The organism is Oceanobacillus longus, from assembly GCF_042650085.1.
GTDB classification, from domain to species: Bacteria; Bacillota; Bacilli; order Bacillales; family Amphibacillaceae; genus Oceanobacillus; species Oceanobacillus longus.
Window position 1 is genome coordinate 270,989 of the sequence record NZ_JBHSAO010000011.1, and the last position, 193,245, is coordinate 464,233.

General features: G+C 36.8%; 161 protein-coding genes and 1 riboswitch (1 of these 162 running past the window's edge). Of the genes, 115 read left to right on the forward strand and 46 right to left on the reverse strand.

Features of this window, described 5'->3' with window-relative positions; all coding sequences use genetic code 11:
- From ACFOUV_RS15265 to ACFOUV_RS15295, 7 genes are all read left to right on the forward strand, one after another.
- A protein-coding gene (locus ACFOUV_RS15265; RefSeq protein WP_379497644.1) for a hypothetical protein crosses the window boundary here: on the forward strand, positions 1-52 show its end. 140 nt of this gene lie to the left of the window's left edge; 52 of the gene's 192 nt are visible here — the last part of the coding sequence; the start codon falls outside the window, past its left edge; the stop codon is at positions 50-52.
- Positions 53-531: 479 nt separating this feature from the next.
- Entirely contained in the window at positions 532-1,107 is a 576-nt protein-coding gene (locus ACFOUV_RS15270; protein WP_379497645.1) for a sigma-70 family RNA polymerase sigma factor, read from the forward strand.
- A 330-nt stretch (positions 1,108-1,437) separates the two neighbouring features.
- Positions 1,438-2,190: a DnaD domain-containing protein gene (locus tag ACFOUV_RS15275; protein WP_379497646.1), complete on the forward strand. Its 753-nt coding sequence runs from the start codon at positions 1,438-1,440 to the stop codon at positions 2,188-2,190.
- Positions 2,191-2,329: 139 nt separating this feature from the next.
- Complete coding sequence (locus tag ACFOUV_RS15280) at positions 2,330-4,261, forward strand: BglG family transcription antiterminator (protein ID WP_379497647.1); 1,932 nt, start codon at positions 2,330-2,332, stop codon at positions 4,259-4,261.
- 145 nt (positions 4,262-4,406) lie between these two features.
- Positions 4,407-6,353, forward strand: coding sequence for a fructose-specific PTS transporter subunit EIIC (locus ACFOUV_RS15285; protein ID WP_379497648.1), 1,947 nt, complete (start codon positions 4,407-4,409; stop codon positions 6,351-6,353).
- 208 nt (positions 6,354-6,561) lie between these two features.
- Positions 6,562-7,518: a mannose-6-phosphate isomerase, class I gene (manA, locus tag ACFOUV_RS15290; protein ID WP_379497649.1), complete on the forward strand. Its 957-nt coding sequence runs from the start codon at positions 6,562-6,564 to the stop codon at positions 7,516-7,518.
- Between the two features lie 63 nt (positions 7,519-7,581).
- Positions 7,582-8,433 (forward strand): ROK family protein, encoded by an 852-nt coding sequence (locus ACFOUV_RS15295; protein ID WP_379497650.1) that lies wholly within the window; start codon positions 7,582-7,584, stop codon positions 8,431-8,433.
- A 104-nt stretch (positions 8,434-8,537) separates the two neighbouring features.
- Here the strand turns inward: ACFOUV_RS15295 and ACFOUV_RS15300 are convergent, their stop codons facing one another.
- Positions 8,538-9,392 carry an HAD family hydrolase gene (locus ACFOUV_RS15300; RefSeq protein WP_379497651.1) on the reverse strand — a complete coding sequence of 285 codons (855 nt, stop codon included), beginning with the start codon at positions 9,390-9,392 and terminating at the stop codon, positions 8,538-8,540.
- Between the two features lie 210 nt (positions 9,393-9,602).
- On the opposite strand from ACFOUV_RS15300, the gene ACFOUV_RS15305 reads away from it, so the two are divergent.
- The 7 genes from ACFOUV_RS15305 (at position 9,603) to ACFOUV_RS15335 (ending at position 19,780) form a co-directional block, all read left to right on the forward strand.
- Positions 9,603-11,645, forward strand: a complete 2,043-nt coding sequence (locus ACFOUV_RS15305) for a BglG family transcription antiterminator (protein ID WP_379497652.1) — start codon at positions 9,603-9,605, stop codon at positions 11,643-11,645.
- Positions 11,645-11,926, forward strand: a complete 282-nt coding sequence (locus ACFOUV_RS15310; RefSeq protein WP_379497653.1) for a PTS sugar transporter subunit IIB — start codon at positions 11,645-11,647, stop codon at positions 11,924-11,926. Before ACFOUV_RS15305 ends, ACFOUV_RS15310 begins: the two co-directional genes overlap by 1 nt.
- A gap of 37 nt (positions 11,927-11,963) precedes the next feature.
- Positions 11,964-13,322, forward strand: a complete 1,359-nt coding sequence (locus ACFOUV_RS15315) for a PTS ascorbate transporter subunit IIC (protein WP_379497654.1) — start codon at positions 11,964-11,966, stop codon at positions 13,320-13,322.
- 112 nt (positions 13,323-13,434) lie between these two features.
- Positions 13,435-15,432 (forward strand): transketolase, encoded by a 1,998-nt coding sequence (gene tkt, locus ACFOUV_RS15320; protein ID WP_379497655.1) that lies wholly within the window; start codon positions 13,435-13,437, stop codon positions 15,430-15,432.
- A gap of 193 nt (positions 15,433-15,625) precedes the next feature.
- The gene (locus ACFOUV_RS15325; protein ID WP_379497656.1) at positions 15,626-16,426 is read left to right on the forward strand and encodes a histidinol-phosphatase HisJ family protein; all 801 of its coding nucleotides are present in this window, start codon (positions 15,626-15,628) and stop codon (positions 16,424-16,426) included.
- Positions 16,427-16,502: 76 nt separating this feature from the next.
- A complete protein-coding gene (locus tag ACFOUV_RS15330) occupies positions 16,503-17,147 on the forward strand; it encodes a transaldolase family protein (RefSeq protein WP_379497657.1) in 645 nt (214 codons plus the stop codon).
- 830 nt (positions 17,148-17,977) lie between these two features.
- Positions 17,978-19,780, forward strand: coding sequence for a DUF6119 family protein (locus tag ACFOUV_RS15335; protein WP_379497658.1), 1,803 nt, complete (start codon positions 17,978-17,980; stop codon positions 19,778-19,780).
- Positions 19,781-20,148: 368 nt separating this feature from the next.
- Here the strand turns inward: ACFOUV_RS15335 and ACFOUV_RS15340 are convergent, their stop codons facing one another.
- Positions 20,149-20,322 carry an excalibur calcium-binding domain-containing protein gene (locus ACFOUV_RS15340; protein ID WP_379497659.1) on the reverse strand — a complete coding sequence of 58 codons (174 nt, stop codon included), beginning with the start codon at positions 20,320-20,322 and terminating at the stop codon, positions 20,149-20,151.
- A 523-nt stretch (positions 20,323-20,845) separates the two neighbouring features.
- Here ACFOUV_RS15340 and ACFOUV_RS15345 point away from each other — a divergent pair.
- A complete protein-coding gene (locus ACFOUV_RS15345; RefSeq protein WP_379497660.1) occupies positions 20,846-21,778 on the forward strand; it encodes an aldo/keto reductase in 933 nt (310 codons plus the stop codon).
- 150 nt (positions 21,779-21,928) lie between these two features.
- Here the strand turns inward: ACFOUV_RS15345 and ACFOUV_RS15350 are convergent, their stop codons facing one another.
- From ACFOUV_RS15350 to ACFOUV_RS15360, 3 genes are read right to left on the reverse strand one after another with little or no spacing between them, the layout of a single operon-like run.
- Positions 21,929-22,297, reverse strand: a complete 369-nt coding sequence (locus tag ACFOUV_RS15350; RefSeq protein ID WP_379497661.1) for a cupin domain-containing protein — start codon at positions 22,295-22,297, stop codon at positions 21,929-21,931.
- A 22-nt stretch (positions 22,298-22,319) separates the two neighbouring features.
- A complete protein-coding gene (lsrK, locus tag ACFOUV_RS15355; protein ID WP_379497662.1) occupies positions 22,320-23,888 on the reverse strand; it encodes an autoinducer-2 kinase in 1,569 nt (522 codons plus the stop codon).
- 14 nt (positions 23,889-23,902) lie between these two features.
- Positions 23,903-24,832: a sugar-binding transcriptional regulator gene (locus tag ACFOUV_RS15360; protein ID WP_379497663.1), complete on the reverse strand. Its 930-nt coding sequence runs from the start codon at positions 24,830-24,832 to the stop codon at positions 23,903-23,905.
- Between the two features lie 388 nt (positions 24,833-25,220).
- On the opposite strand from ACFOUV_RS15360, the gene ACFOUV_RS15365 reads away from it, so the two are divergent.
- The 7 genes from ACFOUV_RS15365 to fba all read left to right on the forward strand — a co-directional run bounded on the left by ACFOUV_RS15365 (position 25,221) and on the right by fba (position 32,268).
- Positions 25,221-26,732 (forward strand): sugar ABC transporter ATP-binding protein, encoded by a 1,512-nt coding sequence (locus ACFOUV_RS15365; RefSeq protein WP_379497664.1) that lies wholly within the window; start codon positions 25,221-25,223, stop codon positions 26,730-26,732.
- Positions 26,719-27,735: an ABC transporter permease gene (locus ACFOUV_RS15370; RefSeq protein ID WP_379497665.1), complete on the forward strand. Its 1,017-nt coding sequence runs from the start codon at positions 26,719-26,721 to the stop codon at positions 27,733-27,735. The genes ACFOUV_RS15365 and ACFOUV_RS15370 overlap by 14 nt, the downstream gene beginning before the upstream one ends.
- A complete protein-coding gene (locus ACFOUV_RS15375) occupies positions 27,725-28,729 on the forward strand; it encodes an ABC transporter permease (protein WP_379497666.1) in 1,005 nt (334 codons plus the stop codon). The genes ACFOUV_RS15370 and ACFOUV_RS15375 overlap by 11 nt, the downstream gene beginning before the upstream one ends.
- Entirely contained in the window at positions 28,729-29,817 is a 1,089-nt protein-coding gene (lsrB, locus tag ACFOUV_RS15380; RefSeq protein ID WP_379497667.1) for an autoinducer 2 ABC transporter substrate-binding protein LsrB, read from the forward strand. The genes ACFOUV_RS15375 and lsrB overlap by 1 nt, the downstream gene beginning before the upstream one ends.
- A gap of 54 nt (positions 29,818-29,871) precedes the next feature.
- Complete coding sequence (lsrF, locus tag ACFOUV_RS15385) at positions 29,872-30,765, forward strand: 3-hydroxy-5-phosphonooxypentane-2,4-dione thiolase (protein WP_379497668.1); 894 nt, start codon at positions 29,872-29,874, stop codon at positions 30,763-30,765.
- 83 nt (positions 30,766-30,848) lie between these two features.
- Positions 30,849-31,358, forward strand: coding sequence for a type 1 glutamine amidotransferase domain-containing protein (locus tag ACFOUV_RS15390; protein ID WP_379497669.1), 510 nt, complete (start codon positions 30,849-30,851; stop codon positions 31,356-31,358).
- Positions 31,359-31,404: 46 nt separating this feature from the next.
- Entirely contained in the window at positions 31,405-32,268 is an 864-nt protein-coding gene (fba, locus tag ACFOUV_RS15395; RefSeq protein ID WP_379497670.1) for a class II fructose-1,6-bisphosphate aldolase, read from the forward strand.
- Between the two features lie 401 nt (positions 32,269-32,669).
- Here the strand turns inward: fba and allD are convergent, their stop codons facing one another.
- Positions 32,670-33,719 carry an ureidoglycolate dehydrogenase gene (allD, locus tag ACFOUV_RS15400; protein WP_379497671.1) on the reverse strand — a complete coding sequence of 350 codons (1,050 nt, stop codon included), beginning with the start codon at positions 33,717-33,719 and terminating at the stop codon, positions 32,670-32,672.
- 321 nt (positions 33,720-34,040) lie between these two features.
- On the opposite strand from allD, the gene ACFOUV_RS15405 reads away from it, so the two are divergent.
- From ACFOUV_RS15405 to ACFOUV_RS15465, 13 genes are all read left to right on the forward strand, one after another.
- Positions 34,041-34,712, forward strand: a complete 672-nt coding sequence (locus tag ACFOUV_RS15405; RefSeq protein ID WP_379497672.1) for a GntR family transcriptional regulator — start codon at positions 34,041-34,043, stop codon at positions 34,710-34,712.
- Positions 34,705-35,607 (forward strand): acetaldehyde dehydrogenase (acetylating), encoded by a 903-nt coding sequence (locus ACFOUV_RS15410; RefSeq protein ID WP_379497673.1) that lies wholly within the window; start codon positions 34,705-34,707, stop codon positions 35,605-35,607. Before ACFOUV_RS15405 ends, ACFOUV_RS15410 begins: the two co-directional genes overlap by 8 nt.
- Entirely contained in the window at positions 35,604-36,635 is a 1,032-nt protein-coding gene (dmpG, locus tag ACFOUV_RS15415; protein ID WP_379497674.1) for a 4-hydroxy-2-oxovalerate aldolase, read from the forward strand. The genes ACFOUV_RS15410 and dmpG overlap by 4 nt, the downstream gene beginning before the upstream one ends.
- 35 nt (positions 36,636-36,670) lie before the next feature.
- A complete protein-coding gene (locus ACFOUV_RS15420) occupies positions 36,671-37,657 on the forward strand; it encodes a C-terminal binding protein (protein WP_379497675.1) in 987 nt (328 codons plus the stop codon).
- Positions 37,658-37,678: 21 nt separating this feature from the next.
- On the forward strand, positions 37,679-38,713 hold the full coding sequence (locus ACFOUV_RS15425) for a TRAP transporter substrate-binding protein (protein ID WP_379497676.1): 1,035 nt from the start codon (positions 37,679-37,681) through the stop codon (positions 38,711-38,713).
- A gap of 160 nt (positions 38,714-38,873) precedes the next feature.
- A complete protein-coding gene (locus tag ACFOUV_RS15430; protein WP_379497808.1) occupies positions 38,874-39,293 on the forward strand; it encodes a TRAP transporter small permease in 420 nt (139 codons plus the stop codon).
- On the forward strand, positions 39,290-40,582 hold the full coding sequence (locus ACFOUV_RS15435) for a TRAP transporter large permease (RefSeq protein ID WP_379497677.1): 1,293 nt from the start codon (positions 39,290-39,292) through the stop codon (positions 40,580-40,582). The genes ACFOUV_RS15430 and ACFOUV_RS15435 overlap by 4 nt, the downstream gene beginning before the upstream one ends.
- A 14-nt stretch (positions 40,583-40,596) precedes the next feature.
- A complete protein-coding gene (locus ACFOUV_RS15440) occupies positions 40,597-41,511 on the forward strand; it encodes a dihydrodipicolinate synthase family protein (protein WP_379497678.1) in 915 nt (304 codons plus the stop codon).
- Positions 41,512-41,534: 23 nt separating this feature from the next.
- A complete protein-coding gene (locus ACFOUV_RS15445) occupies positions 41,535-42,785 on the forward strand; it encodes a lactate racemase domain-containing protein (RefSeq protein WP_379497679.1) in 1,251 nt (416 codons plus the stop codon).
- A 12-nt stretch (positions 42,786-42,797) separates the two neighbouring features.
- A complete protein-coding gene (locus ACFOUV_RS15450; RefSeq protein WP_379497680.1) occupies positions 42,798-44,228 on the forward strand; it encodes an aldehyde dehydrogenase family protein in 1,431 nt (476 codons plus the stop codon).
- 17 nt (positions 44,229-44,245) lie between these two features.
- The gene (locus ACFOUV_RS15455; RefSeq protein ID WP_379497681.1) at positions 44,246-45,451 is read left to right on the forward strand and encodes a hydroxyacid-oxoacid transhydrogenase; all 1,206 of its coding nucleotides are present in this window, start codon (positions 44,246-44,248) and stop codon (positions 45,449-45,451) included.
- A gap of 15 nt (positions 45,452-45,466) precedes the next feature.
- Entirely contained in the window at positions 45,467-46,366 is a 900-nt protein-coding gene (locus ACFOUV_RS15460; protein ID WP_379497682.1) for a fumarylacetoacetate hydrolase family protein, read from the forward strand.
- Between the two features lie 336 nt (positions 46,367-46,702).
- A complete protein-coding gene (locus ACFOUV_RS15465) occupies positions 46,703-47,434 on the forward strand; it encodes an HNH endonuclease (protein WP_379497683.1) in 732 nt (243 codons plus the stop codon).
- A gap of 639 nt (positions 47,435-48,073) precedes the next feature.
- Here ACFOUV_RS15465 and ACFOUV_RS15470 read toward each other — a convergent pair.
- From ACFOUV_RS15470 to ACFOUV_RS15480, 3 genes are all read right to left on the reverse strand, one after another.
- Positions 48,074-51,046 carry an EAL domain-containing protein gene (locus ACFOUV_RS15470; protein ID WP_379497684.1) on the reverse strand — a complete coding sequence of 991 codons (2,973 nt, stop codon included), beginning with the start codon at positions 51,044-51,046 and terminating at the stop codon, positions 48,074-48,076.
- 431 nt (positions 51,047-51,477) lie between these two features.
- Complete coding sequence (locus tag ACFOUV_RS15475; RefSeq protein ID WP_379497685.1) at positions 51,478-51,843, reverse strand: response regulator; 366 nt, start codon at positions 51,841-51,843, stop codon at positions 51,478-51,480.
- On the reverse strand, positions 51,840-52,034 hold the full coding sequence (locus ACFOUV_RS15480) for a Spo0E family sporulation regulatory protein-aspartic acid phosphatase (protein ID WP_379497686.1): 195 nt from the start codon (positions 52,032-52,034) through the stop codon (positions 51,840-51,842). The genes ACFOUV_RS15475 and ACFOUV_RS15480 overlap by 4 nt, the downstream gene beginning before the upstream one ends.
- 94 nt (positions 52,035-52,128) lie before the next feature.
- Positions 52,129-52,214: riboswitch (cyclic di-GMP riboswitch) on the reverse strand.
- A 405-nt stretch (positions 52,215-52,619) separates the two neighbouring features.
- Between ACFOUV_RS15480 and ACFOUV_RS15485 the strand changes: the two genes are divergently transcribed.
- Positions 52,620-53,765: an HNH endonuclease gene (locus ACFOUV_RS15485; RefSeq protein ID WP_379497687.1), complete on the forward strand. Its 1,146-nt coding sequence runs from the start codon at positions 52,620-52,622 to the stop codon at positions 53,763-53,765.
- Between the two features lie 101 nt (positions 53,766-53,866).
- On the opposite strand, the gene ACFOUV_RS15490 is transcribed toward ACFOUV_RS15485, so the two are convergent.
- On the reverse strand, positions 53,867-54,700 hold the full coding sequence (locus ACFOUV_RS15490) for a nuclease-related domain-containing protein (protein ID WP_379497688.1): 834 nt from the start codon (positions 54,698-54,700) through the stop codon (positions 53,867-53,869).
- A 137-nt stretch (positions 54,701-54,837) separates the two neighbouring features.
- Here ACFOUV_RS15490 and ACFOUV_RS15495 point away from each other — a divergent pair, with 137 nt between their 5' ends.
- The 3 genes from ACFOUV_RS15495 (at position 54,838) to ACFOUV_RS15505 (ending at position 58,330) form a co-directional block, all read left to right on the forward strand.
- Positions 54,838-55,941: a DUF6710 family protein gene (locus tag ACFOUV_RS15495; RefSeq protein WP_379497689.1), complete on the forward strand. Its 1,104-nt coding sequence runs from the start codon at positions 54,838-54,840 to the stop codon at positions 55,939-55,941.
- Positions 55,942-56,135: 194 nt separating this feature from the next.
- Entirely contained in the window at positions 56,136-58,007 is a 1,872-nt protein-coding gene (locus tag ACFOUV_RS15500; RefSeq protein WP_379497690.1) for a DEAD/DEAH box helicase, read from the forward strand.
- Positions 58,004-58,330 (forward strand): hypothetical protein, encoded by a 327-nt coding sequence (locus ACFOUV_RS15505; RefSeq protein ID WP_379497691.1) that lies wholly within the window; start codon positions 58,004-58,006, stop codon positions 58,328-58,330. The genes ACFOUV_RS15500 and ACFOUV_RS15505 overlap by 4 nt, the downstream gene beginning before the upstream one ends.
- A 259-nt stretch (positions 58,331-58,589) precedes the next feature.
- Here ACFOUV_RS15505 and ACFOUV_RS15510 read toward each other — a convergent pair whose 3' ends face one another.
- The 5 genes from ACFOUV_RS15510 to ACFOUV_RS15530 form a co-directional block, all read right to left on the reverse strand.
- A complete protein-coding gene (locus tag ACFOUV_RS15510; RefSeq protein ID WP_379497692.1) occupies positions 58,590-59,507 on the reverse strand; it encodes a hypothetical protein in 918 nt (305 codons plus the stop codon).
- A 1,403-nt stretch (positions 59,508-60,910) separates the two neighbouring features.
- Positions 60,911-62,287: an MFS transporter gene (locus ACFOUV_RS15515; protein ID WP_379497693.1), complete on the reverse strand. Its 1,377-nt coding sequence runs from the start codon at positions 62,285-62,287 to the stop codon at positions 60,911-60,913.
- Between the two features lie 26 nt (positions 62,288-62,313).
- Positions 62,314-63,249, reverse strand: a complete 936-nt coding sequence (locus tag ACFOUV_RS15520; protein WP_379497694.1) for a ChbG/HpnK family deacetylase — start codon at positions 63,247-63,249, stop codon at positions 62,314-62,316.
- Positions 63,250-63,550: 301 nt separating this feature from the next.
- Positions 63,551-64,258 (reverse strand): helix-turn-helix transcriptional regulator, encoded by a 708-nt coding sequence (locus tag ACFOUV_RS15525; RefSeq protein ID WP_379497695.1) that lies wholly within the window; start codon positions 64,256-64,258, stop codon positions 63,551-63,553.
- Between the two features lie 169 nt (positions 64,259-64,427).
- A complete protein-coding gene (locus ACFOUV_RS15530) occupies positions 64,428-65,327 on the reverse strand; it encodes a LysR family transcriptional regulator (RefSeq protein ID WP_379497696.1) in 900 nt (299 codons plus the stop codon).
- 259 nt (positions 65,328-65,586) lie between these two features.
- Between ACFOUV_RS15530 and fabG the strand changes: the two genes are divergently transcribed.
- The 8 genes from fabG (at position 65,587) to ACFOUV_RS15570 (ending at position 72,967) form a co-directional block, all read left to right on the forward strand.
- Positions 65,587-66,330 carry a 3-oxoacyl-ACP reductase FabG gene (gene fabG / locus ACFOUV_RS15535; RefSeq protein WP_379497697.1) on the forward strand — a complete coding sequence of 248 codons (744 nt, stop codon included), beginning with the start codon at positions 65,587-65,589 and terminating at the stop codon, positions 66,328-66,330.
- 50 nt (positions 66,331-66,380) lie between these two features.
- Positions 66,381-66,842 (forward strand): MaoC/PaaZ C-terminal domain-containing protein, encoded by a 462-nt coding sequence (locus ACFOUV_RS15540; RefSeq protein ID WP_379497698.1) that lies wholly within the window; start codon positions 66,381-66,383, stop codon positions 66,840-66,842.
- 15 nt (positions 66,843-66,857) lie between these two features.
- On the forward strand, positions 66,858-67,511 hold the full coding sequence (locus ACFOUV_RS15545) for a flavin reductase family protein (protein ID WP_379497699.1): 654 nt from the start codon (positions 66,858-66,860) through the stop codon (positions 67,509-67,511).
- A 51-nt stretch (positions 67,512-67,562) separates the two neighbouring features.
- Complete coding sequence (locus ACFOUV_RS15550) at positions 67,563-69,146, forward strand: class I adenylate-forming enzyme family protein (protein ID WP_379497700.1); 1,584 nt, start codon at positions 67,563-67,565, stop codon at positions 69,144-69,146.
- A 44-nt stretch (positions 69,147-69,190) separates the two neighbouring features.
- The gene (locus tag ACFOUV_RS15555) at positions 69,191-70,237 is read left to right on the forward strand and encodes a DctP family TRAP transporter solute-binding subunit (RefSeq protein ID WP_379497701.1); all 1,047 of its coding nucleotides are present in this window, start codon (positions 69,191-69,193) and stop codon (positions 70,235-70,237) included.
- A gap of 173 nt (positions 70,238-70,410) precedes the next feature.
- Positions 70,411-70,905: a TRAP transporter small permease gene (locus tag ACFOUV_RS15560; protein ID WP_379497702.1), complete on the forward strand. Its 495-nt coding sequence runs from the start codon at positions 70,411-70,413 to the stop codon at positions 70,903-70,905.
- Positions 70,889-72,157 (forward strand): TRAP transporter large permease, encoded by a 1,269-nt coding sequence (locus ACFOUV_RS15565; protein ID WP_379497703.1) that lies wholly within the window; start codon positions 70,889-70,891, stop codon positions 72,155-72,157. Before ACFOUV_RS15560 ends, ACFOUV_RS15565 begins: the two co-directional genes overlap by 17 nt.
- A 39-nt stretch (positions 72,158-72,196) precedes the next feature.
- Positions 72,197-72,967: a citryl-CoA lyase gene (locus ACFOUV_RS15570; protein WP_379497704.1), complete on the forward strand. Its 771-nt coding sequence runs from the start codon at positions 72,197-72,199 to the stop codon at positions 72,965-72,967.
- 156 nt (positions 72,968-73,123) lie between these two features.
- Here the strand turns inward: ACFOUV_RS15570 and ACFOUV_RS15575 are convergent, their stop codons facing one another.
- Entirely contained in the window at positions 73,124-74,032 is a 909-nt protein-coding gene (locus ACFOUV_RS15575) for a hypothetical protein (RefSeq protein ID WP_379497705.1), read from the reverse strand.
- Between the two features lie 279 nt (positions 74,033-74,311).
- On the opposite strand from ACFOUV_RS15575, the gene ACFOUV_RS15580 reads away from it, so the two are divergent.
- The 4 genes from ACFOUV_RS15580 (at position 74,312) to ACFOUV_RS15595 (ending at position 78,252) form a co-directional block, all read left to right on the forward strand.
- On the forward strand, positions 74,312-74,500 hold the full coding sequence (locus tag ACFOUV_RS15580; RefSeq protein ID WP_379497706.1) for a carbon storage regulator: 189 nt from the start codon (positions 74,312-74,314) through the stop codon (positions 74,498-74,500).
- Between the two features lie 73 nt (positions 74,501-74,573).
- Positions 74,574-75,725 (forward strand): flagellin N-terminal helical domain-containing protein, encoded by a 1,152-nt coding sequence (locus ACFOUV_RS15585; RefSeq protein WP_379497707.1) that lies wholly within the window; start codon positions 74,574-74,576, stop codon positions 75,723-75,725.
- A gap of 648 nt (positions 75,726-76,373) precedes the next feature.
- Positions 76,374-77,273 carry a hypothetical protein gene (locus ACFOUV_RS15590; protein WP_379497708.1) on the forward strand — a complete coding sequence of 300 codons (900 nt, stop codon included), beginning with the start codon at positions 76,374-76,376 and terminating at the stop codon, positions 77,271-77,273.
- A 10-nt stretch (positions 77,274-77,283) separates the two neighbouring features.
- Positions 77,284-78,252 (forward strand): hypothetical protein, encoded by a 969-nt coding sequence (locus ACFOUV_RS15595; RefSeq protein WP_379497709.1) that lies wholly within the window; start codon positions 77,284-77,286, stop codon positions 78,250-78,252.
- A gap of 1,332 nt (positions 78,253-79,584) precedes the next feature.
- Here the strand turns inward: ACFOUV_RS15595 and ACFOUV_RS15600 are convergent.
- The 4 genes from ACFOUV_RS15600 to ACFOUV_RS15615 are packed head-to-tail and all read right to left on the reverse strand — an operon-like array spanning position 79,585 to position 84,903.
- The gene (locus ACFOUV_RS15600) at positions 79,585-81,471 is read right to left on the reverse strand and encodes a TRAP transporter permease (protein ID WP_379497710.1); all 1,887 of its coding nucleotides are present in this window, start codon (positions 81,469-81,471) and stop codon (positions 79,585-79,587) included.
- A 34-nt stretch (positions 81,472-81,505) separates the two neighbouring features.
- Positions 81,506-82,492 (reverse strand): TAXI family TRAP transporter solute-binding subunit, encoded by a 987-nt coding sequence (locus ACFOUV_RS15605; protein ID WP_379497711.1) that lies wholly within the window; start codon positions 82,490-82,492, stop codon positions 81,506-81,508.
- Positions 82,493-82,506: 14 nt separating this feature from the next.
- Positions 82,507-83,403 carry an NAD(P)-dependent oxidoreductase gene (locus tag ACFOUV_RS15610; protein WP_379497712.1) on the reverse strand — a complete coding sequence of 299 codons (897 nt, stop codon included), beginning with the start codon at positions 83,401-83,403 and terminating at the stop codon, positions 82,507-82,509.
- Positions 83,404-83,418: 15 nt separating this feature from the next.
- Positions 83,419-84,903 carry an aldehyde dehydrogenase gene (locus ACFOUV_RS15615; protein ID WP_379497713.1) on the reverse strand — a complete coding sequence of 495 codons (1,485 nt, stop codon included), beginning with the start codon at positions 84,901-84,903 and terminating at the stop codon, positions 83,419-83,421.
- A gap of 142 nt (positions 84,904-85,045) precedes the next feature.
- Here ACFOUV_RS15615 and ACFOUV_RS15620 point away from each other — a divergent pair, with 142 nt between their 5' ends.
- From ACFOUV_RS15620 to ACFOUV_RS15665, 10 genes are all read left to right on the forward strand, one after another.
- The gene (locus ACFOUV_RS15620) at positions 85,046-85,912 is read left to right on the forward strand and encodes a LysR family transcriptional regulator (RefSeq protein WP_379497714.1); all 867 of its coding nucleotides are present in this window, start codon (positions 85,046-85,048) and stop codon (positions 85,910-85,912) included.
- A gap of 157 nt (positions 85,913-86,069) precedes the next feature.
- Positions 86,070-87,566: an FAD-dependent tricarballylate dehydrogenase TcuA gene (tcuA, locus tag ACFOUV_RS15625; RefSeq protein ID WP_379497715.1), complete on the forward strand. Its 1,497-nt coding sequence runs from the start codon at positions 86,070-86,072 to the stop codon at positions 87,564-87,566.
- A gap of 379 nt (positions 87,567-87,945) precedes the next feature.
- On the forward strand, positions 87,946-88,254 hold the full coding sequence (locus tag ACFOUV_RS15630; protein ID WP_379497716.1) for a hypothetical protein: 309 nt from the start codon (positions 87,946-87,948) through the stop codon (positions 88,252-88,254).
- A gap of 124 nt (positions 88,255-88,378) precedes the next feature.
- The gene (locus tag ACFOUV_RS15635; protein ID WP_379497717.1) at positions 88,379-88,876 is read left to right on the forward strand and encodes a hypothetical protein; all 498 of its coding nucleotides are present in this window, start codon (positions 88,379-88,381) and stop codon (positions 88,874-88,876) included.
- Positions 88,877-89,982: 1,106 nt separating this feature from the next.
- Positions 89,983-90,879 (forward strand): VOC family protein, encoded by an 897-nt coding sequence (locus tag ACFOUV_RS15640; RefSeq protein WP_379497718.1) that lies wholly within the window; start codon positions 89,983-89,985, stop codon positions 90,877-90,879.
- Between the two features lie 137 nt (positions 90,880-91,016).
- Positions 91,017-92,519 (forward strand): bifunctional 3-(3-hydroxy-phenyl)propionate/3-hydroxycinnamic acid hydroxylase MhpA, encoded by a 1,503-nt coding sequence (mhpA, locus tag ACFOUV_RS15645; protein WP_379497719.1) that lies wholly within the window; start codon positions 91,017-91,019, stop codon positions 92,517-92,519.
- Between the two features lie 301 nt (positions 92,520-92,820).
- A complete protein-coding gene (gene dctP, locus ACFOUV_RS15650) occupies positions 92,821-93,855 on the forward strand; it encodes a TRAP transporter substrate-binding protein DctP (protein WP_379497720.1) in 1,035 nt (344 codons plus the stop codon).
- Positions 93,856-93,921: 66 nt separating this feature from the next.
- Positions 93,922-94,419 (forward strand): TRAP transporter small permease, encoded by a 498-nt coding sequence (locus ACFOUV_RS15655; RefSeq protein ID WP_379497721.1) that lies wholly within the window; start codon positions 93,922-93,924, stop codon positions 94,417-94,419.
- A 7-nt stretch (positions 94,420-94,426) separates the two neighbouring features.
- Positions 94,427-95,743: a TRAP transporter large permease gene (locus tag ACFOUV_RS15660; RefSeq protein ID WP_379497722.1), complete on the forward strand. Its 1,317-nt coding sequence runs from the start codon at positions 94,427-94,429 to the stop codon at positions 95,741-95,743.
- A gap of 177 nt (positions 95,744-95,920) precedes the next feature.
- Complete coding sequence (locus ACFOUV_RS15665; RefSeq protein WP_379497723.1) at positions 95,921-96,646, forward strand: FadR/GntR family transcriptional regulator; 726 nt, start codon at positions 95,921-95,923, stop codon at positions 96,644-96,646.
- A 329-nt stretch (positions 96,647-96,975) separates the two neighbouring features.
- Here ACFOUV_RS15665 and ACFOUV_RS15670 read toward each other — a convergent pair whose 3' ends face one another.
- Positions 96,976-97,152, reverse strand: a complete 177-nt coding sequence (locus tag ACFOUV_RS15670; RefSeq protein WP_379497724.1) for a hypothetical protein — start codon at positions 97,150-97,152, stop codon at positions 96,976-96,978.
- Between the two features lie 821 nt (positions 97,153-97,973).
- Here ACFOUV_RS15670 and ACFOUV_RS15675 point away from each other — a divergent pair.
- The 5 genes from ACFOUV_RS15675 (at position 97,974) to ACFOUV_RS15695 (ending at position 102,331) form a co-directional block, all read left to right on the forward strand.
- Positions 97,974-98,738 (forward strand): gluconate 2-dehydrogenase subunit 3 family protein, encoded by a 765-nt coding sequence (locus tag ACFOUV_RS15675; protein WP_379497725.1) that lies wholly within the window; start codon positions 97,974-97,976, stop codon positions 98,736-98,738.
- 118 nt (positions 98,739-98,856) lie between these two features.
- Positions 98,857-100,605 carry a GMC family oxidoreductase gene (locus ACFOUV_RS15680; protein WP_379497726.1) on the forward strand — a complete coding sequence of 583 codons (1,749 nt, stop codon included), beginning with the start codon at positions 98,857-98,859 and terminating at the stop codon, positions 100,603-100,605.
- Positions 100,606-101,162: 557 nt separating this feature from the next.
- Complete coding sequence (locus ACFOUV_RS15685) at positions 101,163-101,435, forward strand: hypothetical protein (RefSeq protein ID WP_379497727.1); 273 nt, start codon at positions 101,163-101,165, stop codon at positions 101,433-101,435.
- A 149-nt stretch (positions 101,436-101,584) separates the two neighbouring features.
- Complete coding sequence (locus ACFOUV_RS15690) at positions 101,585-101,740, forward strand: hypothetical protein (RefSeq protein WP_379497728.1); 156 nt, start codon at positions 101,585-101,587, stop codon at positions 101,738-101,740.
- A 189-nt stretch (positions 101,741-101,929) separates the two neighbouring features.
- Positions 101,930-102,331, forward strand: a complete 402-nt coding sequence (locus ACFOUV_RS15695) for a hypothetical protein (RefSeq protein WP_379497729.1) — start codon at positions 101,930-101,932, stop codon at positions 102,329-102,331.
- A gap of 462 nt (positions 102,332-102,793) precedes the next feature.
- On the opposite strand, the gene cspD (ACFOUV_RS15700) is transcribed toward ACFOUV_RS15695, so the two are convergent.
- Positions 102,794-102,994, reverse strand: coding sequence for a cold-shock protein CspD (cspD, locus tag ACFOUV_RS15700; RefSeq protein ID WP_067730599.1), 201 nt, complete (start codon positions 102,992-102,994; stop codon positions 102,794-102,796).
- A gap of 798 nt (positions 102,995-103,792) precedes the next feature.
- On the opposite strand from cspD (ACFOUV_RS15700), the gene ACFOUV_RS15705 reads away from it, so the two are divergent.
- From ACFOUV_RS15705 to ACFOUV_RS15775, 15 genes are all read left to right on the forward strand, one after another.
- On the forward strand, positions 103,793-106,165 hold the full coding sequence (locus ACFOUV_RS15705; RefSeq protein ID WP_379497730.1) for a glycoside hydrolase family 65 protein: 2,373 nt from the start codon (positions 103,793-103,795) through the stop codon (positions 106,163-106,165).
- Positions 106,166-106,177: 12 nt separating this feature from the next.
- A complete protein-coding gene (locus ACFOUV_RS15710) occupies positions 106,178-107,434 on the forward strand; it encodes an extracellular solute-binding protein (protein WP_379497731.1) in 1,257 nt (418 codons plus the stop codon).
- A gap of 144 nt (positions 107,435-107,578) precedes the next feature.
- Positions 107,579-108,460, forward strand: a complete 882-nt coding sequence (locus tag ACFOUV_RS15715) for a carbohydrate ABC transporter permease (protein WP_379497732.1) — start codon at positions 107,579-107,581, stop codon at positions 108,458-108,460.
- A 5-nt stretch (positions 108,461-108,465) separates the two neighbouring features.
- Complete coding sequence (locus ACFOUV_RS15720; RefSeq protein WP_379497733.1) at positions 108,466-109,293, forward strand: carbohydrate ABC transporter permease; 828 nt, start codon at positions 108,466-108,468, stop codon at positions 109,291-109,293.
- Between the two features lie 21 nt (positions 109,294-109,314).
- Positions 109,315-109,989, forward strand: coding sequence for a beta-phosphoglucomutase (gene pgmB, locus ACFOUV_RS15725; protein ID WP_379497809.1), 675 nt, complete (start codon positions 109,315-109,317; stop codon positions 109,987-109,989).
- A 43-nt stretch (positions 109,990-110,032) separates the two neighbouring features.
- Complete coding sequence (locus ACFOUV_RS15730; RefSeq protein ID WP_379497734.1) at positions 110,033-111,070, forward strand: LacI family DNA-binding transcriptional regulator; 1,038 nt, start codon at positions 110,033-110,035, stop codon at positions 111,068-111,070.
- Between the two features lie 57 nt (positions 111,071-111,127).
- Positions 111,128-113,386, forward strand: coding sequence for a glycoside hydrolase family 65 protein (locus ACFOUV_RS15735; protein ID WP_379497735.1), 2,259 nt, complete (start codon positions 111,128-111,130; stop codon positions 113,384-113,386).
- A gap of 727 nt (positions 113,387-114,113) precedes the next feature.
- A complete protein-coding gene (locus tag ACFOUV_RS15740; protein ID WP_379497736.1) occupies positions 114,114-116,096 on the forward strand; it encodes an N-acyl-D-amino-acid deacylase family protein in 1,983 nt (660 codons plus the stop codon).
- Positions 116,097-117,082: 986 nt separating this feature from the next.
- Positions 117,083-117,400, forward strand: coding sequence for a hypothetical protein (locus ACFOUV_RS15745; RefSeq protein WP_379497737.1), 318 nt, complete (start codon positions 117,083-117,085; stop codon positions 117,398-117,400).
- 392 nt (positions 117,401-117,792) lie between these two features.
- Positions 117,793-125,253, forward strand: a complete 7,461-nt coding sequence (locus ACFOUV_RS15750) for a leucine-rich repeat domain-containing protein (protein WP_379497738.1) — start codon at positions 117,793-117,795, stop codon at positions 125,251-125,253.
- Between the two features lie 72 nt (positions 125,254-125,325).
- Positions 125,326-125,568 (forward strand): hypothetical protein, encoded by a 243-nt coding sequence (locus ACFOUV_RS15755; RefSeq protein WP_379497739.1) that lies wholly within the window; start codon positions 125,326-125,328, stop codon positions 125,566-125,568.
- A 658-nt stretch (positions 125,569-126,226) separates the two neighbouring features.
- Positions 126,227-126,436 (forward strand): hypothetical protein, encoded by a 210-nt coding sequence (locus tag ACFOUV_RS15760; protein WP_379497740.1) that lies wholly within the window; start codon positions 126,227-126,229, stop codon positions 126,434-126,436.
- Between the two features lie 592 nt (positions 126,437-127,028).
- Entirely contained in the window at positions 127,029-127,433 is a 405-nt protein-coding gene (locus ACFOUV_RS15765) for a hypothetical protein (protein ID WP_379497741.1), read from the forward strand.
- A gap of 456 nt (positions 127,434-127,889) precedes the next feature.
- Positions 127,890-129,398, forward strand: coding sequence for a class I adenylate-forming enzyme family protein (locus ACFOUV_RS15770; RefSeq protein ID WP_379497742.1), 1,509 nt, complete (start codon positions 127,890-127,892; stop codon positions 129,396-129,398).
- Position 129,399: 1 nt separating this feature from the next.
- Positions 129,400-130,188, forward strand: coding sequence for an enoyl-CoA hydratase/isomerase family protein (locus ACFOUV_RS15775; protein WP_379497743.1), 789 nt, complete (start codon positions 129,400-129,402; stop codon positions 130,186-130,188).
- 294 nt (positions 130,189-130,482) lie between these two features.
- On the opposite strand, the gene ACFOUV_RS15780 is transcribed toward ACFOUV_RS15775, so the two are convergent.
- Positions 130,483-130,677, reverse strand: coding sequence for a cold-shock protein (locus tag ACFOUV_RS15780; protein ID WP_379497744.1), 195 nt, complete (start codon positions 130,675-130,677; stop codon positions 130,483-130,485).
- A gap of 241 nt (positions 130,678-130,918) precedes the next feature.
- On the opposite strand from ACFOUV_RS15780, the gene ACFOUV_RS15785 reads away from it, so the two are divergent.
- A complete protein-coding gene (locus ACFOUV_RS15785; RefSeq protein ID WP_379497745.1) occupies positions 130,919-132,364 on the forward strand; it encodes a carbon starvation CstA family protein in 1,446 nt (481 codons plus the stop codon).
- A gap of 420 nt (positions 132,365-132,784) precedes the next feature.
- On the opposite strand, the gene ACFOUV_RS15790 is transcribed toward ACFOUV_RS15785, so the two are convergent.
- The 5 genes from ACFOUV_RS15790 to ACFOUV_RS15810 form a co-directional block, all read right to left on the reverse strand.
- Complete coding sequence (locus ACFOUV_RS15790) at positions 132,785-133,312, reverse strand: sigma factor (protein WP_379497746.1); 528 nt, start codon at positions 133,310-133,312, stop codon at positions 132,785-132,787.
- 133 nt (positions 133,313-133,445) lie between these two features.
- Positions 133,446-134,519 carry a LolA family protein gene (locus tag ACFOUV_RS15795; protein WP_379497747.1) on the reverse strand — a complete coding sequence of 358 codons (1,074 nt, stop codon included), beginning with the start codon at positions 134,517-134,519 and terminating at the stop codon, positions 133,446-133,448.
- Positions 134,520-134,521: 2 nt separating this feature from the next.
- The gene (locus ACFOUV_RS15800) at positions 134,522-135,982 is read right to left on the reverse strand and encodes a HAMP domain-containing sensor histidine kinase (RefSeq protein WP_379497748.1); all 1,461 of its coding nucleotides are present in this window, start codon (positions 135,980-135,982) and stop codon (positions 134,522-134,524) included.
- Complete coding sequence (locus ACFOUV_RS15805; RefSeq protein WP_379497749.1) at positions 135,979-136,689, reverse strand: response regulator transcription factor; 711 nt, start codon at positions 136,687-136,689, stop codon at positions 135,979-135,981. The genes ACFOUV_RS15800 and ACFOUV_RS15805 overlap by 4 nt, the downstream gene beginning before the upstream one ends.
- Positions 136,690-137,672: 983 nt before the next feature.
- Positions 137,673-140,984 carry a glycosyltransferase gene (locus ACFOUV_RS15810; protein WP_379497750.1) on the reverse strand — a complete coding sequence of 1,104 codons (3,312 nt, stop codon included), beginning with the start codon at positions 140,982-140,984 and terminating at the stop codon, positions 137,673-137,675.
- Positions 140,985-141,516: 532 nt separating this feature from the next.
- Between ACFOUV_RS15810 and ACFOUV_RS15815 the strand changes: the two genes are divergently transcribed.
- Positions 141,517-142,452 (forward strand): LCP family glycopolymer transferase, encoded by a 936-nt coding sequence (locus tag ACFOUV_RS15815; RefSeq protein ID WP_379497751.1) that lies wholly within the window; start codon positions 141,517-141,519, stop codon positions 142,450-142,452.
- 248 nt (positions 142,453-142,700) lie between these two features.
- Here ACFOUV_RS15815 and cspD (ACFOUV_RS15820) read toward each other — a convergent pair whose 3' ends face one another.
- The 3 genes from cspD (ACFOUV_RS15820) to ACFOUV_RS15830 form a co-directional block, all read right to left on the reverse strand.
- Positions 142,701-142,901: a cold-shock protein CspD gene (gene cspD / locus ACFOUV_RS15820; RefSeq protein ID WP_379497752.1), complete on the reverse strand. Its 201-nt coding sequence runs from the start codon at positions 142,899-142,901 to the stop codon at positions 142,701-142,703.
- Positions 142,902-143,186: 285 nt separating this feature from the next.
- Positions 143,187-143,354 (reverse strand): hypothetical protein, encoded by a 168-nt coding sequence (locus tag ACFOUV_RS15825; protein WP_379497753.1) that lies wholly within the window; start codon positions 143,352-143,354, stop codon positions 143,187-143,189.
- A 263-nt stretch (positions 143,355-143,617) separates the two neighbouring features.
- The gene (locus tag ACFOUV_RS15830; protein WP_379497754.1) at positions 143,618-144,769 is read right to left on the reverse strand and encodes a CapA family protein; all 1,152 of its coding nucleotides are present in this window, start codon (positions 144,767-144,769) and stop codon (positions 143,618-143,620) included.
- Positions 144,770-145,177: 408 nt separating this feature from the next.
- Between ACFOUV_RS15830 and ACFOUV_RS15835 the strand changes: the two genes are divergently transcribed.
- The 8 genes from ACFOUV_RS15835 (at position 145,178) to ACFOUV_RS15870 (ending at position 150,071) form a co-directional block, all read left to right on the forward strand.
- Positions 145,178-145,516, forward strand: coding sequence for a YwqH-like family protein (locus ACFOUV_RS15835; RefSeq protein WP_379497755.1), 339 nt, complete (start codon positions 145,178-145,180; stop codon positions 145,514-145,516).
- Positions 145,517-145,566: 50 nt separating this feature from the next.
- Positions 145,567-145,845 (forward strand): YwqI/YxiC family protein, encoded by a 279-nt coding sequence (locus ACFOUV_RS15840; RefSeq protein WP_379497756.1) that lies wholly within the window; start codon positions 145,567-145,569, stop codon positions 145,843-145,845.
- A 14-nt stretch (positions 145,846-145,859) separates the two neighbouring features.
- A complete protein-coding gene (locus ACFOUV_RS15845) occupies positions 145,860-147,305 on the forward strand; it encodes an LXG domain-containing protein (protein WP_379497757.1) in 1,446 nt (481 codons plus the stop codon).
- 38 nt (positions 147,306-147,343) lie between these two features.
- Positions 147,344-148,054, forward strand: a complete 711-nt coding sequence (locus ACFOUV_RS15850; protein ID WP_379497758.1) for a hypothetical protein — start codon at positions 147,344-147,346, stop codon at positions 148,052-148,054.
- 42 nt (positions 148,055-148,096) lie between these two features.
- Positions 148,097-148,888 (forward strand): hypothetical protein, encoded by a 792-nt coding sequence (locus ACFOUV_RS15855; protein ID WP_379497759.1) that lies wholly within the window; start codon positions 148,097-148,099, stop codon positions 148,886-148,888.
- A gap of 17 nt (positions 148,889-148,905) precedes the next feature.
- Positions 148,906-149,343: a hypothetical protein gene (locus ACFOUV_RS15860; RefSeq protein ID WP_379497760.1), complete on the forward strand. Its 438-nt coding sequence runs from the start codon at positions 148,906-148,908 to the stop codon at positions 149,341-149,343.
- A gap of 84 nt (positions 149,344-149,427) precedes the next feature.
- Positions 149,428-149,691, forward strand: a complete 264-nt coding sequence (locus ACFOUV_RS15865) for a hypothetical protein (RefSeq protein WP_379497761.1) — start codon at positions 149,428-149,430, stop codon at positions 149,689-149,691.
- A 68-nt stretch (positions 149,692-149,759) separates the two neighbouring features.
- Complete coding sequence (locus ACFOUV_RS15870; protein ID WP_379497762.1) at positions 149,760-150,071, forward strand: sulfatase/phosphatase domain-containing protein; 312 nt, start codon at positions 149,760-149,762, stop codon at positions 150,069-150,071.
- Between the two features lie 65 nt (positions 150,072-150,136).
- On the opposite strand, the gene ACFOUV_RS15875 is transcribed toward ACFOUV_RS15870, so the two are convergent.
- The 5 genes from ACFOUV_RS15875 to ACFOUV_RS15895 are packed head-to-tail and all read right to left on the reverse strand — an operon-like array spanning position 150,137 to position 154,765.
- Positions 150,137-151,288 (reverse strand): acyl-CoA dehydrogenase family protein, encoded by a 1,152-nt coding sequence (locus ACFOUV_RS15875; protein ID WP_379497763.1) that lies wholly within the window; start codon positions 151,286-151,288, stop codon positions 150,137-150,139.
- Between the two features lie 16 nt (positions 151,289-151,304).
- Positions 151,305-152,291, reverse strand: a complete 987-nt coding sequence (locus tag ACFOUV_RS15880; RefSeq protein WP_379497764.1) for an electron transfer flavoprotein subunit alpha/FixB family protein — start codon at positions 152,289-152,291, stop codon at positions 151,305-151,307.
- Between the two features lie 24 nt (positions 152,292-152,315).
- On the reverse strand, positions 152,316-153,086 hold the full coding sequence (locus ACFOUV_RS15885; RefSeq protein WP_379497765.1) for an electron transfer flavoprotein subunit beta/FixA family protein: 771 nt from the start codon (positions 153,084-153,086) through the stop codon (positions 152,316-152,318).
- Between the two features lie 44 nt (positions 153,087-153,130).
- Positions 153,131-153,907: an enoyl-CoA hydratase/isomerase family protein gene (locus tag ACFOUV_RS15890; protein WP_379497766.1), complete on the reverse strand. Its 777-nt coding sequence runs from the start codon at positions 153,905-153,907 to the stop codon at positions 153,131-153,133.
- Between the two features lie 15 nt (positions 153,908-153,922).
- Positions 153,923-154,765: a 3-hydroxyacyl-CoA dehydrogenase gene (locus tag ACFOUV_RS15895; RefSeq protein WP_379497810.1), complete on the reverse strand. Its 843-nt coding sequence runs from the start codon at positions 154,763-154,765 to the stop codon at positions 153,923-153,925.
- A 196-nt stretch (positions 154,766-154,961) separates the two neighbouring features.
- Here ACFOUV_RS15895 and ACFOUV_RS15900 point away from each other — a divergent pair, with 196 nt between their 5' ends.
- From ACFOUV_RS15900 to ACFOUV_RS15955, 12 genes are all read left to right on the forward strand, one after another.
- Positions 154,962-155,747, forward strand: a complete 786-nt coding sequence (locus ACFOUV_RS15900) for an IclR family transcriptional regulator (RefSeq protein WP_379497767.1) — start codon at positions 154,962-154,964, stop codon at positions 155,745-155,747.
- A 280-nt stretch (positions 155,748-156,027) separates the two neighbouring features.
- Complete coding sequence (locus tag ACFOUV_RS15905) at positions 156,028-157,104, forward strand: TRAP transporter substrate-binding protein (protein WP_379497768.1); 1,077 nt, start codon at positions 156,028-156,030, stop codon at positions 157,102-157,104.
- Between the two features lie 111 nt (positions 157,105-157,215).
- A complete protein-coding gene (locus ACFOUV_RS15910; RefSeq protein ID WP_379497769.1) occupies positions 157,216-157,716 on the forward strand; it encodes a TRAP transporter small permease in 501 nt (166 codons plus the stop codon).
- Between the two features lie 92 nt (positions 157,717-157,808).
- The gene (locus tag ACFOUV_RS15915; RefSeq protein WP_379497770.1) at positions 157,809-159,113 is read left to right on the forward strand and encodes a TRAP transporter large permease; all 1,305 of its coding nucleotides are present in this window, start codon (positions 157,809-157,811) and stop codon (positions 159,111-159,113) included.
- A gap of 73 nt (positions 159,114-159,186) precedes the next feature.
- The gene (locus ACFOUV_RS15920; protein ID WP_379497771.1) at positions 159,187-160,209 is read left to right on the forward strand and encodes a DUF2804 domain-containing protein; all 1,023 of its coding nucleotides are present in this window, start codon (positions 159,187-159,189) and stop codon (positions 160,207-160,209) included.
- A 95-nt stretch (positions 160,210-160,304) separates the two neighbouring features.
- On the forward strand, positions 160,305-161,798 hold the full coding sequence (gene glpK, locus ACFOUV_RS15925; protein WP_379497772.1) for a glycerol kinase GlpK: 1,494 nt from the start codon (positions 160,305-160,307) through the stop codon (positions 161,796-161,798).
- Between the two features lie 91 nt (positions 161,799-161,889).
- Positions 161,890-163,578 carry a glycerol-3-phosphate dehydrogenase/oxidase gene (locus tag ACFOUV_RS15930; RefSeq protein ID WP_379497773.1) on the forward strand — a complete coding sequence of 563 codons (1,689 nt, stop codon included), beginning with the start codon at positions 161,890-161,892 and terminating at the stop codon, positions 163,576-163,578.
- Positions 163,579-163,716: 138 nt separating this feature from the next.
- On the forward strand, positions 163,717-165,144 hold the full coding sequence (locus tag ACFOUV_RS15935) for an NAD-dependent succinate-semialdehyde dehydrogenase (protein WP_379497774.1): 1,428 nt from the start codon (positions 163,717-163,719) through the stop codon (positions 165,142-165,144).
- Positions 165,145-165,344: 200 nt separating this feature from the next.
- Positions 165,345-166,031: a CoA transferase subunit A gene (locus tag ACFOUV_RS15940; RefSeq protein ID WP_379497775.1), complete on the forward strand. Its 687-nt coding sequence runs from the start codon at positions 165,345-165,347 to the stop codon at positions 166,029-166,031.
- Entirely contained in the window at positions 166,015-166,680 is a 666-nt protein-coding gene (locus ACFOUV_RS15945) for a 3-oxoacid CoA-transferase subunit B (RefSeq protein WP_379497776.1), read from the forward strand. Before ACFOUV_RS15940 ends, ACFOUV_RS15945 begins: the two co-directional genes overlap by 17 nt.
- A 25-nt stretch (positions 166,681-166,705) precedes the next feature.
- Positions 166,706-167,893: a thiolase family protein gene (locus ACFOUV_RS15950; protein WP_379497777.1), complete on the forward strand. Its 1,188-nt coding sequence runs from the start codon at positions 166,706-166,708 to the stop codon at positions 167,891-167,893.
- Between the two features lie 130 nt (positions 167,894-168,023).
- The gene (locus ACFOUV_RS15955) at positions 168,024-168,803 is read left to right on the forward strand and encodes an IclR family transcriptional regulator (RefSeq protein WP_379497778.1); all 780 of its coding nucleotides are present in this window, start codon (positions 168,024-168,026) and stop codon (positions 168,801-168,803) included.
- Between the two features lie 165 nt (positions 168,804-168,968).
- Here the strand turns inward: ACFOUV_RS15955 and ACFOUV_RS15960 are convergent, their stop codons facing one another.
- The 4 genes from ACFOUV_RS15960 to ACFOUV_RS15975 form a co-directional block, all read right to left on the reverse strand.
- The gene (locus ACFOUV_RS15960) at positions 168,969-170,360 is read right to left on the reverse strand and encodes an NAD-dependent succinate-semialdehyde dehydrogenase (RefSeq protein ID WP_379497779.1); all 1,392 of its coding nucleotides are present in this window, start codon (positions 170,358-170,360) and stop codon (positions 168,969-168,971) included.
- Positions 170,361-170,530: 170 nt separating this feature from the next.
- On the reverse strand, positions 170,531-171,730 hold the full coding sequence (locus tag ACFOUV_RS15965) for an acyl-CoA dehydrogenase family protein (RefSeq protein ID WP_379497780.1): 1,200 nt from the start codon (positions 171,728-171,730) through the stop codon (positions 170,531-170,533).
- A gap of 85 nt (positions 171,731-171,815) precedes the next feature.
- Entirely contained in the window at positions 171,816-172,970 is a 1,155-nt protein-coding gene (locus ACFOUV_RS15970) for a CaiB/BaiF CoA transferase family protein (RefSeq protein WP_379497781.1), read from the reverse strand.
- Positions 172,971-173,219: 249 nt separating this feature from the next.
- The gene (locus ACFOUV_RS15975) at positions 173,220-173,531 is read right to left on the reverse strand and encodes a DUF3870 domain-containing protein (protein WP_379497782.1); all 312 of its coding nucleotides are present in this window, start codon (positions 173,529-173,531) and stop codon (positions 173,220-173,222) included.
- A 282-nt stretch (positions 173,532-173,813) separates the two neighbouring features.
- On the opposite strand from ACFOUV_RS15975, the gene ACFOUV_RS15980 reads away from it, so the two are divergent.
- The 6 genes from ACFOUV_RS15980 to ACFOUV_RS16005 all read left to right on the forward strand — a co-directional run bounded on the left by ACFOUV_RS15980 (position 173,814) and on the right by ACFOUV_RS16005 (position 178,999).
- The gene (locus ACFOUV_RS15980; protein WP_379497783.1) at positions 173,814-173,948 is read left to right on the forward strand and encodes a hypothetical protein; all 135 of its coding nucleotides are present in this window, start codon (positions 173,814-173,816) and stop codon (positions 173,946-173,948) included.
- Between the two features lie 153 nt (positions 173,949-174,101).
- The gene (locus ACFOUV_RS15985) at positions 174,102-174,437 is read left to right on the forward strand and encodes a GlcG/HbpS family heme-binding protein (protein WP_379497784.1); all 336 of its coding nucleotides are present in this window, start codon (positions 174,102-174,104) and stop codon (positions 174,435-174,437) included.
- A 348-nt stretch (positions 174,438-174,785) separates the two neighbouring features.
- Positions 174,786-176,714, forward strand: coding sequence for a fructose-1,6-bisphosphatase (locus tag ACFOUV_RS15990; protein ID WP_379497785.1), 1,929 nt, complete (start codon positions 174,786-174,788; stop codon positions 176,712-176,714).
- A 113-nt stretch (positions 176,715-176,827) separates the two neighbouring features.
- Positions 176,828-176,995 carry a hypothetical protein gene (locus ACFOUV_RS15995; protein WP_379497786.1) on the forward strand — a complete coding sequence of 56 codons (168 nt, stop codon included), beginning with the start codon at positions 176,828-176,830 and terminating at the stop codon, positions 176,993-176,995.
- A gap of 46 nt (positions 176,996-177,041) precedes the next feature.
- Positions 177,042-177,929, forward strand: a complete 888-nt coding sequence (gene galU, locus ACFOUV_RS16000; RefSeq protein ID WP_379497787.1) for a UTP--glucose-1-phosphate uridylyltransferase GalU — start codon at positions 177,042-177,044, stop codon at positions 177,927-177,929.
- A gap of 89 nt (positions 177,930-178,018) precedes the next feature.
- The gene (locus ACFOUV_RS16005) at positions 178,019-178,999 is read left to right on the forward strand and encodes a Gfo/Idh/MocA family protein (RefSeq protein ID WP_379497811.1); all 981 of its coding nucleotides are present in this window, start codon (positions 178,019-178,021) and stop codon (positions 178,997-178,999) included.
- Between the two features lie 353 nt (positions 179,000-179,352).
- Here ACFOUV_RS16005 and ACFOUV_RS16010 read toward each other — a convergent pair whose 3' ends face one another.
- Positions 179,353-180,768 carry a trypsin-like peptidase domain-containing protein gene (locus ACFOUV_RS16010; RefSeq protein WP_379497788.1) on the reverse strand — a complete coding sequence of 472 codons (1,416 nt, stop codon included), beginning with the start codon at positions 180,766-180,768 and terminating at the stop codon, positions 179,353-179,355.
- Between the two features lie 376 nt (positions 180,769-181,144).
- Here ACFOUV_RS16010 and ACFOUV_RS16015 point away from each other — a divergent pair, with 376 nt between their 5' ends.
- On the forward strand, positions 181,145-181,558 hold the full coding sequence (locus ACFOUV_RS16015; protein WP_379497789.1) for a GlcG/HbpS family heme-binding protein: 414 nt from the start codon (positions 181,145-181,147) through the stop codon (positions 181,556-181,558).
- Between the two features lie 131 nt (positions 181,559-181,689).
- Here ACFOUV_RS16015 and ACFOUV_RS16020 read toward each other — a convergent pair whose 3' ends face one another.
- Positions 181,690-182,451 carry a fumarylacetoacetate hydrolase family protein gene (locus ACFOUV_RS16020; RefSeq protein WP_379497790.1) on the reverse strand — a complete coding sequence of 254 codons (762 nt, stop codon included), beginning with the start codon at positions 182,449-182,451 and terminating at the stop codon, positions 181,690-181,692.
- Between the two features lie 63 nt (positions 182,452-182,514).
- Positions 182,515-184,692: a malate synthase G gene (locus tag ACFOUV_RS16025; RefSeq protein WP_379497791.1), complete on the reverse strand. Its 2,178-nt coding sequence runs from the start codon at positions 184,690-184,692 to the stop codon at positions 182,515-182,517.
- A 148-nt stretch (positions 184,693-184,840) separates the two neighbouring features.
- On the opposite strand from ACFOUV_RS16025, the gene ACFOUV_RS16030 reads away from it, so the two are divergent.
- The 4 genes from ACFOUV_RS16030 (at position 184,841) to ACFOUV_RS16045 (ending at position 188,583) form a co-directional block, all read left to right on the forward strand.
- Positions 184,841-185,716, forward strand: coding sequence for a LysR family transcriptional regulator (locus ACFOUV_RS16030; protein WP_379497792.1), 876 nt, complete (start codon positions 184,841-184,843; stop codon positions 185,714-185,716).
- 388 nt (positions 185,717-186,104) lie between these two features.
- On the forward strand, positions 186,105-186,755 hold the full coding sequence (locus ACFOUV_RS16035; RefSeq protein WP_379497793.1) for a hypothetical protein: 651 nt from the start codon (positions 186,105-186,107) through the stop codon (positions 186,753-186,755).
- Positions 186,752-187,285, forward strand: coding sequence for a TlpA family protein disulfide reductase (locus ACFOUV_RS16040; protein ID WP_379497794.1), 534 nt, complete (start codon positions 186,752-186,754; stop codon positions 187,283-187,285). The genes ACFOUV_RS16035 and ACFOUV_RS16040 overlap by 4 nt, the downstream gene beginning before the upstream one ends.
- A gap of 245 nt (positions 187,286-187,530) precedes the next feature.
- The gene (locus ACFOUV_RS16045; protein WP_379497795.1) at positions 187,531-188,583 is read left to right on the forward strand and encodes a C45 family autoproteolytic acyltransferase/hydolase; all 1,053 of its coding nucleotides are present in this window, start codon (positions 187,531-187,533) and stop codon (positions 188,581-188,583) included.
- Positions 188,584-188,843: 260 nt separating this feature from the next.
- On the opposite strand, the gene ACFOUV_RS16050 is transcribed toward ACFOUV_RS16045, so the two are convergent.
- The 3 genes from ACFOUV_RS16050 to ACFOUV_RS16060 form a co-directional block, all read right to left on the reverse strand.
- Entirely contained in the window at positions 188,844-190,070 is a 1,227-nt protein-coding gene (locus tag ACFOUV_RS16050) for an amidohydrolase family protein (RefSeq protein ID WP_379497796.1), read from the reverse strand.
- 1 nt (position 190,071) lies between these two features.
- Complete coding sequence (locus ACFOUV_RS16055) at positions 190,072-191,169, reverse strand: hypothetical protein (protein WP_379497797.1); 1,098 nt, start codon at positions 191,167-191,169, stop codon at positions 190,072-190,074.
- 178 nt (positions 191,170-191,347) lie between these two features.
- On the reverse strand, positions 191,348-191,917 hold the full coding sequence (locus ACFOUV_RS16060; RefSeq protein ID WP_379497798.1) for a MerR family transcriptional regulator: 570 nt from the start codon (positions 191,915-191,917) through the stop codon (positions 191,348-191,350).
- Between the two features lie 335 nt (positions 191,918-192,252).
- Here ACFOUV_RS16060 and ACFOUV_RS16065 point away from each other — a divergent pair, with 335 nt between their 5' ends.
- Positions 192,253-192,477, forward strand: coding sequence for a hypothetical protein (locus tag ACFOUV_RS16065; RefSeq protein WP_379497799.1), 225 nt, complete (start codon positions 192,253-192,255; stop codon positions 192,475-192,477).
- Positions 192,478-193,245 lie beyond the last annotated feature (768 nt).

Below are 193,245 nucleotides of genomic sequence, written 5' to 3' on the forward strand. Positions count from 1 at the left end.
TAAGTTAATACATGGAAAACTATACCGTGACGATAAGGAGTCAGTAAGTTAGATTGTTAAGATTCTTATGGCTTTTAAGGCTACCTTATAGCCCGGATAGCAATAAGTACGAATCATTATTTAGCCCTTTTATTGTATGTAAAAATTCAGGAGTCCAATTATACCGAGCGAGGAATCTTAAGAATTACCCAGGCCGGATAATGACCTATTTTGGAAGGGTTATCTGGTTTTTTGTGTTGTCTAGATACGTTATAGAAATGCACGCATAAGCAATTCGCAACTCCGTACAGGAAGGTTCACCTACACTTCGATGCCTTGCTTATGCGTCCAATTCTAAGCAGTCGCTTGCGCTTTTTTTTGTTTAACAATACGATATTCGGTACCGAGCAATGGAGTCGCCTGAAGAGCGAACTACCTAATAGCCGGACAGTAACTAATTCAGTTTAGTTATTGTCGGGCTTTTTATACTTTTTTTATCCCTTAAGGGGGAGACGCGGGGACACTATTTTGTCACAGAAAGGTGAAATGAAGATGGATAAGGATCGAGATTTTTCGTTTGAGGAGATTTTTAAGCAGAATGAGCAGCGAATTTATTTTCACATTCAACGATTAGGCATTCACGATGTTCATCGGGAATTTTATGTGGAGGGATTGTATGCGATGTGGATGGCTTATAAGAAATACGAGCCAGATAAAGGTCCGCTATCTACCTATTTCAACTATATGATTCGCAATCGTCTCATCGACTTGGTTCGCAAAAAGACAAATAACGATCAGCAGGAGGAAAAGCTCCAACAAGCGCATATGCTCAAGGGGCTGGCTGGAAGTTATTACAGTGGCGGGAAGTTGCTCGTTACAATAAATGATGGAATAGAGTTGGTGGATGAAGCCTACTGGCAGGAAATAAAGGATATGCTCACCGAAAAGCAATGGAAGTGGGTGTATTATTACGTAATTTTAGACATGCCCTTAAAGGAAATTGCGAAACAAGAAAATGCAACTACAGAAGCAGTAAAAAGCTGGGGAAAAGGAGCACGAAAGAAACTGAAGGGATGGCATATGAAGAGAAAGCATGGGGACGGTTCTTTTGCTTCCTTAGAGGAATAGAGGTATTCGCATGGTATCTGCCTGCTATCGGAGCGGGTGCGGAGCGAGTGCCTGTCACTCCCCGGAATTTGTAGAATTTTGTCGAGAGGTTAAGGGGTTAGAGAGACTGTTAGGGAATGTGCTGACTATTCTTTAGCATTTTTCCAGTAAGCTTCTATTCACAAAGTATAGAGACAATGAAAGGGTGGAATATATGAATTACATCAAACAAGTCAATGCATTTTATAATCATTTGGAAACGAATCCGCTGTCGGCATCGGCAGCGAATCTTTGGCATGTGCTGATGCATGTCAATAATCGCGCAGTTGGAGGCAGGAGTTTACCGCTGCGATGTCAATGCTTTGTTATAAAGCAAATTTGACAGATAGCACGTTTAAACGGGCACGGAGGGAATTGCAGGAGAAGGGGTATATTCGTGTAAAGTCGCGAGGGGGAAATCGAGCAGCTTCTTATCAAATTGTATCTTTAGATCGGATGGTGGATCAGGAGGATGCGGCGGTTTTGGAGATGGAACAGAGTGAGGGTAGTAGCGCTGGCTGTGATGTGGACCGCAATTTGGACCACAACATGAACCACAATGTGAGCGGGAATGCTGACCCATTAATTAAACAAAACAATACGAAACAAAACGATTCAACAAATACAGACGCGATTCAATTTTTCCAGGAGAATTTCGGTTTGGTAAGCCCGTATGTTGCGGAAGATATGATTCATTGGATCAATGACTTAGATGAGTCGCTCGTTTTATATGCCATGAAACGTGCACTGGAACGCGGCAGAGCGAACTGGGGATATGTGAAGGCAATTCTAGATGCCTGGGTGAAGAAGGGGATTCGTAATGTGGAGGATGCTCGGGCGGAAGAAGCGGAATATCGGCGTCGTCGTGAGTTTAAACAGGGCCGGAATGCGTCAGGAGGTTATGGGGCCGGTGCTTCTGGCGTTGCGGATGTGGTTCCGGATTGGTTTAGGGAACAAAAGCAGAAGAAGGTGAAGGAGCAGAAACAGGTTGGAGATATACAGGGGGATTTGGCATCCTTGAAGGATCGTGTGGAGAGGCGGTTGGCGGAGTATCGGGGTGGATGATGGATTTGTTTTGTTTTGCTTCTTATCAGTATGCTCATATTCCCTTCTAATTTCTGCAGCTTTGATATCAACATGAGACTATACTAACGAAGCCAGTTCCTATACAATTTAGATAGAAGGACTTAAAGTAGGTGGCGTTATGAACGAAAGACAAAAGAAACTATTACAGATTTTATTGGATAATCATAATGCGGTTGTACAAATTCAGGATTTGGCAGAACGACTGGATTGTTCTGAAAAAACGGTTCGCAATGATTTGAAATATATAGAGGGACATATTCAGGAATTTTCGGATGCAATAATTGTTAGGAAGCCTGGAATTGGTGTTTATTTAGTGATGGATGAAGCGGAGCGGTCGCTATTGTTTCAGAGGCTGTCTAGTAGGGAAACAAAAACACAGGAAGAGCGGACCATCGAAATTGGATATCAACTGCTGACTAATGAGAAGCCGATTACGTTGCAACACTTAGCGAATCGTTACTATGTACCTAAAGCAACCATTAAAAAGGATATCGAGGAGATTGCAGGCTGGTTAAAGCGATTTGATATTGAGCTCGTTTCCAAGCAGCGGCTTGGAAGTGCCACTTGTGGATCAGAATTGAATCGCCGGAGTGCGCTTGCACATTTATCACGGATTACAACTTCTTCGGATGATAAGAGTTACGTACTAGATATGTTCCAGCCATATGAAATTACTACGGTAAGGAAGTTGTTGCAGGATATGCAGCTTCGTTATTCGATTGCTTTTACAGATGGAGCGATGGAAAGTTTACTTGTCCATGCCTTGATTATGATTAAAAGGACAAGGGAAAGGTCGACGGTATACATATCAGATGAAGATAAGGGGAAAACCCAGCAAACAGCAGAGTATGATTATATTAGATGGTTTACCAAACAATTGGAAATGGTCCTAAAAATAACCTTGCCAGAGAATGAACGGGTCTATTTTACTTGGCATTTAATCAGTAGTAAAAAGCACCAGGGTCTAAATTTGGTAGATGTTTCTGTTGAACAGGAGATATTGACCAAAGTAGTGAATGATCTAGTTGCAAAAGTAAACCGATTGACAATGACCAATTATGAAGCTGATTCTATACTTATAAACGGTCTCACCATTCATATGCATTCGGTTTTAAATCGAATCAATTATGGCTTTCCAATCACAAATCCATTGTTAGCTGAGATCAAGAAGATGTATCCATACATGTTCGGTATGGTAGTTCTAGCCTTGCAGGATATAAAAGTAACCTATAATTTAGATATTCCAGAAGATGAAGCCGCCTATCTTGTTCTCCATTTTCAAGCATCAGTGGAAAGAATGGAAGTTAGAAGGGAAAAGAGAAAAAAGGTATTAATCGTATGTCATCTAGGAACTGGCATGTCTCGCCTATTAGAGGCGAAAATCAAACATCATTACCAGGATATTCAAGTAGTAAGTTGTATCGGAAAATCAGATGTACATGAGTATTTGAAAACAAATCGAGTAGATATTGTTATTTCCACTGTCTCATTGGAGAAGGTCAATGTTCCATCAATCGTTATTTCACCATTATTAGAAGCACAGGACAGGGATAAGCTCAATCGGTTTTTCGATGAATTGGAAAACAAGAAAGCGTTGAGTCGGAAGGCTTCTGGACTTATGAAACTTGTGGAGAGGGAAAACATTCATCTGCAGGTGAAGCAGGAACATCGCTTTGAAATTGTTGAAATGCTTGGAAACGCTTTATATAAGAAACGTTATGTTGAACAAGCCTTTACGCATAGTGCACTCATTCGGGAACGAACATCTGCAACGTCCATTGGTGGAGGGATTGCAATTCCGCACGGACAGCCAGATCTTATTACGAAATCTACAATTTCTATAGCAGTCCTGGAGAAGCCGCTGGAATGGGGTCATGAAGTAGTTTCAGTTGTATTTTTGATTGCGATTTCCAATGAGGATCATCAGCAGACGAGGGAAGCGATTAGTGATATTGCTGCCATCAGTGAAAAACCTTCAATTGTTAAAGCATTGGTCGAAGCAGGAAATGTGAATGAATTTTTGAAAATACTGGAAAGTAAAACGAGTTAAGGAGTGGGGAGACCTGCTCTTTTTTTGTGGATTAATATGTTTTTACCACAAGTTCCGGTAATAACTAAGAATATATCAAGCCAGGATAGGGTTTATAATGAAGTAAAGCGATTACAAATTGATTAAAAATTTTGGAGGGAATACCATGAAAGTATTAGCTGTAACAGCTTGTCCTGTTGGGATTGCTCATACGTATATGGCTGCTGAAAATTTACAAAAAGCAGGCGAAACGTTAGGAATTGATATAAAGGTTGAAACTCAAGGTTCCATCGGTGTTGAAAATCCATTGACGGAACAGGATATTCAAGAGGCTGACGGTATTATTATTGCAGCGGACAAAGAAGTATCCAAAGAACGCTTTGCAGGTAAAAAAGTGATTGTAACCGGTGTACAGGATGGTATCCGTAAACCGGAAGAATTAATTAAACAAATTGAAAGCGGAAACGTTCCTATTTATAAAGCTGATTCTGCAGTTACACAGGAATCTGGCAAAAGTAAAAAGAAAGAAAACCCAATTTATAAGCACTTGATGAATGGTGTATCTTATATGGTGCCATTCATCGTCGTTGGTGGGTTATTGATTGCATTGGCACTGACGATTGGTGGGGAACAAACTCCTGGTGGAATTGTCATACCAGAGGATTCAATTTGGAAGCAAATTGAAAGTCTTGGTGGTACTGCATTTATGTTCATGGTACCCATTTTAGCTGGTTTCATTGCGGTAAGTATTGCGGACAGACCCGGACTTGTACCAGGAATGATCGGTGGTTACATTGCAGCAAATGGAAGTTTTTATGGGAGTGAAGCAGGAGCTGGATTTATTGGTGGGATTATTGCTGGTTTCTTAGCTGGTTATGTCGTACTGGCAATTAAAAAAGTAAAAGTACCAAAAGCAATGCAGCCGGTTATGCCAATTATTTTTATTCCGATTATCGGTTCAGTCGTTGTAGGATTAGCGTTTATTTATATCATTGGTGCACCAGTAGCACAAATTTTTGAATCATTGACAACCGTGCTTGCGGGAATGCAAGGTGCAAGTTCTATTCTTTTAGCTCTAATTCTAGGAGCAATGATTTCAGTCGATATGGGTGGGCCATTTAATAAAGTAGCATTCTTATTCGGTTCTGCCATGATTGCGGAAGGTAACTATGAAATTATGGGACCAATCGCAGTTGCAATCTGTATTCCGCCAATTGGACTCGGACTTGCAACATTCATTTTCAAAAATAAATTCAGACAAGATGAAAGAGAAGCTGGAAAAGCATCCTTCACGATGGGGTTATTCGGAATTACGGAAGGTGCGATTCCATTCGCAGCACAGGATCCGCTCCGTGTTATTCCAAGTATTATGGTAGGATCTATGGTAGGTTCCGTTATCGCAATGATGGCAAGTGTTGGTGACAGGGTAGCACACGGTGGGCCAATTGTAGCAGTTCTTGGAGCAGTTGATAATGTAATCATGTTCTTCGTTGCAGCAATCATCGGTTCAGTCGTTACCGCACTTATGATTAAGTTATTGAAGAAAGATGTTGATGCCGTTGTCGTAGCTACAGATGCAGGAAATGTAGCAGTTTCAGATATGGATGAAGAAGTCGAAGTATCACAGCAACACGTAAAGCAAGATAAAGTTGAAATTAATAAATTAACCGATATAACAAACCTTAATCTAATCGAAACAGAATTAACAGGAACGACACGTGATGATGTGATTGATGAGCTAATCGCAAAATTCGATGCAGCCGGTGTCTTAAGTTCTCAGGCTGATTATAGAAATGCAATCTTAGCTCGTGAAGCTGAAAGCACAACAGGTCTGGGCATGAACATCGCCATACCACACGGTAAATCAAATGCAGTAAAACGTCCAACCGTCGCATTCGGTATCAAACAAGACGGTATCGACTGGAAAAGCCTTGATGGAACAGATGCTAAACTAATCTTCATGATCGCCGTGCCAGAAGAGAGCGCAGGAGACGCACACTTGAAAATTCTGCAGATGCTGTCTCGTAAATTGATGGATGATGGGTTTAGAGAGCAGTTGCTGGAAGTTAAGAATAAGGAAGAGGCTTATGCATTGTTAGAAACGATAGAGTAGAGGGTCAGTGCCTGTCACTCCCCGAAATTTGTCGAATAGGAAGAGGGCTTTGTGCTCTCTTTTCTTTCTATTTATTTGTCGAGGTGGTAAGCTATTTTTATACATAGTTACGAATCGCTTTTGAAAATGAGTAAGGTGTAAAACGGTAGAAAATATACATAAACGCTCCAAATGGACGCTGAGTGATTAACGATTCAGGAGGTATAATATGTACAACGAACCAATTTTTCTAAAACCTGTCTTCCAGGAACGAATATGGGGAGGTAAAAAACTCCAAACGGAATTCAACTATACAATTCCATCTGATAAAACGGGCGAGGCATGGGTTATTTCTGCGCATCCAAATGGACCAAGCATCATCGAGAATGGTCCACTCGCGGGCAAAACGCTTGCTGATGCTTGGAATGATCATGGTGAATTATTCAATAAAAGTGCTGATAACATTGAAGAGTATCCATTACTTATCAAGATTCTCGATGCTGCAGATGACTTATCTGTTCAAGTGCATCCAAATGATCAGTTTGCGCGTGACGTAGAGAATGTCCCATATGGTAAAACAGAATGCTGGTATGTTTTAAGTGCAGAAGAAGGTGCCGAGCTCGTTCTGGGTCATCATGCAACTACTCGAAAAGAGCTAGAAAGAATGATGGATAACGGGGAATGGGATAACCTGCTGAAAAAAGTTGAAGTAAAAGCAGGTGATTTCGTATACGTTCCAAGTGGTACGATACATGCGATAGGTAAGGGAATTGTAATCCTCGAAACACAGCAGAGTTCAGACATTACGTATCGTGTGTATGATTACGACCGTGCAGATGCTAGTGGGCAAACTCGTGAACTACATTTGGAACGCTCCAAAGAAGTGACAACTGTTCCACATCAGGATGCTCACGCTGAGCAAACGGAAACACATATTGACGACTTGGCGATTAATAAGCTGGTTGAAGAACAGTATTTTTCAGTTTATCACTGGAACCTGAAAGGGGAAGCATCTCAGAAATTAGAGAATGATTTCCTGCAGATTAGTGTCATTGAGGGAGAAGCTGAGATTACGATAGATGGAAAGACGACCTCCATTGAGAAAGGAAGTCATTTTATCCTACCACATGGTGTAGATGAATATTTACTTTCTGGAGAAGCGGAATTTATTGTTTCTCATGTATAATATATAATAACAGTAAGTCCTATTAACTAAATTAATAGGGCTTTTCTAATAAGGAGGCTTATTATGCTAATAGGTGGTATCGAAGCAGGTGGAACAAAATTCGTATGTGCCGTGGGGGATGAAAATGGGAATATTATCGATAAAGTCAGCTTTCTAACGCGCCAACCGGATGAAACGTTAGATGAGGTGAAGAAATTTTTCGATAATCATCCCATCGAGGCTCTGGGAGTAGGCAGTTTTGGACCAGTGGACTTGAATAAAGATAGTCAGTCATTTGGAACAATTTTAAATACTCCTAAACCAAAATGGAAGAATTACAATCTACTAGGCCGGTTAAAAAAGGACTTTCATATTCCTCTCTCTCTGGATACGGATGTAAATGCCGCATGTCTTGGTGAATATAAATATGGAATTGGCAGCGATGTGAAAAGCTGTTTATACATTACGGTTGGGACAGGCATTGGTGCCGGACTTGTACAAGAGGGCAACACCTTTCAAGGGAAAAACCATTCGGAGATGGGACATATTCTCGTCCAACAACATTCAGATGACTTCTCGTTTAATGGTAGCTGTCCATACCATGGAACATGCTTAGAAGGCCTTGCCTCGGGTACAGCCATTGAAGCACGTTATGGAAAAAAGGGTATTTTATTGGCAGATGATGAGAAGGTTTGGGAAATGGAAGCATTCTATTTAGCGCAGGCAATTTTGAATTATTTTGTGATGTTATCGCCAGAGCGAATAATCATCGGTGGCGGTGTGATGAAACAGCAAAACCTGTATGCAATCGTTAGGGAGAATTTTTTGGAATTGATGAATGGCTACTTAGAAGTAGAAAATGTAGATGAGCTGATCGTCGCCCCAAGTCTAGAAGATGAACAAGGCATTAAAGGCGCTATCGCTCTAACTATATAAAATGGAAGCAAGGGGACGTTTCCTCGTGCTTCCATTTATACTGGTATACAGAGGAAATGGAACAATGAAACCTGAAGCCCTGTTCTTTAGAACCACCTCAGTAACTATGCCTTTTCTTTGAACTTTCGGGCTAAGTATTCATATAGCCCATTCTCTCTGTATGTATATATTGTTACTTCATCTGCCTTTTCTTTTACTACTTCTTCTGCATTTTGCATGGCAACGGAATAGGCAGCTAGTTCAAACATTGGGAGATCATTTTCTCCGTCTCCAACTACCATTAAATTCTCATTGGAAATGTCGTATTCTTGCAGTAACATGTTTAGTGCTGTTGCTTTGGATACATTGCTGACCATGATTTCAACATTGTGTAGAGAAGAGGAAGAAAGGGAAAAATCTGTTTGCTTCTTTATTTGGTACAGTGTGTTTTTCCAATCGTCAATCGATTCAGGATTCATACTAAAAAAGTACACCTTGACGATATTTTCAAAAGTTAAATTTTCCACCCAGTTTATATTCTCTCGTATGGCGTCTTGTCGAGCTTTATATTCATTATTCAGAAGTGTATCAGGTCGCGTCTTGTTAACCTCCGCCTCCAAATAAGCTCGGTCTTCCGCTTTTGCAAAGCGAATCCCATCTTTAGGATGTATCTCATAATATAAATTTTTCTCACGTGCTCTAGAAACAACGTCTTTCAATAGTTCTGCTTGTAACGTATGCTGAACAATAGCTTTGGTATTCGTATAGCAGCTCATACCGTTTGCTGTTACGAAACCATCGACATGTAGATCATCAGGAAGGACGTCATTAATTTCAAGTTTAGTTCTTCCGGTTGCAATAAATACACGTATGTCACGACTTCGTATTTTTCCAATTAATTTAACCAAGTGTTCATCTACTTTATTCTCATCATTTAATAATGTACCGTCCATATCCAATGCGATTGCTTTTATATTCATAAGAAAAGTACCTCCAATTTTTTCCTGCACGTTTATTTTCTGAAAGATACGATTGTTAAGTTCTCTTCGAGTATAATGAGAGCAGTGGAATAATACAACAATAGTCAGAGCCCAATTGATGTTGTAATCGCTGTCATTCGTTGGGTCTAATTGTTGTTGTATAAGCAATGTAAGCGTTTTATAATATGAATAGAGGTGGAGGGATACAGTTTGTTTGATCAAAGATCCTATAAACTATTTGAAGAAATAACGAAACACGACCAATTAACAAAACAAGAATTAATGAGGCAATTTAATCTGACAGAACGACAATTAAATTATGATTTGCAAAAGGTTAATGATGTTTTAAGCAGTCGTGATTTACCAGAGTTAGAGATAGCTAATCAATTGATTGTTATTAATAAGAAACTTAAGAAACTGCTTAAAACAAATTTCCTTCTCGATTTGAATGCGGATCAGTTTCTCATTTCTGAGCAAGATAGGGCCTATTTGATTTATTTGTACACATTCATTCGAAACGAGCCTGTTTCCAATTACCACTTCCAAATTTTACTAAGTGTAAGTAAAAATACTGCGCTTACAGACGTGAAAAGATTAAAAGATGTTTGTGAGAACTGGAATACGAGATTTTTGTACACCCGTTCGGATGGTTATCACATCGAAGGAAATGAAATGGACAGACGGAGATTAGCCATGTTCAGTGTTAATCACTTGCTCTCCCAACCTCTTGGGAAAGAAATTATTGTTCTAGCACTTAAGTCCTGGGGGAAATCAGAGATTCTAGTCGAAACCCAACAGTTGGTGGATGGATTTTTAAAAGAGAGAGAAGTGAACCTGGTTAAAAGTAGAAAGTCTGAGATGATTGTTCATCTTGCATTCATCAAGGCACGTAATCGAAGCGAAGGATTGTTGTTCAACGAATTCGAAAAACAGCTATTGGAGAGGCAGAGCATATTTAAATTCGGGAAAGAACTTGCTCATAAATTACTACCTGAAGGAGGTGGGGGAGAAAGTTATTTTGTGACAATCCAGTTACTAATAGCACTTCAAGAGGTTTCAAGTAAAGACAATCCCACTTTAGAAGTTTTAGCAGGACAGATTATCGATGAATTCGAAAAAAATACCTTGCTGCCAATAAAGGAGAAGGAATTTTTAAAGCAAAGTTTGTTCAATCATCTTGTTCCAGCATTTATTAGAATCACATTTGAAATTCCGCTTGTTAACCCGTTAACGCAAACGATTAAATCAGAGTATACAGAGCTGTTTCATTTTGTGGAACGATCATTAGCTCCATTATCTCTTTGGACAGGGAAAGTAATAAGTGAAGCCGAAATTGGTTACTTTACCATTCATTTTGGTGGTTTTTTGGAAAGGGATAAGAAATTAAAATCCGAAAAAATAAACGGATTGATTGTTTGTTCCAATGGCCTAAGTTCCTCCATCATGCTTGAAGCACAGCTTAAAGACATGTTTCCTGAAATCCATTTTACAAGAATACCAACGGGTGAAAAGCTTGAGGATATACCGACAACCAGCTATGATGTTGTGTTTTCTACGGTTAATGCAATCTCTGTTAAACCTGTATTTATTGTAAAGCCATTATTATCTCAAGTGGAAAAAAATTATTTAATCCAGTCTGTAGTAAACCAATTTCCTAGACTAAACGATCGGAATTTTTCAGTCGATCAGTTAATGGAAGTTATTAAAAAGCATACGGAAATCAAAGATGAGAACAAATTATTTTCTGAACTTGTACAACTATTTTACTCACAGAATAAGAATAAGGGGGCTCATAAGCCAATGCTTTCGGAACTATTAACAACAGATACCATCCAATTTACTGATGAGGATTTAGGATGGAAAGATGCAATCCTACAAGCATCCCAGCCATTGGTCGAATCCAATAAAGTGCAACAAAAATATGTGGATGCCATGATAACAAATGTAGAAGAAATTGGGACCTATATTCATATTGGTAAAGGAATAGCCATCCCACATGCAAGGCCTGAAAATGGTGTAAATCAGCTGGGCATGTCCTTCCTGCGAACGAAGAAACCGGTATTCCTTCTGGGTCAGGAAGCACATAAAATTGATATTTTTATTTGCTTAGCTGCCATCGATAGTGAAGCACATCTTAAGGCACTTGCACAGTTGACAAGAATATTAGGTGATGATGAACTGCTGAATGCGATTAAGGATGCAGAAACTGCAGAGCAGGTCATTGAAATTATAAAAAAAGGGGAGAGCAAGTAATGAAAATTTTAGCCGTATGTGGATCAGGATTAGGAACAAGTTTTATGGTAGAAATGAACATCAATCAAATATTAGGTGAATTGGGGGTTACAGGTGTTGAAGTTTCTCATTCTGACTTAAGCTCAGCAACACCAGCAGATGCGGATGTCTTCTTCCTTGCAAAAGATATTGCTGAGGGTGGCGAACATCTTGGAGAAGTAGTTGTTATGGAAAGTATTATTGATATGGATGAATTAAGAACAAAAGTAAAACAGGTTTTGGAAGAAAGAGGATTGCTTTAAAAATAAAAAAATAGAGGTAATAGGGGAGGAATAGGTTATGAGTACATTAATTGATATTTTGAGTCAACCTGCGATATTAGTAGCCCTTATCGCACTAATTGGACTTGCTGCACAAAGAAAGAATTTGTCTGACACGATGAAAGGGACGACAAAAACATTTGTTGGTTTCCTCGTCATTTCAGCAGGTGCAGGAATCCTGCAAACTGCTCTAACACCATTTGGAGCTATGTTCCAGGAGGCGTTTAATGTTTCCGGTGTCGTTCCGAATAACGAAGCAATTGTTGCTTTGGCATTAACTGAATTTGGTACAAATACTGCACTTATTATGTTCTTTGGTATGGTTGTCAACGTTCTGATTGCAAGATTTACGCGGTTTAAATATATCTTTTTAACCGGGCATCATACACTTTACATGGCATGTATGTTAGCTGTCATCATGGCTGTAGCAGGATTTAACACATTTGGATTGATAGCAGCAGGATCTGTTGCATTAGGTATTATCATGACGCTATCTCCAGCAATTCTTCAGCCGTTTATGCGTCAACTGACTGGTAATGACAATGTGGCATTAGGTCACTTCAGTGCAGTTGGTTATGCATTAAGTGGATTGGTTGGAAAGTTATTTAAAGGAAGCAAAGAAAACTCTACTGAAAATATTAATTTTCCAAAAGGCTTAGGATTTTTACGTGATAGTACAGTAAGTATCGCCTTAACGATGGTAGTTATGTATGTGATTGTAGCACTATTTGCAGGACCTACATTTATTGAAGCAGAATTAAGTGCTGGTACGAACTTCTTGGTATTCTCACTGATTCAAGCAGGTAGCTTTGCTGCAGGTGTATTTATTATCCTTTCTGGGGTTCGTCTCGTATTGGCAGAGATTGTACCTGCATTTAAAGGTATTTCTACTAAACTCGTGCCAAATGCAAAACCAGCTCTTGATGTACCAATCATTTTCCCATTCGCACCGAATGCGGTATTAATTGGTTTCTTCGCAAGTTTTGTTGGTGGTATCGTTAGTATGGTAATCATGATTTTCACAGGTGGCGTTATTATTTTACCAGGGGTAGTTCCTCACTTCTTTACAGGTGCTGCAGCAGGGGTGTTCGGTAATGCAACCGGTGGATATAAAGGTGCAGTTGCAGGTGCATTTGTAAACGGTATCATCATTTCGTTCCTACCAGTATTCTTAATGCCAGTATTGGGAGATTTAGGTTTTGCTAACACAACATTCTCTGATGCTGACTTTGGTATAGGTGGTATCTTCTTCGGTACACTTGCTAACTATGCTGGCCCAATTGCAATTGTTATTAGTTTAATCGTAATTCTAGCGTTGATGGCAATCCCATCCAGAAAGAATAAAACGGAAGAAAAGGCCGATAAGAAAGTAATTTAGTTAGGAGGGGGAGCCACATTGATGTCGACGTTCATTAAAAGTGAACCAAGCAATATTAATTGGCATCCCCTTTTTATAGATAGATGTATTACTAAAAAATGGAGGTATTACGATGACAACATTACATTCTACTGTATCCGAATTATCAATTAACACGATACGAACATTGACCATTGACAGTGTGGAAGAGGCACAACATGGACATGCAGGCATGCCAATGGGAGCTGCTCCGATGGCATATAGTTTATGGAAGAATATCATGAATATTAATCCATCAAATCCCCACTGGTTTAACCGTGATCGTTTTGTATTATCTGCTGGTCATGGGTCCAATCTATTATATAATCTGCTTCACCTTTCCGGTTTTGATTTAACGATCGAAGACTTAAAGAATACAAGACAATGGGGAAGCAAAACACCAGGGCATCCGGAATACGGCGTAACCCCGGGTGTGGAAGCAACTACAGGTCCACTTGGGCAAGGTATTCCTGTGAGTGTTGGGATGGCTTTAGCTGAAAGACATTTGGCTGAGACATATAATAAGAGTGACTTCCCAGTGGTTGATCATTACACGTATACGATTTGTGGTGATGGGGATCTAATGGAAGGTGTATCTTATGAGGCAGCATCACTTGCGGGTCACTTGAAACTTGGGCGACTAATTGTGTTGTATGATTCTAATGATATTAGTTTAGATGGAAGCCTTGGCCTATCATTTTCCGAAGACATCAAAAAACGTTTTGAATCATATAATTGGCAGTATTTAAGTGTTGAAGATGGTAATGATATCGAAGCAATAACGAAAGCAATCGAAGAAGCAAAAGCTGATACGGAGCGACCTTGCTTAATTGAAATTAAGACGGTGATTGGCTATGGCTCACCGACGCTGCAAGGAACCCATGATGCACATAGTGATCCACTTGGCCAAGAAGAAATTGAACGTACGAAGGAATTTTATAACTGGGATTATGAAGAATTCCATGTTCCTGAAGAAGTTTATGAAGATTTTAGCAGTATTAAAGAAAATGGAATTGCAAAAGAGGAATCATGGAATCAATTATTTGATGCGTACCAAGATAAGTATCCAGAGCTTGCCGGGGAATTAAATCGCATTATAGACGGAAAACTTCCAGCTGGATGGGATACTGATTTACCTGTTTATACGGAAGCTGATACGTTAGCGACTCGTGTTGCTGCAAGTGAAACTTTGAATACATTAGCTGGCAGCATCACGGAACTGGTTGGTGGTTCTGCTGACCTGGACTCTTCAACGAAAACTAGATTAAAAGAATATGTTGACCTAAATAGTAACGATTACTCCGGGCGAAATATTAGATTTGGAGTAAGAGAGTTTGCGATGGGGGCTGTAGCAAATGGGCTTGCGTTGCATCACATGCGCCCATTCATTAGTACATTCTTTGTTTTCTCCGACTATTTACGTCCAGCAATACGCCTTGCTTCTTTAATGGAATTACCGATTACGTATGTATTTACACATGATACAATAGCAGTTGGACAAGATGGACCGACCCATCAACCGGTTGAACAGCTGGCTGCATTCAGAGCAATGCCCGGATTATCTGTTATCCGCCCAGCTGATGCAAATGAAACCAGAGAAGCTTGGAAAATAGCAATCGAACAAAAGGGAAATCCAACGATGCTCGTGTTAGGAAGACAAGGGTTACCAACCTTACGTACTACGGGGGATTTGGTAGCTGAAGGTGTACGAAAAGGTGCATATGTTGTTTCTGAAGCTGCAGGAGAAGCTATTGGTATTTTAGTTGCTGCTGGTTCTGAGGTTTCTTTATCGATTGAGGCTCAAGCGAAGCTGGCCGAAGAAGGGATTTTTGTGAATGTTGTCAGCATGCCATCATGGGATTTATTTGATAAACAGTCAGCAGAGTATCAAGAAAGCGTATTGCCAAGCAACCTGCAAAAACGCCTAACAGTCGAAATGGGCTCCAAACTCGGCTGGAGAGAATACGCAGGAAGAGAAGGTGCAGTTATGAGCATCGACACATTCGGCGCATCCGCACCAGGAAATGAAGTAATCGAAAAATACGGATTCACCGTTGAAAACGTTGTAAAGAAATTCAAAGAATTACTATAACATGTACACTTAAAAGGTAACCTTCGTCATCAGGTTACCTTTTTAGCATAACATTTTAAAAGCCAAATAAAGAGATAAGCAAACCACCAAAAACGAAAAAACCTCAATAAAAAACCGAACAGTGCCTGTCACTCCCCGAATTTTGTCGAATGTGGGTGCTAATGTTTAAATGAATGAGAGGGGTTGAAGTATTATGTATCTGACCGAATATCATCACCATACGGATAACTCATTTGATTCAAAAGCTAGCATGGATGAGGTTTGCGTAGAAGCGGTAAAAAGAGGAATTAATGAAATATGTTTTACAGAGCACTTTTCAGTAAATCCTCATGTGCCGACATATGGCCATATGAATTTCGAACGTTATTTTTCTCAAATTGATAGTGCCCGTGAAAAGTATAAGAACAATTTAGTTATTAAAGCAGGGATTGAACTGTGCGAACCCCATTTAATGAAGCATGAATATAAGCAAGCGTTGCAGAACTTTGACTTCGATTTTATCCTTGGATCGGTACATAATATTCAAGAAGTAAAACTTAGGAAGTATATGGTTGAAAAGGATCCAATTGATGTCTATCACGGATATTTCAAGGAAGTTTATTATCTTGTATCAGAAGCGGATATTGATGTTATTGCCCATTTGGATTTAATGAAGCGCTATGCCATAGAAACGAAAGGCAATTATGAATTTGACCATTTTCAAGATATTTTGAAAAAAATTTTAAATAAAGCAATCGAGCGAGGAATTGGAATCGAAATTAATACATCGGGACTTTCCAATATGAAGATTCTAGAAGCTTTTCCAACCATGGACATTCTAAAACTCTATCAATCACTTGGTGGAAAAATCTTGACTATTGGATCTGATTCCCACCGTGTAGAAACCGTTGGATCTCATCTTAATAAAGCACTAAAGATGGCTAAAGAAGCCGGCTTTAATTATATCTACACCTTCGAAAAACGAAAACCAAAAGCAGTAAAAATAGATAACTAGTAGGAAGCATAGGGACGGTTCTTTTGCTTCCAAAAAGTTGGAGGCCGCACACTATGCTTCAAAAGGAGGTAGAAAGATGTATCTTGATAGCGCCAATTTAAATGAAATCAAAGAAGCAACAACATATGGAATTATAAAAGGTGTAACTACGAATCCGACTATACTATTGAGAGAAGAAGTACCCATGAGGGAATCTGTAGAAAGAATTCTGCAGGCGACGGTAGGAGATGTCTTCGTTCAAGTCTCAGGAAATACGCTAGAACAGTTATATCAAAGTGCACAGGAAATTATGGCTGTATCAACAGAACGTATAATTGTGAAAGTACCAATTAACTCAGCAGGACTACAATTAATTTCTAAATTGAAAGCTGAAGATCGTAATATTCCCATTTTGGGTACAACAATCTTTTCAGCAGATCAGGCAATTCTAGCCGGACTTGCTGGTTGTGCGTATGTGGCACCTTATATAAATCGAATGGAAAATAATCATATAAATCCAAACGAAGTGATAAGCAAAATTCGTGCATTTTATGATGAGCGGAATCTACCAACGAAAATTTTAGGTGCAAGTTATAAAAATACCAATCAAGTTATTGATAGTTTCCTTGCTGGTGCACACACAGTAACCGTGCCATTGGATATTATCAAAAAAATGATGGACAAACCATTAGCGCAGGATAGTATCGAAGCTTTTGAAAAAGACGCTGCTAAGCTTGGATAGGAAGCGCGGGGAGGGTTTTTTCGCTTCCGTTAGGTGAGATAAATAACGATAAAGTGAATTATCTAGAAGCTGCAAGAATCGATGAGAGTTGATTGATTCTTGCAGCGTCAATTTTTATAAAATTGGTATTTCCATATATTCGATATATCAGGATTTTTGGGGGATAAGCTTGTCCCATTTAAATTTATTTATAGAAAGGCTTAATAATCGAGAAGTTAACGATGCTCTTTCTGTCAAATAAACTACTATTCTACGGTAAATTGTTCGTTTTAAAGCATGAACAAGGCCACTATGTAAATCCTATTAGGTGCCTGACCCCCATCACGTATGTGCTAAAGTTCACAATTAAAAAGGAGAGTGAATCGATGATTTACTCTCCTTTGATTATATATTTTAAAAATTAGGAGGTACTATTTCGTGAAATAAAATGAAACTGATGAAATCAACTAATATAGATACGGAAGTGGACTGTAAGATTGCTAGTTTATTATTGGACTACTCTCCATAAAAATTGTTTAAAATCTTATAATTTTGTGTGCTGTAACTTCTCGAATGGTGGTGAAAATTGTCGGTTAATTGGGGCACACAACTGTAGCGCCATCAATGGGTCTCTTAGTTGCAATAATGCGTAAGGGTCAAATAGTACCACCTACGATTCTGGGCGAGTCTATTGGACGCTACGAAGAAAACTTTCTGCTAATTTTTATGTAAATTTCCCTTTCGAACTTCCACTATATATTGATGGATAATTATTTAATGTGCACAATATGTTGTATTATTGTGTTATAATATAATAAATTCATAATCTTCATTCGAAGGGAGTAACTTACGTGAGTGCTAGCAACTATACTATTTATCAATTAAAGACAGACAAATGTTGGCAGGAGATAATTGATGAATTCAATGAGGATAAAGAAGAGGACAAGCAGTTTAGGACGAAAAATAACAAATCAGATGTGAACTTTCCTAATATAAAAGAATATAGGTTATACACTAGGGCAGCGGAAACTGAACCAGCTTGGGCAAAAGCTCTTAATGAACTTGTTGATGACTTAGGTGCAGTAGACAATATAAACAATTCTTATGTTCTGTTTTTAGAGCTCCAAGAAGGTTCATTTGTTGCTACAGGAGGGCACGGATACAGTGTAATTGAAAACGACAAAAATTTTGACTTTGGTATGGAATTATTATCTCGTCTTATAAAAAGAAATGATAGCGTAATAAAGAAAATAAATGACCGTCACCTTGTTGGAAATGTAGTGGGTGGGAATTATCTCTATCATCAAAAGGTTTCGGTAGACACTGAAAAAGGATTTAATAAGTATTTCTCAGAAATATATACTGCGTTGCCATCCAAGACAATAGAAGCGAAATTAGGAATTAAAATAAAGACGAAAAAAGAAGACTTTCGTTTTCTGGCCAAAGACTCTATTAAATTATCAAAATCACTAACGTTGCGCGAGCTTGATATTTTTTTAAACAATATCTCTCAATTATTAAAAGAGGAAGGTTATGCAATCAATCCAATATACCAGATAAACAAAAAGGATCCACTAAATAAAGAGCTGGATAAGCGTTTGATGAAGATGTTAATAGCCTATTTGGAAGACCCGCATAGAGATAATGGTGTAAAAATAGTTCCTTTTTATAATGTGTTCGATTTGCATTATATACAGATTGGAGAAAGTAATAGGTTAAACTATCAAAATGAAAAGGATATTATTAGACATTTGCAGGGTAATATTTCTTTTGATAAAGAAATCTCAGATTTATTATCGATTATTAATGAAATTAAATTAATAGCTACTGTGGAAGATGGAGAAGAAATAGTTAGGACACTATACAGTCACCTTGAAGCACATGTATTGCATGAAGACCGAACATATTGGTTACGAGATGGTGTATGGCTTTACCTGGAACGAGAATTTGTTAAAGAGATTAACTCGAAATTTTTAACAAACATTACTAATGTATATAACCAAGAGTTTAAGTTGGAAGATATCAATGATTGGACAGATGAGGATGAAAAAGAGGGAGATTTTAACTTTGGCCATAATGAACTACCCGATGTCTATGTCTTGGATAAGATACTTTATGAAAACATTGAGATTTGTGATTTGCTAGTTAAAAAAGAAGAAGAATTATTTTTCGTTCATGTAAAGGATGGACTTGGCGGAGACACTAGAGTGTTAGCAAATCAAATAGAAACTTCCATGCGTATGTTGTATGAAGGAATTCACGTAAACGGTCAGATATTAGAAGATTATTATAACAATATCATCCAAAAAATTAAGAAACCAGAAGTGAATAAGGAAGAATCCACCCTATCACTAGCAGCAAGAAAATTTAAAGTAGACTTTCCAGATAAGGATTCCTTTATAGATTTAATAAGGAAAATGGAAAAGAATATTATTTTCGTATTTGCTTATCGACCTCTTGATCGTCATAATTTTTTTAATCCGGAAACTATCAAATCCACTCCGGCAAAGCTATCGATGTTAAATCTTGCTGAAGTAAGGAATGAATTTAATTTTGGATTGGAATTTTTGAAGGTTAGAAGAAATACTGATGTATTCAGGGTTGGTAAAGCTGATTATTATAATGAAGCTGTTCCAGTCTTGCCATCTTTTTGACCTATCTAAAACATGGGGAATCTTGGGGGATTTGAGAATCCGGCCGGGGTCAGACCCCCCAGCGCTTTAGGTGAGTTAAATAACGATGTAACGAAACCTCTTAGCTTGATTAATGGGATTTTGGTGCTTGCCCCACAGCTTTAAAACGATAAAGTGAATTATCTAGAAGCTGCAAGAATCGATGAGAGTTGATTGATTCTTGCAGCCTAAATTTTTATAAAATTGGTATTTTCATATATTCGATATATCAGGATTTTTGGGGGATAAGCTTGTCCCATTTAAATTTATTTATAGAAAGACCTATAATCGAGAAGTTAACGATGCTCTTTCTGTCAAATAAACTACTATTCTACGGTAAATTGTTCGTTTTAAAGCATGAGCAAGGTTAATATAATATAAGTCTTATTAAATAGTATATTAAATATATTCATCCAATCCCATCTCCGTTCCCTGTCAAAATGACTAGCATAACCAGGATCACAACTCCGAACAGGAGCTGCTCCAGCATTCCTTGCAGATGTGCAAACTTTCAAAATATACATTCGAGCTTGATGCAGCCTGGTCACTTGAATAGGAACCAGAGTTTGAGTTGCTACTAGTAAGACTGCTCCCGCTTGCACGTTGAGCTTCTGACTCAGCGCTTTTTGTTATTTCCCCTTTATATTTTAAAACATGGTGACACTTTATATCTTTAATCATTAATCCCTTTCAGGTAGTAATCTGTTCTTCTTGAGAATCTGGAAATACATGCATACGTACGGATCATTTGTGTTTCTAAGTTGCTTGTGAGCTGTTTATAGGAATCTGTAAACCAAAATTTGTAAATTCTTAACGTTACCCCATTGGTAAACTCATTGGCAACGAGTGGTAAGTCTTACGACAAGCGCTGGTAAAAAACATGGTAGAAGTGGTACATTCTTATGGCTGTAAACAACCTCGACTTCTCCATAATGACCATCCTCCATTGTATTACCATACCTGTTACTGTTCAATTGTCATAAAGCCGATTACTAGATATATTCGCAATTTTAAAATAAAATGAAATCAAGAAAGGTGGGATTCTTTATGATTGAGAAAGTTGAATTAGGAAAAACAGGGCTTAATATCCATCCTATTGGACTAGGGGCAAATAAAATTGATGAAGAAAATAAGAAAACCAATACTGAATACGGAGGGAAAGTTCTTTCCACAGCAATTGAAAATGGCCTAAATTTTATTGACACAGCTTATTATTATGGTAAGGGTGTTTCAGAAGAAATTATTGGAAAAACATTGAAAGAAAATAATAGCAGAGATGGTATTGTCATTACTACAAAGGGAGCACATAAATTTACAAACGATGGTATCATTCTGGACAACTCACCAGCGTTCCTTACAAATGCTGTAGATGAAAGTTTAAAACGCCTGCAGACCGATGTAATTGATTTATTTTATATCCATTTCCCCGATGAAAACACGCCGAAATATGAGGCTATCGGTGCGTTGCAGCGCTTGAAAGAAGCCGGGAAAATTCGATCAATCGGTGTTTCCAATTTTTCAATGGATCAATTAAAAGAAGCGAATCAAGATGGATACCTCAATGTAGTTCAAGCAAACTATAATTTAATTGACCGTTCAGCAGAGAAAGAAATTTTTCCATTTATGCTAGAGAATGATATCTCTTTTGTTCCTTATTATCCTTTGGCATCAGGGCTTTTGACAGAAAAATATACAAAAGAAACCGTCATTTCTGATAAAAATAAAGCACGACCACAATTTCAGGATGACGTGTTCATGAAACATGTTGAAAAAGTGAAAAACCTTCGTGGAATTGCCGAAAAATATGATGTAAAAATTCATCATATTGTCTTAGCCTTTTACTTAACCCGGGCGCCAATTGATGCAGTTATTCCAGGTGCAAGGAACACGGATCAAGTATTAAGTAATTTAAAGGCTGCTTCTATTCAATTGACGCCAAAAGATATACAGATAATCGAGGACTTATTTCCTCTAGATTGAGGGACATGGAGGTCTGGCCCCTCGTTTCAACACAATTTCAAACTCTAAATAACTTGAGGACTTTTCTGCTGCTTATCAAGAAGCGGTTGAAAAGTCCCCAAATCTATATTCATTTACGTATTTATTTGCTGAAGTTTATAAAGAATGTATTTACCCATTAACTTGCTTTTTATAAGGTTTATAGTCTACCTCAACTTTATCTTTTTCTTGAAATGGCGAAAGCATGAAAGCTGCTTTGAAATCAGTATCTCCAGAATTGATTAGGTAGTGGACTTTTTTCGGCTCCACATGGATGAAATCGCCTTTTTTGCAGTGGAAAACTTCATCATCGATATGAATTTCCAGTTCGCCTTCCAGTACGAAGAAGTTTTCTTCCATGATATTATGATAGTGTGCATTGAAGTCTTCTCCAGGCTTCAATACAACGACACCAAAATTCATTCTAGGACCTTTTTGCAGATACTTCGGCCCGCTGTCTCCAAATCGGTATTCTCTTTCATTTTCATTAATAATTGCCATTTTCAACACTCCTCATATTTTATTATAGTCCAGGTGCAATCCACATGTGTTCAGTGATGCCGTCATCTGCCAAACGTAGTTGGTTACTGTAGACTTTTTCCCATTTCTTGTACAAATGGTCATAAACTGAACTGTTTTCTGCAATTGGATGATATGTTTTTTCAAACTTGACGACCTTTGAAATAGCGTCACTAAAATTATCATAAACTTGTGCTCCTACTCCTGCGCAAATTGCTGCACCGAGTGCGGTTGACTCTCGGACTACTGGTACTTTCACTGTTTTATTCAGTAGGTCTGAAAGAATTTGACACCATAGATCACTTTTGGATGCACCGCCTCCAAAGATGATAGAATCTGGGGAAGTACCGGTAATGCTATTTACAGTCTCAATGTTTCCTCTGGTGACAAAGGCTGCATTTTCCATAATGGCTCTGTAAAATGTTGCTTTGTTGAATTTATCTGTATCGAGCTTGAAATTAAGGAATCCCGGAGCTGCATGTTTCCAAGAAATATAATTCATCTTGTCGGAAAACGTACTGAGCATACCATAACTTCCAGCAGGTACGTCGATTGCCCGCTTCTCCATCTGTGAATAAATACTTTCTCCAGTTTCAATTTGAATATGTTTCTCGAGTTCGCAGAAAGTGTCTCTGAACCATCTCATTACAAGACCAGGAAAGAATGCGATAGCTTCATACTGCCAGGTGTCTGGAACCGCATGGCAATTTACCCTAACCTTGCATTCATCATCCAATTGCACATTTCTTGTCGTATATTCATATTGCCAGAAGCTGCCGCCCAGTACAGCTGCATCCCCCTCGTCGATGACACCCATGCCTAGGCATCCTAGTTGAGCATCTCCGCCACCTGCAACGATTAATGTCTGAGTATTTAGACCTGTAAGCGTTGCCATTTGTTTTGTGAGATTGCCGATGACAGTGCCGCTTTCATGTATGATAGGGTATATATCAGTTCTGAGTCCTGCTTTATCGGCAATTTCGGGCTCCCAAACACGTTTCTTTATATCGAAAATCCCTGAGGTGCAGCCATTTGATGGTTCCACGGAAATGACACCTGTCAAGCGGTAGGTTATCCAGTCATTAAGCATGGTTACGTATTTAACTTTTTCATAAATATCAGGCATATTATTTTTCACCCAGAGAATTCTAGGGATAGCTCCTAAAGAAAACGTCTGGCCGGATAACTGGTAAATTTCAGCTTCCAGACTCTCACTGATTTTATGGAGGTTGTTTACTTCCATGTCGGAACGCGAGTCAACATTTGCACATGCCCATAATTCTTTGCCATTCTCATCGTATAAGACGATTGCCTCACGCATGCTTGTCGTAGAGATAGATATTATTTCTTTTGGATTGACATTGCTTTTAGCAAGGGTTTCCTTGATTAACCGTGTTATGATTTTGAAGTTCGTTTCTACATCAAAATCCATGGAACCCGGGTATCTTGAATCTTCTTTATGTACCCATTCTGATTGAGAAACATGCTGTTCATTACCGTGGGTATCAAACAATATTACTCTGACACTGCCAGTACCGGCATCAATTGCCATTAAATATTTTTCCACTGTCATCTCCCTCTCCCTAATTATTCTTTTTTGAGTAAACTTTGGGCAACTTCTTCATCGGTAATCAAGACATCGATATACCCCCCTTTAAGTGCTCCTATGATAGCTTCTTTTTTATCAAGCCCCCCTGCTACTGCTACAACATGATTCATTGATTTCAGCAAATCTATCTCTGTACTTATCAGTTGCTCATGCAAGTGAAAATCCAAAATATTACCATTAATATCATAAAATTGACTTAAAATATCCCCAACGGCGCCTTTAGATTTTAATACTTCAACATCGACTAAACTTAAATGCCCTTCCTTTACAATCGTTGCGCGTTCATTCAAAGCTCCAACACCAACAATGGTGATATGGGAATGCGGGATGATTTCCAATATGTTTTTTATGGGTTTTTCTAGTCTCAATTGTTCTGCAAGATTCTTTGTGGAAGCCATTAATGGTGATGGAATGATGAAATGATTATAATTAGGATTTGTGTAATAATCCGATGTTTTATCAATTGCTGTTGGCATGAAAAATTTCACTCCACCTGATAATGAAACAAATGTTACGTTGTATTTCGTCGAGATATTCAAATGCCCAAGTGTCTTTGAAACAGATTCACCATATCCGACGTTTATCATTGTATCTTTGGTGATTCTGTCTTCAATGTATTGGGATGCGGCAATTGTAAGGCTGTCAGATATATGACCGTTTGATGCTGGAACAATGCAAATGTCATCCAAGTTGTATTTTTGTATTATTTCATTCTGCAGATCGAGATGTTCCAATTTGCTTAAGTCAACCTTAAATTGGATGATGTTATTTGTTTTTGCTTTTTCTAGATATTTAATGACTCTCATCCTAGAAAGATTCATAACTTCTGCAATCTCATTTTGGGTGAGTCCCTCTTTATAATATTTCCATGCAATTTTTACGATTAAGTTGTCTTCATATGTTGGCATAGTTATCAATCACTCTCTGTTCTATAATTTTTAACTTGAAATTAGTTTTGCTACAAAATATTTTATATAAATAAAATGTTTGAACATAAGATAAATATATCAGCAAATGGATCGACAGTCAACATTATATTTTGTTAACTATTTTACGGATTAAATTTACGTATGAACATAGTATACGGTTATGTAAGTGTTTATTATGTTGTTTTGGTATTTCTTCATTATATTGATTAAAATACTTTTTGCAATTATCAAATAAAACTAATAAATAATAAAATTATACTTGATAAATAAAATGTTTTGAATTATAATGAAAACAATCAATCTAGTAAGCGGTTTCATTTGAGGCTGAATGAATAAATCCATACATGTTTGTTAGGGGGGGGTAAAAATGAAGAGTGGAGGAAAACTGGTTGAATTGGAAGGAATCCATAAAAGTTTTGGTCAAAACAAAGTGTTGAAAGGTGTTTCTCTGGATCTAAATGAATATGAAGTAATTTCAATCATTGGCGGTAATGGCGCTGGGAAAAGTACCTTAATGAAAATACTGACCGGTGTCCATAAGGTGGATGATGGAACAATAAAGATAAATGGGGAGAAGATAAAAAGCTTCAATCCGTATCTAGCTCATGAAAAAGGAATTTACTTAGTGCCGCAGGAGCCTTTGTTGTTCCCGAATATGACAGTCGAACAAAATATTTCGATTGGGTTCTCTTCGGGCAAAATCAATATAAAGGAAGAAACAGAAAAAATAGTTGAAGAACTTGGGTGGAAAATAGATCTGAACCGTTTGGCGGCTTCTCTGACTATAGCAGAACAGCAACAGCTTGAAATCATTAAAGGGCTTCTCAGGAATGCAAAAATATTAATTCTGGATGAGCCTACCAGTGCTTTGACATTTTCCGAAACTAAATCGCTGTTCAAAGTGATACACAAGCTGAAGGCTGATGGTGTAGGCATATTTTACATAACTCACCGGTTGGATGAGGTGTTTGAGATTTCCACACATGCAGTGATTCTAAGAGATGGAAGGGTGACACTTAGAGGGGATATCAAAGATTTCACAAAAGATCTACTGATTCAAGGGCTACTACCTGAAGGCAGTGATAATGAGTATAAAGATGAATTTGAAAAGAAAAATATAGATCGTTCCAAGGATGTGCCGATTTTAAAAGTCGACAACATTAGTGGTGATGGTTTCAGAAATATCAGTTTCGACATATTTAAGGGAGAGGTAGTCGGAATTGCAGGGCTTGTTGGTGCAGGGAGGACAGAAATTGCTGAGGCGATCTATGGGATAACTAAAGTCCACAGTGGTGAAGTATATCTGAATGATAAGAACATTACAAAGCTGGGAATTAATGAAACGGTCCGCAGCGGATTAGCATATATACCGGAAGACAGGTTTCTGCACGGGATTTTCCCAATAAGTTCCGTTAGAAATAATATCACTGCACAGGTAATAAAACGAGGAAGGGCTTTTCTTAACACTAAATATGAAAAGGAAGTCACAAGCAAATATGTCGATCGATTAAGAATAAAGATTAGTGATCAGAATCAGGAAATCATGTCACTTTCCGGGGGGAATCAGCAGAAAGCGGTCATTGCCAGGATTTTATCGACTAACCCGCAACTAATCATCATGGATGAGCCTACAAGGGGAATTGACGCGACCTCAAGAAGCGACATTTATTCAATTATCACTGAATTAAAGGAACAAGGTTTTTCGATTTTGCTAATATCTTCGGATCTTGAAGAACTGGAAAGGATCAGTGACCGAATTTACTCGATTTATCGTGGGAACTGTAATGCTTATCTTGGGTTCAATGAAATCAACGCAACTAATCTGATGATGGCTGCTTTTGGAACATATGAAGGAAGTGAAGCATATGCAAAAGTTTAAAAATATAACTAAAAAACGGGAATTCAGGACTTTTGTATTTCTGGTAGCTATATTCGTCGTAGTCGGTCTAGTCAACTCGGGGTTCCTGTCATTGGGTAATATCCATGACTCCCTGAAAAGCAGTTTGCTTTACATTGTACTTGCAGTTGGGCTGACATTCGTTCTTTTGACAGGGAACATCGATATATCTGTGGGCGGTATATTAGGCTTGAGTGCAGCAGTCAGCGGACTGATTCTCCGTGATGGGGGAAGTATTCTGTTAGCAATAGTTGTTGCCATTGGAATTGGCGGCTTGGTGGGGTTAATCAATGGTTTAGGAGTGACAAAACTCAAAATTTCATCCTTTATCATGACATTGGGGATGCTTGAAATAACTAGGGTGGTTCAGGTTATTTATACTGATGGACAATGGGTGGAAAATTTACCGGTAGCATTTAAACAGATAGCACAAATAAATGTGCTGGGAATCAATCTTTTATCCATTTTGGTTGTTGCCGGTTTGATATTGGTCCACTTGTACCTAACTAAGAATAAAAAGGGAAGGTATTTCTCTGCGATTGGAGATAATAAGGAAGGTGCTATATTGCTAGGGATTCCTGTACAGCGTTACGTTACATACTCATTTGTTATTTCTGGTGTATGTTCGGCTTTGGCTGGATTGATATTTGCCAGTCAAATCGGGTTCATTTCCACAACTGCAGGTCTTGGTATTGAAATGACGGTAATCGCTGCAGCGGTTCTTGGTGGAGTTTCCCTCAGCGGTGGGGTTGGATCAGTAATCGGTGCAGGGATTGGTGCGATTATCATGATTTCGATTAATTCCGCTTTGATTTATATGAAGGTGCCTGCTTTTTGGAATGATGCAATTTCCGGTACGTTATTAATTGTCATTGTTGTCAGTGATGCACTGCTAGCCAGAAAAGCGAATAAACAAGCTAAAAAGGAAAGATTGAGAGCAAGAGTCCTTCATGAAGAGGAGGTATCTGTAGAATATGCTAAGTAAAATACCCAAGTGGAATATGGCATTACTGATTATTCTATTATCAGAAATTTTGATATTTGGTCTAATCAATCCCAGATTCTGGAATATATCAATATTGTTGAATAGCTTTAATGACTTTATCGGGATTGCGATCATTGGGTTCTTTGTGACATTGGTGATGATTACTGGTGGCATCGATATATCCGGAGGTTCTATTATCGGCTTGACATCTGTGTTAGTTGGAATTTTGTCCCAGGTAGTCGGTCTTAATATTTGGGTTGCATTAGTACTGGCTATTTTAGCTGGGGGATTATGCGGACTGCTTAATGGAGTCCTGATTGCATATGGACGGGTACAGGCGATGGTTATTACACTTGGAGGAATGCTTTTATACAGTGGTATCGCCATCGTGCTCGTAGGTCTATCAGGTGTCAGTGCTTATGAAGGGATATCAGGCTTCTCACAGGGTTTCAGTAATATCGCATATGGTACTGTTTTCGGTATACCTAATTCAGTTGTGTTGTTTGTTGTCATGTTTGTCATTGCATATATTCTTTTGCACCGGACCAAATATGGCAGATTCATATTTTTAACAGGGATCAACCAGAATGCAGCAGAATATTCTGGAATCAACACCAAAAAGGTGATTGCCAGTACCTACGTGTTATCAGGTATAAGTGCTGGAGTTGCAGGAGTGATGCTGACTTCGTATTTAGGAAGTGCCAGAGCCGATTTTGGCGGAGAATATTTAATGCCTATTTTAACCGTGGTAGTTCTGGGAGGTACTTTGATAACTGGAGGTAAAGGGGGTGTTGTCGGTACTGCGCTGGCAAGTATAATAGTAGGTTTCATGCAAATAGGTTTGCAAATGGGAGGAGTTTCAACCCAGTATATCGGATTGGCGACAGGGTCGCTTCTTATCATATCTGTAGCAATACTGGGAATTTCTCCAGAGTTCAAGAGTAACGTTAGGAAGTTAGTAAGTCCCAAAAAAATATCGGGGGGTAAAGTATAATGAAAAAATTCAAGTTGAGATTTTTAGCGTTTGGGATGATGCTACTGATAGTGGCATTAGCTGCCTGCAGTTCAAATGATGGCGATGCTGCCGCTGATGGGGAGTCAGGAAGTTCAGATTCAGATGCAAGTGATATCGAAGTAGTGTTCATTCCAAAAATGACCGGAAATGCCTTTTTTGAATCTGGAAATGATGGAGCACAGGCGATGGCAGAAGAGATAGGTTTCAATGTTAAATATGACGGTACTCCAGAAGGAACAGTTGCAAATCAAGTTCAAATCATTAATAGTGCAGTGAGCAGTGGTGCAGATGCAATTGCCATTTCTTCTGTATCATCTGATGGATTGAACCAGGCGCTTCAGAAAGCTTTGGATGCTGGAGTGGAGGTAGTCACTTGGGACTCTGACGTCGATCCGGAATACAGATCTGTTTACGTCAACCAGGGTACTCCAGAAATTCTCGGAGCCATGCTTGTAGATATGGCAGCAGAGCAAATGGATGATCCAGATGGGGAACAACAGGTTGCATGGTTCTACTCAAGTCCTACAGTTCCTGACCAAAACTCTTGGGTTGATTATGCTGAAAAGTACATTGCTGACAAATATCCTAACTGGGAGGTTGTAACAAAGCAATTTGGTGAAGGCGATGAACAGAAATCACTGCAAATTGGTGAATCTATTATCGAATCATATCCTGATTTAGATGCTGTAATCGCACCAGATTCCACTGCATTACCGGCAATGGCGCAGGCAGCGGAGAACAAAGGACTTAGCGCTGAGGACTTGATCATCACTGGTTTTGCATCACCTAACTCAATGAGACAATTTATTGAAAATGGAACGATTATTAACCATGGCCTTTGGGATGTAACAGATCAGGGTGCACTTGCGGTGTATATTGCCTATCATCTTGCCAGTGGCAATGAAATGAAAGTTGGCGATACACTTGAAGTGCCTGGCATGGCCGAAGTAGAAATGGAGCCAAACTCTGTCCAAGGTTATGATTATGAAGCAGAAGACTCAGGAATCATTGTATTGCCAGAAAGAATCGTATTTACAGAAGAAAATACAAATGATTACGATTTTTAAAGGATAATCAATTATATTATTTATAGATTAAAAGATTGAGAGGAGAATTATATAATGGCTGATGTAATAGGTAACAAAGATGCAAAAAACTTCGGGGAGAATGTAGCTTTTGCCAATAATGGGGATTTCCATGTGAAAGGTGCTGCAAATTTAGATTGGGGAATGAAAGATAGGTTATCAAGGATTTTTAATCCGAAAACTGGAAAAACAGTAATGCTAGCTTTTGACCATGGTTACTTCATGGGACCCACTTCCGGTTTAGAAAGATTAGACCTGCTAATCCCTGAATTAGCAGAATATGCGGACTGTCTTATGGGAACGAGAGGGGCAATCAGGACAAGTGTGCCTGCAAATTACAATAAAGCAATTGCACTAAGGGCTTCTTCTGGATCGAGTGTTCTCCAGGATGATTTAAGTCATGAATCAATGGTAGTTGATATTGATGATGCGATCAAAATGAATGCAAGTGCGATAGCGATTCAAACATTCATTGGAGCAGATGGACAAAAAGAAACGATTGAAGAATTGAATAAAGCAATCAATCTTGGCTCAAAATATTCTATCCCGACAATGGGTGTGGTAGCAGTCGGAAAACAAATGGAACGCACAAACAAATTCTTCCTTCTAGCAACAAGAATGCTGGCAGAATTCGGGGCTCAAATTGTTAAAACATATTACTGTGATGACTTTGAAAAAGTTGCAGCTGCCTGCCCAGTGCCTTTAGTAGTAGCTGGCGGCAAAAAAATTCCTGAGCAAGATGCACTGACTTTGGCATATAACTCCATTCAGGGAGGAGCAGCAGGTGTAGATATGGGGAGAAATATTTTTCAGTCTAAGCATCCTAAAGAAATGATCCAGGCTGTCAACAAAGTAGTTCACGATGGCTTTTCTGATAAAGAAGCTTATGAATATTTCCTTGACTTATCCCAGATTAAAGCAGAAGTTTAATTGATTTGAAATAGGGGTTAAGGGAAGTTTTCCTTAACCCGTTTTTTGATTTTGACAAATTAAATTAAATAGGAGGCAGGACGATGGCAAAAGTAGCATTTCTGTTAGCTTCGGATTTTGAGGATTCGGAGATGAAAAATCCTTATGAAGCTATTAAAGAAGCTGGCCATGAGGCTGTAATTATTGGAAACGAAAAGGGAATTACTTGTACCGGCAAGCAAAATACAGTTTCCTATGTGACTGAAATATCTAGTGAAGAGGCTGACGCTAAGGATTATGACGCTGTGATCATTCCTGGCGGCGGCGCCCCGGAAACACTGCGTATCAATCAGGCTACCGTAGATTTCGTAAAGGACCTAAATAAGGGTTCTAAATTAGTCGGAAGCATCTGCCACGGAGCCCAGGTTATGATCAGTGCAGATATTCTGAGGAATAAAGAAGCCACTTGCTTTATAGGAATTCGTGATGACGTCATAAACAGTGGCGCGACATATCTGGATCAGGAAGTTGTCGTAAGCCAGAACATAATTACTTCAAGAACGCCTAAAGACGAACCAGCTTTTATTAGGGGAATTTTGGCTAAACTTGATTAGGATGATAATAGCTATTTTCTAAAGTATGAAGTTTGGAGGCGATAAAGTGCAATTAGTTTCAGTTAGGGATATGTTAAAAAAAGCCTTAGATGGAGGATACGCGATTGGGCATTTTGATGTTCACAATCTGGAGTGGATCCAAGCTGTGTTAGAGGCTGCAAAGGAAGAAAAATCGCCTGTTATCTTGGGTGTTACAGAAGAAGCAGTCAGATATTTAGGAGGTTATTCTGTAGCAGGTGCTATTATAAAATCGTTAATGAAAGAGATGAATATAACTGTTCCAGTAGCTCTTCATCTCGATCATGGTCAAAGTGTGGAAAGTTGTAAATCTGCTATTGATAATGGATTTACTTCGGTAATGATAGACGGTTCTCATTTTCCATTTGAACAAAATATGAAAATGACAAAAGAAGTTGTTGATTATGCCCACCCTAAAGGAGTTACTGTAGAGGCGGAACTGGGAAGCATTGGCGGGCAAGAAGGTATTTTGAAATCTGAAGGCCCGGTCTATGCTGACTTAAATGAATGTATAGAATTAGTAAAACATGCTAAGATTGATAGTTTGACACCAGCATTGGGGACTGCGCATGGGCCATATAAAGGTGAACCTGTAATAGGTTTTGATAAAATGGAAGAGATAAGTAATTCTGTGAAAATACCTTTAGTTATGCATGGTGGTTCGGGCCTTCCTCCCGAACAAATCAAAAAGTCAATAGCATTAGGGACAGCAAAAATTAATGTGAATGCTGACAATCATCTTGCTTTTTCTAAGACTGTACGCGAGGAATTAAACCAAAACAAAGAGCTATATGTTGCAAGTGATTATTTAGCAAAAGGGCGTTCATCCGTTAAAGAAACAGTGATTGGAAAGTTAAGATTATTTGGCTCATCTGGAAAAGCGATTAAATAAGTATATAGGGAACAGAATGGGAACTCGTGTAGTTGAGCTCATTCTGTTTCTTTCTTATTTATCCATTCAAAGAAGGGAGACTACTGAAGGAGATTAGCAAATAATTAAAGTAATTAAGCGTAAAAAGTCCAATTTATCAGCACTAAAAATTGAGAAATTGAATTTTTATCGTAACTCTAGAAAAGTGCCCGGTAACGGAAGGTTGAAAAGTTAAAAAAAGCTTCAAAAACTGATTTTTAGTTTTTGTGCTAACGCCCCAAATAGTTGAATTACAGGTTTTTTTGTTAAGAAAGGTGCTACTATACAATAGTAGCACCTTTCCTTTTATAGCATTAATAAATTCCAATAAGATGGGGAATTGGTCACTAAGATAAAGTTAATTACAAATATAGAGCCTTATTTTAATTTCCGAATGGTGTTTGTTTACTATATTTATTTGTATGAACGATATCAGAAACTAAGTAGTCATAAATGTCATCTGCAATTTTAATGCCTGCTTCTTTACTTTTTTCTGCTTTCATACGGCTTCTTTGACCAGGGTAGTAAACTTTGTCAAAGCCTGGAGCTGGTTTAATTTGATTCAGGTTATCCATTGTTTGTTTAATTGCTGCTTGAAATGACTCGATACCTTGGAAGTAGTTAGGATTAATAACGAGATGGATTTGACCTAAATTTCTACCTTCCGTTAAATTCCCGTATAGAGCTGAAACGTTTGAACCAGATGGCAATCCCAGAAGAACACCTGCTAGAATATCAACCATCATACCTAATCCGAAGCCTTTCGCTCCAGCAATCGGTAATAGTCCACTTACATCAAAAGGATCTGTCGTTGGCTTCCCATCTTTATCAACAGCCCATGTGCCTGGAATTTCTTCTGCCTTCGCTCTTGCTTCAAGAATTCTCCCCCAAGCTTTTTCCGTCGTTGCCATATCAAAAATAATTGCTTTCCCATCTTCACCAGGAGCGGCAAATGCGATAGGGTTCGTTCCGTAATAAGGCTCTGCACCACCAAATGGAACTGCCATCGGGTCTGCTTGACACATCGATATTCCAATTAAATTTTCATCTGCGGCTTTTTGAACGTAATAAGATAACGTACCACTATGACTTATTTTGCGGACACCAACTAAAGCTAATCCAGTATTTTTTGCCATTCGGATTGCTTCATCCATTGCGTTATTTGCAGCCACATGGCCTACCCCATTGTCTCCATGATAAATGGCAACAGAAGGACCTTTTTCTTCAAGTTCAAAGTTTGGGTTCGTATTAATTCCACCTTTTGCAATACGCTCTGCATAATATTCTGCTCGAATCGCACCATGTGAGTATACTTCTCTCGCATCAGCGTAGGCAAGCAAATCAGCAACAATTGTTGCATGCTCACGTTCTAATCCAGATTTATTCAACTTATTCGTGATTAATTCTTTGTATTCATTAACTGTTACTCTCATTTCAATTCCTCCGTTAATCTTATTTCTCATAATAATTCATATTTAATGTTATTCAACTTAGAATTTCAACCTAAACATAGGCACATAAAAACGATTCTAACAAATTTTTAAGCAGTTTAACAAAAACTTGTAATCTTCATTACTCATACGAAAATAAAAATATTTATAAAACTAGTATAGTGTCGTATAGAGGGTCTGTAAAAAATTAGACGAATGTTTTGTTGTTGACAAGAATAAAGTAAGCGATTACAATCGAGATAGTTAATGTTAACTGTTTACAAAACATAATTTTAAGATAATTAACATGAAACGGAGGAGGCTATGTTAACAATTAAAAAAAGTACGATGAGTAATCAAGTCCTCTTATATTTACGTAAAGAAATTATGCTACATAAACTGAAGGATGGCTACCATCTAAAAGAATCTGAAATTGCCGCACAGCTTAATGTGAGTAGAGGTCCTATTCGGGAAGCTTTAACACAGTTACAAAAAGAGAATTTGGTGGAGAAACGGTTGAATGGCCGTACGGTAGTAGGGAAGTTCGAACGTAAAGATATTGAGGATTTGTACAATTCCCGAATTTTATTAGAGAAAGCTGCATTAGCAGAAACAAATATGAAAACGTTTCATCAACATCTTGATAAATTCTATGACTATATCAAGTTAATGGAAGATCCAAACGTTAAAAATGATGATGAAACGGATTTAGCTTTCCATGAATTAATTATACAGCTTCCTGCTAATAAAACATTACAACAATTATGGTCATCATTAAATGGAATTACCTTAACATTAATGGATATAACGAACGAATATTTAAGTTTACGTCAAGAAGCAGCAATAAATGAACACATCGCAATTATAGAAAATATGGAACGTGGTAAGGTAAGAGACGCTCAACAAGCATTAGAAACTCACTTAACGAGAGCGGCTAATCACTTCATGAATGCAGTAAATGATATTACTTTAGGAGGGGAAGTTAACAATGACTAATGGAAAGATCAAATGTGGAATTATTGGTTCAGGGAATATTGGTACAGATTTAATGTATAAGTTACTTCGCAGTGACAAGCTTGAATTAACTTGTATGGTCGGAATTGACACGAACTCAAAGGGACTAGCACTTGCGAGAGAGCACGGTTTAAAAACTTTTGACAACGGGATTGACGGTTATCTAGAAAAGCCTGAAATTGCAGATATTCTATTTGAAGCAACTTCAGCTAAAGCGCACGCAGCAAACGCACCTATTCTTAAGGAATTAGGTAAAAAAGCTGTTGACTTAACACCAGCTGCAGTAGGTCCATTCATGGTTCCTGCAGTTAGTTTAGAACTAGAAAACATCGAAGATCTAGACAATGTAAACATGGTTACTTGTGGTGGACAAGCGACTGTACCGATTGTGAAAGCAATCTCTGATGTAGTAGGAGTAAAATATGCAGAAATCGTCGCAACCATCGCTAGTAAAAGTGCTGGTCCTGGTACGCGCCAAAATATCGATGAATTTACAGAAACAACTGCAAAAGCGTTACAAGATGTTGGTGGAGCAAAGGAATCAAAGGCACTTATTATCTTGAATCCAGCAGAGCCTCCAATCTTAATGAGAAATACAATTTATGCTGAGCTTGAGGAATATAACGAAGAAATTCATGAGCAAATCATGGAAAGCTTAGAAAAAATGAAAGCAACCGTTCAAGGTTATGTAAAAGGTTATCGCTTTAAGACGGATCCGGTTATCAATGATGGTGTAGTTAACGTAGCGGTAGAAGTTGAAGGTAACGGAGACTTCTTACCTAAATATGCTGGAAACCTTGACATTATCACGTCAGCAGCGTTGAAGACTGGGGAAGTAATTGCAGAATCCTTATTAGCGAAAGGAGTAGTACAATGACTGTAAATAAAAAAATCATTTTCAATGATGTAACATTACGTGACGGAATGCATGCTATCAAACATCAATATTCTAAAGAACAAATTGCAGAACTAACAAAAGTTCTTAATGATGCTGGTGTTGATATTATCGAAGCAACACATGGTGATGGGCTTGGCGGAAGCTCACTACAATATGGTCGTTCTAAAGAAACAGAAGAAACAATAATAACTACAGCAGTTCAAAATGCAAAAAATACGAAAGTCGGTGTTCTGCTCATCCCTGGTATTGGAACGATCGACCATTTAAAGAGAGCACATAATTGGGGGGCGCAAGTAGTGCGTGTTGCAACACACTCTACTGAAGCTGACGTATCTGAACAGCATATTAAAGCTGGATTAGATTTAGGAATGGACACAGTAGGATTCTTAATGATGTCACATCGTGTAAAGCCAGAAAGACTACTAGAAGAGGCTAAGAAAATGGAGTCTTATGGTGCACAAACAATTTATGTGGTTGACTCAGCTGGAGCAATGGTAATGGATGAAATTAGAGCGAGAGTCTCTTTATTCAAAGAAAACTTAAGTACAAAGGTTGGGTTCCACGCACATAACAACATGTCACTAGGTGTTGCAAACTCAATTGCGGCTATTGAAGAAGGTGCAGACCGCATCGATGCTAGCTTAGCTGGAATGGGTGCAGGTGCTGGTAACGCCTCACTAGAACAACTTATTGCAGTGATGAACAAAATGGGTATCGAAAGCAATGTTGATTTATTCAAAGTAATGGATGCAGCAGAATTTGTGATGAAACCAATGATGCCACGTCCGGTTCAAATTGATCGCCTAACATTATCACTCGGTTACACAGGAGTATATTCAAGCTTTCTATACTTTGCAGAAAGAGCAGGTAAAGAATATGACGTAGATCCACGTGACATTCTTACAAGACTTGCTGAAATGGGAGCTGTTGGAGGTCAAGAAGATTGGATTATTGGTGTTGCTCAGGAAATAGCTAAAGAAAAAAAGCAAACAGTAGGAATAAACTAAGAAACAATTGTAGCAGAAGGGACAGGTGAGAAGGTATGTTAGTTGTTTTAGCAGACGGAAAATCTCTTGAAGGTGAAACATATGGAATTGAGGAAGCGTTTTTTGCCGATAAAGGGATTGAATTTAGAATAGAAGATTGTATGACGGAGGAGAAAGTAATCGAAAAGTGTAAAGACGCAGATGCAATACTTAGTGTGTATGCCCCGATTACGGAAAAAGTTATTAGCCAGCTTGATAACTGTAAAGTGCTTGTTCGTTACGGAATTGGCTTTGATAACATCGATATGAAAGCAGCTACAAAGTATGGTATACCGGCTTGCAATATTCCAGATTATTCGATTCCAGAAGTGGCAACGCATACAATCGCAATGCTATTACACTTTGAAAGAAAGTTGGGTATTCTTGATAAATCAGTAAAACAAGGCGAATGGAATCCAAATCTAGGATTTAAATCAACTAGACTATCATCATTAATAATAGGTTTAGTAGGATTTGGAAATATTGCACAACAAACTGCAGACTACGCAAAAGCATTCGGGATGGAGATAATCACGTATGATCCATTTATTCCAAATGAAGTGTTAGAAGCAAAAGGTGTAAAGCGTGTCGAATTAGATGAGTTAGTAGAACAAGCTGATTACATTTCACTTCATGTTCCTTTAAATGAGGGAACACATCATTTAATTAATGAAGAAAGATTAAAGAAAATGAAGAATTCTGCTGTTGTCCTAAATACAGCAAGAGGACCAATCATCGAGCAAGATGCACTAGTTAAAGCATTAAAAACAGGTGAAATTCGTGGTGCGTGTTTAGATGTATTAGAAAATGAACCAGCTAAACTCGGCGATGAAATTCTAGAGCTCGATAACGTTGTAATCACTCCCCATGCAGCATTTAACAGTAATCAAGCGAGTGAGAGATTACACACGAGAGTAACAGAAACAGCGTACGACGTTCTATGTGGTGGAGTACCAAAAAATATTGTTAATAAAGATGTTATTGCATCTTTAAATAATAATTAGCATGCATACAAGGAGGATATTATGAAAAAATTAGGGTTCCTATTATTGATGGTTTTATTGTCGGTAGCATTGATAGCCTGTGGCAGTGAAGAGGCAAGCTCAAGTGATAGTGGGGCAGACGGTGATACGTATAAAATTGTAGCAGCTCACTCAACTGCTGAAACAACTTCTTTTAACGAAATTCTTCAATATTTCAAAACAGAAGTGGAAGAGAAAAGTGAAAATCGAATTGAAGTGGAAATTCATCCGAACGCACAGCTTGGGGCGGACAGGGAATTAATTGAAGGAGTACAAAATGGCGATATTACATTGTCACTACACTCAACTGCACCAGCAGTTAACTTTGTAGAAGATGTAGCAGTATTCGACGTACCATTCCTATTCCCGGATAAAGAAACAGCTAGGGAGGTAATGGCTTATGGTACACCATTCTATGAAAAAATTGCTCAAAGTCAAGAAGAAAAAGGATTTAAATTACTTGGGCTACATGACCAAGGATTCCGTATGCTGACACTTAACGGTACAAAAGTTGAAGAGCCAGCAGACTTAGAGGGTGTTCGTTTAAGAACAATGGAAAATGAGTATCATATGGCAACTTGGGAAGCTTTAGGTGCAAACCCGACTCCACTGCCATTCAACGAGGTGTACACGGCATTACAACAAGGTACTGTAGATGGACAGGAAAACCCATATGAGCTTATTGTTTCTCAACGTTTCTATGAGCAACAGGAGTACCTTGTACAAACAAACCATATTTTACAGACAATCCAAATTATCATGAATAATGAATATTTCAATAACCTGCCAGAAGACTTACAAGTAATAGTTCAAGAAACAATAACAGAAGCAGTTGATATTGGTAATAAATTTATTGATGAAAAAGATGCTGAATACTTAACAACTATGGAAGAAGACGGAACAGAGATTGTTGAGCTTTCTCCAGAACAGTTAGCGGAATTCCAAGAAACAACAAGTGGTGTTGTTGAACAGATCAGAGAAAATGTTAATGGGGAACTATTAGATACGTTACTTGAGGAAGTTGAAAATAATAAATAATCATTCAAAAAGGGGATTGGGTAGCATGATTACGTAGCTTGTTACCTTTAATCCGCCTTTACTAAATAGAGGTGATTTTCTGATGAAGCTCTTGCATTGGTTAAATAAACATACGGAGGAACTCTTTTTAAGCCTATCTCTTATAAGCTTGGTATTTATTATGGGACTTCAAGTTTTTATGAGGTATGTCATGAACAACTCTTTAGCATGGCCAGAAGAATTGAGTAGATATATATTTATTTGGTTTACATTTATCGGTGTTAGTTATGCCGTTCATAAGAACGCACATTTACGTATTGATATTTTATTCAACTATGTCCCGGATAGAGTTAGAAAATTATTTGAGACAATTAGTGACATTTTTTTCCTCGGATTCTCGGTTGTCGTAGTGCTTGGAGGCATTAACGTATTTAGTTCATTACTTGCAACGATGCAAACCTCTCCAGGACTAGGCTTACCTATGGCTTTTGTATACCTCTCCCTTCCAGTCGGGTTTGTGTTAACTATTATTCGATTAGTTCAAAACATCGTTAATCGGTATAGAGGAAAAGAGATAGAAAGAGAGGAACCGATTATATGAATCCTTTAATGATTTTTGTAGTATTATTTTTATTACTATTAATCACGATTCCTATCGCTACTTCTTTAGGATTGACCTCCGTATTTACAGTTATGTTTACTGATGTTCATGTAGATATAGACTATGTGGTTCGCAGTATGGCAGCAGCGATAGACAGTTATACATTACTCGCAATTCCGATGTTTATTTTTGCCGGAAATCTAATGGCAAAAGGAGGAATTTCAGAAAGACTATTTAATATTTTTATCGTGCTTGTTGGAAAAAGGACAGGTGGGATACCAACAGCTGCAATATTAACTTGTCTATTCTTTGGTGCAATTTCAGGATCTGCACCAGCAACAGTAGCAGCAGTTGGGGCGATGGCAATCCCTACTTTGTTAAAACTGGGCTATGACAAAGGGTTTAGTACAGCGATGGTTGCAACTGCTGGTGGCTTAGGTGTTATTATTCCTCCGAGTATTCCGTACATTGTTTACGGTACATCTGCTGGTGTATCTGTAGGTGACTTATTCATTGCAGGTATTTTACCGGGTATCTTAATCGCAGTATGTTTAATCGGATATTCTTACTACTATTGTAAAACAAGAGGAGAGGATAAAGAGCGTATCTTGACCGTTTACAATGAAATTACCGGCAAAGGCATTTTCAACGTGTTTATTAAAGGTTTTTGGGCATTATTAACCCCAGTTATTATTCTAGGTGGTATTTACAGCGGAATTGTTACCCCTACAGAAGCTTCCGTAGTTGCGGTTATATACTCTTATATTGTTAGTGTCTTTATCTACCACACAATTAACATACATAACTTTGTCCAAATTACAGTTGAATCTGTTAAAACAACTGTACCTATCCTATTCGTTGTAGCTGTAGCAACTGTATTTGGAAAAGTGTTGACGTTATTACAATTTCCGCAAACTGTTTCATCTGCAATGATTTCGTTAACAGAAAATCCTGTGATTATTCTATTAATCATTCTATTAATTTTAATTGTTGTTGGAATGTTTATGGAAACGCTAGCAGGGATTGTAATTCTTACACCAATCTTTTTACCAATTGTAACACAAATCGGTTACGACCCAATTCATTTCGGAGTCATTATGGTAGTAGCATTGGCAATTGGCTTCGTAACACCTCCAGTTGGCATGAACTTATTCGTTGCAAGTAGTTTAACAGGATTATCTGTATTAGAAGTTGGAAGAAGAGCAATTCCATTTATTATTGCATTCTTGTTTGCATTACTTCTAATCACTTATATTCCTCAAATCAGCTTAATTTTAGTAGGAAAATAACAGGAGGTATAGATATGGTTGAACAAGTTAAGTTTCACGGAATAATTCCGCCCATCCCGTCTGTTCTCTATAAGGACGGAACGGTTGATGAGGAAGGTCAGAAGAATTTAATTGATTTCTTAATTGATGCAGGTGTCCATGGCTTATTCTTTACAGGTTCTAGTGGAGAATTCAGTCAGATGTATAAAGAAACTCGAAAAAAAATAGCTGAAGTTGGAATAAAACATATTAATAGGAGAGTACCTGTTCTAGTTGGAACAGGTACTCCTAATACATTAGAAACCATTGAATTGAGCCAGCATGCAAAAGAAATTGGTGCAGACGCCGTTGTTCTCATTAATCCGTACTACTGGAAGCTGACAGAGCAAGGGTTGTTCGATCACTATTCTGAAATTGCAAGCAATGTGGATTTACCGATTATTCTTTATAATTTCCCGACTTTAACCGGACAGGATTTAACACCTGATTTTGTTTATAAATTGGCGATGAGTCATGAGAATATAATCGGTATTAAAGAAACGGTTGAAGACGTCGGGCACATTCGTGACATGATTTATAAGTTGAAGAAGGCAAGACCGGAATTTGTTATATTTTCAGGTTATGATGATCACTTGCTTCATAACCTGGCAACTGGTGGAGATGGCGCAATCCCATTGACATCTTCTTTTCTGCCAGAAGCATCAGTTGGGTTATATGAAGCATTTCAAAATAAAGATTATGAAGAAGTATTTAATTGGCATCATAAGCTTTCACAACTCATTCAATTGTATCAAATCGACACACCGTTCGTGAATGTTGCTAAAGAAGCGATTAAGTTACGCGGTGTAGAAATTTCAACAGAATTGTTGCCGCCATTAAGATCCTTAAATAAGGAAGGCCAGCAAGAAATGACGAAGAAACTCAAGGAATTTTTTCCGGATTTTTATTAATTCACTGCAAGGGGATGAATTAAATGGATTTACCAAAAGTAGTGAAGATTAAGCAGCATTTTACTGGGCAAAAAGTCAAGAATATCGAAGACGCTGTAGCTGCTGAGTTTTCTAAAGCGGAAATAGAGAAAAAAATAAAACCTAACATGAATATTGCAATTACAGTGGGGAGTAGAGGGATTGCCAATATTGCAAGAGTCATCCGTGCAACTGTTTCAGAAGTGAAAAAGCGTGATGCTCATCCATTTATTGTACCAGCCATGGGGAGCCATGGTGGTGCAAAAGCAGAGGGGCAAATCGAAGTATTAGAAAGCCTTGGTATTACTGAGGAATATTGTGGTGCACCAATACGCGCCACAATGGAAGTCGTGAATTTGGGGAAAACAGAGACTGACGCGAACGTGTATATGGATAAGATTGCTTATGAATCGGACGGTGTTATCCTCGTAAATCGTATTAAATTGCACACAGACTTCAGTTCGAATATAGAAAGTGGTCTAATGAAAATTGCTTCTGTCGGATTAGGAAATCATAAACAAGCATTAGCTATTCATGCGCGTGGGGTGATTGGTTTGAAGCAGGATATGCCGGCAGTGGCGCGTGCGTTATTTGCTTCAGGTAAGATTTTACTTGGAATTGGTCTTGTGGAAAATGCTTTTGAAGAAACTGCAATTGTGGAAGCGATCCCGGTTGAGAAAATTCCAGAAAGAGAAAAGGAATTATTAGAGGAAGCGAAAAATCTATTCCCGAGCCTACCAGTTGATGAACTAGATACATTGCATATTGATGAAATAGGTAAGAACTATAGTGGTTCGGGTATGGATACGAATGTGATTGGACGTTTGTTAATTGATGGGGAGAAAGAACCGGAAAAACCAGACTATCGTTACATCATTGCATCTGATTTAAGTGAGGAGTCACATGGTAACTCTACTGGAATTGGACTCGCAGATTTAACGACAGAAAGATTATACAAAAAAATAGATTTACATAAAATGAACGAAAATGTATTAACTTCTACATTCTTACGAAGAGCATACATCCCAATGGTACGTAAAAGTGATAAGGATGCGATTCTTACTTCTGTTCGATGTATGTACGGTGTGAATACAGAAAATTTTCGCTTCATGCGCATCCGGAATACATTGCATCTGGAAGAAATGTATGTATCTGAAGCTTTAATACCAGTAATTCAAATGCTGGGAAATATTGAAATCCTATCTGAACCAATGGAAATGGAATTTGATGAGGATGGATATTTTACAGATTTTTAGGGGGTATTATGAATGAGTTCACTGGAATTATACGGAAATTTGGTAAATGGTGAATGGACGACAAGCGGTGAGACGTTTGAAGTAAGGAATAAATACACACATGAAGCCTTTGCCAACGTTGCCAAAGCTGATAAGGCTTTAATTAAACAAGCAATCGATAACGCACATGAAACGTTTTACAATCATAAGCTTTCCGTTACAGAAAGATATAATATTTTAATGAAAGCTGCCGAACTATTTGCTGAACGTAAGGAAGAAATTGCGCAAACAATGCTTCAGGAAGCTGGTAAAACAATAACAGATGCACGAACAGAAGTAGAACGTGGTATTCAAACATTTATCGCAGCAGCCGAGGAAGCAAAACAGATTTCCGGGCAAGGTTTACCAATTCAAGGTTCACCAGGTAATGAAGAGAAAATGGCCTTTACGATTCGCGTACCAGTTGGTGTCGTGTGTGCCATTACACCATTCAATTTCCCATTTAATTTAACGGCACATAAAATAGCACCAGCCATTGCTGCGGGTAATACCGTCGTGTTGAAACCAGCTGAGAAGACACCAGTATCAGCAATTAAAATGGCAGAAATTTTAATGGAAGCAGGCTTACCTAAAGGCTTCTTCAATGTCGTGAATGGCTTTGGACATGAAACAGGACCAGTGTTGATGGCAGATGAGCGCATTGCTATGTATACGTTCACAGGCAGTCCAACTGTCGGTAAGATGATTAAAAATAATACAGGAATTCGTAAAGTAACACTTGAGCTAGGAAACAATTCACCTAATATTATTCATCATGATGTAAAAGATCTTGATAGAGCAGTTCAATTAGTTGTGACACGAGGATACTCTAACTCTGGACAAGCTTGTATTTCCGTTCAACGTGTCTATGTACATGAGGATATTTACGAAGACGTTTTACAAAAAGCAAAAGGTGTTGCTGAGTCACTCATTGTTGGTGATCCATCTCTAGATGAAACAAACATCGGCCCCATGATTGGCGTGAACGAAGCAGAGAGAACAGAGAATTGGGTAAATGAAGCTGTTGCACAAGGAGCAGAAATAGTTACTGGCGGTAAACGCGATGGCGCTATTTTCCACCCTACGATTCTTAAAAATGTAACAGAAGATATGAAAGTAATGTGTGAGGAAGTATTTGCACCTGTCATTAGCATCGTCCCTTACAATGATGTGGATAATGTCTTTAAGAGGGTGAATGATTCTAACTTTGGTCTGCAAGTTGGAGTGTTTACATCTGACTTACACTTAGCAATGCGAGCAGCACAAGAGTTGGAATTTGGTGGTGTAAACATTAATGACGTATCTACTTTCCGTGCTGATATTCTACCATATGGTGGTGTGAAAAACAGTGGCGTCGGTAAAGAAGGGCCGAAGAGTACGATCGAAGAAATGACAGACGAGAAAGTAATAACACTTTATATTTAGTAGAGAGGAGGGTTATGATGACAAGAAACATATGGGAATACTTTTCAACACAAAACATTATTTTTGGTAATGGAGCAATCCAAAAGTTAGATAAGGCATTACAACGATTTAATGCAAAAAATATCTTTCTGATTACTGACCAAGGAATTGTGCAGGCGGGAATTCTTGATAAAGTAAAAGCACAATTAGAAAATGATAATTATAATGTAGTCATATATGACAAAGCAGTGCCAGAACCACCAATTGATAGTGTGGTAGAAGCGTATGAGTTTGCGAAAGACAAAACAGATACAGATGTTATTATCGGTCTTGGCGGTGGAAGTAGTATCGATTTAGCAAAAGTTGTAGCCCTGTTAATGGAATATGGGGGGCATCCGAGAGATTACTTTGATGAAGGAAATGTTCCAGGACCGATAGCTCCATTAATTGCGATTCCTACAACAGCAGGTACAGGATCAGAGGTTACTTCTGTAGCGGTTGTAAATGATGTGGAAAACAACTTAAAGGTAGGTATTTCTGATAACTACTTGAGACCAGCTGTGGCATTATTAGATCCCGAGCTAACGGTAGGATTACCACCATATGTAACGGCTTGTTCAGGAATTGATGCCTTGTCACATGCAATCGAAGCATATACTGCAACGGAGTATCGCCATATTAATGCAGAAGGTGAGTTGTTATTCCAAGGTTCATACGCAGTTACAGATGCTCTAGCTGAAAAATCAATTGAATTAATTGCGAATAACCTCGTGTTAGCTGTCCACCAAGGAAGTAACATCGATGCTCGTGCAAACATGTTAGTAGGGAGCTTGCTTGCTGGAATGGCTTTCTCAAATGCAGGCACAGCTTTAGCCCATGCGGCAGCTTATCCAATTGGTGGGAAAGTAAAATCACCACACGGAGAAGTTACAGGGCTATTACTTCCACATGTGATGCGCTATAACAGTGCTGCTGCTAAAGAAAAAATGGTAAAAATCGCAAAAATCTTTGGCTTGGATAGTGGAAATGATAAAGATGGAGACTTAGGATCTGCTGCTGCAGATGCAGTGGAAAAATTATTATTAGATATTGGACTTCCGACACGTCTATCACAAATTGGTATTAAAGAGTCTGATTTAGAAGAAATTGCAGAGAAGACATTACCCGCCAAACGGATGGTGAGAAACAATCCTAGAGTTCCTAACAAAGAAAACCTCATAACATTTTTACAATCAAGCTTTTGAATGGGGAGATAAGATATGAGAACAATAGCTTTTATGCAAGATGGTAGAGAAAAATTAGGTGTTGTTACAAATAGGGGAGTACTGGATGTAGAGCTAGCTGCAGAGCGCTTCGATCAACTAAAAATGAATCCATCCCAGCCACAAACGGTGATGAATTTGATAAAAGGGGGAAGTGCAGCTCGCAATGCGTTAGAAGCATTGACAGAGCTTGCAATTGCTGAACAAGATGAAAGTGTATTTTTGCAGGAAGAAGAAATTCAGTATTTACCAAGCGTAACGAATCCAGAAAAAATTCTTTGTGTTGGTTTAAATTATAAAAATCACGCAGATGGTTCGAAAATGGAACTTCCAGAAAAACCGATTATTTTTAGTAAGTTTAAAAATGCATTATGTGCGCATCAAGAAGAGATTTCATTATCTGATAATGCAAATCAATTCGATTATGAAGCTGAATTAGCAATCGTTATTGGAAAAACCGGAAAATACATAGAACAGGAAGATGCATTATCTTACGTATACGGTTATACGATTGGTAATGACTTTTCAGCACGAGACTTACAATTTGCTAGCTCACAATGGCTGCTTGGAAAAAACGGTGATAAATTTTGCCCGTTAGGACCTGAACTTGTAACAGCGGATGAAATCGAAAATCCACAAAACTTAAAGATAAAAACTTATATTAATAACGAAATAAGACAAGATGGCTGTACAAAGGATATGATTTTTCCATGCGATGAGATTATTAGTTATATTTCAAAGCATATGACCTTACAACCTGGAGATGTCATTCTAACTGGTACTCCAGAGGGTGTTGTAATGGAGAAAGAAAAACATGAACAACAATGGTTGAAGAGTGGGGATAACATCAAAATAGAAATTGAGAGATTGGGGAAAATCGAAAATAATCTAAAATAAATAGATCACTAGCGTTCCATAAATTTCGGTGGTAAGTTCTTTGATATAACGAACTTGTTTTGGTGTTTGTATTTGGTTAAGAAATTTTCTAGCATTGATAGGTATAATCTTTTATCAAATGCTGATTTTATAGTGTTCTTGTTCATAATATTGTTGCTATATTGGATTCGGAGAGTTCATCCTTTTATGGTTCCTATCCGCACAGCCAGCGTACCATGGACAATCACTTCCTAAATTCCGCTGGCGAGCCAGCCATTCCAATTGATGCTTTATCAGCGGCCTTCTATAGAGTATTAAAGTACTACCGTAATGATTAGTTTGAAAAGGGGTAACGATATGAATCAACAAGAGAGAGAGCCTATAAGTTCTGAGATAAAAAGAGAAGTAAGACAAAGATGTGGTTTTGGTTGTGTTATATGTGGAAACCCAATTTACGAGTACGACCATATAGAAGAATGGTCTGTGGTAAAAGAACATAAAGCTGAAAATTTAACTTTACTATGTCCCCAACATCATAGTGAAAAAACAAAAAAACTCTTACCAAAAAGTACGGTGATTAAATTTGATAAAAATCCCTATTGCAAAATAAACAAGAAAACTAATGTATTACACCTTTTCTATGATGGTTATGAGAACATTTTTGATATAGGAAGTAACGTATTTACTTTTACAAATGATTCTTCTTTGTACAAGAATATCCCTCTGATTGTATTTGGTAAAGAGATTATGAGTTTTAGACTTGAAGATGAGCATTTGTTATTGAACATGGATTTATTTGATCAATTTAATAATAAAATTTTAGAAATTCAAGATAACGAATTAACATATAGTACAGAGTTTTGGGATATAAGATTAGTAGGAAATAAACTTACGATTAATCAAGAATTTAGGAATGTATTTTTTGAAATTGAATTTGTTACGCCTAATAAACTAAAAATTTCCAAAGCTGATATTTTTTATAACAGTCAACTGATAAAAGTTAAACCAACTGCAATAGTGTTGCCGGGAAATATAACGATAAGCGGGAGTACATTTATAGATAATAAGTACGGGATAGTCATTGGCTGATGATAAAAGCGTTAAATAATGCTGCCTGACCCCCACGGCTTTAAAGCTCTAAAGTAAATTATCTAGAAGTTACAAGAATCGATGAGGGTTAATCGCATTGATTTTTGCCAACATGATAAATCAGTAAACGGTGAATGAAGAAGGGCATCGGTTAGATATATGTAAGCTCAAAAGACCCCCACCTAGCTATTAGATGTGGGTCTGGTTTATATTGTGATTATGCTTATGTAGCTGGAATATAGCAATGATCAGGAATAGAAGCTGACCAAGGAAGCAATTGAACTATAGCTTCTGGATGAGTAGTATCTATATCCGGTAGTTGTTGTAATAGATATTTGAGATATTCAACTGGCTGAGGTCCGTTGGTATATCTATCATTTCCCCACCGCTTTTCCCGTCAGATAATGTGATAGAGAGGCAGGTAAGCCGCCTTTTTCTACGAAGTAACTATACATTGTATTGCCTAAAAAAGAATATTCTTAAAAGAGCGCACCTTATTATCTGATACTCTATTAAATATCTCTGCTATGATTGGATAATATGATTTCATACTTTCTCTAATAGCGTTTACTGCATGAGAATCACCATTTTGAATGGCAACCAACAAAGCCTCCCTTTTCAAGATAGTAGATATAAATTCTATGTAAGCTGTTTATGTAAATAAGAAAAGGAATCTTCATAAACAAAATCTGTATTAGGAATTTGTTGATTCGTATTTTGTAAAACACTCAACTGATTAATTAATGGCGCTAAACGATCTTCATCATAGGTATTTAAGTTGAATTTAACACCATAGAAAAACATATCTCCTTTGGCATCATTTTTCCATGTCAAAGTACCTTCTAATTCAAACAATTCATTCATAAGGGTAAAAGCAAACATAAATTTCATATCGGAATTAATAGGCAGTTTTAATAAAGATACTATTTTTATTCCACCCAAACTAATATTTTCTATTAAAATTGGTGTTGCACCAAGACTTACTTTACGATGATTTACTTCTGTGATAGTCATATTTCCAAGCACACGATATGGGAATTCAAATCGATAAAACGCTCTACGTTCAACTTCAGGTATCAATGAAAGTTTCTTTTTACTCGGTAATAAATAACCAGTTTGTAGCATTTGTTCAAACGTTTCTAAGGCAACTGGTTTGGAAAATAAATATCCCTGAATAATATCACATTCATTTTGTTTCAGAAACTCTAATTGTTCATACTCTTCAACACCCTCTGCTACCACTTTTAAACCTAATCCCTTAGCAAGATGCATAGTAGAAGAGACAATTGCTGCATCTACTTTGTTCTCATCAGTAATATGTTGTACGAAAATTTTATCAATCTTTAAGGTGTCCGCGTGGATTTCTCGCAAATATTGCAACGAAGAATAACCTGTACCGAAATCATCAATGGCAATAGTCGTACCAATACTTTTTAAGTCCTCTAACGTGCTAAGAACTGTATGATCGGACTTTAAAAGCGATTCTTCTGTGATTTCAAACTCCAAATAGTTGCCCGGAATTTGGTACAGCTCCAACTGTTGTTTAACGTATTCTACCAATCCTTTTTTCATTAAACGAATGGGGGATAAATTGATCGCTATCGGACGTAATGTAAGGCCTTTTTCTTTCCATTCTTTAAGTTGGACGCAAACTTCCTTTATCACCCAATCACCTAAATCATTAATAAAATGATTTTCTTCTGCGATGGGAATAAATTCTCCAGGTGAAACAAGTCCCCATTCATGATGATTCCATCGCAGTAGTGCCTCTGCTCCTACAATAATTCCTTCTGTGTTCACTTTTGGCTGGTAATAGATTTCAAATTCTTCATTTTTGAGAGCCTTTCTCATATCTTTATCCAAAATATATTTCTTATAAGATGATATATCTTTCATATCGGAATATATCTTATAATTGTTTTTCCCCTGTCTTTTTGCACGATACAAGGCGGAATGGGCATTCTCAATTAATGTTAGTTTGCTTTCTCCATGTTCTGGGAAGAAACTAATTCCAATACTCGTTGTAATTTGTATATCAAATTCTTCTATCGTTACTGGTTTTTGAATGTGTTTCATTAATTGCTCAGCTAAACGAAAAATAGAATCTTTATCTTTGTAATTTTCCATCACAATTACAAAGTCAGTGCCACTGATACGTGATATATAACCTTCTTGGGAAATAATCGCTATAAGTCCACTTGCTACTTCCTTTAGTAATTCGTCCCCAACATGATAACCTAATGAATCGTTGATCACGTTAAATCGATCTAAATCTAAATACAAAAGAGCAAATGGCTGGTTCGCTTGACAAAGTGAATCGAGTTTATTATAAAGGCCATGTTGGTTTGGCATATTGGTAAGTGCATCATGATAAGCAAGGAAGTTAAGTTTATCATGCATTTCTAATTCATCGGTGATATCTAGTACCATTCCAAAAAGATAAGCTATTTCACCTTCATCATTCATCCAAGGAAATGTCTGTTCCTGAAGCCATTTTGTTTTTCCGTCTGGACATTCAATCTCGAAAGTATTTTGTGTTATTTGTCCTTTTTTCAATAAATTAATACTTTCTATTAACATCGTACGATAATCAGGGCTAACCATTTGTTTCCAGTAATCAGGGTCTTCATATATCCTTTTTAAAGGGCATTTTAGAATATCCACGAGCCCTTTTGAAGCAAATACCATTTTTCCTTCCGTGTTTTCTCGCAACCATATTCCAGCCTTTAAGTGATCATAGATATGCTGTAAATTGGTAATCTGATTCTTTAATTCATTTTCTAACCGTTTATAAGAAGTATCGTCTTTGATCACGCCTACCAATCTATAAGGAATACCATCCTTCTTGATACATTCAGCCTGAGCGGTTATATACCGCAGTTCATTTGTTTTGCCATGAAGGATTCGGAATTCAGTGGCAAAGCTATTTCCTTTTTTCGTTGACTCATCAAATTTTTGGCGAGTCAACGAATAGTCTTTTGAATGGACCAATGTAAAAAGCCTTTCTATTGAGATATTTTCAGATTCATCTATACCAATTGTATCAAAAAGGTTTATCGAACAATCGAATTTATCATCATTAATGATATACTCCCAACTGCCAACCGCAGCAATCTGCTGGGAGTGATTTAAATGTTTTTTCATCCGTTCTAATGACTGTTCGAGCTGCACGTGTTCCGTTAAATCGTTAATGATTAAGTAAATGCCCTCTACATGATTGTTATTTATACGAATGGGAATAAAAGTAAGTAATAGCTGTATTTGTTGACCGTTATTTTTGTTCACTTCTATTTCTATATTTTCAGATTTACCGCCTAATGTGTTAGTAAATAGAGTATCTAGTCTTTCAGAGGTCGATTCTGGAAATAAATGAAGAAAATCATTCTTTGTTTGTAGTCGAGACCCTAATAATTCAATGAGCCTTTTGCTAGTTTGGGAAATAATATCCCCATATGGTGAAAAAGCAATAATTAAATCTGGATGGTTGAATGCCAAAGAAGGAAGGGGGAGACTTAATGCGTTTCCCTTCGTGTTTTGCTTATCAATTGCATGATTATTAGAATATATATTTCTTTTAAACAGATTTCGGAATTTTGATTTTTTTATTGACATGTAATATGTCCCTCCTAAACGTAGATGATTACTACTAAACTAAATAATGTCGATGAAGTAAGAACAGTTGATGTTATACAGGATTTAACGAGAGTTCAGTAGGGGATTACAGGGGCAATATTACTGTCACACATGGTTACTATTGATATCTCATGAAATGATACTACATTACTTTAGGAACCCGTCTATATTAATATTCCCTTTTTAATTAAACGTGTGATCTTTTCTATGGATATACCTGTATTTATAGATACATCTATGGCATTTGAATTTGGATGTGTTAATAAAAACGCTTTTACCTCTTGGATATTATTTTGTTCCGCGTCGTAGCATTCGTTACACAAATCATTCATTAAAACACCAATCTTCCCACAGTATATACATGAACCATAATTCTTCATTGTTTAACCCCTCTAACCTTAATGAAGTTCCTAACTTGTGATATTGTTCAGTTTCTCTAACATATTTATCAGATTATCAAAATTCGGTTTAACAATAAAATCCATCGCCCCTAGCTGCAAGCCTTGAATAACATTTGATTCTGTACCCATCGCAGAACATAGAATCACTTTTGCCTTAGAATCAAACTCCATAATTCTTTTCAATGCAGTTAATCCATTTACATTTGGCATGGTAATGTCGAGGATAACAATATCCGGTTTTATATGTTTATATCGTTCAAGCGCTATTTGGCCATCAGTTGCTTCTACAATGTCCTGATATCCGTATTGTTGAAGTATGCTTATTAACCAATTTCTCATAAATTTTGAATCATCCGCAATTAATATAGTACTCATGTCGTACTTTGTTTTCCTGATGGAGTCATTCGTTGGTGTTGTACAATTAACTCATCTAATTTTTGACTGCATTCCAATGTCTTTTCACTATCAAGACCGAACCTTGCAGCTGTCATTAACATTGTTTCTCTCTTATCATTAATCATCTCCAGCAAGTACTCTTTTGTTTCCTCGTTATGTGTAACTAACATTATGATTCCTCCTTCAAGCTTTTAACTGTTTTTATGTAAAGACACTCAAAAAGGCGAACCAAAGAAAATTGGCTCACCTTTAAGATTCGCAATCTTCGGTAACTAGGCTACCATAGCTAAATAAGCTTTAGGTCCTTGGTTTTGCGTCCTTATCTTTCAATAAGTTTGCCATTATCGGATAGAGTATATGAATAGTTATATTGAACTATTATTTATACTATCGACCAGAATAGTAAGACTATAAAGTGTTTTTTACGTATTTATGATTAATTGTATTATTAATGGAAAGAATAGCCCAATCTTTGATAGAAGCCAATGCATTTGCAACCATTATTTGAAGGTGTAGCGTATTACCCGCATGGAATGTTAATAAACTGAAAGTCGCGATGGATGATAGAAATGCTATATTAGCAAAACTCAGGAGCATGAAAGGTGTGTCGCTGAGACAGCTATCAAGGATAACAGGAAATCTAAGAGTGTTATTCAGCGAGTTGATTGACGAGAAGGGCTACTAATTAACTTTAGTAGTAATATATTCATGTTAAAATAAAATTTAGTAGCTTAGAAAGATAGTGAGGGGATACTGTGCATGAAAAACTATTAACTAAAATAAAAGAAGTTCTGGTATCATCGGCAATTAAAAATGAGGTCATTGAATATAGCAGATTAAGTAGAGAAATTGAGGGGGTAATTCCACCAATTAAATTAAATGAACCTTTAGGTGAAATTTCATTAAGTTGTATAAAGAAAGGTTTTCCACCGCTTTCTGCAATTGTTGTTAATCAACAAACACAACTTCCAGGAGAAGGCTTTTTTACGTGGGTAGCTTCACAGATGGGTTACAAAGACTTACCTCATTCAGAATGGTTAGATTTTTTTAATGAACAAAAAGAGGCCGTTTTCAATTGTGATTGGGGCGAATACTTAGATACTGAATCAACCGATAAGAAAAGTAACACTGTTAGCATATTTTCAATAGAGGATCTTAATGAAAGATTGTCCGACACATCATATGTAATAGGGCAAGAGACAAGGTATTACATTTTAACAATAAAAAATTTCCTTGAAACAGCAACTGTTGGCCCCTATCAATATCAGGTTGTGATATTAGAAAATCATCAAGAAATAAGCAAGTATACTTTAGAAGACAAGAATTCAAAACAAATGCTTACCCCTAGTAAGAAAAAAGGATTAGAGCTACTTTTCGAGCAAAACCCAATGGTTAATATTAAAGATATTACTATGGTGCATTACAAGCAGGACCGCTTAAAAGGATCCCCTTGGGAAAAAGAGTCGAGAAACGATCTTGAGGCCCTTTATTACAAATTGGAAAACAAGCGACTCCGCAATATAGTAAAGCATGATGTAGAAACAGAGAAGAAGCAATACGCATCAAACTATAAAGACGGGGAAGTAAAACAATACTATGGAAATCGCTATGAACGTAAAGCGAAAAACCGTCTGAAAGCTATTGAGATCCATGGAACTCAGTGTGCTGTATGTGACTTTAAGTTTAATGATGTTTATGGTGAACTTGGTAAAGATTTTATTGAGATTCATCATGTAAAGCCTTTAAGTACGTTAGATGGAGCAATTGAAATTGATGCTGAGAATGATTTAGTACCAGTTTGTCCTAATTGCCACCGCATGCTCCACCGGAAAAGAGACATGGTATTGTCGGTCGAGGAATTAAAGGAAATCATACAAAGTCATATTTCAATAAATTCATAACAAATGTCATTTTAAAGATGTATTCTCTTAATAGATTAGCACCCAATTGGGTGCTTAATTATTTGTTAAAGTATTATTCTATATTGTGCATTATGTTTAAGCTAGAGTCTAACGGACAGTTTTTGATGTTCGAAACAATAGATTTTACCGTTGAATGGTTTATTTGATAAGCAATACGTCTTAACTTTAGCTGAAACAGGTTTATTGCAAATGGTACAAGTAGAACTAGAGCTAGTTTTTTCATCTGATGCATTTGTTTTTAACGCACGTTTATGTTCTTCTCTAACCTTTGGATCAGTAATATTAGATTTTGCAAAAGCATTGTAGATATTTGAGATGTCACCTTCAGTTAGGAGAGGTTTTTTGTGATGAATTTTCAATACCGAGACCTTTCGATGGATAAACTCTGATAACTCGATGTCATATACTATAATTTCGTTGGATCCTATTTTACGGTATTCTAAGTCTACTTTAAATGTGCAGCGTTTTGTAAAAGAAACCATGGAGATAAATAAATCATGGTACTTTTTGTCAATAAATGATGATAATGCTTTTATATGCCCGTAGTTTTGTACAAAAGGGTTCATCATTTTAAACTTCCCATTAACCAACCATGTTTTTCGATCTTTCCCGCCATAGATGGTTCCTTGATAGTTTTTAGTTTCAATGGCAAAGATACCGTATGGAGTTAAAACGACATGATCAACTTGTGAATATCCTGATCTTGCTTTGGGATTTTTAACGAGGAGATCGCTTAAATAGCGACAATCCTTTGGTAGCTGATCAAGTTGAATATCTATCTTGTATTCTCCTATTTCACCTTTTCTAGTAGCAACATGTTCATTCGTTCTTTTTGGTTTGGATGAGGTGGCATTAGCTTGTTTTGGTTTGGACTCGTTCTTTTTCCTCTTTAAAAAGTTTAGGAATAATAGCATGATCTTCTCCTTGCTGGTTTGATATACTATTATTGTAACTTTTGTTGGTAAATTTAACCATAACTACTCGTAATGTTATAAGGTTATACAGCTTGAAAAGGGTAGAATTTATGATTTAACTAACGCACAGATGGGAGATGGGTGGTTACCTTTCAACGAATATTGAACAGCTAAGAGAAATGATTGAAGATGTAATTTACAAAATTGAGTACGATGAAGAATCAATTAGTGAGAAGTCAAGGAAATCTTTTGATAGATTTCATGAATGCAGGTGCCTGGCCCATTGGCCTTGCACGTGGGAGAATAACTTCCAATTTGTAAATTTAGTGTATTCTTTATTTACAGGAATTCAAGTAATTTGGGGTCACACCCCCATCGCTTTAGGAGTATTTATTTATTCTCAAGAACTTGTAGTATTTTTTGCCTACCCCATTCATAAGCATTATTTGAAGGGGGACGGTAATTTGTTCTTTAATATAAAGAAGAAAAAGGAGAAAAAGGAGAAAAATGTAAAGCAACAGTTAAAGGAAATCCATAGTAAAATGAATGCAAAGAAGAATAAGAAAGATTTTGATAGTATCATGGAGTTTGCTAACTCTGTATTAGAGCTGACAAAGAAGCTAGAAAATGAAAATGGTCAGTTAAGCCAAGATGTAGAACATCCACTAGTTGATGTCGTTAGATTAGTTGGAAGGAAAATTCAAACGGAATACTTAACTAATTTGCTTTATAAAAAATATGAATCAGAATTAACTAGCTTATTCCCTGAAGAAGTGCTTTTTGATCTACGAACTTCGCTTGCAGAGGATGGTAAGGAATTTGAAGATATAATAACAAAATTAAAGATTGAAAAAACATTATCATTAAATCACGATTTAGTTTTGCCGTGGTCATGGAGAACCTCGCGATTGGTTAATTGTATTGCTCAAATTGGTGAAGGTAGAGCAAATGGGCCTTGGAGACAAGACTTTAACCATAATGTAGATATATGGTTGCCGATGGGTATCGCTTGGGTTTATGGAGGAAATCATTCCATTTCAACTGGGATACTTCAAGGTAAAGGTAGTATTACGCCTGAAGCCATTTATGATATAAGCGCTGTGTATGATTATGTGGATTGCGATGGTGTCAATTATTATCGAAAAGAGGATGGGTTTATAATATCCCAAGTTAAAAATGCTGAAATTGCAGCAATCTTTGAAATAGGTCGATTGATGAAAGAAAGCTCAATAAGCTATTAGAGAAACCCATCGAGTTAGCGTGTATATTTTATACAGCTACTTGATGGGTTAATTTTTAGTATTTAGACACTCCTAATTAAAGTGTTTCAATATTATTCTAGTTAAAAATAATGACTAATTTTGTCGAATGTATGGAAAATATTCAAGTATAATAGATAATAGAAGTAATTTATACTTGAGAGGCGGGTTGAAAAATGAGCTACTTTCTAGATGCACCAGCTAACATTGTAGGTAATAGCTTTTTGAGAGAACCTCAAGAAGATGCATACAGAGCAATATATGATCATATTGTAAATAAGAAAAGTGAAGAACATGCATTAGTTACACTTCCAACCGGAACTGGAAAGACTGGTTTGATGGGGATAGCTCCTTTTAAAATTTCGGAAGGAAGAGTACTAATTATTACTCCGCAGACCGTAATAAGAGATTCTGTTCTAGGATCATTAGACCCTACGCATCCGAAGAATTTCTGGATGTTCTCAAGGGTATTTGATGAGGTCCATCATTTACCTACTTTAATAGAATACGAGAAAACATTAACAGATGAAATAATTCATCAAGCCGATATAGTAGTGTTAAATGTCCATAAATTACAAGAACGTTTGGACTCATCATTGATAAAAAGAGTTAACCCTGACTTTTTCGACATGATAATAATTGATGAAGCACATCATGCTGAAGCCAAAACGTGGAAAAGAGCAATTGAATATTTTGAAGGAAGTAAAGTACTTAAGGTTACTGGTACACCTTTTAGAAGTGACGGTAGAGCCATTGAAGGAAAAGAAATTTACAAATATAGCCTGGCTCAAGCGATGGCAAAAGGATATGTAAAGAGTCTAGAGAAAATTGACCATATCCCTGACCAAATGTTCTTTACGCTTGATAACGACTCAAGTAAGACATATACACTTGATGAACTAAGAGAAGGTCATATAAGAGAAGAAAACTGGATTCAGCGGTCCGTAGCTTTATCAAGAGAAAGCAATGAAAAGATAGTTGATCTTTCTTTAAAGCATTTGAAAGAAAAAAAGGAATTAACAAATAACCCGCATAAAATTATTGCTGTTGCATGTAGTATTAATCACGCAGAGGGTATACAAAAAATTTATAAGGAAAAAGGATTCGAGTCATCAATCGTCCATAGTAAACTAGAAAAGTTTGAGCAAGAAAAGGAGCTTAAAAAAATAAATGACGATAAAGTTGATGTGGTTATTAACGTTGCCATGCTAGGTGAAGGGTATGACCACAAATTCTTATCAATAGCAGCTATTTTCCGTCCATTTAAAACGTTGCTTCCTTATGCTCAATTTATTGGTCGTACTTTAAGGGCTATAGAATCGGAAGATGGAACTTTCACAGAAGAAGATAATACAGCTGTACTTATACATCACAAAGAGTTAGGCTTAGAACCACTATGGGAGTATTATAAAAAGGAAAAAGTTAAGCGAGATGCCATAAAAAAGATTAAAGAAGATACAAACTTAGAACTAGGTGGATCCGGTACAAAAGATTTAACAAAGGGAGAAGCTAATGAATCAGAGGATTTTAGGATTGAAAAAGATACCTTTGTGGAAACTGAATTAATAAGGAAGCGAAAAGAAAAATTAGAAGAAGAAAATAAAAAAATCCGTGAACTTCAAGACCTGTTAGGTATCGATGAAAGCAAAGCCAAGGATTTTATTAGGCAGTCTAAAAAGAGCACTGATACAGAAAGATTGCTTCGTCCTGATAAATTTTACTTCCAAAGAAGAAAAGATTTAGACACGCTAATTCGTGAAGAACTGATACCTGAATTGGTAGCTGACTATAACCTAGATTTGGATGGGGACGAGTTAGTAAAAGGAAGGTATATTTTACCGAGAAAGAGTTATGGCTGGATTTATGGCACTGTTAAAACAAATGGGGCTTTATTAGGGACTTATTTTAATGCATACTTAAAGAATGAATTGAAAGTTCAACGGGACCAATGGACACTAGATCAATATGAAGAAGCGATTGAATTAGCAAAGTCTCTTGATAAGTATATACGTGAAATAGTGGATAAAAATGAGGAGGAAAACAAATGAATGAATTGATTGAACGGTTGTATGATGAACTTTATTCTCCTAAAGTAAATCCTGAAGAATTGATCAACAATGCTACATTACCTAATTATGCGTCTGTAAACTTTGAGTCGAATCAAACTGGCTTAATTGTTACAACAAAATGTATTCTAGCAAATGGTGAAGAGGCTGAGTACAAGTATCAATTTGATAAGGAGAAACGATTACTTACATTGATGGGTAACATTAATGGAGAAATTGATGAAATATACGATCGTAGTAAAGAGGTAGCCAGTAAGTATAAAGAAATAAAAAAGCATATGCAATTCAGAGAACAAGCGGTTTAATTTTATATTTTATCAATATGAGCTCATTGCCTTTAGTAATAAAGGTGAGGGGCTTTTTTGTTTTGACCATTTTTCATTCACCTAAAGATACAGATGCCTGACTCTCCACCGTTTTAAAGCGCTAAAGTGAATTATCTAGAAGTTGTAAGAATCGATAAGAGCTAATTCTGATTCTTACAGCAAGAAGAGATGAATGAAGGGAATGCTAGGATCATTTCATAGTATGAGAGCGTTTTTATTAATTTCGTTAAACACAATGCTAATCGTTGAAAATATCTTCCGATATTGCTTCAATTATTGCGTCATTTAGGGAATCGTTTTGTTGTCCATTCACGGAAAAATACTCATCTATTAACAAGACATATTTATCGACAGTGTATTCCAAGTCAATAATTTGATCTAGTTTATTAATATCCTCTTGCATTAATATCTTTTTTTCTGCCTCCGTCAACGCTACCCAGTCATGACCTGTTTCTATTTCGTCTTCTCCTTTCCAATAGCGTGTGCCTTCTTCTTTGCTTTTGGTTATCTTAATTTCAGCTTGTTCACTCTTATCATCCTCCAAATCAGCGTTATTTTGCGGGTATGATTCAAGGATTTCTTCAATATTGTATTCATTGATGAATATATCAAGTACCTTTTGTACAACCGTTTGTTTTTGATTCATCTGTGTCAGACTATTTTCAATTTCTCCCCCGTTGATACCAGTTTCTACACTGTTTGCTATTGTAAAACCTGCTTCTTGTGTAACGTATAATGCCTCTTCTAAATCAGTGTGTATTTCCACCATACTCTCTGGCACGCTTTCAGTATTGGATGCTTCTATAAGTGGTGCGTATGCAATCTTTATATTGGCACTTTCCAACATTAAAAGGAATAACCATTTTTCCTGTTCTTCAAGAGACATATCCGCTAATTTAAGTTGAAATAACTCTTGAATGTTTTGGGTACTATCGAAGTAACGTTGGATACTGTAATAAGCAAACGCCACGTACTCTTTTTCCGCATCCATCAGTTCTTTATGTATGTTTGTCATTTCTATTTCACTTTTTTCCTTGTTCTTTTTTTCTGACCCCTGTTCGGTAGCAGACGCTTCTTCTTTTTTTGTTCCATCTAGTTTTTCAGCGCAGCCTGTCGTTAAAAGCGCTAGTAATACGAATAATATAAATATTTTCATTATATATGTACCTCCCCTTTTTTAAAACGTTTTCTTTATTATCTTTGACTTGTCATCTTTTATAATGTAGGTACCTAGCCCCCGCCGCTTTTATACAAAATTAATAATTTGTATAATTGATTAACTGATACTGCCACTAGATTCTACCATTCCTGATATGTTATTTACCAATTTGAAAGGGGATTTACAACGCATTGCCTTTGTATTTACCAACCATCATTAGGAAGTAATCCACTTTTCAATATATTCATAGATGTTGTTTAAGAATATTGCGATAATTATAATTGTAGTAACTACATAAAGTGGATGGACGGCTGACCATCTCCCATGAAGGGAGGTGGTATAAAAATGACTATGTAATATATGAAGCAATCATCATTGCGCTGACATCGAGTATAATTCTAGTAAATGTACTAGCACTAGTTGTGCGAATCGTCAAAGAAACAAGAAAAAAGTAACCGTCCTTCGCCTGATCAAAGTTTAGGATAGGTTACTTTTTAAAACTTAACCAAATATTCTGGTCAGCCGCTCTTCATGCGGCATGTAGTTGCTTTGGCTGAGTGTTAGTAGCACTCAGTCTATTTTATTCTATGTTGCTTCTAATCTTATTATACATGAATCCATTACGCTTATGCAATAACTCGTATAATAGGGGAAATCAGGGTTAGAACCATTGACCTTGTAAGCGTGGGAGTAACTTTCAACTTATAGATTTAGTATTATGGGAAAAGAACATTAGTTATTGTTTTTGTTCCTAATTAATCCGTTTTTTAATCTTGTTTGAATTAGCCTATGAGCGAAATCGCAGTAAAAATGTATAACCCAGAGACCCCTGCTACGTTATGCGGATTTACAAATGATGAAACAATAAACCAAGGCTTGTGATTATTTGCCTGTGCTTCACCTTCTAGAGAATTAATTAATCGAACAACCTCTTCGAATGAACGAAATCCCGTACACTTAACCCAGTTGCGCGGATGAAGCTGAATTTCGTGGATTTGACCCATGTGGTTCAAGACCTATGCACCCATCAAAGCCATATGGTAAAAAGGACAATCCTTTTTTATAGATGGAATTCTATAATATCGTAATTACATGAAATGCAGGTGCCTGACCCCCGCCGCTTTAAAGCACTAAAGTAAATTATCTAGAAGTTACAAGAATCGATGAGGGTTAATGCCATTTATTTTTGCCAACATGATAAATCAGTAAGCGCTGAATGAAGAAGGTCATCGGTTAGATATATATAAACCAGACCCACACCTAGTTATTAGATGTGGGTCTGGTTTATATTGTGAAAAAAGCTTCTGTGTTCGGTAGTTGTTGTAATAGATAGTTGAGATATTCAACTGGCTGAGGTCCGTTGGTATATCTATTATTAAATGAAACTTAAATGTGTATCTTTAGGATGCTTTTTGTCTTCTTTCTTCTAGTTCGGCGGAAATTGCTTCTGTTTTTGGTCCAGTTAGGTTGTAAATGAACCCTATACCGATAAGTACAATGATAGCTCCTACAACTGGAATTCCAGTAAACAGATACCTGATATTTTCTGTAACTTGTGGGGTCTGTGAGCTTGCACCAGATACAAACCCAATTGCTCCTAGCCCAAAGCTTGCAGCAGATGAGGCTATACCAGTGCCAACTTTTCTCGAAAAAGTATAAATGGCATAAATGGTACCGTCAAATCTTTTTCCGGTAATATATTCATTATAATCTAAGCAATCGGTTACAATCGCCCAGACAAGGATTTGGAATACGGCCAAGCTAATATTTACGAGCGTAAATAATGCAATAAAGACATACGGATTTGGAATTGGAACGAAAAACAAGAATAACGCTGCAACTAAACTAAATGATCCGGTTGCTAAAATTAAATTCCGCTTACCAAATCGTTTTGTTAATTTGGGAATAAATGGGAATAAAACAAACATAATTGCTATCATTCCAAGCATTAAAAAGGATAGCGCTTGAGGAACACCATAATATTCCTTAAACAGGTGGGCACCTAATTGACCTGCTGCGATTCCTTGTATCATAATGCCGATAGTTGCAACCATAACACCGATTAACGGCCTATTTTTCCCCACTGCTTTTAATACTTCTTTAAATGTGTATTTTTCCTTCTCTTCTTTAGGCCCATCATCCCTAATGCGCTCTGTTGAAAATTTTAACAAGCCAACATAGCAAAGAATCGAAAGTACACCAAAGATTAAACCAATATTAAAGAAAGATTCTGGAATGACATTTCCTGTACTATCAAAGATGAGAAGCGGTACAATTGCCATCGTAAGAATTCCAGGAATTAACGCTCCCATCGTACGGGCACGTGATAATTTTGTACGCTCTACGGAATCTTGTGTGATCACCGCTGCCATCGAACCATAAGGGATAGATACCGCAGTATACGCCATTCCATAGAAAAGGTAAACGACTGTTATCCAAATATGAAGCATTGTTGACGAAAAACTGGATACATCAGCGAATGCAAATAGTGGTGCGAGTGCTAGTGGAAACATAGCAACTTTGATATACGGTTTAAATTTGTCCCCACTTTTTCCAAGCTTCCATCTGTCAGGGATGGATCCCATAATGACATCTGAGAATGCATCCCATATACGTGCAACTAGAAATAACATTCCCATATAATAAGGGCTAACTCCTAATACATACGTACAAAATGTTAGAAAGAATGCATCAATATAAAGATTGACGAAACTTCCTCCCATATCACCAAATGAATATCCGAATTGATCTTTTACTCCAAACTTTTTAGCTTGCATTTAAATACCTCCTTATTTTCAGGTTTTTATGAATTGTACAGGGTGTTCTTAGATGGGATGTCCATATACGGTAAAATATCCTTATAACCAATCAGCTGAATCCTGCTATTTTTCATGTAGTCTTTTAATTCCTTTTTCATAAATACTTCATAGTCACCGATACGGGCAGCAGAATTCCGTTTCAGCCCCCATGACTCAGGAGTATTTTTCATTGGATGGAAGGCAAAATGGGTTAGTTTACCCGGTTGAAAACTATCTAGAATCTGTTTTGCAAGTGCCATACGTTCATCCAAATCAAATGCAGTATTGACAGGGAGACCTGAAATACTATCGACATAAGGGAGTCCACCGCTTGTGATTGCTTCTACTTTTTCAAGGGAAATATCAAACGTTTTTATCAACGTTTGAACCATCGAATTGCCGAGTTCCTGTTGACCTGGTTTAAACAATACAGGTAAAATTTGTTCCTTTTTATAGACATCTGTATACGCATCCATAAATTTACCAGACCAAAGAATGCCACTATGTGCATCAATATGGGTTGGATTTACTCCAAAATTCCTAGCTACTTTAACTTGGGCAAGTACTTCTTTAGCAACGCAATCGGGATCTCCTGTTTTCAGTACTTCTTGCGCATCCTGTTTATAGTAACCGTTTTCATCTATGAAGCCAGAAGATTGGTCAATTGTTGAAACAGGACGCCAACGGTAGGGTTCATATTCACAGTTTAGAACGAGATGCAAGCCAAGATCTAAATTCGGATTTTCCACAGAAACCCTTGCAGCTTCAGGAAACCACGGAGCTGGAACCATCGCGGAACCAGATGAAATCGTTCCAAAATCACTTAGCTCCAAGAAAGCATCGATGGATGATTGGGTTATACCAACATCATCCTGGTGAATAATTGCCACCTTATCTTTTTCGGAAAAGCCCATTTTCTTAAGAATCGGATTTATTGTCATTATAAATTCCCCCTTGATTATTTTTAACTTCAACACAAAATATAATTACTTGAGATCATACTTGGTCCCTGTGCTCATCTGAGCAGCCTATCCGTGTTTGTTGTGCAAACAAACTTACCAAATAAAAAATTTTATTGTAAGCGCTTTACTAACTTGTATTAATAATACATGCAATTTTGAAAAATGGTTTGTCCTATTATAGCCTCTTTTTTATACTAAACTAGCATTTTGTAAGTTAGGTACCAGATTCATTATTAACGTAAAAAGCTTTCTTGCCGATAAAAAATCAGTAAGAAAGCATTTACTTGCGTTTTTCTTTCCTAAAATCTTTTGGGGTAATACCTTCCTCTACTTTAAATATTTTTGAAAAATATTGGGGGGTATCAAACCCAATCGTGACTGCAATATCTGTTATGGAAAGACTGGAATGAATAAGTAGGTCCTTTGCTTCTAAGATTCTTCTTTTTCGCCGGAATTGGCTGATAGTCATTCCTTTCTCTTTCTTAAACGCTCGCATTAAGTGGTTGGGATGCACATGGTTTTTTTTCGCTATATCGTCTATTGTAATGTCTTCCATAAAATTTATATTTATATAATTTACGACTCTATCAACTACGGAAAGGTCTTCATTTGAAAATATACGGAGATTTACGTCAGCGTAATCTTTTAGCATATTTTCTTGGATTTCCTCAAGTTGATCAATGGTCGTTGCATGTTCAATTAAAATCGAATATTTTCCTGTCATATAATGTGATAGAGAGGCAGGTAAGCCGCCTTTTTCTGCGAAGTAACTATACAATGTATTACCTGAAAAAAGAATATTCTTAAATGAGCGCACTTTATTATCTGATACTCTATTAAAAATCTCTGCCATGATTGGATAAAATGGTTTCATACTTTCTCTAATAGCGTTGACTGCATGAGAATCACCATTTTGAATGGCAACCAACAATGCCTCCCTTTTCTTATGACCTTCTTCTATTAACTCTTCTTTTTTATCTTTTTTCATTTTGATCACCTGTATACACTAATTTTTTGAATTCTATTTCAGTTCTACTATAATATGAAAAATTCCTATCTCTTGTTTTTCTCGCATCTCTTAATTGATGCAAAATATAATCATTTGAAAAAAGTACTTTTGTCATTCTCTTCTCTCAGCCCTGTCCCTCCATCCCGCACTACAAATGATTAACTAGTATTTGTATAAATTCTTTGTATATTTTAGGTAAATAGCTGTCTTTTCTTCTTAGGTATCCATAATAATGAATTATTTTTTGGTTTTCTAATTCTAATGGTACAAGCATTCCGGTTGTAAAATAGGGGTCATTTTTTAACGTAATTTTTGTGAAAAAACCGATACCGATTCCTTCAGAAAGTATTTGTTTTCCTGCTAAGGAATTACTAGAAGCAAATAATATATTAAGGTCCCCATATTGTGTAAGTTTTTCTATGATATGTCGTTGTAAAGAATAACCTTTATCGTATAAAAATAACGGATGTTCTACTATTTCTTCAAACGAAATACTATCCCTCATTGCCAATGGAGATTTTTTTCCAACACATGCCATTACAGGACTAGAAACTAAAGGTTTAAATTCTAGTTTATTATGATTTTTAAAAGCATTTTCTTGACTATACGCTACAAATCCTATATCAACTTTTTCATTCAATACATCTTTTGTAATTTGCTCTGAACCATTTTCGGAAATGTTAAAAGTGACTTTCGGAAATGTGTTAATAAAATCAGCTAGTGTCATAGGAAGAAGACTTTGGGAAATTCCAGGTACAGCGGATATTGATAAGGTACCAGTTATTGAATCAGAGTTAGTCGTATTTACCTCTTTAATCTCTTCCAGTTTATTTACGATTTCCTTAATTTTTTTAATGATTATTATTCCTTCTTTTGTCGGAAGTGCACCGAGTCGAGAACGATGAAATAATTTACCACCCCATTCTATTTCCATCGATTTAATGGCCTGACTTATCGTTGGTTGCGATACATGAAGCTTTTCTGCCGCTAGAGATATAGATTCCAATTTTGCAACTTCTAAGATATAAATAAAGTGATCAATTCTCATATGTCCTGTCCTCCTTATATAAAAAAATATTATATTACTATTAAAAATATGCTCTTCACATTAAATATTACTATGTTAATATTTAAATTACTAGGACGGATTAGGAATATTTAAAATTATTTTAAATATTTGTTGAACAACAAAAAGAAAACGCTTACTTTTTGAAAGGTATGTGTTTCGTGCTAATATTATCCTCGCATGAATTTAAAAATTGTTCTGTAATTGGTTCCTAATTAGATTATAAGATGGAGGGATTGCATTGAGTTTTAAGGATAAAGTTGTAGTAATTACGGGTGCTGGAAATGGTATCGGAAAATTAGCTGCACAAAAATTCGCGGAGAACGGTGCTATTGTAGTTCTAAGCGATATCAATGGAGATAATGCTGAACAAAGCGCAACAGAAATTAATGAAAATGGCGGTCAAGCAATGGCGATAAAAGCCGATGTCTCTAATGAAAATGACATAGATAATATGGTTTCGAAGGTTATAGACAAGTATAAAACCATCGATATTCTGATAAACAATGCAGGTTTTACACGAGATTTTCTAATAGGCAAGATGACAATAGATGATTGGGATGCTGTTATAAATACAAGTCTTAAAGGGTGCTTTCTAACAACAAAATATGCTTCTCCTTATATGATTGAAAATAAAGCTGGAAAGATTATAAATATTTCATCGCGAGCGTACTTGGGTAATCCAGGACAAGCAAATTATTCTTCAGCAAAAGCAGGAATTATAGGATTTACGAAAGCTATGGCAAAAGAATTAGGCCGTTATTCTATCAATGTAAATTGCATTGCTCCTGGTTTAACTGAAACAGCTGCACTAAAGGAGCATGAAAAGTATGAAATGATCAAAGAACGTGCGCTGAAAGAAACGCCGTTAAGAAGATTAGGTCAAGCAGAAGATGTCGTGAATGTCATGATGTTTTTAGCATCCGATCAATCTTCATATATTACTGGGGATGTACTACATGTGACTGGTGGTAGATTTGGATAACGCTGGAATAAAGCGTAAATTTATAATATTAAAAAATGGGGTGGAAGTAATTGTCAAATCGATTATTCTATGAGGATTTACTGGTTGGAGAGCGTTTTTATTCTTCAGGTAGAACGATTACAGAAGCGGATGTTGTCAATTTTGCCGGGTTATCTGGTGATTATAATGCTTTACACATGGATGCAGAATATGCAAAAACGACTCAATTTGGTGAACGCATTGCACATGGTCTCTTAGGTCTTGTAGTTGCATCGGGATTATTTACTAAAACAGAGTTGAATAGTAGGCTACATGAATCACTTATCGCTTTACTAGGAGTAGATTGGAAGTTCACTGGTCCGCTATATATTGGTGATACGATTCACTTAGAAATTGAAGTCATAAGCAAAAGAAACACGAAAAAACCAGATAGAGGAATCGTGGTTCTTCTCCGAAAAGTTATTAATCAACATGGTGAGGTAGTTCAGAAAGGTGAAATACCAATGTTATTAAAAACGAAGGATGCGGAATGAAAATGAGATGAAGTAGTGGCATTTAAAAAAAGAAAATTTGAGGTGATAGTAATGGAGATTAATACAGAAGGAAAAACAGCGAAAGAAATGTATAAATTACTGACGGGAAGTATCGCCCCAAGACCTATAGCACTTGTTTCTACACAGGATAAAGATGGAGTACTTAATGTTGCGCCTTTCAGCTTTTTTACGGTTGTGACAAGTGCTCCACCAACAGTAATGTTTTCTATAGGTGAATTAAATGAACGAAAAAAAGATACGTTACAAAATATTGAAGACAATCCAGAATTTGTCATTAACATTGTAAATGTCGATTTAGGAGAAGCCGTTAATAATGCAGCAGCTAATTTTAAACCAGATGTAAGTGAGTTTGAAGAAGTGAATATGACACCAGTTCCAGCTAAAACAATTGATGCCTATGCAGTTAAAGAATCACCAATTCATTTAGAATGTGTATTGGATCGTATTATAAAAGTAGGGAAAGGATTTATGGTTTTAGCCCAAGTTAAGCATTTTGTTATAGATGATGCGCTATACTTAGGCAATTATAAAATTGATTTTCAAAAGTTGAATCCAATAGTACGATTTGCGGGATCAAAATACGGAGAAATCGGTAATATTATTTCGTTAGAGCGAATTGTAAATCACGATAAAACTTTACAAAAATAAACCTTAATGGATGTAGATAAGTTTGCAGAATTACAGGAGGTATAAAAGAGCATGAATCGCTTGGAGAATAATCATAAATTAACTAGGGGTAGTTTAGAATATTGGGCAGAAAAAAAAACAAATGAACCTGCAATTATTGATGAAGATGGTTCCATTCTTAATTGGGGTAGCTGGAATGAAAAATCCGATAAGATAGCGGAAGCACTCATAAAAGCTGGTATTGGTGCAGAGGATATTGTTGCTGTTCGGACTAATATTCGACCAGAGTGGTTTATCATTAATCGTGCATTAAGTAAAATTGGATGTTCTCAACTTTTAGTTAATAATCGATTAAGTGGACAAGAAGTTAGGTATTTGATGGAAAACAGTAAAGCGAAAGCCATTTTTTATGATGACGAAGATCCTGAAGCCTTAATGGAGTTATGGGATGAATTCGGACTTTCATTTCGTGTAAGTATAGGTTCAACAAAAGAACTTGGAAATATAAAGAATTTTGAGGAGTTGTTAATGGGTGATCCAGCACCATCTCGGTATTCCAATGGGTATAATACAGAAATGATTGTGTACACATCAGGTACTACTGGAAGACCAAAAGGAGTATATCTCGAGCCATATTTGCGTGAATTGCGTAAAAATGAGTTAAATGAATATCGTAAAGATAGTGCACAATATACAACGAGTTCCCCTGGAGGTAAGAGTTTACTTTCGCTTCCCTTGCATCACAGTTTAGGTCCAATTATGGCTAGGGATACACATTTAGTTGGTAACCCTGTTATATTGCAAAGGAGATTTAATCCAGAAAAGACACTGGAATTAATCGAGAAATACCAAATAACTTATTGGCTTTGTGTACCTACAATGTTAAATCGAATTGCGAATTTGCCAGAAAACGTATTAGACAACTATGATGTTTCTTCTATTAAGCAATTAAGATGTAGTGCAGCTCCCATAAAAACAGGCTTAAAAGAATGGGTTATTGATTATTTCGGTGATCATTGTTTATATGAAGGCTATGGTGTTACAGAAACTGGTACACTTACGATTATGACTCCTGAAATGCATACAAGAAAACCAGGATCATGCGGAAGACCTTATAAAAATGTATTTATTTCTATCCGAAATGATAATGGTGAAGAACTCCCAGTTAGAGAGAATGGCGAAATTTGGATTAAAAGTCCGCAAACCATCGACCGATATATAAATAGTGAGCCACTTGGTGAAGATACGCTAGACAAGGCTGGTTATTTCAAAGTTGGTGATGTTGGGTATCTAGATGAAGATGGTTATTTATATATAACTGGTAGAAAAAAAGATATGATTATTTCTGGGGGAGTTAACATATATCCGCGAGAGATAGAAGATGCTCTTCAAAAGCATCCCCATGTTAGCATTGCTGCTGTTATTGGTATTCCAAATGAAGATTTTGGTGAAGAAGTGAAAGCTTTTTGTGAGGTTAAAGAAAACCAAACGATAACAGAAAATGAATTAATGGAATTTTGTAAAAACGAACTTGCTTCCTATAAATGTCCAAGAACAATTGAATTTGTGAATGCTCTTCCAAGAAACGCGATGGGTAAGATAATGAAACATAAATTAAGAGAAAATTATTGGAAGGAAGCAGGTAGAAATATTTAATCATTTTTTAAACAATATCAAAAATAAAAAGGGGATGAAGAAGAATGAAAAAGCTACTTATGTTCCTATTGATTGGTATATTTTTAGTTGTTTTCGCGGCTTGTTCTAATGATAGTGCAGGAAAGAGTGAGGCAACTAATGAAGGAAATGGAAATAATGAAAGTACAGATGATGAGATTGTCATCAGGTTCTCTCATGTAGCTCCACCCCATAATGTAAAAGGTCTAGCGGCAGAAAAGTTTGCTGAATTGGTAGCAGAAAAAACCGATAATAAAGTCAAAGTGGAAGTGTATGATTCTGGTCAGTTATATGGAGATGGTGAAGAACTAGATGCCATTTTATCTGGAAATGTAGAAATGATTGCTCCTTCTATGTCTAAGCTTGTGCAACTTGATCCGAGATGGCAATTTATCGATTTACCATATTTGTTTAAAGATAAACACCATTTAAGAGACTTCTTTACAAGTGAGACTGCACAGAGTTTACTAGAAAGTGAGCAATTAGTAAACAATGGCTTAATCGGGTTAGGATTTTGGGAGAATGGATTTATAAACTTTACAAATAGTCAAAGACCAATAAGTAGTCCAGAAGATTTAGAAGGATTAACATTTCGTGTACAATCTGGACAATTAATTGAAGCAAAGTATAATACTGTCGGTGCTAACACTGCTACGATTGCTTGGGCTGAAGCTTATACAGCATTACAACAAGGTGTAGCAGATGGTGCAGAAGTTACTCCGGATCAAATGGATGTAGGTAGCTTTTATGAAGTTTTAGATTATTTAACATTAAGTAATCATGGAAGAATCGATTATGCTGTTATTATGAATAAAGATTTCTGGGATACGATTCCGGAAGATTTACGAGGGCAAGTTTCAGAAGCTCTTGTAGAAGCAAGTGAATATCAATGGGGAATAGCTGAAGAGAACAACCAAACAAGCTTAGAAAAATTAATTGATGAAGGTATGGAAGTTATTGAACCTAGCGAAGCGGACCGTGAACAGTTTGTCGAGGCTTTTCAACCTGTATATGAAGAATATAGAGATGTCATAACACCTGAAATTATTGATGGAATAAGAGACTTAGAATAAGAAATGTATCCATGCTGTACTAGATGATGATTACTCCTAAAGAGAGCTATCGTTGTTGTGGCTCTCTTTAGTATAGAATTTTAGAATTAGAATTATTATTTAGGCGGCAGGTTAATATAAGGTGCTTCAAAGATAAATTTTTAAGATAAGCATTAATAAGAGGAGGGCTAAAATTGAAATCCTTAAAAAAATATTGGGCGTTGATGGAAGATGTACTTTCAGGTACATTTCTTGTCACGGGGATAACCCTCATCTTCTATGAAACCGTCATGAGATTCCTTTTTAACAGTTCAAAAGCTTGGATCGGAGAAGTTTCTATCTATTTAATTATTTGGGGAGCATTATTTGGAATTGCAGTGGCACTTAGAAATAAAAGACATGTACAAATTGACTTTTTATATGACTTTTTATCTCCTTTTTATCGGAGAATCGTTGATTTATTCTCTGTATCTGTAGGAATCATCTTTTGTATCTTCTATATTTATTATGGCGGGAGTCTCGTTATGCACAACTATCAAACTGGAATGTCTTCCATGAATGCAAGCATTCCTTTATGGGTTGTCTATCTCATTTTACCTACTTCAGGAATATTGTTTTGCCTTCGGTTTATCGAACAATTTATTCATGCCATTAGGGGGGAGGAAATAAACGATGATTCTACTGTTTAGCATATTCTTCATTTTGTTACTTCTAAGAGTCCCAGTCGCTATAAGTCTAGCTGTATCATCGATAATTATGCTCTTACAAGGAAACTTTAATTTGGACATGTTCGCCCATAGAATGTTTTCTTCTCTGGATTCCTTCACCTTAATGACAATCCCGGGTTTTGTACTTGCAGGGGTGATTCTTGCCAAAGGTGGTATTACAAAATATCTCATTGAGGCTATCAGAAGTTGGATTGCACATCTTCCCGGTGGGTTGTCCGTTGTTGCTATTTTAGCCTGTATGTTCTTTGCATCCATTTCAGGATCAAGCCCTGCTACAGCAGCAGCAGTCGGAGCAATCATGATTCCTTCCATGATAAAAAATAATTATAGCGCAAAATATTCAATGGGAATCGTAGCTGCGGGTGGTACCTTAGGAATTCTCCTTCCACCTAGTATAGCGTTAATCATGTATGGTGTTATTGCTCAAGTGTCTATCGGAGACTTGTTTATAGCTGGTATTATTCCAGGAATTCTACTAGGTCTTGCTTTAGTTACTGTTGCTATCTTCTTTGCTTGGAAAAATGGATATAAATCAGAAGGTAAATCATCATGGGCAGAAAGGGGAAAACATTCTTTAAAAGCAATTTGGGGTGCATTTTTACCATTTATTATATTAGGTAGTATATATAGTGGTGTAGCGACACCAACAGAGGCAGCAGTAATATCTGTTTTCTATGCACTTTTTGTTTCAGTGTTCATTTATAAAGAGCTACTTTGGAAAGATGTTCGTCCGATTCTTGTAGAAACGATTAATATCACATCAATGATATTCCTAATTATAGGAGCTGCTAGTTTATTCAGCCTTTATTTAACGAATGAGCAGATTCCTCAACAACTAGGTCAATGGATTCAAGATGCAAATATGAGTAAGACGTTATTTTTCATCAGTACTGGGATTTTATTTTTTATATTAGGCATGTTCTTAGATCCTATATCCGTAATCGTAATTACATTGCCAATATTTCTTCCAGTTCTGGAAGTGTTGGATATTAATAGTATTCATTTTGCTATTGTAATGACAATAAACATTGAGCTTGCAATGATTACTCCACCGGTAGGGTTGAATTTATTTGTTGTTTCTTCTATTGCGAGGAAGAAAATGGGGCATGCCGTACAAGGAGTTTTACCTTTTATGTTGGTTATGGTTTTCGTTTTAATAATCATTATTGCGATACCAAGTATCTCAACTTGGTTGCCACAATTTATGAAATAGAATCGAACATAAGTCAAAAAAAGCTAAAGGAGAATAAATATGAAATTTCCTACTAAAGTTGGTAAATCTACACCAGAAAAAATTTATATACATGGATATGATTTGACGGAGGATTTAATTGGAGAAATTACGCTTGCAGATATGGCGTTTTTAGGTGCAAAACATCGAAAGCCAACTAAAAATGAATCTAAAATGTTAAATGCACTGTTGGTTTCTGTTAGTGAACACGGTTTTACTCCGAGCTCTGTTTCTACAAGATTGACTTATCTCGGGGCACCAGAATCTGCACAATCTGCTGTTGCTGCAGGTTTACTTGGTGCTGGTACAGTATATTTAGGAGCAATGGAATATGTGGCTGAAATGTTACAAGAAGCATTTAAAAAATATGGTGAAAACGAGGATATTCGTGTAATAGCTAAAAAAGTACTTGAGGAAAGAGTAGAAGCAGGACTACAATTCCCTGGATTTGGACATCCGATGCATAAACCCGAAGATCCGAGAACGAGTAAACTTTTTGACATTGCAGATGAATTAGGTTTTAAAGGTAAAAACTCTGCGTTAATATTAGAAATTCATAAACAGTTTTGCGAAAGGAAAGGCAAGGATATTACTTTGAACGTAGCTGGTGCAATTGGCGCAATTTTTTCAGATATGGAATTTGATTATCGTCATGTGAAGTCACTTGCAGTAGCCTCTAGAGCCGTTGGACTAGTTGCACACGTTGTTGAAGAAATGGAATATGGTAGAAAAGATAGCATTGGTCAGAAGCTTTATAATTTTATTGAAGAGAATGTCGATTATAAGAAATAACGTAAATATTATGAAGGCTTATAGGGCTTATAATACGTTTTGAATAAAACTGTGTTAAAGGGTTCAGTGTGTAATCACTGAACCCTTTAGACTAACCAAATTTTTTTGTTTGTTTTTAGGAGCGTGACTTACAGGCTCCTAAATTGTGCTTCTACCTTATTCGTATGCCTCAACAATACCTAACTGTGTGTCTACATCATAATAGATGTTGTCTTTGTCAGTAATTTGATAACCAATAATTTTGTATGATTTAATTTTTGCTGCTGGTTCTGGATATACCGTTGCATTGGAATCCCCGATGATATCTCCATTCATTAAAGTGTCATATTCAGAAATAGATTCAACTTGTTTTATTCCGTTTTCAAATTCCATTAATACATCAAAGCTAATTTCCTTAGCGGGAATTACTGAATTATTTTCGATCTCGTATGCATATTCTACTCCACCAGCTGTATCAATATGACCACTAGGGTTAATTACTACAGTAAAATCTTCAATACTAAATGGAATTTGTTCAGACAAATCCCACATACCATAGTCGCTAGCATCAATAGTTCCTAACTGTAAATCTATGTCATAATAAATACCGTTTTCATCTAATAGTTGATAGGAAATAACTTCATAAGATGTAATGAGTGATGCCGGTTCGGGATAAACTGTTGCACTAGAATCACCAATAGTTTCTCCATCCAATATTGTTGTATAGATGTCTACCGTTTCCATCATTTTTTGTCCATCCTCAAACTCCAATTTGATGTCAGCGCTGAATTCTTGAACAGGAATCGATGAGTTATTTTGAACAGTAAATGAATATTCAACTCCACCAGCTGTATCAATGTTCCCATTAGGAGTAATTTCAACAACAAAATCTTCTGCAGCAAAAGGAACTTCTGGTACTTCATTTTCTACAGGTTCCTCTGCTTCAACTGCTACTTCTACCACTTCACTACCACTTGTTTCTTTTTTTGTATCAGTGGCCTTGTTATTATCACTTGATGAACCACATGCACTAATAATTAGCACAGCTATCATCCCAGTGATTACCATACTTAGTCTCTTTATCAAACGAAATTCCCCCTATATCTAGTAAAATATACTCACGTAGCTAGTATATTCTGTTTTCTGGGTGGTGTATAGAGAAAAATTATGGGCATTTTTTGAAGGGGTGGTAAATAGTGGATGATAGAGTCGTCACCTTGTAATCAAGTTATTCGTATCTCATTTAAAATAACAGCATCGTGATACTATAATTTATTTAGTTTTTTAAAATTTATTTCTAAAAGCTATTAAACAATCCAAATATCAGCCGATATAAATAATAGATCATCAAGGAGGATGAGAGCCATGGCCCTAACGTTAGGAAGAAAGCCCGGTGAAAAAGTTTATTTAGTAGACAATCAGGGACGAGAGATTGAAATTGAAGTAGTAAGACGGGAAGACAAGCTAAGTAATTATACACAATTACGAATTAGCGCTCCACAAGAATTTCAAATAATTCGTGGAGAGATTTTCAATGGTAGTGATTCCAACTAATTGGAATTATTATAGATCAGCAAGCCAAATGGATGTGACTTGCTAGAAAACAAAAACATGGAGGTAAGGAAAAATGATTATTAATCACAATATTTCGGCTCTTAATGCACATCGCCAATTAGGAGCAAACCAAGGTGCAACACAGAATTCATTGGAGAAACTTTCTTCAGGTCTTGCTATTAACAAAGCTGGAGATGACGCGGCAGGTTTAGCAATCTCTGAGAAGATGCGTGGACAAATTCGTGGATTGGAACAGGCTTCGAATAACTCCCAAGACGCAATTTCTTTAATACAAACAGCAGAAGGTGCCTTGAATGAAACTCATTCAATCTTACAAAGAATGCGTGAGTTAGCTGTACAATCGTCAAATGGTACTAATACCGATGATGATAGAACAGCTTTGAACGACGAAGCACAAAAACTAAAAGAAGAAATCACTAGAATTGGTACTCAAACAGAATTTAATACTCAAAAACTTTTAGATGGTACATTTGGTACAAATGTAAACCAAAATATAACTGATACTACAGCTCTAGATACAGCTGGTGTTGCTACTATTACTACTTCTGGTGGATTAGCTGCAGGTGCAAATGGTGCCACTGAAACTTATGATATCGTTGCAAATGCTACTGATGACGGTTATGAATTACAAACTTCAGGAGGTATTGTAGTAGCAAAAGCTGCTGACACAACTGACGGTGCAGGTAGCCTATCTTTTAGTGGTTGGGATGCAGATAAAGGAGTAAATACAGGTGTAAACGTACTGACAATTCAAACTAACGCTACATATGAGGCTCAAGATATAGCAGCTACCACTGTCTCTGTTAGCGGAGAAAATAATAACTTCCAAATCGGTGCAAATAAGGGCCAGACGATGGGACTTCAAGTTAATGATATGACTACAAATGGTTTGGGCATTTCAGCTACTTCAGTAGATACTTATGACAATGCACAAACAGCTTTATCAGATATTGATGCTGCTATCAAGACGGTTTCAGAAGAACGTTCTAAACTAGGGGCAAACCAAAATAGATTAGAACATACCATAAATAACCTGAATACTTCTTCTGAAAATCTTACTGCTGCAGAATCACGTATCCGTGACGTTGATATGGCGAAAGAAATGATGGAGTTCACTAAGAACAATATCCTTTCTCAAGCGGCACAATCTATGTTAGCTCAAGCCCAGCAACAACCACAAGGAGTATTACAACTTCTTCAATAGTTACTGGGAAGGGCGTCTAATCTGGTAACGGATTAGAGGATAACTGGGTGAATTGCTGGAACTTCCTAAAGTGTTTTGTACCACAACGTAGCTGGAAACGGCAGACGTGAAGGTTTGAAAAACAAAGCAATGAAACAATGGATAATCAGCAGCCAAGCGCCTATGGTGAAAACCTGGCGAAGGTTCAACGACTAGAATGCACTGCCTAACAGTCAAACTCATGGTAATGAGATTCGTAGGGTGATCAAAACGTTGATCATTCGAAGTGCCCAGCCCCTTATGAAGCAGGTAAGGGTGAAGATATAGTCTATTCTATGCTCGAAAGACATAGCGGCGAAGCAAGCCAACCAACAACCACAAGGTGTTTTACAGTTATTACAATAATTTTAGATTTGAGAGGGACTCTGGCTTTGCTGGAGTCCCCTTATTCATATTCTAAGCATAACTGATAGTGAACAATTTTAGAAATGGTGGTTATTAAATTGGGTTTAAGAAGTTTGAAAAGTAATTGCCCCCTAATTTAATAATTCTTCAACTCTTCCCCCTCCCCTTTTTCAAATAAAAATAATCATTATTACCCAGAAACCTAAATAATGTTTTGTTCAATTAACAACAATATATGGTAAAATATACCTAGAGGTGAATTCAATGGGCTTTCTTGATCAATTTACAGGGAAAGATACACAAGCTGTTGTAGACGAATATAGTGAAGTTTATGGTGAAATATTATTAGGCATGAACCGGAAATTAAAAACACTTGAACGAAAAATCAAAAACATACAAGCTGAAAAATATAGTAGTAGGCTAATCGATAATACGAAAAGTGAAATTGATACTATAAGAAATAGTGATTTACATAAACATATAGATCCCAGAAGTGATGCCTTTTCAGAGGAAATTCGGTTAAAGCATGAACAATATAAAAAAGAAATAAATCATGTAAAACTAAACATTACTGACTTTGAAGAAAGTATTGAGAACAAACTAAAGAAGACTAATGAACTGATCCAGCAAAATAAGACAGAGCTGAAGCAAATCATTAATCAAACGGAAGATGAATGGGATCATACTTTTTCTTTATACACAGAAAAAGCTGAAATGCAAGCTAATAAGCTCACCAGTATATTAGGGGAATTAAATAGTATTATAGAACAGAAAGCTCAAGAGTTATTAGCTAAAATACATAAAAACTATGCTGCTAACTGTAAAGAAATGAAAGAAATAAAAACTAATCTAGAAGTATTTGAAGAGAAAACTAATATAAGATTCGAAGAGATTGAAAAGCTTATTCAGCAAGATATGATCGAATTGGAAAACAGGATGGATGTAACGCAACAGGAAATAAACGAGAACATTAATAATACCTCCTTAGAAATTTTCGGGAAAGTCAATACTATGCAAAGCGAATTTAATGAGCGTTTTACAACCATGGAATCTTCGATGAAAGAGAATATCCTAAGTTTAAAAAAGAGACAAACATACACTTGGATTGTAACAGGGATTGTAATTATTATACTAATCGCTTGGAATATCTGGCTGACAACATGAGGTGTATTGAATGAATCAAAAGGATGAATTGAATAACTTGGCTTTGGAATATAGGGAACAAAGGACATCTGTATCAATGAAAGATGGTATCACCTCCCTTTACAAACGATACATTAAGGAGCGTGAACAATTACTATTAGAAATTGCCGCTTCGGTTGTGGCTTTGGATGGAATAACGGATCTGATGCAAGGTGTTCATTATGAGCGGATAACCCCGCAAATGGAAGAATCATTTACTCTTGCTTTTCCAAATAAAGAGCTATCGGATCTTGAAGGAATGGATGGAGAAGCACTAGTTGGGTTGCTCACCGCATGGAAAGGGAAGTATTTTGAAGTTATGGTTCGTGATGAATTAAATTCAGGTGAAGCCATAGGGGATATTCAACTAGAAAATGGACAGACTGCCGTACTCGCAGACAGTCCTACACAGCCTGGATGGGACTTGCAAATAGTAAATGGAAATGGTGTTGTCGATGAGGATTTTCAATTAAAAGCGACAGAATCCTTAAGTTATGTGAAATCAGCAATTGCTGAAAATCCTAATATAGATGTCATTGCAACTGATGAAGTATTTGAGAACCCTGATAAAGTTGTGGAACAGATGCATGCAAGCGGTATAAGTGATGCTGATTTAGAAAGCTATATAGAGAACCCTGTTATGAATAACGTATCCGATTATATTTTTCCGTTCTCATCCTTTGTGATCATCACCTTAAGCGAAGGAAGGAAACTAATGATGGGCAAACAAAGCTTAAACTATGCGATTTCTAATTCATTTGAAAAAATGGTAAAGTCAGGAATATCCTTAGGAGCAGGTACACTTGCATTCTTACTAACTGATATGGGAGTGGTTAGTATACCAACAACAATTGCGACAAGACTGGGAATTGATAGATATCAATTGATGGATAAGGTAAATAAAAAGATGGATGAAAAAAGAAAGGAAATTAAAAAGTTGAAGCAGGTATACGTTTATTAATAAACTGGGGGTTATCTGATTTGTTATGAATAAAGTAAAAAAGAATGGCAATGGATAATAATTTAAAAGTATCAACATCTCCAACCCATCTACGGAAATCTAGCTATAAGATGATCAAGATCCAACCGACTACGAAGCTAAAGAGAACCATTTCCCGTATCAACTGATATGCATAATGTTCATTCACCATAATTTTACAACCGTAGAATAAGAGGAGGAACTACTACTTTCTCAGAAAGCGCGGCAATTCCAAGTGCGTGGAAATATCGTTGTTTCTAATTGCACTCGTATTTCATCTTGAAAAACAACTATTTGTATTGAATAGAAAAGGTTACTGGTATAGGTACCTTGGTCCAACAAGGGCAATAGTCAATCTCCGGGACGTTGTAGAGTTAAGGCGCTGAAAGGTGAATCTTTTATTTGTATCTAATCTTAATCCCCAATCCATACACCTGTTTACATGCCATATACAGCCTTCCTACTATGAGAAGAAAATGCTAAGATGCATGCTAATGTCCGCTCCATTTGCTTTTCCACGGTATAACAAGAAATGTCTATGGCACTTTTTAACCATTTAGGAAGGTAATGATTGATTCCATATGTGATTCTGAGGCCAATGGGTCAGAACCCAGTGAGTTAAAGCGTTAAAGTATTTTTTGTTAGAAATGTAATATGGGATAAGGCTTTGAGCAACTATGAATTATAGTATCTCGGGCGAAGCTGGTGAGTTAAAGAGATATAAATAACTTAGCAGCTTTAAAAATAATTCTGGTTTGCCAAATTTAAAGTTTGCTATCTTTTTAATTGTTCCTCAACGCATCTAAATCACATATTTATCTGTTAGCATGGCATTATAATAATAATTGAATATTGCGGACGGAATAAGCCAGCTGTGCGGAGTTTGAGCCGCTAGTTGCGGACGATAGACAGTAACTACTGGTAAGTAGGAAATCAAAGTAATAAACAGCCATTGGTGTGGTATCGTTCCAATGGCTGTTTATCTTATCAAAATCTCTTATTTTCTAATTGGTATGGGAGTATTATAGGATTATGTAAGTTTAGGGACCGTGAGGTCCCTAAGTATTTTGCATAACTGGTAAACCTTATTACTGTAACTAAACGAAATAGATATTATACAAATATTAATAGAGAGAAGAGATTGGTATAATTTTTGTCATTCGATGGTAAAACAATGTCAGGGTTAGTTCATTTCATTGACTGAAATCAAACACAAAGATCTGGATGCAGTCAATGTCAAAGAGGCAGTTACCCACTACGTTAATTTGCTAAAGTACACAAGTGTGCGACATTGTAAAATTGTACATTTAAATTTTAATTAGATTGATGAATAGCTGGTTTTACTGTTGTAGTATTATCCTGTTTAAATTGCCAACAGAAGACGACAATAACTAAAGCTAATCCGAGTACTTTAATTAGCATTATAGGTATAAATAATGCAATGCTTGAAAGAAATAATAGAATTTTTTGTAGTTTATTTAATCGTTTTAATAAATGACTTTCAAGGAAAGATGCTAATGCCACAAATCCGAATATGGTTGATACAATAGTGATAACAATTTCAAAGACAGTTCCGTTTAGTAATAATGGATTGTAAACGAATACAAATGGTATTACTAGAATACCTATTGCATATTTTAGCGATATCCACCCAGTTTTAATTGGATCTCCTTTAGCTATGGCAGATCCTGCATAGGCGGCTAAACAAACTGGTGGCGTTACATTCGATAATTGGGTAAACCAAATGATTGCTAAATGTGCAATTAGTAAATCTACTCCTAAATCGACTAAAGCTGGAGCTGCCATTACACTCATTACAATATATGCTGCTACCACCGGTAACCCCATTCCAATAATGATACAAGAGATTGCTACTAGTATGAGAGCAAAGAAAAGGTGACCATTTGAAATATTTATAATGAGGGATGAAAATTGCATGCCTAATCCTGTTAATGAGAAGACTCCGATGATAATTCCTGCACAAGCTGTTGCTGCTGCTATAATTAAGGAGGCCTTTGCTCCATCGATAAGTGACTTCGTTAAAGATTGCATTTTTAAGCGTGTACCTTTTCGTAAAGAACAAACAACAATTATAGAAATAATTCCCCATATTGCCGCATTAACAGGTGTACGACCTTCGACTAATAACCAGACTAGAACACCTAAGGGAATTACAAGATGCCATCCTTCCTTTAATGTATCAATCAAGTTAGGTAAATTCTCTGCCTTTTCTCCTTCTATATTATTCTTAATAGCACTAAAATGCACCATTAATAATACGCTCATAAAGTAAATAATGGCAGGTATGATACTAACCAAAATAATATAAGCAAAGGGAATTCCAGTGAATTCTGCCATTATTAAAGCAGAAGCCCCCATTAATGGGGGGGTTATTTGCCCTCCAACAGAAGCTGCAGTTTCAATTGCTCCTGCATTATTAGGGGTATAACCTACCTTCTTCATTAATGGTATAGTTAAAGAACCAGTTGTCACAACATTCGCTATAGCAGACCCAGATACAGATCCCATTAAGCCACTGGCAACAACTGCTGACTTTGCAGGGCCTCCTCTAGTCTTTCCTGTAGTAGCGAAGGCAATATCCATGTAAAACTTACCAGCTTTTGTATTCTCTAAGAATGCTCCAAATAAAATAAAGAGAAAGACAAAAGTTGCTGAAGTTGATAAAGCAATTCCAAAAATTCCTTCTGTAGTTAAAAATATTTGGTCAATAATCATAGGTAAACCATAGCCTCTATGACTTATAATTCCTGGAAGGTTTTGCCCGTATAAGGCATATAGAATAAAAGTGACGGCAATAATTACCATTGGAATTCCCATAGTTCTTCTTGTAATCTCTAAAACTACAATTAAAGCTAAACTACCGAAAACTAAGTCACTCGTTGTAACAATATCAGCTAATGGCCATCGTTCAATTATTCTAGAATAATCATAGATAATCCATAAAAATGGAGTACTAGCTAATAGGGCTATAAGCCAGTTTGTAATAATATACTTATTTGTTATTTCTTTATTTTTCACTATGGGATACACTAAAAATACTAATATTGTCGCAAATAGTAAATGGGTATTACGTTGTAACATTCCTTCAAGGCTTCCAAAGACAGCAGTATAAATATGAAAGAGTGACATTGATATTGCTACTACTATTATTAGATAATGATTCACCTTTTTTAGATTCATGTTTGTTTCACCTCTTTAATGGGAGAAATTTAACCTATTCAATTACTTCAATTTCTTCATAATATTTCCGAGCTCCTGGATGGAGTTCTATTCCTGTATCTTTGCCAGCTTTCTCAATATCAAAGTTATTGAACACTTGATGAACAGTTGCTAAGTACTCAGTTTCTTCATCTAGTAATTTTGTGAAATTATAGATGACATCTTCTGATACATCCTCATGAGCAAAAATCGTCATTGGCATTGTCACTGTTTTCACATCTTCCTCTTGGCCTTCATACGTACCAGCAGGGATAGTTGCTTCAATTAAACCATATTTTTCATTTAAACTTTGAAGAACTTCATCACTAATAGATAAGAAGTTAGACTCAACAGACATTGTTGCTTCAATAAATGATGACTGTGGTGGTAGTGTATGAGCTGAATATAAGTTTACGTGGGCATCTCTCCATAAGGAAAGCCCGTCGGAGATAGAAACAAAGTTCATTTTCCCATTCCATGATTCAATATCATCATAATTAAAACCATATTCTTCAATAACTTTATTTGTAATCCACTCGTCACCAGTCCCTTTTTTATTAGGTGCCCACTTAACTCCCATTTGGTTTTCGGCAATATCTTCAAAAGAAGTTATTCCGGAATCCGAAGGTGTAATTACATGCCAAGCCATATCGTATACTTTTGCTACGGCTTTTAATCCATCTAATTTTTCATCATATGGATCGGTGCCATCTTGTGCGGATACTAGGGTTGAATTATAACTAAACCCAATATCGGCTTTTCCTGTCGCTACTGATTGTGGATTAGAAGTTCCGCCACCTGGCACCGAAGAAAAAGTAATTCCATCCATGTTTTTGTTCATTAATTCTGCTAGGGCTCCTCCAATTGGATACCAGCTTCCTCCCTGAGCTCCTGTTGTAATAGTTAAATCTTGAGAATTACTCTGGGCCTCAGATGACTCTTCCGCAGACCCGCATGCTGCCAATAATAAAATAAACGACAGGAATAATATTATTCTTTTCATAGAAACATCTCCTTTTAATTGATAATTAATTTGTTATTTGTATCTGTATACTTCATAAAATATTTTATAACTGATACAATATCTTCATCTCCAAAACCTTCATCAACAGATTTTTGGTAAAATTGATGGAGTACTTCTAATAATTCTATATTTAATTCCTCTTTCTTAGCCCATTCTATAGCTAACCTCAAATCCTTCAATCCTAGATTATTCGAAAATAATGGAGAATAATCTTCATCAATTACTTTGGGAAATCTCTTAACAAAATGATGCGATGTTCCACCAGTTTGCGATAGAACATTGTACATTAATTGAGGATCCATACCAACTTTTAAACCTAAGGAAAAAGAAGATGAGGCTACTAGTATATTTCCTAAAGTCATGATATTGTTCATTAACTTTAGTGCTTTTGCTTCTCCAATATTTTCCCCTATATAATGAATGTCTTTTCCAAGACATTCAAAAATAGGCAATTTACTTTGGTAAATCATTTCTTCTGAAGAGATAATAAAACTCAACTCTCCTTTGTCAACTTCATTTGGACCGCCACTTATTGGTGCTTCAATTATCTTGACATGATAAGGAGAGCACAATTCATACATTTTTTCGATAGTTTGAGGTAATATTGTACTGATTTCAATAATGGTTAAATGGTCCACTGAACCCAATTTAAGATTGCCTATGGTTTTAAGAACTGCTTCATCATTTGGTAGACTTATAATAAGAGTTGAAACATTGTTTAATATTTCTTGCGGTGTCTCAAAAGTTTTTCCACCTATCTTCTCTAATGATTTCCTTTTCTCATCGACTAAATCATATGCGTAGACATTATAATTTTGTTTTAATAATCTCTTCGCAACTGATCCACCGATTTGACCAAGACCGATGATACCTATATTTATATCTTTCACCGAATCACTCCAATTTTAATTTTGTATACTAAATGGGTCTCTTTCGTCATTTGATAAATTCACCATTATGTTTTTTACTTGTGTATATTCGTAGAGTGCTTCTTCACCTCTTTCTTTACCATATCCACTGGATTTAAACCCACCAAAAGGAGCCTGTGCAGCAGTTGACCTATACGTATTAATCCATATAGTTCCGGCCTGGATTTCATTTGCAACCCGATGCGCTTTTTTTATGTTTTCCGTCCAGATTCCAGCAGCCAATCCAAACTGAGTTTCATTAGCCTTTCGAATTCCATCACTTTCATCTTTAAATGGGATAACACATAAAACTGGTCCGAAAATTTCTTTTTGAGCAATTATGCTCTCATTATCTACTGGAGCAAGAATTGTCGGTGGAATAAAATATCCTCCCTCTAGTTGCTGCAATTGATCTTTAAAATGTTCGTATCCTAAAACTACTTTAGTCTCAGGTTTAAAAGATTCTTTAATAATTTTCTGAATCATTTTGAATTGATTTTCGGTTGCTACAGGCCCCATTTCTGTATCCATCTCTAAAGGATTACCTAGTTTAATATGACTTGCTTTTTCTATTAACCGCTCTAAAAAATTATCATATATTGATTCTTGAACAAGAAGTCTCGATCCAGCAATGCAAGTCTGTCCGCTAGCTCCAAAAATTCCCGCCATAGCCCCTGAGAGAGCAGCATTCAAGTTAGCATCCTCAAAAATAATATTTGGTGATTTCCCTCCTAATTCTAGTGTGTTCTTAACCAAATTCGTACTAGCATTTTTAGCTATAATCTTTCCTGTTTCTGTTCCACCAGTAAAACTAACTTTTTGGATTTTAGCAGATTGAGTTAATTCATTTCCTGTTTTGTAGTCTCCTGTCACAACATTTACTACACCAGGAGGAAAGCCTGCTTCATCAATCAACTTTGCTAATTCTAACGTGGTGGCACTTGCATGTTCAGATGGCTTAATTACAACTGTATTTCCCGTAGCTAATGCCGGAGCTAATTTATTAGTCAATATTGAAATAGGAGAATTCCAAGAAGTTATTAATGCAACAACACCAAGTGGTTCCCTTTTGGTGTAATTAAATAAGTCATTATTGTCTAATGGAATAGTCTTTCCGTATATTTTGTCAGCGTATCCAGCGAAAAACCGATAATTTCTAGCCGCAAAATTCATTTGGGTTAAAGTTTCCCGGATGACTTTTCCATTATCTGTGGATTCTAATATTGCTAACTTATTTAAATTTCTCTCTATAAGCTCTGCAAGATTATTCAATAACTGAGCTCTTTCTTTTCCGCTTACATTTTTCCATGAATCAAATGCTTTACTAGCTGCATCTACTGCATCATGCACATCTTTTGAAGACGCCTGCGTAATTTTTGCCCATTCTTTTTGATTAAAAGGATTGACTGAAGAAAAATACTCTCTCTCTTCTCCTTCTCTCCATCTGCCATTAATATATAAATTGTACTTATCGATTGCCATTACCTCCTCGGAAAACGCATACATTTTAATTGTATGGAACCTTTGCTATAAAATATAATTTATTATACTATGATTAATAATGCAAATACATAAAATTTATTGAATTTAATAAAAAACACTTATGGATAAATAGGAGGTACTTATGAATTTTAAAGATTTATATATGTTAAAGGTTCTATCGAAGGAAAGAAATATTACCAAAACAGCTGAAAAATTATTTGTATCTCAACCTTCTCTTACGTATAAAATCAAATCAATAGAAGAAGAATTAGACACTAAAATTTTAGTGAGATCTAAAAAGGGAATTAAATTTACTGCAGAAGGGGATTATCTTATCCAATATGCAGAAAAAGTTCTTTATGATTATCAGAAATTAAAAGATCATTTACAAAACAGTAATACGTTTGAACAAGGTATTATTCGACTAGGCGTTTCTCAAAATTTAGCAAGATATGCATTACCAGATATATTGCAACAATTTTTAGATGTTTATAGTAAAGTACAATTTAACGTTGTTACCTCATGGAGCCAATCTGTTCTTAAAATGATAGAGGAAGATGAGGTGGCTTTAGCAATTATTAGAGGAAAGGTCATTTGGAAACATGAAAAGCATTTATTGGATAAAGAAACAATTTGCATTATTTATAAAGGTGGTATAGATATTGCAAATTTACCTTATATACCAAGAATCAATTTTAAAACTGACCCCGCGTTGCAACAAACAATTGATAACTGGTGGAAAGAAAATTATAATGAACCTCCATTTGTCACAATGGATATAGATAATGTGGAAACATGTATTGAGTTAGTAGAGAAAGGTCTTGGTTATGCAATTATCCCAAGCATTGGACTTAAAAAACATAGAAATCTCAATCAAGTTCCTCTCAAAGAAACTAACGGTCAACCGATTTTAAGAGAAACATGGTTACTATATAGAAAGGAAGAGCAACAATATCCAATTATTAATAAATTTATTGAATTCTTGAAAAGTAACTATAGCTCTTTATAAATTATAGCTACTAAATACTGATGATGAAAATAACTTAAACATAAAAAAAAATTATGGATCTCTATAAAAATTAAGTATTTCACTTATATTTATTTCTGTTTTAATCTATTCTCATGAACTATTCAGAAAATAAATTTATTGTAGAGGAGATCAAATTATGGGAAAGTATGATGTAGTAGTTATCGGAACGGGGAATGCTGCATTAAGTGCAGCCCTCTCAGCGAAGGAAAATAATAGTAGAGTACTTATACTTGAAAAGGGTCCAAAAGATAAAAGAGGGGGTAATTCATTTTTTACGGATGGTGCTATTCGTTTTGCATATGGGGATATTTATGGAATTCAGCAAGTAATACCTGAATTAACAGAGCAAGAAATAAAATCTATATCAATGCCAGTCTATAAAAATGAAGATTTCTACAATGATATTATGAGGGTTACTAAAAATGAAAGTAATCCCAAGTTAGCTGAACATTTAGTTAATAAATCATTTGAAACTATATTATGGATGAAAGATCAAGGAGTTGAATTTGAACTTAATGAAAACCAATACTTTAAAAGAAATAATGTCTTAGAATTTTGGGGAGGCCTACCTGTTAAAACAAAAGGAAAAGGAATTGGATTAATTGAAACTTTACTATCAAAAGTTGAAGAACAGGGTATTAATATAAAGTACGAAGCCAAAGCGGTAGGACTAGAAAAATCCTCTAATGAAATTAGTGGGATTTATTACGAAGGTACCGACGGGAACAAACATTTAATTGAAACTTCTTCGGTGGTACTAGCATGTGGAAGTTTTGAAGCTAATAAAGAAGAACGAATGAAGTTTCTGGGTAAAGAATGGGAAAACGCAGTCGTCAGAGGAACAGAATTCAATACTGGAGATGGATTGCGGATGGCTGTAGACGTCGGTGCTGAACGAGAAGGACACTATAACGGTTGCCATGCACACACAACAGATTATAATGCTCCTAGAGTAGGGGACTTTTCAAAACCTGGAGATATTTATAAAAAATCATCTTATCCATTAGGACTTATTATTAATAATAAAGGTAAAAGGTTTGTAGATGAAGGAGCAGATTTTAGAAACTATACTTATGCTAAATATGGAAGGGAAACCTTAAAGCAACCAGATCAAAAAGCCTTTCAAATTTATGACTCTCAAGTAAGTTCCATGTTAAGAGAGGAGTATGGGTTAGATGAAGCGACTAAAATCACTTCGGAAACATTAGAAGGATTAGCTGAAAAAATGGAAATTAATCCTACTCAATTTAAAAAGATGATTGAAGAATATAATGATAGTGTGCAGAATGGAGATTACAATCCTAGTATTAAGGATGGAAAATCGACAAAAAATATTACACCACCAAAATCAAATTGGGCATTAAAAATTGAGAAAGAACCTTTTTATGCTTTTCCAGTTACATGTGGAATTACTTTCTCATTTGGTGGTATTGCAACCAATACTAATGGGGAAGTTCTTGATACAAGTGGAAAGCCTATACTTGGTTTATACGCTGCGGGAGAAATGGTGGGTGGTTTATTTTATCATAATTACCCCGGTGGTTCTGGTCTTATGTCAGGCTCTGTATTTGGAAAAACAGCTGGTGCTTCAGCAGCGCAATATATAAATAATAGATCATTAAACTTATTATAAACTTAGAAAAATTCAAAGTCCCAGTCTCCTAAATTAAATGTACAGTCAGGTACTGGGATTTATACATATTCAGAATAATAAAAAGTGGGACACGGGACAGGTGTTGCTACCTAAAAATAAATATTTCTATGACTTAGACTGAGTGTTAGAGACACTTGGTCTTTTTTACTTAGAAAATATCAATGCAGGTGACTGCGCAACGTATTTCTCCCTTTTTAAGGCTATTATCTAGGTAGATCACGCAAGGAGCCACGCTCTATAGAGCCCTTTTTATGGATGAATGCAACTTTATTTCAAATGAGAAATATACAAATTAAATAAAAAAGTGTCTAACTTCGACAACCCCCACTGAAAATTGAACTTTCGGCGGGGGTTGTTTGTGTATTTTTTAAAAATTCCTAGGGGAAAAGAAAAAAGCCGCGAACAAACGAAGACGGAACTACAGGACGGCAATTATATTCGTAAAAGTCATGCGTCATATCCAATACCGAATGTACCCGACATCGTACTTGACGACCCCTTTCAATGGAGACAACTTAAATCACAACTAACCGAGAATCAGTGGAAGTGGATCTATTTTCACATCCTGGGGAACATGTCCATCAAAGACATCTTCAACCAAGAAAACACCACCCCCGAAGCCGTCAAAAGCTGGGGCAAACAAGTAAGAAAAAAACTAAAACGGTAGCACGGGGACGGTTCTTTTGCTTCCTTGGCGGACTGATGCCTCAGCCGGTACCTCTCGCTTCCCGAATTTTAGATGATTTTGTCGAGAGATTAATGGAATTATAGGGGCTGTTAAGGGCGTTGGATTGATTTTAAGTATGGTTCTAGCAGCTTCGCATCGTACGTATAGAAAATTATTTATTTTTGAAATGGTGGAATCAATGAATTACATCAAACAAGTCAATACATTTTATAATCATTTGGAAACGAATCCGCTGTCAGCTTCGGCAGCGAATCTTTGGCATGTGCTGATGCATGTCAATAATCGCGCAGGGTGGAGACAGGAGTTTACTGCTGCGATGTCAATGCTTTGTTATAAAGCAAATTTGACAGATAGCACGTTTAAACGGGAACGGAGGGAGCTGCAGGAGAAGGGATATATTCGTGTGAAGTCGCGAGGCGGAAATCGAGCAGCTTCTTATCAAATTGTTTCGTTAGATCGGATGGCGGAGGGTGAGGATCCGGATGCAGCGTTTTTGGATGAACGAGTGAATGAGAGTGATCCCGGGAGTGCAGCCTACCGTATGGACCGCAATATGGACCACAATTTGGACCACAATGGAGCGGGAATGCTGACCCATTAATTAAACGGGAGCATGAATCGTCGGGATTAGAGCAGGGTGCGGAGTGCGGAGTTGAAGGATGGTGTGGATAGGAGGTGGCGGCATATCGGGGTGGGGTGAGTTGATGCTATTTCTATAACTACAATCGAAATGAGATTGAAAAAGGGGGTATTTTAAAGTGGGATAAATTTTTGTTATGTTTTATGCCACCAAATACACAATGTTGTTTCGATTGTGATTGTGAAGGTATCTAAAAAGCAAAGCTTTTTAGATGGGAAAGGATTAGATTTTGGGCTTAATCTATTTTCACTAGATAAAGTGATTCGATTGTATACTGAATAAATGCAGCAACCTAATGATTATCAATGCCTAGAAGATACAGTCAAAGTTAGAAAATCTGTAATTGAAATAAAGGGATTTTATTTCAATTACAGATTTTAAATAAAAGCACCCTACAGCAAATGGACAAAGAACATAGAAAAGAAATGGTATATTAGCAAAACTTAAGGCGATGAAAGGAGTGTCACTGAGACAGTTTTCAAAGATAATAGGATTAATTAGGTGCCTGTCACTTTTTGGGATTTGTCGAAACCCGTCGAACGTTCACTAATCAACAGATTTTATGAATTAATGTTTAAAACTAAAAAGATTGAAAGTAAAATCTAGGGTTTATTTGACGCATCTGTTTATTAGTTCTAGTTTTTATCTGTAATATTAAGTTCATATACTTCATAGATTAAGTAAACGAAAAGGAATCTGTCATGACTAGTAGAATTGATTCAATTTTAAATTAGTTTATTCGGATGAAGGTTCTTTTATTTTAATCGTAAGTAAAGAGACCAGAAGAATTTATTCGCAATGTGAATAATAGCTTATTATGTCATTGTTCTCGCTATTGTAAAAAGAAAATGCTTTATTATAAATTTTCCTTATTCAGGAAAATTTATAAAGAAATAGTGGTAGCAATAATTTTTTGTGCATAAAAATCATAAAGAAATAATATTTATTAAAATATACAAATAAATAATATTTATCAAAATTACCTGATAGGGGTTGATTTAACATGAATTAAATACTTCCAGTAAACTGTTTAACCTCTAATAAATATAACTACACTGGAGTGAGTAATGGATATGAATAATATTAAAGTGTTTAGATTGGCATATGCGATGTTTGGAAGTTTAAACATTGAAAAGATGGTTCAGTATTATACAGAAACAATAGGCTACCGATTATCTGAAAAAACTGAAGATGGAAGTGCCTACCTAAGTAATGGTTTAGACCATCATAATATTGTATTAACTCCACATAAGCATAAAGGAATTAAGCGCTATGGTTATCAATTAGATGGAAAGCTATCTATAGGTGAAGTACAAGAAGAGTTAAAAAAGCAAGGTATACATTCTCAAATAAAATCAGACGAACAGCCTGGTGTAAGGGAAATGTTAGAAGTGAAAGACCCTGATGGGAATGTAATTGAATTATTTACAGAGATGGATATGCCAGCAACAGGTTATGGAAATACGGGTATTGTTCCACATAAGCTAGGACATATTGCTTTTTATGCAAAAAACATGCAGAAAACAATACAGTTTTATGAGGAAGCATTAGGATTCATGTTTACAGATACTATCGGTGATAACTTTGCTAATTTTTTAACATGTAATCATGATCACCACACATTAAATATCGTATCTTCAAATAAAAGTAATCAGTTACATCACATTGCATTCGAATTAAAAGATTCGAGTCATCAGTATCTGAGCTCAGAAGTCTTAGCGAAACATGGCTATGAAATAATTTGGGGACCATCAAGACATACTTCAGGACATAATATTGCTACCTATCATTATGATCCAGACGGAAATGTGGTTGAACTGTTTATTGATATGGATAGATATATTCCAGAGTTAGGAATCTTTGAACCTAAACCATGGCACGAAGAATTACCATTAACGCCAAGAAGATGGGAAGGTTTAAGTTCTTGGGGAACGGAGTTTGAAGTCGACTTAGCAAATGTATAACCCTGTTAATAAATCTTCGTAATTCGTTATATGAAAACGTTACCAAATTGTTAGATTACAAGTTTTTAATGGTTTATGGCTAGTTTCATTATTGTTTAACGTACTTTATTCAAGATCTTAGAAAAGGATGTGCTAAAATGATAAATTATGATTTTGATGTAGTTATTGTAGGCTGTGGACCAACTGGGGCGACTTTAGCAAATTTTTTGGGAGAGAAAGGCCTTCGTGTAGGAATTTTTGAAAAGGAGCCTACCGTTTATCATTCTCCTCGCGCTCAACATATGGACGGGGAAGTAATGCGTATCATGCAATCCATCGGTTTATCTGAAGAAGTACTGAAAATCACAAATCGTCCAAAAGGAATGCATTTTTATAATGATGAAGGAAAAACGCTAATGGAGTGGGAAATGCCGGAAGATCTTGGCCCTCTTGGATGGGGAAGTGACTATATGTTTTATCAACCAGAATTAGAAAAGGTTTTAAGAAAAGGACTAGAGAGATATGAGAATGTAAGTTTATTCCTACAACATGAAGTAATTGAAGTGTCCCAAGATGAAGAAAAAGCAGTGATTAAAGTTAGAGATGGAAATACGGAAACATATAAGGAAGTAACTACTTTGTATGCAGTAGGATGCGATGGAAGTAAGTCGATGGTACGTAAGGAAATGGGAACTAAATTTAACGATTATGGCATGCACCAGCCGTGGCTAATAATTGATATTTTAGCTAAACGTCCTCTGGACTTACCTGAATATCTCATTCAATATTGTGAACCTTCCCGTCCAATTACCTTTGTTCCAGTAGGGTTCGGAAGGTATCGTTGGGAAATAATGGAAATTACTGGTGATGATCAAACAGAAATGGAAAGAAAAGATAATATATGGGAAATTCTTAGTAGGTGGGTGACTCCAGAAGATGCAGATCTAGTGCGTGCGAAATTTTATACTTTCCACTCTCTTATAGTTGAGCATTGGGGTAAAGGGCGATTGTTTTTAGCTGGTGATGCTGCTCATTTAACTCCTCCATTTTTTGGTCAAGGTATGTGTTCTGGTATTAGGGATGCAGCGAATCTAGGATGGAAGTTACCAATGGTAATAAGGGGAGAAGCGGATCATAGTTTACTAGAATCGTATGAGCTGGAAAGAGAACCACATTTTCATTCCATTATGGATATGTCTATGAAATTGGGTAGTATTGTGCAAACAACCGATCCTGAAGTAGCAAAAAAACGCGATGAGAAAATGTTAGAAGGGAATGAAAAAATAGCAACCTTATCGTATCCTCTTGGAAGTGGATTACAAAATAATAAAGATAAACTCGCGGGTATCATTTCTCCTCAACCAAAGCTCAATGACGGGACAAGGATGGATGATTATGTAGGGAATAGATTTTCAGTAATTATCAAGGAAGAACTATTAGAAAATGTATCGGCTGAAACTAGAAAAATATGGGAAGAAGTAGATGCTAAAGTATTGTCAAATGAATGCGATGAAATCATGGATTACATGGATGACCAGAATATTAAAGCTATGATTATTAGACCAGATAGATATATTCTTGGAGTTGCGAATAATCATGAGGGACTTGATTTAATAAGTGTAAAGATACCTGTGAGAAACAAAGCATCTAATAGGAAGTGATATATTCTATAAGATCCCTGATGGAAAGTTAGCAACATGAATCTTATAGAAATATGCCAATAAATGAAAAGTAAGTGAGTGATGTTCTAGCGGTTTGTTAATATGAATACTTCAATCATCCAGATTGAAATTAGGTCATGCAACTGTAAACTAATAGACTTTTAACTTTATAGATTCAGATTTTTAATGCTAATGGCAAACTATGTTTAAAAGCTTTGATATATTCGAAAACGGTGCATGAGTCTTCTCAATTCTTATTACTGTCAAATATTCCATTAATTCTTTAAAAGGAGGAGCTTTAATGAAAAAAAGTAAGCCTGCCTTATTCAACATGTTCGTCTGTTTGGTGCCTTTCCTAATCATGTTAGTCGGCTGCACGAACAACACAGATGGTGTCGAGACAGTAGCAGATAATGAAGGTGATTCTGAAGAAGTCTATAATTTTGAGTTGGTTGCCTATATGGGATTTGACAATATACTTACAAAAGATGTAGTGCCAATGTGGATAGAAAAAATCGAAGAGAGCACAGCTGGAAGAGTGCAAATTGAATGGGTCGGTGGACACGAAGTCATACCGAGGGAAGAACAGTTTGATGCTGTAAGTAATGGTATTGTTGACGTATCATTTAATGCTTCTGCTTTTTTTTCACACATTATGCCAGAAGCAGATACGCTGCACTTATCTCCATACACACCTCATGAAGAACGAGAAAATGGATATTTTAATTACTTATCTGAGAAATTTGAGAATCACAATCTTAAATATCTAGGTCGTTATATTAGCGGTATGGGATTCTATTTATGGAGTAATGAGAAAATCGAAACCTTAGAGGATTTAAAGGGATTAAGTTTCAGAACATCGCCTGTTTACCAGGATATATTAGATCGACTTGGGGTGAACCCTGTATCCATCCCGCCTGCTGAAATATATACTGCTATCGATCGAAACATGGTGGATGGTTATGGATATCCTATTTTAGGGCCGTATGAAGATGGATTGACCGAAGTTACTAATTATATTATCAACGAGCCGTTTTTAAATAATAACAATGCGATATTTTTCAATATGGATGTATTTCAAACTCTTCCTTCTGAACTTCAAGAAACGTTACTAAAAGCGACAGAGGAATTTGAATATGATATGTTGGTTCATTTTGAAAAGGAAAGTGAGAGACAATGGGAGAACAGTCTGAAACATGTAGAAATCATTGATTTAGGTGATGAGGATAGTGAGAGATTCCAAGAAGTTGTTAACGATGTTTACTGGGAAAAATTTGAAAGCGACATACCTGATGAAGTAGACGTTATTAAGGAACTTTTCGATATAACGAACTAAAAAGAGGGTTATTTCAAGGGTTGTTTTGATTTTGAAAGCAACCCTTTCTAATAAAGGAGGGATATTATGTTATTCTTTTATTTTAATAGAATACTTACTTTTGTTGAAAACATTCTCGCTGCAATTGGTTGCATACTTCTCTTTGGAATGACCTTCTCTATTATTTTTGAAATATTTTCTAGGGCCTTTTTTGGAACTTCTTACTATTGGATTAATGAAATAAATGAGTATATGTTGCTATATCTGACTTTTCTTGGAGGTGCATATGTTCTTCGGAATAATGGACATGTTACCGTGGACATATTAGACACACTTTTAAGTGAAACGTACCGCAAATACTCAAAAATTCTAATTTATTTGCTAGGAATCATTGTATGTTTAGTTCTGGTTTACTACGGAACTTTAGTCACCTTAGATGCATTTGCACGTGATTTACGTAGCACGTCTCTCCTTGCCTATCCTCAAGCGTATATATATATCGCCATACCCGTTGGATCTTTAATAATGTTATTAGAGTTTTGTAGAAAAATACTTGCTTTACAATTCGATTCTGTTAAGGAGTGATTAGGCAATGGAATGGTGGCTATTGCTATTAATCATATTAATAGCACTGATTTTTCTTATGTTCATTCAGGTTCCGGTAGCATTTGCTTTCATATTAGTCAATATCGTAGCAGCATATTTTTTGTGGGGAGGAGAACAAGGGCTATTACTTGTAATAAAAAGTGTTAAAGATTCTCTTACAACGTTTACTTTACTGCCAATACCACTCTTTATTTTAATGGGAGAGATTATATTTCAATCTGGTATCGCCCCTAAAATGATTAATACATTAGACAAATGGTTAGGAAAGTTGCCAGGACGATTAAGTCTATTGTCAATTGGCGGAGGGGCAATGTTATCTACATTGACTGCATCTGCTATAGGGAGTACAGCAATGCTTGGATCAACTTTAATACCTGAAATGGAAAAGAAAAATTACAGTAAGGAATTTACAATAGGTCCGATACTGGCGAGTGGGGGATTAGCTGTCATGATTCCTCCTAGTGCATTAGGAGTGCTTATGGCTTCGATGAGTGGTATATCGGTTGGGGCTTTTCTAATTGCAATTATTGTTCCTGGAATATTAATGGCTTTACTCTTTTCAGTGTATGTCATCGTCAGAGCCAAAATACAACCCCATATGGCTCCAGCCTATGATATTGAGATGATTTCTATAAGAGAAAGATTAAAACTTACCGCGAAGTACATCTTGCCATTAAGTCTTATTATACTATTTGTAATTGGATCCATATTCTTAGGAATTGCATCCCCTACTGAAGCTGCTGCATTAGGTGTACTAGGAAGCATTATACTTGCTATTGGATATAATAGTTTTAATAAAAAAGTGATAGTTACCTCTTTTATCAAATCATTAAACATTTCCGTAATGATTTTAATTATTGTTTCCGGTTCAAAAGTATTTAGTCAAGTATTATCCTATTCAGGAGCAACAAGAGGCCTAGTGAGTATTGTAGGCAATCTAAACTTCGCCCCTGTTATCATCTTATTAATTATGATTTTAATCGTTCTTATCATGGGTTCTTTTATGGAACCATTGTCTATAATGATGGTTACCATTCCTATTTTTATTCCTATAGTAGAAATTCTGGAGATTAACTTATTATGGCTAGCGGTCTTATTACTTATTGCCATTGAAATAGGAAATATATCTCCACCATTTGGAATTGGTTTATTTGTTATGAAAGGAGTGGCTCCTAAAGGGACGATTATGATGGATATATATAAAGCATCCATTCCCTTTGTTTTACTTAATTTGTTTTTAATCGTAATTATTATTGTATTTCCAGATTTGGTTACATTTTTACCCGATGTAATGAGAGAGTGATTTGACGGATCTAATAATATATCAATTCAGAAAATATAAAAAATACACCGTAATTATTTATACAAATATATATAGCTTATAGCATATTATAAAATAATAGTTATCAGAAATAAACAATAAGTATTATTTTATAAATTACTATTGGAGTTGGTGACTAATGTGAGAAAAGGTGGAGACATGAGAACAAGAAGTAAAGAAATAGTTAATATTATTGGAAGAAAAATTGTTAATGGTTCCATAAGGGATGGAGAGGTATTGCCTAAGGTAGAAGACTTAAGTAAAGACTACGGTGTTAGCCGGACCGTAATAAGAGAAGCACTTCAAAATCTTTCGGCAAGAGGGTTAATAAGGTCCATTCAAAGATCGGGAACAGTAGTTTTACCAAGTGATGAATGGCAATGGTGGGATTTAGATGTGATTACTTGGCTAAGTGATTACCAAGGAAAAGATGGTCAATTTTTTCTTGATATGACACAGGTAAGACTGGGAATAGAACCCCTAGCAGCAGAATTGGCAGCAATAAATGCTACTTACAGAGATAGAGAGGAGTTGACCGCTTGTTATAAGAAACTTGAAATGACAATAAATGATACGAAGAAATGGGCCCTTGCCGACTATCAATTTCACTTAAAGATTATCGAAGCTTCTCATAACACATTGATGATTAGTTTATTAAAATTACTTCATAAGGGACTAATTATAAGTAGAGAAAAAAGCTTAGAAGCGCTGAATAAAAATCCAGATTTGTATCAGGACAAACCATCATATGAGGTTTTAAGAAGACATGAGGATTTATACAACGCTATTATATCAGGTGATGCTGAAGCCGCTAAATCAATTATGACAGATATGATATGGGTAGTTAAAACAGTATTTGAAAGAACTCTCAATGACAATAATTAGAAGATGAAAGGGGAGAATATTGTGGAATTTAAGTCGTTCATTTAAAATAATACGTATTTCAACATCATCCACATTATTGATGAAAAAGCTTCTGTAAGTAAAACCGATAATTATTGTCTTATTAACTGTTTATGAACTATTCTTTTAGAATGCAAAATTAAAACTCTTTTGTAGAAGATTTGGGAACAAGTATGGTCTCACTTCTACGATAGGAGTTTTTTTGTAAATAAAGAATCCACTAAAAGGCTAATGGGCAGATCAAGAATCCTAGTTGATTCACATAAAAATGACACTGGTGTGATGCTCAACCGAGGGAAGTCTGAATTCAGTTAATACGCAGTTGGCTCTATTGCCCCTTGAAGCCCTGCGCCTGCTTTCTTACATTGGTTTATCCATTCCTCATCAACATTAGTTCCTTTAAAATATCTTTTTATAGTTGCTGGCGTAACGTTACATAAACGTGCAATTTCTTTTACTTCAATCTCCTCTTTCAAATCTAATATCATTTTCATCCCCGTTATCTTTTAATAGCTTATTCCACTAGGAGATTATCTTATTACTTAATTTTAAAGATAGTAAAATTTCCATTTAAGAGGAGCTATTGTGTTTTTAGAGACGGGAACAAGAAAAGCCATTTAACGACATCGCTAGAAAGGGCTGGTTCATCATACAATATATAACATGTTTACCACATAAACCTAACAATAGAGCGTGTTAACCCACTTTTCAAAGAACATAAAAAGTAATAAGGTTCAAAACTATTTGACAAAATAGTTTGGAAGTCCTAAACTATAATAAGCCTTATATTATAAAAATTATAATAATTGTTGGTAAATAAATATCATAAATATTTTATTCATTTATTGTAGGGCAGCTCAATATTTTAAAACTTATAACAAATATGAACTGATATAGAAATTAGTTTCCAACCTATATCATTATGGTTTTAATAACCGACATGGATATTAGCTGTAAGGATTTAAGAATTCCTTAAAGGGCATGGGGCAGTTTAATGCTTCTTAGCTGGTAACCCTTCTTGAGAAATTTACCTTCCCAGGCTTTTAATCTAGTAGTTCAAATTATTTATGCAGAATTAAAGAGAATCTATTTTTGATAGCTTGATTACTTTATTTGAAAACGCAATCATTGTATATTGCAACTAAATGTATGACCATGAATAAAGTAATAAGCATAAAGAAGATGAATTGTACGAATTCGGGGGCTAATTACATAATCGACTGAAGAATTTTTAACCACTTCCTATGCGATATGCGCTACTTGTCACCTCTCTTTACTTCTAATTTCAAAAGAATTGGAGGCTTTTTTTATGTCAACGAATGATCAAAAGGAACTAGATGCAATTGGTTCATCAAGACGTAAATTCTTGAAAAACTCTGGGATTGCTGCTGGGGGTATTGCTGTCGGTGGAGTATTAGGCAGTATTATTGGAATTGATGGTAAAAGTGAACCAGAACCAGCAACCACCGCTACAAAAGCAACTACACAAACAGAAAATCATAACCAGGCGTTAATGTACTTTACACCAGAACAGTTTGCGATTACAGATGCAGCAACTGAACGCATTTTCCCAAAGGATGATCATGGACCAGGTGCGAAAGAATTATTAATTGCCTATTATATCGACCATCAATTAGCGGGTGGTTGGGGTACTGGAGCAACAGAATATACTTCTGGACCATTTTTCCCTGGTGAGCCTACACAAGGTTATCAAGGTCGTCTGAATAGACAACAAATCTTTACCATTGGCTTAAAAGGGATACAAGATTATAGTCAAAAGACATATCAGAAGAATTTCCCGGAGCTTACAGCAGAAGAACAGGATGCTGTTTTAACAGCGTTTGCTGATGGAAATGTAAGTTTAAGTGGACCAACTTCCTCCCATTTCTTTAGTGAATTGCGTGCAGCAACACTTGAAGGTGCATACTCGGACCCATTATATGGCGGTAATGCTGGAATGGCTGGGTGGGAGATGAAGAACTTCCCAGGACATCAGATGAGCTATGTTGATATTATCGAAGAAGAGTTTACGGAAATTAAACCATTGGCATTGAACTCGCAGCACAATCATTAAGCTTTTGGAAAACGGTTTCTTCTTGATTTTAGATACTTTCGAATTGTTTTATGGTTAATGTTCTGTAGTTTGAAAAGAACTTTATAAATATATAAATTTTTAGAAGGGGGAATTATCGATGGCTACAAAGTTACCAAAAACGGACGCCGTAATTATTGGAGTTGGTTGGGCTGGGGGAATTATTTCTTCCGAGCTGACAAAAGCAGGGTTAAAGGTTGTAGGTATTGAACGTGGGGGCGACAGAAAAACAGAAGACTATTTTATGATGCATGATGAACTGAGATACGCGCAAAGACATGGCATGATGCAAGATCTATCGAAAGAAACCGTTACATTTCGAAATAATGAAGGGATGCGTGCACTCCCCATGAGAAGATACGGTTCTTTCTTGCTAGGAGATGGTGTAGGTGGTGCAGGCGTACACTGGAACGGGCAGAATTTCCGCTTCTTACCATATGATTTCGAAATACGTAGTAAGACGATTGAAAAATACGGGGAAGGTAAAATTCCTAAAGATATGACAATCCAGGATTGGGGTATCACCTATGATGAAATTGAACCGTATTATGATACATATGAAAAAATGGCTGGTATTTCAGGGGAAGATAACCCTTTAGGTGGGCATCGTTCGAATCCATTTCCAACACCGCCAATGAAAAAGTCAGTCAACATGAAATTATTCGAGGAAGCGGCAAAAAAGCTAGGATTAAATCCATATGTGCAACCGTCCGCAAACTTATCGGAAGACTATACGAACCCAGACGGTATTTCCCGAGTTGCTTGTCAATATTGTGGGTTCTGTGAACGTTTTGGTTGTGAGTATGGTGCAAAAGCAGACCCGATTGTTACGGTATTACCTGTGGCAAAGGAAACAGGGAACTTTGAATTGCGTGCCCATTCTTATGTAACACGTATTCTTCATGATGGTAATGGGAAGGCTACTGGCGTTTTGTATACGGATTTGAATACAGGTGAGGAATTTGAACAGCCTGCAGATATCGTTGTCTTAACAAGCTATGTCTTTAATAACGTACGCCTTCTTCTATTATCTGAACTTGGAAAAGTCTATAATCCAGCAGACGGTACAGGTTCGATTGGTAAAAACTATGCGTATCAAATCAGAAAAGGGAAAGCAACTGGATTCTTTGATGATAAGAAATTCAATATGTTTGCTGGTGCAGGTGGTTTAGGGATTCTTGTGGATGATTATAACGGCGATAATTTTGACCATACCGATTTAGACTTTATTCATGGTGGAATGATTATTCATCAGCAAACAGGTCAAAGACCAATTGCAAATAACCCGGTCCCATCTGGAACACCGTCATGGGGTGAGGAATTTAAAGATGCTTCCATAAAGTATACAAACGCTACACTAACTGTAAGTGGTGAAGGGGCATCCATGGCCTTTAAAGATCATTACCTTGATCTTGATCCAACGTATAAAGATTCATTCGGTGATCCATTAATTCGTCTGACGTATGATTTCAAGGAACAAGACCGAAAGTTAGCGAAGTACTTAGCCGAGAGATGTGAAGAAATTCTTATTGAAATGGGTGCAGATCATGTGGATACGATGCAAGAGTTAGAGCCATATGATGTAGCTGTATACCAATCCACACATAATACTGGAGGGGTTATCATGGGTGCCGACCCTGAAACTTCTGCAGTCAATAATTACTCGCAAATGTGGGATGTCGAGAATCTATTTGTTGTTGGTGCATCATCATTTCCACAAAATGCTGGATATAATCCAACAGGTACAGTAGGTGCATTATCTTACCGTGCAGCTGAGGGGATTGTGGAGTATTTGAAAAATGGTGGTGGACGATTGGTTCAAGGTAAGAAGGAGAGACAGAGCGTGTAATGGTGGACCACAGGGACAGGTTCATTGGTCCTATTTTATAGATGACCCAGTAAACCTGTCCCCATGTCCCACCTAGAGATAAGTTTTCAGAATCGAAGGAAGATGTTATAGTTAAGTTTCTTAAGTAATTTAACTGTAAGGGGAAGTTTAAAATGTCAGTAATTGATTTCCAAGCAGCGCGAAAGTGGTCTAAGGTTCCTAAAGATGCACAAGAACTGCTCCTTAATAACGTGTTCTGTTCACATTGCTTTGAGACAACTATCGTAGACTATACACTCCATAATAATGAATATGGTGTCCTTCTCAAAGGTAAGTGCAAAAAATGCGGGGGAGACGTAGCGAGACTTGTGGAAGATGCATAGAAGCAGAAAAGACTGACAGAGCATACTGTCAGTCTTTTTACGATTAATTTAGTCCTTTTCCCTAGCCTCAATTATAATCCCACAAAGGTTCCTGTACCAAAATGTCTCATAAAAACATGTGCTGTTTTATCTGTTATGTAAACCGTTTTATATTATTCGCATCACTTAGTAATAGATTTAAAGGAGAAAATTATAATGAAAATACCATTTGAAAAATATACGGTATATGTCACTTTTGACGATGGTAAAATTTATGAATTAAAGGAAGATTTTTCGAAAGAATTAGTAAGCGATATGAAAATGTCAACTTTGGAGAATCCAACATTGGTACTTCATAAACAACAGTTGGATGAAGCAAAAACTTTTTACAAAGAAAGTTCTGTTAAACTTGATAATGAAACATGGAATAATTACTATAAAATTGGTTTTATCACGCTACAAGAATTAAAGGCGTTCACTTCTAAATAGCATTTAAATTCTTTTGCTAGATAGGGTTTTTCTTACTCGATTTAATGCCGATTTACCATTATGATCCTGCTCGACTAAATAGGTTCTCATTGGTCCTATTGTATAGACGAACAAGTAAACCTGTCCCCATGTCCCACCCCTGGGAGGAAGTGAAAAAGTTATTGACCAAGAATCAATGGGAATGGGTGAAATATTTCATTATAGTAGACAAGACCTTGAAGGAAATTGCTGAACAGGAAGGGGTAGCAATCGAAGGAAGAAAAGGGAGTTTTATTAGTACATTGTACCTGAGGAAGAGCGGGTGAAGCAGTCGGAGACGATAAGAAGCACTTGGCTATTCTAAATAAGGGATCGCTCCACCAATAAAGTCGAAACCGATTAGATTTTGATGGACTTTGCAGGTATCCTGAATAGATATGTTAAAGTAAATATTAAGATTGTAAATAATGTTTAAGATCTAACTACTGTCTACGTTTATCAAAGGAGATAATTATGTGATAACTTCATTAATGAGTGTGCTAGGCTTTTTCATATTTATTATACTCATTATTCTTATATGGGATTTGTTTACAGGACTTTTTACATTTATAGGTATAGTGTTAGCAGTTATAGTAGGAATTATAATCCTATTCATCTTAGGTGCAATTATAGTAAGCTTTATGAAAAGTATAAAAGAAGAAATAACTAACAAAGAGGATGTGCCATCCCTGATTTACCTTCCAGTTGTAAGGTTTCGAGATGACCTCGCAATAATAATTTATGCAGTATATAAAGTGATTTCACATATAGATGATGACGTAAAAGGACAAGCACACGAGCGGATGAAAAAGATTTTTGGAGAAGATTATGATGATGGACAAATCGATGAGGATTTAAAACCGAAGTCAGAGAGCTAATCATATTGATTATTGCAGCTTCAATGCATATAAAATTGTTTTTATGCCAACATGATAAATCAGTAAAAGCTGAATGAAGAAGCACATAGGTTAAATCCGTTGGAACTATCCCAAAAAGAAGGTAGCACACGTATGCCCAGAAGTGATCGACTATCATATTTTGATAGTCGATCAGAGTATTTTAACGCAATTCGTTCCGTTCTTGTTGTGGTGAAAAAAATAAATGTGTTAAAGGTTAGAAGTCAAAAGTTAATGTGTCTGCTAGCTTTTCAATACTTCACGAGTATTAATCCTAATAATCTTTTTAGTGACAACACGTTGCTGATTTTTTTTATTTCTGTTATTACTTAAATCATTCTACAGGGGAAAATCCGTATTAACGGAAACAAAAGGCAATCGTTTCACTAAAACAAATCAAATAAAAAAGCTCTTCTCATATGAGAAGAGCTTTCATCATGTTATTTACGCTTTTTCAACGTTTGCTGCTTGTGGTCCGCGGTTACCTTCTTCAATTTCAAAAGAAACTGCTTGACCTTCATCTAATGATTTGAAACCGTCGCCTTGAATTGCTGAGAAATGTACGAATACATCGTCTCCACCTTCAACCTCGATAAAACCGAAACCTTTGTCTGCGTTAAACCATTTTACTGTACCGTTACTCATAAAAAAACTCCTCTGTGCTTTATAGCACGTTTATTACTTTTTGGTTCAAGATCATAATTCAAGACGATGATAATCACTAGTAAGTTTTACAAATATCTTGTTTTGCTAAACCGAACATCAATAAGTTAATCCTAGTATAACACATTTTAGTAAGATAGATAGCTTTTAAAAATATTTAAAAAAGAGGGATACGAGCCATGAATTTAAACAGATAATTATCCATGAACTCAGTTAACTTGATACAAGTTCCTGACCCCCACCAAGGGAATTTATTCAGAGGCACCACTCCCTCAGTCCTTAGCAACTATTGAAAATAGGACCCCAGACTTGAAAACACTGAGATACTTTTCTTTACATGATAATCTTTTATTAAGAAAAATCATTCTGGGGTGTAGCATGTGGATGATAGTGCGACGCTATCCATAATGAAAGTTAGCATGGATGATTTTGCACCTTGTTCTATATGTTTGGGGGTATCCTTATTCTGATATTATTCCACCACTATTCCTATTTAACGGACTTTATGGTATGAATCACGTTTGGTAACCGTGTCTTCAAGTTTCTATTTCAGGTAAACAAACCTATGGTTATTAGCGTAAATTACTGATTCTAGACTTGATAAATTTGTAATCTTTTGTTGACTTTTGGTAAATAGAGGAATAAACTAAATGTAAGCGATACCTAAAACGTTTTCGTGAATATGATATATATTATTTTATGAAAGCGCATATATTTTTTATAAATTCACTAAAACGTTTTCGAAATGAATTTAGCATTTTTCTAAGGAGGACTTTTCACATGATGGATTATTCATTAGGTAAGGGAGATTTTGAGAACTGGGTTGTTTCTGACACCGCATTTTCTCCTGATACGTTAGGGAAGACAGAGTCGATTATGTATCTTGGAAACGGATACATGGGATTACGGTCTGCAACCGAGGAGCCTTACCTGAAAGAAGTTAGGAACTTACTTGTGAGCGGTACATTTAATAAGTTCAGTGAAGAAGAAGTTACTGAATTGCCAAATGTTTCCGATATGACGAGATTAGATATTCGTGTAGATGGAGAACGATTTAGTCTTGAACTTGGTGAAACGAAAGAATATGTTAAACAATTAAATTTAAAAACTGCAGAATTGACTAGAACGTTTAATTGGACATCTCCTAAGGGTAAGGAACTGCGTTTTCATTTTAGAAGATTTGTTTCTCTTGATAATCTGCACCTAATCGGAATGAAAATGGATATTGAGAGTTTAACAGATCCTGTTGAGATTTCCTTTGATTCTGGTATTAATGCTCAGCTAAGCAATACAGGTTCACAGCATTTCCATGAAGGTGAAAAGAGAATATTTGATAAACGTTTTGTACAGTTAATCCAAACAACGATTGAATCAAATATCGATATTGTTTTAAATACAGCCCATCAACTTACACTTAATGGTAAGAATGTACAAGAAGAACCAGTAATGAATATGGATCGTCGTAAAGTATGGCTAACATTTGATTTGGCACTCCAACCAGGCGATAAATTAGAACTTGAGAAATTAACGACAGTATATACAAGTCGTGATAAAGAATTTGATACGCCAGAATACCAGCTGAAAAAGCTTCGCGAACATTCTTTAAATGATTTGCGCAGCAGTTCAGAAAAAGGCTATGATGCACTCTTCCAGTCACATAAAGAAGCTTGGAAGAATAAAGTTTGGAGTGTATACAATTTCGAGGTGAATAGTGAAAATCCATTTGATCAGCTTTCTTTACGGTTTGCACTTTATCATCTAACTGTAATGACACCAGCTCATGATGAAAGAATGGGAATTGCTGCAAAGGCATTAAGTGGTGAAGGATATAAAGGGCATTCCTTCTGGGATACAGAATTATTTATACTGCCATTTTTTACGTATTCAAACCCAGAAGTTGCCAAGTCGCTTCTGAAATATCGTTACCATGGGTTAGCAGGGGCTAGAAGTAAAGCGAAAGATAATGGTTATGAAGGTGCAATGTATCCTTGGGAAGCTGCATGGCCAACGGATGGTGAAGTAACACCAGTATGGGGAGCAGTGGATATCGTAACAGGGGAACAAACAAAGATCTGGTCTGGCTTTATCGAACAGCATATCACATCTGACATCGCATTCGCAGTATACCAATACTATAACGTTACCGGTGACCAAGAATTCATGAATAAATATGGATATGAAATGGTATTTGATACGGCAAGATTCTGGACAAGCCGTTTAGAATGGAATAAAGCTAAGCAAGAATATCACATCAATAATGTGATCGGTCCTGATGAATATAAAGAACATGTGGATAATAATGCCTTTACAAACTATATGGCACATTTCAATATTAAGTTAGCAATCTCTTATTACGATAAGTTAGAAAAAGAGAATCCAACATTATTATCTAATTTGACCAAACAACTAGACTTAAAAGAAGCGTACAAACTTTGGAAATCAAAACTTACAAAAATTTATTTACCTAAGCCTCGTAAAGAAGATGCTGTCATTCCACAGGATGATACCTATCTGCACTTGAATGTGCTTGATTTAACAAAATATAAGCAAGCGGATAAAGTAGGTACCTTGTTCAGTGAATACAATTTAGAACAAGTAAATCAAATGCAAATTACGAAACAAGCTGATGTCATGATATTGCTTTACTTATTAGAACAAGCAGATAATGTATTTACTAATGAAATAAAGCAAGCCAATTTTGACTATTATGAACCAAAAACAACGCATGACTCGTCCTTAAGCCTATCAACACATGCCATTATGGCAAATGATCTTGGTAAAAACGAACTTGCTTACTTATTATTTAAAAAAGCATCAGAAATTGATCTTGGTCCTTTTATGCATTCTTCAGACCATGGTATTCATGCTGCATCACTTGGTGGAATCTGGCAAGCAGCAGTATTTGGTTTTGCAGGAATACGTCTTGTAGAAGGTAAACTTAGAATTAATCCTAGGCTTCCAAAACATTGGAAAGATATGAAGTTTACCATTAACTGGAAGGGTCAGCCAGTATCTCTAACAATCACAAATGATATATTAACGATCCATCCGTTAAATGGAGGAATGATTACGTTTGAAGTTTTTGGAAACACCTATGAAACTAATCAAGAAATGGAAGTTAAGCTTGAAGAAGAAACATCTAACATATTTTAGGAGGAAAATCTAATGAAGAAAATTGCATTTCAATTAACTTTATTCATGTTAGTTTTATTTTTAGCTGGTTGTAGTGGGTCTTCGGAAGGTGGCAGCGGATCTGCTGAATCTGGTGGAGATTCGATGACATTGGCTGTTTGGGGTTCCTCACCAGCTGAAAATAAAGCATTAGAAGAAACAGTTGCTAGCTTTGAGGAAGCAAAAGGCATTAATGTGGAAGTAGAAGTCATTCAAGATAATTTCCAAGATGCATTAACCGCACGCTTTGCAGCAAACAATGCACCAGATGTGTTCTATTTAGAATCTTATGTGGCTCCAAGATTTATTGAAAGTGGAGTGCTTAGTGATATCTCAGATGATATTCCGGAACAAGGAGACTTTTATCAACCATTATTAGATTCATTTAAAGGTGAAGACGGAAATTTGTACGCGGTTCCAAAAGACTATTCCACACTAGCAATGTATGTTAATGAAAATCTTTTAGCAGAAGCAGGTTTTTCAGTGGAAGATATTCCTTCTGATTGGGAAGGATTAGTAAAATTCTCTGAAGAACTCCAAGGCAATTTAGCAGAAGGTCAAGCTGCCATGATTTTTGACGCTACGATGGCACGGCACTTAAGCAGTTTATTAGCAAGCGGACTTAATCCTGTTACTGAAGATGACCAAGCAGATTTCACAGCAAGTGAAGAAGCAATTGCTTACTTGCAAAGTCTAGTAGATGGTCAAGCTGCTGGATACTTGAAAAACCCAACGATTGATTTAGGTATTGACTCTGCGGGTGCGGCATTTGGTACAAATAAAGCAGCGATCATGATTGAAGGGAATTGGGTAATTAGTGCATTAAACCAGGATTACCCAGATGTATCATATAAAGTATTACCTGCACCAACTGTAAATGGAGAAAATCAATCCATGACATTCAACGTTGGTTATGCAATTTCAAAAGATACAGTAAATAAAGAGGCAGCAGTAGAATTTGTGAATTATATGACTGGTGAAGGACTCGAGCAATGGAGTGAGATCTCTGGGACCTTACCAACAAGGGTATCTGTAGAGGAAGCAATGAACTTAAGCGAAAAAGAAAATCTAACTGCACATATTGAAGCTGCAGAGTATGGGACTGTATGGTCTTCAGGGATTAACCTCCCAACCATTTCCACTTCTTTTGATAACTATTTCTCAGCAGCGTTAAATGGAGATATGTCGGTCGAGGAAGCTATGCAAGCGGCGGAAGATGAAGCAAACGCAGAATTAGAAAGACAACAATAGCATTTAAAATAGTAATAATAATATTTATTTTCAGCACTCGCCTTTAGTAGGTAGTGCTGAAGTACCAATGTATTCACAACCACGAAACTGAAGAACAGGATATACGTTTAGTGGCTAGTGTTTCCTAATAAGAGGTGAATGAGTATGGGCGGGAAACGTTATTCCAATTTGGCTGGATATACATTTTTAATGCCAGCGATGATTGCTATTCTTGTATTTATATTAGTACCAATTGCATATGCGTTTTTCTTGATGTTTTTTAAAGTGGATATGTTATCTGGAACGAGAACATTTGTTGGATTGAATAACTTCTCTATACTGTTTAGCGATCCAAAGTTCTGGGCAGCTTTTGAAAATACATTTAAATATGTCATTGTTGTCGTACCAATTCAAACGATTATTGCCATGGTTTTGGCAGTCTTGTTAAATAGTAAAATCGAATTTAACAGAGCGTTTTTAACCATAATGTTTATTCCTACATTAACATCTTCCTCTGCGATGACGTTAATCTTTATGTGGTTATTTAATAACAATGGATTAGTTGTAAATCTAATAGACTCTCTATTTGGTGTTAGAATGCAATTTTTAACCAATCCCGATTTAGCGTTATCGGTGATCATGGTTATGAACATCTTTTCTACCGTGCCACATTTTATGATTGTCTTCTTGTCAGGATTGCAGGATATTCCCGGCAGCCTTTATGAAGCAGCTTCCATTGATGGAGCAACAAAGGTGAAACAATTTCTCCATGTGACTGTTCCACAATTAATGCCAATTACCTTCTATGTTGTGACAATGGGACTTGTTGGATGTTTCCAAATCTTTGACCAGGCATTTATCATATCCAATGGTACAGGTGGTCCACAAAACTCTACATTAACATTTACGTTATATATTTATCAGTTGGCTTTTACTAGTAATGATATGGGAAGGGCAACAGCATTGGCATTTATACTTGGTTTAATTATATTTACAGTTACAGCCATTGTGAATAGATTACTAAAAGCAGATAAAATGAATGGGTGATAGGTATGAAAAAAAATAATAAAACCCTAAAAGTAATTGTATATACATTGTTGATAGCCTACTCTCTATTAACGCTTCTTCCGTTTTTCTGGAGTATCTTAACATCATTTAAGACGACAGCAGAAATTGCGGGTGGAGAAACGATTTTCCCGGAAATCTGGAGTTTAAGCGGTTATCAAACAATATTAGAGTCTCAATATACGAGATGGGTGTTCAATTCCATATTCGTTTCCTTGATTGTAACGGTATTAAATTTAATTTTTAATACAATGGCAGGGTATGCTTTTGCAAGAATTCAATTCAGGGGACGTAATATGCTGTTTAGTCTCATGTTACTTTTAATTATGGTTCCCTCACAGGTAACGATGATTCCATTATATATTGTTATTTCTGATTTGGGGTTAATCAATACGCATATGTCTTTAATTTTCACAACGATGATTAACATTGCTTACATCTTCATGATGAGGCAATTCTTTATTAATTTCCCTAAGGATGTGGAAGAAGCAGCGGCTATGGATGGTTTAAGCAAAATAGGAACATTCTTTAGAATCGTCATCCCTAATGCCAGGCCTGCATTGGCAACACAAGGTATCTTCGTATTCATGGCAATTTGGAATGAATTTATGAAGCCATTACTATTCATCTCAAGTCCGGATAAGTATATGTTAACGCAAGGGTTAAACGCACTTTCTAAGCAGTTTATGAATGCAACTGCCTGGGATGTTATTATGGCAGGAGCTCTACTATCAATTATCCCGATATTTATTCTCTACATTTTCTTGAATAAATACTTTATTCAAAGCAATGACCAAACCACTGGTGTCAAATAGTTGGAAGGGGAATGACTTATGTTGAAAGCAGTTATATTTGATTTGGACGGTGTTATCACCGATACAGCAGAGTTTCATTTTCAAGCATGGAGAAATATGGCAAATTCCATTCATATTGATTTTGATCGGGAATTTAATGAAGAATTAAAAGGAATCAGCCGGATGGATAGTTTAAATAAAATTTTAGACTATGGCGGGGTTATAGATAACTATTCGGATGAACAAAAAGAAGAGTTAGCTGATTCTAAGAACAATGAATATGTTAGTTTGCTTAGTGAGTTAAAGCCAGAACATATTTATCCTGGAATCAAAAAATTATTAGATGCATTAAAAGAAAATGATATAAAAATTGGTTTAGCTTCGGCAAGTAAAAATGGTCCGACTATTCTTGATAGATTGGGGATTACTAACTATTTTGACGTAATTGTAAATCCCGCTCTAATCGAGAACGGTAAACCAGCACCAGATATTTTTCTAAAGGCTGCTTTGGATCTAGGAGTAACGCCGGAAGAATGTATAGGGATTGAAGACGCTGAAGCAGGAATTAAGGCAATTAAAGATGCGAACATGTTTGCGGTAGGTGTAGGTACCGTGGATGTTATGAAAAAGGCGGGAGCTGATATAGTACTGGAAAATACGAAGGAATTGGTCTTCAGCAGTCTATTAGATGCTTTCAAGCAAACAAGCCCCCTTTAATCGAAAGATAAGCTCTAAATACTAGAATGGAAAGTGGGATATTTTGGTTACTATAAAAGATGTTGCAAAAAAGGCTGGAGTCTCAATCGCAATTGTATCCAAAGCACTCAATAACTATCCGGATGTTAGTCCTAAGACAAAGCAAAGGATATTAGAGATTGCTAATGAAATGAACTATACACCAAACATTGTTGCTAAGAATCTATCGTCCAAGACACAAAAGACAATAGGTATGATTACATCTGGATTTTTAAATTCGGAAGGAAAAGATAATAGCAACATATTTGATATGTTTAAAGGCGTCTATACTGGTGTGGAAGAAAAACAATATGAACTTGCCATCTATCTAACAGACACACTGAAGCAACAACAAAGAAGTTATGCAAAGTTCTGTCAGAATCGCAATATTGGTGGGGCTGTTTTAATGGGGATTCGTGTAGATGATCCCTATTTCACAGAATTATTGGATACAAATATCCCTTGTGTTCTGGTTGATATAAATATAGAAAGTCATTATGAAAATATTGGTAGTGTTTCCACCGATAATATTAAAGCTAGCTATGAAATCGCTTCGTATTTATTAGACCGAAATCATACACATATTGTTGTGATGGCAGGGACAAAAGCAGCCTATGTCAATAGCCAACGTCTTATCGGAGTAGAAAAGGCTTTTAAAGAATACGGGTTAGAAGTCTCGGATACCAATGTGCTATATGGTAACTTCTCTGAAGAAGAGGCATACGTGCTATCTAAAGAATATCTGGAAAAAGCTAAGGTTGTTCCTACTGCATTTCTATGTTTCAGTGATTTAATGGCATATGGGGTCATGAAAGCTGTAAAAGAAACAGGGTTAAAAATCCCTGAAGATATCTCAATCACTGGTTTTGATGGACTGGTAATTAATGAGTATACGCAACCTACACTTACTACCGCCAAACAAGATTTTTACGAAATTGGCAGACAGTCTGCACTTTTATTACAACAATTGATGGAAGGTAAAAAAGTAGATACGAAACGGATTGTGGAACACCAGATTGTGGAAAGAGAAAGTGTCCAAACATTAACAAAAGAATTGAAATAGCGCTCCTAGGATATATTTTTGGGGTGCTTTTTCTCGCATATGGAGGAATTTAAATAAATGACTTGGAAACTTACAAAATCAGAATTAGATAATCAGAACCTTTTAATCAACGAAAGTCTTTTATCACTTGGCAATGGATACCTGGGTGTAAGAGGGAATTTTGAAGAAGGTTATACAGATGATTTTAAATCAGTTCGTGGTACATACATCAATGCTTTTCACGATGAAACTGAGATTACATATGGGGAAAAGTTACACGCTTTTCCAGATAAACAGCAAAAGCTTGTCAACGTAATTGATGCTCAATCCGTACAAATTTTTATTGATGGAGAACGATTCTCTTTATTTGAGGGGGAGGTCTTATCCTTTGAACGTACGTTGTATTTAGATAAGGGGTACTCCGAGCGCATCATTCACTGGAAATCTTCTGCTGGAAAAGAGGTTCAATTGCAGTTTAGAAGGTTGGTTTCCTTCGTTCATCGTGAACTGTTTGCACTGGATATTAAGATTAAACCTTTAGACGAAATAAAAGAGCTCAGAATTGTCTCTAATGTTAATGGAGATGTATCTAATTTTGTTGATAAAAATGATCCACGCGTTGCCTCCGGCCATGCGAAACGTTTGTCTGTGGAAGAAGTGAAAAAGATAGATAGATATAGTGTCATTAAAGATACCACGTATGAAACGAATTTGGATGTTGCCTGTATCAGCTCTTCACAAGTTGATGTGGAAAATCATTTTTATGAGAGTCATATAAAGGATGGGGCAGTGGAAGAAGTCTATGCTGTTGATGGCCCCGTACAATTTACAAAATTTAATGTGTATACCGATACATTAAGACATGGTGAAAACGTCATAGAAGAAGGGTTGAAAATCCAACATAAGATTGGTGACTCAATATTTGAAAATCTTTTAGCGGAGCAAAAAGCATATCTGGACAATTTTTGGAGTGTAGGCGATGTGAAAATTAGCGGGGATGAACATTTGCAAGAAGGAATTCGCTTTAATCTTTATCAACTGCTACAGTCTGTTGGAAAAGATTCCATTAGTAACATCGCCGCAAAAGGTCTTTCTGGTGAAGGTTATGAGGGGCATTATTTCTGGGATACGGAAATTTATATTTTTCCGGTATTCTTAATGATTAACCCTGAAATTGCGAAAAATTTATTATTACAACGCTATTCCATATTGGATAGTGCGAGAGAGCGTGCTAGAGAAATGGGGCATAAAAAAGGAGCACTTTTCCCATGGCGTACAATCACAGGTGGGGAAAGTTCAGCATTTTTCCCTGCTGGAACTGCACAGTATCATATTAGTGCCGACATAGCGTATAGCTATATTCAATATTATCTTGTCACAAAAGACGAAGAATTTTTGAAAGACTATATGGCTGAGGTACTCTTTGAAACAGCAAGACTTTGGGTGAATACGGGGCACTTTAAAAATGGTCAATTCCGAATTGATGATGTCACTGGGCCAGATGAGTACACTTGTATTGTAAATAATAATTACTACACGAATGTCATGGCTAAGTATAATTTATTATGGGCTGCAAAAGTTTATCATTCAATGAAAGCAAAGGGAGTTGTGGCGACGTTAGCGAATAAACTTGATTTAGGGTTAGATGAAGTGGATGAATGGCAGAAAGCAGCAGAAAAAATGTATCTTCCATATGATGAAAAGTTAGAGATTAGTGCACAGGATGATAGTTTTTTACAAAAAAAACGTTGGGATTTAGAAGAAACGCCAAAAGAAAATTTTCCATTATTATTAAACTACCATCCGCTTACCCTATATCGTTATCAAGTATGTAAACAAGCAGATACTGTGTTAGGTCACTTTTTATTGGAGGATGAAACAGATTATAAGACAATTAAGAATTCATATGATTACTATGAAAGTATAACAACACATGATTCATCACTATCTTATTGTGTATACAGCATCATGGCATCTAAACTTGGATACCAAGATAAAGCGTATGCGTATTTCAATGAAACAGCAAGACTTGACTTAGACAACATACATGGTAATACGAAAGATGGACTTCACATGGCAAATATGGGTGGGACTTGGCTGGGAATTGTTTATGGTTTTGCCGGCGTGCGTGTGAAAGAAAGTGGATTGTCCCTTGTGCCAAACTTACCAAAACAGTGGGATTCGTTGGAGTTTCATTTACAGTATCAAGGAAGACTAATACATGTGAAGATGGGTAAAGATGGAGTTAGTTATTCCTTGATTGAGGGAGAAGAACTTATCTTTAAGCACAAAGGTGAGGATGTCACTCTTGTACGTGGAATATCTGTAAAGAAGTAAAAGAAACCAGACCAGCGGCTTATGTTGGAAGATTATAATCAGTAATTTGATAGAGGGGCGTCTAATCTGGTAATGGGTTAGATCATAACTGGATGAATTGCCGGAACTTCCTAAAGTGTTTTGTACCACAACACAGCTGGAAACGGCAGACGTGAAGATTTAAAAAGCAAAACAATGAACCAATGGATAATCAGCAGCCAAGCGCCTGTGGTGAAAACCTGGCGAAGGTTCAACGACTAGAATGTACTGCCTAAAGCGGAAGCAATGGCAATGAGATTCGTAGGGTGGAGGAGAACGATCCCCATTCGAAGTGCCCAGTCCCTTAGAGATTTAAGGGTGAGGATATAGTCTATTTTGCGATTGAAAGACGTAGCGGCAAAGCAAGCCAACCAGCAACCATAAGGTGTTTGGCAGTTATTACAATAATTATTTTAAAAGGGATTCTAGTTAAGCTAGAATCTCTTTATCTTTTTAGTAATCTTGACAGGTGCATAAAGTGTTCAGTTCTATCGAGTGATAACTGTTCATTTATTCTAGTAGTTACAACTTACCGGATATAGCCATATCATTTCAAATAAAATAGTCATTTTCTCCCCTTTTTTCTTCTTTTTTGTTATAAATGAAGGAATATCGTAGAAAAAACAGAAGTTAGAAATATAGGAATATTCAGGAGGTGAAAAGGTAGAAAGAAATGGCAAAATATAATAATAAAAATGGAGGATTGGCTATGAAAAAGAAAAATAATCTTTTTTTGTGGATCGCAGTTTTATTATTGTTGGCTAGTATCTTAACACCGACAATCACCAACTCCAAAGCTAGAGCTGATGAACATGTCTATGATTTAATTTTACGAAAAGGAACAATTATTGATGGAACAGGAGGACCTTCTTATCAAGCCGATGTTGGGGTGAAAAATGGTTATATCCATAAGATAGGAGACTTAACGGAAGAAAGTGGAACAAAAGAAGTGGATGTTGATGGACAGATTATTGCACCGGGTTTTATCGAAGTGCATAGTCACGCAAACGTAAATTTGCTTCCGGTCGCAAAAAGCTCTCTAACACAGGGAGTAACTACTGAAATGTTAAATCCTGATGGTTTTGGTAGCGCAGATATAACAGATAGATTGAAGCTTGAAGAAGAGGGGTTGGCTATTAATATTGGAGCGTATCTTGGATTTAATGCCGTCTGGGAAGAAGTAGTAGGTGAAGATGATCGAGAACCTACGGAAGCGGAAATAGGAGAGATGCAAAATCTAGTACAAAAAGGTATGGAAGACGGAGCTTGGGGTATTTCTTCTGGATTGACTTATACGCCGGGAGCATATGCAGAAACAGAACACATCATAGAAGTGGTGAAAGCAGCTGAAAGATGGAGAACTAACTTTCCAAGTCATATTCGAAATGAAAATAACCAGGTAGTCGAAGCCACTGCTGAAATAATAGAAATTGGTGAACAAGCTGGACTTGTTCCTGTAATTACCCATATGAAAGTAATGGGGCCAGATAATTGGGGGAAATCCGCAGAAACTATAGGATTGATTGAAGAAGCTAACGCTAGGGGCACTTACGCTGCTGCAGATGTCTATCCTTATTTAGCAAGCCAAACTGGAATTACAGCGATTGTGCCCAATTGGGTAGAAGATGGTGGGCGACAGGCGATGCTTGATCGCTTCAACGACCCTGAATTACGGCCACAAATTAGTGAGGAAATTGAAGAATTAATCTTAAGTAGAGGAGAAAGTGCTGACGATGTCTATTTCCCTGAAAAGAGACTAACATTACAAGAGATCGCCGATAGTCAGAATGTCAGTCCAGGTGAAGCTGTAATGAGAATTATAGAGGAAGATGGTAATGTACGCACCATCTATTATTTTGGGGATGAAGGGGATTTCAAAAGAATTCTTCAAAATCCAACTACAGCTATAGGATCTGATGGAGGCGTGACAGATTCTGCGAGCATTCATCCGAGAAGATACGGAACGCATCCGAGAGTTCTCGGAAAATATGTTAGAGAAGAGAGATTAATAGAGTTAGAAGAAGCTATATTCAAAATGACTGGTTTACCCGCTACGATGATTGGAATGACTGATAGGGGGCTGATTAAAGAAGGTATGGTAGCAGATATCACCATTTTTGATTCAAATACAATAATCGACCATGCAACCTTTGATGAACCGAAACAGTATTCTGAAGGGATTTATCAGGTTTATGTGAACGGGGAGTTAGCGCTTGAAGAAGGGGAATTAACGGGAACTCAAGCAGGAAAAGCTCTTAAACGTTCCGGCAATATGCCAAGTCGCCCAGCATCTTTTAGTAAAAATGCTGATATAGATGTCGATGGAAAACTCTTGGAAGTGAATCCTCCAAGAAAGGGCCAAAAGCCTGTCATTGAAATGTCTATCAGCCAGGAGGCCTACGGAGAAGCAACTGGAACTCTTTTCTTTGAGGATAAAGCTAATGGAATAAAAATCGAAAGCCTCCAGCTAGGAGAGGTACAGACTTTGGATGATAACTGGGCTAGTTTCACGGGTATTGGTGCTATAGATGATCCCGAAGAAACTAAAGCTTTCTCCATCATCCTGGAGGAAAGCGATCCGCTAGTATCTGGCGATCGAGCAACTGTGACCATCGAAATAGAGGATGAGTATAAATTTAAAGGGTTTTTAGTACCAAATGAAATAAAATTGGAGGCTTCTGAAAGTAACTAGTTCTAGGTCTGGGCCGGTGTGACAGGTACCTCAATCTCGTGAGGGCAACCAGGACAAGTCTCTTGGTCTGCGTTGTTATGAGGATTAAAGGTTTTCAGTTTTTATGAAGATTAGACTGATTAATAACACTCCATAATTGGTTGACTTTTACTAGGAATATACCAATTATGGGGTGTTTTATGTGTGGGTAAGGGTTACTTTATTTTCTGGTATTGGATTAAAATGGAGTCGAGGGATATCATGTTCATTTAGAGGCCCAGTTAGTCCCAAGAAAAGGTACGTGCCTGGATGGCAAAAAGATACAAGGAAGTTTGATTTTCCGGATAAGCCAATTGTAACAAGTATATAAAGGTATGCTGTAAAAATGAGTTTTAATCGAGAAGAATTAAAACGTAATTCTCAATTATATATGTCAGCATGAGGTTGTTTGGAGAGACGTTACATATCGTTGTCCAGTCATTGATATATAATTCCACATAATTTCGAACAACGCCAACAACCTATATGGTTCCATTCTGGGAACTTTTCTTATTAGACGATTTAACTAGTTGCATATGGCCTTCGCTAATTGAAGAATCCTATGTCAGATCTTTAATCGAAGAAGACCCTAGCTCACAGATTCTCTGGAATATCCTCACAGTGGAGGTTTTTTACAAAGCGAATTGCACTTAAAGTGGATGGCTGTCTGTTAAAAAATCATTCATTCGGGTACTGAACAGGCACGAATATAAACCATACCCTCATTGAATTATAATTAACCTAATCAATAGTTTCTCTAGATATATCTAAAAAGAGGCTGATCTTAAATGGTCAGTCTCTTTTTAACGCCCCAGAATTAAGTATATAATTCACTAAAAGGATATTAAACCAACTTTCTATTCAAAATTAGAATAAACAAATAATTTACCTAAAATTCCCAAGATTTATTTGATTAGGTAAAAAGTTGTGGTAAAATAGATTTAGTTAGTGAAGGAGGTGAAATTTAAATGTCAGTATCAAGAATTTTAAAATGGGTTACTGGAGCATTCGAAGCATTTCTAGCGATTCCGGTCCTTGGTGGGACTTTCATTGTTTCTTTGTTTTGGACACCGTTACTTGTTATGCTAATCTTACATATTGTCACATTAATAATGACCAAAAAGGATGAAGGTAAAACAGTAGGTAGTGTCTTAGGGATCATTACTAGCTGTATTGGTTGGATCCCAGGGGTCGGTATGATTATGCATATCCTTTCTGCTATTTTCTTAATGATAAATGCAGCACAACCTGATAATAAGTCTATTAGTAATAATCCAGCAGCTTAATGCAATTATATTTTTTAAAACACAAAACAGCCCAAAGGTAAAAGTTTGTAACCTTTGGGCTGTTTTGTGTTTTAAAGGAGATTTAGACCCAGTCCCCCGCCGTATTAATGAGCTAATGTGCACTAATAGTTGTCCATCTGGATTAGGTTTTATTCTTATGGGTTCCCACTGTCGTTGTCGAGCAATAGAAATGGTTCCTAGGCTTTCAGATATTTGGAAGCCTAGGAACTGTCCTTCATGATTCTAAAGAATCATTAATTTTTATTAAAAATAGGAAAAAAGTCTTAACAGGATTATTATGTTCGGGTATAATATAATTTGTGTGAAATATTGGATAATTTGGTAATGCTTTCTATAGTTCGCGCTATTAATTTTTTTTGGGAGGAAAGATTGTGAAGAAGAGTCGAAGGTATTTTAGTATTCTATCTATTATTTCCCTAATGCTTTCTATAGTGTTAACTCCACTTAATCACTATAGTGCAGCGGAAACTGTAACAGCATCTGATTTTAAACTGGAGGTGAAACAGGAAGAGGGTTCGAATGTCCTAAATTGGTATGTTTCTGAAAGTGACGTGCAAAATAACTATGATTTTTCCTTATATAAAAACGGAGAAGAAATAAGCATAGATGATGCACTGTTAATTGAGGAAATAGAATCAGAAGAAGATGGTAACCTCTATTCAAAGTATCAATACACTGATTCGGAAATAACTTCAACTAGCAATTATACATATAAAATTATTGGTTATTCTGAAGAGGGAAACAACATCTTTAGTAATGAAGTTTTAATAGAAGCAGAAAAAATTAATAACGAAGCAGAAGTTTCTGTAAGCGACACAACTATATTAGAACGTATGGAGTTTTTAATCGGCGGTCATGCCGGACAAGTATTGAAAGAGGGAGAAAATACCTTTTCATTTAGCTATCAATCTTTTATTGAGGGCGGTGTCATTACCGGGACTAGTTGGGAGGATGATTCCTCTCTTATAGAAGAGCTTACTCTAACAGCTTCAGAGAATACAATAGAGGCCGAATATTCCTATCGTGATCGAACTAGTGGGACAATTTCATTTACGGATGGAAAGGGTTCCGTTTCTTTAAGTGACTTATATGGTATTAGTGAGGATATGACATTCGGTCAATTTAAGAACTTTATCCTTGAAGAAGGTGATGGGGATGTGCACTTCATCCTTAAAGATGCAGAAGGAAATAAATCAGAAGCAGTTTTGCATTTAACTAATGCAGATGACTTGCAAGAAAATGACCTGAACGAAGAAGATACCCAGGTTAGCGAAGAGAATGACCTGAACGAAGAAGATACCCAGATTAGCGAAGATACTGACTTAGAGGAAGATCATGATGACTATAACAACTACATCGAATTAAATGATTTCAATTCGTCACATAATGCTATTTCATTATCTTGGTATACCGATACGGAACACGACAAGTTTGAGTTACTTGTTGACGGTAAATTGATAGATACAATTGATGAATATTCTTATACATTTGAAGGGCTTGAGCCGAATACAGAATATAACATTTCTATTATCGGGCATAAAAATGATAGTCCGTCTGTCCAATATGACGGATGGTTCTCCACGGAATACGACGATTCTAAATTTAAAGAAATAAGTATAAAAGTCTCCGATCAAGAAGGCAATGCGTTAGATGAAAATGAAGCATGGTATCAAGTCCGGATTGAAGGCTTGGATGAAGCGAATCAAGACATTTCTTACTACGGTTATCTAAATGAGAGAGACGTATATTATGACGAAGACAACTTGAAATTGCCAATTGGCAACTATAACGTCATCGTTTATGATAGCGAAGATCATAGTCGCTCGCAGGGGTTTGAAATAGAAATCCAAGAAGATGTTGATTACGTTGCGAACCCTATAAATCTAGTTTTTGATGAAAATATCGAATCCCAACCGCTGGACATTCAAATAGGAAATGTAACAGGAGATTCCATTGAGTTAAAGTGGAATAAGCAAGATAGAGTAACAAGCTATGACGTTTCAGTCTTTACAAATGAAGGAAATTATACAGAACAAACCTTTGCGTTAAACGGTAATGAAACAAGTATTGTTGTTGCAGATCTGGAATCCAACACGCCATATGAAGTCGATGTTTCAGTGAAATATGAAAGTGGATTAACAGATTGGGAAGCATTTATTGTGAAGACAATGGGTGAGGATAGCCAAAGCGAATTAGTTAAGTTTGAGAGTGAAAACTTAGAAAAAGCTGTGGCTAAGGAATTGGGTATCTACCACCGTGACATTACACAGGAAGATATGAAAAAACTATATGGTATCGATGTGTATAATCAAAAAGTTGATAGTCTCAAGGGCTTGGAGTACGCGGTTAATTTGTGGAATCTCTCAATAACATATAGTGAAATTAGTGATCTATCTCCACTCAGTGACCTAGATTCTTTACAATCTATTTATTTATATGGTAATAACATTGAGGATATTTCTCCTTTGATCGGTTTGGAAAAAATAGATACACTTGATTTAGATGATAATCATATACAGGATTTATCTGCATTGCAAAATATGGATTCTTTAAGAACTCTTTATCTTTCAGGAAATAATATTAAGGATATAGATGTTTTAAAGAACTTAAATAATTTAGAATCATTATATCTTTGGGGAAATCAAATAAACAATATATCTATTCTCGATTCCCTGCCTAAACTTAGATATTTAGATTTATCGAATAACAGTATAACGGATCTTACACCATTACTTTCTCTTGCAGAGTTAGAAAGTGTATATCTGGAAGGAAACAATACTATTTCTGATTCGGAAGTATTATTCACACTGCTTGATTCTGGAGTAGAAGTTTATGCCGATGGAATTGATGGACATCTTTATGGATATATAGATGATGTGACCGAAGATTCCATTACTTTGAATTGGGAAGTTAATCAGGAGGTATCCTATTTTGAGATTTATCAGGATGGGGAAACGTTTGAGCTCGATTCTGATGTTCGGTCATACACTTTCGAGAACTTAGAGCCTAATGAATATTACAACTTCGAGTTAGCAGCAGTGTATGAAGATGGAAGTAAAAATTATCTTTACTTTGATAAGCGAACTAAAATTCCTGAAAAATATCAGGTAGATGCAAAAATACAAGTTGAGAACGCAGATGTGTTAAGCGATGAGATTAGTTCGTTTGATTTATATACGCTCCATGGAGATTACTATGTTTCTTTTTATGGATATGTAGATCAGGATGGTTACCTGGTTGAAAGCTTTGGAGATAATTTATTTACTTTGTCTGAAGGGCAACATTATGTTCATTTTTATAATGACGAGTATGATGAGCTGGATAGCTTTATTATTCGAGTAAATAAAGATGGGGACTATGCAGCAGAACCGATCGTACTGGACTTTGACAGGAAATCAGAGGTTGTCGAGTTTAAGGACCGTAATCTTGAAGAAGCAATCCGTAATGAGCTCGGCATTGACAGTAGAGAGATTACTACCAAAGACATGGAGAAATTGTTATATCTTTATGCCGCAGGGTATGGAATACGTGATTTGTCCGGGATAGAATATGCACAAAATCTCATGTCACTTGATTTATACAATAATTTTGTTCAGGATATATCGCCATTAGAAAATTTAATCTATTTAAATGATCTAATACTATGGGATAATAATGTTTCCGACATTAGTGTGCTGTCAAATCTAGTAAACTTAGAATACGTGGATCTTGTGAATAATAAAATTACAGATGTGACTCCATTAGCGAATTTAAAAGATTTGCGAGGAATATATCTAGAGGGTAATCCGGTAAAGGATATTACTGCACTTAAATCGTTAACAGAGATGGACTATTTGTATATTTGGGACCTTCCATTAGACCTTGAAAATACAGATTCATTAGATGCGATAGAAACCTTAAAAGATGCAGGAGTATATGTAGATTTTTATGACGAAGCTTTATCTCCTGAGATCTATGTATATGTAAATGAAATAACGGATTCATCCATTCATGTTGATTGGTGGGTCAGTAACGATGAGGATGTTGAAAGCTACCAAATTTATTTAAATGGTGAAGAAGTTGAAACGTTAGACAAAAATACGTTTGAATATACAATAGGTGGACTAGCTTCAAATACACATTACGATATCGTTGTACAAGCCATCAATGAAAATGGTGAAGAAGTAGCTGTACAATATTTATATGAGAAAACGGACTATGCAGTAGAGGACTACAAAGAAGTTTCTTTGAAAGTTACCGATTCTGAAGGTAATCCAATCCAGGAAAGATTAGAGTATTCTATTGAAGGGATTGGAAACAACGGTTTTTACATGTATGGATTTACCGATGAAGATGGGTATTTTAGAACTTGGTCCAGTGCTGGAAACACCGTAGAGCTACCAAAAGGTGACTATGAAGTGATTATTTATAGTAATGAAAACTATAAATCTGTTCTGGAGGAAATTGTAGTTGAGGATGAACAGGATTATGTAAGTCATCCATTTGAATTCCAACTGGAGGAAAAAGAAAAAGTAACGAAGAATATTTCGATACAAGTTACAGATGAAGCTGGTAATCCAGTAGATTCTGTTGAGTACTTGTCCCTTTATAGCTCAAAGGCAATGCAAGATTTCGGATATAACAGTGGTGATTACTATTTCTGGAATATCCAGGGTGATAATGGGGTCTATGAAGTAGAAGATGCGGTTATTGGCTATGATTACCAGCTAAATGTTCGTACGAATGATTATATTACGCACAATGGAAAAGTTAAGCTAAGCGAAGACACAGAAACCATTGAAGTTGTTCTAAAATCTGGTGCAAGTATCACTGGTGCAGTTACGGATACAGAGGGAAATGCATTAAGTGCAAGCTACTATATTTATGGCGACCAAACGTATGAATATGGTGAGATAAACGGACAGGTAATGAATGTTGGAGGATTAACTCCAGAAGATTTAACGATAGATATTTCGATGCCTGGATATCAATCCGAAGTCATTCAAGTGACTGCAGATCAATTTGACAATAACACACTAGATTTAGGTGCGATTAAAATGCAATCTGAAACATATATTCATGGTAAACTTTATAAGGAAAATGGGGAGCCAGCTAAGAATGTTTCAATCAATCTCTATAAAGAAGGATCGCGTTGGAGTTCTAACTGGACACAAACAGATGCGAATGGATATTTTAAAGCAAGCAATGTGCAGGGAGGAATATATACATTAAGCACCAATGCCTATAACCTTCCAAATATAACGATAGAAGACATACAGCCGCAATTTGAAGAATATGTATTTATGTTGGAGGAACCTGGTGAAGGTAACTTTAATGGTGAAGGAAATGGGTTTACTGCTTCCAAGCAAACGGTTATTCCTGGAAAAGATCTAGAATACCGATTTGATTTCCAAAATAATGGAGATGAAGCAGCGGAAGATGTAGAAATCTCATTTAATCTATCTCCAGAATTAGAGATGGTGGAAGAATCTGTACTTATCCTTCTTGATGGTAAAGAAGTGGAAGCAGATATGGAGAATGGTGTAATTATACTTGATGAAGTGAAAGTAGGGGAAAGTGGATCGGTAACATTTAAAGCAGATGTAGATTCTATGGCTGCTGAAACTTTAGTTTCGACGGGTACGATTTCTATTGGCGGAGAAGCAGAAAAATCATATACAACAGCTTCACAAGTGTTATTTATTTCATTAAATGCACCATCCGTTACTGCTGATCCTAAAATCACGGTATATGGCAGTGTAAAGCCAGGAGCCGAAGTATCTATCTATGATGGTGATGTTTTACTGGCAGAGACGTCAACGGACTCGAAATGGTGGTTTGCGGATGTTACACTTCCTGTTTCAGGTGAAAGCAGTTCACATCAATTAGTTGCTAAAATCACGGATGGACAGCGTACAACCTATTCCAAACCGGTAAGTGTTACGTATAATGCTGAGATTCCGAAAGTAACGGATGTTACTATTAGCGCGGGATGGAACCAAAATATTTCGGTGAATCCTAATGTTGGTGTGGTAACGGCTGCGATTGCAGAGTATACGCCAATTGATGTCACAGTACAGTTTGACGGAGATGTGGACGATGCATCTATCGGCTTCCTTGGAGAAGCGTATTCCTTAACTAAGGATGGAGATAGCTATCATGCAGTAATACCAGGAACATGGAGTTCCTATGGTGAACAAATGCTGGACTTACAGTTTATTGTTAATGACCAGAATGTTAAATTGCCGCTGATGGAAGTAATTGTGCTCATTGACCCATCTGGATATGTTTTTGAAGGTAGTATGGATTATCGTGTTCAAGGTGCCACAGCTGTGGTGGAAGAAAAAGTTAGAGGTGGATGGCACCAGTGGGATGCGGAATTCTTTGGCCAAATTAATCCTCAAGTTACAGATGAAGATGGCCGTTATGGTTGGGATGTTATTAGAGGGGATTGGCGTGTAATCTTCAGTAAAGAAGGATATGATACGTATATCAGCCGTACGGTAACAGTACCGCCAGCCGAAACAGAACTGGATATTCCATTAACAAGGAATTATGAGCCGATTGTTGAAGCTGTAGCGGTGGAAGATAATGTGATTACTATCGAATTTGATCGCTTGATAAATGAAAGTAACATCGATTCTTATATTCAAGTGCTTAAAGATGATGAAGTAGTAGATGGAACGTTTACATTAGAAGGATACGATGGTTTCAAACAGGTAGAGGATAGACCTGGTTATTATGAGCCAGACACTTCTATTCAATTATCTGAGTTCATTACTTGGACACCGAACGAACCATTAGCACCAAACAGTGAATACATCGTTGTTATCAGTAAAGATATTCAAGATTATGACGGTAAGACAATGGTAGAAGATGTCACATTCACGTTTGTGTCGGATGATGTACCAGAAGAAAACGTTGAAGAAGATGGCGATGAATTACCTGCTGATGATAAAGAAGATGAGCAGGTAACTGTTCCAGATGAGTCGGCTGATAAAGAACAAGAGTCACCTAAAACAGATAAGTCACCTAATAAGGATGAAGGGAAATCCCCTTCAGATGAGCAAGTTGATGAGAAGAAAAGTGGAAAAAATAATGTTATTCCTGTGTCACCAGTAATAAAAAATAAAATAGCATTACTTGATGACGAAATATTTAATTCTATTGCAGATGTTGAAATTTTAGAAATTAACGTTTCTAATGAAGGAAAAACATCTTTAGTAGAGTTACAGATAAGCGAAAAACAAATGAGTTTGTTGAAAAAGAACAATATATCACTAAGTATTGTCAATAATGATGTTAACTTGGTTATTCCGATGTCAGTTTTCAAAAATGGAAATAAAGCAGCTTCCATTTCGCTTGAAAAACTAAATCTAGACGTGGATAGCCTAAGTCCAGTCTATGATTTTACAATTAAGCAAGACAATGAGATTATCAGTGAATTTGAAGATCCAATTACTTTAAATTTTGAAGTAACGAAGGACGTTCAAAATCAAGAAAACGTTAAGGTATTCTATTTGAATGTTGAAGAAAATGAATGGGAGCTTGTAGGTGGAGAATTTGAAAATGGTGTAGTCTCTGCTGCAACAAATCATTTTAGTGTTTTCACAGTGTTCGAAATGAATAAAGAAAATGACTCGGAAGTTGTTAAAGACGAAAAAGACAAGGAAGACAAGAAAGATGAGAAGGATAAGATAGATGAGAAAGGCGAGAAAGATGAAAAGGATAATAAAGATGGGAAGGAACTACCTGATACAGCTACAAGTATGTATAATTGGTTGTTAATCGGTTTTCTTTTTCTTACAGCTGGGTTTAGTTTTTACTTCATACAAAGAAGAAAAAAAGCATAATTGATTGATGAAATATCCCTCTTGAAAATGGAGGGATATTCTTTTACATAAGGTATAAAGGAGAAATTATTCATGAAGAAAAAGATAATTGTAATGGTAATGGTAAGTACATTTTTGTTATCAGCTTGCACTGGTGAAACAGAAGAAAGTAAAGATTCATCAAAATCCAGTGAATCTTCTTTTGCTGATTATGAGCAGCAAATAAAAGATTTGAAAGTTGATAATGGCAGATTAAAAATGGAAAATGATAAGTTAAATGACCGTATCACTCAGATGGAACGAAAATTAAGAGAGCGGGGAGTAGAAGGGGAATAGTTAATTCTGAATCGGAGTCGCTAGTCAAAGACTATTTTCTTGTTTCACATTCAGGGATACGGGCCAAAGGTATTTTACAGTTATTACAATTATTTTAAGAAATTTAAGAGGCTGGGACATAACTAAAGGGTTCCGTTTTGAGGTGCATATTAATAAATTGACAAGCGAAATGACGTGTGAATTGACACACGTCATTTTTATTGTTATATCAAGGTTTATTGGGCATTTTGTGTCAAATTGGCAATCCAATGTTTAAAGTTTTCCACCTCCGAAGAACCAAAAGAACGCTTCAACAATTAAGGTTAGAAGAGGAAGCGGCTAATGTCTAAGTTATGATGATGGGCAAATCGATGAGGATTTAAAGCCGAGTTTTTAAAAGTGATTATGAGTTTAGGGGTTATCTTTTGAAATGCCAGAACTATCCCTAGAGAATCCAGGGTCAGACCCCACCGCATTACAACAATGCGATAAAGACTTAAAAAGACCAGGAAAAGCCAAGGAAATGACGCACGACAAAAATAAGCCTTACTCTGCATCCCTTTAGCGTGAAAGTTTATTACCTTAAACGTGTACCACCTTTTTGGTATGAGTTTTCATAACCTAAAGGAGATGTTATAGTAGGTTTCATAAGTAATTTAACGGTAAGGGGAATTTCTAAATGTCAGTAATTGATTTTGAAGCAGCAAGAAAATGGTCTAAGATTCCAAGAGATACACAAGAACTGCTCCTTAATAACGTGTTCTGTTCAAATTGCTTTGAGACAACTATTGTAGACTATACACTCCATAATAATGAAAATGGTGTCCTTCTCAAGGGTAAGTGCAAGAAATGCGGGGGAGATGTAGCGAGAGTTGTGGAAGATGCATAGAAGCAGAAAAGACTGACAGAGCCTACTGTCAGTCTTTTTTAAGGACCACAGGGACAGGTTCATTGGTCCTATTCTATAGACGAACCAGTAAACCTGTCCCCATGTCCCACAAAAGAACGTTTAGCACAAGGAATCGAAAAAAAAAGTCAGCCTATGAGTGGGAGAGTTGGGCAACGAATTTTATTATTGATAATTGCTCACTTATAGTTGCGCATATCGTCAAAGAAACAAGAAAAAAGTAACCATCCTTCGCCCAATTATAGCTTAGGATAGGTTACTTTTTAAAACTTAACCAACTATTTAGGTCAGTCGCATGCGGCATGTAGTTGCTTTGGCTGGGTGTTAGTAGCACTCAGTCTATTTTATTCAGCTTCTAATGTTATTATAGATGACTCCATTACGGAAACGAAAGGGAGTCACTTAAACAAACTAAAACTAAAAAAGCTTTTCTCATAAGAGAAGAGCTTTCATCATCTTATTTACGCTTTTTCAACGTTTGCTGCTTGTGGTCCGCGGTTACCTTCTTCGACTCCTTCAGTACCTTGATGCGTCTATAGCCATTATTTTGCTTTTTCAATTTACTTGGGTGGGATTGCTTTTTGAATGGTTCATGGAGAGAAAAAAGCCAACAAAAGAAAAGCTGTTTTCGGTTCTCTTGTTGTTTACAGGTTCCGTACTTGCCGTGAACATGGTTAACGTTTCTTTTAATTCAGATTCTTATATTGGAATACTTTGGGGTTTATTAGGAGCATTTTGTTTTACACTATTTATTTATACGAGTGGGCGTGTAGGGACTAATGTACCTGCTACCCTCAAAAGTACATATATGGTGCTAGGTGCTTTAGTTATTACTTTTATATTCTTCCCTCCAGAATTTTTAGTGAATGGTACACTTTTTGAAGGCCTATGGATTTGGGGAGTTATCCTGGGTGTGATTGGGTCATATTGCCACCATTACTTTTCAGCATATCGATGCCAAAAGTGGGAACGGGTTTAGGGACTATTCTAAGTGCTTCAGAACTGGCAATGGCCGTATTTATGTCTATAATAGTTTTGCGCGAAACCGTAACATATATACAGTTTCTCGGTGTTGGGAATAATCCTCTTTGGAATTACATTATCTAGCCTTCCTCCTATCAAGGCAAACACTTTCATTAGATAAAAACCATTAAGCAACAAAAGGGGAACGAGGTCTATATATGGCTATGTTCCCATTTCTCAATTTTAAAATTGAAACCAATTGGTAAAATTTATGCAAGGCCAATGGGTCAGACTCCATGCACATTAAAAACGCAGAAGATTCAATTTATAATTTTCATTTAATCCAATGAATCTTAGAACATAGTATTTAGCATGAGCTGTGTCAATTTTTATTCTATTTGTAACAAATAGAATAGTATTATATAATTAAATAATGCACTAGAGTTTCATCTATTACTAAGGGGGATCGTATATGAGTCAATTTACATTAGGGAGTCTTATGAGAAAAAATGCAGTTCAATATCCTCATAATCAAGTATTTGTCTCTGAAAATGTTAGTTATACATATCAGGAGGCAAATGCAGAGGTAAATAGAATAGTATATTGGATGGAAGATAAGGGAGTTCAACGAGGTGATCGTGTAGCCATATTAATGGATAATGGAGTTTCGTATGGACTTTTTGTATTTGCCATTGCGAAATTAGGTGCCATTTTTGTTCCAATCAATATCCGGTTACATAATAGGGAGATAGATTATATCCTAAATGATTGCGCACCTAAGTTAATGATAACAAATGAAAATTTGTATCCGATTGCAAAAACGAGTGCTAATAGCTGCGAAGTACCACTGTATCAGGATAAAGATATTCTTGATGATTTGAAGGGATTTGCTTCAGATGAACCCGACCTAGAAGTAGTAACATCAGATATTTACACGATTAAATATACAAGTGGAACGACTGGGTTTCCTAAGGGATGTATAGCAACTCATCAAAACTGGTTATGGAATAATAATAATATTCATTCCTTTATTGAAAATAGTTCTGAAGATAGTTACTTGGCTTTACTCCCACTCTTCCATGTGGCGGGATTTGGAGCTTTTCTCACTCATATCCATTATGGTGGGAAGGTAGTATTTACTTCAGGGAAATTTGATGAAAAAGAAGTGTATGAACTAATTGAGAGAGAAGAGGTTTCTACCATGTTTATTTTAGAACCTCTATTAAGTAAGTTCTTATACTCGGAATACTATGATGTGAAAAAAGTTAAGACGATCAAGAACCTTTTATCTATGGCTGGAATTGTTTCATCTAAGATTGTTACCGATATTAAAAATAAACTTCAATGTAACTATTTTGGTATTTACGGATCTACTGAAGCTAGTAGTATAGTAACTGCAATCAATTATAAGGAAAACATGAAAAATTATAAGTCATACGGATACTTATTGCCAAACTTTGAAGGGGAGATTGATAATATAAGCAATAATCCCAATGAGGAAATTGGTGAGCTTTTACTTAGAGGACCTTCCAACATTCAAGGTTATTGGAATAAAGAAATAGAGACGAAAGAACTATTGAAAGGAGGCTGGCTTCATACAGGTGATATCTTTCAAAGACATCAAGATGGAACACTAGAGATGATTGACCGCAAAAAGTACCTGATAAAAACGGGTGGAGAAAATGTCTATCCAAATGAAGTAGAAACAGTCTTAAGAGAGCACCCAAATATTGCGGACGTTGCTGTCATAGGAATCCCTGACAGAACTTGGGGGGAAGCAATAAAAGCGTTCATTGTTTTAGCACCTGGTTCAAAAACAATGAATAGTAATCAAATTAAAGATTGGTGTAGGGATAAATTAACAGGTTTTAAAATACCAAAGTTTTATGAGTATATAGACGAAATTCCGCGTAATCACTCTGGAAAGGTATTAAAGGGCGAACTACAAGATAGGGAAGAGTCTACTATTGGGGAGGGATAAAATGGATAATTCATTAAAATATATCATTTATGAAAAGAAAAACAATATAGCAATTATTACAGTTAATCGTCCGGAAGTACTAAATGCTATAAATAATCAGTTACTATCTGAATTAGATTATACTGTAAACGTAGCAGAGGAAGACGATGATATAAGAGCAATTATCATAACAGGTAGCGGGGAAAAGGCATTTATGGCTGGTGGAGATATTGCTGCTATGAAAGAGATGTCTCTGATGGAAGGAGAAAGGTTTGTATATGCAGGCCATACCTTTTTAAACAAATTGGAGAATAGCCGAAAGACTGTAATTGCAGCCTTAAACGGTTATACACTCGGTGGAGGGCTAGAAATAGCATTGGCCTGTGACCTACGTGTTGCTGATGAAAATGTTCAGTTAGGATTACCAGAAGTAACTATTGGTCTATATCCTGGCTGGGGTGGCACACAACGACTTGCACGTCTTGTTGGCACTGGTGTTGCCAAGCAGCTTGTTTTTACAGGAGAAAGAATTACTGCTAATGAGGCAAAACAATTAGGTATTGTAAATAAAGTCGTGTCCTCAGGGCAAGTATTGGAGGAAAGCTTAGCTTTAGCAAACAGAATACTGAAAAATAGCCCAATAGCTGTTATGCAAGCTAAGAAGGCAATCAATAATGGGATTGAGATTTCTTTGGAAAAGGCTTTAGTATTAGAAGCAGAAGCATGGTTAGTTAATTTTGCGACAGAAGATCGTGTAGAGGGAATGCGCGCTTTTGTAGATAAAGAAAAACCAAATTATAAAGGTAGATAGTTAGTTTCAGACCTCAAAGATTGGAAGAAGAGGGGAAATTAATGAAGGTTTTTAAATAAAAAATAAAAAAGGCCTTTCTCGCTTACTTTTTGAAGCGAGAAAGGTTTTTTAGGTCGGGTTATAGGGACAGATCATTGAATCTTTAGAAAGGTAATGAGAGCATTCACCACGAATGCTCTTTTGAAAGTATTATTCCACAGAGAAAATTTCATATTAACGGAAACGAAAGAAGGTCGTTCACTTATATAAACTAAAATGAAAAGCTTTTCTCTTAAGAGGAGAGCTTTCATAATTTTAATTACACTTTTTCAAAGTTTGCTGCTTGTGGTTACCTTCTTCACCTTCGAAAGTTACTGCTTGTCCTTCATCTAATAATTTGACCCCATCGCCTTGAATTGCTGAGAAATGTACGAATACATCTTCTCCACCTTCAACCTCGATAAAACCGAAACCTTTATCTCCAAAAATTTTATTGACAATGTATCCCATGGTGTCCAGCGTTTGCCTCCTGCATATCTATGCTCAAGCGCGCATTTATTTGGTGAATGATGCAGACTTAAGGGAGGATTAACATGATTATTGTTTATAAATAATTGACTTATAGCAAGTGATAAACGAATGAAAACGCTTAATTAAGAATTATAAGAAAATTTTCATTAAATACATTGCTTTTTTCAGAAATATTGTGTAATATATTGCGTATTAGATAATAGGCAAAGGGGTTGCAGCAATGATAACATTCATCGGGTCTATCTTATTTTTGATTGTTGGTTATGTAATATATAGCAAGGTTGTCGAACTAATTTTTGGTATTGATGATAATCAGGAGACGCCTGCCTATTCCAAACAAGACGGTTTAGACTTTGTACCAATGAAATGGTGGAAAGGGAGTTTGATCCAGCTATTAAACATTGCTGGAACTGGACCAATCTTTGGTGCAATATTAGGTGCGCTATACGGACCTGTCGCATTTATTTGGATTGTTGTTGGTTGTATCTTTGCTGGAGCTGTGCATGATTATTTCTCTGGCATGATGTCACTTAGACATGGTGGTGCACAATTTCCAACACTAGTAGGAAAATATTTAGGGAAATATGCGAAGTTTTTAATTACGATTGTTTCCATTTGCTTGATGATTTTAGTGGCGGCAGCTTTTACAGCGGCGCCTGCTCAACTGGTTTCTTCGATAACACCACTTAGTTTTACGGCATGTTTACTTATCGTTTTTGTTTATTTATTGCTTTCTGCAATACTACCAGTTGATAAAATTATTGGTAAGCTTTATCCGTTTTTCGGTGCCATTCTTATTTTTATGGCTGTATCCATTGGGATTGGGATGTTCTTTTTCGAAACACCAATACCTAATTTAACATTAAGTAATCTACATCCTGGGGATATGCCGATATGGCCGTTGTTAATGGTTACGATCTCCTGTGGTGCGATATCTGGATTTCATTCTACTCAAAGTCCGATTATTGCACGTACATTGAAAAAGGAAAGTGAAGGTAGGAAAGTATTTTACGGTGCGATGGTTGTAGAGGGTGTTATCGCATTAATATGGGCTGCAGCGGGTATGACATTCTTTGGTAATACTGGTGGTCTTCAGGAAGCATTAGCTGTAGGTGGACCTGGTGGAGTTGTAAATGAGATCAGCATCTCTACCCTTGGCACATTCGGTGGAATTCTAGCAATCTTGGGAATCATCGTTCTTCCAATCACGACAGGTGATACAGCACTTCGGTCGTCGAGAATGATGCTAGCAGATTTAATAACACAAATTACGAAAAAAGAGTTTAATAAGAAAGGGACAGTTGCTTTACTTATCATTCCTGTTGCATTGCCAGTGCTGTTTCTTTCCATGATTGATTATAATTTCTTGTGGCGCTATGTTGGGTGGACAAACCAGGTTGTTGCGACGGTGATGTTGTGGACAGGTGCGATGTATCTAGTGAAAAATTACAAGTTTCACTGGATTTGTAGTATACCAGCATTATTTATGACAGCAGTTGTTTGTAGCTACGTTTTCTACGCACCAGAAGGATTTAATATGGATTATGGCATCTCAATGATACTCGGTTCGATCCTTTGGGTTGTTGTTGCAATTTGGTTTGTAAGTAGATTGATCAAACAGAAAAAAGTGAAGGATAATGAAGTTCCTGTTACTAGAGCTTCGTAGTGGTGCCTGTCACTCCTCGAATTATGTCGAATAGGAAGCATGGGGACGGTTCTTTTGCTTCCTTTGCGAACCGCGGGGACAGGAACCTTGGTCCAGGTGGGGGTTAATGTTGCGCGGAAATAGCTTAGGTTTGTGCGATAAAGGCTGGAAGTTGCGCAATAATGACCGGAAGTTGCGCGATTATAGCCCAAAGTTGTGCGATAATGACCGGAAGTTGCGCGATTATAGCCCAAAGTTGTGCAATAAAGTTCGCAAGTTGCACGAAAACAGTCCAGAGTTGAGCGATAATATTCCAGAGTTTTACAAAAACTACCTATTCCGAAATCAAAAACGGAATGAGGTAGTTTATATTTTTACTAGTTTCAGTATCAGCAGCCATTGCAGTTTCAATAAGTCCTAGGTGAACCGAATTTACCCAAGTTAATTGTGGTCCAGTGTGCCTGGCCCTTTGTCCCACTTACTAATCATCTCACGTATCGTTTCTCTTCCACGCCGAATATAGGTTAAGGTATCAGAATGAGAGATTTCCAGTACTTCGCTAATTTCCTGTACGGATAAATGATTACTAGATTTCAGGTTTAGTGCTAATCTTTCTTTTAACGAAACGTTCATTAATAAGAGTGAAATATCATGTTTATCATTTTCATTAAAAGAAAGACATGTAACCGCCCGGGATTGATTTTTTTCAGTAAATCGGTTTTGAGCGAGGTTCACCGTTTTTTGAAACAGCCACAACGAAAACTTTTTAGTGGTTCCTTGACATTCGCCAATATGATAATAAACATGCAAGAAAATATCTTTAGCTAGATCCTCAGCAACTTTATTGTCTCCAGTAATCATGTAACAAATTTGATAAACCGATTGATGGTAATGCTGAACAAGTTTCTTGAATGCACGATGGTCGCCTTTTTTCACCTGCTTAATTACCCGTCTTCCTATCTCCTTCATCCTTCAACCTCCGTGCGATTGCTTCCCATATTAGAAAAATTGGCGTATGCCTTCGTTACCACTTATGCAGTCAGGAAAGATTTTAATACTTTCCTAGATGCCAAGAATAGTGACCTTATGGCTCGTCAATTGATTACTTTTCCGAACTTGAAATCATATTTTCGGTCGATTTCACAACTTCTTCTTGTTCTACATCTGGATTTGTTATTAAAATCATATAGCGCAAGCCATCTTCATCCCAATGAATGCTATTAATCATCTCTTCATACTCCGCAGCATTTCCTCGAATCTCCAAATCATCTGCTTCAACTGGCATGTCATCAGGAGTGGGAAATATAGACAACGAAAACATCGGAATATCCTCTTTAGAACTATACATTAATTCCAACTCATGTCGATCCAATCCAGCTGAAAAATCATACATTTGCATACTTGAGAGAATAAATTCTTCCTCTGGAAATACGAGGAACGGTTGCCCTAACGCTTCTTCTGCTTCCTCCAATGTAACAGCATCTGGAGCAAAACTCTCTTCTAAGTTTGCAATTTCAACATCGTCTGGAATATCAAGCGTAAATGTTTCATCAGCAAATTCCGGTGAAAAATCCAATTCGGTATACGCGAATTCTGTTCGAGTATCTCCAGTTTCTGACACAAGCTTTACAACAAACCACGTTTTCTGGTCCACCCATAATTCCATATCGCCAAGTAAATTATCCGCTTCCTTTGCTTTCACCTGAATATGGTAGGTGTCATAATCAAGTACCTTTTCATCGCCAACCACTTCATAGGTATGAGAGTCTTTCATCATTTCCATCATGCCTTTGAATTGATCTTTCGGACTTAAACTTGCAAAGTCTCCAAGCTCAGTCATATCCATTTCAGATGCCTGGTTATTTGTTTTATCATACATATACATGGTTGTGCCATCATTTAATACTTCTACTTCTTCTTCAAGTAATGGATCATTTGTAACAATCTTTCTTTTTTCACCTTCAACATACTCTTCTAGGATAGTATGCTGCGTCATCTCTTCTCCTTCATACATTTTCATCTCCGCTTTCCCTTGATAGGTATTAACATCCTTCTCCGATTCAATAGCGTTGTGAATGATTTCTTCAGCAGAAGCTTCCGTATTTTGTGAACAGCCTCCTAATAATAATGTAATAACACTAAGTAAAATCAAAACTACTCTCCATGAAACCTTCATAGTTATCCCCTTTCTTTTATCCAACAAGCAATTAATGTGCCTTTATTTTCTGTTGCCCAAATTTTTATTTTTCCATCATGTTTTTCCATAATTATTTTTGCAATGCTTAATCCTAGACCTGATGTTGCTCCTTTTCCTCGTGATGTATCATCTTGATAAAACGGTTGAAAAACCTTTTCTAGTTGACTGTGCTTCATACCTTTTCCTTCGTTTTGAATAAGCATCACAGTTCCATCATCCCTCCAAGCATTCACCTCATCTGTAAACTCTGGAAAGACCCAATTGGGTAATGGCCTTTTAGATGAAATAGCAGCCATCCAAATACGATGATGATTCGGAGTATACCGAATGCTATTATCCATTAAATTATCGACGAGTCGAATCATTTGTTTCGGGTCAAGCTTGTAGGTATTCCTTACATGCAGTTCGGTGTTTAGTTCGATATCTTTTTTGGAACACGGCTCTTCATAACCTGAAAACAACATTTCAAAAAATTCATCTCCATTTACGTTTACGGTATGGAGTATATTATTAGATGACTGAAGTGCGGTAAATATCGATAAATCATCAATCATTTGCTTCATATATTCCAGCTTTTCATGGAGAATCATTTGGTACTCTTCTCGTTCTTTCTTCGATAAATGATGACTTTCCAAAGCTTCTGTGTATGTTCGAATAACGGTTAATGGTGTTTTTAAATCATGTGACAGGGAGGCAACCATATATTCTTTCTCCTGTTGCTGCTTGGCAAGAGCATCTCTCGTTTCTAGTATTTGTGCTTTCATTTTCTCGAAATGCGTGATAACTACTCCGATCTCATCCTTCGATTGAACCAGTTTCTGATCTAATTTCTTGCCTGCCGCAAATGCCTTCATATGTTCTTGTAACTGATACAAAGGTCGATTTAACTTACGGTTTAAAGAGAGCATTACCACCGAATAGAGTGCGATGAAAAAGATACCCAATAGAATAAACATAATCGTCGTACGTTGATTGGATGTCTCTACCCAATCTTTTCGACCTAAAGTGATTTCATATAAACCAATTAGCCGATCCGTATCATCAAATACGAGCTTTTTCAGTGAATAGGTTCGTGACTTTTTTTGATATTCATTTAAATCCTGAAACAGACTCTCCTGATGCTCTTGATGAATATGTGATTGCCCAGGTGTACTCATCGTGGAAAATAACTGAATGCCATCATATCGATATAAATCGATCTTGAGATTATCACCTGTCAAACGATGCAAATGCTGATAGTTTTCTTCGGGCTGAATTTTATATAGAGATGCTTCCTTTAACTCGCCTTCCAATTCAGTTGCTAAAGCTTGAAAATCAAGGTACTCTTTCAAATCCCGCTCTTGATCATAGGCACTTAGACTAATATAGAGTAAATATATAGCAGCAATCGGCAATAGCATAACGAGCAAATAACTGATCATAAGCCAATTCTTAATCTTCATCCTACTTGTTCTCCGATAAAGCGATATCCAACGCCCCAAACGGTCTGGATAAATTTTGCTTGCTTCCCGGTATCTTCGAGCTTTGTACGAAGGCTTTTGATATGAACCGTTACTGTGTTGTTTCCATCTACATTCATCAGTTGCCATACATGCTCATAAATTTTTGCTTTTTCGAACGTGATAAATGGATTCTTAGCAAGGAAAAACAAAATTTCCCGCTCTTTAGCTGTTAGAAACAGAAGCTCCTTATCCAAAAATACAGCTTCATTTAAGAAATCGATGGCTAATCCATGTTTATAATGAATGATTTGTTCATTATAATGCTTCTTTGTATAACGCTCGTATCTTCTTAGATGAGAATGTACCCGAGCAGTCAATTCCTTCAGACTAAATGGCTTGGTCAGATAATCATCTGCACCAAGACTCAAACCACGTATCTTGCTTTCATCCTCATTTTTAGCACTAACAATTAATAATGGTACGTCACTTTCTAACCGTATGGTCTCACATAATGTAAAGCCATCCATCTCTGGCATCATGAGATCCACAATTACCAAGGAATAGTCGTCTGCTTTAAAATCTTCCCATCCTTCCATTCCCGTCGATGCCCAGGTCACTTGAAATCCATCCCTATCTAAGTGATCTCTCATGATTCGGGCAATTTCATAATCATCTTCTACGATAAGAATTTTACTTTGTTCTACCATAGGTCCCCCTCTTCTCTAACCCCAGTATAGTTTATCATTTCAGCGTCCCGTTAAAAGTTTATTTTTAGTTAATAATTAGGAAGCATGGGGACGGTTCTTTTGCTTCCTTGAGGAGGTATTGTCACTCCTTGGCTCCTCGCAGTTATGTTGAATGGTAGAATTAATAAAAGCTATCAATTTTGATAAGCATTATTCATGCAGATAAAATTGATAGCCTTTTATTCCAAATATCTGGAAGTTCTAGTCATAGTCTAGACTTATTCAACCGTATCTGTTAATACGCCGTAGGAAGCAGGGTGGTTCTCGTAAAACTAAAAACTAGTTTGAGTTATGTTGGATGAGTGGTGCCAATCTTTCTACCAATCGATCTCCGTGTAATCCGGATAATCCTCATTAAGTTGTAACAGGGTTAATGCGAAATCTTAAGTAAGAGATTCAGTATTTCCTATGTTAGAAGATAGGTACATATAATTTTTTAGAATCCAATTTAAATAGTGCGTATTACAACTATAAATCTAAAACAGGAATAATAAAAGAAGGATTACGTTTTAGAAGGGGACACAGAGTGGTGCAATTATAGCCCGAAGTTGTGCAATAAAGGCTGGAAGTTGCGCGATTATAGCCCGAAGTTGTGCAATAAAGGCTGGAAGTTGCGCGATTATAGCCCAAAGTTGTGCAATAAGGGCTGGAAGTTGCCCAATAATAGCTCATAGTTGTGCGATAAAGGTTGGAAGTTGAGAGATAATATTTCAGAGTTATACAATTTAGGCTAAAGTATTTTGGTTTGGAAGGTATGTTGGCAAGAACTGCGGGGGCCAGTATACCTGTCCCCGCGTCCCATATAATTATAATATTATAACATTATCCCCTAGGCTGCTAATCAATATATTACAACCTCTTTGCATGCATTTAAAAAATGAAAAGAGATTGTTTATGTTGTAGATGTATTTGGGCCAGTGAACTGAGGTGTCCCCTTGTCCCACCTAGCTGATGCGTTCGCTCTTCAATCCCGATTCTACTTTGGAATCGTCCGACCGTTTTAATTTCCCCCAGCCAACTCGGGTCCCTTTTAGTGCAGCAAAAAAGGATTTCCAGGTTACCCAAAGTAATAAGTAGCGGAAGAAAATTCGTTGCAAGACCAAGGAAAATAGGGGTTTCAAGCTTAGCTTCTCCATCCTGAATGCAACGAAGCAAACAAGAAAATCGATCAAGAAGTAACTACCAAAAATCAATAACGCCTTTTGGCTAGCGCCTGTCAGGATTCCTAAAATAAACAATATATCGATAAGCGGTGCAAAAAAAGGAACAATAAATTGAAATAGCAGCATATTTGGGAGGGCAATGAATCCTAATGATTTATGCTTTAACCCTCCAAACGCTTTCTTGTGCTTCCAAAAGCATTGTAACGTTCCAAACGTCCATCTGAACCGCTGTTTTAGGAAATCTTTAATCGTTTCCGGTGCCTCGGTATAGGCATAGGCCTGTTCATCAACCACAACTTTATAGCCTTGGCGGATAATTTTTAATGTCATGTCAGTATCTTCTGCAAGGGTATCATCGGTAAAATAGCCTAGCTCTTCAACGACCTGTTTACGCCATGCCCCTAAAGCTCCTGGGACAACTGGAACACAATTCAACGTGGCAAATGCGCGCTTTTCCAAGTTAAATCCAGTTACATACTCAATATGCTGCCAGGAAGTTAACAAGTTTTTCCTGTTCCCAACCCTCACATTTCCAGACACCGCTGCAATGTTTTCATCCGAAAAGTGCCGAGTAAGGGCCGAAATCGAATCAGGAGAAACAGTGGTGTCCGCATCTATCGCAACAAAGATATCTCCCTTTGCTTTCCGGATTCCAAGATTAATGGCTGAAGCTTTTCCGCCGTTTTTCTTTTGGAAAAGAAATACCTTTTTATCAGCATCGTATTTACGCGATACAGCCAAGGAAGTCTGGTCTTTGGAACCATCATCGACCACAATGACTTCAAGATTTGGATAATTGCTTTTCAGGATTGATTCAATGGTTTTATTGATGACATTCTCTTCATTGTAAGCCGGGATAATGACACTAACAAACGACATAGACTGCTCCACCGGATGACTAGCACGTTTTTTATGTATAAGACCTAAACTTCCTAGAACCAAAAGGCGCAGAACTAAGATGGAAATCACACTGATAAGCAAAATGGTAATACCTTCTTTAAAATTTGCTATATTAAAAAGCATCACTTTGTAGCTATTTGCTATTGGACTTTCCGCCTCTGTGACAGGAGGAATGATGCTACTTTTGCTTTGATCCATGAGTTCGCTCGTCGTTACAAACGTATATCCTTGATTCTGTAACTGTTCGATCATTTCAGGTAGTGCCTCTAGCGTTGCCTGCCTATCTCCTCCGCCATCATGAAGTAAAATAATATCGCCACTGGATGCCTGGTCCAGCACATTGTCTACAATCGCCTCGCTATCACGCAGCTTCCAGTCTTTTGAATCGATATCATAATTGACGGTGACATACCCCATTTCTGTCACATCCTCCAGCTGTTGAAAACGGGATGGCATAAACTTCGCCTCTTCATCTCCATAGGGGGACCGATACAAGGAAGTGGTATGTCCCGTAATTCCTTGAATAACGCGTTGGGCACTATTTAGCTCAAGCTTTAACTGTTCACCGGACATTTCATTTGTTTTTGGATGGGAAAACGTATGGTTGCCAATCTCATGGCCTTCCCGATGGATTTGTTCAACAATACCTTGATTGTCGATTGCCTTATTACCAATCATAAAGAAGGAAGCCTTTACTTGGTACTGGTTCAGAATATCTAATATGTCTTCCGTATATTCAGGATCTGGTCCATCGTCAAACGTTAGCACAATCTCTTTCTCTCCCGGATGGCTTAATCGCTCAAACTCGGAGGCTACAGGGCTTTCAACATACGTTTCACCCGTAATAAAGCCAGATTCATTAAACTGAAGGCTGCGTTTTCCTTCTTTCCAACTCTCTGTCGCCCGGAAGATATTCCCTTCTCCTGTGCTGTAGATATTTCCTCCATTCTTGACAATAAGCAATTCTTCTAATTTTTTCCCTTTCAGAACATCCCAAACAGAGGGGTCCTCCGATCCGAGCCTCCAGAGTGCAATTCCTTGCGCGCCAGCCTCCATGGATATTTTCAATTGGTTGTAGAAGGTTGCACTGTCCTGGAACCATATTTCATGTAGTTTGTTGTTCTCCATATATTTCAGGTATGGCGTTTGGCTCATATCATCCCATTGAATGTCCAAGTTTGCTTTTTCGGCCAGTCTTGTGACGTCATCAAAGGATACGGGTTCTCCAGGTTCTTGACTTTCCCATTCCCAGTCATACCCATAATTCCCAATCGCAACAATCAGCTTTTCTTTGGGCAATTTAGAGAGAATTTCTGTAAACCACGATGAAGAAGCAATCGTGCCAGGGTTGTCCACATTCTCATCGTATGCCATCACCATCATCTGATCAACATACTTTTCTAATTCCTCGTAATCAAAAGCCTCATTGGCAGCCGGTACAGCGATGGAAACGGAGAGACCATCATCATGAAAAGTCGTGTACAAATCCTTTATAAATTGAGTCAATAAATCCCGGTCGTTCTTGTTTAGATTCTCGAAGTCAATATTGATCCCGTCAAAGTCATGCTCGTTTATGAGTTCATGCAGGTTTTTAATTAATTTTTCTTGTTCTTCAGGAGAGTTTAAAAGGTTATGAACGGTCTCCTGATTCCATTTTTTATTTTCAATGTTATGTATTAACGGTACGATCTTCACATCATTCTTTTTTGCAAGCTCTATAATTTCCGGTTGAATATCGCTTTCAATCTCCAATTCAGAATTCAAACTTAACCATTGCGGAATCAAAACATCGATTGCTTCAATATTTTCCCTGAGCGATTGCTCACTGTTGCTGTCCCAATTCACATAGAATGCGTAAACATCATCCTGATAGGGAACTGCTTGCTGGAGAAATTCCTCATCCGTAGCGGTGGTTGCTAATTCATCCTGATTGGACGCCATGGTTTCTGAAGGACTGATCTGTGAAAATTCATCCGTTTCGTTTGTTTCCAAGTTAGGAAGTTGTGGATTCGCATAAAGACCTAAACCTAAAAATCCGATAACGAGAGCTAATAGAACAGCGAGAACAACGGATGAAACAATTAAGAGATTCCATCGTTTTCCAGATGCATTTTTAAAAATAAAATCCTTTTGAACGGGTTCAGGGTACAAATTTGTTTTTTTACTTCCTCTGCGGAACATTCGCTTTTTCATGTTGTTATCTACCTCATGTTATTTTTTTAATCTTACATATGCACAAATGAAAAAAATCTACCTACTCACTAATGTAGTAAAATACTTTGTACATATTTCACAATGAATTATGTCGTTTTCTAGTTAAAAAAACCATAGATATCAAACGGCGTAGGTTCTCCTAATCTTTCCTATTAAAGTGTAACAAGCGGGTTCCAATGAAACAATGAGCTATTCTATTCACCTTCCAAGCGTTCTTCACCGCATTATTACCTATTAATCTATTTTTCTAGTTCTATTTCCTCTTTGAAGACCTCTTTTTATTAATTAACGAACGATATTCGAAAATATACTTACGATTCTTCATGTTTTTTTTACAAATCTCCCTATAGAAGTATTATATCGTTACTAAAGTGAACCCCTCTGACCAGTCCCATAATACCGATGGAGGGGAAAATAACTATTTTGTCGATTCTCTAGGCATTTTGTCTAATATCCTTATCTTTTTTTAGATGCTAAAATAAAGCCAGATTACTGCAAAGGAAGTGTTTGAATGAAGGAGAAACACACATCCCCGTCCCCGAAAAAAAGAAAGCTAGGCTTTAAAATTACACTTGGAATTATATTTCTTCTTATACTAGGTGCAGGCGCTTACGGATTTTCCGTATATAACTCTGTTACCGGCACACTCGAAAAAACACATGAACCACTGAAACGTACAGAAGCAGAGCAACGTGTGGTTGATCTATCAGAGGGGGATCCCATCTCCATTTTATTACTAGGGGTAGACCAACGCGAAGGAGACCGCGGTCGCCCAGACTCACTTATACTATTAACGGCAAATCCAACAGATCAATCGATTAAAATGGTAAGTATCCCTCGTGATACATACACCGACATGATAGGCAAAGAAGCAAAGGATAAGATCAATCATTCGTATACATACGGAGGAGTTGACATCACGATTAAAACCATTGAGAACTTCCTCGATGTCCCGATTGACTACTACGTGGAAGTGGATATGAATGGTTTTAAAGATCTGATCGATGCGGTTGACGGGGTGACTGTTGATAACACCTTGGACTTTTTCTATGACGGGACAGACTTCCCAATCGGTGAGCTAAAATTGAACGGGGAAGAGGCCCTCAAGTATTCTCGTATGCGTTCTTTAGATCCACAGGGAGACTTCGGTCGTCAAGAACGCCAGCGTAAAATCATTCAGGCTTTTATCAAAGAAGCGGTACATATCGAAACACTCACAAACTATGGAAGCATCTTAGATGTCATTGGCGATAATGTCAAAACCAATTTAACGTTTGATGATATGAAGGAAATTCGAGCAAACTATTCTGAAACACGACACAATATGGAGCAAATCCAAATAAACGGGGAAGGCAAGGAAGAAGAGGGTGTTTATTATTACATTGTGCCTGAGGAAGAACGGGTAAAGCAATCGGAGACGCTAAAGAAGCACTTGGATATTGAGTAGCTTACGGTTAAAGAAGACACGGGGGATGTGGACCAGATGAAAGGTGTGTCATTAAGACAGTTATCAAGGATAAAGGAATATATAAAAGTGTTATTCAGCGGGTTGATTGATGGAGGGAAAGGGAAATATTCTTTCAACCTGAGGTGTAGAGGGAGCTCTACCAAGCTAATTGTGGTCCAGTGTCCCTGTCCCCATGTCCCTAAACTAAAAAAGCTCTTCTCATATGAGAAGAGCTTTCATCATGTTATTTACGCTTTTTCAACGTTTGCTGCTTGTGGTCCGCGGTTGCCTTCTTCAATTTCAAAAGAAACTGCTTGGCCTTCATCTAATGATTTGAAACCGTCGCCTTGAATTGCTGAGAAATGTACGAATACGTCTTCTCCACCTTCAACCTCGATAAAACCGAAACCTTTGTCTGCGTTAAACCATTTAACTGTACCGTTACTCATTATAAAAACTCCTCTGTGCTTTATAGCACGTTTATTACTTTTTGGTTCAAGATCATAATTCAAGACGATGATAATCACTAGTAAGTTTTACAAATATCTTGTTTTGCTAAACCGAACATCAATAAGTTAATTTTATTATAACACGTAACAGAAAAAAAGATAGTCTTTATTAAAATATTTATAAAAAGGACACGAGGGCAATGGGTCAAAATGATTTATGTAAGGCGGGACAAGGGCATAGGCAACGATGAATGAAGCTACTTGAGTTAATGAGAAATAAATAATTTAACTACTTTTGTTTCTTTGGCCTGCCAGAAATTCAATTACCTCTTCTAGATTTGTGGTATATAGGAGTGTGTTTGTAAAATCATACATCGTATTATGTTCCACTACGAAGTATTCATCAGGATCAATGGTATTAAATAATTTTTTCCACTTGAATTTCTTTTCCATCTTTTTAGTCTCCTCATTGACGCAATCCAATTCTATCTTTAAAACAGCATAACTTGGAGCTTTAATTTCAGTAAGGGACGTGAGGGACAGGTTCCTTGTCCCAGTTTTGTATGTAAACCATTGCCAAAATCAAGTCCCTTTTCTGAAAAGACTTTGGAGGCTTTTGGATACAACCTTTGTAGGAGCATGCGAATCAAGCACGTCGTCCTACAACTACTTTCAGATAATCTTGGGACAGTGAACCTGTCCCTCTGTCCCTTCTTTTATTGTTCAACCGATTCCCCATTCGAAAATACAGCAATACTTTCCTCCATACGATAATCTTTATAAGCAAAATCATTCTCGGGTATTTCTTCACTTAGTGTTACTATTTTATTCAGCACACGTTCTGCTTCTTTTCCTTCCAATGGTGTCGGTTGGTAGTTATTTCGATTTGTAACGGAAGAAATACTTGTTGGGATAATCTTTATATCCTTCTGATCCGTTAGCTCATCAAAGCCAAAGTGAAAGGTTTGTTGAAAAATAAATGTATCTTTGTCATCCGGGTTTCGGTTTCCACCAAACATAAAGTTTCCTAGACTATAAACTATATATTTTGATTTATATTCCTCAATCCCTTGTACAACGTGTGGATGGTGGCCAAGTACTAAATCTGCGCCTGCATCAATTGCGAACCTCCCGAGAGATTGCTGTGTGGCATTCGGATGATAATGTCGCTCATCTCCCCAATGAAAGTTAGCAATAACGATTTGTGCACCTTGTTCTTTTAGTGAGGCGATATCTTTTTCCATCTGCTGACGTACTTCACTTGTATCATTCCATCCGTTATATCCCAATGCACCTATCGTTATGTCATTTATTTTTTTTAGAAAATATTTGTCATATCCGAATGAATCGATTTGGTATGTATTCAGATTGGTAACCGTGTCTTCGTATCCTTTTTCTAAGTAATCAAACGTATGATTGTTTGCGAGATTTACTGCTTCTACACTCGATAAACTTAATATTTCAGTATAGGAAGGTTTTCCAGCAAATCGAAACGTTTTCTCCGCCTTATTTAGGCTGGTAGTTAACGTGGTTTCTAGATTCACAATCGTCAAATCGTCTGCTTCAAAGATGGGGGCAACATTTTTGCCAAAATGATCAAGGCCAGATACGTCTGCTTCATGATGAAATGTACCATCGTATCCAAAGCTATCATCACTGCCTATCGTGACATCTCCTGCAGCGCTGATTGTTACCGTATTTTCATAATTTATTACTTGGTTAACAATTGTAGACAAATCCATAGTAGCAAAATAATTCTCTTTAAGGGGGTCCGGTGTGCTAGCTGCCTGTATCTCTGGCTGTTGAAATGGTTGGTTAGATAAAAGAAAGGTAAAGCAAAGTAATAAAGGAACCGTCAGTTTGGCCATCTTTTCAACTCCATTGGTCTCATTCTCATTTCTAGGATACGTTTTATATCATTTGTTTAGAATGATTATATCAAGAATAGAATCTACTTTTATAGATAATCGTACGACAATTACTTACAAAAAACGGAATAATACCCCTTATTATAGGTTTATGAAGCAGCAGGTTATGAAGAAGATACCAGTATCTTGTGTTCGCTTTTTATATTGACTTGAAAGACCTACTGTAAAGTAAGACAAAATAAGCACGGAAATATGAAATAACTAGGAAAATGGACTCGTTTAAATGGTTAAATAAACCTAATTTACTATTCTGGCATTTTTCTTCCTATGTTAAAATTAAAGAGATTGAAAATTTTATAAACGGGTTTATATGAGACGTTATTTGTTAGGATTGAGAGGTGAAAGGTCTTGTCTTTGTTTTATTATTATGGGCTTTTAAGAGAAAAACGGGAGCAGCTTCAAAGGCTGCAGGATTGTCAAAGCAAGCTGCAAGGATATAAACAGGAGTTTTCCAGTTTTATTGGCCCCATCATGAATCCTGAACTTTCAACATTTACGTGGCAAGGAACACTTGCAAAGAAATTTGAAGAGATACGAATGGAAGGGATGCTCCATTCCTATACAGACATAGAAAACAATCAATTTAATGAAGTTTTCTCTATGCTAAGTAATAAGATGCAACATTTACGGAGTGAAATTCAATCGATTGAACAGACGATTGTCAGATTAAAATCAGTAGCTGAATAGAATAGTAAATGACCCATTTAAAATAAATACTTTTGTAGGGAGGTTTCTTCATGGGGAATGAAATTAGAGTTAACCAGAGTGAGATAGAGCAAAACCTTTCAAAAATTAAAGCTACAACAGACTCTCTTCAACCAGCTATCCCGACTAATATCGGAAATGGTAATCGCTTGGATGTGGTGGCGAAACTAAACGAATTAAATCACAGTTTAGAACAAATGGTTCAGAGTTATAAAGAGCTACTCCTACGAAATGAAGAATTGACTCGTCAATCTGTACAGGGTATGGCAGATGCCGACAGAGAAATATCTTCACAAATTAAAGTTAGGTAGGGAGAGAAATAGGGATGAAAACACTGGATGTCATGTCTCTGGAATCAGGAATAGAACGAATCGTTGCTAAGTTAGACCAGCAAAAAGAACAAATGAGTGAAATTGAATCTGCAATCGGTCACTTTATCTCTCAGGATTCCTCTTTTAAAGGAAAAGGAGGTCAATCCATAAGAGCTTTCTACCAAGATGCCCATCAAACATTTCTAGCATTTTATCAGCAAATGATCGGTACATATGCATCAACGTTAAAAAATATAAAAAATGAGCTCCAATTGTTAGAACCGGCTCAAAATGGGGTTATACAAGAAGGCTTTCTTCAACAGGACGTTGAGAACGGATTGAATCAAGCCAGAGATATGGTAATCGAATTAACAAATGAGTCTAATCAAGCGATTCAACGTGTTCAGGATATCATCTCATTACCTCAGCTTAAAGATGACACTTTTCTTCAACAAGTTAATTTTGCTAGACAACAGAAAGACCAAACGGTAGAAAAACTCATCGAATTTGATCAAAGTCAGTCCAGTTCCCTCGATCCTATTGATCAGGACATTCAAATGATGAATCAATATATTCAACAAATACATGGCCTCTTCTCAAGTGGAAGAATTGCTATTGATACGTATCAACCGAATACCGGATATAACCCTCATGTTGCAACGAATAGAGGCGCGATGGACCCTTACGACGCGTTAATGAATCATCCAAGGTTTGTGGAGAATGGTGTAGAAGCTTCAGACACCGTAAATGGATACCGACCGGAGTGGGATCCGACACCAACTCTGGGGGTTAACTTTGATCAATGGCGAGAACAGCCAGTTAATGCTGCAACAAATCTAGGTATGTTTGCTGCAACTGCATATGGAGCTTCAAAGAATGTGAACTTAGCTAGACAAGGCTATGGAGTGACAAGAACGAACTATACGACAGCGCAAGGGGACAGAAGAGTTCGAGTAAATGTAGACAGGCCTGAATTGAACAACATAAAAAAAAGGACATATTCAGGGGCGAATGCTACTAATTATACAAAGCTTTATAAGCAAGTTGATCCTTTGACAAATGTAAAAGAGTCCTTTAAATTCGCCAGTAATAAAATAGGTTATATTGGAGTAGGAACGACCGTTGTTGGAGATATTGTTCATGGTATTCAACGAAATGATTCGGCAACTGAAATTGCAGGGAATGTAACCGGAGATGTTGCTGTCGCGGGAGTATCTATCGCGGGTTCTGCCTATGCTGGGGCAAAAGCAGGGGCACTTGCAGGTACATTCATTGGTGGTCCTGTGGGGGTAGCAGTAGGAGCGGTTGTAGGTGCTGCGGCAGGGATTGTCGTAACCACGTTGTTAAGTGATATGAAATTTATGGACGTGGATAATGATGGAAAATCAGATTCAATCGGAGATGCTATTAAGAAAGGAACCACAGGCATCATGAATAAGATTGGTTCATGGTTCGATTAATATCAGAAAGAGTAATATCATCATAAAGAGGTGTAAAATTGAACAAACGACAAGCGATAGATAAAATTACAGCATCCTATTTAAACTTACAAACACCACGAGAAAATAGAGGGAATATTATCGCTTTTTTTATTATATTTTTGGATATAATGGGGTTACTACCGATATTAGGCGAACCCTTTTCATTTCAGTTTTTTTGGCCTGCTATCATTCCGGTAGGACTTCTGCATTTATGGGCTATTTTATATATCGTAGCTCCTTATAAATTTGAGCAATCCTACTATTTATTTTTTGGCATTTACAGTGTAGTAAATACATATATTTACTTTTTGGTTATACAGAAATTATTGTATGTAAATATAGGAGTTGAAAGCCAAATACCTTTTCTCGTAGGTCTTTTATTACTAATCTGCTTATTAGTATTCTTTCAATATTTCAATATAAAAATGTTATATTCAGGGAACTATGCAAAGCTTCAGAAGAATGGATCAAAATCGAAAATGAATCTATCACCCTTTCTAACCGCTTCTAGTATTGGTTATGTTATTGCTCAGATTCTGATGGCATCCTTTATGACCGATTCGATTTTCAACATTATCATTATTTCAGGGGTATCAATTATGTCCATATTGACTGCGTTTTTTTCAATTTCTATCCATCGTTTCTTTTTCATTAAGAAGAATCAGGAGGCTGTTCGGAAAGTATACCCTGAGTTCGGACTACCAAAAAAGCACAGAAAAAATCAGTAATATTTTTTAATACATATAAACGATGGGAGGAGGAGAAAGCGAATGACACATTGGACATTAACAACGAAAGACCTCTATCTATTAGTAAAAATGCTGGGCGGTAAAGTATTGATCGGTATCTCCTATCCATTCCCAGAACATCGGATCGATGAGATGGAGAAGGAATGGGAAAGAACATTTAAAAAGCTACATAAATTAGAATTAGTTGATTATATAGATGGAGAATTGAAATTTAAAGATCAATTCATTCGTGCCATGTGGGTTTTGGCAAAAACTAACCTAGTTGCGGAAATAGTAACAGATGATAAAAAACAAAGCTTGTTCTATTTTAGCGATGATAGCGTAATCGAATGTATGAAAGTAAATGAAGCAGAATTTAGCGTTGTTGTGCACCATTCCCCTGATTGGACGTGGAGGCAAATCATTATACCTAGAATGCTCATGGGAATCGAAAATCTCTCTACTCGTATGGATGAAAGGTTGCTTATCATCCCAAATGATTATAAACGCTACTCCAAAGATGGAGGAATATATAATATAGAGCAAGTGGCAGCTAACAATGAATTGGAACAAGATAGTTTACTAGTTAAGCAATTGAATAGATCCTTGCAAAGTAAAGTGCATACCAATCGTTTAATGATGTTCTATCAAATGAATAATAATTGGAGTATTGAAGGAGCACATGTGCTGTCTTCCCCATCCTTTAACTGGACGTTAAGAATGATTAATGAAGATGGAATCGAGTGGTTGGAAGCCAAACAAGCATCTGGTAAACGTTTGATGCGTGAAATACTAGGCGTTATGGAGAGGGTTAAAGAGATGCAATCTGTCTAAAAGGAAGGTGAAGCCATATGCTTTTTAAAAAGAAGGCAGAAGAGGATCGTTATTGTATTGCGATTTTTACTGAAGAAGAGCTAGATGAAAATGAATATGAACATTTGGTTGATCGATTGGAGGAATCAGAAAACGTTGGGGTCACCACAGAGATTCAACTAACTTCAGAATCTATCGTTCCCTTAGAGAAAAAGTTTCCAACTACTGAAATTAAAGCTCCAAGTTTTGCTGTTTTAAAGATCGATAGCGATAGAATTAATGAAGAAACAAAAAAGATGGAAAAGAAATTCATATGGAAAAAGTTATTTAATACCATTCCTCCTGATGAATATCTCGTAGTGGAACATCACGCGATGTATGATTTTACAAATACACTCCTTTATACCGCAGATCTAGAAGAGGTCATTGGATTTCTGGCAGGGCAAAGGAACAGGGAAGTGGGGCAGACTCCATAGCCATCAAGTTAAGCATTTTTATAGACAAATGCCACGTTTTTCCATATGCTTCTTTTCAAAAAAACTTCTGAGGAGGAGCGTTTTTTGGCAACTTATTTAGATAGAGAAAAAGAATTTGAATTATTGGCTGATGAACTTCAAAATAGGTTTTCCACTGAACAGATTCAGCTACGGGATCAAGAGACAGACATTATGAAAAGAAAAACCAAACTAAAACCAGAGTATTTTCTTCTCCTTTGTTCATTTTTAAGTGATTCCTTTGGTGAGAAAAGCCTCACAGAGTGTGGCAAAGTTATCTTCTCATTTCAATGTAGGCATAACTACAGAGGGATTAAATCAGCGTTTTAATACGAAGGCAGTCGAATTTTTAATGCGATGTTTTCAAGCATTGTTGCTTGGACAATTAGTTCACTCTGATGGCTATGGCGCCTGACCCCACCACGTTCGCTTTGATTATGGATTTTGCTGATACCTGCCTTGATTTTGCAAGAATTGATATTTCAGAATCCATGCAAGGCAGAAGCTTGCGTTCCGTATTGGAGAATAATACACCAGAGGTTTGGCAGACTTCCATGTACTACCGTAACTGGGAGCATTTAAGTACAGAGCATAAAGTAGGTGCGCATTATGGTGTCCGAACACATAAATATAAACTCATCTATTATTATACAGAAAAGAGGAAGAAACTAGGGGCTTTATTTTATGCCCCTAGCTTCTTTCATTCTTGAAATTCATACCACTTATGCTTAAAGTCAGGTCTCTATGGAGCAAATGCTCCAATCCAACGCTTCACCTACTTCTGATATTCTTTTTTAATTTGAGCGGCAATGATATTTTTTTGTATTTCAGATGTGCCTTCATAAATCTTGGTGATGCGGGCATCTCGATAGTATCTTTCAATTGGATACTCTGCAACATAGCCTATTCCGCCATGAATTTGCACCGCTAAATCTGCAACTCTATTAAATACTTCTGAGCCGTACAATTTTGTCATTGATGCATGTTTTATTACATTTTCTCCTTGGTCTGTCATCCAAGCTACACGGTACACGAGACTTTTCAATGCTTCAATTTCCATATCCATTTGTGCTAGGTAATGTTGAATAATTTGCTGTTCAAATATTGGTTTATCAAATTGGATGCGTTCCATGGAGAAACACACACTGTGCTCCAGAAGTCTGACGCTTGATCCCAGGTTTCTTGCAGCTAATCCGGTCCGACCGTTTGCTAGAATCTTAAGAGCATTGACGTATCCACGATTATATTCTCCTAGGACGTTTTCCTCTGGAACTTCACAGTCTTCAAAAAATAGTTCTACCGATTGAGAACCATGCAGTCCCATCTTTTTCTCCACAGCACCTATTTTCAGGCCCGGAAAATTCTTTTCAACAATAAAGGATGTAATTCCTTTCGCACCTTTGTTTGAATCGGTTACTGCCATGACAGTAAAAACATCCGCCACATTGCCGTTCGTAATATAATGTTTTGTCCCATTTAAGATATATTTTTCACCATTTTTTACTGCTATCGTTTTTAAATTAGAGGCGTGTGACCCAGCATTCGGCTCTGTCAGTGCAAATGCACCGATCCATTCGCCGCTTGCCATCTTTGGTAAGTATTTTTGTTTTTGTTCTTCGTTTCCTAATTCAACAATTCCCACTGTTCCAATTCCGGTATGTGCACCAATTAATGTCGTATAGCCATTAACAGTTTTTCCGAGTTCTTCAAAAATCGCGCATTTTTCGACCATGTTAAGTCCCAGACCGCCATACGCTTCAGGAATACTTAGCCCAAAAAGCCCCATATCTCTTGATTGCTGTAATATTTTTTCCGGAACCTCATCTTTTTCCTCTATTTCCTGTGCGACAGGTTCCACTTCATCGTAAATAAATTTCTTCACAATTTTCTTCAGGTCCAGTAAATCTTCATCTAATCTAAAATCCATAGCTGCTTCCCCCAGTTTAAGATTGGATTGGTTCTTTCATCTTTTTAATTGTTTCATTCAATTTAGGTACAATTTCTAACGCATCACCAACAATCCCGTAATCTGCAATATTAAAAATTTGAGCTTCAGGGTCTTTGTTGATCGCAACAATGACTTTAGAGTGTGACATACCGGCTAAATGCTGGATGGCACCGGAAATTCCGCAGGCAATGTAGAGGTCCGGTGTAACAACTTTTCCAGTCTGGCCAATTTGCAGGGAGTAATCGCAATAACCTGCATCACATGCTCCGCGTGAAGCACCAACCGCTGCGCCAAGTGTGTCTGCCAGTTCATATAGAGGTTTAAATCCTTCTTCACTTTTTAGTCCCCGTCCACCGGCAATGATGATTTTTGCTTCTGCTAGATCGACGCCTTCAGAAGATTTACGGATTACTTCGGTAATCACTGTGCGCAGATCCTTTATTACGATATTATCAAGTTCAGTCACATCACCGGAGCGGTTTTTATCTGCTTCCTGGAGAGTAAAATTGTTTGGACGAATCGTGACAAAAAGCAGTCCATTTTCAATCTTTTTCTTTTCAAATGCTTTACCGGAGTAAATCGGGCGGATAAATAACCCATCTTTTCCGCTGCCTTCAATTTCTGTAATATCAGACACTAAGCCACTACCCAGCTTGCTCGCTATGCGGGGCGCCAGATTTCTTCCGACTGATGTGTGGCCAAGAACAATGCCAGTGGGATTTTCTTTTTCAATCACTGCAATTGCTGCTTGGGTAAATGCATCCGGTGTATAATTTTTCAATTTTTCATCTGTAACCGTAATGGCACGGTCGGATCCGTACTGGATCATTTTGTTCGCTGCGTTTTCCGTTCCATCATTTCCAAATACTACTGCTACAATTTCCGCATTTTCATCGATTTGCTTAGCAGCTGCAATTGTTTCAAAGGATACGTTTCTTACTACTCCAGCTTTTAATTCCGCAAATGTTAAGATTTTACTCATAGCTATTTCTCCTCGCTTTTTGAATTAAAGTACTTTCGCTTCCGTATGTAATAGATTGATAAGTTCCTTGATCTGATCATCTATTTCGCCTTCTAACATTTTTCCTACATTCTTTTCAGGCGGCAAGAATACTGCAGTTGTAACTGTTTTTGATTCGTAATCTTCTTCTTCCAGATTGAGGTCATCCAATTCGATTTCTTCTAATGGTTTCTTTTTCGCTTTTATAATACCTGGAAGGGAAGGGTAGCGTGGTTCGTTGAGACCTTGCTGACAAGTTACTAAAAGAGGCAAGGAAGTTTTCGCCTTTTCTATATCTCCCTCTGCATCACATTCAATGTTTACTGTATCGCCGTCGATTTCGAGTTTCGTAATTGTTGTGACGTACGGGATATCAAGCTTATCTGCAAGACGCGGTCCAACCTGTCCGCTGGATTCATCAACCGAGGAATTCCCAGCAAGAATAATGCTCACGTCTTTATCTTCAAAATAAGCTTCAAGAATGCGTACGGTCGTAAATGCATCGCCTTCTTCCACATCCTCTGTGTTAATCAGGACAGCTTTGTCGGCCCCCATTGCTAAAGCAGTTCGAAGCTGTTTTTCCGAGTCCTCATCACCGACAGTGACAATCGTTACTTGGCCGCCATGTTTCTCCCGAATCTTTATCGCTTCTTCTACCGCATACTCATCGTATGGGTTAATAATAAATTCAGCACCATCTTCCTCAATGAATCCATTATTAATTTGAATTTTTTCTTCTGTATCAAATGTCCTTTTTACCAACACATAAATATTCATCAAAACACCTTCTTGTATTATATTTTTAAAGTAAAATTTTTCATTTATTTGCCATTAAACTCAGGTGCACGCTTTTCTAAAAAGGCGTTTGTTCCTTCAAGCTTATCTTCAGTACTCATTAGAACTGCCTGCGATAATTTTTCAATTTGCAAGCCGGACTGAATACTTGTAGCATTTGTTTGATCGATTGCGAGCTTAGCAAGTTTTAAGGCGATAGGAGCTTTCTTTATAATTTTTTTGGCGATCGTTTTTGTAGTATTTAATAATTCTTTAGCCTCAGTGACTTGATTGACCAAACCAATTTTTTCGGCTTCTTCTGCAGAAATAATGTCACCAGTGAAGATGAGCTCTTTCGCTTTTCCCATTCCGACTAATGCAGTAAGTCGCTGCGTCCCGCCACCGCCAGGGATGATGCCAAGACCAAGTTCAGGTAAACCAATTTTTGCCTTTTTTGAAACGATGCGAATGTCACAAGCGATTGCTAATTCACAGCCCCCGCCAAGCGCATAGCCATTTACCGCAGCGATTATTGGTTTGGAAATTCCGGCTATATGATTTGTTAATTGCTGCATAGTTGACTCCAGGGATTCAATCGGTGTGCGATCACGTAGCTTCCCGATATCCGCTCCAGCAGCAAAAAAGTTCTCTCCTTCACCTGTTAAAATGATGACTTTTACTGTCTCATTCCGATCGAGAGAGTCCATATGATACATCAGTTCTACCTGTGTGTCATAGTCGATTGCATTCCGCTTTTCAGGACGATTGATCGTAACGATTGCCATGCTGTCTTCCACTTCAACATATAGGTTTCTTTCTTCCATGATTCCACCCCCTTTTTAATAGTTGTAAAATCCTTGACCTGATTTACTGCCGAGTCTGCCTGCTTTCACATATTTCGTTAAAATTGGGCTTGGGCGATACTTTTCACCAAGCGTTTTATGAAGGTATTTCATATTCTTTAATCGGGTGTCCAATCCCACCAAGTCGGCAAGTTCTAACGGTCCCATCGGATGATTTAGGCCTAATTTTATCGCTTTATCAATATCCTCTGCGGAAGCAACACCTTCACTCAGCATGTTCATTGCTTCATTTCCGATCACGCAATTCATACGGCTCGTTACAAAGCCTGGAAATTCGTTCACGGTGACGGTCTCTTTCCCCATTTTTTTTGCAACCTGTTTGGTGACTTCCAGGGTCTTATCCGACGTTTCCAATCCTTTAATGATTTCTACCAGCTTCATTTTATAAACGGGATTAAAGAAATGCATTGCAATGGTGCGGTGTGGGCGGTTTGTTGCAGCACCAATTTCTGTCGGGCTCATCGTGGATGTATTCGTTGCCAGAATCACGGATTCCCTGCAGAGCTTATCAAGCTTTTTAAAGATATCAATTTTTAATTCAAGAATTTCTGGAACAGCCTCAATAACGAAATCCGTATGCTGAACAGCTTCTGATAAATCCGTTGTAAGATGTAGATTGCTGAGTGCTCGCCATTTAACTTCTTCAGAAATTTTCTTGATTTCAATCCCTTTGTCCAGGTTCTTCTCTATTGTCTGTCTTGCACATTGGAGTTGTTCTTCGTTGATGTCATATAAAGTAACCTGGTAACCCGCTTGTGCAGAAACGTGAGCAATTCCTGTTCCCATTAATCCAGAACCAATTACTGTAATATGTTTAATAGCATTCATATCTCCAATCTCCTTTCTTTTGGTATCGCATTCATTTTTATAAATAATTTAAAAATTTAAATTGTTGTCTTCGATTCTATACGGGAAGTATTTTTTTGTCAACAAAATATTAATTTGCTAGCAAAAATTATTTTTGTGATATAATAAATGATAAATTCCATAATGAAATGATGGTGAGGGTGAAGGTATGGATCAAAAAATAGAGGGCACTTCCTTAGCAGATAAAAAATACAGTGTGCCAGCAATTGTGAATGCATTTGAAATTTTAAAATTGCTAAGCAGAAACAAGTATAAGGAAAGCACTTTAACAGAAGTAGCTAATGCAGTTAACTTAACGGCACCCACTTGTTATCGGCTATTACAGCAATTAAAAGAATTATCACTTGTTCGTTTTGATAACAATAAAAAGAGATATACGTTAGGAACCTATTTGGTCATCCTCGGTGAACGGGCAAAGGAAAGTCTTGATTTTATAAGTATAATTGAACCTTATTTAGCAGAATTAACAAGAGGGACTGGTTTAACTTCTTTATTAGCGAACCGGGTTGATGATCAGCGCTTAACCCAGATTGCAAAAAATGAAGGAGAAGATTTTGGGATTAAAATTTCGATAGGACGCCATTTTAATATTTTGGACGGCGATTCGTATGGAAAATGTTTTCTTGCGTTTATGAATGAAGAGGAACGAGATGAACTTCTAAAGAATGAAAATGAAAATTACCGACTGAAAGTCGTGACAGAATTGAATGATTATAAATCTTATGGTTTTTCCTGGAGTTATTCGAAAGGAAATAGAAGCAGATTTCCAGGGATATTTGGGGTATCTTCACCGATATATTTGGAGAAAGGAAGGTTGGAGCTATGTGTTTCCGTTGTTGGAATGACGGCTCAGTTTACGGAGGAAGAAGTGATTAAAACAATTGGTCCACAAGTGAAGTTAATTGCGGATCAGATTAATCAGGAATTTAATTAGTTTCATAGTAGTTTTAAAACCCTGCATATAACAGAAAATGCGGGGTTTTTTATATTTTAGCCTTTATGGGAAAAAGTGCTTAGAATTTTTTGAAAAATGTTGTTGACTTTTGTAAAAAAATATAATATTGTTTTAATTAAGTCATTTCAGAATAATCATTCCGTATATTGGAATGGAAGGGAGGAAGTAATACAATTAATCGTATTCAAAGTATATAAATTGTAAGCGCTATATTACATGATTTGATTTAAAATTTATTATTCTTATAGGAGGAAATTTTATGAAGCATACTAAACTATTTTTTTTAATTATCACTTTATCGATGGTTTTTGTGGTTGCAGCATGTGGTCAAGATCAAGAATCAGGTGCGACAGAGTCTGAGGATGGTACCACTTTAACTTTGAATCACTGGTTAAGTTCCAATCATTATATTGCAGATGCGATTGTTGAATGGGCTGATATAGTGGAGGATAAAACGGAAGGAAGAGTGAAAGTAGAAGTATATTCTGATGGAGCTCTGGGAAGTCAATTGCAAGCTCATGAAGATATTGCTGGTGGGGTTTATGATATTGGAGAAATAACGGTATCAACAATGGAAGACACTTCAATATTCGTACATTCCATTGGAAACTTACCTTTTGCCTTTGATAATATCGATACTTCGTTTGATGTTATGGGAGATTACTTAGATAAATATGGTGAGGAAATATATGAGGAAAATAATCTGGTTTATATGAGCAACTCAACCAGCTTTAATTATGCTTTACATTCACGTACACCGATCAGAAACATAGATGATGCAAAAGGAAAAATAATAAATGCGAGTGCAAACTCGATGGCTAGCGTATTTAAGGAATGGGGTTCCACACGTGAATCCATGGCATTTTCTGAATTGTATCAAGCCATTCAAAGAGGAACAATTGATGCACTATGGGTTCCTGCTCCAGCAGCATACGATACGAACTTTTATGAGGTAGCACCATATATTACAAAATTTAATGGACCTGCGTATAATTTCCAAGCTGCATTTGTTATGAGCCCGTCAGCTTTTGAAGGGCTTCCGGACGACCTTAAACCTTTGTTTGAAGATGAGCTATTCCCGCTATTAGGAGAAATGCATAAGGAATCCTATCCTAAGGAAGAGGAAGTTTGGAGTACGATTGATGAACTACTTGCTGATTCAGAAGGAGAAGTTATTGAATTAACTGCGGAAGAAGAAGCAGAATTTCAAAAAGGTGCAAAGCCGGTTTGGGATGAATGGGTAGAAGAAGCAAATGACAAAGGGTATCCAGGCGACGAAATGATGGATGACTTTAGAAAGTTACTGGAAGAAGAAGGCGTGGAAATACCTTTTTGATAAAATATATACTGTGAAGAATTCTTTAATGAAGAATTCTTCACAATTATTCCTTGATGTATCAATTGCAATTAGATGAATCGAGTAAAAATGATTAATGAGGGTGGTACTTTGAAACGAATAAATAACATAATCCATTTCACAAGATTTTTAACAAAATGGATAGGGATGATTACCATATTTGTGATGATGGTAATTGTTACAATAGCCGTTATTTTAAGAGGGTTTTCAAACCCGTTTACCGGACAGGTTGAAGCCGTAGAATTATTAATGTTGACGTTAATTATGGTTGGTCTATCCTATACACAATCAGAGAATGCTCACATTGATATTGGGCTAATAGTAGACAAGTTTCCAATTCGAGTACAAGCCGTATTTGATATGATTGCAAGCGTTCTCATGATAGCGGTATGTTTCATAATTTCATTCTTTAATTTTGAGGGTTTCTTTAGTTATGTTGAGATTGGTTACACATCTTCTGTTTTATCGATCCCTCTATTTCCATTTAAACTTATTGTTGCAATCGGAATGCTGTTATGGGGATTAGAAGGATTATTAAAATTAATAAGATCCTTTTTAGTTTTTCGTAAAGGTGAGAATCTCTCAAGTTAAGTGTTGTTTCCAGTTTCAGTTATAGAAACAATCATTTATTCTGAGCGAATCAAATTTATCAGTAGACACCATATAATGGGGAGGTTTTAGTTTTGTCACCTATAGTAGTTGGGATTATATGTATTATATTAATGTTTGTTTTAATGTTTAGTAGAGTCCCCATTGCAATATCTATGGCTGTACCAGGAATATTAGGAGCAGTTTATTTAAGAGGGATGGATGCAGTAGGAAGTATGTTGAATACTGTAGTGTGGGATCAAAGTGCAAGTTACATTTTTAGTACCATCCCGTTGTTTGTGTTGATGGGCGAACTATTATTTGCCGCTAATATTACAAAGGATTTATTTGATTCCTTTCGCAAATGGTTTGGAGGCTTAAGAGGTGGTCTAGGAATTGCCACGATTGGAGCGTCCTCTATTTTTGCAGCTTCATCTGGTTCAAGTATTGCAGCTACAGGTACTATGGGGCTGATTGCCACGAACGAAATGAGAGAATCTAATTATAAAGATTCCTTTGCTGGTGGAACGGTTGTTGCTGGCGGTACCTTAGGTGTTCTGATACCACCAAGTACAGCTTTCATTATTTACGGACTAATGGCAGATCAGTCTATAGGCCAGTTGCTAATTGCCGGGATTATTCCAGGCGTCATGCTTACCATCATCTATATGGGAATTGTCTTTTTATCTGTAACCATTAATCCATCTCTTGCACCACGAAGTGATCTAAAATTTACATGGAAAGAAAAGTTTGCATCATTAAAATCAACCATATGGTTTATTGCCCTGTTTGTTCTAGTTATTGGTGGTATGTACATAGGCATATTCAGTCCAACAGAATCTGCTGGAATAGGTGCAGCTGGGGCGCTTACCCTTTGTTTAATAAGAGGTGGGCTTACATTCGAAAAAGTCGTTACTGCTTTTTCTAGAACGTTAAAAACGACTAGTTTTATGTTTGCTATTATATTAGGAGCGTATATCTTAAATTACTTTTTAGCATTAACAAGATTGCCTATTATGTTAGCGGAATGGATAACGAATTCTGGTATATCAATGTATGGTTTTCTATTCCTTATTATTATTTTGTATATACTTTTGGGAATGGTTATGGATTTAGTAGCTGTTATGGTTATTACGATGCCAGTCTTCTTACCGACATTAATAGCTTTCGACTTTGATTTGATTTGGTTTGGGGTAATTGTAGTTATATTAATTGAAATGGCAATGATTACGCCACCGGTAGGTATTAATTGTTTTGTATTAAAAGGTGCAGTGCCTGATTTACATCTAGGTGACATTTTTAATGGTGCCATTAGATTTGTGATTGGATTGGCTATCCTGCTTGTACTTATGATTCTGTTTCCACAAATTCCATTATTTTTACCAGGATTTTTAATGTGAATACTTTAATTGAAATATAGTTCTGTTAAAAATCACGAATGAAGATATATACAATTAAAAGGAGGATTTACAAATGCAAAATGAAATAAAAACCGAAAAAACACTTCTTGATGAGAAAGGTCATCTTAATGAAGCAGGTTGGGCGCGTGACTTACTTTTAAAATATAACAAAGAAAATATTCATGCAGCTATCGAAGATGTTAAAGAATGGGATTATTACTATACAGGTAACGATAGTTATGGTCTAGGTCTTTCAATGGCTAATTTGGGCAAGAAAAGATTTTTATCGGTACACTTTATGGATTACGAAAACGAAAAATATTATATGAATTTTTCATCTTATCCAATTTCAGAACTAGAATCAGATCAAATGCCATTAAATAGTCTAGATAATGCTGCATTTGACAATAAAAATGTACAATGTCGCTACACTCGTACAAAAGAAAACCATTCAATCGAACTGAAATTTGAAAACTTTAGGGACGGAGAAGACCTAGAAGCTAATTTAACGCTATCTATTCCAAAGACGGACTCTATGGTAATCGTAGTTCCGTTTGATGAAGACCCTACGTTATTTTATTATAATCAGAAAATTAACTGTCTGAAAGCCAATGGAACAGTGGAACTTGGTGATAAAACTTATCCTTTTTCACCAGAAGATTCTTTCTCCGTGTTAGATTGGGGTAGAGGTGCCTGGCCACCAACTAGTACATGGTATTGGGGCAGTGCAAGTGGAAAAGTAGATGGGGTTGATTTTGGTTTTAATATTGGTTATGGGTTTGGAAATACTTCGGCAGCTTCGGAAAATCTACTTATTTATGAAGGGAAAGCTCATAAATTGGAAGATATTAAATTCCATATACCTGAAAGTTCGTATTTAGAGCCATGGACCTTTACTTCCTCTGATGGAAGGTTTGAAATGGATTTTACACCCATAGTAGATCGTCATTCAAATACGCCCAGAGGAAAATATGCTTCAAATCAGCATCAAGTATTCGGAAAATTTAATGGAAAAGCGATATTAGATGATGGTACTGTTTTAAAAATCTGTGATTTCATGGGCTTTGCAGAGAAAATTGTAAATTCTTATTTGTGAGCCAATATAAATAGACAGGCGACAATTCTCAACAGTAACTTATTTTTACCATTAAAAATAATCATATAAAGAGCAGCCTAGGAGGAGCCCTGTTTATGAGTGGATTTATTTTATCTATAGACCAAGGAACAACTAGTTCTCGTGCAATTTTAGTTAACAATAAGGGTGAAATTGTTGAAGTAGCACAACGTGAATTTGAACAATTCTTTCCAAAACCAGGTTGGGTTGAACATGATGCAAATGAAATTTGGACATCAGTCTTGGCTTGTATTGCTGATGTTTTGAGGAAAGCAGATATCGAACCTGATCAAGTTGTAGGCATTGGCATTACAAACCAAAGAGAAACAACGGTCATTTGGGATAAAAACACTGGAAAACCTATATATAGAGCGATTGTTTGGCAGTCACGGCAAACAGAAGAAATTGTACAGGATCTACAGGACAAAGGGTATAATCGCCTGTTTAATGAAAAAACAGGATTGCTTCTAGATCCGTATTTTTCCGGTACAAAGGTTAAATGGATTTTAGACAATATAGATGGAGCTAGGGAGAAGGCGGAACAGGGTGAACTTCTATTCGGTACCATAGACAGTTGGCTTGTTTATAAGTTATCTGGTGGAAAAGCACATGTTACCGATTACTCCAATGCTTCTCGTACCCTTATGTTTAATATTTATGATTTAAAGTGGGATGATGAATTACTTGAAATCCTAACTGTGCCAAAGAGTATGCTTCCTGAAGTCAGACAATCATCTGAGGTTTACGCGAATACTGTGAGTTATCATTTCTTCGGTAAAGAAATCCCTATAGCAGGTATTGCAGGGGACCAACAAGCAGCGTTATTTGGACAAGCGTGTTTTGAAAAGGGAATGATTAAAAACACTTATGGTACAGGTGGGTTTCTTTTGATGAACACTGAAGAAGAAGGTGTTCAGTCAGATAATGGCCTATTAACAACGATTGCTTGGGGTGTGGACGGCAAAGTTGAATATGCTTTAGAAGGAAGTATTTTTGTTTCTGGTTCTGCTGTTCAATGGCTCCGTGATGGCCTTGGTTTAATTGGAAGTACTCGAGAAAGTGAAAATTTAGCTAGTAGCGTTGAGTCAACAGATGGCGTATATGTGGTGCCAGCATTTGTTGGATTAGGTACGCCATATTGGGATAGTGAAGCACGTGGCGCTATATTTGGAATAACGCGCGGTACCGAGAAAGCACATTTTGTTCGAGCTACACTAGAATCTCTCGTTTACCAATCTAAAGACCTTGTAGATGTAATGGTTTCTGATTCTGGTATTGAGGTGAAGTCATTGCGTGTGGACGGTGGAGCAGTGAAGAATAATTTCCTGATGCAATTCCAAAGCGACCTCCTGGATGTTCATGTTGACCGTCCGGTTATAAACGAGACAACAGCTTTAGGTGCGGCGTATTTAGCTGGTTTAGCAGTTGGGTATTGGAAAGATAAAGAGGAAATTGCAAAAATGTGGAAAAATGATCATACTTTTACACCTAATTTTTCAGAGGATAAACGTAATAGACTATATGCCGGTTGGAAGAAAGCTGTCACAGCAACTAGAGTATTTAAAAACTGATTCATCACTATTTAGATGCTGCCTTTTCCATAACCAGTACATAATATTATCTGATACACATTCTTTTGTAATTAAAAAGGAGCGAGTACATATGTTTTCAAGTTTAAATCGACAAGACGTAAAAACGAAGACGCAAAATGAACATCTCGATTTAATTGTCATTGGTGGAGGAATTACTGGTGCTGGAATTACACTTGATGCTGTTAACAGGGGTATGAAGGTTGCTCAATTAGAAATGCAGGATTTTGCTGCAGGGACATCTAGTCGTTCAACTAAACTTATCCATGGAGGACTTCGTTATTTAAAACAATTCGAATTTGGAGTGGTTGCCGAGACGGGTAAGGAAAGAGCCATTGTGTATGAAAATGGCCCTCACGTGACAACACCAGAATGGATGATGCTTCCTTTCTACAAAGGAGGAACTTTTGGACCTACGATGACAAATATCGGATTAAGAGTTTATGACTTTCTTGCTGGTGTGAAAAAAAGTGAAAGAAGAAAGATGTTCAAACCAGAAGAGGCGTTGACACGGGAACCATTATTGAATGCAAAAGACCTTAAAGGGGCTGGGTACTATGTCGAATATAAAACAGATGATGCCCGTTTAACGATTGAAGTAATAAAAAGAGCAGTGGAAAAAGGAGCGCTCTCCTTAAACTATATGAAAGTAACAAACTTAGTCTATGAAAACAATAAGGTGATTGGTGTTGAAGTAGAGGATCAGCTGGATGGATCTACCCAACAATATTTCGCAAAAAAAATAGTAAACGCTGCTGGTCCATGGGTGGATACATTACGTGAGATAGATCATTCAAAGAAAGGTAAGCATCTAAGATTAACAAAAGGCATTCATCTTGTGTTTGATGGGGGACGTTTCCCTCTAAAACAAGCAATTTATTTCGATACTCCAGATGGAAGAATGGCATTTGCCATTCCACGTGAAGGAAAAACTTATGTCGGTACAACAGATAATGTTTATACCGGAGAAATCGCTAATCCTAAAATCACGGTAGCTGACAGAGACTATGTATTAAATGCTATTGATTATATGTTTCCCGAAGTTAATATAAAGCCAGAAGATGTGGAATCAAGTTGGGCTGGTTTGCGACCGCTAATTCATGAGGAGGGCAAGGACCCTTCAGAAATTTCCCGGAAGGATGAGATCTTTGTTTCGGACTCTGGCTTTATTTCGATTGCTGGCGGTAAGTTAACAGGTTACCGTAAAATGGCAGAAAGTATTGTAGATTTAGTTGGGAAACAATTAGAAACAGAAGAAAACCTAAAATTTCCCCATGTACAAACAAAGGAACTACACATCTCTGGTGGAAATGTAGGTGGGGCTGCGGGATTTAAAGACTATATCAACCAAAAGGTGGCTGTAGGAATAGAGCAGGGCTTAAAGGAAGATACAGCTAAAAAACTCGCAGAAAGATATGGTTCAAATATTGAAATCATATTTGATATCTATCAACGAGAAAAATCTACAGCTGAAGCTGAAAATATCGATCCAGTTGTACTAGCTGTCCTCCGTTATGCGATTGATTATGAATTAGCCTATAAGCCAGTGGACTTTTTTATTAGGCGCACAGGAGCATTATTCTTTAATATTGCCTGGATTCATGAGCATGAAAGCGATGTGATTAATTATATGTCGAAGCTGTTTGGTTGGTCGAACGTACAAAAACAAGTATATACAGAAGAATTAGAACAAGCATTGTATAATGCAGTACATCCAGTTAAAAAAGATAAAAAATCCATGAGTGAAACTATGGTTTCATAATTGGTATAAGTAAAAAAAATTCTCTCTTAAAAACATAGGAAGAGGATTAAATAAAATCTTTTGAAAGAAACTTGTAAAATAAAATTTTATATTTTTTAATACTAAGATAGTATTTCTGAAGGAGGAATCAATACGTTTATGTATATTAATGGGAAATGGATAGAATCAGATCAGTCTTTGGAAATTTTCAACCCAGCGAATGGAGAATTGGTTGATACCGTATCAATGGTCGGAAAAGAAGAGACAAAGCAAGCAATTCAAGCAGCAGAGAAAGCCTTTCCAAAATGGGCTGCATTAACAGCGGAAGAGCGCAGCGAATATTTAATGAAAGTCGTAGAAAAAATGAATGAGCGCAAAGAAGAGCTTACCCAACTCATTACAAAAGAGATGGGGAAAAGCATTCATAATGCGCGTTACGAAGTGAATAGCTCGATTAATTTCTTTAAATGGTATGCAGAAGAAGGTAAACGAGTATATGGTGAAATTGTTCCACCAGTTGCAACGAATAAAAGGCAAACCGTGATTAAACAACCAATAGGTGTCGTCGGAGCAATTACTCCTTGGAACTTTCCGTTACAAATGAGTGCTCGAAAATTAGGTCCCGCACTTGCAGTAGGGTGTACAGTTATTTTGCGTCCATCTCGTGAAGCACCATTATCGTCTCTGAAGCTATTTGAAATCTTTGATGAAGTCGGTTTTCCAGATGGTGTAGTAAATCTTGTTATTGGCGGTTCATCTGATATCGTTGGAGAATTAATGGATAGCGACATCGTACGTAAACTTTCCTTTACCGGATCCACCGAAGTTGGTAAAACGTTAATCCGTCAGTCAGCAGATACCGTAAAACGTGTATCAATGGAGTTAGGTGGGCATGCTCCTTTTATTGTCTTTGACGATGCAGATCTTGACTTAGCAGTTGAAGGAGCAACATTAAGCAAATATGCTTCTGCGGGTCAGCAATGTGTCTGTGCAAACCGGATTTATGTGCATGATTCTATTTATGAAGAATTTGCTGTGAAGTTTAGAGAGCGAGTGTCCTCTCTTAAAGTTGGAGATGGCATGGATGAAAATAATAGAGTCGGCGCAATGGTAAATAAGCATGCAGTTGATAAATGTGCGGAACAGGTCTCCGATGCGATTGAAAAGGGTGCTACCGTTCTTCAAGGTGGAAAAGTGTTAGATGAAGGAGATTATGCAAATGGGTATTTCTATGCCCCAACTATTCTTACAGATGTGACAGATGATATGAAAATAACTTTTGAAGAAACGTTTGGTCCTGTTGCTCCACTAATTCGCTTCCACACGGAAGATGAAGTAATTGAAAAAGCAAATGATATTGAATATGGTCTTGCTTCCTACTTCTATACAAATGATCTATCCCGTGCTCACAGAGTGTCTGAAAAGCTGGAGTATGGCATGGTTGGTGTAAACGATCATGCGCCATTTTCTGTCCAAGTACCATTTGGCGGTGTGAAAGAGAGCGGAATTGGAAGAGAAGGCGGTAAATATGGTCTCGAAGATTATTTAGAGACAAAATTAGTTTCATTTGGGATTCGTAAGAGCTAATCTAGATTTCTGAAAAGATAAGACGTTTCCGTTTGGCTTTGAATGAAAAATCCAGAAATATACAAACTGAACCATTATCCTGATTTTAGCTGGTCTTTATGGATATATTGCTTTAATACTTAGAGCTATTTTTTTTTAACAAAATATAAAAATGGAATTATAATTCTTATATACGGAATATATGTTTTTTGGGAGGTATCATGGTTAAACAAATTGAAAGCGGCAACGTATTAGATTTAATTAACAATGCTGACACGTTGCTTGTTGGCGGATTCGGTTTGTCAGGGACACCACTTACCATACTGGATGAAATTGCAATGTCTGACAAAAAAGATTTAACTGTCGTTAGTAATAACCTAGGGGAGCCAGGTAGGGGGTTAGGTAAATTGCTTTTGTCAGGTCGATTGAAGAAAGCTGTAGGCTCATTTTTTACAACGAATCCTGACTCCATAAAGGAATGGAGTAAAGGTAAACTTGAAATTGAATTAATTCCACAGGGCACACTCGCAGAAGCTATTCGTGCAGGCGGTGCAGGTATCGGCGGGTTCTACACAAAAACCGGAGTTGGGACGGAAATAGCTGAAGGAAAAGAAGAGAAGGTCATTGATGACGAGCGATATATCTTGGAAAAGGCAATAAAAGGTGATGTTTCTATTATAAAGGCAATGAAGGCAGACACATTAGGAAACCTCGTCTATGATCATACAGCAATGAATTTTAATCCATTAATGGCTACAGCTGGTAAAGTCGTCATTGCAGAAGTAGATGAAATTGTGGAATGTGGGGAAATTGCCCCTTTTGATGTAGCAACTCCTCATTTATATGTAGACTATCTACTAATAAGCAAATATAAAAAAGTGGGGGGTGTGTATGTTGAGCCAGTCTAAAAAAGTGATTATCGCAAAACGAATTGCAGAAGAGCTCGAGGAAGGATCGATTGTCAACCTTGGTGTTGGTATACCTACAAAAATCCCAGATTATTTGGATGGTAAAAACGTACATTTACACTCGGAAAACGGGCTAATTGGTATCGGACCCAAACCGTCTAAAGAGAATTTAAATATGGATTTGATTAGTGCGAGTAAAAATCCGATTACGATGGAAAAGGGCGCAGCAATTTTTGATAGTGCATCTTCTTTTGCAATGATTCGCGGGGGACATATCGATGTAGCAGTTCTCGGTATCCTTCAAGTGGACAAATTCGGTGAAATTTCCAACTGGTCGATCCCTGGGGAGCCGATTCTAGGGGTAGGTGGAGCGATTGATCTTATTGCTGGTGCAAACAAAATTTATCTTGCATCTATACACCAATCGAAATATGGAGAACCAAAACTGATCGAAAAACTCACCTATCCGAGTAGTGGGGTAAGAAGAGCAGACAAGCTCTTTACAGAGCATGCGGTATTCCGATTTACTGAAGAAGGTCCAGAGTTAATAGAAATCATATCAGATATTAGTCTGGAGGAATTGTTCGAAATTACCGGAACAGATTTTACTGTCAATTTACCGGAAAGGCATCGAACACAAATTAATTAAATTTATTTATATGGGAGAGAGTAGAATGAATGAATCATATATTATTGGTTCTGTTCGTACAGCAATAGGCAAGATGGGGGGATCTTTAAAAAACGTTACCCCGGATTACCTTGCAGAAAAAGTAATTCGGGAAGTACTGAAAAGATACGGTAAAGGGGCAGAAGTGGATGAAGTAATTATGGGTCAGGCCAAACAAAGCCAGGACCAGTCCAATGTTGCACGGCTAGCGGCACTTAGGGCAGATTTGCCGATAACCGTTACCGGATATACTGTTCATCGTCAATGCGGATCAGGTTTGCAGGCCATCCATAATGCAGATATGCAAATTAAACTTGGTTTATCTGACGTAGTTATCGCAGGCGGAACGGAAAGCATGAGTACAGCTCCTTTTTATTTAAGAAATGCTAGGTATGGATATAACGCAGGGAATGGTGTACTGGTCGATCCGAATACGGAAAGTCAGCCAGGCTCACAACCAAGGAATGTATATGGTGATCTGACAATGGGACTAACAGCAGAAAACCTTGCGGAAAAATACAATATTTCCCGTGAAGCACAGGATGAGTTTGCTCATCGCAGTCAAGTGCTGGTAACTCGCGCCATAAAAGAAAGAAAGTTTGCAGAGGAAATTGTACCATATGAAGTAATAGAGCGGAAAAATTCATTGTTTTTTGATACGGATGAACATCCAAGGCTTACATCTCGAGATAAATTAGCAACCCTTCCAGCGGTATTTAAAGAGGGGGGGACAGTGACACCGGGTAATTCGAGCGGTAGAAATGATGGTGCATCTGCAGTATTAATGATGAATAAGGACAAGGCTGATTATTACGGATTAAAGCCTCAAGCAAGAATTATCGCACAGGCAGTAAGCGGTGTTTCACCTGAAATAATGGGAATCGGTCCGGTTGATTCTACAAGAAAGGCCTTAAAACAAGCTGGACTAAAGCTAGATGATATCGGGATTATTGAATTAAATGAAGCTTTTGCAGCACAATCACTTGCAGTCATACGTGAAGCTGGCATGGATATGGATAAGGTCAATGTGAATGGTGGGGCGATTGCACTAGGTCATCCAATTGGAGCTACAGGAGCAATCATAACAACGAAATTACTCCATGAAATGCAAAGAAGTGGCGTGAAATATGGACTTGTTACACTTTGTATTGGTGGTGGACAGGGAATTTCATCCATAATTGAATATCTTCATTAAAACGTGGTTTGTAATTGTTTTATATAATTTTGGGGATATTTAGCAGAAGTTAAAGTCAGAAACCTGTTTGCCGTATTATGAATAGACATATTAATAGTGTTATCATGTTTTTTAAAAGGGGGTGGATGTATTGAGTCAAAGCTTACTAAAGGCGATTAAATTATTGGATTGTTTTAAAGATAAACATGAGTTATCTTTATTGGACTTAGCAGAAGTATCTGAAATGCCAAAAACAACGATTTTTCGGTTAGTTGCTTCATTAGAGGAAACTGGTCTTATCGTAAAAACAAAATACTCCAGCCATGATGTGAAATATAAGTTGGGAATGAAGCTTTTAGAGTTTGGAAAGCTGGTCAGCGAACAAATGGAATACCGTAAAATAGCACTTCCCTATATGAACAATATCAATGAAAAATTAAATGAATCTGTACACTTGGCAGTGGTGGAAGGAGATGAAGCAGTATATGTGGAAAAAATGGACAGTAACCGGCCAATTCGATTAGTCATCAAGGTTGGTGCCCGTGCCCCGTTATATGCTGGTTCAGCTTCAAAATTACTGCTAGCTCATCTTGATAAAAAGAAACGTGAAGAGTACTTAAAAAGACTAAAGTTAGAAAAAATAGCCGAAAATACGATTGAAGATATGGAACGGCTGCAAAATCAATTAAAGGAAATAAGAGAAAAAGGTTATGCATTTAGTCAGCAAGAAATATATAAGGAGACAATGGGTTTTTCTTGTCCGATTAGAGATTATTCCGGTGAAACAATTGCTGCCTTGGGAGTAAGTATTCCGGTAACAGATTATAAAGAAGAAAAAGCAAAACAAATCCTTGAGGAAATTATAAGAGCGACAAATCAAATATCTATTGAACTTGGATACACAGCAGGTCAGGAAAAAGGGCAAGGTTAATAAATAGTTACTACGAAGTGGTGTAACATCCTATAACATATTACGGAGCTTATCAATAGTGGTAAGCTCCGTTTCTATTTATAATTTTAATTGAATAACTGTCACGTGTTTTTGAAACTATTAAGGAATGGCAATTATTTTCGCTATTACAAGAGGTGTGTATTTTTATAAATTACCAATTGATAAATATTTCGTTTCTAAATACGGTTCAATTCCTTCTTGTCCGCCTTCGCGTCCGAGGCCGCTTTCCTTCATACCGCCAAACGGTGCATGGGCTGCTGATGTACTGCCGTCATTCCAACCGATAATACCAAAGTCTAGATTATCATGTAAGTATGTTCCAGTCTGATAGTTATTGGTAAAAAAATAAGCTGCCAATCCATATGGAGTAGCGTTGGCAATTTCGACAGCTTCTTCAATACTTTTAAAGCTTGTGATTGGGGCAACTGGTCCGAATGTTTCTTCATGCATAATGTCCATTTCAGTAGTAACATTTTTTAATACAGTAGGATGGACAAAGAAATACCCTTGTTCTTTATCTGCATCGTAAGTATTGCCAACAAGGACTTCGGCACCTTTTTCAACCGCATTATTTATTTGAGAAACAATTTTGTTATAACCTTTTTCGTTTATAATTGGTCCAATATCTGTTTCCATTTCCATCCCATTTCCGACCTTTAACTTTTTAGCTTCAGCAACAAACTTTTCTGTGAATGAACCTACAATAGTTTCATGTACAAGAATTCGATTCGCGCATACGCATGTTTGCCCAGCATTTCTGAATTTTGTTGCGATGGTTTGCTTCACTGCAAAATCAAGATCTGCATCTTCTGCTATGATGAGTGGGGCATGACCACCAAGTTCCATCGAGATGTGTTTAACTGTGCTCGCACTATCCCTTATCAATGTTTTACCGACAGGAGTTGACCCAGTGAAAGTAATTTTTCGAACATAGTCACTATCTGTGAATAGCTTACCCACGTTCTTTCCAGAACCATTGACGCACTGGATAACGTGTTCTGGTATCCCTGCTTCATGTGCTAGCTCAATAAATTTTATTGTTGTCAATGGTGTTTCTACTGCAGGTTTAACAATAAATGTGCAACCAGCTGCTAATGCTGGAGCAGCTTTTCTTGCCATCATCGCACCTGGGAAATTCCATGGAGTAATGGCGGCGACAAGACCGACCGGTTGTTGTGTGACAATAATTCGTTTCGATTCCGTATGAGATGGAATTGTTCTACCGTATACACGTTTTCCCTCCTCTGCATACCAATCCAGATAGCTGGCAGAGTAATCAATCTCACCTAATGATTCTTTAATCGGTTTCCCATTTTCTAACGTCATGATATGGGCTATTTCTTCTTTATTTTCCTTTAATTTTTGTGACCAGGCATGAATTAATTTTGAACGATCATGAGCATTCATTTTGGACCATGATTTAAAACTTTCATGTCCATTCTTCAATGCTTGCTTAATTTCATCCTCAGAGTTTACCTTAACCTCTTGGATTAATTCCCCTGTTGCGGGGTTTTGCACTTTGATTATATTAGGCATTTGTAACCACTCCTCTTCAATTTGTTGAGATTATAGTATTAACAATGTAATAGTTAAGTTATTTTATATAGTAATACTTTCTCAAAATAAGATAGTCTAACCTATCAAATAGTAAATACTTCTCGGAAAGGTTAGACAGATATTAATCATTTGTTTACAAATTTACTAAATTAACTCTTTGCTCCCTTCCAGGCCGGAAGCATTTTATTTAATAGCTTATCTTCCCGGTATTCGAGTACGTATTCAGCCTGCATAACGGTATGAATCTCTCTAGTTCCTTCATAAATAACAGGAGCCTTTGAGTTTCGTAGATAGCGTTCTACTGGATACTCATCAGAATATCCGTAGGCTCCATGGATCTGTAAGGCATCATCTGCAGCTTTATTTGCAAAGTCACATGCTTGCCATTTTGCGAGAGATGTTTCTCGTGTATTTCTTTTCCCTTGGTTCTTTAATTCGCCAGCACGATAGACTAGCAAACGACTCATTTCATATCCGGCTTCCATTTTGGCAATCATTTGTTGAACAAGTTGATGTCTTCCGATTTCTTTACCAAATGTCTCCCTTTCATGACAGTATTTCACACTGGCTACTATGCAGGCCATAATTTGACCGACAGCACCAGCTGCAACAGTGAAACGGCCATTATCCAAAGCTGACATCGCAATTTTAAAACCTTCTCCTTCTTTACCCAGTAGATTTTCTTTTGGAACTTTTACATTTTCAAAAAATAACTCACCTGTATTTCCAGAACGAATTCCATGTTTCCCTTTTATAGCATTTGAAGAGAATCCATCCCAGGAACGTTCCACGATAAAAGCAGATATTCCTTTATGTTTTTCAGATTTATCACCTGTGTATGCAAAAACGATGAAATTATCGGCAATATCACAAAGGGAAATCCATGTCTTCTGGCCGTTTAAAATATAATTTTCACCATCTTTGACAGCTGTGGATTGTAATGATGCTACATCAGAACCCGCACCTGGTTCTGTGAGTCCGAATGCACCGATTTTATCTCCTGTCGCCTGCGGGGTAAGGTATTTCTGCTTTTGCTCTTCTGTTCCCCATTGTAAAAGAGTCATGCTGTTTAAACCAGTATGAACCGACACAGCTGTACGAAATGCTGTATCACCTCGCTCTAGTTCTTCGCAGACAATAGCAAGTGCATTATAGTCCATTCCACTACCACCATATTCTTCTGGAATACATACTCCCATTAGTCCAAGTTTAGCAAGTTTCTGCATGATGGTTGGGTCAAACTTACCTTCACGGTCCCAATCCGCAATATACGGCATGATATTCTTATCCGTAAAACTTCTCACTGTTTCACGTAGCATTTTTTGTTCATCATTAAATTCAAAATTCATATGATCATCTCCTGATTATTTTAGTTACTACTGTATATTAATTTAAAGCATTATTCATAAAGGCTTGAAGATAAATTAAATTTTTTTAATTATTTGCTGGTTTAAATTTTGCTTGTATTTCAACATTGTGCTCACCAATATCCGGTGGGTGAAGTTTATACTTAACAGGAGTTCTTGATAGTTTTATTGGACTGCCTACTACTTTCACCATCCCTGCAGTTGGATGTTCATAATCAATAAACATCTCTCTTTCCTGCAACTGTGGATCTACACTTACTTCGGCAATATTTTGTATAGCTCCACAAGGGATGTTATTTGATTGGCATTTTTTAACCCAATATTCAGTAGGCTTTGTTATAAATCTCTCCTGTAAAAGTGAAATAAGTATATTTCTGTGTTTCACCCTCTTAGCATTCGTAAAAAACCTGCTATCCTTACTTAATGAGGATTTATCTAGAATCGTACATAACTTGTTGAATTGATTATCATTCCCAACAGCTATAACTATTTCTCCATCTTTGGTATTAAATGTCTGATATGGAACAATATTGGCGTGACTATTCCCAAGTGCAGACGGTACTTTTCCCGATATCAGATAGTTACTGCCTACGTTGACAAGTGCGCTCACAGCAGAATCATAAAGTGAAATATCAAGCTTTTGTCCTTTGCCAGATTCTGTTCGCTCAAGCAATGCCGATTGGATACCAATGCACGCATATAAACCGGTTAAAATATCTGTAATGGCAACACCCATTTTCTGAGGACCAGACTCTTCTGTGCCGGTAATACTCATAAGACCACTCATCGCTTGAATAATAAAATCATATCCTGGCAAGTCTTTATATGGACCTGTTTCGCCAAAACCAGTTATGGAACAGTAGACTATTGAAGAATTGATTTGTGCTACAGTTTCATAATCGAGACCGAAACGTTCCATTGTACCAACTTTGAAATTATTAATAATCACATCGGATTCAGTAACTAGATTTTTAATGATTGAAATTCCTTCTTCAGTTTTTAAATCTACTGTTATGCTTTTTTTATTCCGGTTAGCACAGAGATAATAGGCACTGGTACCATTCTGGAAGGGTGGGCCCCACTCACGTGTTTCATCACTCCCACCTGGAGCTTCTACTTTAATCACCTCTGCATCAAGATCACCAAGAATCATCGTGCAATACGGACCTGCGAGCACACGGGTAAGATCAAGAACTTTAATTCCATTTAATGCGCCAGTCATTTGATTTCTCCTCTCAAATTAATAAAAAAAGCCAGCTCAAATTATCGCAGGTTATCTGCAAATCAATTTGAACTGGCTTTTATTTGTTGGTACATACCTGGGTGAGGTATGTGAACAAGCTAGGCAGTTAATATTAATATTTTACAAGAGTATTAATTAATTTATATTATATATTATTCTGAATAATATATCAATGTTTTTTAAGAAAAAAAGAGCTACAAGAAGAAATCAAATCTAAATAACTTGAAATTAGTTTATCTTGTGAATTTCATACTGCTTATGCAAATCCTTTAATGCTGAAGCAAGTGCATTACTAGCTTTTCCTAAATAGTGTTTTGTAATGTCTTCAGTAGGCTTTTCAATTCCATCCTCTAAGCTATATCCCCTTAGTAATTGTTGAATAAAGTCCCTACCGTGAGCCGTAGCAAGTGTACAATTAGCAGTAATAATAACTCCGTATTTCTTATCGATTTCGGCGGTGATAGTTAAAGTTTCATAGAGATTCCGTGCTGCCATACCAGATGGCAACCTTGCGTGTCCAGCTATAAATACGGTGTTCAATTTTCATCCATTCCTTTCAAGATAACTTCTGATAGATAGTTGTGTATTTATATGAAATTTTTATAGAGTTTAATCACAGAAATACCTTGGGAGTTACTATAGAGTAATTATTCTTATTTAATATATTATAAACTTTTTATTAAAATAATTGAAGAATAAACTATTGTTAAGTTGCAAGGTTTAATAATGAAATTTTAGCACATATATTAAACAATTGACGTCCGTTTATAAAATGTTAATATAAAATTGGAATAAGTCAAATAATTATTGAAGAAGGCTTTTGTGGTAAAAGTTGCAGATAAAGTGGTAATTGTTACAGGTGCAGGTTCTGGGATTGGTGAGATAGTGGCTAGAAAATTTGCCGATTTTGACACCGGAATATTTATCAAAGTTGATGGTGGAGGGGGGGTGAAATAAGAAATTATCCACTTTTTAATACTCATGGTGCATTACGATCATTTTGAAAGAATATAAATGAGGAAGAATTGAAAACATGAGCAAAATGAATCTTGAACTAGCGAAACAACTTATTGAAGGTGCCGAGAAAAAACAACTGATCTTGGAATATCCATGGTTATATCCGTTGTAGATGAAGGTGGAAATTTAATCGCAGTACATCGCATGGATGAGGCATGGTTAGCTAGCGTTGACATCGCGCAGAATAAAGCTTGGACTTCTGTAGCGTTAAAAATGCTAACAGCAAACTTAGCTGAGGCTACCGTTCCTCACGCTGAACTATATGGTTTAAATACAACAAACAATGGGCGATTAGTTCTCTTCGGAGGAGGTATCCCATTAGTAGAAAATGATAAAGTCATCGGTGCTGTAGGTGCAAGTGGAAGTGGTGTAGAAGATGATATTCAAGTAGCACAGGCAGCAGTAGATGTTTTTGAGAATGTGAAATAGATATAATTTCTTAACTGAAAGGTAATTGTGGGAAACGAAGCGGTTTCCAATAATAATATAATAACGTCGAGCCACTATGCAGGTGCAAAAGTGGCTCCATTTGTTTTTAAACTTCTTTATAAATTCCTGAAAATAAGAAAAACGAATATACTACCCTGCAACTTGCATTTCTTCTTAAGAAAATCGAGAGAAGCACGGGTACGGTTCTTTTGCTTCCTGTTCCGCAAAAAAACGGAAGCAGGAGAACCGTCCCCGTGCTTCCAGCTATACATTTCTGCTAGTCTTTTTGGTATAGTGGTTACAATAGACTTTTTATTTACATAAAAAATGAAAAGGGGATGGGTGATTTTGAAGGAGAAGTACTTAGATTTATTGGCACAAAAATATGATACGGAAGAAAAAGTAGTTACGGAAATTATTAATCTGGAGGCCATCCTTGATTTGCCCAAAGGAACAGAGCATTTTGTTAGTGACTTACACGGGGAGTACCAAGCTTTTCAACATGTGTTAAGAAATGGTTCAGGCAAAGTAAAGGAGAAAATTCGTGACATTTTTAAGCAGGAATTATCGGAAGAACAAATTAATGAATTCGCTGCATTAGTGTATTATCCGGAAGAAAAGCTACAATTAATTCGGGACGGATTTAACAATAAACAGGAACTAAACGAATGGTATGAAAATATGATTGATCGGATGATTCAGCTTATTTCCTATGCATCATCCAAATATACACGGACCAAATTACGTAAAGCATTACCGAAGCAATTTGTATATATTATCGAAGAGCTATTATATAAGAATAATGAATTCACAAACAAAAAGCATTACTATTCGACGATTGTCCAAAAGGTAATTTCCCTTGGGCAGGCAGATAAACTCATTATCGGGCTTTCTTATACGACGCAGCAATTGGTTGTTGATCACCTTCATGTAGTAGGGGATATTTACGATCGGGGACCAGAACCAGATAAAATTATGGAAGCGCTTATTAATTACCATTCTGTTGATATTCAGTGGGGAAATCATGATGTGTTGTGGATTGGTGCCTACTCGGGATCAAAGGTTTGTCTAGCTAATATTATTCGTATTTGTGCCCGTTATGACAATTTGGATATTATTGAAGATGTGTATGGTATCAATCTCAGACCATTACTGAATCTTGCGGAGAAATATTATGGGGACAATCCCGCATTCAGACCAAAGCGACCATCTGACAGGCTATCCGAACAGGAAGTCCTGCAAATCACCAAAATACATCAAGCGATTGCGATGATTCAATTTAAACTTGAAATGCCAATCATCAAGCGACGTCCTTCCTTTAATATGTCAAACAGACTTTTACTTGAAAAGGTGGATTATGGTAAAAGCGAAATAATGATTCAAGGAAAAAAATATAAATTAGATAATACCTGCTTTGCAACGGTTAACCCAGAACAACCCGATCAATTGCTAGAGGAAGAGAAGCAAGTGATGAACAAACTATTATTTTCTGTCCAACATTCCGAAAAGCTAGCAAGACATATGGACTTTTTGATTAAAAAGGGTACGCTCTATTTAAGATATAATGGAAATCTATTAATACATGGCTGTGTACCAGTGGATGAAAAAGGAAAAATGGAAAAGATGGTTATTGATAATAAAACCTATGCAGGGCGAGAATTATTTGATATTTTCGAAAGTTATTTACGTCAAGCGTTCAGAAACCCGGAAGAAACAGATGATCTTGCGACAGATATGGTCTGGTATTTATGGACGGGTGAATACTCCTCGCTCTTTGGGAAAAGGGAAATGACAACATTTGAAAGGTATTTTATTAAAGATAAAGAGACACATAAAGAGGGAAAAAATCCATATTATTATTTACGTGAAAAAGAGGAAATTTGCCGTGCAATTTTAGAAGAGTTTGATCTTGATCCGGATCAGGGCCGTATCATCAATGGTCATACACCAGTGAAAGAGATTGATGGTGAGAATCCGGTCAAAGCAAATGGGAAAATGATTGTCATTGATGGTGGCTTTTCGAAGGCTTATCAATCCACAACTGGAATCGCTGGGTATACTTTATTATATAACTCGTTCGGAATGCAATTGGTTGCCCATCAGCATTTTAGTTCAAAGGAAGATGTTTTACGAAATGGAAATGATGTATTGTCGGTCAAACGATTAGTAGATGAAGAGTTAGAGAGAAAAAAAGTCTTAGAAACGAATATGGGAGAAAAGTTATTACAAGAGATTAATATGTTGAATGGCTTGATGAGATATCGATATATGAAATGAAGGGAATTACGCTGAAACGTAATTTTTATATATAATTATTTTATTATTGTAAAGTGACAGTCTTCGACAAAAGTTGACTGTCTTTTGTGCTATTGTACAATAGAATGAAATAGATGAAGAGAATTAAGGGCGGGAAATTGATGAGTGAAAAAGAAAAACTGCAAACAATGTTGAAAAGAGTGATTGAAGAAACAGAGAACAACCAAATGCAATCAGCCAAAGAAGTCATACAATCTTTAATTAGTGAAATAACCATTAATACGAGTCCACAGGGGAAGTAAACTTAAGGAGTAGTACACGCTATTGTAGTTTACTGGAGGTGTTTCCATGCAGAAGATTAGAAAGGCTATTATCCCAGCTGCAGGTTTAGGAACACGATTCCTACCTGCAACAAAAGCAATGCCGAAAGAAATGCTGCCAATCGTCGATAGACCCACGATCGAGTACATCGTGGAAGAGGCGATCGCATCAGGGATAGAAGATATCATTATTGTCACGGGTAAAGGAAAACGAGCGATTGAAGATCATTTTGATATTAATTTTGAATTGGAAGAGAATTTAGCGCGAAAAGAAAAGTTTGAATTACTAGATAAAATTAGACCGTCCTCAGAAGTAGAAATCCACTACATACGCCAGAAAGAACCTCTGGGCCTTGGACATGCGGTATGGTGTGCAAGGAAATTTATCGGCAATGAACCCTTTGCAGTATTATTAGGTGATGACATCGTCCAAGCAGAAAAGCCTTGTCTCAAACAATTAATCGAACAATATGATGAAACACATTCATCTGTAATTGGTGTACAACAAGTTCCTGAATCAGAAACCAATCGTTATGGAATTATCGATCCCAAAATGAATGAGGGCAGTCGTTACCAAGTTAGCGGCTTTGTTGAAAAACCAGAGCAAGGCACCGCTCCTTCTAATCTAGCAATCATTGGTCGTTACATTTTGACGCCTGAGATTTTTCAGTTTCTTGATAAACAAGAAATGGGTTTAGGTGGGGAAATCCAGCTAACGGATGCGATTCATCAGTTAAATGAGATTCAGAATGTATATGCATATGCCTTTAATGGCAAAAGATATGATGTTGGAGACAAGCTAGGATTTATTCGAACAACGATCGAGTTTTCATTACAGAATGAAGAGATTGGGGAAGAAGTGGAACGTTACCTGAGAGAGTTGTTAGGTGAGAAGAAAGGTTTGTTGAGCGATTGAGCTAGTGAAGGGTAATGGAAGAATCTGTGGTAAAATACCATCTTACGCTAGGGAACACAAATGGTTGTATGTGAGAGGGAAATAAAATGATGAAATTTGAAAACGTACGTTGGGGAATTATTGGGTGTGGGGATGTAACAGAAGTGAAAAGTGGGCCAGCATTTCAAAAAAGCAAAAATTCAGAGCTGGTTGCTGTTATGCGTAGAAATGGCCAACTCGCTCGGGAATATGCAGAAAGACATGGTGTGCCAAAATGGTACGATGATGCCGATGCATTAATTAATGATGCAGATGTAGATGCTGTCTATATTGCAACACCGCCAAGTTCGCATAAAGAATATACAATTAAAGTGGCGAAAGCAGGAAAACCCATTTATGTAGAAAAACCGATGGCGCTCCATACAGAGGAATGTAATGAAATGATTGCTGCGAGTAAAGAAGCAGGGGTTCCTCTATATGTTGCATACTATCGCCGAGCATTGCCTCGATTTAAGAAGATTAAAGAGCTATTGGATAACGATGCAATCGGGAATGTTTGCTTTGTATCAACGACACAGTATCAAAAAGCATTGGAAAACGTTAAGGATTCATGGAGAGTTCAACCGGAAATATCCGGCGGAGGGCTGTTTGTTGATGTGGGTAGTCATACGTTAGATATCTTAGACTTTCTACTTGGACCGATTAAGGAAGTGGAAGGTTTTACGTCCAACCAAGCGGGTAATTATCAAGCAGAAGATATTGTAACGGGTGCCTATTTATTTGAATCTGGAATCCATGGTATGGGAAATTGGTGTTTTACTGCTTATGACAATGTTGATAGAAATGAAATTATTGGAAGTAAAGGAAAGATAACTTTCTCCACATTTGGAAATGAGCCAGTTGTTTTAACTACTATGGATGGAACAAATGAATTCGCCTTTGACATGCCAAAGCATGTGCATCAACCTCTTGTAGAAACGATTGTGGCTGAATTGACAGGTAAAAGTGATGAGTGCCCAAGTATAGGAGTTTCCGGTGGGAGGACGAATTTGGTTATGGGACAGTTTTTGGGTGATGTGGTTGAAGAGTAGGGGATGGAAGTGACTAAGAGAGCTGTTTTTTTGGACGAATAATTTTAGGCGTGACGAACAAATCTATGATTATAAAAGGGCTATCCATAGAGTCATATACACCATAATGCAATTGAGACAACCATTCCAACTTCAGCAAGGTAATTAAAAAAAGAGCATTCTCCAACGAGAACGCTCTTTTGAAATATTTTTACATGAGAAAGTATTCTATAAAAATGGGAAGGTGGCCATAACCAAAACTGGCCAATGGTTAAGACACAACTCCTCCTCCACGGAAAGCTAAAAGACAGGGTGTTAAAGTACTTAGAGTAAATTTTAACTTATACACTTTATTTTGACCAACCCTTGATAGATCAATATATTTGAAATCCTTCTACTTCATAATAAAGGTCCTCTGATTCTTCATAAAAATACCAGGTATCTTCTTGCTCATCGTAATAATACCACTCGTTATATTGCTCGTCATAATACCAATTTTCCTCCACGGGAGAATCAAAGTAAACTGCTTCATTCTCAAATTCATTGGTAATTTCCTCAACGTCTTCTTCTACCCATTCATCATCCTCAAACTCATCATCGTATTCAGATTCATAGCTTTCATCATACTCGGAATACTCATCTTCATACTCTGAATAATCGTCCTCATACGCGTAGTCCTCTTCTTCGTATTCTGAATAATCATCCACATACTCGTAATCCTCATCTTCATATTCTGAATAATCGTTCTCATACTCATAATATTCGTCCCAATCATTATCGAAATCTTCATAGTCATATTCCCAGTAATCGTAGTAAGAATTATCCTCTGAATAATAACCACCATCAAAATATCCATCGCTATAACTCCATAAGTCCTCATAGTATAAATTACCGTTTGTATCGTAGAATTGCGCCAAAACAGCATCTTCGCTCATCGGTTGTTCAATCCAGGACGTAATAAGTTGATTTACCGTGTATAGCGGGATGCTAAATCCGATGGCTGAATCTGCTGTACTTTCAGCTGAATTGATAGCGATGATTTTTTCACTGGATTTTGCGATTAAAGGTCCTCCACTGCTGCCAGGCGAGATAGGAGCGGAAACCTGATATAAATCTTCATACGTATAGGAACCAATGTAAAAATTCCGATCTTGCCCGGTGATGTATCCCATGGTCGCTGTGTTCTCAAGACCAAGAGGACTTCCTAATGCAATGACTTCTTCTCCAACCAAATTAGGCTCTGATACTTCTAAAGCAATAGGTTCCCAACCAACCAAATCAGGCACATGAACGACAGCTACATCAATACTATTTGAATATCCAATGACTTTTCCGGGAAACTCCTGTCCGCTTATTGTTTTTATGTAAACTTCGGTTGCGCCTTCAACGACATGAGCATTCGTTACTACTGTCCCATTATTGTTATATAAAAATCCTGATCCCTGGCTGTAGTCTGTGAATACGGTGTAGACAGTTTCTTGTGCGGAAGCAATAATATCTGTTAATTCCCGTTCTTGAACCGTCTCCAGAACCTGCTTCTCAGTTACTGGTATTTCAAGACTTTCCTTATTTTCGATCGTACTAACTTCGGCAGTTGGATTTTCTGATGAGGTAAAGTTGGCGTCAGCTATTTTAAAATCACTGTTTAAAAAATAATAGCCAATACTTCCTATAAGTACGAAACTAATAAAAATCCATAAAAAATGATAATTTCTCTTCTGTTTATTTCCACAGTGCTGGCAGTATCTTGAATTTTCCCTGCGCTCTTTTCCGCAATTTGAACAGTACATACGCCCACCTCTTCACTATTATATTTAGGTATATTATACCATTACCTTTAAAATAATTTAGTGAATTTAGGCTGTTTTTCTAATATTTTATTATTTTGACCGAACGTCTGCAAACTATGATATAGGATAAGCTGTTTCGGGAGAATCCGTGGAAGTGAGTGTACCCCCCGTCTGTAGACAAATTTATTTTGATGTCTCGGAAAGATACTTTGTCCCGACGTATAGTAATGGTTCTAGAAGTGGAAGGGAACTGTTGATAAGTGCAAAGTTTAATAATGAAATTTTAGTACATATAGTAAACAATTGACGTCAGTTTATAAAGCAGTTAACCTAAAATTGGAATAAATCAAATAATTAATGAGGAGGAATTGAAAACATGAGCAAAATGAATCTTGAACTAGCGAAACAACTTATTGAAGGTGCCGAGAAAAAAGCAACAGATCTTGGAATATCCATGGTTATATCTGTTGTAGATGAAGGTGGAAATTTAATCGCAGTACATCGCATGGATGACGCATGGTTAGCTAGCGTTGATATCGCGCAGAATAAAGCTTGGACTTCTGTAGCGTTAAAAATGCCAACATCAAACTTAGCTGAGGCTACTGTTCCTCACGCTGAACTATATGGTTTGAACACAACAAACAATGGGCGACTAGTTCTCTTCGGAGGGGGAATCCCACTAGTAGAAAATGATAAAGTTATTGGTGCTGTAGGTGCGAGTGGAGGTGCTGTCGAACATGATATTCAAGTAGCGCAGGCAGCAGTAGATGTTTTTGAAAATTTAAAATAGGTATCATTCCTTAACTGAAAGGTAACTGTGGGAAACGAAACGGTTTCCAACAATAATATAATAGAATGGAGCCACTATGCAGGTGCAAAGTGGTTCCATTCTTGCTTTTAAGTAATATTATTGTTATAAAATCAACCTTTTTCCACAGAATTATGAAGTTCACCAATTCCATCAATTCTACAAATAATCTCATCCCCGTCTTTCATCATTTCAGCCCCGAGCGGACTACCAGTTAAAATTACATCTCCCGGTTCTAATGTCATTACTGTGGATAAATAAGCAATCATTTTTCTTATTGAAAAAATCATAAGAGAGGTTTCACTATCCTGCTTCTTGTCACCATTCAAGTATGCTTCAACGAAAACCTTATCAGGATCGAGTTCTGTTTCAATATATGGCCCAAGCGGTGTAAACGTATCAAATGACTTTCCTATCGTCCAATGCCCAGCTTCATGGAAAAATTGCGGCGCCGTAACGTCATTTGCAATGGTATAGCCAAAAATAGACTTTTCTACTTCTTCTTCAGTAATGTTGCGCGTACGTTTCCCAATGATTGCTGCAAGTTCTGATTCGAATTTGACTTCCCCTATTTTACTTGGGATAACAATTGGTTTTCCACTTCCGATAACAGAGGAAACAGGTTTATAAAAAAATACGGGAATAGTAGGTAATTCAGAAGGTAGATCGTCTGTATTCTCCACATAGTTTGCACCGATACCAATCACATGCCTTGGTCTTAGCGGTTCCAATAGTTCAAGTTCGGCATCATTATATATTGCGTTTGTATAGTTCCATTCCGAAAATATGTCACCTTCAATTTGATGAATGCCATCCTCTGTTAAAACTCCTTGTATGATTGTTCCATCCTTTTGCTTAAATCTAGCAAATTTCATTGTTTCACTCCTCGTATTCCAACTTGTTACTAGCGTCGTAACTCCTTATCTCTAAGCACCAGTCTAATTTTTCACGTGATACTTTTCTTTCGCTTCCAGACGACGACGGTGTAGAATCGGTTCTGTATAGCCATTTGGCTGATCTTTTCCTTTAAATACAAGATCACAGGCGGCTTTAAAGGCAATTGAATCATCAAAGTTCGGAGCCATCGGGCGGTATAACGCGTCTCCGGCATTTTGCTCATCAACAATTTTAGCCATCCGCTTCAGTGTCGCTAACAATTGCTCTTCTGTACAAATATCATGATGCAGCCAGTTTGCTAGCATCTGACTAGAAATGCGCAATGTTGCACGATCTTCCATTAGCCCCACATTGTTAATGTCCGGGACCTTCGAACAGCCGACACCTTGTTCAACCCATCGAACGACATACCCAAGCAATGTTTGTGCGCTATTATCAAGCTCTTCTTGAATTTCAGCAGCAGAAAAATCTATATTGTCTAAAACTGGAATTTGTAAAATGTCATTTTGGTAACTTTTTACTTCCTTTGCAAGTTCCTCTTGAACTTTTCTTACATCAATTTCATGGTAATGAATTGCATGCAATGTCGCTGCTGTTGGTGAAGGGACCCAAGCTGTATTCCCACCTGCTTTTAGGTGTCCTGCTTTTTGTTCGAGCATGGCAGCCATTAAATCAGGCATTGCCCACATTCCTTTACCAATTTGAGCTTTGCCTTTCAAACCAGCATCTAACCCAATACGTACATTATTTTTTTCATATCCATTTAGCCAAGCAGATGATTTCATATTCCCTTTACGAATCATTGGACCTGCTTCCATTGACGTATGAATTTCGTCACCAGTTCGATCCAGGAAACCTGTGTTAATGAAAACGATTCTTTCTTTTACTTCTTTTATACAATTTTTCAAGTTCAGGCTTGTGCGACGTTCTTCATCCATTACACCAATTTTAAGCGTATTCCGCTTCATATCAAGCATATCTTCCACACGGTTAAATAATTCATTCGCAAAAGCAACCTCTTTTGAACCGTGCATTTTTGGCTTAACTATATATACGGAACTTTTCTGCGAATTTTTATAGGTCCCTTTTCCTGAAAGATCGTGTTTAGCCATTAAGCTTGTAAACACAGCATCCATAATTCCTTCAGGGATTTCGTTTCCATTGCTATCTAGAATCGCATTATTTGTCATTAAATGACCAACGTTACGAACAAACATAAGTACACGACCAGACAATGTGACAGCTTCACCATTCGGACCTGTATACGTACGATCGGGATTTAATGTACGTGTTACCTCTTTACCGTTTTTGGTAAATTGAGCGGTTAAATCTCCTTTGTTTAATCCAAGCCAGTTACGATATATATGCGTTTTATCTTCGGCATCTACAGCTGCAACAGAATCTTCACAGTCCATAATTGTTGTGGTTGCAGATTCTAGGTAAACGTCCTTTACACTCGCTTTGTCTATTTTTCCAATTGGATGATTAGGATCCATTTGAATTTCAACATGTAAACCGTTATTTTTTAATAAGACTGCTGTAGGATTTTCGGCTTTCCCGCTGTACCCAACAAATTTAGAAGGATCTTTCAGTTTAGTAGTTGTCTTGTTTATAAGTGTTACTTCTAAATTTCCGTTAATGATTGCATAATTGATTACATCTGTATGTGATGACTCCTCAAGCGGGGCAATATTATCAAGATAATTTTTTGCGAAAGTAATCACTTTCTCTCCGCGGGAAGGGTTATAGGACCTTTTTTTCTCTAATCCTTCTGTTTCACTTATCACGTCTGTTCCATATAAAGCATCATAAAGGGATCCCCAACGTGCGTTAGCAGCATTAATGGCATAGCGAGCATTGTCAATTGGCACAACAAGTTGCGGTCCCGCTTGAAGGGTGATGACATCGTCAACATTTTCCGTTGTAATGTTAAAATCTTCTACCGGAGGTTCCAGGTAGCCTATTTCTTCCAAAAATTGTTTGTATGCTTCAAACTCAAAGGCATCATTCTCTTTATGCCATGCATCAATTTGTTTTTGAAATTCGTCACGCCTTTGTAGCAATAAATTGTTTTTTGGAGCCAAATCAGAAGCAAGGTTACTGAAATCAATCCAAAATTTTTCACTATCAAGACCTGTTTCCGGAAGTGCCTCCGAATTAACAAAGTCGAAAAGGCTTTTTGCAACTTGCAGATTTCCTGTTTTTACGTAATCCGACATGCCTCATTCCTCCTTTTTATCTTATATACTATTTTAATAGTGAAAGAGCATAAACAGAAATACATATTTTGCATGAACGCTATTCTCTTAGGCTATACCTTATAGTATAATAAGCTAAAATTACACCTTATCTGAAAGGAGTACGCTGATGGACTTAAGACAGTTAGAATATTTTACAGAAGTTGCGAAACAATCGAATTTTACAAAGGCAGCTTTAACGCTTCATATTTCCCAACCGTCTTTAAGCAAAACGATTAAAAAACTTGAGACCGACCTCGGTACTCCTCTTTTTTATCGAGAATCGAAACAATTGAGATTAACCGATGCAGGAGAAGCATTTTTAGTCGGCACGAAAAAAGTTCTTCAAGCTTTCGAAAATTTAACATCTGAACTAAATGACGTCGTTGATTTAAAACAAGGTGAAATTAAAATTGGAATTCCTCCGATTATAGGTGCCACATTTTATTCAAAGTTGATTAGTAATTATAAAGAAGCTTATCCTTCAATCGATATTAAATTAACAGAAGTTGGCAGCAACAAAATTAAACATGGCGTTGCAGAAGGAGAACTTGATATTGGCTTAATTTGCAACTTGCCCATCCAACAAGAAAACTTTGAAATAATTAAACTAGTAAAAGATCCATTAGTGCTTATTGTGCACAAAGACAACCCTTTATCCGAAAAGGAAACAATCGATTTTTCACATATTGAAAAAGAGCCATTAATCATGTACAGGCAGGATTTCTCACTGCATGACAAGATTATTGAAGCATGCGGAAAACTAGACTTCTATCCTAATATCGTCTGTGAGAGCTCGCAGAAAGATTTTATGGTTGAAATGGTTGAAGCAAAATTAGGTGTTGCCCTATTACCTAGTAAAATTTGTAGCCAGATTAACAATGAAAAAATTATAGCTATTCCTTTTAAAAATCCCGCTGTTAATTTGGAATTAGGAATGATCTGGAAAAAGGACCGATATTTATCACATGCTGTGCGTAAGTTTATCGCCATGTCGGAGTATTGAGCCTTTGAAATGTTGCAGATAGGCATGAAACATTCAAAAAATCGATTGATATCTTGATAGATGAAACGATTAATGTAGATCCGATTATGACGAAGAAAATAAAACTGGATGATATCGTTGAAGAAGGTTTTCATTCCTTATCAGGTGATCTATCCCAGGCAAAAATTTAGTTGAATTAAGTGGAGCTCTTTAATAGTATAGAACGTATAATAAGACAGGCATATGCCTGTCTTATTTATTTAAAAGATGAGATGATTGCAAGGCCAATGACGGCATCAAGTGCTCGGATCAAGTCCGTGGTTACCCTCACCGCGTTGAACGAGTACTACCTACATATGACTAAAAACTTCAAACCATTCCTGTGGTCCACTGAAAAGGAGGATGTCTAATGGTGATCACAAGCAAATTAATACCAATCAGCATCCTTGTTTTGAGCTTTGCTGCAGGAATTATTTCCTTCTATATAATGAGCGATTTACCAAAGGAAGAAAAGAAAAAACAAATAGATGAATTGATTTCACAACTTGTTAATTTCGTTCTTTTTATCTGGCTTGGAAAAATACTCTTGCATTTTTCTATCTTCATAAAAGATCCGTTGGCAATATTGGCATATCCGGCTAACTCGGATTCATTTTACCTTGCTGCATTAGGTATCGTCATCGTACTTTTTTATAAGTCTTTCAGAAAACAGTTAAATGTTCTTGCATTGATGAAATCCTTTCTACATGTATTTTTAGTAGCGTCTTTTTTGTATGAATTTATTCAATTTGTCTGGTATAACAATCCATATGCTTTTGGATACCTAATTGTACTAGCTATTCTACTGCTTTTGTATTTTCTCCTTTATAGACGGATTACGGCTAGTTTGTTACTCATGGTAATGGTAGGCGGATGGTCTTTGGGAATGTGGATGCTAACCAGTATTCAGCCATTCGTAACGGTATTTGGTTATATCATGGAACCGTGGTTCGTGGGATTATTTTTCATGTTAAGTTTTGTCATACTTATTAATAAGCGAAGAAAGGGTGATGTTCAATGAAAAAGGGAATTTCCATCCTAATAATCCTTGGTATGCTCGGTTGGGCCGTCTATGATTTTATCGGTTCATCTGAAGACGATTCGATATCAGGAGAGGGCTCGAACTCCGGTGATGAAACAGGACTTGCCATCGGGGATATTGCCCCTGATTTTGAACTGGAAACTTTAGCAGGTGAAACAGTGCGTTTGTCTGATTACAGGGGGAAGCGTGTTTTTGTTAATTTCTGGGCTACTTGGTGTCCGCCGTGTAGGGCAGAAATCCCTGATATGCAAAAACTGTATGATACAAAGGATGTCGTCATATTGGCAGTTAATATGGCAGAATCACCGGATACGGTTACTCCATTTGTGGAAGAATTTGAAATGACGTTTCCAGTGCTGATGGATGCAGAATCTGAAGTCGTGGGGACCTATCAAGTTCAGGCATATCCAACATCCTATATGATTGATTCAACTGGTCGTATCCAATTCATGAGATTAGGCGCTATGAATTACGACCTGATGGTACAAGAATTGGAAAAGATGGAATAGCCGATTCTTATGGTGCCTGTCACTCCCCGAATTTTGTTGAAATTTGTCAAATAAGGAAGCGTGGGGACGGTTCTTTTGCTTCCGTTTAGGAGGGCAGGAAACAAACCTTCCATATTCTATTTCCAAGTAAGCCCATTTGGTGAGTGCTTTGAAAACCATTCCAAGCCGATTTCAAGTATACTTTGTTTACGGAGTGGTTTTTTGTAATTAATTTACTTATTAGATGAAATAAGAGGGGCGAGCATATGCGTCAGGTGTATAGTAACATTATTCAATTTCGAGGAAATCACTATGATTACGGATTTATGCAAGGGGAGAGTTTAAAGGATTCCTTCATTATTAAAAATCGGCATCGCCATTGGAAGTTAAGAAGGCCTCGGTTTACGATTGATGAAAAAGAGGCTAGAAGTGCATTTATGCGGTTCGCGCCTGGAATTTGGGAAGAGCTTGAGGGATTGCGGGATGCACTACAGCAACCGATGGATATTATTTTGCGTGATTTTGGCAATTACCGGGTCCAGCCCGTCTATAGTGGCTGTTCGATTTTAACGGGCAAGGATTATATGATTCGTAATTATGATTATCATCCGAAAACGTATGAAGGACGGTATAACTTTTTCCAACCAACGGACGGTAGCTATGCGACTGTCGGTCCGTCGCAGCGGATTACTGGTCGGATGGATGGCATGAATGAGAAGGGACTTGTGATGGGCTATAATTTTATCAATCGCAAGGATCCGGGAGACGGGTTCATTTGCCATATGATCGGAAGAATTATTTTAGAAACATGCGCTAATGTGGAAGAAGCAATTGCGCTTGTAAAGGAAATCCCGCACCGTACCTCATTTAGTTACATCGTGCTCGATGAAAAGGAAGAGACGTATGTGTTGGAAGCAACTCCTCGGTCAGTGAACGTACATCAGGCCAATGTATGTACGAACCATTTCGAAGTGTTGCAGCATGAAAATCGCCGCTTTATCGACGAATCCCAGGAGCGATTGGATGCAATTCGGAAGGGAGAAGGACAGGCGACAGATGCACACAAGGCATTCCGGCTGTTAAATGATACGGATAAAGGGGTCTTTGTAGACAATTATAAAAGCTGGTCAGGGACATTACATACATCCGCGTATTTTCCAAAGGAGAAAAGGGCTTGGATCGCGCTCGGTGGCGACCAGGATCCAGTTCAATTTGATTTCAAATCTTGGTTGAACGGGAAAGACTTGGCGGAGCGTAAAATTTGGGGTGAAGTAAACACCGAAGCAGGCTTTGCACACATGGACGAAAACGCACGCTAGGAAGCATGGGGACGGTTCTCATGCTTCCATTTTTTGAATTTTGGTGTTTCAGTCGTTTTTTAGGTTTGTCTGGCAGTATTGGTTAAAAAATTTATGGTTGCCAAATTTAAAGTTTGATCTATTTAGCCGATTTGATATTTTTGAAAGCATCTAATTCATATGCCTGACACATGCCGATTCGAATGCAGAGGAAAACCCGACCCAAAATGTTCTAGATGTATCTGGGCCAATGTAGATTCCTTCTGCCTAACCTCCCATTTTTATCCATTCAACCTGTCTACAACCCTATTCCCTCGAAAATAAACTACCTTAATATCCTCTGTATCCGTAATCTCCAAACCTGGAACCCCAGATGCCACTATAAAATTCGCATCCATACCTTGTTTCAATTTACCAAATCGATCTCCCTTACCTAAAATAGCGGCGGGATTTGCGGTCAGCAAAGCAAGTATCTCGTTTTCATCAAACTCATTCTCTTGTAGGAGCTTCATCGCAGGATGAGCAATTTCCATGAAAGCATCCGGCCCTTGTAGGGACTGATCTTTAAATGACAACCAATCTGTGCCTTGATACGGTGGTAAATAGGCATCGGTAGCTATGGAGACATCAATTTTATTTGTAACCAATTTCAGTATATTTTCCGGAGAATTTGGTTCCAAATGGGTTCCGCCCATCGGTGTTGTGACAATTTTCACACCTAGTAGATTTGCTTTTTTTATCTGATCATTCGTGATTCCGTGTGCATGATGTAGAACGTCAACATCTGCCTCCAATGCCATGTCGATCGCTTCCTCACCGGCAACATGTCCACCAATTTGTTTTCCGTATTGATGGTAGATTTTTACAATACCTTTTAATTCTTCAGTAGTATAAATGATTTCCCCAGCACGCGGGACCTCTGCAGTTGTAAAGTTTGCTGGTGTCGCGTTTATAAAAAGGTTTTCACCTGGGTAATCACTTTGTCTGGCAATTTCTTTTACTATGCTCGGGTCAGACAGATCTGCTTGGCAAATTTTTTTTGATTTCGTTACCGCTGTAAAATGTGCCAATTCATTAAATCCGATTGAGATGCTTGTGGTAGCGAATGAAATATCAAGCGGAATATCTTTTACAGCATGGCGGTAATCAGTAATAGAAAAGTCACTATTTGGATGTCCACATATTTGTTCACCAAGTGCTGTGATACCTGATCTTAATGCATGCAGTAGGATTGACTTGCCTGTCAGTAGATGCGTTGACGGTGTAACTGGGTATAAGGATGACGGAGCAAATTCCAGCAGATGTGTATGACAGTCTACCAAGGAAGGTGTCATGACATAATCGGAATAGTCGATGACAGGCAGGGTTGGGAACCGGCTACTCAACGTATTCCAATTCCCAACCGCAGCTATTTTTCCATCCTTAATCATCATTGCTCCATTGTAAAGGGTACCTAAACTACTTACAGTTACTATTTTTCTCGCGCGAACTAAATAATTGTTGTTCATGTTACACCACCAAAAACGGAGTTAAGAAATATGCAAGTATGCATGCAGTTGCAATTCGGATCATCATGCCAATTAGAGCGGCGGTAATGACTTCTTTTTCGCGTAAGTCAGTTGATTCAGCCCAAATGGCAGGAATCTGACCGACAATAACATATATAGGAAGACCGGAGTTTGCGAGTACAAAGGATCCAACAATTAAACGTGGGTCAATGGTAGCGGTTAAATCAGCAAGTTGGGCTACAGCGAGGGTAGGTGCAACCAGAAAAGAAACGATTCCAGTGTTCGGTTCAATGCTGATTAAGGTTAGGATCGTCGCCATACTTGCTTCAATTGAATCCCATATCCCAGCGAATTTTAATATCCCTATTAAAATAAATACAACTGTTACAGCGGGAATAATGATCAAAAGGAGTAATTCTGTTCCTTCTTTAGCTGAAGAAAAAATCGTATTTAAGAATGATGTTTTAGGAGTGAATCGTGGTAATTCATCAAGGGTAACCTTTTTGGTATCACGATAAATGGTCTTAGATAGGATGAAAGGAACAAAGATTAACGGTGCAAATATAGATAATAGTATGAGTGGAAATGCATTTATATTAAAGAATGACAAGGCGATTAGACCAAGTACAAATGTGGCGAAAGACTGTGGTGATTGAATCATGGTAGCCACTGCTATCTTTTGTTCCGCCCTTGTTGCTTTTGCTTTTACAAGGATGGGACCTGCAATTCTTCCAGCAGCATTAATATCACCCAGTATGTTGTATGCGCTAGGAATGATGACAGAAGGATTGATTTTAAACCAACGCATGATTGGTACAAATAGACGGATTAAGCCATCTGTAAACCCTAAGCGTTCCAGAACCCGGCCAACGATTACACTAACGATGACAGCAATACCAACCTCGCTTGTTAGAAAGGTGTCTACAACTACAGGTTTTACTTCTTTAATTATCGTATCGAATAGTTGTGATAGCGAGTTAGGGGCAATAAAAAGTACGATGAGTGAAATAATAACAATCAAGACACCAATGATTTCAAACAAGTGCCATTTTGAACGATTATGTGGAACTTGTGAACCAGTTTCTTGTTCTTTATCCATTATCTTTCCTCCAGGCATTTTAAATTTTATATAGAATATGATGGAAATAAAAAATGTGTGTATGCCTAGTTATTGATTGAGAGGGACAAGGGGCCAGACCATTCTTTTAAAACAAGAAAACCACCCTGCGCTGTAAGTAGCAAAAGGGTGGTTTTCATAAAAATAGATAAATGGACAACTAGAGTAGATGGATTTGGGTCAATGTTCCTGTCCCTCTGTCCCTGAATAGATTTGCGAATGACTTTTTTTTCGCTTCATATACAGACATAGTTGCCTGCTGTTGTTTTAATGCTTTGATTTCTTGCTTTAATTCATTTATTACCTTCGCTTGTTCTTGCAACAGCTGGAGATTTTTGCTTTGTTCACGCTGTACTTGCTTTAACTCCTGTATTTCTTTTTCCTGGATTGCAACATTTGAGACGGTTTTTCCAATTGTTTGCATTACCGTCAAAATATTTTCCTTGTGACTTCCTTCATCTATCGAATTCTGAATTTCCTCTAGTGGGCTTTCGGTTGTGGCAAATACATTTCGATTTGCTAACATTTCTGAAATCTGACCGTTTTGATAATCCTCGGATTTGCACTTTTTAATAAAATTTAATACGTCTATCGCTTCGGGGTGATAATAGGTAATGTTCTCTTCTACTGTTTTCGGGATATAAACATTAAAATCTTCCATCCACACTAACATCGTGTCTTTTGAAACATCAACTATATGGCATAGCCCATTGATCGTTAACAATTCCAATGCTTTCACCGACTTTCTATTAATCTTTCACCACAATCATTTTTATCTAGATTCCAAGTGATACCGCTAGCATACACCACGACAACGGAAACAATATGTAATAAAAGTGGAAAAAGTAAGTAAGGCAGAAATGGAAGCGCGGGGACGGTTCTTTTGCTTCCTAACCGAACAGTGCACGCTACTTCATCGTTGGTTTGTAGGATATCTGGTTGAAAATTAGTGCCTATTTCTTTCGGATGGGCATTTTAGGAAACAAGAAGAGCCATTATTCCTAAATAGATTCCTAGTATGTTATATTATAATGGCTATATATACTATAAAAAGTGAGTGATTTTTTGTTCTGGATCAACATAGACAAACCAACAAAGACAATAAAGATACATCAAGCAAATTGCAAATATATATTAAAGCAGGAAAGTAGTTATAAAGGATTGGAACGTGAATTACGGGACGGTGGCTGGTTCGCAATTGATTCTACGGAGCAAGCGCAACAATTTTTCTACTATAGTTATCCTGATTTTAAACGACGTCAATGCAATGCATGCAAACATGAAGCGTGAGTGGAAGTGTAACGAACATCATTTAACAGGTGAAATATGTTTCGAAAGTGTTAACGTTCTATCGTAAAACATTCCCATTTATGATCAATACCCATTTTCCCCCATATAGATTTACAATAACTAGATGTGAAGGCAACGATAACCTTTGGAGGGGGAAAGGGGGTTCATAAAGTGTGAATTCAATTGGTGGGATATGGAACTAATAGATCCATTTTATGCCGCGAACGCCGATCTAAGAAATCTATTAAACTAGTCTGGATGCTGAAAAGTGACGAACGAATTTTTCCTAAGAGCGGAACTCTTTTATCATTTTGCGTGATTATCGATTTATCAATAGGACATATTCCAACTAAATAGGCTATGCAACAGCAATAATTATAAGTTTTGATTAGAGTAGAATAGAAGGACGAATATTTTTCCTTCATTATATAGAAGATAAATAAATGCGAAGATGGATAAAAATGGATATATAAAAGTATTGCATCTAGTTATCTATCCGTGTTATATTAAATGTCTGCCACAGGAACAGAAGAAAAAAGTAAGAAAGATAGTTGACTTTTAGTTTGATAGTGTGGTAAGATAATTCTTGTCGCTTTTAGTCGACTCAAACGTAATTGGAAAAAGTAAACGAAAAAAGTAGTTGACTTAATCAATTATGTGTTGTATAATAAATTTCTTGTCGCTGAAAAACGCGTCAGCAAATTTGCTCTTTGAAAACTGAACAAAACAACCAGTATGTCACAGAAAAGAAAACTTGTTTTTCTTTCT

Coding starts and splice junctions, on each gene's coding strand:
- ACFOUV_RS15715 (WP_379497732.1), top strand. CDS start 107,579: ATGGGCGGGAAACGTTATTCCAATTTGGCTGGATATACATTTTTAATG.
- ACFOUV_RS15660 (WP_379497722.1), top strand. CDS start 94,427: ATGGAATGGTGGCTATTGCTATTAATCATATTAATAGCACTGATTTTT.
- ACFOUV_RS15775 (WP_379497743.1), top strand. CDS start 129,400: ATGGATAATTCATTAAAATATATCATTTATGAAAAGAAAAACAATATA.
- ACFOUV_RS15945 (WP_379497776.1), top strand. CDS start 166,015: ATGTTGAGCCAGTCTAAAAAAGTGATTATCGCAAAACGAATTGCAGAA.
- ACFOUV_RS15270 (WP_379497645.1), top strand. CDS start 532: ATGGATAAGGATCGAGATTTTTCGTTTGAGGAGATTTTTAAGCAGAAT.
- tcuA (WP_379497715.1), top strand. CDS start 86,070: ATGGGAAAGTATGATGTAGTAGTTATCGGAACGGGGAATGCTGCATTA.
- ACFOUV_RS15970 (WP_379497781.1), bottom strand. CDS start 172,970: ATGACTGGCGCATTAAATGGAATTAAAGTTCTTGATCTTACCCGTGTG.
- ACFOUV_RS15510 (WP_379497692.1), bottom strand. CDS start 59,507: ATGAAAATATTTATATTATTCGTATTACTAGCGCTTTTAACGACAGGC.
- ACFOUV_RS15940 (WP_379497775.1), top strand. CDS start 165,345: ATGGTTAAACAAATTGAAAGCGGCAACGTATTAGATTTAATTAACAAT.
- ACFOUV_RS16045 (WP_379497795.1), top strand. CDS start 187,531: ATGCGTCAGGTGTATAGTAACATTATTCAATTTCGAGGAAATCACTAT.
- ACFOUV_RS15880 (WP_379497764.1), bottom strand. CDS start 152,291: ATGAGTAAAATCTTAACATTTGCGGAATTAAAAGCTGGAGTAGTAAGA.
- ACFOUV_RS16035 (WP_379497793.1), top strand. CDS start 186,105: ATGGTGATCACAAGCAAATTAATACCAATCAGCATCCTTGTTTTGAGC.
- ACFOUV_RS15405 (WP_379497672.1), top strand. CDS start 34,041: ATGTTAACAATTAAAAAAAGTACGATGAGTAATCAAGTCCTCTTATAT.
- ACFOUV_RS15470 (WP_379497684.1), bottom strand. CDS start 51,046: ATGTCAATAAAAAAATCAAAATTCCGAAATCTGTTTAAAAGAAATATA.
- ACFOUV_RS15760 (WP_379497740.1), top strand. CDS start 126,227: ATGTCAGTAATTGATTTTGAAGCAGCAAGAAAATGGTCTAAGATTCCA.
- ACFOUV_RS15840 (WP_379497756.1), top strand. CDS start 145,567: ATGGGGAATGAAATTAGAGTTAACCAGAGTGAGATAGAGCAAAACCTT.
- ACFOUV_RS16010 (WP_379497788.1), bottom strand. CDS start 180,768: ATGTACTGTTCAAATTGCGGAAAAGAGCGCAGGGAAAATTCAAGATAC.
- ACFOUV_RS16015 (WP_379497789.1), top strand. CDS start 181,145: ATGAGCAAAATGAATCTTGAACTAGCGAAACAACTTATTGAAGGTGCC.
- ACFOUV_RS15785 (WP_379497745.1), top strand. CDS start 130,919: ATGATAACATTCATCGGGTCTATCTTATTTTTGATTGTTGGTTATGTA.
- ACFOUV_RS15550 (WP_379497700.1), top strand. CDS start 67,563: ATGAATCGCTTGGAGAATAATCATAAATTAACTAGGGGTAGTTTAGAA.
- ACFOUV_RS15345 (WP_379497660.1), top strand. CDS start 20,846: ATGATTGAGAAAGTTGAATTAGGAAAAACAGGGCTTAATATCCATCCT.
- lsrK (WP_379497662.1), bottom strand. CDS start 23,888: ATGACAGTGGAAAAATATTTAATGGCAATTGATGCCGGTACTGGCAGT.
- ACFOUV_RS15665 (WP_379497723.1), top strand. CDS start 95,921: ATGAGAACAAGAAGTAAAGAAATAGTTAATATTATTGGAAGAAAAATT.
- ACFOUV_RS15445 (WP_379497679.1), top strand. CDS start 41,535: ATGGATTTACCAAAAGTAGTGAAGATTAAGCAGCATTTTACTGGGCAA.
- ACFOUV_RS15570 (WP_379497704.1), top strand. CDS start 72,197: ATGAAATTTCCTACTAAAGTTGGTAAATCTACACCAGAAAAAATTTAT.
- ACFOUV_RS15845 (WP_379497757.1), top strand. CDS start 145,860: ATGAAAACACTGGATGTCATGTCTCTGGAATCAGGAATAGAACGAATC.
- ACFOUV_RS15500 (WP_379497690.1), top strand. CDS start 56,136: ATGAGCTACTTTCTAGATGCACCAGCTAACATTGTAGGTAATAGCTTT.
- ACFOUV_RS15780 (WP_379497744.1), bottom strand. CDS start 130,677: ATGGGATACATTGTCAATAAAATTTTTGGAGATAAAGGTTTCGGTTTT.
- ACFOUV_RS15295 (WP_379497650.1), top strand. CDS start 7,582: ATGCTAATAGGTGGTATCGAAGCAGGTGGAACAAAATTCGTATGTGCC.
- ACFOUV_RS15615 (WP_379497713.1), bottom strand. CDS start 84,903: ATGGCAATCGATAAGTACAATTTATATATTAATGGCAGATGGAGAGAA.
- ACFOUV_RS15280 (WP_379497647.1), top strand. CDS start 2,330: ATGAACGAAAGACAAAAGAAACTATTACAGATTTTATTGGATAATCAT.
- ACFOUV_RS15935 (WP_379497774.1), top strand. CDS start 163,717: ATGTATATTAATGGGAAATGGATAGAATCAGATCAGTCTTTGGAAATT.
- allD (WP_379497671.1), bottom strand. CDS start 33,719: ATGAGAGTAACAGTTAATGAATACAAAGAATTAATCACGAATAAGTTG.
- ACFOUV_RS15505 (WP_379497691.1), top strand. CDS start 58,004: ATGAATGAATTGATTGAACGGTTGTATGATGAACTTTATTCTCCTAAA.
- ACFOUV_RS15870 (WP_379497762.1), top strand. CDS start 149,760: ATGGCTATGGCGCCTGACCCCACCACGTTCGCTTTGATTATGGATTTT.
- ACFOUV_RS15530 (WP_379497696.1), bottom strand. CDS start 65,327: ATGAGAATTGATCACTTTATTTATATCTTAGAAGTTGCAAAATTGGAA.
- ACFOUV_RS15425 (WP_379497676.1), top strand. CDS start 37,679: ATGAAAAAATTAGGGTTCCTATTATTGATGGTTTTATTGTCGGTAGCA.
- ACFOUV_RS15565 (WP_379497703.1), top strand. CDS start 70,889: ATGATTCTACTGTTTAGCATATTCTTCATTTTGTTACTTCTAAGAGTC.
- dctP (WP_379497720.1), top strand. CDS start 92,821: ATGAAAAAAAGTAAGCCTGCCTTATTCAACATGTTCGTCTGTTTGGTG.
- ACFOUV_RS15325 (WP_379497656.1), top strand. CDS start 15,626: ATGTATCTGACCGAATATCATCACCATACGGATAACTCATTTGATTCA.
- ACFOUV_RS15430 (WP_379497808.1), top strand. CDS start 38,874: ATGGGACTTCAAGTTTTTATGAGGTATGTCATGAACAACTCTTTAGCA.
- ACFOUV_RS15790 (WP_379497746.1), bottom strand. CDS start 133,312: ATGAAGGAGATAGGAAGACGGGTAATTAAGCAGGTGAAAAAAGGCGAC.
- ACFOUV_RS15795 (WP_379497747.1), bottom strand. CDS start 134,519: ATGAAGGTTTCATGGAGAGTAGTTTTGATTTTACTTAGTGTTATTACA.
- ACFOUV_RS15965 (WP_379497780.1), bottom strand. CDS start 171,730: ATGAATTTTGAATTTAATGATGAACAAAAAATGCTACGTGAAACAGTG.
- ACFOUV_RS15675 (WP_379497725.1), top strand. CDS start 97,974: ATGTCAACGAATGATCAAAAGGAACTAGATGCAATTGGTTCATCAAGA.
- cspD (WP_067730599.1), bottom strand. CDS start 102,994: ATGAGTAACGGTACAGTAAAATGGTTTAACGCAGACAAAGGTTTCGGT.
- ACFOUV_RS15340 (WP_379497659.1), bottom strand. CDS start 20,322: ATGTATATTTTGAAAGTTTGCACATCTGCAAGGAATGCTGGAGCAGCT.
- ACFOUV_RS15855 (WP_379497759.1), top strand. CDS start 148,097: ATGACACATTGGACATTAACAACGAAAGACCTCTATCTATTAGTAAAA.
- ACFOUV_RS15670 (WP_379497724.1), bottom strand. CDS start 97,152: ATGATATTAGATTTGAAAGAGGAGATTGAAGTAAAAGAAATTGCACGT.
- ACFOUV_RS15460 (WP_379497682.1), top strand. CDS start 45,467: ATGAGAACAATAGCTTTTATGCAAGATGGTAGAGAAAAATTAGGTGTT.
- ACFOUV_RS15860 (WP_379497760.1), top strand. CDS start 148,906: ATGCTTTTTAAAAAGAAGGCAGAAGAGGATCGTTATTGTATTGCGATT.
- ACFOUV_RS15275 (WP_379497646.1), top strand. CDS start 1,438: ATGTCAATGCTTTGTTATAAAGCAAATTTGACAGATAGCACGTTTAAA.
- ACFOUV_RS15410 (WP_379497673.1), top strand. CDS start 34,705: ATGACTAATGGAAAGATCAAATGTGGAATTATTGGTTCAGGGAATATT.
- manA (WP_379497649.1), top strand. CDS start 6,562: ATGTACAACGAACCAATTTTTCTAAAACCTGTCTTCCAGGAACGAATA.
- ACFOUV_RS15585 (WP_379497707.1), top strand. CDS start 74,574: ATGATTATTAATCACAATATTTCGGCTCTTAATGCACATCGCCAATTA.
- ACFOUV_RS15755 (WP_379497739.1), top strand. CDS start 125,326: ATGAAGAAAAAGATAATTGTAATGGTAATGGTAAGTACATTTTTGTTA.
- ACFOUV_RS15680 (WP_379497726.1), top strand. CDS start 98,857: ATGGCTACAAAGTTACCAAAAACGGACGCCGTAATTATTGGAGTTGGT.
- ACFOUV_RS15455 (WP_379497681.1), top strand. CDS start 44,246: ATGACAAGAAACATATGGGAATACTTTTCAACACAAAACATTATTTTT.
- ACFOUV_RS15920 (WP_379497771.1), top strand. CDS start 159,187: ATGCAAAATGAAATAAAAACCGAAAAAACACTTCTTGATGAGAAAGGT.
- ACFOUV_RS15735 (WP_379497735.1), top strand. CDS start 111,128: ATGACTTGGAAACTTACAAAATCAGAATTAGATAATCAGAACCTTTTA.
- ACFOUV_RS16020 (WP_379497790.1), bottom strand. CDS start 182,451: ATGAAATTTGCTAGATTTAAGCAAAAGGATGGAACAATCATACAAGGA.
- mhpA (WP_379497719.1), top strand. CDS start 91,017: ATGATAAATTATGATTTTGATGTAGTTATTGTAGGCTGTGGACCAACT.
- ACFOUV_RS15600 (WP_379497710.1), bottom strand. CDS start 81,471: ATGAATCTAAAAAAGGTGAATCATTATCTAATAATAGTAGTAGCAATA.
- ACFOUV_RS15350 (WP_379497661.1), bottom strand. CDS start 22,297: ATGGCAATTATTAATGAAAATGAAAGAGAATACCGATTTGGAGACAGC.
- ACFOUV_RS15875 (WP_379497763.1), bottom strand. CDS start 151,288: ATGGATTTTAGATTAGATGAAGATTTACTGGACCTGAAGAAAATTGTG.
- ACFOUV_RS15300 (WP_379497651.1), bottom strand. CDS start 9,392: ATGAATATAAAAGCAATCGCATTGGATATGGACGGTACATTATTAAAT.
- ACFOUV_RS16030 (WP_379497792.1), top strand. CDS start 184,841: ATGGACTTAAGACAGTTAGAATATTTTACAGAAGTTGCGAAACAATCG.
- galU (WP_379497787.1), top strand. CDS start 177,042: ATGCAGAAGATTAGAAAGGCTATTATCCCAGCTGCAGGTTTAGGAACA.
- ACFOUV_RS15985 (WP_379497784.1), top strand. CDS start 174,102: ATGGTTATATCCGTTGTAGATGAAGGTGGAAATTTAATCGCAGTACAT.
- ACFOUV_RS15825 (WP_379497753.1), bottom strand. CDS start 143,354: ATGGAAAAGAAATTCAAGTGGAAAAAATTATTTAATACCATTGATCCT.
- ACFOUV_RS15285 (WP_379497648.1), top strand. CDS start 4,407: ATGAAAGTATTAGCTGTAACAGCTTGTCCTGTTGGGATTGCTCATACG.
- ACFOUV_RS15810 (WP_379497750.1), bottom strand. CDS start 140,984: ATGAAAAAGCGAATGTTCCGCAGAGGAAGTAAAAAAACAAATTTGTAC.
- ACFOUV_RS15745 (WP_379497737.1), top strand. CDS start 117,083: ATGTCAGTATCAAGAATTTTAAAATGGGTTACTGGAGCATTCGAAGCA.
- ACFOUV_RS15640 (WP_379497718.1), top strand. CDS start 89,983: ATGGATATGAATAATATTAAAGTGTTTAGATTGGCATATGCGATGTTT.
- ACFOUV_RS15705 (WP_379497730.1), top strand. CDS start 103,793: ATGATGGATTATTCATTAGGTAAGGGAGATTTTGAGAACTGGGTTGTT.
- ACFOUV_RS15515 (WP_379497693.1), bottom strand. CDS start 62,287: ATGCAAGCTAAAAAGTTTGGAGTAAAAGATCAATTCGGATATTCATTT.
- ACFOUV_RS15995 (WP_379497786.1), top strand. CDS start 176,828: ATGAAGAGAATTAAGGGCGGGAAATTGATGAGTGAAAAAGAAAAACTG.
- dmpG (WP_379497674.1), top strand. CDS start 35,604: ATGACTGTAAATAAAAAAATCATTTTCAATGATGTAACATTACGTGAC.
- ACFOUV_RS16040 (WP_379497794.1), top strand. CDS start 186,752: ATGAAAAAGGGAATTTCCATCCTAATAATCCTTGGTATGCTCGGTTGG.
- ACFOUV_RS15720 (WP_379497733.1), top strand. CDS start 108,466: ATGAAAAAAAATAATAAAACCCTAAAAGTAATTGTATATACATTGTTG.
- ACFOUV_RS16055 (WP_379497797.1), bottom strand. CDS start 191,169: ATGGATAAAGAACAAGAAACTGGTTCACAAGTTCCACATAATCGTTCA.
- ACFOUV_RS15620 (WP_379497714.1), top strand. CDS start 85,046: ATGAATTTTAAAGATTTATATATGTTAAAGGTTCTATCGAAGGAAAGA.
- ACFOUV_RS15830 (WP_379497754.1), bottom strand. CDS start 144,769: ATGGCCAAACTGACGGTTCCTTTATTACTTTGCTTTACCTTTCTTTTA.
- ACFOUV_RS16005 (WP_379497811.1), top strand. CDS start 178,019: ATGAAATTTGAAAACGTACGTTGGGGAATTATTGGGTGTGGGGATGTA.
- ACFOUV_RS15370 (WP_379497665.1), top strand. CDS start 26,719: ATGCAAAAGTTTAAAAATATAACTAAAAAACGGGAATTCAGGACTTTT.
- ACFOUV_RS15805 (WP_379497749.1), bottom strand. CDS start 136,689: ATGGTAGAACAAAGTAAAATTCTTATCGTAGAAGATGATTATGAAATT.
- ACFOUV_RS15800 (WP_379497748.1), bottom strand. CDS start 135,982: ATGAAGATTAAGAATTGGCTTATGATCAGTTATTTGCTCGTTATGCTA.
- ACFOUV_RS15465 (WP_379497683.1), top strand. CDS start 46,703: ATGAATCAACAAGAGAGAGAGCCTATAAGTTCTGAGATAAAAAGAGAA.
- ACFOUV_RS15435 (WP_379497677.1), top strand. CDS start 39,290: ATGAATCCTTTAATGATTTTTGTAGTATTATTTTTATTACTATTAATC.
- ACFOUV_RS15480 (WP_379497686.1), bottom strand. CDS start 52,034: ATGTTAGTTACACATAACGAGGAAACAAAAGAGTACTTGCTGGAGATG.
- ACFOUV_RS15815 (WP_379497751.1), top strand. CDS start 141,517: ATGAAGGAGAAACACACATCCCCGTCCCCGAAAAAAAGAAAGCTAGGC.
- ACFOUV_RS15365 (WP_379497664.1), top strand. CDS start 25,221: ATGAAGAGTGGAGGAAAACTGGTTGAATTGGAAGGAATCCATAAAAGT.
- ACFOUV_RS15885 (WP_379497765.1), bottom strand. CDS start 153,086: ATGAATATTTATGTGTTGGTAAAAAGGACATTTGATACAGAAGAAAAA.
- ACFOUV_RS15740 (WP_379497736.1), top strand. CDS start 114,114: ATGAAAAAGAAAAATAATCTTTTTTTGTGGATCGCAGTTTTATTATTG.
- ACFOUV_RS15605 (WP_379497711.1), bottom strand. CDS start 82,492: ATGAAAAGAATAATATTATTCCTGTCGTTTATTTTATTATTGGCAGCA.
- ACFOUV_RS15475 (WP_379497685.1), bottom strand. CDS start 51,843: ATGAGTACTATATTAATTGCGGATGATTCAAAATTTATGAGAAATTGG.
- ACFOUV_RS16025 (WP_379497791.1), bottom strand. CDS start 184,692: ATGTCGGATTACGTAAAAACAGGAAATCTGCAAGTTGCAAAAAGCCTT.
- ACFOUV_RS15770 (WP_379497742.1), top strand. CDS start 127,890: ATGAGTCAATTTACATTAGGGAGTCTTATGAGAAAAAATGCAGTTCAA.
- ACFOUV_RS15375 (WP_379497666.1), top strand. CDS start 27,725: ATGCTAAGTAAAATACCCAAGTGGAATATGGCATTACTGATTATTCTA.
- ACFOUV_RS15900 (WP_379497767.1), top strand. CDS start 154,962: ATGGATCAAAAAATAGAGGGCACTTCCTTAGCAGATAAAAAATACAGT.
- tkt (WP_379497655.1), top strand. CDS start 13,435: ATGACAACATTACATTCTACTGTATCCGAATTATCAATTAACACGATA.
- ACFOUV_RS15310 (WP_379497653.1), top strand. CDS start 11,645: ATGAAAATTTTAGCCGTATGTGGATCAGGATTAGGAACAAGTTTTATG.
- ACFOUV_RS15580 (WP_379497706.1), top strand. CDS start 74,312: ATGGCCCTAACGTTAGGAAGAAAGCCCGGTGAAAAAGTTTATTTAGTA.
- ACFOUV_RS15450 (WP_379497680.1), top strand. CDS start 42,798: ATGAGTTCACTGGAATTATACGGAAATTTGGTAAATGGTGAATGGACG.
- ACFOUV_RS15420 (WP_379497675.1), top strand. CDS start 36,671: ATGTTAGTTGTTTTAGCAGACGGAAAATCTCTTGAAGGTGAAACATAT.
- ACFOUV_RS15930 (WP_379497773.1), top strand. CDS start 161,890: ATGTTTTCAAGTTTAAATCGACAAGACGTAAAAACGAAGACGCAAAAT.
- ACFOUV_RS15890 (WP_379497766.1), bottom strand. CDS start 153,907: ATGGAAGAAAGAAACCTATATGTTGAAGTGGAAGACAGCATGGCAATC.
- ACFOUV_RS15315 (WP_379497654.1), top strand. CDS start 11,964: ATGAGTACATTAATTGATATTTTGAGTCAACCTGCGATATTAGTAGCC.
- ACFOUV_RS15685 (WP_379497727.1), top strand. CDS start 101,163: ATGAAAATACCATTTGAAAAATATACGGTATATGTCACTTTTGACGAT.
- ACFOUV_RS15595 (WP_379497709.1), top strand. CDS start 77,284: ATGAATCAAAAGGATGAATTGAATAACTTGGCTTTGGAATATAGGGAA.
- ACFOUV_RS15710 (WP_379497731.1), top strand. CDS start 106,178: ATGAAGAAAATTGCATTTCAATTAACTTTATTCATGTTAGTTTTATTT.
- glpK (WP_379497772.1), top strand. CDS start 160,305: ATGAGTGGATTTATTTTATCTATAGACCAAGGAACAACTAGTTCTCGT.
- ACFOUV_RS15390 (WP_379497669.1), top strand. CDS start 30,849: ATGGCAAAAGTAGCATTTCTGTTAGCTTCGGATTTTGAGGATTCGGAG.
- ACFOUV_RS15905 (WP_379497768.1), top strand. CDS start 156,028: ATGAAGCATACTAAACTATTTTTTTTAATTATCACTTTATCGATGGTT.
- ACFOUV_RS15525 (WP_379497695.1), bottom strand. CDS start 64,258: ATGAAAAAAGATAAAAAAGAAGAGTTAATAGAAGAAGGTCATAAGAAA.
- ACFOUV_RS15440 (WP_379497678.1), top strand. CDS start 40,597: ATGGTTGAACAAGTTAAGTTTCACGGAATAATTCCGCCCATCCCGTCT.
- ACFOUV_RS15330 (WP_379497657.1), top strand. CDS start 16,503: ATGTATCTTGATAGCGCCAATTTAAATGAAATCAAAGAAGCAACAACA.
- ACFOUV_RS15360 (WP_379497663.1), bottom strand. CDS start 24,832: ATGCCAACATATGAAGACAACTTAATCGTAAAAATTGCATGGAAATAT.
- ACFOUV_RS15490 (WP_379497688.1), bottom strand. CDS start 54,700: ATGCTATTATTCCTAAACTTTTTAAAGAGGAAAAAGAACGAGTCCAAA.
- lsrF (WP_379497668.1), top strand. CDS start 29,872: ATGGCTGATGTAATAGGTAACAAAGATGCAAAAAACTTCGGGGAGAAT.
- ACFOUV_RS15555 (WP_379497701.1), top strand. CDS start 69,191: ATGAAAAAGCTACTTATGTTCCTATTGATTGGTATATTTTTAGTTGTT.
- ACFOUV_RS15950 (WP_379497777.1), top strand. CDS start 166,706: ATGAATGAATCATATATTATTGGTTCTGTTCGTACAGCAATAGGCAAG.
- ACFOUV_RS15495 (WP_379497689.1), top strand. CDS start 54,838: ATGGGTGGTTACCTTTCAACGAATATTGAACAGCTAAGAGAAATGATT.
- lsrB (WP_379497667.1), top strand. CDS start 28,729: ATGAAAAAATTCAAGTTGAGATTTTTAGCGTTTGGGATGATGCTACTG.
- ACFOUV_RS15520 (WP_379497694.1), bottom strand. CDS start 63,249: ATGACAATAAATCCGATTCTTAAGAAAATGGGCTTTTCCGAAAAAGAT.
- ACFOUV_RS15655 (WP_379497721.1), top strand. CDS start 93,922: ATGTTATTCTTTTATTTTAATAGAATACTTACTTTTGTTGAAAACATT.
- cspD (WP_379497752.1), bottom strand. CDS start 142,901: ATGAGTAACGGTACAGTTAAATGGTTTAACGCAGACAAAGGTTTCGGT.
- ACFOUV_RS15590 (WP_379497708.1), top strand. CDS start 76,374: ATGGGCTTTCTTGATCAATTTACAGGGAAAGATACACAAGCTGTTGTA.
- ACFOUV_RS15960 (WP_379497779.1), bottom strand. CDS start 170,360: ATGCCTAATATAATCAAAGTGCAAAACCCCGCAACAGGGGAATTAATC.
- ACFOUV_RS16050 (WP_379497796.1), bottom strand. CDS start 190,070: ATGAACAACAATTATTTAGTTCGCGCGAGAAAAATAGTAACTGTAAGT.